Here is a 201,915-nt window from a genome sequence, read left to right as displayed (position 1 = left end):
CGGAAGTTCGCGGCCAGCAGCTAAGGATTCATAGATAAAAACAGAAAAACGTGAAATGGAATTGTCCATTTCACGTTTTTCGTCATTTGAAGCTAGTTATGTCCCAGCCTCATTGTCTAATACCTATCATGCTCGGCTTGCGCTTTTGTTCTTATTTTGTAAGTGTTTCAACGACTGTATCAATAACTTTGTCGCTGGCGATTTTTCCGTTAATTGTCCAAGACCCGTCATCGCCGATTTTGTATACATTTCCGTTTTGTGCGGCAGGAGTTCCTTGCCATATTGAGCTTGCTGTTAATGTTTCCAGTCCGGCTTCGCCCTCAGCAGCAATCAGGAAGACGTGCTCGGCGTCTAAATCCGCTAATGATTCAAGTGAAATCGGGCTCCAAGTAGCATCTGTTGCATCACCTAATTTCTTAATGAAGGAAGGCATTGTCAATCCTAAGTCTTCGTATAAAACATTGCTCGCATAGCGGTTGTTTTCCAATACATAATATTGACCGCCAATCATCCAAATTGCTGCAACAGATTCGTTGCCGATTGCCTCTTTAACTGTTTCGGTAGCGTCAGCTGCTTTTTCATCATAACCGGATAAAACGTCCTCTGCCTGTTTTTCTTTTCCAAGCATTTCTCCGATTACTTTAATTTGCTTGCGCCAATCCGCCGCATTTTCATCAGTAAAAACGTAAGTCGGAGCGACTTGTTGATATTCTTCTAATTGACCGGTAGGCACTGCAGAAGGGGAGCTGAAAATAATTAAATCAGGTTCTGCTTCAATCACTTGCTCTAAAGGCATATCCCATTCGATCGTCGGTACATCGGCTAATACATTTTGCAAATATTCATGCACGGTTGTGCCGATTGCCCATTGTCTAACAGGGGTAATACCTAAAGCCACTAATGAATCTTCCATATTTGATGCGACAATTCGTTGGGCATCGGCTGGAATTGTCACTTCACCGTTTGCGTCAGTTACGGTAATCGATTCTGCATTGTTTATATCTTGAGTGTTGTCGTTGTTGCAGGCACTTAGCAAAAACAAACATAAAACACTTATTAAAAATGTATGATATTTTCTCATGATGTTTAATCCTCCAGAAATTATGTAAGTAACGAATTAAATGATAATAATTATCAATTTCATCGTCAATAGGGTGGATAATATTACCTTTTGGGGGAGGTAAGGATTTCATCCCTCATTTCGTTTCGTATATGTTCCGATAGTGTCGGGCAATTGAAACACTTTTTGCCGTCTTTTTTACGGTAAAACATACAGCAGGCCGAACGAATCATCATCTTCTTGCCTAGCTCATATGGGCTATCGATATATTTCGGTTCGTATTGAAATGGATTCTTTTCGAAAAATTCATCGTTTTTCAGTTGATTGAGCAAGCTATTATAGGTAGCTTGTACGGTTTTCTCTTTTTCATACTGTAGGAAGCTTTCTGTGATTTGTGCTATCCTCGCGCCGAATTGATTATAGATGAGCGATGGTTTTACCGAAGCAGCCTTTGCGATCATCTTTATTGGCTGATCAAGCTGGTGGACGAGCTCTGTAATCGGCTGTGCTCTTTGAAGGGCACAGTCATCGATTTTGATATAAATGACCGGGAACGTACCGGAAAGTTTTACTTGCAAATGAATATTATCCAAACTCATATTTAGCTCTTTTCCATATTTAGCTTGTGCAATCAGCTGAGCAACAATCACGTTGAATAATGACATGCCGATTACAGAAGCAGGGAGCAAGTAGTCGTCTGCTTCATATAGCTCTTTCATTCGTAATAGCAAGGAGACGGTTCTGCTTTCATCCATTAAAGCACTGGCCGACGCTTCAAGGACTAGCGGATCAACGTCATCCGGGGACAATAGCAAGTGGGCAGTTATATAGGAAAAATCTATATTCATGAACTTCATACCTTTCGTGTTTGTATGTAAAGAAAAAATTATCTTGATATAACAACAGAGTTGCTATTATACTAGTAACGATGAAAATCATTATCAGTGAAAAATGAGGCATAGTCAATGCGTAAAAATACAATTATATTAATAATCGGAATCGTATTAATGACGATAGCATTTGCATTGTCTCTCCAATACGGCTCTAAAAATTATACATTATCAACAGTTTTCGATGCTGTTTTTCATTATAAAAAAGATGTGGTGGAGCATCAGATCATTTATGAAATCAGGATGCCGCGGGCAGTTGCAGCTGCTTTAATCGGCAGTTTTTTAGCGTTATCAGGATGCGTCATGCAGGTGCTGACACGAAATCCGCTAGCCGAGCCGCAATTGCTCGGCGTTTCTTATGGAGCGGCCTTTGCGCTCGTGATTACGCTCGCATTTTACCCGACGTTATCAATGACGGGTACGATGCTTGCTTCGATTGTTGGTGCCGGCATTGCGGTGGTTCTTGTATTTGGACTTGCGGCCATATCGAATGGGGCTACCGCGCCAGTTAAGCTCGCACTTGCCGGTGTCGCTTTAGGAATGTTTTTAAGTTCATTGACGTCCTGCATCAGTTTATATTTCGATGTCGCAAAGGATATGAGCTTCTGGTATGCGGGCGGATTGTCGGCAATTACGTGGACTTCAGTTAAGTTATTGTCAGTCGCTGGCTTATTCGGTTATATCATTGTCGCACTGATCGCAAGAGCGCTGACCATCCTTCATTTAGGAGAGGATATGACGAAAGGTCTCGGCATACATATCGGTTTAGTGCGTGTGTTAGGTGTTATGGCTGTATTGCTTTTAACGGGCAGCTCAGTAGCAGTATCAGGGACAATCGGCTTTATCGGGCTCGTTGTTCCGCATATTTGCCGCATGCTTGTCGGGACAGATTATCGATTGCTTCTCCCTGTATCGGCATTGTTTGGAGCGGCGCTGCTTCTGTTTGCCGATTTGGGTGCGAAGCTGATCAACCCGCCATATGAAACACCGGTTGGCGTCATTACAGCACTGATTGGTGTTCCATTCTTCATTTATTTAGTTCGTAGAGGAAGGGGGCCATCCTTTTGAATAAAAAGTTTGCCGTCACTTTTTCTGCTCTTGTTATCTTGATTGTATTGGCAAGTTTATTGAGTCTTCATTTTGGTGTTGTCAGCATATCACCTTCGGAAGTTTTTCAGACTTTTATCGGTAATGGAAGCGCGAAGCAGGAGCTTGTACTCTTTCAAATTCGCTTACCGTCCATTATTTTGGCGATTTTAATAGGTGCAGGGATGGCGATATCGGGCGCAATTTTACAGGCCATCACTAACAATGATTTAGCTGATCCGGGCATATTGGGCATTAACTCTGGCGCAGGATTGGCTGTTGTCTTATATATTGCCTTCTTTCAACAGCTAGGGAGCAATGTGTATTTGCTACCGATGTTTGCATTTGTCGGAGCGCTTCTAACAGCGGTATTGATTGTTGCACTTGCTTGGAAGGGAGGCTTCCAGTCGATTCGCTTAGTGCTAGTCGGTATTGGTGTTAATGCCGGATTGGGCGCTTTATTGATTGCCTTTCAGCTGAAAATGAATCCGATTGATTTTATGAAGGCAGTCGTTTGGCTGTCCGGCGATTTATGGGCGACTCAGTGGAAATATGTATGGGCTCTGCTGCCGTGGTATATCGTTTTGATTCCTTTTGCGTTATATAAAGCGAAATCTTTAAATGTGCTGACGCTTGGTGATTCGATATCAACAGGCCTCGGCATCAATGTTGCTCGTGAAAAATTAATTTTATTAGTTCTGGCAGTTGCGTTTGCCGGACTCGGTGTTTCATGCGGAGGAGGTATTGCCTTTCTCGGGCTGATTGCTCCGCATATTGCCCGCCGTTTAGTGGGAGCGAAGCATGGATTGATGCTTCCTGTAGCAGCGATGCTAGGAGCGGTGATTTTGCTGTTGGCAGACACAATCGGCAGAAATATCGTACTGCCGGCAGAAATCCCCGCCGGAATAGTCGTGTCTTTAATTAGCGCGCCATATTTTATTTATTTATTAATGAGATCGAAGTAGAGGTGGAAAAAATGACAACGTTAACGGGCGAGAATCTTATAATCGGTTATGAAGGAAAAACGGTCGTCTCCGATTTAAGCGTGGATTTTCCGAAAAATAAAGTAACAGCCATAATCGGTCCGAACGGCTGCGGTAAATCGACTTTGCTTAAAACGATGGCGCGTCTTCATAAGGCTGATTCTGGTATAATTTGTCTGAACGGACGAAGCATAGCGGAGCTGCCGACCAAGACGATAGCTAAAGAGATGGCGATTTTACCGCAATCACCGACTGTTCCGGGCGGTTTGTCAATATATGATCTCGTATCTTACGGAAGAACGCCTTATCAGACCGGTTTCTCGAGAATGTCCAAACATGACCGAGAGATGGTCGATTGGGCTTTATGTGTAACCGGCTTATCAGAGCTGAAAGACCAGGAAGTCGATACATTGTCAGGCGGTCAGCGTCAGCGCGCCTGGATTGCGATGGCGCTGGCTCAGGAAACGGATCTTTTGCTATTGGATGAGCCAACGACGTATTTGGATTTGGCTCATCAGCTTGAAATCTTGCAGTTGCTTGAGAAGCTGAATGAGGAAGAGGGGAGAACTATTGTCATGGTTATTCACGATTTAAACCATGCGGCCCGATTCGCTCATCATATTGTCGCGATGCGAGCAGGAAACATCATTCAGGAAGGTGATGCGGAAAAAGTAATTAGCGGCGATATTTTAGAGCAAGTTTTCCAGATTGATGCTTTAGTTGTCAAAGATCCGCGCACCAATAAGCCTGCGGTTATATCGTACGAATTAATCTCGAAGAATCAAGAGAAATGAGCAAACCAAAGTCTTAATTCCATGTATGGAGTTAAGACTTTTTTATTTTATAGAACTAGAAAGGTATATAAAGGCTTCACATAGAATACATAATATTGCTTGAATCAAATAAAACCTCCTGTCGAAATCTTCATACTTTTCATTTCACAATTTAGCTTTTATGAGTAGTCTTATCCTATCGGCATTTTCATTTCCAAAGTACAAGGTTTGCCTTTTTAAAAAACGTTTTGAAGAACATTTTTTGCTACATTTTAAATACCACAAGTTTGATAATCTGGGGGGAATCGTGATAGATGCACAGTTTTATTAAAGTTGAAGGTTTGTTTAAATCATTCGGCCGACAGATAGTCTTAGAAAATGTAAATTTCAAGGCGAATAAAGGAGAGATAGTCGGGTTGTTGGGACCCAATGGTTCTGGGAAAACGACTTTTATCCGAATATTGAACGGCGTGGTCAGACCGGATAAAGGGTTGATTTCTTTAAACGGAATGGATCCTGCCTCAGAAGGAGATGCCATTAGAAAAATATCTGGAATTGTGACGGAAAGCGCGGGACTGTATCATCAGATGAGCGGTAAAGAGAACTTGGATCTATTCGCTGAATTATATGGGGTAACAGACAGCAATAGAGTGGCAGAACTTCTTGACTTGTTTGACTTAAAAGAACATCAGGGTAAACCTGTAGGGAAGTATAGCACAGGAATGAAAAAGCGCTTGGCATTGGCTAAAGCGCTGTTGCATAAACCGGATATTCTTTTTTTGGATGAACCGACAAATGGGTTGGACCCGGACGGAATTCAGATGGTTTTATCATATTTGAAAAAATACAATCAGGAAACAGGTACTACTATTATTATTTGTTCGCATGTTCTGCATCAATTGGAGACGATCTGTGATTCTTTTGCTTTCATTGAAAATGGCGAGATTGCTGAACAAGGTACTTTAAAAGAGTTAGAGGATAAATATGTTCAAAATGTCTCCGTGAAAGTGAATACAACATTTAAGCCGCAAGTTAGGCAATACACAAAGTATCCTTGCAGAGTACTTGATGAATCCATGGTGGTTTTTGACTTGCCTTCAAAAAACGACATCCCTCAATTATTAAATGGCTTGCTGAAGACAGATCCCGTTTATTCGGTGACAATTATGAATAATGATTTACAATCTATTTATTTCAAGGTGCGGGGGGAATTTAATGGGCGCATATATTAGTAAAGCTTTAATTAAAAAGGACCTAAAAGATATTTTTAGAAGTAAAACATTGCTAATAACGATAATTGTGGTTCCCATTATGTTTTCCGTTATTGTCCCTTTAGTCGTGATGGCAGGCGCCTTGCTTACTGATTTTGAAAAAATTGTTGGAGATGATGCGCAGAAGCTAATGGATACCATTCTTGAGAGTACAACGGGTGGCGTATTCGCTTCTTATAGTCTCGAGCAGCAAATCGTTTATATGTTTATTAATTTTATACTTCCAGCCTTATTTTTGCTCGTTCCGATTATTACAGCCATGACAATAGCGGCCAACAGTTTTGTCGGCGAGAAGGAAAACCGGACGCTGGAAAGTTTATTATTCTCTCCAATTTCCATTAAGACGTTATTTCTGAGCAAAATAATCGCTTCTTTAATACCGCCATTATTTATTTCAATTATCAGCTTTATAGCGTGTGGAGTCATTATTAATTCTTTCGGGTATTCTTTATTTGGCGAGGTAATCTTCCCATCAGGTAATTGGGTGGCATTAATAACTTGCCTTTCCCCGATGGTAATTTTACTTTCGGTGCTGCTGAATATTTTAATATCAGCAAGGGTGAAGACAAATCAGGAAGCACAAAATCTTGGCGGTATTATTGCTCTGCCTGTAATTGCATTGATGATTGGCCAGGTTAGCGGACTATTTTTACTCGGAGTGCAGTTAATTATTTTGATCTCAATAGGAATATTGATTGTGAATATCGTATTATGGATTGTAATTTCAAAAAATAATGATAGATATATTTTATTTGAGAAGCAGATTCATTAATAGAAAGCAAAAGAAAAGCCCAGAGCAGCCTCTGAGCTTTTTTTGCTTTTTTATTTACATCAATAAGTGACTTTTCGTGTCTGAAGAAGCAATCCAATGAAAATCGAAATCGATGTGATGATGTGCAAAATCATTCCGACGATCGGGATCCAGGCCAGTAAGGAAGTGAATATACCGAGCGCATTTCCATATGCGGTCTGTCTTTGATACTTGGCGATAATGACTATTGCTATGTGGAAGCAGAGCATAATGAATAATGGCGTATAACCTGAGGAAATGATATAGATGCCGCCAATAAAAGGAATTCCGAGAAAGGCTTCAAAGGTGCCTGCAATAAATTTTAATATATTTAAGATGATAATCCCCATAATTGGTTACTCCTTTAATATAAAATATGCATAGCTGCATTTCATTTATCTAATGGAATTTTTTTCTTATTACTAATTAAGTATAGCAAATATTTGAATGGTTATGATAGCCAATTTACAGTAAAGTTTGATTTTTTATGGAAGACTATAGGATTTTATCTTTAATTGTATTAATATAATATCTAGTGCTTGTAATGAGATGCAGCAAGCAAGGAGGTCAAGAATGAAGAAGCAGGATGAAAAGGCATTTAAAATTGCTCATAGAGAAGCCATAATTGGTATCGTATTAGTCATTTTCAACTTTATATGGTGGTTTGGATTTGCATATGGCTTAGGAAACGGCGATCCAATGGAATATACATATATTTTGGGTTTACCTGCATGGTTTTTTTACAGCTGTGTAGTCGGATTGTTGGTGATGATCCTTTTAGTTTCATTAAGTGTAAGATATTTGTTTGAAGAAGTTCCTTTTGAAGAGGAGGATGCGGAAGCGGAATGAACTGGCTAGTCATTGTACCTTTATTATTATTTTTGATTATTATCTTTTTTATTGGCTATTATGCAAATACATATATTCGCCATTCCAATTCCTTTTTACAAGATTATTTTCTTGGAGGTCGTCAGTTAGGCGGCTTTGTGTTGGCGATGACGATGATGGCGACGTACGGAAGTGCCAGCAGTTTTATTGGCGGTCCCGGAATTGCGTATAATCGTGGCTTAGGATGGGTGTTGCTCTCTATGGCCCAGCTGGCAGCGGGTTATTTTGTCTTAATGGTGCTCGGCAAAAAGTTCGCTATTGTGGCGAGAAAATATAAAGCGATTACGCTTGTTGATTTTTTGAAAGCACGTTATAAAAGTGACGCGGTTGTCCTTGTGTCTGCTTTAAGCATTATCGTGTTTATCTTTTCATCGATGGCGGCGCAGTGGGTAGGCGGCGCCCGTCTCATTGAATCAATTACTGGCCTTCCGTATACGAGCGCATTGTTTATTTTCGGTGTTGCTGTATTAGTGTATGTCATTATCGGCGGCTTTCGAGCGGTCGCGTTGACAGATGCCGTGCAAGGAAGTGTTATGCTGATTGGAACAATATTATTGCTGGTGGCTACAATTGTAGCTGGCGGGGGGTTACCCAACATCATGGCGGATTTAGTTGCGGAAAATCCAAACTTAGTTTCGCCGTTTGGAGCGCAGCAAGATTTGACGCCATTGTATGTATCCTCATTTTGGATTCTTGTCGGTGTCGGTGTCGTCGGGCTGCCTCAAATTGCGGTCAGAACTATGAGCTACAAAGATTCGCGCGCGATGCACCGTGCCATCATTGTCGGGACGATTGTCATCGGCAGTGTAATGCTCGGCATGCATTTAATCGGTGTTCTGGCTCGACCAATTATTCCCGGCATTGAGGTGGGGGATTCGGTGATGCCGATATTGACGCTGAAAGTTCTGCCTCCTGTTCTTGCCGGTTTGGTGTTGGCAGCTCCAATGGCTGCGATTATGTCGACGGTCGATTCGCTGCTTATTTTGGTAAGCTCGACAGTCGTCAAGGATATTTATTTAAACTACATTAGACCGAATGCGACAGAAAACCAGGTAAAGACAGCGAGTTTTTGGGTTACGACGGTTCTTGGCGTATCGGTTGTGCTGTTCGCGTTAAGCCCACCTGATTTTATTATTTGGCTTAACTTATTTGCTTTCGGTGGCTTGGAGTCAGTGTTTATTTGGCCGGTCGTCCTTGGATTGTATTGGAAAAAAGGCAACAAATATGGAGCCGTTTGCTCGATGGTTGTCGGCATGAGCAGCTATATTCTGTTTGATCGCTTCTATCCTACTGCATTCGGGATGCATACAGTTGTGCTGCCAATCTTATTTTCATTGCTTACGTATGTGAGTGTGAGTTTGGTAACTGCGAAACAGTTTGTGTTAGTGGAGAATAATGAGTTGGTTTAATTCTTGATTGTTTGCGTTTTTTGGTCGGCTTAATTATTTTTAAAACTGGAAGAAAAATCACTAAATGTGGAAGAATTCCTTGAAAAGCGGACGAATTATTTCTGAATTGGGTAGAATTATACGGAAAAGCGGCTTAATTAAATTCAAAAGTAGAAGAATTAGCATCTGACGGGCAGAATGAAAGCCCTGGAAAAAGCGATGTGTTGCTTTTTCTAGGGCTTTTTTTGCTAGGCTTATTGTTTTCTCGGGATGATATATCCGTTTTCAATCTTTTGGAAGCCGATGTGTGGGTAAAATTCCATTGCAATTGGAGAGGAAAGTAAAATTAGAGCAATTTCCTCGCTGATGTGCAACTGTGTTTGGCGAACGAGTTCCTTGCCAATTCCTTGTGACTGATAGTTTTGGTCGACTGCCAAGTCTGACAAGTAGCAGCAGTAACTGAAATCGGTAATCGAACGGGCGACACCGACAAGCTGTTCTCCGTCCCAAGCTGTGATTAAAAGATCGCCATGATCAAGCATTTTTTGCAGACGTGGCAAATCATCGACCGGACGGCGAATGCCAGATGCGCGGAACACTTGAGAAAATTGTTTCGCTGTAATTGATTCATTTGTTTTGTAAGTAATTGCGTTCATCATAAAATCCCTCTTTTAAAAGTATTTAATGTAACTAATGAATTCACGGTTAATTTCCATGCCCATTTTTTCATATAAACGTTTGGCCATCTCATTGTCCGGCGCTGTTTGAAGAGTGATATATCTCGCTTGTTCCTGCTCACAAACGCTGTAGCATTTTTCTATTAAGGCCTTCCCGACACCATGCCCTCTAAAACATTCTTCAACATATAAATCATTCAAAATAAAGGCTTTCTGCATGTTGACGGAGGAGAAAGTCGGATAAAGCTGGATAAACCCTGCTGTTTGCTCATCTATTTTTGCGAAAAAGATGATTGATTCGTTTTTTTCGATTCTTGCGGATAAAAAGGCAGCCGCAGCTTCCAAATCACGAGGCTGATTGTAAAACTGACGGTATTGGTCAAAAAGTAGAGCTACTTCCTGTAAATGTTGAAGTGTCGCTTGTAGTATTTGCACTTTTCTGAATTCCCTTCTTTCTTGAGTAACTTTCTTATAAAATAGAATACATGGGGAATTGACATGTAAAAAGATACAATTTTGGTCTTTTTTATATGTCAGAAGAGGAGGAATCATGAAGCAATTTATTTTTCCGTTACATAAAGAGGCACCGAAATATAAACAAATCTATGAAAATATCCGTTTGCTGATTGAAAAGGGTCAGCTGAAATCAGATGAACAGCTACCTTCTATTCGTCAGCTAGCGGAGACACTTAAAGTGAGTCGGAATACGACTTTAATTGCTTATGAGCAGCTTATTGCTGAAGGATATATACGAAGTGAATTGAAAAAAGGTTATTTTGTAGAAAAATATGAACCGATTTTTATACAAGTTAAGCAATCATTAAATAGGGCTGAGAATACTGAAGGGGATCAATATATTATTGATTTTCGGGCGGGAGCGGTCGATCAAGCCTCTTTCCCGTTAAAGAAGTGGAGAAAATGCGCTAATGAGGTACTGCACGAACAGCAAAGTTATATATATGGAAACAGGCAAGGGGAGGAATGTTTGCGGAAACAAATTTCGAATTATTTGTTTCAGTCACGCGGGATAGATACAACAGCAGAGTCAATCGTCATTGGCAGCAGTACACAACAGATGCTCATGCATATTTCTTTACTGCTGAGAAAGCGATTTTCATCAATTATCCTTGAAAATCCCGGATATAGAGGAGCCCGCTCTGTATTTGAATGTATCGGTTATAATGTAGAAGCTATTGACATCGGTGCAAAAGGCATAAATATGGACCAGTTGGAGAAGATGCAATCGAAGTTGATTTATGTGACGCCTTCACATCAATACCCGACCGGTACAACGATTCCGATACAGGAGCGGCAACAACTTTTGCAATGGGCAATGAGTAATGGAGGCTATATTTTTGAGGATGACTATGACAGCGAGTTTCGCTACAAGCAACAACCGATTCCGGCACTCGCTTCTCTCAATCAAGATTGTGTCATTTACGTCAGTAATTTTTCCAAAGCTTTTCTGCCCTCACTTCGCTTAAGTTATATGGTGTTGCCAGAAAATTTGCTTGAGGAATATCAAAAAATGTTCGCAGCTTTCGAACAGGCTGCATCAAGCCTTCACCAGCGCGCGATGGCTCGTTTTATGGAGAAAGGTTATTGGGAATCGCATATTCGAAAAATGCGTGCTGTTTATAAGCAAAAAATGCAGGAACTTGTAAATGCATTAGAACGAAGGTTTGGCGATGCAATCGAAGTAATTGGGCAACATTCTGGACTATATATTCTTGTTCGTATTCAAACTCTTTATAGCGAAGAGGATTTGATTGGTAAAGCGAAGAGACATGGTGTAAAAGTATATCCGACGAGCATGTACTATATTACCGGACAGCCGGATACAGCAATGCTCAAGCTTGGATTCACCAATTGTTCAATTGAGGAAATCCGACAAGGAGTGGAGCTGCTGTATGAGGCATGGAAGTAGATCCATGCTTCAAACTTTTCATAACTTGCGCATCTTTCCTTCAGACTGGATTGTAACAGTTATTCCATATCCGCCGCCTGCCTCTATCTGATTGTTTAAATCAGCGACATCAACTTCTTTATTTATAGTTATAATTCCGTATTCATCGCCGGAAAGTGCGATTTTAAAAGATCCGGCAGCCTCTAGCAAATCATAGACCGGGTTGTCTTCGAGTCTGGAGCGGTCTTCAAATTCGGCCGTAAACTGTACATCGTCGCTGCTGTAATTTTCAAAAGCAAGATTGCATTGAATCAACATTGTTTCATCACTCGTTTTCTCAAATTGACAGTTGCTTGCTTGCGGGTCATAGTGTACTGCATAAATACCTGTCGCTAACGTCTGTTGATATTTTTCAACGATCCAAGGAGGAAGCAAGGCGGCAGCAAAAATTGCGATGATGACCGCCCTTCCTATAAATTTGTTTAATGATTTCATCAGCGAAACCAGGCATAATCCGAGCAAAAGCAATGAGATTATGGAGGCGAAATTGAAGTTGACAGGCGAGTTAAAGAGTGAAAGTAACAGTTCGCCATAAGGTTTTGCATGCGGAAAAGGAAAATTGAAAGTGATAAAAGCGAGAAAAAATAAACACGAAAAAATAAAAAGCCTACGGTTCTTAATCAAGAACTCACATCCTTATGTGTTATTTGATAGCTGCTCATGTAACCAAGCAACGATATCCTCATACACTTCTTGGCGGTTATAATCATTCAAGATTTCGTGGCGTCCGTTCGGATATAGTTTATATCGGAGATTATTTAATCCAATTGATTGATAGAGATGAAATAATTTATCGGTGCCTTTGCCGTACTGCCCGACCGGATCATTGCTTCCGGATAAAATTATTACCGGAAGTTTGGCAGGCACTTTTTTCACTTCATCAATTTCAAAAATACTTTGCATGAATTGCATAAATTGCCGGAAGAAACTTGGCGGGAAAATGTGTCCGCAAAAAGGATCGGTAATAAAATCATGAACGACGTCCGGATCATTGGCCAGCCATTCAAATCCTGTTTTTTTTATGAAACGGGAGTTGTATCCGTTAAATATAACTTTATCTAATGTTTTCATGCGTTTGTCTCCGTTTGCTTTTTCAACAAGTCCGGCAACAAATGCTCCTAGCTTCAGATCATGGCGCGGGCCCCCTGTGCCGACTAAAATCGCACCGGTCAGCTCACTGCCGTACAATTGAATGTATCGTTGCGTAATGAAAGAGCCCATGCTATGCCCGAGCAGGAAATGAGGCACACTCGGAATACTGGCTTGTATGTGTTGGTAAAGCATGTGTTCATCATCTACCATCATCGTGAATCCATCATCGCCAATATAACCGATGCTTTCTTCATTGCGGGCTGAGTGGCCATGGCCGCGGTGGTCGGTCGCAAAAACTGCAAAGCCTTGTGCGTTCAGGAATCGGGCAAAAGCATTATAGCGTTTCGAATGCTCATTCATGCCGTGGACAATTTGAACAATTGCCTTCGGATGTTCAATCATCCAGCTTCTTACAAAAGTTTGGTGTTTATCAGGTGTTGTTAAATAAAAAGTGTTCATGCCGGCACCAATCCTTTATTTAGAAATTTGCTTTTATTATATCATCGGTGCAAATTTTTTACAGTCGGAGTTTCATTCTATTGTTGAACAGTTTATGAGATTTTAAGTTAACCTGTCGGCGATAGGGGTAAAGAGTAGTATGTAAGTGCAAAGATGAGGTGGTGTTGATGAGGTTGTTAACATGGAATGTCGGTGTAGGAGGGGTGCAGTCCCAATTCTACTCAATCATCAATCATCTGCTCGATCATCATGCGGATATTATAGTGCTGACGGAATATGTCGATAATGACAAAGGTCGGGCGATTGCGAAAAGTTTGTTCGCATCGGGCTATACGTTTCAAACGAAACATAACTCTCCTTATCGAGCAGAATGTGTTTTTGTTGCCTCCAAAATCGATTTTGACGATGTGACAAATCGTGAAGAGATAGCATTGCCATATGAAAGATGGGTAGAGCTTTACTTTTCAGAAAAGGATCTTCATTTGTTGGGTGTCCACATTCCGAGTCATATGACGAGCTTGCCTGATCGGGATTTGTTTTTCAGACAGGCGATTGATTATGCGAAGCAGCATATAGGAGATCGTTGTCTCATCATCGGTGATTATAATACGAGCTGGATGATGGACAGTCATGGTCCGGTCGCAAACTCTGCTAGTTACCTGCAAGAATTGAATGAACTAGGCTGGATGGAGTCTTGGAGATTCATCACCGATCAGGAGAAGGTGTTAAGCGGGGAAATAGCGCTTGATTATGGGTTCAGGATTGACTATGCATACGTCTCTCCTAAATTGCGTTCAGAGCTGGTTAAATTTCATCTGTCCGCTGAGCCGACTTTGGATGGACAATCAGAAAATGAAGCGTTAATGGTCGATTTGCGCGGTTAATACTGACGCCGAAGGCGAAGGGTTTCTGGATGATTAGCCAGGAACCCTTTTTAACATTAAAAATGAAAAAGGAACGGTAACAGTTTTTCTATACAAGCTAATTTTTATATGTTATATTTTCAATAGACAAAAAATTACAATAAACGAGCTGGCAGATGCTATGAATCAAATTGAGGAATGCATTGTATTTTTGCTTGGGGGGAAACAGTAAATGAAACTAAAGCCTGAATCAGAAACAATTGCTGGTGCATTAGGAATTGAAACGGTAGAATTAACGAAAGACCGCGTAGTGGCGACAATGCCCGTGCACGCTGCGACGCATCAGCCGTTTGGATTGCTTCATGGTGGAGCTTCTGTCGTTTTGGCGGAGTCGATTGCCAGCATGGGCACGTGGATTCAAATTGACCATGAGACGGAGATTGCGGTTGGTCTTGAGATAAATGCTAACCACATTCGCGGAAAAAGAGAAGGAATCGTTACAGGAATTGGCACACCTTTACATAAAGGCCGTACTACAATGGTCTGGGATATTAAAATAGTTGATGAGGAAGAGAAACTCATTTGCGTATCGCGCTGCACAGTTGCCATTGTAAAAAATAATAAATAACAAGAAAGCGTTTCTTCGATTGGGGGGCACTTTTTGTTATATACGGATTAAAATCCGGAGCTCTTAGTATTTGGTTGTTGAATGGAATACTTGTATTTGTTCAGTTAAGGTATTTGATTAAGGGAAGAAAGAAAGCGAATACAGCAATGGATTAAATGAAAAGACCTCAAAAGCCAATAACTTTTTGAGGTCTTTTAATTAGACGAGCTGTCTTGCAGCTTTCGCAATATCTTCAGCGGTTAATTCGTATACTTGTTTCAAGTACTCCATTTTTCCGACTTGGCCGAATTGTTCCTTCACACCGATGCGGCGAAGAGGAGCCGGGTACTGTTCACTTAATACTTCGGCGACGGCGCTGCCCAGTCCGCCGATAACGTTGTGGTTTTCACAAGTGACAATACCTTTAGTTTCCTTTGCACAGCGGATTATCAGCTCGTCGTCAATCGGCTTGATGCAGAACATATCAATGACAGTTGCTTCAATGCCTTCAGCTTCTAAAAGATCGGCTGCTTTTAGTGCCTCGATAACCTCGATACCACTTGCAATCAGCGTAACATCTTTTCCTTTGCGGAGCACTTTTCCTTTACCTTTTTCAAACGTTTCGTTTTCATCATATATTTTTACGGCTGTTTTGCGAATTGTACGGATGTAGTGAATACCATATTCATCCGCCACTTGTTTCAGTAAGTAAGACAGCATTGTTGCATCACTCGCTTCATACACAGTAGCGTGAGGGATGAGACGCATTAACCCGATATCTTCAAAAGGCATATGCGTTCCGCCGTTATGTTCAGCAGATACACCTGCGTCAGAGCCGAGTATTTTCATGTTCAGTTGCGCATAAGCACCGGAAATGAACAGTTGGTCGTAAGCTCTTCGTGTCGCGAATTGAGCGAATGTATGAACGAAAGGGATTTTACCTGTTAAAGAAAAACCGGCGGCAGCACTGACCATATGCCCTTCCATAATACCGCAATCAATCAGTTGGTTCGGAATTTGATCTTTGATTTTATCTGTGCCGATTGAGGCCATTAAATCAGCATCAAGCCCGATAATGTTCGGATTACTTTTCGCAAGTTCAAGCAATGTGTTCGCATAAGCTTTGCGCATTTCAATGGAATCCATTTTATATTCTCTTAGTGTCATAGTTGTCATTAGGCGATTCCTCCTACTTTAGCTTCAAGCTCTGAAATAGCTGTTAAAATCTCTTCGTGTTGTTGTTCGGTAGGGCGGAGGTGGTGATTTGCCATAATATTCTCGATGCAAGGAACACCTTGGCCTTTTACCGTATCGAGAATGATAGCAACCGGTAAGTCGTTTTGCGATTTACCTCGTTTAATAGCAGCGTAAATTTCTTTGATGGAACTGCCGTCGACTTTTATTGTATAGAAGCCGAATGCCTCAAATTTATCTTGTAAATCAAGGGGATCGATAATATCGGCAGTGTAACCGTCCAATTGTTTTTTGTTGTCATCAATGAAAACAATTAGTCTGTTCAATTGATGATGTGCAGCGAATTGGAAAGCTTCCCAGCATTGACCTTCGTTTAATTCACCATCACCAACTATGCAATATGTATAGTTTTCTTTATTGGATAGTTTATTAGAAAGTGCAACACCTGTCGCAACCGATATGCCTTGACCGAGCGAACCTGTCGTCATATCAATGCCCGGCGTTAAATTGCGGTCCGGGTGAGAAGGGAGTTTTGTGCCGTTTTCATTCAGCGTGTAGAGCAAATCCTCTGAAAAGAAACCACGCAGCGAAAGGGCAGCATAAAGTGCCGGACCAGCATGGCCTTTTGATAAAATGAAATAATCGCCCTCTGGGTTTTTATGGTGCGTCGGGTCGACATTCAGTACTTCTCCGTAAAGGACGGCCAATGTTTCGACAATCGACAGACTTCCTCCATAATGGCCGAAGCCTCTATGTTCCAGCTCTTTTAATGTAAGTAAGCGAATTTCATCGCGGAAATGCTCAAGTTTAGCAATATCTAAAGTCATGCAAAATTCCTCCTGTCGAAAAATTGGTATACAAAAGCCGCATAGCTTCTGAAATATATGAATTTCAAAAAATGCGGCTTTTGTTAAAAAGTGAGCATATTTAATGAGTCAAAATAGTATTAATAGTATGTGTTAGTGTTCTAACGCGATATTAAAACTTAGACAACTGTCTAACCTTACACCTTCCATGCTCGGTACTAAGCTGTCTCCTTTTTCATTGATGTGAAATCTAGGAGTGAAATCAATAATGAAAAAGGATCGGTGCCGGTTTTTCTCATTATGCTTCAACTTTTTCAGTTTTTTTAGATTTAAAGAAGAATCCGCTTCCGATTGCGATTACTAATGCCATGATGACGAAAATAACGACTGCGCTGGCACCAAGTTTAGAAATGTTACCTAACACGATACCGGAAACACCGAAATCGGCATCAGAGAATGTTGTATTCGCAAAACCTAAGTCACCTAAAACCGGAAGTAAGAATACAGGTAAGAACGTGATTAATAAACCGTTACAGAATGAACCGATTGTACAACCACGAACACCGCCTGTCGCGTTACCGAACACACCTGCAGTTGCACCGCAGAAGAAGTGAGGTACGACACCAGGTAAGATAATGACGGCGCCGACCCATCCAAGTACTGCCATACCTACAATACCGCCAATGAAGCTGCAGAAGAAACCAAGCAATACAGCGTTTGGTGCGTATGGGAATACGATTGGACAGTCAAGAGCCGGTTTAGAATTAGGCACAAGACGATCAGAGATACCTTTGAACGCCGGAACAATTTCAGCTAAGATCAAACGTACACCGGCAAGGATAATGAATACACCGGCAGCGAAAGTGAACGCTTGAATAATAGAATAAACAATGAAGTTTGTTCCTCCGCTTAATTCAGTTTGAATATAAGTAGGTCCGCAGAATGCAGCTACAATTAAGTATAATACAGACATTGTAATAGCGATTGTAATTGAGCTGTCACGTAAGAAACCTAGATTTTTCGGTAAGTTTAAATCCTCTGTTGAACGAGAGTTTTTACCGACTGCTTTACCGACTAATGCTGATAATGCATAACCGGCAGAAGAGAAATGACCTAGAGCGACATTGTCGTGTCCGGTAATTTTCTTCATGAATGGTTGTACGATCGCAGGGAAGACAGCCATGATTAAACCGGTAGCAATCGCACCTGTCGCAACTAATGTGAATCCGCGTAAGCCTGATACATAAAGGATAACAGCAACCATACAAGACATGTATAAAGTATGATGACCAGTTAAGAAAATGTATTTAAGTGGTGTGAAACGCGCGATTAATATATTGGCAACCATCGCAAAAGCCATGATTAATGCAGTAGTTGTACCAAATTCAGTTAATGCCATAGAAACGATGGCTTCATTATTTGGCACTACACCAGTTACGTTAAATGCTTCTTGGAACATTTGTCCGAACGGAATTAATGCTCCTTGTAAAATTGTAGAACCGCCTGTTAATACTAAGAAACCTAGGCATGTTTTAAATGTCCCTTTAATAACATCTGATGCTGATTTTTTCAAAAGTAAAAGGCCGATTAAGGCAATCAATGCAACAAGTATTGACGGTTCACTTAAAACGTCAACGATAAAATCAAGAATTGCTTTACCCATTGGTAATTCCTCCTTTAATTCTTATGATGCATAAATGAGTTCCTTGGTTCGGATTAATGTAATAATCCTTTGTCCTTCAAGTAATCCTCCAACTTCACTTCAAGAGTGTCGTTGTCCAATAAATTATCTAATACAATCACCTCCCCTAAGTGATCCATGCCGCCAGCGATATCTTTAGCCGCAATAAATACGTCAGCCATATCTTTTGTAGCGGAGCCAAGATCTGTATGCTCTACTTCAACTCCGGTAACACCAAGTTTTTTTAGAACATTCTCGATATTCATTTCCAACATGAAGCTACTTCCTAAACCTGATCCACAAACAGCCATGATTTTCATAATGTTTTCCTCCTAATTTCCTTTTATTTATTGATATTGAACACTAGAGTACTCGCCAAGGAGCGCTCTGACTTCTTCAGCAGTTGTACATGTTTTCAGTTTTTCTAAATTGCCATTTTCACAAAGAAGTTTCGTTAATTGTGAAAGCGCCTGTAAATGAGAGTTGTTATCAGGAGCCGCTAAGCAAAAGAACAAAGTAACCGGTTTGCTTTTGTCTTCTGAGAAATAAACAGGATTATTCAATTTCATAAAGCTCATGCCAAGCTTGTTGACGCCTGTCTCAGGTCTTGCATGCGGCAATGCGATTTCAGGACCGATGACGATGTAAGGACCTAATGTTTTGACGTTTTCAATAATGGCATCTATGTATGTGGGTTCGATTGTCTTGCTTTCTACGAGCGGTTGAGCAGCAATTGCAATCGCAGCTTCCCAATCAGGGAGATGATCAAAAAATTGAATATTATTTTCTGTAATTAGATCAATTAGCACTGTTTTTTTCGCCTCCTTTAAAAAGAAATATCATTTCTGTGTGAATAAAAATATTAATATAGTAATTTTTTATTCAATACAGCAAGATTAATAGTTTTGAATTGCTTTACAATTGGATTATACCTTTTTTTAGGATAAAAAATAGGTGACAATTCTAAATATATAATATTATTCAAATATACTTCACATTGAAAACGCATTCATAAATTTAATTCAGATATACGCTTTTGGTTTTTCCACTTAAAACCAATTGTGTGAAAATGATTTCTCACAAGTCTGCTTTTTTCTATGTTACCTTTTGTCGAAAATGATTAGAAGGATTTGCAATTATTCTATCGAATCTAATTTTATCGAATTTAAGTTTCATAATATGCGAGTTTTTCACATAAGATGAAGGTGTTTATCTAAATAATTAGGTGAGGTGAAAGCTCTTGTTCTTTGGATATAGCGATGAAGAGAAAATGTTGCAAAGAAGTGTAAGAGACATGCTGAAGGAAAGGAATTCGACAGAATATGTAAGGGGTTTCATGAAGAATCCGACAATCTCAAAAGATCTGCAAAGGCTATTAGCGCAGCAAGGTTTGCTCGGAATAATTGATTTAGAGAATAAAGAAGAAAAAGGGATAGTTAACGCAATCATTGTTTCCCAGGAAGCGGGAAGAAGCTTGCTGACGTATCCATTGATAGAATCTATGGTTGGTCTCGCGATATTAAAAGAAAGCAAGCAGCAAAAACAGCTTGTTGATGAGATTGAGCTTGGTAAGAAGATTTTGACGGTTGCTTGGGTCAATACGGATGCGAAAGCAAGAAAAACAGAGGACGGTTTTGTCATAAACGGAACATTGCGTGAAGTTCCCTTTGCTGAGGATGCAGATGTGATCTTGGCGAACGTACGGATTAGCGGTTATGGTGCAACGGCGGAAGAAGAAGAAACACTTGTTGTTATTGACAGTAAGCACGAAGCAGTGACAAAACTGAACAGCCAATCCGTCGATGAAACGTACCCGTTATATGAAGTCAGTCTAGCCAATTATCCTTTGCAACAAAGTCAACTGGTTGGAAGAGCGGGGATGGGCTCAGGACAAGCGAAAATGAAAAAGATGCGCCAGCTTGGATCGCTTTTATTGGCTGCTGAAATCGTCGGAAGCTCAGAACGTGCGCTTTACGATACAGTTGAGTACACGAAACAGCGTGAGCAATTCGGGACGGTAATCGGAAGCTTCCAGGCACTGAAACATATGGCAGCCGAAATGTACATGAAGGTAGAGAGCGGCAAAGTAGCTGTCGATTACGCGGCGTGGACTTTGGATACGAACAATGAGGAAGCGGAAGAAGCGGTGGCGATCGCGAAATCGTATACTTCATCTGCCGGAATTGAAATTTGCGGCAATGCGATTCAAATGCATGGCGGCATCGGTTTTACATGGGAAAATGATATGCATTTATTCTTTAAGCGCGTGCGACGCAGCGCTGCGCTGTTGGGGGATTCCTATGAACATCGCGAGACTCTTGCGACAATTGCAATTGATCAGTTGCTGAAAAAAGATAATAAAATAACTTCGGAAAGTAAGGTGGATTACGTTGAGATTTGAAGATAAGGTTGCAGTCGTAACAGGCGCTGCAGGAGGTATTGGTGCTGCTATCGTACGCAAGTTTGCTAGTGAAGGAGCAAAAGTTGGCATTTTTGATCTGAATATCGATCGGGCCGGGGCGCTTGCAGCAGAAGTGATTGAAGGCGGAGGAGAGGCAATTGCCGTTAAAGTGGATGTCTCAGATGCGGCACAAGTGGAAAATGCTTTCTACCAAGTAGTGAAGACTTATGGGAAAGTCGATATTTTAATTAATAATGCCGGCATTACGAGAGATAATCTTCTTTTCAAAATGACGGAGAGCGATTGGGATACAGTTATGGATGTGCATTTAAAAGGAAGTTTTTTATGTACTCGTGAAGCTCAAAAGCATATGGTCGCTAATAAATATGGGAAAATTGTCAACTTATCTTCTACATCGGCATTGGGCAACAGAGGGCAAGTAAACTATTCTGCTGCGAAAGCTGGTTTGCAAGGCTTTACGAAAACACTTGCTTATGAATTAGGACCACTTGGCGTCAATGTCAACGCTATCGCCCCGGGGTTTATTGAAACAGAGATGACGAAAGCGACTGCTGATCGTCTCGGTGTACCGTTTGAAGTGTTTTCTCAAAAGGTCGTTGAGGGGTTAAGTATTAAGCGTGCTGGTCAGCCGGAAGATATTGCGAATGTGGCTGCATTTTTATGCAGTGATGAGTCAGCCTATGTTACAGGACAAGTAATCTACGTTTCTGGCAAGCCTGCAGTGTAAGAGCTACACCAAAAGGACCGATGACGGTTTTTCTGAAAAGGAGAGTGGATGGTTTGTCGCTGTCAAAATTTGAAGAACTGTATTTAGATCGGGAAATAGAAGCAATTGAAAATGATCCGATCAGCAAGGTTCAGTTGGTGAAGTATGCAGGAGCTTCCGGAGATTTTAATCCTTTACATACGGATGACCAATTTGCAAATAAGGCCGGAATTGATGGAGTGATTGCCCATGGTATGCTGAGCATGGGACTGCTTGGCAAGTATGTTCGTCAAACAAATTCAGGTACGATTTAGCTCAATGGCAAAGCCTCAAGATGTACTAACCTGCACAGGCAAGGTTGCTTCAATTGAAGAAGAGGAAAAAACAGTCACCTTTGATGTTGCAGCTATCAATCAGCACGGGAAAGTTGTCACAGCCGGAAAAACTGTCGTTCGTTATTTGGTGTAGTAACTGATTTCTCTAAAAGGAGTGAGATGAATGGATTTATCTTTAAGTCCGGAATTAGAAGCATATCGGGAGCAGGTGAAGAAGTGGTTCGCGGCTAATTTGCCAGAAGGGTGGAATACACCTGAATTTAAAGAGCTTTCAGATAGTGAATTGACAGCTTTTGGACGCAAATGGGAGAGAAAGCTGTATGAGGGCGGATATAACGGTATTAATTGGCCGAAGGAATATGGCGGTCAAGGTTTGACTAATGTGCATCAAACGATTTTTTATGAGGAAGCGGGAAAAGTGCAAAGCCCGGGTGAAATCAATACAATCGGAAAATCATTGCTGGGACCGACATTGCTTGCGCTAGGAACGGAGGAGCAAAAGCAGCGTTATTTGCCTGCAATCCTTAAAGGCGATGAAATTTGGTGTCAAGGATTTTCTGAACCGAACGCCGGTTCTGATATGGCTTCACTGAAAACAAGCGCCGTTCTTGACGGAGACGAATGGGTAATCAACGGGCAAAAGGTATGGACGAGCGGTGCAAAGAATGCCGATTGGTGCTTTGTTCTGGCGCGTACTGACCAGCAAGCTCCGAAGCATAAGGGTATTACTTTCTTTTTAGTGCCGATGACGTCAGAGGGGATTACAGTTCGTCCAATTATTCAGATAGATGGTAAGGGTCGTTTCTGTGAAGTATTTTTTGATAATGTGCGTATACCGAAAGACCAATATGTTGGTCAATTAAATACCGGCTGGCAAGTGGCAATGACATTGCTTAGCTTTGAGCGAGGCACAATGTCACTTGGAAGACAAGCGGAATTTCAGCGCGAGTTTAACCATTTAGTAAAACTGACGGGCGAGATTAAATTGTCGAACAATCAATTAGTGAAGGATAATCCGTATTTCCGTCAAAAACTCGCTGGAATTTACAGTGAAATTAGAATATTCCGTTATCACGCCCTACGAACAGTCAGTCAGTTGCTCAATGAAGGCAAACTTGGACCTGAGGCCTCTTTGCAAAAATTGTTCTGGAGCAGCATGCACGTTAAGCTTGGTGAGCTTGCAATGGAAGTGTTAGGAGATCTGGCGCCTTATTGGGGCAATGACAGCGTCGGTCGAGGCGTAATGCAAAAGATTGACTTAGGTGCCCGTGGTGAAACGATTTATGCCGGTACAAGCCAAATTCAGAAAAATATTTTGGCTGAAAGAGTTTTAGGAATGCCGAGATAAAATAAATAAGGCAGGTCGCCTGAAAGTGTGGTAAGGTCACTTTCAGGCGGCTTTTTAAATTTTTAAGAAAGTACAAAATTTTAACTTGGATAGATGTCTAATCTTACACCGGCCATGCTCGGAGGCCTACAGGATGTAGGGCATATTTGGGAAGACATGCGGACGTGGCGCCCTTAGTCGCTGTTCCTTATTTGCAGGCCGCTTCCTCTTTTCGGTTCCCGCATGTCTCCTTTTTCATACTATAGTATTTAGATTGCCAACGAGATGGAGGATTCGGCGTAGTCGCCAATTTTAAGTCCATAGTTTAAGGGCAACTAGACCTTTGCCTGCCCCCTATCAGGCTTGCCAAAGGCAAGTTTTCTTTATTGAAGTGAATTCAAGAGGCGGATTCAAAAGTGAAAAAGGACCGGTGCCGGTTTTTCTAATGCTAAAAAGGGAATAGAAACTCAAGCGATATTAATACAATGAATTTGAGAAAGGAGAGGTGAGTTAGCGTGTACATATATCATGGTGAGGACATAAAAAGAGTCGATGCTTCAGCTGAATGGAAAGGGATGACCACATTTACTTTAATGGAGAATTCAGGGAAAGCATTATTCCGTGCTCTAGAGAAGAGGGTGATGAAAAAACAGCGTATATTGGTCTTGGCGGGTAAAGGTAATAATGGCGGTGACGGCATTGTTTTAGCACGTTATTTAAAGCATAACGGCTATCAATGTGATTTGCATTTTCCTGTTGGAATGTGTGAGACACCGGCAGCAATAGAGCACTTCCGCTACTTTGTCTCGAGCGGATTCGGCGAGGTAGAGTTGCTTAGAAAATCCTATGATGTTATTGTTGACGCTTTGCTTGGTGTAGGAACGCGTCTGCCGCTCTCAAATGATATTTTGAAGGCAGTCAGTTGGGCAAATAGTAGAGAGGCCTATAAAGTTGCTATCGACCTGCCGACGGGTATCTTAGCTAATAGCGGGGAAACAGATTTAGTAGCTTTCCAAGCAGATTTAACATTAAGCTTGCACGGGTTTAAGCCTTCAGCATTTCTCGAAGGAAGCATTGAATATTACGGTGAGAAAGAAGCACTTGATATCGGTGTGGAACAAGACTCCCGTTTGCGCATATGGACAGGGGAAGATGTAACGTCTACTTTATTAAAGCGTTATGGAGGTGCTAATAAGGGTACTTTTGGAACCGGTCTGCTTGTTGCCGGTAATGATGAAATGCCGGGCAGCGCTGTGCTTGCAAGTTTAGGAGCGATGCGATCAGGAATTGGCAAGTTAATGGTTGCAACGAGTAAAAAAGCACGAAGCATTATATCCGGAAGAGTGCCCGAATGCACGTACATGCATAAAGGTTTAAAACAATTAGAGAAAGGCATTATTCCGGAAGGTATTGCCGCAGCCGCCATCGGTCCCGGACTGGATGATGAGCAAATGATTGAGCGAGCTTTACAGACTTTATTTAATAGTTCTCTTCCGCTTGTTTTAGATGCCGGGGCATTAAAAGAGCGAACATATCCAAAACGAGAAGCGGCAACAATAGTAACGCCGCATCCGAAAGAGTTCAGTAAGATGACGGGTCTTTCCGTTCAGGATATTCAGCATAATCGTCTGGATGCGGCATCATCTTTCGCAAAAGAAAACGGCGTTATTGTCGTATTGAAGGGAAGAAACACTGTTATTGCTTTTCCGGATGGCGATTTGTTAGTTAATCCGACTGGAAATACGGGACTGGCAAAAGGCGGTACAGGAGATACATTGACAGGCATGATTTTGGGCTTTTTATCTTCTTATGAGGATGTAAAACAGGCAGTGGCCAATGCGGTTTATTTGCATGGTGCTTGTGCGGATTATTTATGTGAAACAATGTCTGCTGCTAGCATTTTGGCAACAGACGTGAGTGATGCGCTCCCATATGTAATGAAACAGTATGAGTAAATGAAAACGGCTGCTAATGCAGCCGTTTTTTAACTGTTTAACCGGTCTTAAGCAACCTCCGGCATAATTATCTGAAGCTGCCTGCAAATTATTAAGTATGTGCACTATCAAATGTACAGGTACCGGTTTTTCTTAATGTTAAAATTAAACATATTGCAGGAGATTGTATACATAAGATAGAAATTAAGGGATTGAAACACTATTTTTGTGGATAAGGGAGGAAGAGAATATGCCGAGTGATGCTTATACAAAGCAAATAGAAGCTCCGATTGAGGAATTGTGGGAAACGGTTAGTGATCTTAACAAATGGGCAGCGTTAATGCCTGGTTATGTGGAGCACGAGGTAGTTAGTGAAAGTGAAGGAAAACTTGTGTTTTTAGGAGATTTCGGAATTGTAAAGAAGAACGTTACATTACAGATCCAGGATATCCAAAGAAATGCGCCGGAGAAGATTTCTTTTAAACTTATTGGCGTAGGTGAAGGTGTCAATGGCTCTGGTTCATACACGCTGGAGAAGGTGGCTGATAGCAGCACGAATGTGACGTGCCAGTTTGAAATGGCGGGAAGCGGTTTTATGGGTGCGATGATCAATAACATCCTCAAAAATTTTGTGCCTCAAGTGACGAAACAGCTTGTAGAAGGTATTAATGATAAAGTAATAAGCTAAATAAAATAAAAAACGGAGACTGAAGATATTCGTATCTTAGTCGCCGTTTCTTTATTCTAGTATGTATCTTTGACGTGATTCAAAAGGACCGGTGCCGGTTTTTCCTATTTCCCGCAAGCGCATTCATATTCGGGAAATTTAAACTTTGTATAGAGTTTGGCATTCTCATAAGTGCTATAGTCGGATTCAAATACTTTAACGATTGGTGCGACATCTGCGAGTGCAATTTTCTTAACCTGTTCATATAATTGTTCCAAACAAGAAATCTCGTATTCGTTCATATCAACGGATGTTCCTTGCTGTTCGCAAACATCATACGTAACGGCCATATAATATTTTTTCATAATTAGTCTCCTTTTTACTTTTCTTCATGTGTCCTTTCAATTAAGTAGTTGGAAATTCTGCATGAATGAGTAGAGAGTGAAGTAAATCATAGCTGTCTTATTATGTGGCGTATTATTTATGTATAATATAAATTATATTACAGATTTTGGAAGGTTAATATAGTTATTAAGTACTAAATTAAGTATTACCTTTTTGAGGAAATCAAGAATATTGAAATATACGGGGCATTAAGTATACGATAGTAGAGGAGTCTTTTATACATATTTGGGAGGAATGGTTATGGCTAAAGATTTACATAGTACAGTAACACTGTTGAATGGTGTGCAAATGCCGATTTTCGGTTTAGGTGTATGGCAAGTTGAAGAGGGAGAGTCAGTTATCCACTCCGTGAAAAGTGCCATTAAAGCAGGATACAGAGCGATTGATACAGCAGCTATCTATCAAAATGAGCGTGGTGTTGGCCAAGCGATTAAAGAGTCAGGAGTACCGCGTGAAGACTTGTTCATTACGACAAAGGTTTGGAACAGCGACCAAGGCTACGAGTCGACGCTAGCTGCATTTGAAGAGAGTTTAGAGAAGCTTGGACTGGAATATGTGGATCTATATTTAATCCATTGGCCTGTAGCTGGAAAATATAAAGAAACATGGAAAGCGCTTGAGAAGCTGTATAAAGACGGACGAGTGCGGGCAATCGGTGTAAGCAATTTTCATCAGCATCATTTGGAAGACTTGCTTGAGGACGCTGAAGTTGTACCGATGGTTGATCAAATTGAATTGCACCCATTATTATCACAAGAGTCATTGCGTAATTATTGCGCTTCTGAAGGCATTCAAGTGACAGCTTGGTCGCCGCTTGGTCGCGGAAGTCTGCTGAATAATGCAGATTTGGCAAAAATAGCGGAAAAATATAATAAAACAGTTGCTCAAGTCATCTTGCGCTGGGATGTCCAAAATGGCATCATCGTCATTCCACGTTCAACGAAGGAAGAACGCATTATTGAAAATGCTGATATTTTTGATTTTGAATTAAGCAAGGAAGATATGGCGTTCATTAACTCATTAAATAAAAATGAACGTACAGGCGCTGACCCGGATAATTTTGATTTTTAATAACATAGTCTATAAAGAAAAAGGAAACTGCAAAGCTTGTAGCTTCCTTTTTCGGTTTCGTGTTTATTGAACGTATTATATGGGAAACGGTACATTAAAGCGAGCCACTAGAATGTGGGGAATTATTTCCCTTTCAAAATTAGAAGTCAAGCTGCATCGGCCAGCCCCTCGAGGTCATAAGCCATCTCTATCCGGAAATCAAAACCGGATTTCCTACTGAGAGCTGCCTTATGCTGGTCGGAGGCTCTCAGGACGAGAGTTACAGCGACGAAGACTTGCGGGACGATTCCGCATTTCAATAGGAGGAGATTTCATGATCAAAAGCTTGCAGGATACATTTACATTACATAATGGCGTGAAGATGCCCGGCTTCGGATTGGGTGTTTATAAAACAGCAGACGGTGAAGAAGTCATAAATGCGATTAAATATGCGGTGAAAGCTGGTTATCGTGCAATTGACACTGCAGCTTTATATTTTAATGAAGATGGTGTAGGCGAGGGAATTAAGCAATGCGGACTGCCTCGTGAGGAAATATTCGTGACAACAAAAGTATGGAACAGCGACCAAGGATATGATGCTACTTTGGCAGCCTTCGAAAAAAGCAGAAAGAAACTCGATGTCGATTATGTGGACTTATACTTGATTCACTGGCCGGTGAAGGAAAAGTATAAAGAAACATGGCGGGCAATGGAGGAGCTATACCGAAGCGGCAAAGTACGTGCAATCGGTGTCAGCAACTTTCATCAGCATCATCTTGAAGATTTAATGACTACAGCTAAAATTAAGCCGATGGTCAATCAAATTGAATTGCACCCGATGCTATCCCAAGTAGGACTGCGTGACTATTGCCATTCGCAAAATATTGCCGTGACAGCGTGGAGTCCGCTTGCGAAGGGACGCTTAATGGAGGATCCCGTTCTGGTTGAGATTGCGAAGAGACACAATAAGACTGTCGCACAGGTAATATTGCGCTGGCATGTTCAAAATGGTGTCATCGTGATACCGAAATCTACGCATGAGCATCGCATTGTTGAAAATGCCGACATTTTTGACTTTACTCTGGATGAAGCTGATATGAAAGCAATTAATGCTTTAAATATAAATGAACGATTAGGTCAAAATCCGGATAATTTTCATTTTGACTTTTAATAAAAGAAGAAGCGCACCTTTACTGGCTGCGCTTCTTTTTAAAAAAGTATTATTTTTGAACGATGATGGCTGTCCAACCTTATACCTGCCATGTTGAGACCTACTGGATGTAGGTCATATCGGTGAAGACGCTGCGTCCTGTAGCAACGTCGTTGTGACTCTCGTCCTGAGAGCCTCAGTTCATACGGTGTGCTTGCGCTTTCGTTATTCAATCACATATTCCTGCTGCAGTTCAATCAATGGCAAATCCCGTTTTAAAAATATTTGTCCAGTTTCTTGATGGACTCTTTTAATCCGTTCGATGTCCCCTCCGCTAAGGCTGTATTTTTCGCTTGCTGAGTTGAGGTCTGAGAGTATATCATACACCGGCAAGACACGAATGTTGTACTGACCGGAGAGGTTGCGGTATTGGACCCACGTAGGTGTGTATGTAACATTTGTCAGTTCCGTCTCTTCGCCTTCCACCTTTTTAAAATCAAAATGAAGCATGACTCCAGCTTCGCGTGGTTCTGTTCGTTGGCTCGAGATAAAATTACCTAATGAATATGCGACAAAAACTTTTTTCTGCAAACCATTTTCATCAATAATATATTTATATTCTACCGGCTGCAAGACGTGAGGATGGCTGGCCAGTACGATATCAGCGCCTTCTGCGAACATAAGATTTGCCCATTTGACAAACTGTTCATCAGGAATAAGCTGATACTCATTTCCCATGTGAGGCAAAGCGATAATGACATCCGGATTTAAACTTTTCGCTTCTTTAAGTTCTCGTTTTACAACTTCTTCTGCTAATAGATTAATAGAATAGTCTTTGTCTTCCGGTACAGGGATGCCGTTTGTACCATACGTAAATGACACAATTGCGAAGGTGATATTATTTACTTCTGTTAAGTATACTTCGTTTTGTGCTTCTGCTGAGGAGAATGTGCCCGTATGGCCGATTCCGAGTCCATCAAGCACATTTAATGTTTGCACTAGTCCATCATAGCGGCGGTCGTATGAGTGATTATTGGCGGTTGTGAAAAAGTCGTATCCGGCATCTTTCAATGCTTGGGCAAAACTATCGGGAGTATTGAATTCAGGATATCCGGTGTAACCTCTTGTCCCAACGCCGGCAAGCGTTGTTTCCAAATTGCCAATTGTGAAATCTGCTCTTGATAAAAGCGGTGCGACTTGTTCAAAAGATGACTGAAAATCGTATGTATTCGTTTGGCTATTGTAGGCGGATTTGAGCTGGTCGTCATGCACCATCAAATCGCCTGTGACTGTTATTTTGGCTGTGTATGTTTCTGGTTCAGTGTCCGGCTCGGGCATTGAGTCCAGCTGTTCAAGTGACAGATTGTCATGTTGATTGGAAGTATCTTCTGCAGAGTCTTCTGAGGTCATTAATATGTTGGAGCAAGCAGTGATGACAATTAATAAAGCTAGAAGTAACACGATTTGTACACGTTTCATTAACATCTCTTCCTTCATTGAATAGTATAATTGTATTAAAGTATAAAATCGCATGTATAATTACCATTATATTGAATTTTGTGTAAATAGTAAGTGTTTTTTATGAAAGTATTAGTGAACTTTAAGCCTAGCGTCTTATATGTGAATTCTAGTACAATTGTTATAATATATAGGTGAAGGGTATTAAGAGCTATCGTTACGGTCTGCTTGCAGGGAATCATTGGATGCCCGCGTATGAAACCTTTAAGGAAATTGCTCGTAATACATAACAAGAAGTTGAATTTAGGAGTCGATTGCGATGAAACCTGTTGTTTTATTTTTTATGTTTTTATTGCGGCTTGGCATGGCATCGGCAGTATTTGTCATAGCAGGTCTGATTTTTTTCCTGGCACTAGACTTTTCGGTCCTGCTTTCTGTCATTATCGCGTTAGCTGCTTCGCTTGTTATTTTTTATGGATTGAAGAGCTATACGTATAATAGTCTTGTAAAATCAAGCGGCTTAACACGAAGCGAATATAAATATATTCAGAAACACTTAAGTGAAGCCAAGTTGAAAATAGGGCGTCTGCAAAAGGCGATGTTTTCAGTCCGTAATGTCATCACGATTAAACAAAATTATGAAGTGCTTCAAGTGGCTAAAAAAATACAGTCCATTGTTGAAAAAGAACCGGTCCGCTTCTATAAAGCCGAGGAATTCTACTATTCCCATTTAGAATCGATGGTTGAATTAACAGAGAAGTATGCGTTCTTAACAAAGCAACCTGCGAAAACGCATGAAATAAAAGATTCTTTAAACGAGACAAGGGTGACAATCTCATCAATGGCCGATACTATTAAGAACGACCTGTACAAAATTTTAAATGAAGATATGGAAGATCTTCGGGTAGAATTAGATGTAGCGAAGAATTCAATCGAAAAGAACAAAGATCCGAATAGGAAGTCATAAAAGGAGGAACTTTCATGAGTGAAAATAAGGAACTGAACAAATCAACAGATTTAGATGATTTATTATCCGACCCATTCGGATCAGAAGTATTGGTGAAGCCTGTTCCGCAGGAAGTGCAAACACCATCTGATAAACCGCGTCGTTTATTGGATGTTCTTCCTGAAGAAAACCGCGAAAAAGCGATTCAGCTCGCGAAACAAATTGACCCGACTGATCAGCAAGCGATGATTTTATATGGCACGCAGGCACAATCAAAGCTGATGAATTTTTCCCATGCGATGATTGACCAAGTGCAGAAGAAAGATATCGGCGAAGTCGGAGAAATTTTAAGCGACTTAATGAAGCGTCTGGAAACAATCAAGCCGGATGAGCTTCAAGAAAAACGCGGTTTCGTTTCCCGTCTGTTCGGGAAAGTTTCATCAACGATTCAGGAAACATTGACGAAGTATCAAAAAACAAGCACGCAAATTGACCGCATCAGTGTGCAGCTTACTCATGCGAAGAATACGCTTTTAAAAGATGTCGGTATGCTCGAACAGCTGTATGATAAAAATAAAGATTACTTCCAGGCGCTGAATATTTATATTGCGGCGGCAGAATTGAAGATTGAAGAGATGAATACAAAGATTATTCCTGAATTGAAGGCGAAAGCGGTGGAAACAGGCGATCAGATGGCTGTTCAGGAAGTGAATGATATGATGCAATTTGTCGACCGTTTGGAAAAACGTAAATATGACCTAGAGCTGAGCCGTCAAATTACGATCCAAAGCGCTCCACAAATTCGTTTAATTCAAAACACGAACCAAACGTTAGCAGAAAAAATCCAGTCATCCATTATGACTGCTATTCCGTTATGGAAAAACCAAGTGGCAATAGCTCTAGCATTACTTCGTCAGCAAAGTGCTGTAAATGCGCAAAACCAAGTGGCAAAGACAACAAATGAGCTGCTTCTAAAAAATTCGGAAATGCTGAAAGTCAATACAATTGAAACAGCGAAAGCGAATGAAAGAGGATTGGTTGACTTAGAAACATTGAAGAAAACGCAGGAAAACTTGATTACAGCGCTTGAAGAGACATTGCGCATTCAATCAGAAGGCCGCGTCCAACGTCAGCAAGCACAAACAGAACTTGTTGCGATGGAAGAAGATTTGAAAAATAAATTATTGAATATTGCACCTCCCCAGAACTGATCTTTTTTTAGATCAGTTTTTTTCATACTTTGGCTATTATAAATTTTCACATTGAATATAAGTTAAAACAATAGGCGCCTTATCAGCCGGTTTCAGCTTAATAGACGCCTAATGCTCTTCTTGAATGAAAGTTTGCCGCAGCGGCTAACTTTTTCATTTATTGTCTACTGTTATCCATTCTAAAGCCCATGCTTCAATTTTCTTTAAAACAGGCTCTAAAGCTTGCCCTTTTTCTGTTAAAGAATACTCAATCCGCACCGGCGTCTCCGGATAGACCTCTCGTTTAACGATCCCTTCTTGTTCCAAAGCTTTCAAACGTTCAGAAAGCACGCGACCGCTGATTGGCAGCGAAGATTCAATTTCACTGAAACGCTGAGGACCCGAATGCATCATTTCATAAATAATCAGTCCTGTCCAGCGCTGGCTGATAATCTTCATGGCTTCTTCAAAGCGGGGACATAATTGAAAATCACTCATTTAAATCACCTCTATTACAAGCTATTATACGTCATTCTTACAAAAAATAAAATTATTACTTACAGAAAACTATTTACTTGACGTATGTTATTTATTAAATTATACTAACTTACATAAAGTAACTAAATGTTTGTTCGCAGGAAAAGGGGAATGGGTTATGGGATTTCATCAAAAACCGAATTTATATATTCGCGACGTATCGATTAATGTAATGGATTTGCAAAAATCACTTGATTTTTATAGGGATTTTCTAGGGTTTAAAGTACTAGAAGAAAGCGACCGCTACGCTGCTTTAACAGCTGACGGGAAAACAGCATTAATTAAACTATACCAGCCAGAGGGGGTTTCACCGAAGGAACCACGCAGAACTGGTCTTTATCATTTAGCGATTTTGCTTCCGAGCCGTGAGGAATTGGGGAAAATTCTTTTCCACTTAATCAAGCATAATTACCGTCTTGGCGCTTCTGATCATTTGGTAAGCGAAGCGTTATATTTAAATGACCCGGACGGAAACGGCATCGAAATTTACCGTGACCGCGAAGATACAGAATGGACATGGAATAATCGCGACCAAGTCGAAATGACGACAGACCCGCTTGATGGTGAAGGTGTTTTAGCAGCGGCACAAGGTGCACCTTGGGAAGGCATGCCTGCCGAAACAGTCATGGGACACATCCACTTGCATGTTTCGCATTTGCAGGAAGCAGGTAGATTTTATAAGGATATTCTCGGATATGATGTTGTATGTGAATATGGAGGCCAAGCATTATTCATATCATCCGGCAAATACCATCATCATATCGGCATGAATACATGGAATGGTGCAGGCGCGCCGGCTCCGAGTGAGAATAGTGTCGGTTTGAGGGAATACAGCATCAGCATTCCATCAGAACAATACAAACAAGACATAATTCGCTCTCTTGATTTATCAGAGCTGGCATATAAAGAAGAGAATGGCGTGCTCTATACGAAAGATCCTTCTCAAAACAGAATCGCGCTGCATATAGAATAAAACGGATTAGAGGCGACTAAAATGATAACAAGGGATTTTTACACTGCGATTAAAGAAAGACGTTCGATTTACGGCATTACAAAACAGTCACCGATTTCTGATGAAAAAATTCAAGAGATAATCGAGTTTGCAGTTATGCATGCTCCATCAGCATACAACTCGCAAAATACACGTGCTGTTTTATTGCTTGGCGAACAGAGCGATAAGTTTTGGGATATAACAAAAGAAACTTTGCGTAAAATCGTTTCTGCAGATGCATTTCCTGATACAGAAGCTAAGATGAACATGTTCAAGGCTGGTTACGGTACAGTGCTATTTTTTGAAGATATGGATATTGTTAAAAGCTTGCAAGAGCAATTTCCGTCTTATGCAGATAATTTTCCGGTTTATTCATCGCAAACATTAGGTTCGGTACAATTTATCGTTTGGGCAGCACTTGAAGCAGAAGGTTTCGGAGCAACATTGCAGCACTATCAGCCACTTGTCGATGATGAAGTGAAGAAGGAATGGGATATTCCCGATTACTGGAAACTTGTTGCGCAAATGCCGTTTGGTGTTCCAAGCGCTCCTGCCGGTGAAAAACAATTTGCCCCAATCGAAGACCGGGTAAAAGTATATAGATGATGATGAAGGACTTGCTTTTTGGCAGGTCCTTTTTATAAATAATTGATTAGCTATTAGAGCGCACGTTCGCAAATTCGACATATGTCTTTAATTTTTTAAATATACAAAAAAGGATTTTTCTCCCTGCTTCAAGAATAAAATAGTTAAGAAAGGAGTGTTATCATGATTGGGAATGAATATTTGCGAGTAGTCGGAGAACGTTTTCGTTTAATGAAAAAAACTGCAGAAGAGGCGATGAAGCAAGTGAGCGATAGCGCTCTGTTTTGGACTGACAACAGTGAGTCGAACAGCATTGCGGCAATTGTAAATCATTTGTACGGTCACATGGTTACGAACTGGACAAATTTTCTGGCTGCAGATGGCGAAAAGCCTTTAATCAATCGAAGCAACGAATTCATTCATCATTTTTCCGGACGGCAAGATATGATGAAACATTGGGAACTCGGGTGGAGCAAAATTTTAAATCAGCTAAATCAGCTTACCGGCGACGATTTACTAAAGGGAGTCATAATCCGTAACGAACCTCATTCTGTTATAGAAGCAATCGAAAATCACCTGTATCATTATGCTTACCATGTCGGTCAAATTGTTTATATTTGCAAACACTTTGCTGTCGATAACTGGAAAAGTGTATATGCCTGATACAATGCCTGCTAACCCGATTACTTCTCAAAAAAGTGCTTCATTCAATAAGGTTTTCTTCATAAGTGAAAAAAGCCTTTCTGCATCTATCATTCAAAACAACTAAATAGTACAAAATAAGTAATTGTTATAAAGCAATTGCTTATTTTTTATGTTTCATATAGTAAAAATGGTATAATTTGTTATAATATAATTAGTGGGAATGGATGATGCAGGAGGAAGAGACTATGAAGAAATTCATTATATTTGGTTATGTACTAGGGATTGTATTTGGTCTCTACCTTGTTGATATTTTTTTGAATTTCTCCTTCTTTGTTGAGAATATACATAGTGAAGTGCTATTTTACTCTTCCATTAAGTCATCAAAACTCGATCTGCTGGTCTTTTCTCTGTTCTTTATGGGGATTCTGTTTATTATAAGTGTTTTTCAATCGAATTTTTACATAAAAAAGACAGATGAACGGCTGTCTTTATACTTCAGCATTTATTGCAGAATCGTTTTTATCATAATGGGTGCGACTATATTTCCGTATGGCGATTGGGCGGACGTTCTGAAATTTGTATACATTTTCTCGGCCGTCGGATTTATTGTTTTTCACCATTATTTCCACGCTTATTTAAATAAGAAACCGAATAAATCCTTTACATATGGTATTTGGGTGTTCAGTTTTTTGTCAGTCTTTCTATTTTTTTGGGCAGATATAGCTACTGCTATTCTATTATTCAAGTATATTACCCTTATACAATTATGTTATTTATTTTACGCACTGTATCATTCCTTTTTAAAACTGAAGGAGCGGACCTTGCAATCAAAAGGCAACTTGTTTTGCATTACCGTTTTATTCGTAACTAGCTGGCAGGGTTTTTTGACGGATTTTGATATGATTGAAGGGACAAGCTTCGAGGCAGTAGGAATGTTTTTGTTTTTCACGCTTCATAGCACCTTTAGCTCGGAACGTTTTTTATCCTCATACTCTCAAACTGTTGAAATGAAGAAACTATTACAGGATAAAGTGTTAGAACGGACGAAGGAGCTTGAACAGGCAAATGAAGAAATGCAGCAGATGGAACTTGAAAAGAGGCAAATCGTCTCCAATATATGTCACGATTTATCGAATCCGATTACATCCATTCGTCTCGTATCTAAAGGAATGATAGATGGGATTATCCCAAGCGATGAAAAACAATATTTTATGGAAATGTACAATCAAAGCTGCCTGATGGAGAATTTATTGACGGATCTGCGCCAACTCAACTTGCTTGAGGGGAATCAATTAGGCTTCCAAATGGAAGAAGTAGAATGGTTCGCTTTTATGGAAAAGATTTTTAACAATTATCGTTACAATCTGAATATAGAGCAGCTGTCTTACACCCTTATTAAGGAGAACGACAAAGCGCAACAATTAAAAGTATATATCGACCCGGTCAGAATCGAGCAAGTGTTTCTGAATTTAATTAGTAACTGCGTGAAGTTCACACCGGAAAATGGATCGATTACAGTGAAAGTCGGGGGAGATTTTGAGAAGAATGAAGCCTATTTTATCGTGTCTGATAACGGTATTGGTATTGAGTCTAATCACCTGCCGCAAATATTTAACCGCTTTTACCGGACAGAACCGATAAGAGAAGAAAAGGAAAGCACAGGGCTTGGTTTAAGTATAGTGCGCAACATAATAGAACGGCATGAAGGCAGTATTCAAATTGAAAGCGAACCGAAGCGAGGAACGGATGTTTTTGTACGAATTCCGCTCATGAATAAGACAATCAGTAAGCAATTGAGCTCCGGTTGAAAAAGCGAAGCGAGGAGAAGGGCTTATGTATAAACAAACAATCGCAATAGTCGAGGATGATGCATTAATTGCCAAAATTATCAGCAATTATTTGTTGAAGGAAGGTTATGATGTGATAATTTTTCATAGTGCGGAGGAAGCTTGGGATAAGCTGCGTTATAATCAGCCTTCTTTGTTGCTGTGTGATGTGAATCTTCCGGGAGAAACGGGATTCCAGCTCGTTGAGAGGTATCGAAAGCTCTATCCAGAATCGGCGATTATCTTTTTGACCGGGAACAGTACAATGGAAGAGAAACTGACCGGCTTTCAGGCTGGGGCAGATGATTATATAACAAAACCATTTGTTGTCGAAGAACTGCTTGCGAGAGTAAAGGTACAACTCAGAAAGAGCCGATTGCCGAATGAAAAACAGTTAATAGTCGGAGATTTAAAGATTGATATGCTAAACAAGATTGTGTATAGAAAAGGCGAGGCTGTTGAGCTTTTTGCGAAGGAAAAAAAATTGCTGTTTTTCTTGGCATCTAATTATGGGCGTGTATATAGTGCCGAAAGCTTGCTCGATCATGTGTGGGGCTATGATTCAGATTCGGATCTGAAAACGATTATAGTTCATGTAAGCAATTTGCGCAAAAAGTTGGAGGATAATCCGAAAGTGCCGAAATATATTAAAACAGTCCGAGGCTTCGGTTATAAGCTGTACTATGAAGAACCCGGCAATATGAGCACGTTTAAATCATTCTTTTAGTGGTATAAAGTAATTAAAATAATTGTACTTTACTGGAGGAGGAGCAATCATGGGTTTTAATGATGATATGAAAAAAGTGTTGCTGGCAGGCATTGGGGTAGTCGCAACAACAGTTGAAAAATCACAGGAGATTGTCGATACGTTAATAAAAAAGGGGCAAATAACTGTCGAGCAAGGTAAGGTTCTCAATGAAGAATTAAAAAGAGCTGTTAAAGAAAGACAGCAAAAAGATACTCCTGAACATACAACATCGATTGTTGATCAGCTAGATCAATTGAGTGAGGAGGAAATTGAAGCTGTTAAAAAGAAATTAGCTGAAATGGAGAAATAAACGATGAGAAAGAGGAAGCAGCAAAACAATCATAATCAAGATGAAAAGACAAGTGTCAGATTAAGAGAGATTGTTGAGGTTTTGCGCCGTCACTCCATCATTCATGGCGTAACCCCGGAAAAGCTGCGTCTTATTTTAGAAGATTTAGGCCCTACATATGTTAAAATTGGACAAATTATGAGTATGCGCTCTGATGTGCTGCCGCAAAAATATTGCGATGAGCTTATGAAGTTACGCGCTGATGTAAAACCAATCGAATTTTCAGAAGTGGTGAAGCTTATTGAAAATGAATATGGCACCCCGATTAAAGAGGTTTTTCCTGAGATTGAGGAAAAGCCTCTTGGTTCTGCTTCAATGGCGCAAGTACATGTCGTTAAGTTAAAAGACGGAAGAAAAGCAGTTGCCAAGGTGCAGCGCCCGAACATTGAAGAGACCATGGCACAGGATATTGCTTTAATGAGAAAGGCTGCTAAGCTATTTGAAATCATTGATTTATCCGGGGACGTAATTGACTTTAATTCTGTCATTGAAGAAATGTGGGTTGTTTCCAAACAGGAAATGGACTTCTTGCTAGAAGCGAAAAATTGCCACGAACTTGCCCAATTGAATGCGGATATCGCTTATGTCGCTTTTCCAGAAATTATTGATCCCTTAACGACGGCCAAAATATTGGTAATGGAATATGTTGATGGTATTCAGATAGATCATGTTCAGGAACTGACTGATTTAGGATATGACATGAATGAAATTGGAGAAAAGCTTGCAGAGAACTACATTAAACAAGTGCTGGACGATGGCTTTTTTCATGCCGACCCGCACCCGGGAAACGTATGGATTAGAGACGGGAAAATTGTTTGGCTCGATTTGGGCATGGTCGGCAGATTGAGCAACCATGATCGTCAGTTATTTAAAAATGCGGTTGTAGCGATTGTAAATAATGATATTTTTGAAGTGAAAAATGTGCTGCTCTCACTTGGAACGGTAAAAGGAAAAATTAATCACTCGCTGCTTTATGATGATGTTGAAGAACTGATTACAAAATATGCGAATCTGGAACTCGGGAATATCGACTTGGGTCAGCTGTTTGAAGAATTGCTTGACTTGTGTAATCGCCATAATATCCGGACACCTGCACGTATTACGATGCTTGCCCGCGGTGTTGTCACGATAGAAGGGGTTCTGTCGGCCTGCAGTCCTAATGTCAACTTTATGCAGTTAGCGAAAAGTCATTTGACAGAACATTATATGGAGAATCTTAATTTGGCTTCCGAGTTAAAAAAATCCGGTAAAAACCTCTATACGATGACGAAGAAGGCGATTGATGTTCCCGGTCAGCTTTCTGATTTGCTGAAAATGGCGACAAAGGGACAAATGAAGATGAATTTGGATGTGACTGGGGCCGAAGAGCCGATTAAACAAATCGACCACATGCTCGATAAGCTGATTATCTGTATTATTGCATCATCATTGCTGATTGGTTCGAGCTTAATCAGTACGACTAATATGCGTCCGCAAATATTGGATATACCTCTTTTCGGGATTTTAGGTTTTTTGGGTTCTGCAGTTTTAGGTTGCTGGCTGCTTTTTGGTATTTTGAGAAGATGGCGAAAGGGTAGTTAATTTGAATAAAACAAACCGTTAGGAAAGTGCTTTCTTAGCGGTATTTTTTTGTCATGCAGAGCCTGATTAGGGGCGAACAAAGAACTGGTGATCGGGTTTAGTGTCCTTGGAACGGTAAGCCTGCAAGTAAAATTGGCTTTTTGTTCGATGATGGTGTGGCGTCCGTGGTCGGCTTAATTATTTTCAAAAGTGGAAGAAAAAACTTGGAATGTGGAAGAATTATTTCGAAGGCGGATGAATTATTTCTGAATTGGGAAGAATCGCATGCAAAAGCGGCTTAATTAATTTCAAATTGGGAAGAATTCGCGGATGGTCAATGCCATGAATCATATTTTCAAGACCAAATATTCTTTCGTTCTATTGAAACTCGCTTGATTAGTCCAGGTAGGGGCTTGAAATGGTCCAAACCCCACCTAACAAAGATTCACTTTATTTGAACAACAACTGAGCCGTCTAAATAATTCGGATAAGAATTGATCATGATTTTTACCGGGTTGGCAAAGTTTTGCGTTTTATATATTTCTTCAAAAGATAAGAAATCATCACTATATACATACGAAGATGAGCTTAGATTCAAAGTTAAGTCCTTAGCATCTCTTGCTTCGCCAAACATTCCATGGTGAAAGGTTTGTGAGATATTAGGTATTTCCGCTTTAAAGGAATTATTGGTTATGTTAGAGATGGTGATCGGCAAATTTTTCGGCTGACTGACTACTTCCTTCTTGTCAAAATCTACTCGGATGAAATGCTCGCCTTTTGGCAGTGCTTGTATTCTGTCAATCTTTAAATAAAGCTCCTTTGGTGTCCTGAAATAATTGCTTTGAATGAACACTGTACGAATACCGGAATTACTGCCGAATCCGGTCAATCCGTTTGTAATGGAACCCCATTCTTCACCATTTTCATCTGTTAATTTAATCTCCTCAATGCTTAATAGCTCCATTGTATTCTCATTATGAGGTGATAAAGTAATGGCAGCACGCAAAGGAGAAATCGTCAGTTCGTGCACAATCAACTTTTGTCCGTCAATGTCTACAGTTTGATTAATTGGGTAAGTAATGCTTTTTTTAATTTTCTTTTTTAAAGTGAATGGTATATGGAATGTTGTTTGCTCATCATTATCAATGACCATCCGTAATTCAAAATCAGGTCTGTTAAAGTTTAATGGTTTCTCTGCTGTAATCATAACTCGATCCTCAAAGCTTTTAGTCGGTTCATTAGGGTACCAATTATAATAATACGCGGCTTCTAATTCTTTCCCGCTTTGATATACATTCAAATTTTTCGTGTCCAAATGCTGAATGTCAAAAGGCGCTTCCACTTTATACGAGAGAATCATGCCTGATTCATCTGCAGTGACCCCAAGTAAAGTAACTGAAATATCATCCTCGATAACCGTTATATTTAATTCTTCAAAGTACTCATTTTCAACTATATCTTTCATACCTTTATCCCACTTTATCATTTCAACAATAGTGCTAAGCCCTGGAATAGAGGAAACGGCGTTCGCAAAAGCAGGAGAGACGCGAACTGTTGTGACGAATCCGATTAGAAACAGTGCGGCGACAACAGATAACCAAATATTTCGTCTCCGCTTTTTTTGTTGTGTGTGCGCTCTATGAAAACCAGCTATGATCGCCTCGTCTATTCTTTGCTCAGGAATCGGGGGCTGCTCTAATTGTATCCGCATTTCTTCTAATTGCTGTTCTTCTTTTTTCATCACTTTTCATCTCCCTTCTCGCTTAAAAAGGTCCGCAATTTGGAAAGTGCGTTGTGCACCCGCGATTTAATGGTGCCTTCAGGAACGTTATGTATTGCTGCTAGCTCTTTATTTTTAATATCCATAAAATATTTCATATGAAGCAATTGTTGCTGCTCACTTGATAATGACCGCAATGCTTCTTCTATAATCAATAAATTAGAATCATAGATGGCGATATCATGTTTGCGGTCTCTCTTTATTATAAATTGCTGCTTCTTCTTCAACTCGTCATGGCAGTAGTTCATCATGACCCTAATCAGCCATGTTTTGACGTAAGCAGGTTCTTTTACTTTTTTTATATTTTTATAAGCTCTGAAAGTTACTTCCTGGATAGCTTCAATTGCATCATGTTCATTTTTCAAAAAGCTGAGTGCGGTCCGATACAAGTCTTCTTTATAAGTGTGCATAACAGCTAGGAATGCCTGTTCATCTCCCTCCGTTGCTTTTTTCAATGTATGCAGTTCCATTCCTGCACCTCCAAAACTTTTTCTCTTTATTAATTAGACTTCCAGAAGAACAAATCGTTCATTTAGAATACGAAATATTTCAAAAAAACAATAAGTCGCACAGTTATCATACATACAGATAACAAAATAAGTAAATAAGATACTGGCATAATTAAAAGAATTAGCCAGTATTTTTAAAGAAAGCCGTTTATTTACGAGCAAGTCGAGCTAGCATCATAAAAATAGGAGGATAAATTATGTTGACAAAACCTGAAAGACTGCAAAAAGGAGATTGTGTCGGAGTCATAGCGCCGGGCAGTCCGACGAACCGGGAGAATTTAGAAAAGGGCATTGCTTTTTTGGAGTCGCTTGGTTTGCGGGTGAAAATAGGGAGAAATATATATCACCGGTACGGTTACTTGGCTGGGGCAGACGAAGAACGCCTAACCGACCTAAATGAAATGTTTGCTGACCCAGTGGTTAAAGCGATTTTTTGCTCGAATGGTGGATATGGCACAGCGAGAATCGCAGCGGATCTTGACTATGATTTAATACGCAGGAACCCGAAAATATTTTGGGGCTACAGTGATATTACATTTTTGCACACCAGCATTCGTCAAAAGAGCGGGTTAGTGACGTTTCACGGTCCAATGCTGTCATCGGATGTAGGAAAAGACACATGGAGTGACGTCTCAGCGTCTTCTTTCAGACAGCTCTTCAATAATGAGAATGTTGTTTATGATGAACACATTGCACCGATTGAGGCGCCGGTGGTCGGAAGAGCATCTGGGGAATTCGTGGGCGGTAACTTGTGCTTGCTTGTAACGACTCTCGGCACACCTTATGAAATTGAAACGAAGGATAAAATTTTATTTATAGAAGATATTCATGAAGAGCCTCGTTCTGTTGATCGAATGCTGAACCAATTATGGTTGGCTGGCAAGCTTCAGCATATAGCAGGATTGGCTGTTGGCGACTTCAATGATTGTGAACCGGAGGAAGGGAAGCCGACTTTATCATTGGACGAAGTGCTTAGTTATTATATAAAGCGGATTAATCGGCCGACATTAACCGGTTTGAAAATCGGCCATTGCCAGCCGCATATTGCGGTGCCTCTAGGAACGAGGGCAGTCCTTAACGCAAATCAAAAACAGCTGCATATTGAAAGCGGTATAAGTTGATGAAGAAAGTAATAAACGTTCCTGTTGCAACAGTTTGGACAAAACCTGACGACGCTAGGAACTGCGATCAAGCTGCTTTGACTGCTAAGCCTGATGTTGAATCTTGGCTGAATAAAATGACGGATGAGAAGAGAATCGATTTATATAATCGCAATCTTGTGCAAACGCAAGTACTTTACGGTGAAGAGGTCATTGTGACAGAAGATCAGGGTGAGTGGTCTGCTGTTTTTATTCCTAGTCAGGCGTCCTGTAAAAATAGTTATGGGTATCCTGGCTTTATTCATTCTGCTCAGCTTATTGAGAAACAGAAAAAATCGTCTGACAATCGGAATTTGGCTATAGTGAACGTTCATAAAGCAGAACTTGTTACAGAAAAAGTCAGACTGTTTTTGTCTTTCGGGACAATTTTGGCAGTGGACAAAATTGCGGGCGAAATTGTTTATGTTGAAACCCCTGCGGGAAAAGGATATATCGATTTAGAAAATGTAAAACTGAATGATGGACTGAAAGGTGATGGTGCAAGTTTATTAGAGTTGGGAAAACGATTTCTCGGACTCCCATATTTATGGGGAGGCAACAGCAGTTTCGGCTATGACTGTTCAGGTTTTGTTTATAGCATGTGCCGAGCGAACGGCTATTTAATTCCGCGCGATGCGGGCGATCAGTCAAAGTTTGGCACCGGGATTAATCTGACGGAAATCAAGCCGGGCGACGCTTTATTTTTTGCGCATAATGAAGGGAGCGGTGCAATTCATCATGTTGGTTTGTATGTTGGAGAGGGAGAAATGTTGCATTCTCCATGTACTGGAAAAGCAATAGAAATATTGAAGCTGCAAGGCACAATTTACGAAAAAGAACTTTGCGTTGCAAGGAGATACGCAGTTAAATAGACTGAGGGCTATACGCTTTAAGGGGAAATTATAGTAACAAAGTGAATTGCATAAACGTTATGAACATTTTGAGAGAAGTGTTACAATAATAATGAATAATTGTAAGGAGTGGTTTTATGGAGAACTTCCAACAAAACTTAGAAAAATATGCAGAGCTTGCTGTCAAAGTGGGCGTTAATGTTCAAAAAGGACAAACACTTGTCATCAATACAATGCTTGAGGGTGCAGAGCTAGTTCGCCTTATTGTAAAGAAAGCTTATGAAGCCGGTGCACGGAATGTCATTGTCAATTGGAATGACGATACAGTTAACCGTCTGAAATACGAGCATGCCGATGATGAAGTATTTAAAGAGTATCCGAAGCATCGCGCAGCAGAAACAAATGAGCTAGCTGAACAAGGAGCTTCTTATTTATCAGTCATTTCTTCTTCGCCTGATTTATTGAAAGGCATTAATCCAGAACGTATTGCCAATAATCAAAAAGCATCCGGTCAAGCGTTAAGCAAATTCCGCCAGCTGATGCAGGCTGATAAGTTGCCTTGGTCAATTGTAGCTGTACCTTCAAAAGCATGGGCAAACATGGTATTCCCGGATGCGCCGGAATCAGAACGAATCAGCTTACTTTGGGATGCAATCTTCAAAGCGACTCGCATCGATCAAGATAATCCTGTCGAAGCTTGGAAGAAGCACAATGAAAACCTACATACAAAAGTAGATTACTTAAACAAGAAGCATTATAAAAAACTTCACTACCGTGCACCCGGAACAGATTTAACAATTGAGCTTCCGGAAAAAAATCTTTGGTGCGGAGCGGGAAGCATCAGCGAAGACGGTACAGAATTCATGGCAAATATGCCGACGGAAGAAGTATTCTCCATGCCGCTGAAAACGGGCGTTAATGGGTATGTATCAAGTACGAAGCCATTAAGCTACGGCGGAAATATTATTGACAAATTCAAACTGACTTTTGAAAATGGAAGAATTGTTGATGCACAAGCGGAAGTGGGCGAAGAGATTTTGAAACATCTGATTGAAACAGATGAAGGTTCTCATTATTTAGGTGAAGTAGCGCTTGTACCGCATCACTCGCCGATTTCAGAATCGAATATTTTATTTTACAACACATTATTCGATGAAAATGCATCGAACCATTTAGCTATTGGTAGTGCATATGCATTCAACCTTGATGGCGGCAAAACGATGACTCGCGAAGAGCTAAGAGAAAACGGTGCGAACCAAAGCATTACGCACGTGGACTTCATGATTGGCTCTGAGCAAATGGATATCGATGGCATTACAGAAGACGGAAAAGCAGAACCAATTTTCCGTAACGGCAATTGGGCTTTTTAAATAATTTGTATGTAAAGAATGACAATTAAGCTTTGCTGTGATACAATTCTTTGAAAAGTTAGAAAATTAACAGTTTCATATTTCATTAAAAAGTGCCTTTTATGAAGGATAATAGGGAAACCGGTGGAAATCCGGTGCAGCCCCCGCTACTGTAAGCATTTATAAGTTGCTTGATTAGACCACTGAACAATCGTTCGGGAAGGTGCAGGCAATAAGGATGCGAAGCCAGGAAACCTGCTTTTTAATGTGTCTACTTTTTTTTCGGCGGGAAAAGAAAGTCAAGAGCCTGTATGGAATTAAATATTCATAAGCCTTGACTGATTTTTCGGTCAAGGCTTTATTTATGTTATTGGGGGAATTCGAATGGGAGAACAAAATGTTGAGGGGAAAATTTTAGTCTACACAGGCAATGGGAAAGGGAAGACAACTGCTGCTTTCGGATTGGCTGCGCGAGCTTTAGGGCGCGATATGAAGGTGATTATTTTGCAATTTATTAAATCACCGGAGTTTACATACGGAGAGAAGATTGCCCTTGAGAAGCTTGGTGCGCATGTGGAACAATTAGGGGTCGGTTTTACTTGGACAAAAACGCCTGAAGAGCATCGTGTTGCATTGAAAACAGCTTGGAAAAAAGCGAAAGAGACGGTCGAGAGCGGACAGTATGATTTAATTGTTCTTGACGAGTTGAATAATGCGCTAAGTATCAATACGTTTCCAATTGATGACGTCTTGCCGCTTGCTGATGTAGTGGACACGTTGAAGAATAAACCAAGGGACACGCATATAGTCGTCACTGGGCGAGATGCAAAGGTCGAAATTAAAGAGATTGCTGACCTAGTCTCAATCATTGAAGAAGAAAAGCATTATTACAAAGATGGTGTCGATGCCATTTATGGAATCGAATATTAATTGGGGGATTGAAAGATGAATAAGCAGCTTTGGAGAAAAACAGGAATATTTGCTCTTATATTTGTATTATCAGTATTTTTATTAGCGGCCTGCGGTTCAGCTGACCAAAAGAATGAATCGAAAGATAATGACAAGACAGAAGTGTCACAAACAGATACCTTTCCATTAACGATTACTGATGATTTAGGAAATGAAGTGACAATCGAAGAGAAGCCGGAGACGGTTGTATCGATTTTACCAAGCGTTACAGAAACATTATTTGCTTTAGGTTTAGATGAAGAAATTATCGGGGTATCTGATTTTGATAATTACCCGGAAGCAGCTTTGGAAAAAGATAAAATTGGCGATATGGATATGAATGCTGAAAAAATCATTTCATTAAATCCAGATGTAGCATTCCTTTCTAAATATAACTTTGATAATCATGCAGATACGATTAAACAATTTGAAGAGTTAGGAATCGAAGTAGTCATCATTGATACAGAGGAATCGTTCGAAGGAACTTACGCAAGCATTGAGCTAATCGGGAAAATAACTGGTCAAACAAAAGAAGCTGAAGAAGTTGTTTCTTCAATGAAAGAAGAGCTTGCAGCAATTGAAGAGAAAGCAAGCAAAGTAACAGAGAAGAAAAAAGTATGGGTGGAAGTATCTCCACAGCCTGAAATTTATACACCTGGACAGAATACGTATATGAACGAGATGCTGAATACAATCGGTGCAGAAAACGCAGCGACAGGAGACGGCTGGTATAGCGTAAATGAAGAGGAAGCTGTTCAATTGAATCCGGATGTGATCGTTGTTACGTACGGAGATTTTGTTGAAAATGCGGTTGAGCAAGTCTTAGCCCGTGACGGCTGGCAAGAGGTAACAGCTGTGAAAAATAAAGCTGTCTACTCTGTTGACAGCGATATGACATCAAGAACGGGACCTCGTTTAGTTAATGGAGTTGAAGAGCTTGGAAAAGCGATTTATCCGGAAATTTTCGAATAAAAGATGGGCGTTGCTGGCGGCTGTGACTGTCGGCATCGTTATTATTTCCATATTGTTGGGTATATTAGTCGGATCTGTACCAATCTCTGTATTGGACACGATTAAAATAATAATCGGTAAAATGTTCGGGTTATCACTTTTTGAAGGTGAAAAAGGCACAGAACTGATTATTTGGGAAATTCGCTTTTCTCGTGTTGTTTTAGCCTTCCTTGTTGGCGCCTCGTTAGCGTTAGCGGGGGCTGCTTTTCAAGGGCTTCTCCGCAATACGCTGGCTGACCCATATACGCTCGGTGTATCATCTGGCGCTTCTCTCGGAGCGGTAGCGGTGCTGTTTTTTCAATTACCGAGCAGCTTACTTGGGGGTTACACGCAGCCGATTGTCGCGATTATATGTGGTATTCTAACTCTAGTGATTGTGTTGGTCATTACGAATATGACGACGGGCAAAACCGGCAATGAAACGATTATTTTGGCAGGGATTATCATCTCTTCTTTCTTTAGCGCAGTCATTTCGCTTTTAATAGCGCTGACTCCGCGAGAGGACATAGCTAATATTTTGAATTGGACGATGGGAAGCGTTGCGATGAGAGGCTGGGGACATGTTCAGCTCATATTACCGTTTTTTATCATTGGTGCGGTGATTGTTCTGTATCATTTTCGTGAGCTAAACGCAATGGCTCTTGGCGAACAGTCTGCGCAGTTTATCGGAATGGATGTCAAAAAGAAGAAGACGATGATTTTAATTGGCGCTTCGATTTTGACAGGTTCAGCTGTAGCGGTATCCGGTGCGATTGGTTTTGTTGGTCTTGTGATTCCGCATTTGATCCGGCTGATTGTCGGAGCAAATCATCGATATGTATTGCCTTTTTCATTAGTGTATGGCGGAGCATATTTAGTTCTTGCTGATCTGTTGGCGAGAACAGTAATTGCGCCGAAAGAATTGCCGATTGGTGTTGTGACAGCTTTAATTGGGTCGCCTATTTTTGCTTTACTTCTTATTAGGCAAAGAATGAAAAGTAAAGGTGCAAGGTAAGTTTGGAGGACTGAAAATGATTTCATTACAGAATGTTACTGGCGGATATACGAAACAGACAGCCATTGTGCGCGATTTATCTTTTACTGTTGATAAGGCTCAATTTTTTGCCTTGCTCGGACCGAATGGAAGCGGCAAAACAACGATTATTCGTCTCATTATGGGAGCGCTACCGCTGCATAGCGGAGAAATATGGATTAATGGGAAAAGCATCAATCAATATAAAACGAAAGAATTGGCAAAGACAGTCGCAGTCATGACACAGGAAAATGAGGTTGGACTTGATTTTACTGTACAAGAAATCGTCAATTTAGGACGTTATCCGCATCAATCCTCCATTCTTTTCAAGGAAAATAATGAGTATGATGAAGCCGTTGTCGAACGGGTCATGGAACAAACGAATGTATCGTATATGAGAGATCAGCCTTTTTCATCGTTAAGCGGCGGAGAAAAACAGCGTGTTTTGCTAGCCAAGGCTCTCGCGCAGGAGCCGAGCATTCTTTTGTTGGATGAACCGACAAATCATCTGGATGTTCGCCATACCATTGAATTGCTCGATTTACTGAAGCAACTGCAGCTGGAAAATGAGCTGACTATTTTGGCGATTTTGCATGATTTAAATGTTGCTTCGTTATATGCTGATCAAGTAGGGCTGCTTTGTTGCGGTGATTTGCAAGGAACGTATGATGGCTTTCAGAAACAGGATGAAAAGTCGTTTTCGGCCGCATACGGAGTTAATATGCATTTTCAGGCACATCCTTATTTGGCGAAAAACCAAGTTTTTGTACGTCCTCAATATACGGAAAAGCATGCAGCAAAATTAGTTTTGGCAATTGATAAACAAAATAACGGACTGAAGCTTAACTTTACAAAGCCTTTGCGGACACTGTCTGTCGGGGATTACGGTAAAGGAATTACGTGGGAAAGAGAATGGCATATACAAAAGTTCCGCTCAGAAGAATTCAAACATCAATTAGTGCTTGTCGGCGCTTTGAAAATTTTTGCGTATGATGTCGAAAAAGATGAATGCTTTTCTGTTCATCCTGACGAACTGGAGCAAACTAATTGGCATCTATTACTGTTGTTTTGTCCGAATAAAGAATCGCTTTCAATCAGCATAGTTGCAAAAGCAAAGTTGCCTGATGTGGAGTTAATGAATATGGCGCTTCAGATTGCTTCCATGATAACAAAGCTTGATATTGAGTTTCATCAAAGGAAGCAGTCGTTGGAATTGTTGACAATCAGTCTACTGGATGAGGGTCTTTCAGTTCCTAATACGAACCATATGAAAATATCGCAAATGGTCCTTCCATTATTCCAAATTGCTTGGGAAATGGAACAAGTTCAATCGAAAGTATAAAATAACCCTCCTGAAAGCCTGATTTCAGGAGGGTTTATTTGTTAAAAGGATAGGTGCCGGTTTTTCTAACAAGACAAGAAAGCATATATTGGACTTAGATAGCTGTCTAACCTTACAGCTGCCATGCTAGGTTCTAAGCCATCCACTCTGTGAAACCAAGATCGGGTTTCACGGCGCGGCTGTCTTAGTCTTGCCGCATGGCTCCTTTTTCATCGAGGCGAATCTAAGTAGCATATTCATTGATGAAAAGGGACCGGTGCCGGTTTATCTTTAATGGAGCAAATGCTTCAGTGTTTCCACATGCTTTGCATTTCTTTCGAAAATAGAGTCAATCAATTGTTTTTGCTGTTCGGATATATCTCCTTTAATATTTTCGCCGGCAACATGTACCGCATATTTTTGTTCATTTTCCATTGCCTCTTTTATGATTTCTTCTGTATTGGTCGGCGCTGTAATCTGCTGAAATTTTCCGATGATGGAAGCGAAAGCTCCTTCATCTTTTGCCGGCTTTCCTCCTAAGTTTTGAATACGCTCAGCTACTTGAATTGTACTTAATTTATGCTCCTTTTGAATATCCTGAAGTGTTTTTTTAACAGTGGGATCTTCACAATTCTCAATATAGTAATCATAGGCATGAACCCCCATGTAAAGCCCTTTAAGAAAATCGTTCATTTCTTGAATATCTTCTTTCATATAATCACCTCAACTATAATTTGTGTATTTCAAGCAGAAAAAATTTATCTGTTAAAAAAATTTATAAGCTTGTTCCTTTCTTATCGGAAATTTGTATAACAAATACGAAGGGGGTGATACGAATGGCTAATAAAACTGTTGACTCTAAGCAATTGCGTCTTGTGTTTCAAACGGGTGTAAATGACAAAGGTGAGCCGCTTGAAAAGCGTAAAGCATTTAACAATATCGAAATTAGCGCTACAGTTGACCAGCTATATGCAACAGCTCAAGCAATCGCTAGCCTGCAAACTTTTCCTTTATTGAAAGTTGAACAGCAAGAGATTTCCGACATCCAAGAATAATAGGAATAAAAATCTAAGTGGGAGGAGGTGTGACTATGTCGACAGTCAAAGCATTGGAACTCGCCTTTGAAACAGCAAATGGCAAAACTGCGACTATATCAATAGACTCTCCAAAGGAGCCGGTTGATATTGAAGCCGCAAAACAGGCAATGGATACGATTATTGCGCAAGAAGCGATTACATCAGCTAATGGAAAGTTAACATCGAAAAAACATGTGCGCTTAGTGGAACGAACTGTAGAACAATATGAGCTGTAATCTTTAAGGAAAAAGAAAGCTTCAGGAGGAATAAAAAAATCTTCTGAAGCTTTCTTTGGGAGGTGAACAGTTTGGAGAGTTTAATTCCGCTTATTAGTGAGGTAGGTTTTCCGATTGTCGTGACGCTCTATTTGCTGTATCGGATTGAAACAAGGCTGAATGTGCTCATTGAATCGCTGCAAACCCTTCCGCAGCGAATAAGGGAAGAGCAGTTAAGGTAGAGCAGAAACCATTAAAGCCTTCTTAAATGGTTAGAGGAGGTTTTTCTTATATTAAGGTTGGAAATAATGTGTTTCCTTGAGTTAACAGCAGATGAAATTAATAAAATTAGAAATGCAAAATCGCCTTTGCATCGGTTTTAATCAAGTGGTGTACAAACGCACTTTAGTCGGTTGGTCAAGCTTGGCTTGGCTCACACAGGGACCCAGGGACTGATCTGTTTATCTGTCTGTTGGTAAATACCGACTTGCCGGTTTTAATTGTGGAAGCGATGAAAATACCGTTAAACCGAAAAAATAACAGTTATGCAAGATAAAAGGCGCTACTAATGAATAGTAGCGCCTAAATAAACGTAAGTGAAAGTTAAAATTAAAGTTTTACTACGTTTTTAGCTTGAGGTCCGCGGCTGCCGTCTTCGATTTCGAATTCAACATCTTGGCCTTCGTCAAGAGTTTTGTAGCCATCACCTTGAATAGCTGAGAAGTGTACGAATACATCGTTTCCGCCTGGTACTTCGATGAAGCCGAAACCTTTTTCGCTATTAAACCATTTTACTTTACCTGTTACTGTCATACGATAAATCCTCCTAAAAGTTAAAAAAAAATTAATATGCAACTTTATTACTTCCCGATTGAGAGTATAAATTCACACATTATCAAAAAACAAAAAATGTTTGATTCTTGATAATATGCAAATTGTTAGTAATTTGATTAGTTTTATTATACATGATGTTTTTTTAAATAACAAGATAACTTAAAGAAAAAATCAGAAACTTCATATTTGCACGAAGTGTGTAAATGCAGCAAGAAAGCGTTTTAATTTATATTTATTATAACATAACTCGCTATTTAATGAACTATGGGAATTGTTGGTTTATTTCGGTTACTAGAAAAAATTAATTTTTACGAATGACAGATCTTACGGCAGCTATGTCGGCTTTCTTTAGTCGACATAGCTGCTGGGAAGCCAAACGGTTTTATATTATTAAAGAGTTTTTTCGTAGCAAGCAACTGTGCGGTTATTCGACACGCCTGTCTTATAAAAGCAATAGCCAAAGCTTTCCCAGAAATTTTTTGCGCCTTCATTTTCCGGTATAACAGCAAGACGCAGCTTCGTTAATCCGCGATCTTCTTTTAAATGCTGCTCAATATTATCATAAGCAATCGAACCGTAGCCGTAACCCTGATAGTCATGATGGATCATAAATAAACCAATCCACGGTGTATCGTCTTTCGGGTTATTGATCATTAAATCAACAATACCGATATACGTATCATCCGCTTTTAAAAAGTATGACTCACATTGGTCTTGAAGTAATTGCTTGGCAATTTCCTCTTCTGAACGAGTATCATGCCCATTTTCCATTGTATTATACGCTTTGTTAGAGTTTATTATTTCTTTTGCAATATAAAGTGTTTCAGCTGTCATTGGTTCAAGTGTAATCATCGTTCTTCTCCCTTTGTCGTTTTCATGCTATATTTTACCTCGGAACGTGTTGAATTCCTATGGTGAAAAATCCCTTGCCGGGAATTACGCACTTTTTACTGTTAAAATATAGCCAATCAGGCAAGGCATATGATATATTTTTTAGGTTAAGGAAAATTAATAAAGCATTTTTTAATATAGATAAGGATGTAGAACATGAACTCTTTTCAAAAAGAAGTCCAATCAAGAAAAACATTTGCTATCATCTCTCACCCAGATGCTGGTAAAACAACAATTACTGAAAAATTACTTTTATTCGGAGGCGCAATTCGCGATGCTGGTACTGTAAAGGCCCGCAAAACAGGCAAATTCGCAACTTCCGATTGGATGGAAATCGAGAAGCAACGTGGTATCTCTGTTACTTCTTCTGTTATGCAATTTGATTATAAAGATTGCAAAGTAAACATCGTTGACACACCTGGTCACCAAGACTTCAGTGAAGATACGTATCGTACGCTTATGGCTGTTGACAGTGCCGTGATGGTTGTCGATGCTGCTAAAGGTATCGAGGATCAAACGATGAAGCTATTTAAAGTTTGTCGTATGCGCGGTATTCCGATCTTTACGTTCATTAACAAAATGGACCGCCAAGGGAAGGAGCCTCTAGAGCTTTTAGCTGAACTTGAAGAAGTACTGGGCATTGAGTCTTACCCGATGAACTGGCCAATCGGTATGGGTAAAGATTTCGAAGGCATTTATGACCGATACAATAACCGTATCGAGCAATTCAAAGTCGATGGCGACGATCGCTACATTCCGCTAAATGAAGATGGAGAGCTTGAAGGAAGCCACCCATTAATGGATTCTCCTTTATATGAGCAAACATTAGATGAAATTATGCTGCTGAATGAAGCGGGTAATGAATACAGTGTGGAAAGAATCGCTGATGGCGAATTAACACCAGTATTTTTCGGAAGTGCATTAACAACTTTTGGTGTACAAACATTTTTAGATGCGTTCCTAGATTTTGCGCCGTCTCCACAGCCGCGCCAATCTTCAAAAGGTGACATCGATCCATTAAGTGAAGAATTCTCTGGATTTATTTTCAAAATTCAAGCGAACATGAATCCTAAGCACCGTGACCGTATCGCGTTTTTACGTATTTGCTCAGGTAAATTCGAGCGCGGCATGAGTGTGAACTTAAGTAGAACAGGCAAATCAATCAACTTGTCTTCATCTACACAATTTATGGCAGATGAGCGTGAAACGGTTAATACAGCGGTAAGCGGTGATATTATCGGTCTTTATGATACAGGTAACTATCAAATCGGTGATACGCTGACAGTAAGCCGTGATATGTTCCAATTCGAAAAGCTTCCACAATTTACGCCGGAAATTTTCATGAAAGTTTCTGCGAAAAATGTATTGAAGCAGAAGCACTTCCATAAAGGAATTAACCAGTTAGTTCAAGAAGGCGCGATTCAGCTGTTCAAAACAGTTACGATGGAAGAATACTTATTGGGCGCTGTCGGTCAGCTTCAATTCGAGGTATTTGAAAACCGCATGAAGAACGAATACAACACAGATGTCATTATGGAAAGAGTGGGCAATAAAATGGCTCGCTGGGTTGAGGGCAATGAGGTTGATGAAAAACTGAACAGCTCTCGAAGCATCCTTGTTAAAGACCGCTACGATCAATATGCTTTCCTATTCGAAAACGAATTCGCATTACGCTGGTTCCAAGATAAGAACCCTGATGTGAAGCTATACAATCCGATGGACGGAAAATAATCAAATTTAAAAAGAGGCCTTGAAAAGTCAATTTACGACTGTTCAAGGTCTCTTTTTGTTTAGAAATTTATAAATGAAAAAGAAACGGTAACTTTTTTGATTATTTGATTAGTTAAATGTATTTACAAATTTTTACACTCAATACGCTGGATATATATAATAAAATGGATTATTATGTAAATATTGGTAGTAAAAGGAGGATTGGTGTAACTTTCGGGATTCGACAAATCATTGCAAGTTCAATTTTAATAGGGGGGAATGTGAATGGGAATTAAAAATCGTAAAGAGGGTATGGAACAGCCATATTGGCCGTTAGGAGTATTTAAAGTTAGGCTTCCGTTTATTCATTATCGCTGGGAGAAAGCGGAATTTGTTCAAGCACTTATAATGTTTGTAGTAAGCTTAGGTATGATTCCTTTATTGCAGCAGTTTTTAGGACTTCCATATGAAGTAGCTTTAGCTTATGTGTTTATTGGGGGTATAGGCTTTATGCTACCATCATTACTTGGCGTTCCTATGGTTCCAGGTTGGATCACACCGGCTATACCGGTTGTTACTTTGTATTTAGGAGGTTTCGAACCCGGTCCTGATGCTATTAAAGCACTATTTGCTCTGCAACTTATAGTATTCTTCATTTTCCTGTTTCTTGGGATTACACGTTTAGGGGAAAAGCTAGTTGACCTTGTTCCTAATTCATTAAAAGCCGGAATATTAATTGGAGCTGGAGTTGCAGCTTTAATGGGAGAAATTTCACCAGATGGACGCTTAATGAATACGCCTGTTTCTCTTATTATAGGTACTTTGGTTGCTTTCTATCTTTTGTTTTCTTTATCGTTCAAGGAATTGATTGAAAGGAATAGAATTGCTAAAACGATTGCAAACTTTGGTCTTGTACCGTCTATGATTATCGCCATGATACTTGGATGGACAATGAGTGAATATACGTTTCCGAACATACAGTGGGGAATTACGATTCCTGCTTTTGGTGAATTGTTGAATTATATCCCGTTTTCAGTAGGGTTTCCGAACTTAGATATCTTTCTACTGGCTGTACCAACAGCAATCATTGCTTATATTATTGCTTTTGGTGATATTATAGTCGGGAAAACATTACTTCAAAAGGCCGAAGAAATCAGGAAAGATGAAAAAATCGATTCGGACGTGAGTCGAGTGCATATTGTAACAGCTATACGCAATCTGCTTCATGCATTTTTCGCACCATACCCAGGTCTTGCCGGTCCTCTCTGGACACCGGTTCAGGCAACGGTGGTTGAACGTTATAAATATGGTCGTAAAGCAATGGACTCAATACATAGTGGCATGGGGACGTTTTGGATTGCCGGGTTTTTAGCATTATTTATATTGCCGCTTGTTAGTTTATTTCAGCCTGTCTTACCAATTGCGCTATCATTGACACTAATTATCACAGGTTATGTTTGTATTAGTGTAGGTATTGAACAAACGACTTCAAATGTAGAACGAGGTGTCGCGGGGATTATGGCCATTGTGTTGGCGATACATGGTGCAACATATGGTTTAATTACTGGAATTGTACTTTATTTCTTAATCGAAAAAACATCCTTATTTAAACAGAAGGAAGAAGAAGAAGTAGAACCCGAAATAGAAAAAGCAGGGTGATACATTGAGAGGCATGTAAAAATGAAGAAGGACCTATAATGGTTCTTCTTTTAAAGAAAAAATTGGTTGATTGACAACGGAAGCGATTTTACGTAAAGTATATGTATATCTAAATATTTTAGTGCTGAAAAGCGTTTAAGTAAAAAAGTTATCTGTAGACAGCCGAAGTAGCGGTGTTACGAGCAGCAAGAAGAGATCAGACGGATGGTGAAAGTCTGAGCAGCAGCAACCGTGAATTACAGTGTCATGCAATAAAGCAGATGTTTTGAATGAGTGGGCAGAGGAGTATCCTTCTGTCAAATAGGGTGGTACCGCGAAGCTTCTTCGTCCCTATGTGGAGCAGAGGCTTTTTTTGTGCGCAAAAAAACAGGCTCCTAATCACAACTTGTACTACTAGGAGGAAGAAGGATGCTGCAAGACTCTAAACTGAAGCTTCCGGTTATGGAAGCCGCAATTATTTTAATTTCTATCGTGGCGCTTATTAGCGTCAGCATTATTGTTCTTGGCTTAAATCCGCATTTGCCGATTATTTTATCAATCATGTTACTGATGGTATTTGGTCGCCTGAAGGGGATTTCAATTTCAGAGATTGAAAAAGGGATGATAAAGGGTGCTGCCTCTGGACTTGGTGCCGTGTACATTTTCTTTTTTATCGGAATGCTGATTAGCAGCTGGATGGTAAGTGGAACAATTCCGACGTTAATGTTTTACGGATTTGAATTGTTCTCGGATTTGCCGTTATATTTCTCAGTATTTGTCGTATGCGCGATTATCGGAACGTGCATCGGTAGTGCATTTACTACAGCTGCTTCTATTGGTGTAGCTTTTATCGGGATGGCAACAGCGATGGACGCGTCGTTAGCGATGACAGCAGGAGCGATTGTTTCAGGTGCATTTCTTGGCGATAAAATGTCGCCGCTGTCGGATACAACGAACTTAGCATCTGGAACTGTAGGTGTTCCGTTATTCGAGCATATTAAAAATATGTTATGGACAACTGTTCCGGGCTTTGTTATAACAGCTCTGATTTTCTTTATTTTATCTCCTGACGCTGCAGAAAAGACATCGGAAGTAACAGCGTTTCTTGACGCATTACAGGAGCATAGCTACATCGGATTGATGGCGCTGATTCCTTTTGTGATAGTTGTCGGGCTTGCTGTTTTAAAAGTATCTGCAATTCCGACATTATCTGCCGGGATTGTAAGCAGCGTGGTGATCGCGTTCATTAATGACAGCAGCCTTACTTTTACAGACATGGCTAATATTCTATTCTCAGGCTTTGTTCTTGATAGTCCGGTAGAACAATTAAACTCGGTCTTATCAAGAGGAGGAATTGAGAGCATGATGAATTCAATCTCTCTTATTCTGCTCGCTTTAGGGATGGGCGGCTTGTTATTTCTGCTTGGAATTATCCCGTCATTGCTACGTACGATTGAAAGCTCATTGACTTCAGTGTTCCGCCTTATTATGGCGACTGCATGCACAGCGATTGGAATTAATGTGTTTGTCGGAGAACAATACTTATCGATTCTTTTAACAGGAAAAACATTCGAAGGTCAATATGTGAAGCACGGTTATGACCGGAAGACTTTGTCACGTGCTTTGGAAGATTGTGGCACAGTGATTAATCCGCTTATTCCTTGGGGAGTTGCCGGTGTGTTCATCGCAGGCATTCTAGGTGTTCCGACAATCGAATATATGCCTTTTGCTTTCTTTTGCTTGTTATGTCCTCTGCTTACCATCTTGAGCGGGATTACACAAATCGGCATAGCAAAAGAGACGAAGCAGCAGGCAGCATAAGAGCGATAAACCGTTATACATTATGTATGGCGGTTTTTTTGTGCTTTAGGAAGTTAAAAAACTAGAAAAACTGTATCGACGTCCAGCTCCAGCGCCCAGCACCTATTGCCCTTCGGCAACCTCCCTACGATAAGTCAACATCGAATCACTATCGTTCTTCGTGTTTCCTATATCTTGGTCGGCGGCCTTCAGTTCATACGGTGCTAACCGGGCACTTTCCGCTTTTGCGATTGAAAAGGACATTGCTGTCAAGTATAGTGATAGTATAAGAATATTTTGAATGGAAGAGGAGTAGTTAATGAAATTAAGTGCATTCTCGATCAAAAGACCGATATTTACGCTTGTGTCGATGATTTTCGTTCTTGTTTTAGGAGCGGTATCATTATTGAATATACCGTTAAAGCTCATTCCGGACATAGACCCTCCTGTAGCGGTAGTTGTCACTTCCTATGATGGAGCGAGCCCGATAGAGGTGTCAGAAAAAGTTTCGAAGCCGCTCGAACAAAGTCTTTCCACTTTGCCGGGCTTAAAAAATATTTCGTCTACCTCTCAAGAAGGAGCAAGCCTAGTATTATTGGAATTTTCATGGACGACAAAACTATCCGAAGTTGAAAATGACGTAATGCGTGCAATCGATTCAGTGACGCTTTCCGGTGATGTCGGTAAGCCGCGGTTTCTAAAATTCGACCCGTCACAATTCCCGATTTTGCAGTTATCTTTAAGCTCTGAAGAAGGAGCGGATAGCCTGCAAAGCATGGCTCAGAAGCTTGAACAGCAATTGTTAAAAATAGATGGTGTTGCAAGTGTTAATACATCCGGTACATACGTGGAGCAAATTAAAGTGGTGCTCGATGAAGAAAAGCTAGTTGCCAATCAGCTAAGTCAAAGTGAGATTGTCAACACAATAGCGGCTAATAATGTATCGCTCCCGGGAGAACAAGTTTTAACAGAAGGCAAGGAATTGACTACGCGTATCATTAGTACGCTGCAATCGAGAGAAGATATAGAACAACTGGCTGTCGCAGTCAACCCATTGACGAATGAAACAATTAAAATTGCAGACGTCGCGTCTGTCGAGACCGTTCAGCAAGATGAAGGAACGATTACGAGAACGAATACTTCTCCTTCTGTTTTATTAAGTGTTTTACAGCAATCCGATGCGAATACAGCTGAGCTTTCCGGAAACATACAGTCACAGCTTGATGACATACTGCAAGATCATACATATAAAGATGTACAAACTGATATTTTGTTTGATCAAGGCGACTTCATTCGCTTATCGATCAATAATATTTCCAATTCGCTAATTATCGGAGCGCTTTTGGCCATGGTCGTGCTGTTCTTCTTTTTGCGCAGCATAAAAAGTCCGATTATCGTCGGAATTGCCATTCCTTATTCGGTAATTGTCACCTTTGTCCTCATGTATTTCTCTAATTTTTCGTTGAATGTGATGACACTTGGGGGGCTTGCGCTCGGTGTCGGAATGCTGGTCGACAACTCGATAGTCGTTATTGAAAATATATATCGCCATTTGTCGATGGGAAAAGACCCGAAAACAGCGGCGCGTGAAGGGGCAGGCGAGGTCGGTTCAGCGATTATCGCCTCGACGTTAACGACAGTTGTGGTCTTTTTACCAGTAGCCTTTATAAGTGGAATTATCGGAGATTTATTTAAGGAGTTTGCGTTGACGATTTCGTTCAGTTTGTTTGCTTCACTTTTTGTCGCTCTCTCAGTGGTGCCGATGCTTGCCAGTCGCTGGCTGAAGAGACTTCCTGCTGATGTGGAGGAAAAACGCAAAAAATCTCGCTCGATGCGCTTTTTCCGAAACAGCGTGCAATGGTCGCTGATGCATAGATGGACTGTATTATTTATTACACTCATCCTAGTTCTTGTCAGCGGTTATGGAATGACGAAGGTCGGTACAGAATTTTTGCCTAGTGCAGATGAAGGGTATTTTACGATTGATGTAGAACTTGAAAACGGAACAGCACTTTCGGAAACAGAAAAAGTCGTAAGCGCAATTGAACAGCAACTGCAAAGTGTAGAAGAGGTTGATGTGTATGTCAGCTTTATCGGTTCTACTCAGCAAAACTCTTTCAGCGGAAGCGCACAAGGCAACAGCGCTGAAATTACCGTCAATTTAAAAAATCTTTCGGAACGCGAGCGATCTGTGTTTGAAGTTGCGGATGATATAAAAGAAGATATCGAAATAGCTGCCAGAGATCAAAATCAATCAGCAAAAGTAACATTTTCGCTGCAATCTTCACAAGGAAGCAGTCCGAATACACTGACCTTTAACTTGCGCGACAGTGATAAGCAGCGCTTATTAAACAGTGTAGATGCGCTAGAAAATGAATTGTCGGAACTCGATGATGTAACACAAGTGCAGACGGATGTAGGTGATACGGTCAAGGAAGTGAATATTGTCGTCAACCGGGATGAAGCATTGAATCACGGCTTTATGCCGGCGCAAATTGCGACGACAGTCAATGAAATTACGCGGGGATCGTTCGCGACACAAATTGTGACGGATAGCAGCGAAGTTCAATCAGTCATTGTTCAATATGATGAAAATGTCGTAAAAGATATTAATGAGCTGAAGAAACTGATGCTTAGGAAAAATGACGGCACATTTGTAGCTTTAGAACAGGTGACAAGTTTTGAGACGGGAAACAGTCAGACTAAAATTCAGCGAATCAACAACCAAGATGCTGTTCAATTTACGCTGCAATTCAAGTCAGATACGAATCTCGGTGCCGTTACAGAGAAGGTCGAGAAAATAGCGGATGATGTATTGTCGACGGAAACAGAGCTGCAATACAGCGGTGACAGAGAACTGCTGAATACAGCAATCAATCAAATGACGCTTGCTTTCTTGTTGGCTGTCTTGTTTGTCTACTTAGTTATGGCAGCTCAATTTGAATCGCTGAAGTATCCGTTTGTCATTATGTTTTCGGTTCCGTTGTTTGTCATCGGAACAGGAATTGCCTTGACTGTAACGGATACGCCAATCGGCATAACGGCCTTAATCGGATTTATTGTGCTTGCCGGTATTGTCGTCAATAATGCGATTGTTCTTGTTGATTATATCAATCAGCGAAAAAGACAGGGACAACCAGCTTATGAAGCGATTGTCAGCTCGGTAGTTGACCGTGCCCGTCCGATCTTAATGACGGCATTGACGACGATTTTAGGTCTTGTCCCATTAGCGTTAGGCATCGGTGAAGGAACGGAATTTAATCAGCCGATGGGTATCACAGTTATCGGCGGACTGATCAGCAGCACATTTTTAACATTGTATATCATTCCGGTTATTTACAGTTTTTTTGATAAGGATACCAGAAAGAAAAACAAAATTAAAAGGGCTATTCATCAAGAGGTTGCTTTAGAGAAAGCTGAAACTGATTCAAATAGCTCATTAAATGAGTTGCGATTGATTGTTCATGAAGAGAAAAGGTAAGGTAAGGGGGAACTAAGGTGGCCGATGAAAGGTGGGAGGTTTATTCTCCCTCTACAAAGCAATATTTAGGTGAAATGAAAGAGACAGCGCCGGAACAGATTTCAATCATGTTTAATGAAGCGAGGCAAGATTTTGATATGTGGCGAAAGCTAACTGTAAAAGAGCGTCTTGCTTATATTGAGAAGCTTCGGGATATATTGCTGAATGAACTGGAGAAAGCGACAGAAGTCATCTCGGGTAGTAATGGCAAGGTGAAAGTAGATGCATTGGTCGCAGATATTATGCCAGTGCTTGATTTTATATCGTTTTTGAAGAAAGATGCTGCGACTATTTTAGAACGTCAAAAAGCGAAGACGCCTATTGTGTTTCTCGGAAAGCAATCGTATGTTGATTATATGCCAAGAGGTGTTGTGGCGGTTATCTCACCATGGAATTATCCGTTTCAGCTGACGATGGTGCCGGTTTTAAGTGCGATTATCGGTGGCAATACAGTAATTGCGAAGCCTTCGGAAATTACGCCAATTGTCGGGACTTATATGGAGGAGCTGTTTGAAAAAGCAGGGTTCCCGAAAGGCGTCATTCAATTTGCACATGGCGGCAAAGAAGTGGGAGAAGCAATCATTGAACAGAAACCGGATTATATTTTCTTTACAGGTTCGGTAGCGACCGGGAAAATTATAGCTTCTGAAGCAGCTAAGCATCTCATTCCGGTGACGCTTGAGCTTGGCGGGAAGGATCCGATGATTGTTTGCCATGATGCTAATATCGAACGAGCTGCAAAAGGAGCGGTTTGGGGTGCTTTCACCAATAGCGGTCAAGTATGTATGAGTGTTGAGCGGCTATACGTAGATGAACGTATTTATGAACCGTTCGTAAAGGCTGTACAGAAGGAAGTCGCGCTCTTAAAGCAAGGTGTTGATGTGAAGCATGATATTGGCAGTATGACGTTTAAAAAGCAAGTGACCATTGTTAGGGAGCATGTCCAAGATGCCCTTGAAAAAGGTGCTGTACTTGCGACCGGAAAAAGGCCGGAAGAATGGGAAGAGGACACGATGTTTATTGAACCGATGGTGTTCACATCGGTAACAGAAGACATGAAATTAATTCAAGAGGAAACATTCGGACCGCTTCTGCCAATCATTCCTTTCGGTGATGAAAAAGAGGCGATCAAAAAGGCAAATGCGTCACCATATGGTCTCAATGCCAGCGTTTGGTCGAGTGATTTGCGCAAGGCAGAACAGATTGCTTCAGAGCTTGTCTCGGGTGCAGTCATCATAAATGATGTGCTAATATCGGTAGCAAACCACCATCTTCCATTCGGTGGAGCTAAACAAAGCGGTATCGGCAGCTATCATGGAGTACAGGGATTGCGGATGTTCTGCTATGAAAAAGCGGTTATGAAGGATGCGGGCAAGAAGCGAAGCGAGCTGCAATGGTATCCGTATGAAGGGAAATATGATGCGTTTAAAAGCTTAATTCAATCCTATTATGGCTCATCCAAAAATTATCCAGCATTTTTGAAAAGTTTTCTGGATTTGTTAAAGAAAAGTAAATGATGAAAAATTATATTGCATTCGAAGGATGAGTTTTATATAATATGTTTATAAATGAATAGTGTTCCTTTTCAAAGGGGAGTAGCGTTAGGGTTCGCCCTAAAACAAAGTCGTCAATTCGTGGAAGGATTCTTCCTCCGGCTTTGTTGGCATCAATTTGACTTAATTATGCTTAGCAAGACCTTTGCCATTTAACGGCAAAGGTCTTTTTATTTTGCTATTATGCTAGGTTAAAAGACTATGGTCGAATGGGTATAAAGGAAGAACACGAATAAAATGGAGGTAGTATAAATGGAAGCAACACTTTTTCTCGAGTACTTTTGGGTTCTCCTTGTACTGATAGGTCTAGAGGGCCTACTAGCTGCAGATAATGCAGTTGTTTTAGCGGTTATGGTAAAACATCTTCCGCCTGCTGAAAGAAAGAAAGCATTGTTTTACGGACTATTAGGAGCGTTCGTATTCCGAATCGGAAGCTTATTCATTATTTCGTATTTGGTTAACATTTGGCAAATCCAAGCGATTGGTGCAACATACTTGATTTTCATCGCACTTCATCACATCTACAAGCATTACAAATCGAAGGGCAATGAGCTGCCGGATATGCCGGCAGCTGACAAGAAAGGCTCAGGCTTCTGGATGACAGTTGTTAAAGTCGAATTGGCGGATATCGCTTTTGCAATCGATTCAATGTTGGCAGCGGTTGTTTTGGCAAAAACATTGCCTGCAACAGGCTGGTTCAATGTAGGTGACATTGACGGCGGACAATTCATCGTTATGTTCCTAGGTGGGTTTATCGGTGTTATTATCATGCGTTTTGCAGCTCACAAGTTTGTTGCTCTGCTACAAAAGAGACCGAGTTTGGAAACAGCCGCCTTTATTATCGTTGGCTGGGTAGGTGTTAAATTAGCTGTCCTTGCAGCGTCTCATGATAAAGTAGGATTGCTGCCTCACGGCTTTGCAGAATCAGCACCATGGAAAATCACATTCTGGATCGTGTTATTACTGATTGTTGTCATCGCATGGTTTACTTCAAACGCTGATAAGAAAAAAACTCATTCAAAAGAAAATGAAGCGATGTAATTCGTGTCAAAAAGAAACTGTCGGTTAAGGCAGTTTCTTTTTTATAGAAATTTGTTTTTATTGGATTAAAGGTGTGAAAGATCAATTTGGATTAAAAGGCTTTTATAAGCGAAGTATTATTGGGGTTTGGCTGTTTGGATTTTTTGCAGATATTATTGGAGCAGTCTTTTTATTTGCTGTTCTGATTGCAGGAAACAGTTTAGGAATGCCGCATGAAATAGATTATGCGATATCATATGATCCTTTCAGTCAGCCGATTGCAGTTCTCGTTATTTTGTTTGCGATGGTTATTTCAAGTGTGTTTATCTTCTTTTTTAATTATAGGTATACTTTCAAGCAAGTCATAGAAGATAAAAAAATTAGAGTGAGAGTGGCGTTGACTATTGCCACCGTTTCGATTCCATGGACATTCTTAATACCGACAAAATGGTTTTTTAAATTTTATTAGTAAAGTTTTTCACAAAGGATAGACAGTCATTGGTGATAAGAGGTAATATATTTAGTATTACGAAATTTATCCTCGGAGGCTGATTGTTCTATTGTTAAATAACAAAAATGTATGGATTCTCATGACGGGCGAATTTATTTCGAATATGGGATTATGGCTCGGGGTGATTGGCAATTTAGAATTTTTGTCCAATCTTGTTCCATCTGATTTTCATAAGTCGATTATTTTATTGCTCGGTATGTTTGCCGGTTTGCTGTTTGGACCAATGGCAGGGAGAATTGTTGATACGAAATCGAAAAAGAAAGTAATGATATACTCCAGCTTGCTGCGGATTATATCTGTATTGTTTATGTTTGTTGCTATTTATTTGAGTAGTGTGGCATGGATGAGTGTCTACATGATCTTAATCGGAATTGCTGCAGCTTTCTACCAACCTGCTGTGCAAGCGACACTTCCGCTGGTTGTGAAAGGTAATCAATTAATGAGTATTAACGGCTTGCACATGAACGTCGGAACAATTGCCCGTATTCTAGGAACAGCTATGGCCGGTATCTTGCTGCTTTATTTGAACTTATTCCAAATATATTTCTTGTCGATGATTGCCTATGCAGTGATTTTAGTCGCGACATTCTTTTTAAAGTATGAAGATCGGCCGCATAAACGAGTGGAGAAATCAAAGGAAGGCTTCAAGGAAATATGGCCGGTGTTGAAAAGTACCCCGCCTGTGCTGATGGGACTGGTATTAATGCTTGTTCCGACTTTATTTCTCGGAAGCTTTAATTTAATGGTGTTGAAAATTGGTGAGATGCAAGGGGATCCGGCAATAAAGAGTTGGCTTTATACAGTGGAGGGATTGGGCTTTATGCTCGGGGCATTTTTGGTCCGCCGTGTAACGGATGGACGGAACCCGATTAAGGTCATGCTTGCTTCGGCTGTTATTATGGCGCTGACGCATTTATCGCTTTATTTTGCAGACATGAAAGCACCTGCAATTGCCTCATTTGCGGTGTTCGGGTTCATGGCAGGGGTGTTCTTCCCATTATCGGCAACTTTGTTTCAAACAATGGTGGATAAGCATCTGCACGGTCGCTTCTTCTCATTCAGGGGAATGCTTGATCGCGTACTGTTCCAAATAATTCTTGTTTGTTCCGGCTTATTCTTGGATACAATCGGCTTTAAAAACATGGTACTTGTATTCGGGACCATTTCAATAGTCATTGTTCTGGCTTTTATCATTACGCAAAGAAAAGGAATGAGCGTAAGGAAAGAAAAAACAATGGAGATCTAATTGATCGGGCGGATTTTTCCGCTCTTTTTTTATAGGAAAACCGTCACCGGTCCTTTTTCATTTTTGATTTCGCTTCTTGCTACAACTTCAATGAAAAAGGAAACATGCGGCAGATGTAAGACGGGCTGGATGGGAAATCCGCTTTTTGATTTCCTAGCCGGCACGGCTTATACTCCTAGCATGGTAGGTGTAAGGTTAGACAATAAGAAAAACCGTCACTCCTTACAGTTCTTAAGAAGTAAAAAGAAGCAGGCCTCCCACTTTTGAGGCGGCCTGCGATGCCATTACTATATGAAGTTTTTCTTAACCCAGCGAAGCAATCCTATTGTCAATAATGCGGTCATCATGATTGTTTACCTGCTAGCTGAGATTGGGCTTGCTGAACCAGTCGCTTTGTAATTTCTCCGCCGACTGAACCGTTGGCCCGAGCAGCTGTATCAGACCCTAGAGTAACTCCGAATTCTTGGGCAATTTCGTATTTATATTGATCGAGCATTTGCTCTACTCCGGGCACTAAAAGTTTATTGGAATTTCTCGTCATACTATTCACCTCTATCACTTATTTACAGAGCATGAAGCTCTGTATTGATAGTATGTTGTATTTAAGTTGCTTTATGATGCTTCATTAATGGAAAATCCAATAATAAATGGAGAATGGAAAAATAGCATAGACAAAGGAAGTAATGCGCAATTACAATATTAAAGTGGAGTTTTACGGGATTAAAGTATCGTTTAATGGTATACGGAATTTGAAAGGAACAAAATATGAAGTATAAAAACAAACTTAACATGCTGACACCGGCTCAAATTATTGTTATTTACTATTTGCTGGCAGTCACGGTATCGACCGCATTGATCAGTATGCCGATTGCGCTGAAGCCCGGGGTGGAATTATCCTTTATGGATGCTTTATTCACAGCAGCGAGCGCGGTAAGTGTAACAGGGTTGACAGTAGTTGATATTTCTGAAACATTCAGCACAGCAGGAAGGTTTATTTTGATGCTTGTCCTGCAGGTTGGCGGAATTGGAATTATGACACTGGGAACATTCTTGTGGCTTATTTTTGGTAAAAAAATCGGCTTTAAAGAACGTCGCCTCATTATGACCGATCAAAATATGTTTACTTTATCGGGTCTGGTTAATTTGTTGAAACAAGTGCTTATAATAATTTTGACAATTGAAGCTGTGGGAGCTTTAATTTTAGGTATTTATTTATTAAATTATTTTGATAGTCCTGTCGATGCTTTTTTACAAGGGTTATTTATGTCAGTTAGCGCAACGACAAATGGCGGATTTGATATCTCAGGTGCTTCATTAATGCCGTATGCACATGATTATTTTATCCAATTCGTCAATATAATTTTAATTATTTTTGGAGCAATCGGGTTTCCTGTATTGGTTGAAGTGAAAAATTTTCTGATGAATAAGCAGCAGGACCGTAAATTTCATTTTACGTTGTTTACTAAGCTGACTTCAGTCACGTTTTTGGCTTTAGTTGCATTCGGTACAATCATTTTTATTATTTTTGAGTATAAATATTTTTTAGCAGGGAAGAGTTGGCATGAAGGCTTTTTCTACGCGCTGTTTCAGTCCGTTTCAACGAGGAGCGGGGGATTATCTACAATGGATGTCAGTCAGCTGACAACGCCTACATTGCTTGTTTTATGCGGTCTGATGTTTATTGGTGCTTCTCCCAGTTCGGTAGGAGGAGGTATTCGGACAACAACTTTTGCCCTTAATATTTTGTTTGTGTATCATTTTGCTCGCGGAAATCGCTACATAAAGCTTTTTAAACGTGAACTATGCGAGGAAGATATTATCAGGTCGATGGTAGTGACTTTGATTGCATTTTTTATTACAACTTCGGCAACAGTAATATTAACGATCACAGAGAAATTTTCTTTAATTGAGATTATATTTGAGGTATGCTCTGCGTTTGGAACAACAGGGCTTTCAATGGGCATTACGCCTGAACTGTCGGGAATAGGCCAATGTGTCATTATTTTATTGATGTTTATAGGACGAGTAGGCATTATCTCGTTTATTTTCATGCTTGGAGGCAAGGAGAAGCGAGAGAAATTCCATTATCCGAAAGAGAGAATTATTATAGGTTAATTTAGAAAGTCGCTGTGACTCTCATCCTGAGAGCCTCGCACGAGAAACCAGTTTTGGTTTCTTGGGTGGGAAGGAGGGGAACATTGGCTAAAGGCGCCATGGCCGTATGTCTTCGCCAATATGACCTACATCCTGTAGACCTTCGAGCATGGCAGGTATAAGGTTAGACAGTCATCTGATGTTCAAAAATCTAGACTATTATAAATAAAAAAAGCTCGAGCGCAGATTAACTGTGCCCGAGCTTTTCTATTATTAACGATGAAAGCGACTAGATAACTGTCTAGCTTCAGCGCCAAGCTCTTCGTTTCCTTCGCCAACCTCCTTATTTTAGTCGGCAGGCTCTGGTACACTCAGAGCTAAACGTGGCGCTTTCGCTTTTCGATATTACATATCCCAAACCATTACTAGTAATGATCCTACAATCGTAATGATACCAACGAATGCAGCGTATGCGATGTTGACATAAAGCTCTTTTTTATCCTCAGATTCACTGATGTGCATGAATAAGAATAATTGTAAGCTTGCTTGCAGAAGGGCAGTTACAAATAAAATAACCATCTTACTTGCGAAGCTAACATCTAGTACAAGAACTGTCATAGCTAACAGTGTCAGAACGATTGATGAAATAAAACCAATTACATGAGACTTCGGAAATAGTTTTGCCATATTACATCAGTCCTTTCAAGTACACAAAGCTGAAGATAAAGATCCAAACTACATCAAGGAAGTGCCAATATAGAGAGAAGATGAAAGTTTTGTTTGCTGTTTGAGCATTCAATCCGTTTTTCAACAATTGAACTAAGATGGCAATTCCCCAGAATAGACCGAACGTCACGTGCGCTCCGTGTGTACCTAGAGTTAATAAAAGGGATGATGCGAATGCACTCGCTGAGAAAGTAGCTCCCTCATGTGCATAATGGAAAAACTCATATACCTCGATACCAACGAAAGCAAGACCAAGAATTAACGTGATGATTAACATGTTAATGCCGGCTTTTTTCATGCCGATACGGAATGCATGAACTGTGATACCGATTGTGAAACTACTTGCTAAAAGAATAAATGTTTCAGCTAAAATCCCAGGGAGCGAAAAGATTTCTGCTCCTGTAGGACCATTGCCGACACGGCTTTCAAGAATTGAATACACTGTGAATAGTGTAGCGAAAATCATGATTTCCGCGCCAAGGAATACCCAAAAACCAAAGATTTTCAGGCGATTCTCTTCAGTACTGTATTCTAGTGGTAGTGAGTTATCTATTTTCATATTTTCTCACCTCGTAGATGGTTTAATTTGCTTTCAGTTTCTTCAATTTCGTTTACATGGATATGGTATCCTTTATCGTAATTGAATGAACGATGGAACAATGTCCAGAAAATCGGAATTGAGAAGATAATCGCAGGAATCCACCAGCTAAAGATAATGCAGAAGCCCCAGATTGTGAAGGCGATACCCATGAATAATGGTACACCACTGTTGCTTGGCATGTGAATTTCTTCGATTTTACCTTTGAAAATTTCTTCTTTACCTTGCTTGTAATCCCAGAAAGATTCTAATGATGAAACTTGTGGAACACGTGCAAAGTTATAATGCGGTACAGGCATTGCTGTACTCCACTCTAGACCACGAGCATCCCATGGATCGGCTTCGATGCCGCGTTTTTCGTAACGGATACTCCAGTAAATGCCGTAAATAAGAATGGCAAAACCAACTGCAAGACCTAATGCCCCGATGAACGAAAGCATTTGTAAAGGACCATAACCTGTTGCTTCTGAATATGTGCTCATACGACGTGTTGCACCATTCAAACCTAAGATGAATAGAGGGAAGAATGTTACGTTAAATGTCACTGCAATAATCCAGAAAGCGATTTTACCGATTTTTTCATTTAATTTGAAACCGAATAGCAATGGCCACCAGTAGTACATACCAGCAAGAACAGCGAATACTGTACCTGGAATTAATACGTAGTGGAAGTGAGCTACTAAGAACAATGTGTTGTGATATTGATAATCGGCACTTGCCATCGCAAGCATTACCCCTGTAACCCCACCAAGAGTGAAGATCGGGATAAATCCGATTGTGTAAAGCATTGCTGTAGTAAATTCAATCTTACCTTTATAAAGCGTTGCCAGCCAGTTGAAGATTTTTACCCCAGTCGGCACAGCGATTAACATTGTTGTAATAGAGAAGAAGCTGTTTGAAAGTGCTCCTTGACCCATTGTGTAGAAATGGTGAACCCAAACTGTAAATGATAGGATCGAAATTGCAACCATTGACGCTACCATTGATTTGTAACCAAATAGGTTTTTCTTAGAGAAAGCAGTGATAACTTCACTAAAAATACCGAAAGCAGGCAGGATAACGATATATACTTCAGGATGTCCCCAAATCCAGAACAGGTTGGCCCATAGCATATCCATACCGCCGTTTTGTGTTGTAAAGAAATTTGATCCGAATAATAGGTCAAATGCTCCCATCAAAATCGCAATTGTTAATGGTGGGAAAGCGAAAAGAACGATAATCATTGTAATTAAGATTGACCATGTGAACATTGGCATTCTCATTAATGTCATGCCAGGTGCTCTCATTTTCAGGATCGTTACAATGAAGTTAACCCCGGTAATTGTCGTACCCATACCCGAGATGAACAGAGCCATCATGTAGTAAACCGATCCGACCGTTTCAGCCTGTGCTGCCAGTGGGAAGTATGAAGTCCAACCAGCATCTGGAGAACCACCGATAATGAACGAAATGTTTAATAAAATTCCGCCGGCTACCATTAGCCAGAAACTAACTGCATTCAAATACGGGAACGCAACGTCGCGCGCACCGATTTGTAAAGGTACTACGATATTGATTAATCCGACTACGAATGGCATCGCCATGAATAGAATCATGATTAATCCGTGTGTTGTAAATACTTCGTTATAGTGCTGAGCGGACAAGAATCCGTTTTCCGGAAGCGCTGTTTGTCCTCTCATCATAAGTGCATCGATTCCGCCACGTACAAGCATTAATAAAGCGAAGGCGATGTACATAATACCGATTCTTTTGTGGTCAACAGTCGTTAACCAGTTTTCATATAGCCAGCGCCATTTTTTGAAATATGTGAGACCTAATACGACTGCCAGACCACCAAGCGCAATGCTGACAGTTGCTCCAATAATTAAAGGATCGCCTTTAAGAAATTGAAAAAACTCTTCTATTGGATAGTTCACAATGTGCAACTCCCTTCTGTAATTCGTAATGATACGTTATCAATGATTGTGATCGTGAGATTCTGTATCATCTTCATTGATTGTTTTTGAGTTATCTTCACCGTGATTATGTCCAGCGTTCTCGCCTTCTGGTGCCGGATCGTACTCTAGGTGAGTTCCTGTGTATGTTTCTCTGCCCAGGAATTCAGCATCTAGGATTTCATCCCATCTTTCTTCTGTTAACTCTTCTTCATTGGCTTTTACGTCATTTACCCACTCTTCATAGTCAGCAGGTGTCATTGACAATACTTCGAATTGCATTTGGTCAAAGCCGCGTCCTGAGAAGCTAGAGTTTTTACCTTCCATTGACATCGCATCGTCGGCAACGAAAGTTACGCTAGTGACCATGTCGCTCATCGCGTACTTTTGTCCACCAAGTTGCGGTACCCAGAAGCTTGTAATAGGACCGAAAGCATAGAGACGGAATTCTACCGGACGGTCTGTCGGGATGTTCACATAGTTAATTGTTTCAATATTCTCTTCTGGATATGAGAAATGCCATTTCCAGTTAGAAGTAGAAGCATAAATAACTAAAGGCTCTTGATCTTCATAGCCTTCTGGAATGCCTTCATGTGAATAAACAGATTTAACTGTAACAACGGCCAAGAAAGCTACGATGATAATAGGAATTGAAGTCCAAATGACTTCTAAAGTGTGGCTACCTTCCATGTGTGGTGGAACATAGTCCTTTGGTTGTTTAGATGCTCTGAATTTAACAAGCATGTAAACTAGTAGAGCGAACACGATAAATACGATGAAAGCCATTGTGATAATGGACAAGACAATCGTATCTGATAACATTTCAGAAACCGGTCCGTTCGGTTGGAAAACAAGTGGTTTTTCACACGCTGACATAACGACAGCGGTTACAAGAGTAAGTAAAATGACAGACCACTTTTTCTTCATAAGTGTACCCCTTCCTTCTGTGATTAAGATGTGCAAATTTTGTTTGCAGCTGCTTTCAAAACATAGTTTTTTTCTAATATTTTTAAAAGCAACTATGTAGATATAACAATATAAAATCGTTATCTCTGTTTTACTATATAAATAGAATTTAAAAAATACAAACAAAACATACTTGTGACAAATTTGTGAAGGAAAAAAATATTAAATATTTTCTGTATTTATTAATATTTTTATAATATTTTCTATAAAATATATATTCTTAATATTATTTTACCATAACTTATTGTGAAGATAAAATTAGGCGACTTTGAGGTTTTTGGGTATGTTTGAGCAATTTTCCATAATCTAATAAAATTTTCATTTTAATTGTGAATAAAAATTGTCAATTTTTAATTTCAGTAAGAAAAGTCACAATAAGGGAGAATTTGTGAAAAGCTGATAAAAAAAGAAGAGCCTCTAAATAGTCGGAGTTCGACTTTTAGAGGCTGCCGTGCCGGCTAGGAAATCAAAAAGCGGATTTCTCATCCGTCCCGTCTTACATCTGCCGCATGGCTCCTTTTCCATTGAAGTAAAGTCAAAGAAAGAAGCTGATCAAAAATGAAAAAGGACCGGTGCTGGTTTTTCTATAGGTCGGCAATAAATAGCTGACTGCCGCTTCCGTTCGGGTTGAAAAAGGCTAGAAGAAGTTTCTTGCCTTTTGGAGCGTTCGGCTCGCTGCTGTCATACTGAAGCTGCTCAAGAATGGTATGCTTGTGCAGCTCTTTTTGATGCAATTGCAGACTGACAAATGCTTCTCCAAGTATAGATGGGTTACTTTGAATAAGTTGGTAATACTTCGAACGATCTTCTTGTGACAGTGTATCTTTCCACCAAGGTTTTCTCGGCTTGAACTTATGTTGAGATAAATAATCAATTTTCATTAGATCAGTTATTCTTTCAAGGTTCGGCATGTCTATTTGCTTCAAGAAGGCATTCAGTCTTTTGAACAGATCCTCTAGTTGATGACCGATTTTTGACCAGCCTTGTGCTTCCCAATACAAACCGAAATCCTGGAAGAAATCGAATGGAGTAGGGAAAGCATGGTCGGTTAAATAACTTAGTGTAGTATCCATGCGATGGTCATTCCAATATTTTTCGAGTACATCCTCTACTTGCTTAATTTTAATGATATCATCGAAACTCAAGACGTTATTCGAGACAATTTCATATGGCGATGTATCACTGTACACATAGCCGTATTCATCGCTGCGGATGCGTAAGCCTGTTCCGCGCAGCATTTTCAGGAAGCCGAGCTGTAGCTCTTCCGGTCCTAAAGCGAACACATCGTTAAACGTTTGTTTGAATGAATCATAATTCTCCTCTGGAAGACCAGCAATCAAGTCAAGATGCTGATCAATTTTACCGCCGTTTTTGACGAGTGTGACTGTTCGCGTCAGCTTCTCGAAGTTTTGCTTTCTTTTTACTAGCTCGTTCGTATAGTCATTTGTTGATTGTACGCCAATTTCAAATCGGAACAGTCCGGCAGGGGCGTTTTTGTTTAAAAACTCAATTACTTCAGGGCGCATAATATCAGCTGTGATTTCAAATTGAAAGACGCAGCCCGGTACATGTTCATCGATAAGGAATTGAAACATCTCCATTGCGTAGCTGCGGCTGATATTAAAGGTACGATCAACAAATTTTATAGTTTTTGCGCCGTTTTCCATTAAATAACGAATATCATCTTTAATTTTTTCACGGTCAAAATAACGGACTCCAATTTCAATAGAAGATAAGCAAAACTGACAATTAAACGGGCAGCCACGGCTCGTTTCCATATAAACAACCCGTTTCGATAAGTCATCTCGATCTTCTATGAAACGGTATGGAGAAGGAATTTCCTTAAGGTTAAGCTTGTCGTTATGTGGTTTAATGATCGACTTGCCATGATTTCTGTAAGCAATACCACCTATTTGCTCAATGCTTTCATTGCCGGATAGGTGAGTGAGAAGCTGTTTAAATGTTTTTTCTCCTTCGCCGATGACGATGTAGTCTGCGTCTGGGATGCGCTCCATCCAGTAATCCACGTCATAGGAAACCTCCGGGCCGCCGAGTACGACAGTAACCTCGGGTTGCACTTTCTTCAGCAAACTGATAATTTTAATCGTTTCTTCAATATTCCAAATGTAGCAGCTGAAACCGATGACATCAGCTTTTCTTGTATATAAGTCCGTTACGATATTAATCGTTGGGTCTTTAATTGTATATTCAGGAATTTCAATGTCGAATTCAGGAGCAGCATATGCCTTTAAATAACGAATAGATAAACTTGTATGGATGTATTTCGCATTCAGTGTAGTAGCAATTACTTTCATTAGTAGTACGAAATCTCCTTTCAAAAAAGTATGAATGTATTCTAACACACGTAAGGTGCAGAAGCGAAATAGTCGAATTTCACCTTGAAAAGGAAAACAGTGGCATTAATTTGGTTTGAATTATATAAGGAAGTGCATCTTTGTTCTGTTATAATAGGAATGTATATTCTGTTTTTGTGATTTAGTTATTATTAAATATACATTCTTATGTATAATGTAATCTGTTTCATGTTTCAGTTCGAATCTGTTTAAAGATTTCGACCTTTAAGTGAATTGTTTCACATATAATAGAAAGAAAAATGTAAGAGGGGGAAGAGTATGTCCTTATTACCAGCAAAAAATGATTTAGGATTCTTTGAAATCCGTCTTGAATCAATTGGGGGATTAGGAGCGAACTTAGCCGGGAAAATGCTCGCAGAAGCTGGCGTGCTTGGTCTAGGGTTGAATGGAAGCAACTTCTCATCATACGGTTCTGAGAAGAAAGGTTCCCCAGTAAAAAGCTTTATTCGCTTTTGTGATCCGGATGTGGAGATTCGCGATCACAGTCCAATTGAAGAACCTCACATAATCGGTATCTTCCATGAAGCTTTATATAAAATGGTCGATGTTGTCAGCGGCTTGCGACCGAACGGAATTGTGCTAGTCAATTCAACGCGTGATTTTGAGAGTGTGAAAAATGATTTAGGCATGGGTAATGGCACGCTTGCGATTATTGATGCACTAGGTATTGCTGTAGAAGAAAAAACGAAAGTCAATACAGCGATGCTCGGCGCTTTATTTCGTATTTGTGATTTCCTTGATCCGGATGCGATGCGTGCGGTCATCCGCAAAACGTTCGAAAAAAAATACCCGCATTTAGTGGAACCTAATATTAAAACCTTTGATCGCGGATACAATGAAGTGACGTTTAAAACGTATGAAGCGGAAAGTAACCATATAATAAAACCATTCGAGAAAACACGTTCTAAACTAGGTTATAAAACACAAGCAATCGGCGGTGTGATGACAGCTCAGGCAAACAGTTTGCTGAAAGACATGAGCGGGTCCCGTCAAGGGTATTTGCCGGCATTCAACAGTGAAACATGCATTCATTGTGCGCAGTGCGATACTGTTTGCCCTGATCTTTGTTTCGTATGGAAAGAGGGAGAAGACAAACGCGGCCGTAAAATGATGTTCTTGCAAGGCATCGACTACCAATATTGCAAAGGGTGCTTGAAATGTGTCGAAGCTTGTCCGACAAGCTCGTTAACCGAAATTAGAGAAACGTTAAACTATGCGGATGAGCATACAGTAAAGCATGAGTTCTCATTGATTGCAGGAGGTGCTAAGTAATGGCGGTTATTGAAAAAGAAGTAAAAGCACTCACACAAGTGACAACCTTTGAATCCGGTAATGAAATGGCGGCTTTAGCTGCAGCGCAAATTAATTATCACCTAATGGGTTATTATCCAATCACACCGTCTACTGAAATTGCGCAATTGCTTGATGCGATGGGAGCGAGAGGCGAGCATGATATTAAGTTGATTGCTGCTGACGGCGAGCATGGCTCTGCCGGTATTTGCTACGGTGCCGCTGTTACAGGGGCGCGTGTATTCAACGCGACAAGCGCAAATGGTCTTATGTACATGCTTGAGCAATTGCCGGTTCAATCAGGAACGCGCTTCCCGATGGTTATGAACCTTGTGACACGTTCGATTTCCGGACCGCTTGATATTCGCGGCGATCATTCAGACCTTTACTTTGCACTGAATACAGGCTGGGTCATTTTAACGGCGAGCACTCCGCAAGCTGTTTATGATATGAACATTATGGCATTGAAAATAGCTGAGCATGCAGATGTTCGTTTGCCTGTCATTGTCGCTTATGACGGTTTCTTTACGTCTCATCAAAAACGTAAAGTTGACTATTTCAAAGACAGTGCGATTGTTCGTGACTTTGTAGGCGAATGCCCAACGCAATATAACTTTGCTCGCGATCCGAAAAAACCAGTTACAATTGGGGCACACATGAACGGTGATGATCTGTTGAATAACCATTATCAGCAATCGGAAGCGATGTATGCAGCGCATGATGTCTTTAAAGAAGTGGCGAAAGAATACAGCTTAATTTCCGGAAGAAAATACAATGTGCTAGATACGTATATGATGGAAGATGCAGAAGTGGCTTTATTCCTTGTTAATTCAGCGGCGGAAACAGCAAAAGACGCGGTCGATCAACTACGCAAACAAGGCATTAAAGCAGGTGTTGTCAGTCCGACAATCATACGTCCGTTCCCGGCTGAAGAACTGAGAGCGGCCTTGAAAAATGTGAAGACATTATTAGTAGGTGAAAGAGCCGATTCATATGGAGCTCACGGTGCGAACTTGACGCAGGAAGTGAAAGCGGCGCTTCAGGAAGATAAAGACAATGAAACAATCGTGTTAAGCCGCGTATTTGGCTTGGGTGGGAAAGATTTTTATACAGAAGATGCGATTGCATTCTTTGAAATGGCTATTGCTGCTAGTGAAGGTAACACGCCTGCTGCATTCGATTATTTTGGTCACTATCCAGGCGAAGAAGAAGATGCGCTTCAGCCTGTCATCGAGCCGGTGTATGGGGATGCTTTCAAATCAGGTCTGATCCATGTCGAACCTCAGGAAGACGGCAAGCTTAAAGTGAGAATACCTCCTTTAAGAGCGTTGACTGCGAAGCCGAAGCGTCTGGCTCCAGGGCATGGTGCATGCCCTGGCTGCGGAATTTTCTCTGGATTGGAGCTGTTCTTTAAAGGGATCGAAGGCGATATAGTAGTCTTATTCCAAACAGGGTGCGCGTATGTTACAACAACTGCTTATCCGCATTCATCTCATAAACAAACAATGATACACAATCTGTTCCAAAATGGAGCAGCGACACTTTCCGGTACAGTGGAAGCTTTCTTTGAGCTGAAACGTCGCGGCGAAATTGAAGTGAGTGACGATGTGACGTTTGTTATGGTAACTGGTGATGGCGGAATGGATATTGGAATGGGTTCGGCAATCGGTACAGCACTTCGTAACCATAAACTGATTATCCTGGAATATGACAATGAAGGATATATGAATACCGGTTCGCAAATGTCTTATTCAACTCCGTTCGGTCATATGACAAGCACTACAGGGGTAGGGAAAAAAGAACAAGGTAAAGCATTCCACCATAAAGATACGGCACAAATTATGGCCGCTACGAATATTCCGTACGTGTTTACAGGCAGCGAAGCATTTCCGCAAGATTTAGTGAAGAAAGCGGCGAAGGCACAATGGTATGCGCAAAATGTCGGTATGGTGTATGGCAAAATCTTAATTACATGTCCGCTGAACTGGAAGTCTGAAGACAGATACGGCAATGTCATTATGGAAAGTGCCGTAAACTCGTGCTTCTTCCCGTTATATGAAGTAGAGCGCGGAGAAACGACAATCACTTACAATCCGGAAGCGAGAAAGAAACGCATTCCGTTAGAAGATTGGCTTTCTTATATGGGCAAAACAAAGCATATGCTGAAACCTGAAAATCAGCCTCTGTTGGATGAATTCAAACAAGAAGTAGAGCGCAGATGGCAAGTGCTGCAAGCTAAACACGAACATCCAAGTTTATAGAAAAACCGTCACCGTTCCTTTCCATTTTTGATCAGCTTCTTTGACTTTACTTCAATGGAAAAGGAGCCATGCGGGAGGACTAAGACGAACCGCACAAGAAACCCGATTTTGGTTTCTTGGGTGGGGTGGCTTAGGACATAGCATGGCAGGTGTAAGGTTAGACAATGAGAAAAACCGTCACCGGTCCTTTTCCATTTTAGATAAACTTCTCTGACTTTACTTCAATGGAAAAGGAGCCATGCGTTAGATGTAAGACGGGACGGATAGGAAATCCGCTTTTTGACTTCCTAGCCGGCACGGCTTACACTCCGAGCATGGCAGGTGTAAGGTTAGACATGAAGAAAAACCGTCACCGGTCCTTTTCCATTTTTGATAAACTTCTTGGTCTAACTATATATAATAAAAATAGCGCTCCTGCAGCAGTAATGCTGCTATGGGCGCTATTTTTATGTTAATGGGAAATAAAATGGTATTTGAAGCAATAATTAAATAAATTATCCTATAGTTGTGTGAATTTGGTAAAATGATAATAGTTATGAACAGGTGGAGGATAAGGGGAGAAGCACATGGAGTTCAATGGAGCGTATATAGAAGATAAAGTCGATGAACAGATGGATGAAGCGCAGTTTAAGGCGTACCATTTCTTCTTTCATTCATCTAAATCGCCTCTAATGGTTGTGAATCGTCATCTGGAAATCATTCAGCTCAACCATCAGGCAAAGCAACTATTTATGGAAATTGCAAGAGATACATACGATCAATCTTGGTCTCTCAAAAATTTATTGGAACAGATTCCACTAGACATACTTGAAGACCAATTGAAATTAGTTCGGAGTCAGGGTAGCTACAAAGATGAATGGCTGTTTCTTAATCAGCAGAATACATATAAGCATATAGAGTTCCAAGCGCAATTCGACGGCAATCTTTATTATTTTACACTACGGGATATTACTGCAATAAAGAAGCAAGAGAAAGATTATATGATTTCCGCCGGGATCTTTAAAGATATCTTCACTTTAGTCACCGAGGGAATGATGATTCTCGATAAGGATGGTTCAATTATTGAGGCGAACAGGGCTTTTCTGTCTTTAGTGATGATTGATAAGCCGGAGTTTGTCGGAAGAAAGTTTTATGAGTTCTTACAGGCAGACTCAAAAAGAAAATGGCTGAATGAATGGGGAGTATTAAAGGATCTTGGGAAAATAAGCAGCACGTTCGAGTGGTCCTTTGCAGGTAAAAGTTATTATTTCAAATGCACAATTTATCGCAATGTCTATAAAGACCAATATATTTGCGTGCTGAAAGATGTGACGGAGAAGAAATTAATCGAGTTGCATTTGAAATCGAGTAAGGAAATTTTTTCATATGTTTTTGACCAAGCTAATGAAGCGATTGTTTTGCTGGACGAAAAAGGATATATATATGAAGCGAATGATGTAGCTTGCCGATTATTCGAGGCGAGCCGCAACGAGCTGATTGGGATGCGTTCAGAAGACTTATTGGTGAAAAAAGATAGAAAGTATTGGCATTCAAAAAAAACCTTCCTCGAAAAAGGGTCAATCAGACAGACAATGTTTCATAGAAGTCATAAAGGAAAAGATATGTTATTAGAGGTCTCCAGTAAAAGAATAAACGAAGGCGACAGGGCTGTCACCATATATAGAAACGTTAGTGAACGCTATGAAATGGAACGTAAATTAAGAAGAAGTGAAAAGCAATTCAGACGTATTTTCGAAGGGATGCTAGATGGGCTTTTGTTATGGAATAAAAACGGTATTATAGACATTAATGAAGCATGTTTGTCCATCTTAAATATGGAAAAGAAGCATCTCGTAAGGAAAACGGTACCAGAGATTATCAAGAAATATCCTGAGCATAAAGAATGGATTGAGAAAATAAGCAAAGACTTGGGAGATAACAAGAGTCCGAATATGCTAATGGAAAGAATTACACTCGCACGTAAAGACGGCAGTATCAAGCATGTTGAAGTGTTGACGAAGAGAAATCTGTTTTCCGGGATGAATTTGACTGTTTTACGTGACGAAACCGAGAAATTAATTATGCAGGAGCAAATCAGAAAATCGGATACATTGAATGTAGTTGGCGAACTTGCGGCAGGGATAGCACATGAAATTCGCAATCCGATGACTGCGTTAAAAGGTTTTATCCAATTGCTAGAAGCTAGTGTGAAAGAAGACTATTCAAAATATTTTTCTATTATTACATCAGAATTGAAAAGAATTGATACGATCATAACTGATTTTCTTGTGTTAGCAAAACCACAGGCTGTCCAATATGTAGAAAAGGATTTAAATGTCATTGTCAAAGAGACGATTGGTCTGCTAAATGGGGAGGCGTTGCTGTTTAATATTGATTTAATTCCGAAGCTTTCTGAAAATCCTATTGAACTATACTGCGAACCTAATCAACTCAAGCAAGTATTAATTAATTTAGTAAAGAATGCAATCGAATCGATGAAGAATGGCGGAAGAGTATTTATTCGAACAGAGTCATGTAATGACCGGAATGTGCGATTAATTGTATCGGATGAAGGATGCGGAATTCCTGAGAAAAAGCTGAAGCGGCTTGGCGAGCCCTTTTATACAACAAAAGAGCGCGGGACAGGGCTTGGGTTAATGATGAGTTATAAAATAATAAAAGAGCATGGAGGAGAAATCGATGTCATAAGCGAAGTAGGAGTCGGGACAACTTTTTCGATAAAATTGCCGCTTCGTTGTAACAACGATTAAAGGGGAACTAGATTTATTGTTAAAAAAGGTTGCTGTCGAATTTGTTTGCTGACAGCAACCTATTAAATTGATTGAGAGAAAGATACAGAAAAGTAAAGTAGAAAAATTGTCGAAAATTAAAATTTAAAATGTAGTATTTTCAAATATTTCGTCTGTTTTTGCGAATGTATTTACATTTAAATAAAAATTTGTAATAATCCGGTAATAGAGTAACAAGATAAAGGAGCCGGGGATATGAGAGACGATAAATCCTTAGATGATTTAACAGTTGACATTCAAACAAAAAGGAGTGAAATGTATTCAATTGCTAATCAATATGGTTACTCAGATGAAAGAACGTTAAAAAACAGTCAGGAACTGGACCAGTTAATTGTTGAATATCAGAACTACATGCTGACTTTAAGTGAAAAAAAATCTATATACATGAAATTCTATTACTGTAATAGCCGGATGAAATATACGAAAATTTAAGTCTTAAATAAAAAACCGGAAGCTATAGATCGAGTAGTAAGGTCATGACTATAATGCCGACAATGAAAGAGTATGTTGCAACCCGTTCATTGCCGTCGCCATGACTTTCGGGAATTAGTTCTTTGTAAATGATAAATAGCATAGCCCCCGCCGCAAAAGCTAAGCCGAATGGCAGTAGATTGACAACGTATGAAGCTAAAGAATAACCGATTATCGCTGTCACAATTTCAATCGAGCCTGTTAATGTTGCAATTATAAAAGCTTTTACTTTTGAAATGTTTTGGTTATATAGGAATAGTGCAACCAAAAAACCTTCCGGTGCATTTTGCAGTCCAATCGCAAGTGCAATTAAGTTACCTGTTTCTTCAATGGAGGAGGCATAGCTGACACCGACAGACAAGCCTTCCGGGATGTTGTGAAGCATAATGGCTGTAATAATCAGCCTCGCTTTTTCATCGAATTGAGTAGCTCCTGCATGGTGATGCAAATCCAAGTGCGGGATTCGCTTTTCCAAAGTTGTTAATGTGACCACTCCAAAATAAATGCCTATACATAGAGGTGCAAATCCCCCTAACTCCAATGCCTCAGGTATCAGACCTAACATACAGGCAGACATCATTACTCCTGCGGTGAATGCTAATAAAATATCACGCAAGCTATGAGTCAAAGACTGTGAGATAAATAGTACAAGTAACGCCCCCAAACCAGTGGACATTGCTGATAAAGTACTTCCCAATAGTACAGTGGCCATGCTTTTCTCCATTCTATCTTCAGATTTTAATAGTTGTCCTATTATATTGTATTATGATGTTGTCAGAATATGATTAACGAGAAAAGGAAGAAATAATAAAGCAGGACTGCTTAGTAGAGAAATGTGGTTACTGGCAGCCCTGCTTTATTTGGAATATAAGTATATACATTTGAACTTAGATAACGGTGACGGTTTTTCTTTTAATTTATTTGTTTGGAAGGCAGTGCGATTTTTATTGTTGTACCCACTTGTTCCTTGCTGGTAATGCAAAGGGTTCCTTGGAAAAAATGAATGATTCTTTGACAGACAAACAGACCTAAACCGGATCCGTAATCTTTTGTTGTGAAGAAAGGCTCGAAAATCTTAGATAATATCTCTTTTGACATACCGTGACCGTTATCTTGAATAATAATTTGTACTTGGTCATTTTCTTCAGATATGCTTACAATCACCTCATCTCCGGGTTTGCAAGCTTCAAAACTGTTTTTTGCTATATTGAGGATCACTTGTTTAATCTGGTCTTCATAGCAATTGACGATATAAGGTTCGTCATCTAACTGAAAGCGGATGGCTATATTACTATTGGCCGCATCACTCTCGAGTATAGGCATAATCTCTTTAAGTATATCTTGTAAATTGACGATTTCGAATGGCTCATGGATTGTCGGTTTCCCAAGGAAAAGAAAATTGTCCACAATTTTATTGATTCTTGTAATTTCTTTCTGAATGACTGAGAAGTACATTTTATCTTCCGGCTGTTTATACTTTTCGCTCATCAGTTGAACAAGGCCCTTAATGCCTGTCAGCGGATTTTTTATTTCGTGTGCAGTTGTGGCAGCCAACGTGCCAATCATCTGCATTTTTTCATTATTAAAAGATTTCTTCTGGCGAATTGCTTCTTGTTTAAATAAAATATATTGAATAATAAAGAATATGATATGGGCAATGCTTAAGAAAAAGATAATGAAATTGAGTAAAGAAGTCATTTTCAGACCTTGATTTTCATTTGCAATATATAAGTGCAGTATCCATGGTACTTCGGTAAATGGAATACTCATATTATAAGAATCTTGATTTTCTTCACCATTTAACAATAATATAGTCTCTTTCTCCCGGTTAGTGATTTTCCCTGCAACATTTGGTGTAAGCATTTTTAACACATTCGCAATGTAGTCAAGCCGTAATTGAACGTGCAAGTAGCCTTCTATATCAGATTTCTCATTTAAGATCGGCTTACAAACGAAGAAATAAGAATAAGAATTTTCATCGCCTTCTATTTTGTCTGACACATATGTTTCTTTTAAAGCAGAGCAGTCTTCTGTGTAAATATCTGGTGCTTTTTTGCCGTTATATTTATCGGTAGTGCCTGTCTCAACGACTCCATTTTTATCTAATAAAAAAAGGTCTCCGTAACGCTGATCAGTTTTTTTAGTAAGCATCAGTAATTCCATCGTTGCATGATTGTTATCGAGTTTATTTTTTACCACGAGCTCTAATATATCTAAAGATTTACTAGTTTCCTTGATGAGAGTATTTATATACTGCTGGTAAAGATTAACGATGTTATTTGCTTGTGTAATCCGGTTCAATTCCTCTTGGTATGATAAGTACTTCCAAAAAATGAACAGCGCCAATATAGTGGGCAATACAATAATTAAAAAGTATAGATATATATTTTTTCGAATCGTCTTCATGTATACACACTTTCTTATATTAATATATTTTGATTGAATATTATGTTAATTTAATAAATATCTGTGATGACATGATGAAAGAAAAACATTCTAAATCATTATAGCAGAGAAGTAAATATATTTCATAAATTTGCAATAAAATGCGCAATTTTATTTTGGGAGCTGAAGTAAAAAGAAGATGCAACCTTTGAATAGCTTGTCTATTTTGGACAATCTCTTCATATACTGTGGCAAGGAGGGCAACATATGAGGTCTAGAAAATCAGGGATTGTTCAAATTGCCGCTGTATATGTAGGAACCATTGTCGGTGCGGGCTTTGCAACCGGAAGGGAAATTGTTGAGTTTTTTTCGCAATATGGTTTATACGGATTTCTGGGTATTATTATGACGGGTTATTTATTTATCATTTTGGGCACAAAAATAATGTTATTGGCTCTTTCGATTAATGCTCAAACCTATCAGGAATTGAACAGCTTTTTGTTTGGACCAAAATGGGGGCTGGTAGTCAATTATCTTTTTTTTATGATGCTGTTTGGTGTTACGGCAGTGATGCTGTCCGGTGCGGGAGCAGTGTTTGAAGAACAATTGGGCATTCCGAAAATGATCGGTATTTTTTTTACAATCGGTTTAGCGTTAATTATTTTACATAAGGGTGTTCAAGGGTTAGTTGGGGTTAATTTAGTAGTAGTTCCGATGATGATCTTGTTTAGTGTCGTTTTATTCGTCGGGAGGCTGCAAAGTCCGGATTTCCAAGTTGACTTGCTGGCAATTCCGGAAAATGTGAAGTATTGGGATGCAATTGTTTCTCCTTTTCTTTATAGCGCTTTTAATCTTGGGTTAGCACAGGCTGTGTTAATACCGCTCGCTTATGAGGTTAAAGATCCAAAAATCATTAAGGGAGGGGGAATTGTCGGCGGCATATGTCTGACTGTCATCTTGCTTATAAGCCATGTGTCGCTCCTATCCTTACCGAATATGATGTTTTTTGATATTCCGAGTGCTGAGCTGATGAAAAGCTTAGCAAAACCATTTTATTGGATTTTTATCGCAGTTATTTATGGAGAGATTTTCACATCTCTTGTCGGTAATGTTTTCGGACTCGAACGACAACTTAAAAGAGTGCTAAATTGGAAGAGTTTAACGATATTTGCAGGCATCTTTTTAATAGTTTTATTAATCAGTGTCGTTCAGTATCGAACATTGCTATCCGTGCTGTATCCGATATTCGGCTATGTATGCTTACTGTTTTTGTTATTATTGGCATTAAAAAAACCAAAGAGTCTGTCCTGAAAATATGAAGGCAGACTCTTAACATGTACGGTTATAAAGGAAAAATGAGTAGTAATATGCAATCGAATACAAGGTGTGAGGCGATTACAAGTGACAGGCTTTTTTTCCATTGATAAAGGATGGCCCATACGAGACCAGCAACTGCCGCAGCAACAACAAGTGCCAAGTTTTGTGAGTAAATTATCGGCAGGGTGTATAAAATAGCAGAAACAATAACTATCAAAGAAGGCTGTAATTTAAAGTCATTTAGTTTTCTTTGAATGTAACCTCTCCAGAAAACCTCTTCGCCGGGAATAATGACAACAAATAAAACTAGGTAATGCCATGCTGAAATCGGACTGAATTCTTTATATAGATTCTTCACGTCTTTTGCCAGGTCAGTAAGATGAAGCCAATCAATCAATAAATTCCCTATAAAGAAAAGGGCATATAATAGTAAACCGGATATAAATCCGTATAAGATATTCTTTGTTAACGGCAGTTTGGTAATCGCATTCTTTTTATTATCCGCAATAGCATAGCTCATACAGAAAAGCATTGCAGCAGTGTATAAATACCAAAAAACATTATCATTATGATAAGCAATGTATATTAGAATATGTGCACCGACTAAACCAAGAAGCAATCGAACATCTGTGGCGCATCTTTTCATACTATTTCCTCCTAAAAGTATATCGAATTCAAACGTAACAGTAGTTATTGTATTTTATTCTCACAAACTTTACAACAATATACGTTTAAAGTAATAATTTTCTAGATTTTCGCATAGGAAAAAGACCGGTTGTGGGATATTCGGATTTAATCCCACAATCGGTCCCTAGCAAAATAACAATTATGCTTCAATAATTCTGTAGTTTTTATGGTTTACTACAGTTTTTTGCTCTAATTCGAGATCACGGTAGTTTTCCATGTATGTAAGATCAACAATTACGGAATTTTCGTTTACTTTCTCTACAATGCCTTGCAATCCATCTTTAAATTCAATTAAATTTCCAATTTTAGCAATCTTCATCATTATCACACCTTTAGCATTCTATTAATTTCCTTATGTTGAAACAGTTTGCTCGTATGAAATATTAAGAGAGTAATTTATGTATGTAACATCTTCTTACATTTTTGAATTATACTTTACAGTTTGCACTATTTTCATTTAAACGTAAAGAACTTTTTGGAACTTTTTAATTTTCGGAAAGTGGAAATGATGAAAAATTGTAACTTTTATGTAAGTACTAACCATTTTGTGCGGAGAGGAAATTGATATTAGGGAATGAAGTGGTTAAAATAGTGATGCTTATAGGTAATTGTGTGGATTGAGAAAAGTAAACACAGAAGGTGGAGGTGCGTAGGATGAGTATAGAGCTTGCAAATGAATTGCTGGAGAAATTATCTAAAGGAGAGTTATCGGAGATTCAGGTAACGAAAGAGGATTTTTTATCGTTTCGTGAGCAGCTAGTGAAGAGAGAAGACTTCAAGCATTATAGAGGAATTGCCAAACATGGCGGCTTGACAACTTATGTGTATTTGGAAGAGGCGCGGAGCTAAAAAAGTTTAGGACCTCTTAATATTAAGAGGTCCTTTGCCCGCTTCTTCTTTCAGAAGCATATTGTTTATCTTCGGCAGTTATGAGGCTAGAGTAATCAAAATCCTCATCGAATTTAAAACCATATATGTAAGACGAAGAACTGTATGTTTTCTTCCAAACGATACGGCCTGACAGAAGCAATGTATGGCTGTTAAGGACGGCTTCAATAGTGATACACCATTTACCGTCTGCCGGCAACTGCAGGTTACTAAGATTGATTCGCTGTCCATTACTCAATTATTTATTTAATATACAAAATGTTTAGACTATTAAAAAGGCAATTACATCATTTTTTTCCACTATCTTCATTAACTTTATTTACCTATACTTATTTATGCAAAAAGTTTTGAAAAAGCCATTGTTTCATTCCGTCAGTAGTGCTATGCTACTTTGGGTAAGAGGTGTAGCTGTTAGGTTTTAATGACTGACCGTTAATGTACGACGTAGTTTTGAAAGCCTTTTTTGAATAATAACTAGTTGAAACATACATCTTCCTTTTTTGGGGCATGATGAAGATATGGTTATTTACAACAAAGACAGCAATACTAAATCATGAATTATAAAGGAGTTCGAAAATACATGGAACAAAAAACATTCAAAGTAATAGAAGATTCAGGGATTCATGCTCGTCCAGCAACTTTATTAGTTCAAGCAGCTGGTAAATTCGAATCAGATATCAACCTGGAGTACAATGGAAAAAAAGTAAACCTTAAATCAATCATGGGCGTTATGAGCTTAGGAATCGCTCAAGGTGCTGAAATCACAATTTCTGCTGAAGGTAGCGACGCTGCTGAAGCAATCGCTTCTTTAACTGAAACTTTAAGCAAAGAAGGTCTTGCTGAATAATGACTACAATGTTAAATGGTATTGCTGCATCAAATGGTATTGCAATAGCAAAAGCATACCGTTTGATTGAGCCAGATCTGACTGTAAATAAAACAGCTGTTACAGACGTTGACGCAGAAGTAAGCCGCTTTAAAGCCGCTGTTGAAAAGTCTGTAACTGAACTTCAAGCAATCAGAGATCGTGCTAAAGTAGAATTAGGAGCAGATAAAGCTGCTATTTTCGATGCACATCTTCTAGTTGTGAATGATCCAGAATTACTTGGACCAATTGAAGATAAAATCAAAAGCGACAGCGTGAATGCAGAGTATGCTCTTAAAGAGACTGCTGACATGTTTGTTGCTATGTTCGAATCTATGGATAACGAATATATGAAAGAAAGAGCAGCTGACATTCGTGACGTAACGAAACGTGTTCTTGCTCACCTTTTAGGTGTTCAAATTCCAAACCCAAGCACAGTAACTGAAGAAGTAATCATCGTTGCAGAAGATTTAACTCCTTCTGATACTGCACAATTAAATCGTACTTACGTAAAAGCGTTCACTACTGACATCGGCGGAAGAACATCTCACTCAGCTATTATGGCTCGTTCTATGGAAATTCCGGCTGTTGTTGGGACAAAAGAAGCGACTTCTGCAATCCAAAACGGCGATATCATCATCGTTGATGGATTAGACGGACAAGTTCACATTAACCCGACTCCGGAACTGATTGCTGAATATGAGCAAAAAGCAAAAGCTTATGAAGAGCAAAAAGCGGAGTGGGCGAAACTAGTTAATGAAAAAACTGTTTCTAAAGATGGTCACCATGTAGAATTAGTTGCGAATATCGGAACTCCTAAAGACATTAAAGGTGTAATCGATAACGGCGGTGAAGGCGTTGGTCTATACCGTACTGAATTCTTATACATGGGACGCGACAACTTCCCGACAGAAGAAGAGCAATTCGAAGCATACAAAGCTGTACTTGAAGGTATGACTGACGGCAAACCTGTTGTTGTACGTACATTGGATATTGGCGGCGACAAAGAGCTTCCATACTTACAATTACCACACGAAATGAACCCGTTCTTAGGGTACCGTGCTGTACGTCTTTGCTTAGAAGAGCAAGATATGTTCCGTACGCAATTACGTGCTTTATTGCGCGCAAGTACATACGGAAACTTAAAAATCATGTTCCCGATGATTGCGACTCTTGGCGAATTCCGTCAAGCTAAAGCAATCCTTCTTGAAGAAAAAGAAAAGCTTGTAGCTGAAGGTGTAGCGGTAAGTGATTCTATCGAAGTTGGTATCATGGTTGAGATTCCATCAACTGCGGTAATGGCTGACCTATTTGCGACAGAGGTTGATTTCTTCTCTATCGGAACAAACGACCTGATCCAATACACTATGGCTGCTGACCGTATGAATGAACGTATTTCATACCTTTACCAACCATACAACCCTGCAATTCTTCGTTTAGTTAAAAACGTAGTAGATGCAGCGCATAAAGAAGGTAAATGGGCTGGAATGTGCGGAGAAATGGCTGGCGACGAAAACGCTATTCCATTACTTCTTGGTTTAGGACTGGATGAGTTTTCAATGAGTGCTACATCAATCCTGAAAGCTCGTTCTCTAATTAAAAACCTATCTAAAGCAGATATGGAACAATTAGCAGAAAAAGCAATGCAATTAAAAACAAATGATGAAGTATTAGAAGCTGTTAAAGCGGCTGTACAAGCTTAATCATTTTTGAGGAGTCCCTTTTTGAGGGGCTCCTTTTTTAATCTTTCAATGCATATTTCGACATTATCAGGTTTAAAAAATATATCAAAGGGAATTTGATAACAAAGCAAACTTTGTTGCACATTCAAAGTTAGCTACATTCTCCTTTTTTCCTATATGATTGCGGAGCCTGAATTAAGCAGGCTCTCTTTTTTTGCTATTGCATGAAGAGAAAGAGACAAGAGTAGGTGTGTTATAATGAAGAAAAATGAAATTGAGGTGGAATACATGTCGAAGCAAACAGTCGGATTTATCGGAATAGGCGTAATGGGTAAAAGCATGGCATCACATATAATGAAGGCAGGGTATCCATTAGTTGTTTATACAAGAACGAAGGAAAAGGCTATGGAGTTGTTGGATGAAGGGGCGAATTGGGCTGATTCGCCAAAACAATTGGCAGAACAAGCGGACATCGTCATTTCAATGGTCGGATATCCGCATGATGTCGAAGAAATTTATCTAGGGGAAAACGGAATCATAACGAATGGGCGAGCAGGGCTGTATATCATTGATATGACGACATCAAAGCCGTCTTTAGCAATTAAGCTACATAATGAAGGAAAAGAAAAAGGAATATATGTACTTGATGCGCCTGTTTCGGGAGGCGATATAGGTGCTAAAAATGCCAAACTCGCAATTATGGTTGGCGGCGATGAAGAGGTCTTTAATAATATGAAGCCTTTATTGGAAGTAATGGGAGAAAATATTATTTACCAAGGTAAAGCCGGGTCCGGGCAACATACAAAGATGTGCAACCAAATTGTAATCGCATCTAATATGATAGGTGTATGTGAAGCGATTGTTTATGCGGAAAAAGCCGGGTTAGAGCCGAATAAGGTTCTTGAAAGCATATCCACAGGTGCAGCCGCGAGTTGGAGCTTATCGAACTTAGCACCAAGAATTTTAAACGAGGATTATTCTCCGGGTTTCTTCATTAAGCATTTCGTTAAGGACATGCAAATTGCTTTAGAGGAAGCAGAAGCGATGGATATGGAAACGCCCGGTTTATCATTAAGCAAAAAAATGTATGAAACACTGAATGAACAAGGCGAAGGCAACAGCGGTACGCAGGCATTGTATAAGTATTGGAAATGAAAAAAGGCAGTTGAAGTTTAAAAAGCTTCAGCTGCCTTTTTGAATATTCAACGTTGCAAAAATGTTTCAAGTCGGTTGAGAGCCTGTTCTAAGTTTTCAATTGAATAGGCATAGGAAATCCTGAAATATCCTTCACCGTATGGAGTGAATGCACTTCCGGGAACAACGGCGACTTTGCCTTCTTCAGCGAGCTTCAGAGCGAAGTCGAAAGAAGAATCGTATCCTTGCGGGAGCTTGACGAAAAAGTAAAAGGCGCCTTCTGGTTTCACGACATCCAAATTCATTTTCTGAAGTCTTCCGTATACATAATCACGGCGTTGTTTATACTCCTCCCTCATCGGTGCTGCATCATCGAATCCGTCGGTTAAAGCAGCTAATGCTGCCATTTGCGAGATTGAAGACGCACAGGATACATTATATTGATGCACCTTTAAAATTTGTTGGCATAACTCTTTTTCGGCAAATAAAAATCCAATCCTCCAGCCGGTCATAGAATGGGATTTGGAAAGGCCATTAATGACAATAGTTTGGTCCCTTATATAAGAAGCAATACTTGTATGTGGCTGTTCAAAAACAAGTTCGCTATATATTTCATCAGCAATGACATATATATTATGTTTTTTGATCAGCTCTGCTAATTCTCGTAATTCGCCTTGAGACAGTGTTACGCCTGTAGGATTAGATGGATACGTCAAAATAATACAGCGCGTTCGCTTGGTAATATATTTTTCTAAAATGGTTGCTGTCAAACGAAAATCGTTGTTTGTCAAATCTGCATAAACCGGTTTTGCTCCGCATAAAGTAATGATTGGTTCATAGCCGGGATAAACGGGCGCAGGGATAATAACCTCGCTGTCCTCCGTTAAGATAGTCCGGAGAGCAATATCAATTGCTTCACTTGCTCCAGTAGTGACAATTACCTCATCAGCAGGATTGTAGTATAATTGATATTTTTTATTAACATATCGGCACGCGGCTTCTCTGACTGCGATAAAACCGGCATTGTGTGTGTAGACTGTATAATTGTCATCAATCGCTTTTTTTGCTGCTTCTTTAATATGTTCAGGCGTCGGAAAATCCGGTTGCCCGATTGTAAGTGAAATGACATCTTTATATGGTGCTACCAGATTGGAAAACTTCCTGATTCCGGAAATTTCGATGTTCTTGACCCGATCATTTATGTAGTTCAAAACTTTCCCTCCTATCATCAATATCTCTATATTATCACTTGCATTACATAATTGAAATAATCGTAACTGTGCTAGTTGCAATGTATAGTGTCAGCTATCAAAGGGCATCTTAGGGGCAACTTGCAAATAGTAGGAGGTATTGTATTTGAATTATCAATATGCATCATTTTTCAGTAGAGTGGGCGCTTATTTCATCGACTTATTAATTGTCAGCAGTATATTGACTTTGCTTACTTATTTAGGAGTGCTTTCGTTCTTTGGTATTGATTATGATATTTCTCAACTTAGCGATACTGCATATTCTATAAACAACAACAGAGGGTATATGCTCATTACTATCATCATTGGTATTGCTTACTATGCCGGTTTACAATCTTCAAAATGGCAGGCGACAATTGGGAAAAGAATGATGAAAATAAAAGTGACAACAATGGATGGGAGGAGGATTGGTTTTATCCGAGCTGTGGTTCGATATATAGTGATGTTTGGATTGTCAAATATTTTATTTATCGGTTACTTACTAGCTTTATTCACCAAGAAAAACCAAGCGCTTCATGACTTAATAGCAAGAACACTTGTAATCAAGGATTAGTTTTCTGACGGAGTTATTTTTCTGATATTAATACATAAAATTAATAAATTTGTCACTTTTTAAGTAAAAAATGGTAAAATGGAGAAAATGAGATATTTGGGGAATAGAAGTCTATGCTTTATTTAGAAGAGATATTGCTGCAATTTTTCATAATCATTAGTCCTATTATTTTTTATCAAATGTATTTCAATGATGAAAAGTTATTTCCATTTACATGGAAGCCGCATAGAACGCTGCTAATATTGATGATGTTCTCGAGTTTGATTGTGATTAATTTTCCAATTTTTGTTTACGACGACAAGTTTATATTGGATTTTCATTCTCTGATTATTATGTATGCTTTTTTGTATGGAAATCGCCGATTAGGAGTCTTTCTTGCGGTATTTACTTTATTGTTTCGTCTACTTGATAATTATTTATGGGGAATATATGAATTTGTTCTTTTTCCTCTTATTTATCTGATTCCGATTTTGTTGCACTCACGCTGGAATAAGTTGTTTAAGAAAATGAAATATGTATGGTCGTTCATAATGGCTTTAGTGTCCGTCAGTGCGCATATTCTGATTATTTACATAACGAGCCTGATTAATCCGGCAGAGTTGACAACGGTAAAATTGCCGTGGCTGCTATACTTTTCATTAGCGTACATACTTTTTTTCTTTGTAATAATTTATATAACAGAGTTTATCAGTGAGACAATCCGACTTCGGCGTGCTGTAGAAAACTCTGAGAAAATGATGGTGGTCAGTGAATTGGCGGCCAGCATTGCGCATGAAGTCCGCAATCCGTTAACCGTCGTAAAAGGGTTTGTTCAATTGGTGGAAAAAGACTCTAACGATTCGAATAAAGAATATATGAAGCTCGTATTATCAGAGCTGGACCGGGCAGAATCAATCATTACAGACTATTTGCAGTTTGCGAAGAAGAACCAGCAAAGCAAGGAAATCATTTGTATCTCGCAGTTATTGCAAGCTGTACATACAGTTATGACTTCTTACACAAACATGAAAGGGATTGTTTTCCAGATTTATGTGAAAGAGGAACTGTATATTAAAGGTGATTTAAGCAAGATTAAGCAAGTATGCTTTAATTTAGTGAAAAATTCGGCTGAAGCAATCCAACATGAGAACGGACTAATTAATTTGTCATGCAGCAGCTCTAACAACTATGTAGTGATTGAAATAGAAGATAATGGTGTCGGAATGGAACAGGCCGAAGTTGAAAGAATCGGCGAAGCTTTTTATACAAATAAAGAATCAGGCACCGGTCTGGGTGTCATGGTGACTAAATCAATTATCCAAGATCATGATGGATTCATAGAATATGCAAGCATCAAAAATAAAGGGACAAAGGTAAAGGTTATGTTGCCAAAATATGATGGATATTTAGTGAATAGTGCAAAAAAATGAATATTTTGTAATAAAATAAAGAAACTACGTGTTATAGTATTACTAATTAAAGATAAGTTTAGATGGGGAAGGCGAAAGATATGTTACAAACAAAGGGGATTTTATTAGAAAGCGGTACAAACGAACTGGAAATAGTTGAATTTGGTGTAGGGAATAATCACTTTGGAATAAATGTAATAAAAGTAAAAGAGATTATTAACCCCGTTCCGATCACCGTTGTTCCACAATCGCATAAAAATGTAGAAGGAATAATTGAACTAAGGGGAGAAGTGTTGCCGGTAGTGAATGTTGCTGCAGCATTAGATTTTCCTCCATCAGAGAATCCTGCGCAAGATAAGTTCATTGTAGCGGAGTTTAATAAACAAAAGATTGTATTTCATGTACATAGTGTTACACAAATTCACCGTATTTCTTGGGAGCGAATCGAGAAGCCTTCAGAAATGTATCAGGGTCGTGAAAGTCAAATCATAGGTGTAATTAAATTAAACGGAGATATGATTTTGCTGTTGGATTTCGAAAAAATGGTAGTTGAGATCAATCCGGAATCAGGCATTAGCGTTCAGCAAGTGCAAAAACTCGGCAAGCGGGAGCGCTCCGAGAAAAGAATTGTTGTGGCAGAGGATTCGCCTTTATTGCGCAAACTGCTGAATGATACTTTGACAGAAGCTGGGTATCAATATGTCGAGTTTTTCGAAAATGGGAAGGAAGCTCTAGATTATTTGGAGAGTATTGTCAGTTCCGGCAGAAAGCTCGATGAACAAGTACAATTGATTGTTACCGATATTGAGATGCCACAAATGGATGGACACCATTTAACGAAGCGAGTAAAGGAATCAAAGGATTTCGGGAAACTTCCTGTCATTATATTCTCTTCTTTAATTACGGAAGATCTGAAGCATAAGGGGCAAATGGTCGGGGCTAATGCCCAAGTGAGCAAACCTGAAATTGCTGAATTAATTATGTTGATTGATCAGCACATTTTATAAGCTAGTAGAAGGGATGTTGTAATCATGTCAAAACTAATATTACAAGCTAAGCAATTTGCTGAGCGTGCGCACGCAGGCCAAGTCAGAAAGTTAAATGATGAGCCGTTTATGAACCATCCGATAAATGTTGCTTCAACACTGCAGAGCGCCGGTTTTGACGAAACAGTAGTGGCTGCCGGCTACTTACATGATGTCGTAGAAGACTCGGCTGTTACGATTGCAGAAGTATCCGAACGATTTGGAGAACAAGTAAAAGCACTTGTAGAGGCTAATACTGAAAATGGCAAACTTCCATGGAGAGAACGAAAAGCACAAACGATTGTAAATGCGGAACACGGTTCGCTGCAAGTAAAAGCTTTAATCGCGGCTGATAAACTGGATAATTTATCTAACATCTTAAAATATGAAAAAGATATGGGGGAAGAAGTGTGGTCTGCTTTCACAAAAGGGAAGCAAGATCAATATTGGTACTACTCCAACATATGTGAGGCACTCTTTCGAAATGTGATGAAAGAAAAACTGCCGGAATTCTTTGTGGATTATAAGAAGCTGGTAGAGGAACTTCAAGAGCTCATTATGAAGTAAAAATAAAGCCGCATAAGCAAAAGGCCTTATACGATTTTTCGTATATGTGGACCGTTTGTATATGCGGCTTTTATCTGTCTATATAAGAAAAAATAATAGCTGCTTAAAAGTTACTTGTACATTTTTTTGCCGAGAAAGGAAGATGTGAATACATTGGCTTCGTTTTTACGTTGTGTTGAAAAATATGAACGTTCAAAAGATCTGTTTTGTGTCTTTGCTGTTCGTCTGCGAATGTCTTGCTTAGGTGCTTCTTCTTCTGTCGGACCGATATAAGCATTAAGGATTGCTTTCGCTCTTGTTAAAGACATATGTGTTTTTGGATTTCTTATGTTAAGAGAACGCTTTCCAAGATGCGGAAGGCATTTAATATCCTCTTTAGATGGAGGAAGATGAAATACATAATCTCCGCACTGGATAATGACATCTGATTGTTGTTGGGCGTTTTTGGGGTTATCAGAATAATGGAGACCCAGTTTTAGTGCTTTCCCTTCCTCTATCAATTTTTGAAGAGCTTGTCTTTTTAATTTATAGAGCAATTTTGGCATCGGTGCTGCTTTCGCATGTTTATTGACAATAAATATTGCTTGATAAAGTTCATGTTCTTTAAAGGTTTGAGAATGTGATTGCTTCTCTTCCATTTGGCAACTCCTTTCTTTAAGGTTATACATTATATTTATAAACGTATCCCGATTTGGCGATTTGTCTTTATTATAACATTTTGCTGCGTTAAAGTGATGGAAACATCTAAATATTCCTTATTTTTGACGGTTTTTTTCAAATAATCCGCAAAAACAACATAAATTTGCACGTTTTACTGATTTTCAATGCATTTTGTCAGGGAAAATAACAGAAAGGGGACGGAATTGTGTCCATTTTTCGAGAAGTAAAGGATAAAAATTTGTAGAAAGGAATAAGGAGCATGTAAATTGTTCCTCTTTGCAGCGGGCGGGGACAAACCCCGCACCGAAAAACTCACTAAAGCAACCGCTTGTATCATACTATTTTTAACCGTGTGTGTCTATAGCATATTATTTGTAAATCTTATATTACGTGTAAATATTGATCGTTTCTTGAGTATTTCCATACATCGGATTAAACGGCTGCGGTTGGAAGCTTTGGGGATATGGATACGGTTGCGGAAAATAGCCGTATGGCGGCTGGTAAGGCGGATAAGGCGGATAAGGAGGACAGCACGGCCGATTAAATAATAATGGAGCGACTGCCAGACCTGCGACGAAAGGCAGGATACCGAAACCGAAAAACCGCTCATCCTCTTGGCCTTGTTGAGGAATCGGCAAATTATATCCGTCTGTGTAATAGTAGTAAGGGGGAGATGTGTTTCTGAAATAGTACATTAAAAAACCTCCGTTTCTTCGTTGATTTGCGGGTGTACATTATAGTATGGACATCCGAATTTTATTGAGCCTGTACATATTGAAGCGTTATGTAGAATAGTCTTTTGCCTAATACAAGAAAAGGACCGTGATGATTTTTCTTATTGTATAAGAAATTATAAAAATTCACATTGTGTATAAGTTAAAACAAGTGTATCGACGTCCAGCTCCAGCGCCCAGTACCTATTGCCCTTCGGCAACCATCCTTTCGATAAGTCAACGTTGAAATGTGGAATCGGCCTGCAAGCAAGGTACAGCGACTAAAGGCGCTACGTCCGCATATCTTCGTCGATGTGACTCTCATCCTGAGAGCATCAGTTCATACGATGCTTTTTAGAGGGCGCTTCCGCTTTTGTTCTGTCCATTCGTCCTATATTCTATTATAATAATGTTGATGATACATAAAGCTTGGGGGTTATATATTGACTACTTCACCCATGATTATTACATTCGTTATTTTATTGTTTGTAATTCTATTCTTTATACAAGGAAAATACCGCCCGGATTTTATTTCGGTCGCTTCACTATTGGCGTTGACTGTTCTTGGGGTTTTAACGCCGGAAGAAGCGCTTTCCGGATTTTCGAACAGTATTGTATTAATGATTGCAGGCTTGTTTATAGTTGGCGCCGGTATTTTTGATACAGGACTGGCAAGCAAGATCAGCAAAATGCTGCTTCGTCTCGGAGGCAATAATGAAAGTCGGCTGTTGTTTATTATTATGATAACAGTGAGTCTATTCGGTACGGTCCTTAGTAATACGGGAACGGTCGCAATCCTGATTCCGGTTGTCATGAGTATTGCTGTTCAATTGAATATAAATCCTTCCAAGTTTTTAATTCCATTAACTTACTCAAGCAGTTTAGGAGGCTTACTGACGTTAATCGGTACAACCTCTACGTTAGTTGTAAGCGATGCGCTTGTTCATGAAGGTTATCCTGCGCTTGGTTTCTTTACGATTACCGGTATAGGGTTTATTGCGCTTTTGGCTGGTATGCTTTACCTGCTGACATTCGGCAGAAAGCTTTTGCCGAAGAAACAGACGAATTTAATAGCTGCAAATGATGGTTTTTCGCCCGGTGAGCTTGCGGGGATCTATAAAGTATATGACCATTTGCATTTCATTTATGTGCCGCAATCTTCCGATATTGTCGGAGAGAGAATTGTTGATTTGAGCTTAGCTGGGCAATATGGCATTACAGTTGTAGAGATTGAAAGAAAAGTAAAAGAAAAACTGCCGCTCTTAAACAATACGCAAACAATCGTTGCGAAAGCAGGCGATGTCATCTATCCAGAAGATCTTTTGCTGATTTTTGGAGAATATGAGCAAGTGCAGCTGTTTTCTGATAAGTATGAGCTTGAAGTAAAACAGTTCAGCTTGAATGAAATGAAAGAACATTTTTTAAACAAAACTTTCGGCATGACAGAGATTTTGCTCACGCCGCATTCTTCATTAGAAAATCGAACACTCGCAGATATTCATTTTCGCAAGCGTTATGACTGTAACGTACTGGCTATTAAGCGTAAGGGCCAATACATTCAATCCGGCTTATCGATGGAACGTTTGAAGCAAGGAGATGCTTTGCTTGTTCACGGACAATGGGAAAACATTGAGATGCTGGCATTGGATAAGAAAGATCTCGTTGTGCTGGGAACGGTGTCTAAAGATGCCGATTTAGCTTTTGCGAAAGGTAAAGCCCCGATTGCGGGAGCTATCATGCTTTTCATGCTGGCGTTAATGATTTTTGATATATTCACTCCTGTTATTAGCGTTCTTATAGCCGCTTTTCTAATGGTAGTAACCGGTTGTATTCGTACGTTCGAAGGCAGCTACCAGCGAATTAGCTGGGAAGTAATTGTTGTCATAGCTACAATGCTGCCTATGGCAATCGCTTTGGAAAAAACAGGTGGCATGCAATTTATCAGTAATATAATCCTTGAGTTGTTCGGCGGATTTGGGCCATATGGTGTACTTATCGCATTCTTCATTTTGACAACTGTTTTTTCCCAGTTTATCAGCAATACAGCTACAGCTGTTATTTTTGCACCTATTGCGATTACGACAGCTGTTAGTTTGGGATCGAGCCCGTATCCATTCGTAATGGCGGTTGCCATGGCTGCAGGCATGTCATTTTCAACGCCGATTGCCACACCGGCTAATGTATTGGTAATGAATGCTGGGGGACTGCAGTTTAAGGATTTTGCCAGAATAGGCGTGCCGATGCAAATATTTATCGGCATTATTGTCTTAATAGCATTGCCGATTCTATTCCCTTTTTGAGTAAACTGTTTAATTTTTCTCTTCTATAAAATAGAAAAAATAGTATGATAATGGTAAAATGGAAAGTATATAAAACTATCAAGAATAATGTTCGGGAGGTACAACATGGATAGTATGGAAATGTTGACAAATCTTGAACATCTACAGCCATATTTTCAACCCATTTTCAGTGCGGATGAGCACGTGGTAATCGGGTATGAAATACTCGGACGGTATGTAAATGATTCAGGTACGATAGACGTAGCATCTCTTATGCAAGATGAACAAGTTCCGGAAGAATATCGGATTGAGGTCGACCAATACTTAATTCAGCTTGCCTTGAAGAAGATTAGTGCTTCAGACGAGAATTTTTTAATTTTTATTCGCTGTGAAGCGGATTTGCTAATGCTTGATTATGGTGACAGCTTGCTGGAGCTTCTAAAGAATCATTTGGGGGAAGATGCCCTTTCCCGCGTTGTAATTGAGTTGTCAGAGAACAGATTTAAAGGTGATTTTGATAGTTTGCATCACTTATTGACATATTACAAAACATACGGAATTAAGATTGCGATTAACGATTTAGGATTGAATAGCCATCTTGAAAAGATTGCGACTTTGTCTCCGCAAATTCTGAAGATTAATAATGAATTGCTCATTTCAGAATCGTGGGATACACAAAAGGATTTCATTTCATCAACAGGAATTTTAGCAAGAAAAATAGGCGCAAGTCTGCTTGTTGAAGGAATTGAAGATGTGTATCAGCTGCAGTTTGCCTGGAAGAATGGAGTTCGCTATTATCAAGGGGTTTATTTAGCCGAGCCTGCGGATCATTTTATCGATCGCGAACAATTAAAAGATAAGTTCAAAGAAGAATGCCACCGTTTCATTATTTCTGAAAAAAGAACGCTTGAGAATCGTTATTATGCAAAGAAAAAAATGCAAGAGACAATTCAGACGATTGTAAGTAAAGTAAAACCTTCGAGTGTGGATTTAGTACAGTTGAAGAACTTGGCGACATTACTTGACGACATCTCTTTCCGCTTATATGTATGCGATGAAGACGGATTCCAAACGTCTCCTAATATCGTTCGCAGTAACGGGGAATGGGTTATTCAGGAAGAGTATAAGCAAAAGAACTGGAGCTGGCGGCCATATTTCTTGAAGACAATTATTACGATGCGAAATGACCAGAAGGGTGAGCTGTCGGATTCATACAGCGATATTGAGACAGGCGAGATCATCCGGACATTTTCGGTTCCATTAAACGCTCAAGAATATTTATTCATTGATATATCTTATAACTATTTATTCGAACATGATATTTTTTAAAGCCAGTCCCTTTAAGAGGTCATCCTTTGACTTTTTAAAGGGGCTTTTTGTTTCATACGTTTACGAGTGGGTATAAAAAACAAAGTGATCGCAAACGCTGTCATATATTGTATGTTTTTTACGAACAGCATATATATTTTTATGGCAGCTCATATTGATAAAATATAAATAAGTAGTATAGGAGGAGATGGGAGTGAAGAATAGGTATTGGCTGTTATTGACTGTCATTTTCTTGACTTTTGCGTTTGGGAGTTTTGCTTCAGCTGAAGAGGCAGTAGTGTTCGATTATCAGATGATCGAGTTGACGAAGGAAGCTGCGGAAGTGCCATATTCTTTAAGCGACAAAGGGTATTCATATGTTGAAGTGAAGAAAAAAATGTCGCCATATTTTACAGAATCTTTCATTGAACGATTTATTACCATTAATATGATGAAAGATAAAGACGGACTTTTTTATGTTCTGGGCACGGATTTTCCTATTTACTATATACCCTTTTTTATGTTCGAAGGAGATACTTGGGTGTTAACCGATGCTGAGCTTGACCGAGCGGCTGTTTATGAGTTTTTTCCTCAGTCAACGGAAGGCCCAATCGGATATGATGATCATTATGAAGCAGTTATCTTTGCATGGGTGAATGACCAATGGAAGATAAAAGCTATCGACCCTCAATTTGATCCAAATCAATTTGTAACAGAGGCAAATAAGGAAGTAAACACAGTGAAGGTATCTGAACAGTCAGGCAATATTGAGACTGAAGAATCTAAAGATAGGGAGTCTTCGATTGCTGAGACAGCGAAACATTGTTATCGAATCGTGAAATCTGCCTTATCAAACATATTGGAGTGGAGTTTTTGAGTTACTTTCTATGAAAGTCTGATTAGATAAAGAATCTTTTCAGGCTTTCTTTTTATTATTTCGTGAAAACGCTACCAAAAATTTTTGCAGTTTTTTTGTGAAAAAATTCATGAATAAAAAGGATATTGGCAAAAAATGTCGTATTATATTTCTTATAATAATATAGTTATTTTAATGACAGCGGAGGCGAGGGTTATATGTTTAGACCGTATGAGACCGGGCGGTTTTTTGATGAAATGCTGCAAGGAAAAGAGCCAAAAGAACATTATCAATCATTTTATTCTAAATTATTGAAATTTTCAGAAGAAGAGTTGAGAGAGAAGCACGAGACAGCACAATCCAGTTTCCTGAGGCAAGGAATTACATTCACTGTATATGGTGAAGAGGGTGGTACAGAAAGGACAATGCCGTTTGATTTTGTCCCAATTATTTTCCCGGCTGACACGTGGAAGATGATTGAAAAAGGAATGAAACAGCGAGTAGAAGCGCTCAATTTGTTCCTTGATGACATCTACAATAACCAGAATATTGTTAAGGCGGGAATTGTGCCATCTGAACTCGTAAATGAAAATGCTTATTATTACAAACAAGTAATGGGGACAAAGGTTCCACTTAATAACCACATCTTTCTCGCAGGTATCGACTTAATTCGCGATGAGCATGGAACGTATCGTGTTTTAGAAGATAATTTGCGCAATCCATCCGGAATGTCTTACGTCTATCAGAATAGGTATGTAATGAGACAGGTGTATCCGGAATTCTTTTCAAAACAATCAATTCAGTCATTGGATTATCAACTTTCCATAATGCGATCTGCACTTTTATCACATATTCCATCCAATATGGAGAAACATCGAGATCCTCAAGCTGTCTTGTTGACAGCAGGTGTATACAACTCCGCTTACTATGATCATGTATTTCTTGCACAACAATTGAATATTCCGCTTGTAGAAGGGCGCGATTTGATCGTCAAAGACAGCATTGTTTATAGGAAGACGATTCAAGGACTAAAAAGAGTTGACATTATTTATCGCCGTATCGATGATGATTTCCTCGATCCGAGTGTATTCCGCGAAGATTCCTTATTAGGAGTCAACGGAATAATAGAAGCTTTTAAAAATGGAAATGTAGCGATTTTGAACGCTGTAGGCAATGGCGTGGCTGATGATAAGGCAATGTACGCATATGTGCCGGAAATGATTCGCTATTATTTAAATGAAGAACCGATTATTCCTAATGTAGAAACATATTTATTGAGCTGTGAAAAACAATTGGCTTGGGTTTTGGATCATTTGAATGAATTGGTTGTCAAAAATGTCGGTGCATCAGGTGGTTACGATATGCTTATAGGACCTCACGCGACAAAGGAAGAAATTGAGGCATTCCGCGCAAAAATAATCGAAAATCCAAAACAATACATAGCACAGCCGACCATCAAATTATCAAGAGCGCCTGTCTATCAGCAAGGCAGATTTTATCCTTGCCATATTGACTTGCGAGTTTTTGTCATGAAAGGCGATGATATACATGTCTTGCCGGGAGGTTTATCGAGAGTGGCTTTAAAAGAAGGTTCGCTTGTTGTAAATTCCTCGCAAGGCGGAGGCGGAAAGGACACATGGATATTAAAGGAGGTGTTTCAGAATGCTTAGTCGTGTGGCCGATGCATTATATTGGATGGCAAGATATAGTGAAAGAACAGAAAGCAATGCCCACATTCTCGGTGTACAGCTAGTGAGAATGCTGGAGGAATCGGGCGGAGATGAGACAAATCTCCAAGATTGGAAATCGATATTGGAGATTTGCGGCAATCGCTCTGAATATGAGAGTTTATATGCTGATTTGCGTGTCCGGAAGATTGTTGACTATTTAGCTTTTACAAATAACAATTTAAATGCTCTGTCAGTGATGACGAGCAATGTTCGTGAAAATGCCCGCATGACGCGAGATATCATTCCGAATGAACTATGGGAGGTTTGGAATGAGCTGTATTTATTCTTACAGCATGAGAAATATCAAGCGCGGGCACAGTCGCAATTTTCGCTGCGTGACATAAATACGTTTTTGCAGCGGATTAAGAGAACAACTATGACAGCTACCGGGTTTATAGACTCTGCAATGACGCGCGATGAGGCATATCAATTTATTAAAATCGGAAAAGGCCTTGAGCGAGCAGGCAAAACAGCTTTAATTGTTCAAACGATGCTCCAGCGATCTATTAGAGACGGGGCGAGTTTCAAGGAGTATGATATGAACTTTGCTCTTCAGCTGGTTCATGGCTATGAAGATTACTCTAAAAAGCATCGGACGAAAAGACCGGAGCTGATTTTAAATTATCTAATTACTGATCGTACTTTCCCGGGCTCTGTCCGATATGGACTGGAGACGGTGAGACATGCCATTAATGCGATTGAAAGAAAGCAGGTTGCTCCTTATTCAGTTAAAATGTTCGGTGTACTTGAAGAACTGATGACAGCTGTCAAAACAACCGGTATTGAACAATTCAGTCTTGGAGAAGCGCTGGCATTTACAAGAAATCTTTCTAACTTATGTGCACTTTTTGGCGATGTTTTCTCTTCCACATATTATTTAGTTGAAGCAGACGGGAAAAGATGAATATGTACGCCAAGTAAACAGCCCTTAAGTGAACAACAGTAATTACTCATACTTTACGGGGTGAGAGGGAAATGAAATATAAAATAGTTCATACGAATACGTTCCAATATGAGACGCCTGTCGAACAAAGCTTGAATACGATTCGTCTGAAGCCGAGAAACAACGAATGTCAAAGGTTGCTTTCCTATCGTTCCAGAATTACGCCTGCTTCAATGACAAGTGACCATGTTGATATTTGGGGCAATAATATCGGCAGTTTCTTTATCCCTGAGAAGCATCAGCTCCTCGAAGTGGAAACGAAATCGATCGTAAGCATTCAAAAAGCGCCTTATTTGCAGCAAATTCAGTTTTCTTCAGAAATGAAAGCTATCTTTTATTCGAAATTATTCCATGAGCATTATTTGCCATATTTACGAACGACAAGTTATACGTACTTAGAAAAACAGCAGGTCGATGAAGTGATATCCATAATCGGTCCAAATAGTAACCCGATTGATTTTTCTATTCGGCTGATGGAGTTTTTGTATAATGAATTTACATACAATACGGAGGCGACCACAGTAGAGACAACGGCAAAAGAAGCATTTGGATTAAAGAGTGGTGTATGCCAGGATATAACTCATGTAATGCTCGGCATACTAAGGAAAAATGGCATTCCGGCACGTTATGTCAGCGGTTATTTATATATCGGCCAGAATTCGAATTTAGTTGGGGATAATGCGACACATGCCTGGGTGGAAATTATGGTGCCGGGTATCGGCTGGATTGGCCTTGACCCGACAAACAATGTAGAGGTGTTGGAGAATCATGTGATTTTGTGCAAAGGGCGGGACTATTCAGATGTCAGTCCGCTGCAAGGTGTTTATCACGGTGGTCCGCATACATTAGAGGTTAAAGTAGAAGTAAAAAAGTTGAAGCATGAGTAAGTCAACTAAAGACTTATTCATGTCGTGAAAGCCTGAAAAAGCCAAGTCATTGCGGATATAAACGCATTGTCTTGGCTTTTTTGTTAAGCCTCTGATATGAGTAGTTCTTCGATTCTTTCTTGATCAAAGCCGATAATTGCCTGTTCGTTTATGACGATTACTGGTGTGGAAAATGCGTCATATTTCACCATCATTTCGTTTTTTGCTTTTTTATCACGGGTAATGTTTTTTTCTTCGAATGCGATGTCATGGTTCTTAAAATACAATTTCGCAAACTCGCATGGTGGACAATTCGATTGTGAATAAATAATAACTTTGTTCATGTTGAAAACTCCTATTGTTTTTTAGTTAAGTAATCAATAAGACCCATAGAGGATACACTTAAATCTAATGATAAAATTTCGAATACAGGATGTTCTTTCGTCAACCCTTTAGATAATAAAAAGTCGGTGCAAATTGTCATCAGACTATCTGTTGTTTCTTGGACGCGCTCTTCAAAGGATAATGGTTTTGCCATGGCTTTTTCTGCTTCCGCGATGAAAATAGGCAACCAGTAGCGCACTTGTTTAAACACTTCTTCAGGATGATCATGCTGACCATAATGGCCAAAGAAGATAGACTGTGCCTGTAAGTCGGAGAATAACTGAAGTGATTTTAGCATCGCTTCAGGATCAAATTGGCTTGGCGAAGTCGAAGGCATGACTAAATTGAAATTTTCATCGTCAAGCTCGCGGTAATATATACCGGCTGTATCTCCCGTGAATAGGCCATTTGTTTCAGAATCATGAATAGCTATATGGTGATTAGCATGTCCTGGTGTGTGGTAAAAGGTGAATGTACGGTCTGAAAGTTTTAACTTTTCACCATCAGCGACTGTTAGAATTCTTTCTTCACTGATAGGAATAATTGGATCGAATAACTGGTCGAATTCTTCTCCATACACAGCTCTCGCACCTGCAATAAGGCGGCTTGGATCAACTAAATGTCTGGCGCCTTTAGGATGCACAATCAACTTGGCATTCGGACAATGCTGCAGCATTAAGCCGGCACCGCCAGCATGATCTAAATGGATGTGAGTGACGATAATATACTTTATATCTTCAAGTTTAATTTCGAGCTGTTTCAGGCCTTCTAGTATGTAAGGAATGGACGGGCTTGCGGAAGTTTCGATTAGACTTATTGAATTTTGATCCTTAAAAACATAGGAGCCTGTTCGATTTTTTCGCTGTATGTCGTGACAATCTATGCAATATAATGTACTATTTATTTGTTGTACTGTTGGCATACTTAATACCTCCATTTCAATCGGATACTGTCATTTTAAATGGATAAATGCTAAAAGTAAACAATGAGAGAAAATTCAGAATACACTAATGCGTAGCATACGGATAGAATTGTGTGTTATAGTGTAACCTACTGATATGAATTTTGTTACATACTGAAAGGAGATGCTTATTTTGAGTCAACTACAAGGCATCATTACTAGATTATTTAACTTACAAGAACAGGCCAAAGAAACAGAAACTGCTCAACGCTTTTTTGAGATAGATGGTGTGAAGAAGTGTCAAGTGACATATTTTAATAAGACAGCTATGTTTGAGCTTGAAGTTTATGATGAAAAAGAAAAATCATCTAAATACCAATTTGACAACATTGATATGATTGCGATTGAAATTTTTGAAATTCTTAACGCGTAATAACACCAAAGCATTCCTTACCATGTAAATGGTTTCGAATGCTTTTTTTTATGAGAAAAACCGTCACCGGTTCTTTTTCATCATGAACTATGCAACTCAGATTTACCTCGATGAAAAAGGAGCAATGCGGCAGATATAAGACAGTCCGGATGGGAAATCAGCTTTTAGATTTCATAGCCGGAATGGATTATACTCCTAGCATTGCAGGTGTAAGGTTAGACAATGAGAAAAACCGTCACCGGTCCTTTTTTATTTTTGAACTCGCCTCTTGAGTTCACTTCAATGAAAAAGGTTCGCTTTTTTATGCTATAATAAAACGGAAGCTGCTTTCAGCTTTTGTACGGCAAATACGTTAAAGTAAGGTAGGAGTTAAATTATGCTGACTTGTAATAATGATGGACTTCTTTCTTCAACAATTGAAAACTACATAATATCCGCTGAAAGAGTCGCACATGTTCAAGTAGATAATTCGCTTGAACATGGTTTGCTCGTTTTGACGAAAAGTGGCTACACAGCAATTCCGGTTCTAGATCCCCAATATAAGCTTCATGGCTTAATATCCTTGCCATTAATATTTGACCGAATTTTAGGGATTCAGCGTATTGAATTCGAAAAGCTCGAAATCTTAAAAGTCAGAGATGTCATGAATGCCGATATCGCTCGTCTAAAGCAAGGTGCGACACTTGAAGAAGCTTTAGATCTCCTGATTGATCACCCATTTATTTGTATTGAAAATGATGAAGGTGTATTTGAGGGGATTCTGACGAGAAGAGCCATTTTGAAGGAACTTCAGGACCAAGTGAAAACTAAGAAGGAAGAAGAGACAAACAAGGGAGTCTAGAAAGATTAGACTCTCTTCTTATGTCTCCTTTTTCATTGAAGTGGTATCTAGGAGCAAAATCAAAAATGAAAAAGGACCGGTGACGGTTTTAAAAAAGTAAGAAAGTATAACTTCGAAATAAGAAAGCTGTCTAACCTTACACCTGCCATGCTCGGTCCTAAGCCATCCACTCTGTGAAACCAAGAGCGGGTTTCACGGCGCGGCTGTCTTAGTCCTCCCGCATGTCTCCTTTTTCATTAAAGTGGTATCTAGGAGCAAAATCAAAAATGAAAAAGGACCGGTGACGGTTTTTAGATGATTAGAGGGGTAGTATGAATTTTTCAGAGTATCAGCTGTTGACCGTTTTAGCTCAGGAAATGAATATGAGAAAGGCTGCTGAACGATTATTTGTATCGCAGCCAGCTTTATCCCAACGTCTGCAGACGATTGAAAAGGCTTGGGAGACAAAGATCTTTATCCGTTCGCAAAAGGGGTTGACCTTAACACCAGCCGGCGAGGAAATTATTAAGCTTGCACAAGATGTGATGATGCGTGAGGAACAAGTTCGCGAATCGATTCAGGCAATGGACCGAAAAGTGTATGGCACACTGAAAATCGCTTGTGCAACAATTGTCGGGCAAAATTGGCTCCCGAAAGTACTGAAGCGCTACGTCAATAAATATCCGCAAGCGAAAATTTCATTAGTGACAGGCTGGAGTAGTGACATTTTAAAAGCTTTATATGATGATACCGTTCACATTGGTATCATTCGTGGAACTCCTGACTGGAAAGGTGTCCGTCATCATCTATTTAAAGACCATCTTTATTTGGTCGATACAGAGATGAATAAGCTTGAGGATGTATTGAAAACAAATCGACCGTTCATTCAATTTAAGAGCGATTCTAATTATTATCAGGAAATTCAAAATTGGTGGCATCATCATTTTCAAAGCACACCAAAGCAAACGATTGTTGTTGATCAAATTGAGACGTGCAAGCAAATGGCGCTTAATGGCATCGGTTATGCAATTTTGCCAGCAATCACGATTCAAAACCACGATGTCGATATTTTTAAAATTCCTTTATTAGATGAGCATAATGAGCATCTTGAGCGGGACACATGGTTGTTAGGATATGAAAAGTCATTCGAGCTTCAGCAAGTGCAGGCTTTTGTTGAAGTTGTCAAAGAATATATAGAAGAAACAAGTATGCAATAATTAAGAACGTTTAGCTTGTTTTAAATGAAGCGGTTTGATAAAGTAAAAAATAGCATATTTACTGAATATTAGGAGGAACTTCTTTTTATGAAAATGTTAGATGCAAAAGAAATTATCGCATTTATTGGAAATGCAAAAAAAACAACACCTGTAAAAGTTTACATTAAAGGTGACCTTGAAGGTATTAACTTTGGCGAAAGCTCAAAAACGTTTATTGACGGTAAATCAGGCGTTGTGTTCGGCGATTGGGCAGAAGTTAGCGCTGCTTTAGAAGCTAATGCTGCTAAAATTGAAGATTATGTAGTGGAAAACGACCGCAGAAATTCGGCGCTTCCATTATTGGATATGAAAGGCGTTAATGCTCGTATCGAGCCAGGCGCAATCATCCGTGACCAAGTGGAAATCGGCGACAACGCAGTTATCATGATGGGCGCTTCTATTAACATTGGCGCTGTAATCGGAGCTGGCACAATGATCGATATGAACGTTGTTATGGGAGGTCGTGCGACTGTAGGTAACAACTGTCACATCGGAGCTGGTGCAGTTCTTGCTGGCGTAATCGAGCCGCCTTCAGCACAGCCTGTAATCATTGAAGACAACGTATTAGTTGGTGCTAATGCTGTTGTATTAGAAGGCGTTCGTATCGGCGAAGGTTCAGTAATCGCTGCCGGCGCAATTGTTACAGAGGACATTCCTCCATACTCAGTAGCAGTAGGCGCTCCAGCCCGTGTCATCAAACAAATCGATGACAAAACAAAATCTAAAACTGAAATTATGCAAGAGCTTCGCAAACTATAAGAAGTAGCATAACGAATGACCTATCGGTGGAAATCGCCTTTAGGTCATTTTTAAAATGGTGAAAAACGAGCAGGAGGATGTATGGTGAGCGATTTTATTAGTATAAGAAGAGATTTGCACCAAATACCTGAGTTAGGCTTTCAGGAATTTAAGACGCAAGCCTATTTGCTAGATTACTTAAACGGGCTTCCGAAGGATCGGCTGACAATAGAGACGTGGAAAACCGGTATTTTTGTAAAAGTGAAGGGAAAAAAACCGACGAAGACAATAGCTTACCGTGCTGATATTGACGGTCTTCCTATTGAAGAACAAACTGGTTTAGCATTCCCTTCTAAGCATGAAGGGCGAATGCATGCATGCGGTCATGATTTCCATATGAGTATCGCTTTAGGGGTGCTGACACATTTCGTTTCTCATCCAATCGATGATGACTTGCTGTTTATTTTTCAGCCGGCAGAGGAAGGTCCAGGTGGAGCAGAGCCGATGATGACATCGAGTTATATGGTGGAAAATAAGCCTGATATGATTATCGCTCTCCACGTTGCGCCAGAATATCCAGTCGGAACAATCGCTGTCAAACCAGGGTTATTATTTGCCAATACATCAGAGTTATTTATTGATTTGAAGGGCAAGGGCGGACATGCTGCTTATCCTCACCAAACGAATGATATGGTCATTGCAGCATGCCAGTTCGTCAATCAATTGCAATCCATTGTTTCGAGAAATGTGAATCCATTAGATTCAGCAGTTGTTACGATTGGAAAGATTACTGGAGGCACAGTTCAAAACGTCATTGCTGATAATGCCAGACTGGAAGGGACAATTCGTACACTGTCTGCAGAAAGCATGAAGAAAGTGAAGTCACGTATTGAAGCATTGGCTGAAGGTTTGAAAGTCGGCTATGAATGCGAAGTTACGATTGATTATGGTGCGATGTATTACCAAGTGGACAATGATGAAACCTTGACAGAGGAGTTTGTGGCATTTGCTGAGGAGCAAACAAACATAAAAGTCATTCGTTGCCGTGAAGCGATGACGGGTGAAGATTTCGGCTACATGCTGAAGGAGATTCCTGGTTTCATGTTTTGGCTCGGCGTCGATTCGGAGTATGGTCTCCATCATGCGAAACTTAATCCGCATGAAGAAGCGATTCCGAAAGCGATCGACTTGTTAGTGAAGTATATACAGTATAAAGGTAATTAAATAGTAATAAAGGTTGACGCGTTCTTTGGCGTCAGCCTTTTTGCTGTCATCGTGCAAAACTATTATTATTCACAACTGACTAGCGACAAAAGGTCATCGCTCTTAATAACTACTACTGCTTTCTCTTCATCAAAGTCATTAAAACATTCCTCGGTAATAAGAGTATTCGCTTGATAGTTTTTATATATTTGATTAATTACTGTACCGCCTATTGTAAGGATAACGATAATTCTGAATATTAAGATGAACATTCTTAGTTTGTTTTTATTCAAAAATCTCTCCTCCTTCCATCCTTGTATATTTCGCTATATTTTACTGTATTTCCTACTCATCAAACAAATCTCTAGAAAACTTTAGTTTTATAAAGGGGGGGAGAGGGAATTTATTGTAATGAAAAGGGGGACTTGCAATGGATATGAATTTAATTGAACAAGAGCTTGCAAAAAATGCTTGCAGAAGAGGACCGTTTGTTTTAGAAGAACCGCATATAGCAGAAGCGTTAGCTTATTACGGAAAAGAGATTTTACCGGAAAGTACTTATGGAGCATGCGGGTTTAGCGCTTTTGGAACGTTTAAGCTAACGAACAGCATGAAGGCATATACGGACTTAGCTTTTTTTCAAGATGCAGGAGAAGAGACAGCTATTTCAGCTCATTTTGCAACGAATGCTCATGGAGTGAATACTACTGAAACAGTGCGAGAGCCTCATGAGTTTACGGTGAAATTTCTTGCGGACAAAGGGAATTATGAGTTTGTCGGTAGTAATTTGCCGGTCAGCTTTGTTCGTGACCCTATTGTTTCTCTAAAAATGAAAGGGGAATTAAATAATTTAGACCCTGTACACTATTGGTCATTTATGGCGCAAAACAGTGAGACAACAAATATGCTCTTGCACTTGTACACAGATGAAGGCATTCCGGCCTCTTATCGTACAATGCGCGGTACAACAGTACATGCGTATAGAATGACAAATGCTGAAGGTAAAGAATATTATGTGAAGCTTCGGTATATTCCGAAGCAAGGTATCGTCAGTTTAAAACCCAATGAGGCAGAGCGGGTAAAGGTGCTCGATCGCCATTATGCGACACATGATATGTATATTGCCATTGAGAGAGGCGATTATCCTGAATGGGACTTATTTATGCAAGTTTTAGATCCGGAGAAAAACGCTCACTATTCATATGATCCGCTTGATCCTACTAATGATTGGCTTGAATGTGATTTTCCTTACCATAAAGTCGGGATAATGACATTAAATGAAGTAGCAGTATTAGATAGAGAAGAAAGACTAAGCGAAAAAGATTATACAACGCAATGGCTTGAAGGAAGCCTGTCAAAACAAAATCAAGATGCCTATAAGCAAGCAGGGGAAATTTACAGAAGTTATCGTGAAGATATCCAAAAAACAGTAATTGCTAACCTGGTTCACGAATTGTCTCAGTTAAAGGATTGCAATGTTGATATAGTCAGGGAAGTAATTATGCACTTCTATCAAGCGGATAAACAGTTAGGAGAATCGCTTGCTGACGGCTGCGGCATTCATTTAAGAGATTTAATACATTAAAAGCAAATAGAGAGGCCCTCGATCAGTCATAGTTTTTCGAGGGCCTTTTTTTACATTACATGTTATGTCTTACAAACGCGGTTATTTACTTAAGTATAAGCAGGACGCTTATTGATTAAGCCTGCTTTTAATTACGCTGACAATATCATCAGCTGTTAGTCCGTTCGCTTCAATGATGGACGCTTTTGTGCTCGTGTCTTGAATACCCATAACGTTCGTATCCAAACCTGTTACTACACAAAAGTCATAGTTAACATTTGCCGCATCGGCAGCATGTCGCAGCTGGGATACGTCATAGCCTTGTGCGCTTAAAGCCTGCTGAATATCCGTTAATCCTTCCTCTACACCAATTCTGGTCATTTTAGCACCTCCTTATCTATAAGTAATTTTCCATATTTCGGTGTTTTTATGTATTCATGAAAAATTATCAGTAAATAAAATTAGACAAAAATTAACTATATCGATTAATATTATCGTAATAGATAGGGGGCAAGAGAAATGAAAAAATCAAGAAGAACCGGATTTATTCAGTTAGCTGTATCTTGCTTATTGCTGGAGAAGCCGATGCACGGCTATCAAATTATGAAGGAGCTGGCTGAACGAAGCGGAAATGTGTATAGTCCCAGCGCAGGCACGATTTATCCGATGCTGCAGATGCTTCAGCAAAACGGATATGTCGATGTCAAAGAAATAGACGGTAAAAATGTCTATGAATTGAATGCGATTGGAAGAGAGCATACAATGAAACGCATTCAAGATTTAAATGGCAAAGATTTTTGGACGGAGTGGAGAAGCGTCCTAGAATGGAAACAATCGAAGGAAGCACGGCATTTGAAGCACGAGTTGCTGCTGCTGAAAGAGCAAATACGTCATGCGGAAAAAGTTGTTCGCAATCAGCCGGAACAAACAGAAACGCTTGTCAGCTTATTGAAACAATTGCAACAGGAGCTTAAAGACTTCCAAAAGAAAAATGAGTAGTTACATAATGTGGATATGAAGTAAGAGGGTGTAAGAGGATGAAATCTTTTCGTAAATTAATGAAATATATAAGACCATATATGTGGATAGCTTTTCTTGGTCCTTTTTTCATGTTTGTTGAAATTGGAATGGACTTAATACAGCCTGCTATTATGCAAAATATAATCGACAACGGGATAGCGGAAGGAGACAAAGCTTATGTTGTGACGATGGGTATTTGGATGCTTGTATCAGCTGTCATCGGACTATTGGGAGGGATGGGGAGTACAATTTTCAGCACCCGTACTGCAGTGAATGTCGCTGCGGATCTTCGTAAAGATGTATTTCGGAAAATCGGCTATTTCTCAGGTCCGAATACTGATAAATTTGGTTCAGGTAAACTGATTACGATTTTGACAAATGATATAACGACATTGCAACAGGCGATTATGATGACATTAAGAATCTTTGTCCGAGGTCCGATTATGTTTATCGGTAGCATTATTATTGTGTTTTTCACTGCTCGAGAATTATTTCCGATTTTAATGGTTGTTGTGCCGATTCTCGTTGTGCTGATTGTCATTTTCACGATTAAAGCAGGAAGTTTGTTTGGCAAGGTTCAGGAAGCGGTCGATCGCGTCAATACGAAACTGCAGGAGAATTTGGCGGGCATGCGTGTTGTTAAAGCTTTTGGCCGCCAACAACATGAAGTGAAGCAATTCCATACGGTGAACGATAATTTGACAGCTGTCAATATACGTGCTGACCAAGTAATTATGGGATTGTCGCCGATTTTATTATTTATTGTCAACCTTGGAATTGTCGCTGCGATTTGGATGGGAGCGATTAAGGTTGATAATGGAACGGTCAACGTTGGTGTCATTATCGCTTTCATCAATTATTTGACGATTATTATGAACTCGCTAATGACGAGTAGCCATGTGCTTATGCAAATTACCCGTGCCTTTCCTTCCGGCGACAGGATTATGCAAGTGCTCGATACAGAAGAGGACATTAAGCAAATCGAACATGCCGAGAAGAGGGAAAACATACGTGGAGAATTGCAATTTGAAAATGTCAGCTACAGTTACAGCAAAAACGGCGAATATGTACTGTCTGATTTAAATTTTCATGTTAAAAGCGGTCAAACAATCGGTGTGATTGGTTCAACTGGAAGCGGGAAATCAAGCTTAGTTCAGTTGTTGCCTCGTTTATATGATGCAGATAAGGGTGAGATTTTACTTGATGGTATAAATATTAACCAATACGATTTGACAACATTGCGTGAAGCGATTGGATTTGTGCCGCAAAAAGCGCTGTTGTTTTCCGGCACTATAAAGGAAAACTTGGGATATGGCAAAAAGTACGCTACGGAAGAAGAGATGGAGACGGCTATTGTGTCTGCGCAGGCTGCTGAATTTGTCCGAAAGCTTGATGGAGAACTGGATTACCATTTGACTCAAGGAGCATCGAATTTATCAGGCGGGCAAAAACAGCGTATTTCCATCGCTCGTGCTTTTGTGCGTAAGCCGGCAATTATCGTCCTTGATGACTCAACTTCTGCAGTCGATGCTTTATCTGAAGCGGCAATCCAAAAGGTGCTGAAAAACGAATTTGCAGGAACGACGAAAATTATTATTTCTTCTAAAATTTCATCGGTTAAAAACGCTGACCAAATTATTGTGTTAGAGGATGGGAAAATAGCGGGAATCGGTACACATCAGCAACTAATTATCGAGAATAAATTGTATCAAGAAATTTATGCTACTCAGGTCGGCAAGGAGGCGGGAGTGAAATGAGTCAGACGATGAATAAACAAAATGAAGCTCCTCAGTTTCAGCGGCCAGGAGGAGGCCGTCATTACATCGGTCCGAAGAAAAAAGCGAAAAACCAAAGACAGACTGCAAGACGTATTTGGTTTTATATGCAAAAACAAAGAATAGCAATTATTGCTGCCATTGTATTTGTGCTATTTTCTTCTGTTTTGAGTTTGCTAGGCCCGTATTATATAGGGATTATTATCGATGATTATATTATTCCTCGAGACGTCAGCGGCTCGGTTCGGATGGCGATTATATTAGCAGGCATTTATGTATTTGCTTCGATTTTTACTTGGCTTCAGCAATATGTGATGATTCATGTATCACTCCGAACGATTCGCAACATACGGTCTGATTTATTTGCGAAGCTGCAAAGTTTGAGTTTGCGCTTTTTTGATCAACGTTCGCATGGAGAACTGATGAGCCGTGTGACCAATGATATTGATAATATGAATAATGCGCTCACTCAAAGTGTCGTACAAATCTTTTCATCAGCATTGACGATTATCGGCGTGGCCATTGCAATGATCGCTCTTAACTGGATTTTAGCGATAGTATCATTTTGGGTCATTCCGTTAATGATTTGGGCATCAAAAGTTATCATTCAATTCAGCTCCCGCAATTTTTCGAAGCGTCAAAAGGACTTAGGGGAACTGAATGGTTTTGTGGAAGAAAGCATTAGCGGCAAAGAAGTAATTACGCTCTTTGGTAAAGAGAAAGATTCAATCGCACAGTTTGGCAACATCAATGAAAACTTGCGAACTTCAGCGATGCTTGCGGATACGTATAGCGGTTTTTTAGGTCCGGTCAATAATTTTATTAACAACTTAGGTATTGCGCTAATTATCGGCACAGGAGCATTGCTGACATTGAACGGTATGACAACGGTCGGTGTTATCGCTTCATTTGTCACGTATTCACGGTTATTTTTCCGTCCAATCAATCAGCTTTCAAGCTTAATGAATACCCTCCAAGCGGCAATTGCCGGAGCGGAACGAGTATTTGAAATCATGGATGAGGTGCCGGATTTGACGGACAGCGAAACGGCTGTTGGGATTGAACGGATTAAGGGTGAGGTAGAGTTTAAGAAGGTGCATTTCGGCTATAATTCTGATAAAGAAATATTAAAAGGAATTTCTTTACGTGCAAAACCGGGCGAAACAATTGCTCTTGTCGGTCCGACTGGTTCAGGCAAAACGACCATCATAAATCTGTTATCGCGGTTTTATGATTTTCAAAGCGGATCGATCATAATTGATGGACAAGATATAAAGGATTACCGAATTGATGATTTGCGAAAACGGATCGGCATTGTTCTTCAGGAAACGTATTTATTTTCCGGGACATTAATGGAAAACATTCGCTACGGACGTCTCGATGCAACGGACGAAGAAGTAATTCAGGCAGCGAAAGTTGCTTCGGCGCATCAGTTCATCAAACATTTGCCGGGAAAATATGAGACGATTATCAATTCAGGCGGCAAAAATTTAAGTCAAGGGCAGCGTCAGTTATTGGCGATTGCCCGTGCTGTATTAGCAAATTCGGATATTTTAATTCTCGATGAAGCTACGTCGAGCATCGACACAAGAACAGAGATTGCTATTCAATCAGGAATGCATCATTTGACGGAAGGGCGAACGACTTTTGTGATTGCCCATCGTTTAAAAACAATTGAAAATGCTGATCGTATATATGTCATTCACGATGGGGAAATTATTGAAGAAGGTACTCATACAGAACTTCTTCGGTGCAAGGGATTTTATTTCCGTTTATATGAAAGCCAATTTAATGTGTAAACATTTAATCCGCCATTCCGGTTTCAAATCGGATTGGCGGATATTTTTGTTAGTATTTTTCGGATTTAGTAAATGATAAAATAAAGAAAATACTGGCTGGAGGTAATATTTCATTGAAGCTATACACACAAATACCGTCATTCCTTGAAGACGCTGTTTGGCTTAATGGCGAAGTAACTAATGAAGAATTAGAGGGAAAGCCGACTTTTATTCATTTCTGGTCGATTTCCTGCCATTTATGCAAAGTGGCAATGCCAAAAATTAACCAATTCAGAGATCAATATCTTGATCGATTAAATGTAATCTCAGTACATATGCCTCGCTCAGAAAGCGATTTAAATGTAGAGGAAATCACTAAGCAAGCGGTTGAGCATGATATAAGCCAGCCGACTTTTGTCGACCAGCATAAATTGCTGTCAGAAGCTTACGAGAATAAATATGTTCCCGCGTATTATTTATTTGACCCAAAAGGCAAGTTGCGACATTATCAGGCCGGTGGAAGCACGATGAAAATGCTCGAGAACAGATTGCTGCGCGTGCTGGATGAAGCGAAAAAATAGAATAGTAAACAAATGGTTCAGCCTTAAGGGGTGGGCTTTTGTTTAAAGAGAAAGTATAACTCTGAAATGTCTCCTTTTTATTGAAGATAATTCAAGTAGTGAAATCAAAATAAAAAAGGACCGGTAACGGTTTTTCTATGAGACACCTATTGCTTTGTTCTTCAATATGATATACAAGAACTTTTGCAAGGAAGCGGTGAGATATATGAAAATCCAATATAAAAGTTCAGCATATCCTCCTCCGTTTCTTCAAATTCAGAAGCGAATTATGGATGAGAATCATTTTTTTAGTCCTAAAAAGGTGGAGGTATGTGAATACTACACCTTATCTGACGGATGCCGAAAAATGTATACGGATGAAGACGCATTGAAAGAATACTCATCGGAAACGATTTTCCCGCCGTGTGAGGTATCTTATTACAATCTATTTATTAATGGTGTCTTGCAACCGCCATCGGCTTATTGTGTGGAGAAAGGAAAACTCATTTTAAAAACGGCAGATATTCCAATAAGGAATGCGCCGATTATATTGCAGATGATTAAGCTTTGAATCTTCAAAAAAGGGCTGTGAACCATATTTGGTTCACAGCCCTTTTTTGAAGAAGTTAATTATGTTTTTGAATCGGGATAGCTTTATAACCATACACTTGCCAGGCAGTTCAATAAAGTGAATTGAAGAGGAGGACTCAAAAGAAAAATTGGCCGATGACGGTTTTCCTTACGTGTAGATGGTTGTATTTGCATTAGGGTAAAAGTTCGATATTTCTAAGACAACCGGACTATCAGGCAAAATGTCCGATTCTTCCGGGATAATAATGGTCAGGTTGCCATTGCCAGGAGGACCGGGTGTGTATGACAAAAGATCATCCATCTGCAATACACCATTAACATAAACTTTGAAAAAACTGTTGGATGCTGTTAATGCCGGCAACGCTTCAACATCGGCTCCGGTGCTGTCAAAGAAGCATTTAGTATCGATTTTGAGCGTGTTAGGCCCTGTCAGCAGACGATTCGTATAATAAAAATAGCGTTCAACTACAGGGTTGGTATTCATCGAGCTTGTAGCTTCAACTGCCAGCTTCATAATTTGAAGAGCCATTCGGACTCCCCCTTTGTTTGATGTAGTAAATTTTTCTTTTTGGTTAATTATATTGTATACACTTTTAAATTAAGAGGTTCCTATCATTGTTCGGTAATTAAATTCTAAATATTTTTAATTTTTAGTAAAAATATATAGAAAATTATTTCGATTACCGATATATTAAGAAAATACGAATTTTTTTCATTTTTTGCATTGTGCAGAAGAGGGGATGTTAGTGAATACATTTAAAAAGTTAAAAAAATATTATTGGCCGCATCGTTCACATTTGTTTTTATCATTATTTTTTCTGCTTATTATGACAGTCATTACAGTTGTGTATCCGATTGTATTGCAGCTGACTATTGATGAAGTCATCCTGCTTGGTAAATATCATTGGATTCCATATTTAGCTTTAGGGTTTATTGCACTCATGGTTCTAAAAGGAATAGCTTTATTCATTAATCAGTATCATGGTGATATTTTTGGCATACAAACGGTATTTCATTTGAGGAATGCTTTGTATAAAAAACTGCAATACTTAAGTTTTCAATATTATGATCGAGCGAAGACAGGGGATTTAATGTCGCGACTGACAGCCGATGTGGAAGGGTTTCGTTTCTTTTTATCGTTTGGCATCGCGGAGCTGATCAGATTGGTAACTCTCATTACCATCAGTTTAGGCGTCATGCTGTATTACTCAGTGTCGTTAACTTTGGTGACGATGATTACATTGCCGTTTCTTGTTGTGGTGGTCATTCGCTTTGAGAAGACGGTTACACCTGCTTTTCGTGGCATTCGAAAATCTTTCGGCAAGTTGAATACGAATGTGCAGGAAAATATAAGTGGTATTCAAACTGTTAAATCATTGTCGCGCGAGGAATTCGAAATCGGCAAGTTCAATAATGCGAACGGCGATTATCGCAGTGAATATATACATACATCCGGAATTTGGGCGAAGTACTTTCCATTAATGGAGTTTTGCGGCCATTTGTCGGTCGTTTTTCTGTTTAGCTATGGCGGGTATTTGGTCATCGGCAATCAGCTAAAGCCGGGAGAGCTAGTCGCTTTTTACAGCTTAGTTTGGTACATCGTTTGGCCGATTGCCAATTTAGGTTATATGGTCAACTTATTTTCACAGTCCAAAGCTTCGGGGGAAAGATTGCTTGAAATTCTTGACGAAGATAAAGAAGTGCAGGAAGAAGAGACTGCTATTGACGCATCAAATGTAAGAGGCGAGCTGCAATTTTGCGATGTGTCTCTAAAGTATAATGACGAAGATGAAGAGGCGCTCTCGAAAATTACGTTTAAGCTCCCGCAAGGAAAAACGCTTGGAATTATTGGTGCCACCGGAAGTGGTAAAACATCAATTACACAGCTGATTGCTCGTTTCTATGAGCCGATTTCAGGTGAGATTTATTTGGATGGACGGCATATTAATGAGTTCACATTGACATCTTTACGGAATAATATTGGCTTTGTTCTGCAAGAGTCGTTTCTTTTTTCATCTACCATTAAAGACAACATATCGTACGGAAAGCCTGAAGCGACGATGGATGAAATTATTGAGGCAGCTAAACGGGCGCAGGCACATGACTTTATTATAAAGCTGCCGGATGGCTATGAAACGATGCTCGGCGAAAGAGGATTAGGTTTATCGGGAGGACAAAAGCAGCGGATCGCGATTGCCCGGGCTCTTTGTTTAAACCCGGCAATTATCGTGTTAGATGATGCGACAAGTGCGGTAGATATGAAAACAGAGCAAAATATCCAAATCGCCTTGAATGAAGTGATGAAAGACCGCACAACGATTATTATTGCTCATCGTATCTCATCGGTGAAGCATTGCGATGAGATTTTAGTTTTACAGCGCGGAGAAATTACTGAAAGAGGAACTCATGAGGAGCTTATTAAGGAACGGGGCTTGTATCGCTCTATTTACGATATACAATTCAGCGACAGAGAGCAGATGAATCACGCTTAACAAAGGGGGGATTGAGTTTGGAAAATCAAGTGAAAGAAAATGTGCTGAAACGCTTTAATTATTCAACTGACCAGGCAATCGATAAGCCGTTCAACTGGAGACAAATGTGGCGGCTGTTAGGCTATTTGAAGCCGTACAATAAAGGACTTTTACCGTTGGCTTTCTTGTCTGTCATTTTTGTGACAATTATTAGGCTGGCTATTCCGATTATTATAGGGGTTTATATAATTGAAGAAGCAATAATCGGTAAAGATACGGAAAAGCTTATATGTATGGTTTCGCTTGTAGCAGTGCTTTATTTGATGTCTTATATCGCGAGTATTTACCGTATCAAATGGATGAATATGCTGGGGCAAGGGGTCATTTATGATTTGAGGAAGCATTTATTTACGCATGTGCAAAGTTTATCGCATCGTTTCTTCGATCAACGGTCAGCAGGAAGCATTCTTGTTCGGATTATGAATGATATCAATTCCTTGCAGGAGCTTTTTACAAATGGGGTAATTAATTTGCTGATGGATATTGTTATGCTGATCGGGATTATCGCGATATTATTTACGCTCAGTCCGGAACTGACTTTAGCCGTTTTAGTAATTTTACCGTTAATGTTCATGATTTCAACAACTTTAAGAAAGAAAATCAGACGCAGCTGGCAAGATGTGCGCTTACGCCAATCTAAGCTGAATTCGCATTTGAATGAAAGCATTCAAGGAATACGAATTACACAAGCCTTTACGCAGGAAAAAGAAAATAGGGCATTTTTTAAAAATATTAATTTTGAGCTATTCGATAGCTGGCGCACAGCTTCGCGCTTAAATGCATTGTTCCGTCCGTTTGTGGAAATGACAAATGCGCTTGGGACAGCTGTGCTAATTTGGTACGGTACGACATTGCTGATTGACGGCAATATTGAAATCGGTGTTTTTGTTTCGTTTGCTTTTTATTTAGGGATGTTCTGGGAGCCTATATCGCGACTTGGGCAAGTATATAACCAACTGTTAATTGGGATGGCTTCTTCTGAGCGTATATTTGAATTTTTGGATGAAAAGCCGCTTGTTGATGAGAAACCTGATGCGATTCATCTGCAGGATGTAAAAGGTTTAATTACATTTAAAGATGTTGAATTTTCATATGATGGAAAAAGAAAGGCTCTGGATGGAATCAGCTTGGAAATGAAGGCAGGTAATCGGGTCGCGTTAGTTGGGCACACCGGTTCGGGAAAAACGACCATCGCCAATTTAATTAGCCGTTTTTATGATTGCACAAAAGGGGAAGTGCTGATAGACAGCATTAATATAAAAGATATTTCTATTGCCTCTTTACGCAATCAAATCAGTATCGTTCTTCAAGAGACATTTATCTTTTCCGGGACAATCATGGAAAATATCCGATTTGGAAATCCGAAGGCAACTGATGAGGAAGTGATTGCAGCAGCAAAGGCTGTTGGTGCTGATGATTTTATAAGCCGATTATCAAAAGGCTATGAAACTGAGGTAGAAGAGCGCGGCAATGTGCTGTCGGTAGGAGAGAGGCAGTTATTATCGTTTGCGCGTGCATTATTGGCAAATCCGAAGATAATTATTCTTGATGAAGCGACCGCAAGCATCGATACAGAGACAGAAATGAAAATCCAAAAAGCGCTGCAAACATTGTTGGTAGGGCGTACTTCAATTATTATCGCGCATCGTCTTTCGACTATAAGAGACTGCGATATGATTTATGTGCTTGAGAATGGAGTCATAAAAGAACAAGGAAACCATCAGCAGCTGATGAACCATAAAGGACATTATTATCATTTGATTGAAGCACAGTATCAAATGCAAGCAAACTCGTAAAAGAACGGCAATTAATCAAAAGAATCATTGGTTCCGTGCATGTGGTATGATAAAATATGAGCAATTGAGAAATAGCAACGCAAAGCATGGAGGAATGATTGTGAAGAAAGAATTTGCCGTTATCGGTTTAGGTCGTTTCGGGGGCAGTATATGCCGTGAATTAGTAGCACAAGGTATGGAAGTGCTGGCGATAGACCATAAAGAAGATCGTGTAAACGAGTTTGCATCAATAGCATCGCATGCCGTCATCGGTGATACAACGGATGAATCGGTTTTGAAGAGTTTGGGCATCCGAAATTTCGATCATGTTATTGTTGCAATCGGTGATGATATTCAAGCAAGTATTTTAACTACTTTAATGCTAAAGGAACTTGGCGTAAAGCATATAACTGTTAAAGCACAAAATGATTATCACGAGAAGGTGCTGATCAAAATAGGTGCCGATCAAGTAGTCCATCCTGAAAGAGACATGGGGAAAAGAATTGCCCATAAAATTGTCTCTAATAACATATTAGATTACATCGACTTGTCTGATGATCATTCGATTGTTGAGATTGTCGCAAGTCCTAGATTGAATGGAAGAACTTTGATTGACTTGGATATTCGAGCTAAATACGGCATTAATATAGTCGGTTTGAAAAGAGGGAACAAAGTAATCATTTCACCTGCAGCTGATGAAATGATTTATGTTGGCGATATTTTGATTGTATTGGGAGCAGATACAGACATTAATCGTTTCGAGAAGAAAGTGCTGGAATAGAAGGAAAGAGGCGAACCATATAAGTGGGGTTACGCCTCTTTTTTCATTGAATGACGCTCTCGCACAGCTTATTGTGCGTTGACAGTACGGAGAACGTCGTCTCTGTGGGAGATAACGCCTTCAGAAAAGAGGAAATTAGACACAATAAAAAGGAGCCCTATGAGGAACTCCTTTTTCGTCTATACATCCAGCTCCAACGCCCAGCACCTAATGAATTTCGGCAGTCTCCCTAAAGTCAACAGCGAATCACTAACGTTCTTTGTGTTTCCTTTACCTCAGTCGACGGCCTCCATTTCATACGGTGCTAAACGGGCGTTTGCGCTTTTGATTATTTATCCACTTCCATAATGATCGGCAGAATCATTGGGCGACGTTTTGTTTTTTCATAAAGGAAAGGAGCAAGTGTGTCTGTAATTTCGTTTTTAATTTCAGACCATTGGCTTGTCTTTCTTTCCATCACTTTATTAAGATGCTTTTTAAGCAAGCTTTGAGCGTCGCTGATCAGATCGCCTGACTCACGCATGTAAACGAAACCGCGTGAAATGATATCCGGACCGGCAGAAATTTTGAACTCTTTCATGTTGATGCTTACTACGACAACAACCAATCCTTCTTCAGAAAGAATGCGACGGTCACGAAGCACGATGTTGCCGATATCGCCGACACCGTTACCATCGATGTAAACAGAACCGGACTGAATTTTCCCGGCAACGTGAGCGGTATTAGAGCTTAATGCCAACACTTCTCCGTTGTCCATAATGAAGCAATTTTCTTCTTCAACGCCGCAGTCGATTGCGTGTTGAGCATGCATTTTTTGCATGCGGTATTCACCGTGAATTGGCATGAAGAATTTTGGCTTCATAAGACGAAGCATCAGTTTTTGTTCTTCTTGGCCACCGTGACCGGAAGTATGGATGTTGCTTAGTGATCCGTGGATTACATCAGCTCCAGCTTTAAACAGCATATTGATTGTACGAGATACGCTGATTGTGTTACCCGGAATTGGTGATGAAGAAAAGACCACTGTGTCTCCAGGAATGATTTGAATTTGACGGTGTGTGCCGTTTGCGATACGAGATAGCGCAGCCATCGGTTCGCCTTGGCTTCCTGTACACAAAATCGTTACTCTATTTGCAGGAAGGCGGTTAATTTGCTGAGAATCAATGAATGTATCTTTTGGACATTGGATGTAACCTAACTCTTGTCCAATTGTAATAGCTGCTTCCATGCTTCGTCCGAATACCGCTACTTTTCTGCCGTTTTCGACTGCAGCTTCGACCACTTGTTGAAGACGGTGAATATTCGATGCGAATGTTGCAAAAATAATGCGCCCTTCAACTTTTCGGAAAATATCGTGAATGCTATCTCCTACGCGTCTTTCACTCATCGTGAAATGAGGCACTTCACTGTTTGTGCTGTCTGATAGCAAGCAAAGTACGCCTTCCTTGCCGATCTCTGCCATTTTAGTTAAGTTAGCAGGTTCACCGACTGGAGTGAAATCAAATTTGAAGTCACCTGTGTGAACGATTTGTCCAGGAGGAGTCTTTACAACAATACCGTACGAATCCGGAATGCTGTGAGTAGTTCGGAAAAATGTTACCGATGTTTTTCTGAACTTGATCACATCATCTTCCCTAATTTCAATTAGTTTCGCCTGTCTTAATAAGCCGTGCTCTTCAAGCTTGTTTTTGATTAAACCTAAAGCAAGCTTGCCGCCATATATCGGTATATTAATTTGTTTCAGAAGATAAGGAATTCCGCCGATATGATCTTCGTGTCCGTGTGTGACGAATAATCCTTTAATCTTATCTTCGTTTTTAACCAGGTAGGCATAATCCGGAATAACATAGTCAATGCCCAGTAGCTCATCTTCAGGGAATTTAATTCCGGCATCAATTAGAATGATCTCGTCCTGAAATTGAACCGCGTATGTGTTTTTGCCGATTTCACCAAGACCGCCGAGTGCGAATACAGCGGTCTGGTCGTTTTTAACAAATTTCATAAATTATCATAGCTCCAATACTTTAAAGTCTTCATTTTCTTTTTCATATTCTAAGTATGCTTCATCGACAGGCGTAACTAACTCGATGTTGTAATTTCTGTCTTTTAATTTGCTTCGAACTTCACGAACTGACTCTGCTTCAACGAAAACCGTTTTCGTTTTTTCACGTACAGGTACTTCGCTCATTAGTTCTTGGTAGTATACTTTGTAAATCATAATCAAATCTCTCCTTAAGTCCTTAACATAATTAATTTCATTATATATAAAAGCAGCTTTTTTTTCATGTTTTTCAACATGTGCTCATATAATTGCGAATTGTTATAAGTGTATATTAGAAAACTTTACATGAAAGAACAAGCCCTCCGCAAGTACTGAAGGGCTATTAATTGAAAAAATCTATGCGATTGTTTTCTTTCTTAGCATATCTTTCCATTGTTTTAGCAACTTCTTCCGGAGCTTTTTCAGCATCGCAGATCACTTCCTTAATATTAATTGTAAACGAAAGTAATAGAAAGTAAATAAGACTTTCATGAGAATTTTAACTTTTTAGGGTTTATTTATAATATTAGTATATGAAGACTACTTTTTTTCTTGCTGAGAAATAATAGGGTTGTCTGGTAAAAAATTCATAAAAATAAATGTGTTGTTAATTGGTGAGTCAAAACGGTAACATTATTGTGATAACAATCGAGTGAAGAAAAGAGGCTTAATTGTGGAGAAAAAAATTGTTTTTTTTGATATTGATGGAACATTGTTAGATTTTAATAAGGAGTTGCCGGAATCAACGAGAGCGGCGGTAAAAACATTGAAGGAAAACGGTGTTTATGTGGCGATTGCAACCGGTAGAGCGCCATTTATGATAGAAGAGATCCGAAAAGAGCTTGATATTGATTCCTACGTTTGTTTTAACGGGCAATATGTTGTTTTTGAAGATGAAATTATTTATAGAAATCCGTTATCAAAAAACAAATTACATAATCTACTGGAACATACAAAGGAAAAGCAAGTTCCGGTCGTCTTAATGAATGAGTATGGAGCCAGAACGACAGTGCCTTATTCTAAGCATATTGAAGATTCATTGCGCAGCTTTAAGCTGAAACATCCGGAATTCGATGCGGAATATCATCATCATAACGATATTTTTCAATCATTATTGTATTGTTCCGAACAAGAAGAGAAAGAATACATTCAAGAACACACAGACTTGAAATTCATTCGTTGGCATCCGATTTGCATGGATGTTGTCCCGTTTGGGGGATCGAAAGCAATCGGTATCAATGAATTTATTAAAAGAGCACAATTTCAATTGGAAAATGTGTATGCGTTCGGCGATGGTCTGAATGATATCGAAATGCTGCAAACAGTCGGCACCGGCATCGCGATGGGCAATGCGGAAAAGGAATTGCTGAAACATGCTGATGTAGTTACAACTGCAGTAGATGAAGACGGTATATATAATGGCCTTTTAAAGGTCGGATTAATATAAGAAAAAGGGTGTCTCGAGTGCGAGATACCCTTTTTCTTATCTTTCCACAGGCGTTCCGTTTTCCACAGGCGCAAATGGATTTTCTTTATTAATGTGATCGTAAAACATAATGCCGTTAATGTGGTCGATTTCATGCTGGAATACGATGGCTACCATACCTTTTAAACGAAGTTTGATCTTTTCTCCGTCAACTGTCACGGCTTCGACTGTTATGCGGGCATAACGCGGCACGTAGCCAGGGACAGGTCGATCAACAGATAAACAGCCTTCTCCACTTGATAAATACGTTTTTTCAATAGAATGGCTGACGATTTTTGGGTTGAATAATGCATAGCTATATAATTTGCCTTTTTCATCTGTTACATGGACAGCGATAATTTTTTTCGAAACAGCAATTTGCGGAGCTGCCAATCCGATTCCCGGGCGCAGTCCATATTTTTCTGCTGTGACCGGATCTTGACTGTTGATAACATATTCCAGCAAATCTTTAGCTGTCTGTTGGTCTTCTGAAGAAGCAGGTAATTTAACATCCTTTGCCACTTGGCGCAAAACCGGATGCCCTTCAAGGACGATATCTTTCATTGTAATCATTTTATTTCACCTCGTACTAATTATATGTAAGGCTTCTTGCCATATGTATTTGGGTTGTAACTATCAAAGTTTAGTTTCTCAAATGAGATTGTAAATTTCAATAAAGAAAGTTTGTTTTATGTAAAAAAGTATAGCATGGCATAAAAATAACTGTAAGAAATTTTATTTAATATTATTTTGTTTAAATAATAAATAAGCGGATGATGAAGGTAGTAGTGAAGCGTTTATAAATAACGTTTCGAGAGGAATATATTGGAGAAAACCGCGGAATATCAATGTTTTAAAATGGTATCCCCTTTCGCAATTCTTTTTGTATAACAGGAGGATATAATATTATATAACAGATTTTAAAAAGGGTAGTAATCGATAATAATATAATTTATAAAGTTATAGCTTTTTAATGGTTCAAACAAAAGATTTGACAGTTATAATCCTGTGTTGTAAACTGCAAGTGTGAAAGTAATATTGTTATAATGTTAATGTCGTAAAGTACTGATACAGTTTTTTGGCAGCGTTTGCAGATAGTTGTAATCTGTGAATGACTGCTTTGCACAAAGTCAGAAGTCCTCATGGATATAAAGGAACAGTAAACATGTATATGCAAGATTATTTTTATCAATAAAATTTTAACTCTTAAAACTCTTAAGAATATTAAGGACGAGGTGAACGAAATGACTGCAATTAATAAGATGCTATTGGATGCAAATAAGCAATTTGAAGCGATTGAAGAACAATTTCAAACATTGCAGATTTTGAATGAAGACGGAGAAATCGTTAATAAGGAGGCAATGCCTGATTTAACGGATGAACAATTAAAAGAGCTTATGACGAGAATGGTATATACGCGTGTGCTTGACCAACGCTCTATTTCATTGAATCGTCAAGGTCGTTTAGGTTTTTATGCACCGACTGCCGGACAGGAAGCTTCACAATTAGGTTCGCAGTTCGCTTTGGAAAAAGAAGATTTCATTCTTCCAGGATATCGTGATGTGCCGCAAATGGTTTGGCACGGACTGCCTTTATACCAAGCCTTCCTATTTTCAAGGGGACATTTTGAAGGGAATAAAATTCCGGAAGGCGTGAACGTCATTTCTCCGCAAATCATTATCGGAGCACAGTATATACAGGCTACAGGTGTGGCTCTTGGCATGAAGAAGAATGGAGCGAAATCTGTCGCAATTACATATACAGGTGATGGCGGTGCTTCACAAGGAGATTTTTACGAAGGGATCAATTTTGCCGGAGCGTTTAAGGCGCCTGCAATCTTTATTGTTCAAAATAACCGCTTTGCAATTTCAACACCGGTTGAGAAACAGTCTGCTGCCAGAACTATAGCGCAAAAGGCGGTTGCAGCCGGAATACCTGGTATTCAAGTTGATGGTATGGACGTATTAGCTGTCTATGCAGCGACTTTAGACGCGCGTAAACGAGCAGTAAATGGTGAAGGGCCTACATTAATTGAAACTTTAACATATCGTTATGGTCCTCACACAATGGCAGGAGATGACCCGACTCGTTACCGTACATCAGATACGGATAATGAATGGGAGAAAAAAGATCCTTTAGTACGTTTCCGTAAGTTTTTAGTAGCGAAAGGCTTGTGGAGTGAAGAGGAAGAAACAGCTGTAATCGAGAGAGCTAAGGAAGAAATTAAAGAAGCGATTACAAAAGCGGATGCTGTACCTAAACAAAAAGTAACAGACTTAATGAATATTATGTATGAGAAAATGCCGGCTAACTTGCAGGAGCAATATGAAATATATAAAGAAAAGGAGTCGAAGTAAGCGATGGCACAAATGACAATGATTCAAGCAATTACAGACGCACTGCGCACAGAAATGCGCAACGATGAGAAAGTTCTTGTGTTCGGGGAAGATGTTGGCGTAAACGGCGGCGTATTCCGTGCGACAGAAGGATTACAGCAAGAGTTTGGAGAAGAACGTGTATTTGATACACCGCTTGCAGAATCAGGTATTGGCGGTTTGGCAATTGGTCTTGGGCTGCAAGGCTATCGTCCGGTTCCTGAAATTCAATTTTTCGGCTTCGTTTTTGAAGTAATTGATAGTATTGCAGGACAAATGGCTCGTATGCGTTTCCGATCAGGAGGCAGATATAATTCTCCTGTAACTATTCGCTCTCCATTTGGCGGAGGTGTTCATACACCTGAAATGCATGCAGATAGCTTAGAAGGTTTAATGGCACAAACTCCGGGAGTTAAGGTTGTCATTCCATCTACACCTTATGATGCGAAAGGATTGCTCATTTCGGCAATTCGTGATAATGACCCAGTTATTTTTCTGGAGCACATGAAACTGTATCGTTCTTTCCGTGAAGAAGTACCTGAAGGAGAATATACGATTCCTCTTGGTGTAGCGGATGTAAAACGAGAAGGAACAGACCTGACGATAATTGCTTATGGAGCAATGGTGCACGAATCTCTTAAGGCTGCTGCGGAACTTGAAAAAGAAGGGAAATCTGTAGAGGTAATCGATCTTCGCACGATTAGCCCGCTGGATATAGATACAATTATTACTTCTGTTGAAAAAACAGGAAGAGCCATCGTAGTGCAAGAGGCACAAAAACAAGCGGGAATAGCCGCGAATGTAGTTGCTGAGATTAATGAGCGCGCCATTCTTAGCCTAGAAGCACCTGTATTAAGAGTGACAGCTGCTGACACGGTATATCCATTCTCACAAGCTGAGCAAGTTTGGTTGCCAAATTATAAGGATATTATTGAAACAGCGAATAAAGTATTGAATTTTTAATTAATGGTTTGGTGGATTTCAAACTAAAGTAACAAAATGGAGGTTGATTCAGTTGTCTTTTAAATTTAGAATGCCGGATATCGGTGAAGGAATACATGAAGGTGAGATTGTTAAATGGTTCATTAAGCCTGGTGACGATGTACAGGAAGATGACGTACTGTGCGAAGTGCAAAATGACAAAGCGGTTGTAGAAATCCCTTCTCCGGTAAAAGGAAAAGTGGAAGAAATATTGGTGGAAGAAGGTACGGTTGCGGTAGTGGGTGACGTACTGGTTACATTTGATGCACCTGGCTATGAAAATCTGTCATTCAAAGGCGATCACGGTGATGATGCTAAGGAAGAAGAGTCAAAACAGGAAGAACAGCCAAAACAAGAAGAACACAAGCAACCTGAAAGTGCTGAGAAAGCCGTAAAACCGAAACGTGTCATCGCGATGCCTTCTGTCAGAAAATATGCGCGTGAAAAAGGCGTAAATATTGCAGAAGTGGCTGGAAGTGGAGATAATGGACGTGTACTTAAAACAGATATTGATGCTTTCTTAACAGCGGATACAGTTAGTGAAACAGTGGAAACAGTCGAAACTGCTGAAAACGAAAAAGTAGAGAAAACGGATAATATCAAGGTTATTGAAGGTGAATTCCCGGAAACTTCAGAAAAAATGAGCGGAATTCGTAAAGCAATTGCCAAAGCTATGGTACACTCTAAACAGACAGCTCCTCACGTGACCCTTATGGATGAAATCGATGTGTCGAAATTAGTCGCACATCGCAATAAATTCAAGGCGATTGCAGCTGAAAAAGGAATTAAACTTACATTTTTACCTTATGTAGTGAAAGCGTTAACGAGTGCTTTACGTGAATATCCGATCTTCAATACATCAGTAAACGATGAAACAAGCGAGATTATTCATAAGCATTACTATAATATTGGAATAGCCGCAGATACGGATAAAGGTTTACTTGTTCCGGTCATTAAGCATGCGGATCGTAAGTCAGTATTCTCTATTTCAAATGAAATTAATACGCTTGCAACGAAAGCACGTGAAGGGAAGCTAGCTCCGAGTGAAATGAAAGGTGCATCATGCACAATTACGAATATCGGCTCAGCTGGTGGACAATGGTTTACACCTGTTATTAATCACCCAGAAGTCGCAATACTCGGAATCGGTAGAATTTCTGAAAAAGCGATTGTGAAGGATGGCGAAATTATTGCGGCACCGATGCTGGCACTTTCGTTAAGCTTTGATCACCGAATCATTGACGGAGCAACTGCTCAACATGCAATGAATCACATTAAACGCTTGTTGAACGACCCAGAATTACTATTAATGGAGGCGTAAGAAAAATGGTAGTAGGAGATTTCCCAATCGAGACAGAAACTCTTGTCATCGGGGCAGGGCCTGGTGGCTACGTTGCAGCAATTCGCGCAGCGCAATTAGGACAAAAAGTAACAGTGGTAGAGAAAGGCACAGTTGGCGGTGTTTGCTTAAACGTTGGATGTATCCCGTCAAAAGCATTAATCTCAGCCGGTCATCGCTATGAGCAAGCGAAACATTCAGAAGATATGGGTGTAATCGCTGAAAACGTGAAGCTTGACTTCTCTAAAGTACAAGCATTCAAAGAAAGCGTTGTTAACAAGCTTACTGGTGGTGTGGGCGCTTTATTAAAAGGCAATAACATTGAAACAGTTTATGGCGAAGCATATTTTGTCGATGCAAACACAGTTCGTGTAATGGATGAAAATTCAGCTCAAACTTATACATTCAAAAATGCAATTATCGCTACTGGTTCAACACCAATCGAAATTCCTGGCTTCAAATATTCAAAACGCATTATCAACTCAACTGGCGCTCTTAACTTAACTGAGCTTCCGAAATCAATGGTTGTAATCGGCGGAGGATACATAGGTACGGAGCTAAGCGGTGCTTATGCGAACTTCGGAACAGAAGTAACAATTTTAGAAGGTGGCCCTGAAATTCTTGGCGGTTTTGAAAAGCAAATGGCTGCTTTAGTTAAACGCAACTTCAAGAAAAAAGGCGTTAACATCGTTACATCTGCATTAGCTAAAGGCGTTGAAGAGTTTGAAGATAAAGTAATCGTAACGTACGAAGCAAACGGCAAGGAAGAAAAAGTGGAAGCGGAATATGTTCTTGTTACTGTAGGACGTAAACCGAACACGAAAGAAATCGGTTTAGAGCAAGCTGGCGTTAAAGTCGGCGACCGCGGATTAATCGAAATCGACAACCAATGCCGCACAAACGTAAGCAACATTTACGCAATTGGTGATATCGTGGCAGGTCTTCCATTAGCACATAAAGCATCTTACGAAGGTAAAATTGCTGCTGAAGCAATTGCTGGTCATCCATCAGTAATTGATTATTTAGCAATTCCTGCGGTGTGCTTCGCAGAGCCTGAATTGGCATCTGTAGGTTATACAGAAGCAGAAGCAAAAGCAGAAGGTATCGAAATCGCAGTCGGCAAATTCCCATTTGCTGCTAATGGACGTGCTCTTGCATTAAACAGCACAGACGGATTCTTGAAATTGATCACAAGAAAATCTGACGGACTTGTAATCGGCGGTCAAATCGCTGGTCAAGGCGCTTCAGACATGATTGCGGAAATCGGTTTAGCGATTGAAGCAGGGATGACAGCGGAAGATATCGCAATGACAATTCATGCCCATCCAACTTTAGGTGAAATTACAATGGAAGCTGCAGAAGTAGCGCTAGGAAATCCAATTCATATTGTAAAATAAGCTGAAAATAAAAAGGTTATCAATCTAGCATTGCTATTTTGATAACCTTTTTTTGATGAAATTAATCAGGGAGAACCGGTGACGGTTTTACTGCAAAAATCTTACTAGTCTTTGTCTAGCCCCAGCGGCCAGCCAGTGTTCATCTTGGATAATCTCCCTTGAGTATCTTGTCAAATTCATGACTGATAAGTGATGAATTTGACAGCTCTATGGTCTAAGCCAAATCACTTCAGAAATCTTACAATTTCCTACGTGATTCGTCTTATGCAGGTCGGAGGCTCTCAGGACGAGAGTCACAGCGACGAAGATATGCGGACGTAGCGTTTTTAGTCGCTGTACCATACTTGCGGGCCGCTTTCGCTTTTCGGTTTCCGCATGTCTCCTTTTAATTTGCGACATATTTAAGATGGTAATCATCTGTAGACGCTGAGAATTTTTGAGTATGTGCCCTCCCAAAAGGACCGGTGACGGTTTTTCGATAGAATACTGTTTGAATTAAAACATATAATATAGAATCAGATTTTTCATTGTCGGGGATGATGTTATTGAAATTATATGTAGTTCTGATGCTGCAATGGATTGTGTGGAGCTGCTTTACGTTAGCGGAGTGGCTTTCACAGCATGATCGCTTATTATTTAAAGCAATTATGTTTTTGTTGTTTTTCCAATTATCGCTTGTAATTGGGAAAAAGATTTTAAAGTCTTCTTTTTCGGCAGCGTGTATGACGATTGTCAGTTTAGTAACCTACATGGCAGTTCATCTCGTTTTGCAGCAGTGGACAGGGCCAATCGGGACATAAGCGGTTATCTTCTTTTGTAATGATACATGACACGGTTGTTGAATAAGTGCAGTTCTCCATGAAGTTGTTTTGATAAAAATTTGCAAAACTCATTAGCTTTTGCTTTATCTCCGTGAGTGGACTTGGATGTAAGGGTAATTTGTATATAACTTTGAAGACGGTCTTCATTTTGGTGTTTTAATATTTCTTGGTTAACGGCAACGATTAATGCGCTGTAGCGATCCATGTCAGAATGTAATGTGAACCACCGTCCTTTTCCTTCTTCTGTTTCTTGAATTTCATACGGAAAAGCGTACCGATCGTAATCCCAGCCTAATTGCTTGCCGGTCTTTCCTGTTATCTCTTTGTAATAAAGGAATAATTTTTTTAGCTCATCTGTCGTAATCGTTTGCTTTAAAGAAGCCGGCACGAGTTTAATGTAAGCGTGACTGTTGCTTTCCATTCTTTTCTCCTCCTTATCTGTTTTCTTCTTTAACTATATTCTAGCATCTGAAAAAGATGAAAAACCATCCTGAATAGGTTTAAAATATAATTTACAAAAATTGTAAATTAATATAAGGTTAATGTAATATTATCTTATTAAAGGGGGAAGGTGCAATGGAGCTTTTTGATAAGTTGTATGATGAGTTTGAAAATGCTAAAGTTCGATTTATCGGTTTTACGACAAATCATACCCGTTATGATTTCGGCATTATTTACACGAATATGTTTTTTGGTAAGCCATTGGTGGTTTGTATGCAAACCGGACGCTCGTCTCTCCTTGAACAAAAAGATATTGAAGATCTGGATCACTTGCAATCAACTTTTAAAATATCAACGCGTGAGCAAGCGAAAGATTTAGCTGATTTTTTTCTCGAAGAATTGCCGGAAGTGCCTTTTCAGTCTGAATATGATTGAACTGCAACATAAGTTTGATAAAAAATATATGAGGACCTCAGGAAGCATTATTTGAGGTCCTTTTTTAGATTGTGTTTGTTTAGTGGTTATTAAAATATCAAAATATTTGATAAAAATGTTAAATGTTACATACAATTTAGGCTTGATATTTTAATTGTGTTATATTATTATAAATTCAAGCGAATAAAGCGTTTACAATAAATCGTAAAGGGGAATACAAATGGGAATTATGGGAACTATTGTTTGTCAAACATGCAACGATACGATTGAATCTTTTGAAAACGAAAAAGTGAGTGTTTTATACTCGAAATGCGATAACTGCCATTCTCACGAAGAGAAGTAATTATATGATAGGGCCTATCTGAATTATTCAGATAAGCTCTTTTTCTTTTTAAAGAGAAGATAAACTTTTTGAACATGGATAGCTCGGTTTTTCTTTTTGGGCGACATATTAAAGAACTTCCATTAAAATTAAAGGTAGTTCCAATATTTGTGAGGAGGAATGACGATGAATTGGGAAACGAGAGTAACGCAATTGCTGGGGATTCGCTATCCTGTTATTCAGGGAGGGTTGGCTTATCTCGCCTATTCAGATTTGGCGGCAGCAGTAAGCAATGCCGGAGGGTTGGGGCAAATTACGGCGATGAGCCTTAAAGACCCTGAAGATTTAAAAAAAGAAATGCGCCTCGTTAAAGAAATGACGGATCAGCCGTTTGGCGTTAACTTCGCAATCGGACAGCAAGGAAGACCGTTTGAAAGCTATGTCGAGGCAGCGCTCGAAGAAGGCATGAAAATCGCTACCATTACCGGCGGCAATCCGAAGCTTGTTTTCGATGTGTTGGAAGGGACAGATGTGAAGAAGCTTGTATTAGTTGCTTCTAAGAGGCAGGCCCAAAAAGCAGAGGAGCTCGGTGCTGATGCGGTTATGGTTGTCGGCCAAGAAGGAGGCGGCCACTTAGGCAGAGATGATGTCGGTACATTTGTGTTAGTGCCGCAAGTTGTCGATGCGGTTTCAATCCCGGTCATTGCTTCAGGAGGGATTGGTGACGGCAGAGGATTGATGGCAGCTTTAAGTTTAGGTGCTGAAGGTATCGAAATGGGCACACGTTTCATCGCCACAAAGGAATGCGTTCACGCAAGCGATGCTTATAAACAAGCGCTCATTAACGGCACAGAACGCGATACGGTCGTTATTAAACGTTCGATTGGAGCGCCTGCCCGCGCTTTATCCAATTCGTGGACGGATCAAATTTTACAATTAGAAAAAGAAGATGTAGGATATAAAGGATTAAAAGAGTACATTAGTGGAGAAACAAATAAAAGGTACATATATGAAGGTAAAGTCGATGAAGGCTTTGCTTGGGCAGGACAAGTGCTTGGCTTAATTAAAGATGTGCCTACCGTTGCCGAATTATTCAGTTCAATGATTTCGACAGCAGAGAGTATTCGCACTAAGTGGCAATAACTGATGAAAGAGTGAAGAAAAATGGAATATCAATATCCGATTGACATTGATTGGAGCACAGAAGAAATCGTTGATGCAATTGCCTTTTTTGAAGCGGTCGAGCAAGCGTATGAAAAAGGTATCGAAAGAGACTTGCTGATGACGAAGTACCGCCGTTTTAAAGAGATTGTTCCGAGCATTGCCGGAGAAAAAACAATTTGCAAAGAGTTTGAAGAAGTTAGCGGATATTCATCATACCGAGTTGTGCAAGCGGCTAAAGCCGGCGCAAACGGTGATCGAATAAAGCTATAAAACGAACGGGTATGTAAATTTTTGTATTTACATACCCGTTCGTTTTAAAGTACAATACAATTAAAGACTTCCAAGTTTTAACCTGTTTTTTACGATTTCACAAGTTAATTCGTTCTCTTATAAGTACAATTAATTATAATTTAGTTTAATTTGTACAGCGGCATTAATTGCTTGAATGTATCGGTTATCTTTTTAATCAATTCTTCTCCGGACATCTTGACCGCCTGTTCTTGAGGGATTTGAACGCCACATAGCAATTCCGCTTTTTTTACTGTTTGGAGTCGAGTAAACATTAATTCCAAATCTTCCTTGGATAAGTCTTGATGCTTTTGGCTTCCAGGCTGCATATGGTCGACTGACCAAACAAAGTCTGCTGGTACGTGGTTTTGGATGAAATCAATATTTTTTAAGAATTTTTTTCCAATCTCAACTTTAGCAGGTGCTTCATAAATGACAGCATACCAGATGAACAAATGAGTACCCCACAATCCGATTTGAAAATGCGGCATCATTTTGTATCCGCGCTTATTGGGAGCAAAGGCAACCCATGTATCTTTAGGAGGATTGATTGTGCGTCTTGCGTGCTTTGCCACATGAGGGAAGATTTCATCTCCGGACAGAATCGACAATTCTTGAGAGAAATGTAGACCTAATTCGTTCAATTTTGGTCTGATTGTTTCAATTAAAGCCTCCATTCTAGATTCAAGTCCTTCAATCTCAAATACGTTAAAATCTTGTTCTGTAAATCCTTGAAACTGTTCCATATTACAATCTCCTTGTATCGACAATATTTACAATTAGTTTATCATACTGAGGCAGATAATGAGAACGATTGTGCTGTTTTAGGTTTTGAAAATCTGTTTGTAAAAGGGGTAATGGTATGAAACAAACGTTAAATTATGCATTAATTGTTGAAGAAATAAAGGCGAACCGGAATTATCAGTTTCGTGAGGAGTTAGATTCCGAGCTTGGAAAACTATATGAGGCTATGCAAATGAATAATGATGAAGCAAAAAATAAATGTAAACAAAATTTGATGCGTATTCGCAGGGAACTGATGGATTTAAATGAGGATTTCGGTCGTAAATAATTTATATACTAAAAAAACCGCAATTTTTTCAAGATTGCGGTTTTTTTTAGTTTGAGAATCGTCATCGACGTTCAGCTTCAGCGCCCAGCGCCTAGTTTACTTCGGCAACCTCCTTACGATAAGTCAACATCGAACACTGTCGTTCTTCGTGTTTCCTTTATCTCTGAGAGAGAATCGCCACGGTCGCATGTCTTCGTCTACGGTGCTAAACGGGGCGCTTACGCGTTTGATTATAAACGTCCTGCTTCTCGGTATTTTTTTTTCAACACGAACCCATATCCCATGACAGCACATAAAGCAATTAAGGATATAATAATACCAGCAATGCTACCTAAGCCGCCGATAATCTCACGAAGCCCAATGCTGATACCGACTCCGGCCATACAAACTGCTGCGAGTATTGCTAAAAATAAGAAAATTACTTTGTCACCCATATTATCACCTCGTCAAAATTATTGTACAGAAAAAAATTGTTTTTTTCCACTATCAGTGTCAGTGTGTTATAATGTTTTAGTTAATCTTAAATAGTAGGAGTGGAATTGCTTGAATTATCGTAACGATATCCGCAATATTGCCATTATTGCCCACGTTGACCATGGTAAAACAACATTGGTTGACCAATTATTAAAACAGTCAGGAACTTTCCGTGAAAACGAGCAAGTTGCTGAACGTGCCATGGACTCAAATGACATCGAAAGAGAACGCGGAATTACAATCTTAGCTAAAAATACAGCTGTTCAATATAAAGATACAAGAATCAATATTCTTGATACTCCTGGACATGCCGACTTTGGCGGTGAAGTAGAACGTATCATGAAAATGGTTGATGGCGTAGTCCTTGTTGTTGACGCATATGAAGGATGCATGCCGCAAACACGTTTCGTATTGAAAAAAGCATTAGAACAAAAAATTACGCCAATCGTTGTTGTAAACAAAATTGACCGTGATTTTGCAAGACCGGAAGAAGTAGTAGACGAAGTAATCGACTTATTCATCGAGCTTGATGCGACAGAAGATCAGTTAGAATTCCCTGTAGTATACGCTTCAGGAATCAACGGTACATCTTCATTAAGCCCGAACCCGGCAGATCAGGAAGATAATATGCAATCATTATTCGAAACGATTGTAGAAAAAATTCCTGCTCCGATCGACAACAGCGAAGATCCGCTTCAATTCCAAATTGCATTATTGGATTATAACGACTACGTTGGACGTATTGGTATCGGTCGTGTATTCCGCGGAACAATGAAGGTTGGCCAGCAAGTTGCTCTTATGAAACTTGATGGATCAGTAAAACAATTCCGTGTAACGAAAATTTTCGGTTTCACAGGATTAAAACGTATTGAAATTGACGAAGCAAAAGCAGGCGATTTGGTTGCTGTATCAGGAATGGAAGACATTAACGTAGGTGAAACTGTATGTCCGGTTGAACATCAAGAAGCACTTCCTGTACTTCGTATTGATGAGCCTACACTTCAAATGACGTTCTTAGTAAACAACAGCCCGTTTGCCGGTCGTGAAGGTAAATGGGTAACAGCTCGTAAAATCGAAGAGCGTCTTCAATTGCAACTGCAAACAGACGTGAGTTTACGTGTTGATCCGACTGATTCTCCAGATGCTTGGATTATCTCAGGACGCGGTGAGCTTCACTTATCAATTCTAATCGAGAACATGAGACGTGAAGGCTTCGAGCTTCAAGTTTCTAAACCTGAAGTAATTGTTCGTGAAATCGACGGCGTTCGCTGCGAACCTGTTGAGCGCGTTCAAATCGACATTCCGGAAGAGCATACTGGTGCAATTATGGAATCTCTTGGCGCTCGTAAAGGTGAAATGCTTGATATGGTCAACAATGGAAGCGGTCAAGTTCGTCTGACATTCTTAGTGCCGGCACGTGGTCTAATTGGATACACAACTGAATTCTTAACGTTAACACGTGGATTCGGTATCTTGAACCATACATTTGACAGCTACAAGCCAATGGCTCAAGGACAAGTTGGCGGACGTCGTCAAGGTGTACTTGTATCAATGGATTCAGGTAAAGCGACTCAATACGGTATTATGGGTGTTGAAGACCGTGGTGTGATCTTCGTTGAGCCAGGTACTGAAATTTACGAAGGTATGATTGTCGGAGAGCATAACCGTGAAAATGACTTGACAGTTAACATCGTAAAAGCTAAACAAATGACTAATATGCGTTCGGCAAACAAAGACCAAACATCAACAATGAAAAAAGCGCGTATTATGTCTCTTGAGGAATCATTAGAATACTTGAACGAAGATGAGTATTGCGAAGTAACACCTGAAAGCATCCGTTTACGTAAAAAAATCCTTGATAAAGGTGAACGTGAACGTGTAGCGAAAAAGAAAAAATACGCTGAAACAAACTAATTTCCCGTATTTTTAATACGAAATTTCACAAGCCTAACACATCTTATGCTTTAAACGAAGCTATAAGATGTGTTAGGCTATTATTGTATATAAAGGCAATTTTTAGTAAGTTACAAAGCGGGAGGAACTAGGGATGGAAGCTAATATTACAGAACGGTTAACTTTTTTTGCATCGCTGTTTGAAATTGATAAAAATCCGGAACAAGGAATGTGGTATTTATACATTACTGTGCTTATTCTATCTATAATTGTCTATAAATTGGGATTTGCAAGAAAACTTTCGTTGTTGAAAAATATCATCATCTATATCTGTTTGGCGTTCGGCTGCACGATTTTGACTTTCTTCGCAGCGTTTTTGCCGATGGCTGAGGGATTGCTGATCATTGCATTATTCCTTGGAATTTACCGTTTTCGATTGTTTCTTCACCGCAGAGCACAAAGCGGCGATCATGCATAAGATTAAATGAGCGATGCAAAATGATTGAAGGGAGCGATTGATGTTGAGATCTTTACAGGATGCGATATATAATTGGCTGTCGATTAAAGTAGTATGTGAAGCACGTCCGGATGATACGGCTGCTAAAGAGACAGAACAAGATTTTTCGCGACTGTTACAAGAAGAGTATGCAGTATCACATATTCAGGTAGAAAAAGAGGAAGAGCTTTACTTTGTTTCATGCCATTCAAAAGGTGAAGAACATACATACCGTTTTCCAAAAGAATTGATCGACTGTATGCTTGATAGCATTAAGGAAAACCCGGACAGATATCGGAATTATGAATGAAAAATAAAAAAAGGTAAGTGTACGATTAATCGTGTACTTACCTTTTTTTAGGCATATAATAGTACTAAGCTTCGGGTTTCTCGTGTGATTCATCTTAGTCCTATCGTATGGCTCCTTTTTCATTGAAGTGAATCTAAGTTAGCATTTCATGATGAAAAAGGACCGGTGCCGGTTTTTCTCGATGTCTAGCTCTAGCGACCAGCCTCTCGAGGACATAAGCCAATCCGTCTGGAAGGTGAAAAGCAACCTTCCAACCGGCTTGTCTTATGCTGGTCGAGGCTGAACGGGCCGCTTCCGCTTTTGCCGATGTCTAACCTTACACCTGCCATACTCGGTCCTAAGCTGCCTCCCCCAAGAAACCAAAGGCGGGTTTCTCGTGTGATTCATCTTAGTCCTCCCGTATGGCTCCTTTTTCATCGAAGTGAATCTAAGTAGCATTTCATGATGAAAAAGGACCGGTGCCGGTTTTTCGATTTACCAGTCATTATCTTTTGGGGTTGGCTTGCGGAAAACGAAGTTACCTGTTTCGATTCTTGCTGTTGTATTTTTTTCTATGCGATTGTGGCAAGTATGGCACATAAACGTATGTATAGGTCGATTGCGCAGTTTTTTTGCAGTCGGCGAATCATCTTTTAGTACTTCGATATTATCGCATATCACACATTTTACTCTCATTTTACACCTCTAGCTTGTTTTGTAATGCTAGTATATCATGTATAGCATATAAGTGAAATTTGTAAAAATAATAAAAGGAGAGATTTGAATGGCTAATATTGTGGAAGACCAGTTATTTCAGCCCCTTTTAAGCGAGCTGCAAAAGAAACAATTTGTCATTTTGTCTACAGTTGACTTTGAATCCGGAGCTCCGGATGTGAATGCAATTTCATGGGTTTACGCAAAGGATGAACGGACGATTGTTTTCGCTGTTGCAGCGAAATCTAAAATTGTTCAAAATATTGAGCGTTCGAATCAGGCGGTTATTACGCTTATAGCGAATGAATCCACTTATTCCATAAGTGGTGAAACTTCTGTTAAGAAACAGTTAATAGAAGGCATTACGTTAAAGTTATCGCTAATAGAGCTACATATTAAAGAAGTTAGGGATGTTATGTTTTACGGATCAAAAATCGTTTCTAAACCGCAATATGAAACGACCTATGATCAAGAGGCGGCGGATAAGCTCGATTTGCAGGTAATAGAGGCATTAAGACAGGCTTAGTCATTTATGGCTAAGTCTTTTTCGTCAGAAAAACGTCTCCATAGATGTTTTTTTGTGTTATATTTAGAATATTCAGTAAACAAGAGCTTTGCTTTGCTCTTCTAACTTCGGAGATAAGAACATATATTTTAGCAATACTTATATAGGGTTCATATAATGATACTATAAGTGCCAAAGCTTCAATTTCATGGACAGTATCATTGAATTATATCCGGCAGGAGGCATTATATTGAACAAAATATACGTGTTAGATACGAACGTCTTATTGCAGGATCCGTATTCGATTTTCTCATTCGAGGATAACGAGGTTATTATCCCCGCTGTTGTTCTTGAAGAAGTCGATTCGAAAAAGAGAAATATGGATGAAGTGGGGAGGAACGCCAGACAAATATCGAAACTAATCGATCAACTCAGAAAAAATGGGAAGCTTCATGAACAAATAAGTTTGCATAATGGGGGCACCATTAGAATTGAATTAAACCATAAATTTTTTCATCAATTACAAGAAATATTTGTAGAAAAAACAAATGATAACCGCATATTGGCGGTTGCAAAAAATTTATCAATTCAAGAGCAGCTGAAGGAAAAAGGGAAACAGGTCATTCTCGTCAGCAAAGATACGCTAGTGCGTGTCAAGGCCGATGCAATCGGGTTGTTGGCAGAAGATTATTTGAATGACAGAGTAGTAAATTTAGATCAAATCTATAGCGGTTTAGTGGAGATTCAGATTGACCAGGAAATGATGAAAAACTTTTATGAACAGGGAGAACTGGCTCTGAACATGATTACGAAAAAACAGCTGTATCCGAATGAATTCATACTGATGAAAGATGTTCTTGGCAGCAGGGCATCCGCTATCGGCATAGTCAACTATAACGCGACAAAAGTAAAACGGTTAATTTTTGATCAAGAACGGGTTTGGGGCATCAAGGCGAGAAATGTGCAGCAAACAATGGCTTTAGAATTGCTGCTGCGTGAAGATATTCCGCTTGTCACGATGGTTGGGAAAGCGGGTACGGGCAAAACGTTGTTGGCGCTGGCGGCGGCATTGATGCAAACCGAGGATCTTAGAAAATATCAAAAGTTATTTGTCGCAAGACCCATAGTGCCTTTAGGCAAGGACATCGGTTATTTGCCGGGGGAAAAGAGCGAAAAACTGCGACCGTGGATGCAGCCGATATTCGATAATCTGGAGCATTTGTTTAACACAAAGAAACCTGGCGAGCTCGATGCGATACTCTCCGGTATAAATTCTATCGAAGTCGAAGCGTTGACATACATTAGGGGGCGCAGTATACCGGAGCAATTCATTATTATCGATGAGGCACAAAACTTAACGAAACATGAAGTGAAAACGATATTGACACGGGTAGGGGAGCGGAGCAAAATTGTTTTAATGGGTGACCCCGAACAAATCGATCATCCGTATTTAGATGAATACAACAATGGTTTAACGTACGTGGTTGAGAAATTTAAAAGTGAGAGTGTAAGCGGGCACATAAAGCTTGTGAAGGGGGAAAGGTCAATATTGGCTCAGCTGGCGGCCAATATATTGTAGGGAGATACTTGATAGGATCTCATAGCTTTAAAAGACTGTGCCGACTTGCAGGATGAATCCCTGGTCAACACAGTCCTTTTTTTATATGTTACATTGTCTAACCTTATATCCGCCATGGTCGGAAGCCTACAGGATGTAGGTGACATCGGCGAAGACATGCGGACGTAGCGTCCCTAGTCGCTGTTCCTTACTTGCGGGTCGCTTCCGCTTATCGGTTCCCGCATGTCTCCTTTTTGATTGGCAAAAAAATATCAAAAAGGACAGGTGACGCTTTCTCTTATTCAATAATAAATTCGCGCACTTTTGTGATTTTATCTGTATCGTTATTATTGTAGTAAACATGAATCGGGCCGTCTTCAGTCAGTGCTTTTCCTTGGTTGGAGAAGCAAAGAACAAACTGATATGCCTGTTCGATCGGAAATGCATGGTTTCCTTCTTCGCTGACAACGATTACTGTTTCGGCAGTTTCGGTTGGGGCGCTGTTTTTTAAAAAATCACGGAACAATATTCCGAAAGTTTCTGTTGTCAATTGTTCTTTGATTGTTTTTTTCTTCTCTTTTTTCTCACTCGGAGGTGTTGCGCCTTCTGTTACTTCTCGATCCCAATGTTCAGAAGCGGCTTTTGTATATGCTTCTAATTGATCTTCTTCTTGAATTGCAGCGCCGAAGAAGTCTTCTAATTTTTGCTTGCGGTCATCAAATAGCCATACGCTTGGATCTAGAGTAATTGAATAGCCGACGTTTCCTTTAATTTGAACAATGCTTTCCATGATTATCCCTCATTTACATATAGTTGTCTTATTTATTATATCGAAGTTGAATAAGACTGGAAATTACAAAGCCTCAAGATGGTGTCAAAAGACGGACTATTTACTTAATTCTTATTTTTGAGTATTGATTGTCATATACCATCATATATTTCCTTGCTTTTTTACTATATTGAGGTTAAAATTTATAGATAGATTAGTTAGTTAATCGCTCTGAAATGGGGGATTTGAGAAATGACGTCGGAAACGATTTTACAACATCAGGAGAGAGCGTATGCTTTATTGAAAGCAGATGCTGATAAAATCTTAAAGTTAATAAAAGTGCAGATGGATAATTTGACAATGCCCCAATGCCCGCTTTATGAGGAAGTTCTTGATACACAGATGTACGGTTTATCGCGTGAGATTGATTACGCAGTTAGATTAGGATTAGTGAAGGAAGAACAGGGGAAAGCGCTTCTGGATCAACTGGAGCGACAATTATCAGCTTTACATGAAGCTTCTGTGAAAAAATAACATGTGTTAAAAACTCAAACAATGTCAAAGGTTGTTTGAGTTTTTTTACTTATTGAAGGCATTCACTCAATTATATTCTCGTGTATAATAAAAGAGTGTGTTTATTCGATTACATAACATGCAACTAAAATAAAATCTATGAAAATAAGTAAGGATGTTTTCAATGTTAAAAAAAATTGTGAAATCCATTGCGAAATCCTATGATTATAGTTTAATTGCTGCTATTTTTATTATCAGTATTTTTGGACTGATCATGGTTTATAGCGCCAGTATGGTTTGGGGCCCTTCAGTATATGGGTATGAGAGTGATTTCTTCTTCCAGAAACAAAAATTGAATTTGCTCGTTGCACTTGCAGTTTTTTTGTTTTTTGCTATTTTCCCTTACAAAGCATATGAATCAAAGAATGTGCTGTATTTAATTTTCTTCGGTTCTCTCGGAGTTCTGTCTGCACTTTTGATTCTTGGCCATACAGCCGGAAATGCGCAAAGCTGGTTTAAGCTTGGAGCACGAAGTATCCAACCTTCAGAATTCATAAAGGTGGGCGTCATTATCTATTTGTCCGCTGTGTATGCAAAAAAACAAGATTATCTTGATAAATTTAACGTAGGGGTTCTTCCTCCTATTTTGTTTTTGGTTTTTGTGTGCGGTCTGGTTGCGTTACAGCCGGATTTCGGAACAGCAGCCATTATTGCGTTGATTGCTGCGACAGTCATAATGTCTTCAGGAATAGGGAAAAAGAATATTATGAAACTTTTTGCTATTGCCATGGCAGTAGTATTAATTGTTTCTCCGTTTATTTATTTACTTAAAGATGATATCTTTACCGAAAACAGAATGGGACGTATCTCCAGTTTTATGGATCCGTTTGAATACGAACAATCAACCGGCTATCAAGTCGTTAACGGCTATATTGCGATGGGCACGGGTGGCCTGACTGGAACAGGCTTAGGCAACAGTGTGCAAAAGTACGGTTATTTACCTGAACCTCACACCGATTTTATAATGGCCATCATTGTGGAAGAGCTTGGACTGATTGGTGTAATCATTGTTTTTGGGTGTCTTGGCTTTATCGTATTAAAAGGGTTTTGGATATCCACTAAATGCACCAATGCTTTCGGCAGTTTGCTCGCCATTGGGATTTCCAGCATGATCGGCATACAAACCTTTATAAACTTAGGCGGCCTTACAGGAATTATACCAATTACGGGCGTTCCTTTGCCATTCGTCAGTTATGGAGGTTCCTCGAGTGTGCTTTTGGCAATAGCGATGGGGATTTTAGTGAACATCTCAATGTTTAATAAATATGACAAAAAGTATAAAAGTAAACAAACATTGCAGTATCCTAAAGAAGAGCAACAAACAAACTATTATCAGCAAAACAAATATGTTTCCCGTTTTAACAGTCAGCAGATGTAAATTCTGCTGACTTTTTTTGATAAATTCCACAAATCGAACAAAAAGATATATTTGTTTGCCGCTTTATATTGTATATTTAGTATATTAAGGAATTACTTAAGTTCCTTTTATAATATTTTTATAGAAAAAGAAGGTGTGAAGATTGGAAAAACGTATTAAAAAAGTGTTGGCTGCCAATCGAGGAGAAATTGCAATCCGTGTATTCAGAGCATGTACTGAACTAGATATTCGGACAGTTGCTATATATTCAAAGGAAGACTCCGGTTCATATCACCGATTTAAAGCGGATGAAGCATATTTGGTTGGGGAAGGGAAAAAGCCGATTGATGCCTACTTGGACATTGAAGGAATTATCGAAATCGCAAAGAAATCCGGTGTCGATGCAATTCATCCGGGTTACGGCTTCCTTTCAGAAAATATCCACTTTGCTAGAAGATGTGAAGAGGAAGGCATTATCTTTATCGGACCAAATACAGAGCATCTTGACATGTTCGGAGATAAAGTGAAGGCTCGCATTCAAGCAGAGTTGGCTAATATTCCGGTTATCCCGGGCAGTGACGGACCTGTTTCTTCTCTTGAAGATGTTGAGCAGTTCGGAAGAGAATACGGCTATCCAATTATCATTAAAGCTTCATTAGGAGGCGGCGGACGCGGCATGCGTATCGTTAATAGTGCTGAAGAGGTTAAAGAAGCATATGACCGCGCTAAATCAGAAGCGAAGGCAGCTTTCGGAAACGATGAAGTCTATGTAGAGAAATTTATTCAAAATCCTAAACATATAGAAGTGCAAATTTTAGGCGATCATGAAGGTAATATTGTTCATTTGTATGAGCGTGATTGTTCTGTGCAAAGACGCCATCAAAAAGTAGTTGAGATTGCTCCTTCAGTTTCATTGTCGGATGAATTGAGAAATAATATTTGTGATGCAGCTATTCAATTGATGAAGAACGTTTCCTATGTAAATGCTGGAACGGTTGAGTTTCTTGTAGCGAATGAACAATTTTATTTCATTGAGGTAAATCCTCGCGTGCAGGTAGAACATACAGTTACTGAGATGATTACCGGAGTTGACATTGTACAATCGCAAATCTTGATCGCTGAAGGTCACGGTTTACATAGCGACAAAGTAAATATTCCGCAGCAAACTGATATTCCTTTATTCGGTTATGCGATTCAATCACGTATCACAACGGAAGATCCTTTAAATAATTTCATGCCGGATACAGGTAAATTGATGGCTTACCGTTCTGCGAGTGGATTTGGTGTCCGTTTGGATGCAGGAAATGCTTTCCAAGGCGCTGTCATAACTCCTTATTATGATTCATTGCTTGTTAAAGTATCTACTTGGGCATTGTCATTTGAGCAGGCAGCCAATAAAATGAGCCGTAACTTAAAAGAATTCCGTATTCGCGGCATTAAAACGAATATCCCATTCTTAGAGAATGTGATTAAACATGAGAAGTTCAGAAAAGGTCAAATTGATACGTCTTTCATCGATACAACGCCGGAGCTTTTCTCATTCCCTGTGCGAAAAGACAGAGGCACAAAAATGCTGTCTTACATCGGAAATGTTACAGTGAATGGATTCCCGGGCATCGAAAAGAAAAAGAAACCGGTTTTTGAACAGCCTAAGCAAATTATTTTGCCTGAAAATCTGGGATATGCAGAAGGCACGAAGCAAATTTTGGATAGCCGAGGAGCAGATGGATTAGTCAATTGGATTAAAGAGCAAAAAGAAGTGCTAATCACCGATACAACATTCCGTGATGCTCATCAATCGCTTTTGGCAACTCGTGTGCGTACGACGGATATGCTTCAAATCGCCGAACCTACTGCCAAATTAATGCCTAACTTATTCTCAACAGAAATGTGGGGAGGAGCGACATTCGATGTAGCCTACCGATTCCTGAAAGAAGATCCTTGGGAAAGACTATTAGGCCTTCGTGAAAAAATGCCGAATATTTTATTCCAAATGCTTCTTCGAGGCGCAAACGCAGTCGGTTATAAAAATTATCCGGACAATGTCATTCGTGAATTCGTCCAATTATCGGCACAGGCAGGCATCGATGTTTTCCGTATTTTCGACAGCTTAAACTGGGTGAAAGGCATGGAGACAGCTATTGATGCAGTCAGACAGACAGGCAAAATCGCTGAAGCAGCTATTTGTTACACAGGCGATATTGACGATCCGACAAGAACGAAATTTACAATGGATTACTATAAGCAGTTGGCAAAAGAGCTTGAAAACCAAGGGGCCCATATTTTAGCCATTAAAGATATGGCAGGATTGCTGAAGCCAAATGCAGCCTATCGTTTCATTTCTGAATTGAAGGATACTGTGAATATTCCGATTCACTTGCATACGCATGATACGAGCGGAAACGGTATTTTGACATACAGTAAAGCGATTGAAGCGGGCGTTGATATTGTTGATACAGCTTTAAGCACAATGGCAGGGATGACATCGCAGCCGAGCATGAACAGCTTATACTATGCGCTTGAAGGTACAGACCGCAAGCCGAAGCTTGATATTAAAGCAATGGAACAGTTGTCTTACTACTGGGAAGATATTCGCAAATACTATCAAGATTTCGAAAGCGGCATGATTGCTCCACATACAGAAGTTTATCAGCATGAAATGCCAGGCGGTCAATACAGCAACTTGCAACAGCAGGCAAAAGCAGTAGGTCTCGGCGACCGTTGGGACGAAGTAAAGGATATGTACCGACGTGTGAACATGATGTTTGGCGATATTGTAAAAGTAACACCTTCTTCAAAAGTTGTCGGCGATATGGCTTTATTTATGGTACAAAACAATTTAAATGAAGAGCTAGTGCTGCAAAAAGGCGAAACGCTGGATTTCCCTGATTCAGTAGTTGAGCTTTTTGAAGGAATGCTTGGGCAGCCTGTTGGAGGATTCCCGGAGCAACTGCAAAAAGTCATTTTAAAAGGCAAAAAGGCCATTACTGTACGTCCGGGCGAGCTGTTGGAAGATGTTGATTTCGACCAGCTGAAAGAGGAGCTTTATAAAGAAGTAAAACGTCCGGTAACGAGCTTTGAAGTTATTGCTTATGCGTTATATCCGAAAGTATTCCTTGAGTATACAAAAACACAGGAACGTTTTGACAATATTACGAATTTGGACACACCTACGTTCTTATACGGAATGCGTACCGGTGAGGAAATTGAAGTTGAGATTGAAACAGGTAAAACGTTGATTGTTAAGTTAATATCAGTTGGACATGCTCATGCTGACGGTACAAGAACAGTTTATTTTGAACTGAACGGCGTACAGCGTGAGGTTGTCGTAAAAGATGAGAGCGTAACATCTACTGTGGCTACTAAGCCGAAAGTGGACCCGTCGAACAGCAACCATATTGGTGCAACGATGCCGGGAACGGTTATTAAAGTGCTGGTTGAGAAGGGCGAGAAAGTCCAAAAAGGCGACCATTTAATCATTACAGAAGCAATGAAAATGGAAACGACGGTACAAGCGCCGTTTACCGGTGTCATCAAAGAAGTTTATGCGTATAATGGTGAAGCCATTACGACAGGAGATCTTTTACTCGAGATCGAAAAGTAAATGAAAACAGCCCTGCTAAGGTTCATTGAGCCTTAGCGGGGCTGTTTTGTTCTTTACTATATAAGAATGCATTTTTCTTGCTTCGGCTAGCCAGCAACAATAAGTAGCTTAAAACGCCGAACAGACAGGAAATAAATAAAGCGTGAGCAAGTGCTACATAAAGATTTAGTTGCGTAAATATAATGATGGCTCCCGATATAACTTGCAGGGAGATAAGTATGAGAGCGGCAGTCCAGCCTCCGTATATCACTTTTTGATGTTTATAATACTTGATGGCTATGTATGTAACATAGGCAATCCACAGAAAGGCAATGCCGGCCATTCCGCGATGCCCCATTTGTATCCATTCATGAAGATTAATCGGCCAAGCGAATTCATTGTTTCGGCATAGTGGCCAATCAGAACATATGAGGCTGGCCTTTGCGTGCCGGACGAGTGCACCGGTATATACGACGAGAAATACATAGAGAATGATGCCGACAATATGAAAATTCATCCTCCGGTCGATAATTACCTTTTCGGCTTCGAATTTTTTATCAATTTCAAAAATAAGCAATGTCAATAAAAAAACTGCTGCAAATGAAATAAGCGAAATGCCGAAGTGGACTGCTAATATAAAGTCTGATTGTTCCCACATGACAGCGGCAGCGCCGATCAGTCCTTGGAAAACGAGTACGAAAAACGAAACCGCAGCCAGAAACTTTGTTTCACGTATATGACCGATTACTCTCCAACTCCAAATAGAAAGAATTAAAACAAATATCCCTACTGCCCCTGATACAATACGGTGTGCCAGTTCAATCGCTTTCTCCGGCGTTATTTCTGTCGGAATAAGCTCTCCGTGACAAAGCGGCCATGAATCTCCGCATCCATCTCCGGAATCTGTTTTTGTTACTAAAGCACCTCCGAGCAGTACGAGCAGCATACCGATTGTCGTAATAACGGCAAACCATTTTAAGCCTCTTTGCACTGAATATTCACCTACTTAACCATGATAGAAAGAACGCATTATTAAAATTGTAAAATTTGAAAATAATTTCTAATTTTACCCTTAAATACCATCATAAAGAAAAATGGTCATGACATCAAATGAAAATTATCATTTTAAGTAGAATGATATATTAAATGACAAAAAATATATGAAAATCATTGAAAGTTTTTGTAAATTTTGGTAGAAATATATAGGAATGCATATCATTTGATAAAAATGCGAGCTCCTTTAAAGACATGAAATCGTAATAAATTATACAAAAAAAATTCACAAAAGCCGCAAAAAAGGTGCTTTAATATACATATAATGTTAAAATTATCAAATAAATACTAATTTATGTGCTGTTTCTGGAAAAAGTCATTTTGATGGTATACTTTGGTTGAGCGCCTTTCAATACAAATATAGAAATGTATGGAATAATATAAGGTGAGAAAGTATTAATACATTTTTTACTTGGAAGGTTTTAAGAGGGGGAAATATAATGTCAAATTCAAAGGTCCTGGATCAAAAAGCGCTATCAGAATCTGATTCTAGCAAACAAAGGGGTACTACAAAAACGGCAGCATGGAATGATTTCCTTGCGCTTGTTAAAAGCGGCATCATAAAATCCAATTTAATCACCGTGTTCACGGGACTTTGGCTGGCTCTCCATTTTTTAGGGATGAGTTTTCTAAAAAACCTGGATATTGTTGTATTGGCTATCATCGGTTCTGCTCTTATTATTGGCGGAGCAGGAGCGTTAAATAATTACATTGACCGTGACATCGATCATTTAATGGAGAGAACAAAGAAAAGACCGACCGTAACCGGGAAAGCAAGTGCCAAGTCTGTTTTATTGCTTGGATTAACATTAGTGTTAGTCGGGACAATCTTATTGGCATTCACAACTTGGACAGCGGCTTTAATTGGCTTGTTCGGAGTATTTGCTTATGTCATTTTGTATACCTTTTCAAAACGTAAATTAGTATCTAATACAATTATCGGAAGCCTTTCCGGCGCAGTGCCACCGCTAATCGGATGGGCAGCAGTTGACGCTAATTTAAGTGTAATTGCATGGATGCTGTTTTTAATTATGTTTATTTGGCAGCCGCCTCATTTCTATGCTTTGGCAATGCGAAGAGTAGAAGAATATCGTGCAGCAGGTATTCCGATGCTTCCGGTGGTTAAAGGATTTAAGCGGACAAAGATTTCGATGATTTTCTGGATATTGCTGTTAATGCCGATTCCATTTTTCCTTGATCCGCTTGGTTTGCCGTTAATGATTATTGCGATGGCTTTAAATATTGGCTGGCTTGTATTAGGTTTATACGGATTTAAGATGAAAAATGATGATAAATGGGCGAAGTTAATGTTTATTTATTCATTAAATTACTTAACAATTTTATCTGTTTCAATGGTCATTGTGACCTTGATATAAATTTGCGGGGGTTCTTTCTTTTAAAGAATTTCATATATGGGATGTAGCAGCTACGGGATGTTCGCACAAAGGGGATTGTGAGAAATTTCAAAACGAAAGAGGGGTTTATTCAGTATGGAGAAACAGCTACAAAAATGGCGTCTTACTGGAATGCTTTCGATTGTAGCGCTAATTCTTGCAGGCTGTGGGGAACCTTTCCTCTCAGCACTGCAGCCGGCAGGCGAAGTGGCTGAAATGCAGTATGATTTAATCGTGCTCAGTACAGCCATTATGGTAGGAGTTGTTGTTGTCGTAACGATCATTTTCTTATACGTTGTTTTCCGTTTTAAGCGTAAAGGTAATGATCGGAAAATTCCGAAACAGGTTGAAGGCAGTCATACTTTGGAATTGATTTGGACGATCATTCCGATTTTGCTATTGATTATATTGGCTGTCCCGACAGTTTCGTATACTTTTCAGTTAGCTGAGACGAAGGGGATTGATCAAAAGGTAGCTGAAGGGGAAGTGCGGGATGCAGTTGTAGTAAATGTAAGAGCAAATCAATTTTGGTGGGAATTTGAATATCCGGACTATGGGGTTGTAACAAGTCAGGATTTAGTCGTTCCTACAGATGAAAGAGTCTATTTCAATCTTACTGCATCCGATGTTAAACATTCTTTCTGGGTACCTGCTGCCGGAGGGAAAATTGATACAAATACGGATAACGTCAATCAATTTTTCTTAACGTTTGACAGTGAAAAAGCCGAGGAAGCCGGCAATATGTTTTATGGGAAATGTGCCGAGCTTTGCGGTGAAGGTCATGCATTGATGGATTTTAAAGTGAAAACGGTATCGAAAGATGAGTTTGATGCTTGGATTGGTGACATGAAAAAAGCAGTTGAGACTCCGCAAGTAGAGGGAGCAAGTGCTAAGCAAGGGGAAGCCATTTTTATGGAAAGCTGTATTTCTTGTCATGCTGTAACAACAAATTCAGACACTCCGACTGCGTTGCGTGTTGCTCCGAACTTGGCTAATTTCGGGGAACGTGAAATGGTAGCTGGAATTAAGGAAAACACTGAAGAAAATGTAAAAGCATGGATCCAAAACCCTCAAGAGATTAAACCAGGCAATAAAATGCCTTCGTACCCACAATTCAGCAATGAGGAATTGAATGCTTTAACAGATTACTTAATGCAATTGAAAGTCGAAGAGTAATGGTGGACAAAGGGAGGTAGAAATGTGAGTACTTATGCTCAAAAAAAGGGGATAGGCGCTTTTGTTTGGGACTATTTAACAACTGTCGATCATAAAAAAATAGCCCACTTATATTTAGTTGCAGGCGGACTCTTCTTCATTATCGGCGGACTCGAAGCAATGTTTATCCGAATACAGCTTGCTAGGCCAGATAATGATTTTATTAGTGCCGGTCTGTATTATGAGATGCTTACAATGCATGGTACAACGATGATTTTCTTGGCTGCGATGCCATTGGTGTTTGCGTTTATGAATGCGATTATGCCATTGCAAATTGGCGCTCGCGATGTAGCTTTTCCTTTCTTGAATTCGTTAGGTTTCTGGCTCTTTTTATTTGGAGGTCTATTTTTAAACCTTTCGTGGTTTTTCCAGGCTGTTCCTGATGCTGGATGGACATCTTATGCGTCATTATCGTTAGCATCTGAGGGACACGGAATTGATTTTTATGCTTTAGGCTTACAAATTTCAGGTGCAGGAACGCTAATCGGCGGAATTAACTTCCTTGTTACGATTATCAATATGCGCGCACCAGGAATGACTTTTATGAGAATGCCGCTATTTACATGGTCAACATTTGTCGTATCAGCTCTCATACTATTTGCTTTTCCTCCGTTGACTATCGGGCTATTCTTAATGATTTTTGACCGCATGTTTGGCTCCAACTTCTTTGATGTAACAATGGGCGGAAATACAATCATTTGGGAACACTTATTTTGGATTTTCGGACACCCAGAAGTATACATACTAATCCTTCCTGCATTCGGGATCTTCTCAGAGATTTTTGCAACCTTCTCCAGAAAACGACTTTTCGGTTATTCTTCCATGGTTTTTGCAACAGTATTAATCGGATTCTTAGGCTTCATGGTATGGGCTCACCATATGTTTACTGTCGGACTTGGCCCGGTAGCAAATGCTATCTTTGCTGTCGCTACAATGGCAATAGCTGTTCCGACTGGAATCAAAATATTCAACTGGCTATTTACAATGTGGGGCGGCAGTATAAAGTTTACTGTTCCGATGTTGTATGCTGTCTTTTTCATCCCGTCGTTCGTCATGGGTGGTGTAACAGGGATTATGAATGCTGCAGCTCCAGCCGATTATCAGTTCCATGACAGCTATTTCGTTGTCGCTCACTTCCATTATGTTATCGTCGGTGGTGTAGTATTTGCGTTATTGGCAGGTGCGCATTTTTATTGGCCGAAAATGTTCGGTACAATGCTTAGCGAAAAATTGGGCAAAGTGACATTTTGGTTTTTCTTTGTCGGTTTCCACTTAACATTCTTTGTGCAGCACTTCTTAGGATTAATGGGTATGCCTCGCCGTATTCATACATTTTTGCCAAACCAAGGTTTGAATTTAATGAATGCAATCAGTACAGCCGGTGCGCTGTTAATGGCAGTAGGTACTGTCGTCTTGTTGTACAATGTTGTCGTAACATCAATCAAAAATGAAAAAGTCGGGAACGATCCGTGGGAAGACGGGCGTACAATTGAGTGGGCAATCGCTTCTCCGCCGCCTGAATATAACTTCAAGCAATTGCCGTTAGTGCGGGGGCTTGATGCTTATTGGCTTGAAAAGATGGAAGGCAAAAAAGGAATGCTGCCTGCTGAACCGATAGGGGATATTCATATGCCGAATGGTTCGATTATTCCGTTTGTGATGTCTTTAGGCCTGTTCATAGCCGCCTTTGGTGCGATGTATATGCCGGATGGAACAAGCTGGGCGATTCCGGTACTTATCATCGGTTTATTGATTACACTTCTGTCAATGCTTGTTCGTTCAGTTAAAGATGATCTCGGTTATCATATTCATAAAGAAGATTTAATGGAAGATGATGATAAAGGGGGGATCGCATAATGCATATCGAAGAAAAATTCACAGAAGAAACGTGGCCTTCTTCGCCTGAACAAGCCACCTTAGAGGGGAAAAATAAGTTTCTAGGATTTTGGTTTTTCCTTGGAGGCGAAACAGTTCTATTTGCGACGTTGTTTGCGACCTACCTTGCATTAAAAGATAAAGTTCCGAACGCCGATCATTATTTGGCGAAAGATATGTTCAGTATGCCTCTTGTGTTCTTGGCAACTATGCTCTTGTTAACAAGTTCTTTAACAAGTGTGTATGCTATGTACCACATGAAGAATTTTGATTTTAAAAGAATGCAAGCATGGCTGTTAGTGACAGTGCTGCTAGGTGCCGCGTTCTTGGCTCTTGAAATCTATGAGTTTTATCATTATGTGCATGCATATGATTTTACTTTTACATCAAGTGCATTTGGATCGGCTTTCTATACATTAGTTGGTTTTCACGGAGCCCACGTTGCTTTCGGTTTGATGTGGATTACCGCGCTTATGCTTCGTAATGCTAAACGCGGGTTAAACTTATACAATGCGCCGAAGTTTTACGTTGCCAGTCTTTATTGGCACTTTATCGATGTAGTATGGGTATTCATTTTTACCGTTGTATATTTGATGGGAATGGTGGGATAAGTAATGGGAAATAATCATGAAAATTCAGCTCATCCTAAGGTAGATGTACAATTTAGACGCAGGAAAAACCTTGAAGATATGAAATATCAGATCATTTCTTTTTCTTTAATGATTTTCTTGACGCTCATCGCCTTTGTCGCAATTGGTTATGATGGCATTTCAGATGGATTTGCTGTCATTACGATCTTGCTTTTGGCAATTGTTCAAGTCATATTCCAATTGTATTATTTTATGCATATGAGCCATAAAGGGCATGAGTTGCCGGCGATGTTTTTATATTCCGGGCTTACAGTCGGAGCGGTTACAATTTTGGCGTTTGTGACAATTGTCTGGATTTAAAGTGAAACGGGATAAAGGCTGACTGATAGAAAGGCGTTTCTTCTCTCGATGGAAGTGGTGCTTTCATTTGGTCAGCTTTTTTCTTATACAATTTTAATGGAGGTGAATGAAATTGACTTTAGATATATTCGGTTTTCGTGCGTTGTGGAGTCCGTATTTTATGCTGTTTCTCATTGGTGTTGCACTGCTTTATTTTTTAGGGACGACAGTGTACCGGCAAAAAATCTGCTCAGTAAGTGAGCCTTTAGCAAAAAAACACGTAGTATTTTTTTGTGTGACAGTTGTACTTTTATATATTGTAAAAGGTTCGCCTGTCGATTTGCTTGGACATATTATGTTCAGTGTACATATGACTCAAATGGCTTTGCTATACTTATTAATTCCACCGATTTTCATACTTGCGATACCGAAGTGGCTATGGAGACCTTTTTTGCAAATTAGTATTATAAAGCCACTGTTCAGTTTTTTTACGAAACCGTTAATTGCTTTGTTTTTGTTTGTTGGAATGTTCTCCTTATATCATATTCCAATCATATTTGATGCTGTTAAAACAGATATGCTGCTACATGCGGTTTACACGACTGTATTGTTTGCTGCAGCTATATGCACGTGGTGGCCGCTCGTTAATGAACTTGAAGAATACCAAGGTTTCCTCGGTTTAAAACGGATTGGCTACATATTTGCAAACGGGATTTTACTTACCCCGGCATGCGCTTTAATTATTTTTGCTGATCTGCCGATGTATCAGACCTATTCAGATTCGGCATTTTGGTTGAAAGCAATGGAATTATGTGTACCTGCCGGTATGCTCGCGACACTAGATTTATCCGGTCCAGAAATGTTCAACAGCATGTCTTTGTTGGAAGATCAACGAACGGGAGGAGTGATTATGAAAATTATTCAAGAGCTTGTTTACGGATTTTTTATGGCAAAAATCTTTTATGCCTGGTTTAGAACAGAGAGTAAAGACAGCATTGATATGAATCCGAAAGTAGGAGAATTATAGTGGAAGTCCACTGTTTTGTATGCGATTTATAATTTAATCATGAATTAATTGTCAGTATTGTTACATTTATTGAAAAATAAAAAATAGTTTATTAGAATAAAAAGTGAATATACGAAGAGAGGACGTCTTAAGTTATGTCTCTACCAATTTTGCCTACTATAAGCACGGCGTTTATTTTATTGAGTGCGATTACTGTCGCAATCGGCTGGGCACAGATTAAACAAAAAAACCGTACTGCGCATCAAAAAACGATGATTTTAGCTGCAATATTTGCGGTTACTTTTTTCATCATTTATGCAAGCCGAACTCTATTTATCGGAAATACAGCTTTTGGCGGTCCAGATGATATAAAAATCTACTATACAGTATTTTTAATTTTTCATATTTTGTTAGCTACAACAGGTGCTGTATTAGGAATAACCATGCTGGTTTCTGGTTTTAAAGGGAATTTCAGATTACATAAAAAGCTTGGTCCGAAGACGAGTATTATCTGGTTTTGTACAGGTATTACCGGGCTTGCTGTCTATTTATTGCTTTATGTTATCTACAGTGGAGGAGAAACAACATCAGTGATTAAGGCGATACTTGGGACATAGACAATAAAATATTAGTAGAAAAAAGAGGCCAATTAAAGCATCCAGCTTAAATTGACCTCTTTTTCGGTTTTAGTTGTCTAACCTTATACCTACATGCTCATTTCTATTGGAGTAGTATCAAGGAGTGAAATTAAAAATGAAAAAGAAACGGTTTTTCTTACTTTGTAAAAGCAAATTGATCTACTGCTGTTTTTACTTCTGCAAGAATGGATTCACACTGTTTCAATAAGCTTGGTGGGAAGTATTCATCTTCTCCGTATTCAACACCATGAGGATAATAGTGCTTACCGATGATTGGTGTTAACAGCTGAATGGTCGCGCGATGAGCGCCTACATCCCCTTCTTTTGCGTAACCTAAAATGCGAAGGTAATATACGCCTTCTTTTTCTTCAAATTTTCGATCGTAGCAAACTCTTTCATAATCCCATTGCTCAGCGCGAATTAGACCAAATTCCGGTAAACAATCGTCCAAGCGATTAAGGTCTGCAGTTACTCTTTCAAAGCCTGTGTCTTCAAAACGCATTGTTATAACCTCCTTGTCGGTGCTGTTTAAGTGCAAATAGCCATTAATAGAAAATAATAGAAAAACATGCTAAATTTTCCCTCTTGTTAATAATATTATGAAAATAGGCAACTTGCAATGAGCAGTTGAACATGAGGGTGCGTTTTCACAAAAGCGTCATTTTTATCGTGTGCTTTTGGTAAATGTTGGGCATAAGTGATTTTGTTCGTTTCATCTATCTAGTGTGTGAACAAAATGTTATAATTATATTGCTATTATTAGAATATTTGTCATAAACGTGCCAAAGATTATTGGTTTAAAAAACTAGATTGAAATACACAATAGTGAAAGGAGGTAATAACATCTGAAAGGACTTCTGAAAACTCTGTTATTAGCAATTATATTTTGTATAATAGGTTTCTACCTTTTTGATAACAATCAATCCTCGAATGAAAGCAACAATGAGCCATCCTTTATAGCAGATTCGCAGAATAATATATATGAAATTCCGGATGGCGGTATTCTTTCACTTATTGAAAAAGATGTCCAAGAGGTATCTGCTCTTTTCGGAGAACCGGATCGAATTGATTTATCGGCTTTCGGCTATGAATGGTGGGTATATGATCGAGGCGAGGAAAACTATCTGCAGGTTGCCGTTCAGGATCAACAAGTTGTTTCAATCTATGCTTTAGGGAACGAGTTAGCTATTGATCCTTTTGAAATTGGTCAGCGTGTGAATGAACTGTATCAAACATTTCACCCGCAAGTTGTAATCGATGTTGAATATGATGGAACGACCTATCAATTCGAATTGAGTGAAGAAGATTTGGGAATGAGACCGTTAATTAAAATTGGAGATTTTTATGCTCAAATTTATATTGATAGATTTACCGGTTTGGTGACAAGTGTTCGACTTCTAACGCCGGAAGTGCTTGTACTGCAAAGACCTTATGAGATGATTTACCGAGGTGACTTGCCTGAATCGAATGAATTGTCGGATGAAGAATGGCAACTCGTTGATCAAGGGAATGAACAACAAATATTCTCTATTACGAACATTATTCGAAACAGGTTTGAAATGAATCAAGTCGAGTGGGATGAGGAGACGGCAGAAGTCGCTCGTCTGCATAGTTTGGATATGTTTGAAAATGGCTTTTTTGCTCATGAATCCCCTGGCAACGGAAGTTTGAGTGACCGTTTAGAGAGCGGAGAAATCTCTTTTAATGGAGCTGGTGAAAATATAGCGGCAAAATATGTAGATGGTGTCGCAGCTTTTGAAGGCTGGCTAAATAGTAAAGGGCATCGTGATACATTATTAAATGAAGATTTTACACGCTTAGGTGTAGGTGTTTATCAAAGCTATTTTACTCAAAATTTCATTATACAATAATCAATTTAGGATTGAATGCTGATTAAATTTCAGATTCAGTCCTTTTTTTAAAGATGAAAAAGCACCGGTAACGGTTTTCCTATAAAGATAATAAAGCTTCGAACTTAGACAGCTGTCTAACCTTATACCTGCCATGATCGGTCCTAAGCCACCCCATCCAAGAAACCAAAACCGGGTTTCTTGGGTGGTTCGTCTTAGTCCTCCCACATGGCTCCTTTTTCATTGAAGACAAATCAAGAAGTGAAATCAAAAATGAAAAAGGATCGGTGACGGTTTTTCTTCTCACAATTCCGCTCTTTGTTCATATAGTGTAGTAGGTGAATGTGCATGTTAGTCATGCATAGGAACAAGTAAGTCTATGAGGTGAAGGAAGATGTCGGAAAAGCGCTCCTTGGAAGAGTTTAAAGCATTTTTGAGAAAACATCCTTCATTAGTTTATGAAGTGAGAAGAGGTGTTTACACCTGGCAGGAAGTTTATGAGGATTGGTACTTGCTTGGCGAACAAGATAAGCTTTGGGAAAGTTATCGGAATGCTGGAGCCGATTCTGTTGAACAGGAAAAAAAGAATGCGGAACAAGAAGCTGCATCGGCCTCTTTGTTTGACGCTCTGAAAAGTATGGATGTGCAATCGATGCAAAAGCACGTTGCTAATTTAAGTCAAGCGCTTGGTACAATATCAGGCGTGATTTCGCAATTCCAAGGCTCTTCGGAAAAAGACAGTGCTGAAACTGCTCCCGCTAAAGCAAAAAGTAATCCCTTTGCTTTAAGAAGAGATTAAGAAAGCAGGGAAGTATAGTGAGACAAGATGTGTTTGATTTTATTAAAGGAAATCAAGATTACTTAAACTATATTCGCCTGCAGCCGATGTGGTACCGTAAACTATCGAGAAATCCTCAACTGATGGAAGAGATGGGGATAGAAGCAACGTATCATTTCGAGAAGTCAATTCCGCAGCGGGTGAATAAATTAACAAACGGTGTACAGGTAGCTTCGATTATGCTCAATATGCTGCAAGGAATGAACAACAAATCTTAGTAAAGTCACCTTCGTACCTGATACAGCTATATTTTCATTCTCCGTCATATCATGGTAATATAAACGGTAGGAGGTGGCTTGAATGATTGCGACTTTAGAAAGAGTAGAAATTCTTCAATGCGCAGATGAACTTGCGCAGATGATTATGAAATCGGAAATAGGGGAAAATTACTTTATTTCTTTATATAAATTACAAAACGATCCGGACGCTCAAGAAAAGATTAAAAATTTTACGAGCATGAAGGAGCGGTTTGAGGAAGTACAAAGGTTCGGCAAATATCATCCGGACTACAAATATGTCAATCTCGAGACGCGAACGAGAAAAAGAGAGATGGATTTGCACCCGACTGTTATTGAGTTTAAGAAAGCTGAAAATCAGCTGCAGGAAATACTGGACCAAATAAGTGTTATCGTTGCCGGTTCCGTCTCCGAACATATAAAAACACCCGCCGGAAATCCGTTCTTTGAAAGCGTCTGTTCAAGTGGAGGATGTGGATCGGGAGGCAGCTGCGGTTGTTCGTAAAAACTAGCTAATTTACGGGAAGATAAAATATAGCTTCCTTGAGTATTTTGTCAAATTCATGACTGATAAGCGATGAATTTGACAGCTCGAGGTTATAAGACGAATCACATAAGAAATTTTACAATTTCCTGTGTGATTCGTCTTATGCAGGTTGGAGGCTCTCAGGACAAGAATCACAGCGACGAAGATATGCCGACGGAGCATCCTTAGTCGCTGTTCCTTACTTGCGGGCCGCTTCCCCTTTTCGGTTGCCGCATGGTTCCTTTTGATTTGTAACATAAAAAAAGTAATTATTTTAAGATTTACTGCAAAATCTTAAGTATGCTTTTTACCCAAAAGGATCGGTGATGGTTTTTCTGTTGTTGATAGAATGAAGAGGTCTATGCTAAACTTAATGTAAATTCATTTTTAGGAGATCTCAGTATGTTGGTTGCCAGACAGGGAATTATTGTTTACTTACATACGTTAAAGCAAGTAAAAATGCTTAGACGGTTCGGTAATATACATTATGTTTCAAAAAAGCTGAAGTATGTTGTCTTGTATACCAATATGGATGACGTAGACGCGATTGCAGAGAAATTGAATTCCTATTCTTTCGTAAAGAAAGTCGAGAAGTCATATAAACCGTTCATTAAGACGGATTATGAGAACTCGAAGCCTGATAAAGCTAAAGAATATGATTATAAGATGGGTATTTAAAAGGGGCTATATTCTAGCCCCTTTTATTATTTCCTTAAAAAACTGATTCTGTTTAAACTAAGATAACGGAGGCAAGTAGCGGTTCATTCTTAATATCCCGATTAAGTGCTGATAATATAACTCTTTTTCTGCAAAAAAGTTGGATGGCTTCACTTGCAGCGGGATAATATTTTTGTCGATTTCTTTTGCTAGTTGCTCAAACATCTCAAAGCGCTTATTTGGCGTTTTTTCCGGATCTGGGACGCCTTCGCGGCAAACGTAAATCGGTTGGAACTTGCCGGGATCTGTCGGCTTCAAAATGACTGCCAATGAAACGACATTGCGGTCCTTAACAGTTGTTTGCAATGAAAGTAAAAATGCAACACGGTCTTGTTGGGCTTTTGCCAAATCAATTAGCTCGTATAAGTCTGAATAGCCTTCTCCAAGTTCAATAAATCGTTGAATCATATGTTCACGCCTTTCTTATCCTAAAAAATGACCCTATTACTTTAACATGTCCGCCCTCGTTTTGGAAGGATTCGAAAAATTTTAACTAATTTTCGTTCAATATAGTGTTTTTTATTACATGAATTTGGTACATTTTATAATATACGGAAATGAAGGGGTAGGAGCAGATGAGAAAAGCATTATATTTACTCACTTTCATATTAGTAATGACGGTAGGAGCAATTGTAATGTGGCAATGGAAGGTATACTCTGAGGCAAAGGGTCTGTCTGAAAAGACACAAACATCAGCAGAACAGTTCATCCGGGTCGAACAAACGAGTAAAAGATTATCTGTTATTCAAACGTTCAGCGGATTGGAAGCGGGTACATATAAAGTAGCAAATCCGATGGGGGTAGCTTATACAATAGAAGGAAGGGACGAAATGGCCCCTGTATCGGTAGTGGTAGGGGAAGATGAAAGTGAGATTATATTCGTATATGACATTCCGTTCGAACCGAACCGACCTGGCAAAATACTTGTGGATTGGGCAGTAGAACTTATAGATATTGAGACTCGGAAAACAAGGGTGGAGATTACTGTTACCGGAGATAAAAGGGCAGGAAGCTGGGCAGCCGGAGCTCCGTTAATCGGCAATGCAAAGAAAGATTATATTGATTATTATATGTTTGAGAATGAAGGTTCAGTTTATCCGATTTATTATCAGAACGGACAACTTATGTACTTAGAAGTTCGCGATATGGTCGGCCTTTATTATGAAGAAGGTACTAAAATAGAAGAAATGAAGCAGCTTTTACAGGAAAGTTCTTTTCTGGCAAACCATTTTATCGTATTAACCTCTAAACATGATCCATCAGATCGCCAAAACCTTTTCTTATTGGACAGTCGTCAATCAATGGACAAGCATAAAAGCAGGTTCGCTAACATGGAGATGAATGCGGCTTTTTCTTTTGCGGATGATAATGAAAGATGGCTGCAGAAAGTGTTGAACAGTTTGGTCAACGATGCGGAACCGGGCGGTGCGAAAGCAGGACAACTCGTTCAAGTCTTAAAACAGAATTTATTGGATTACGAAATGGATGCCTTTATAAAGTCGATAGAAGAAATGAAGCAGCCGTTAACGGCTAAGCTGTTAGACGGAGCGCTTTCTAGCGCTGTAAATAAAAATACTTCATTCTTCAGTCTCAATAATCTTGAGTCGGCGGCAATGGTACCGTTGTTTTATTATGATGAACGTAAGATTTTATTGAATGGGGCTCAATCGGAGCAGCCGATCGTCTATATTGATAAGAAAAAAGCAGTTCCGTTTCTTGCGATTATTTCAAATGCAGGTTTTCAGTATGAACAGATGGAAACAGGTGAGGTGTTTCTGACACGGGCAGAAGACACATTGCGGATGTATCCAGGAGAAAAGGTATTTATTTTAAACGGTACGGATTATTCCGTTAAGTCTCCTCCTATTTTCATGCTCGGTCAAGAACTGTATATATATGAAAACTGGCTTCGTGATATTTTCGGTATTAAGCTTGCGGAGCAGCAAGGGAACTTGACAGTTTTGGGGGATTGAATGGAGAATGTCTGCAGTGCTTAATAAAAAAGCCCTGCAGAGATTTCTGCAGGGTCCTTCTATTTCCAAAAGGATAGAAGGGAAAGGGAGAGGAGAAACCGGAGGAAGAACTTATGGGGAAACGTAAGTCTTCTCCGCGGTTGGCAACAACAACCTTGAGTAAGGTGCTGTTAAATATAATTATCACCAAAAAAAGTTTTGTTATTCATCCTTTCGATAATCTCCTTTAAGATTAATTATTATTGGCGATAGAAACACAATATGTTAGGATAAGATAGAAAATAAATAGTTATTTGGATAGTGGTGAAAGCAATGAGAGTAGTATCTGGAACATGTAAAGGAAGACCGTTAAAAGCAGTTCCCGGAGCTTCCACAAGACCGACTACCGATAAAGTGAAGGAATCAATCTTCAATATTATCGGACCGTATTTTGAAGGTGGGAAGGTTTTGGACTTGTTTGCTGGAAGTGGCGGATTAGGCATTGAGGCATTAAGCAGAGGAATGAATGAAGCCATTTTTGTAGATAGAGAATATAAAGCGGTTTCAACAGTTAAAGCAAACTTAGAGGCTTGTGATTTTTTAAAACAGGCCGAAGTATATAAAAATGAAGCGGAAAGAGCGTTAAAAGCTTTAATTAAGAGGGAGGTGGCATTCGATTTAATTCTTTTGGATCCTCCATACAAAAAACAGAAACTTGTCGACATTTTAACAACAATTACCGAACATGACTTATTAAACGCAGATGGAATTATTGTATGTGAACACGGTCATGATGTGGAATTGCCTGACGAGGTTGCGTCTTTGTCGCGATGGAAGCATGAATTATATGGAACAATACAAATTTCTATATATGAAATAAAAAAGAATGAAATGTAGCGGGAGGAACATAAATGAAGAGGATAGCAGTGTGTCCGGGGAGCTTTGACCCAATTACGAATGGGCATATCGATATAATCCAAAGGGGAGCGAAAGTTTTTGATGAGTTATATGTTGTATTGCTGAATAACTCATCCAAGCATCCATTATTTACGATTGAAGAAAGAGTTGATTTAATTAAAAAAGTGACGAGTCATATTCCGAATGTGAAAGTTGACACGTCTCAAGGCTTGCTTGTGGATTATGCGAAAAGCATCAATGCTGACGCAATTATCCGGGGCTTGCGAGCTGTTTCCGATTTCGAATATGAAATGCAAATTACCTCAATGAATAAGGTACTATACGATCATCTAGAAACTTTCTTCATTATGACGAAGAATCAATATTCTTTCTTAAGCTCAAGCATCGTTAAGGAAGTTGCAAAATACAATGGAGATGTATCTGAATTAGTTCCTCCGCTTGTCAATGAAGCATTAAAGAAAAAATACAGCAAATAAAAAATAACGCCCCTTCAGTCGTTAATAAGACAGGAGGGGCGATTTTATTATATCTTGAGAATGTGCTATACCAAAAGGACCGGTGATGGTTTTTCTTAAAAGATAAGAAGTATAATTTTGAACTTAGATGGCTGTCTAACCTTACACCTGCCATGCTCGGTCCTAAGCAACCTCCCACAAGAAACCAAAGGCGGGTTTCTTGTGTGGGGCTCTCAGGATGAGAGTCACAGCGACGAAGATATACGGACGTAGCGCTCTTAGTCGCTGTTCCTTCTTAGAATTTGTCTAGCTGCAGCGGCCAGCCCCTCGAGGTCATAAGCCAAATCACTCCAGAAATTTTACAATTTCCTACGTAATTTGTCTTATGCAGGTCGGGGCTGAACGGGCCGCTTCCGCTTTTCCGTTCCCGCATGTCTCCTTTTTCAACGAGGCCAATCCAAGTAGCATATTCATGTTGAAAAAGGACCGGTGACGGTTTTTCTTACTTTTGGAGTGTTCGGTTTGCATAAATCCATAAATATAATATTAAAGCAAATAAGGTGACAGTAGGTCCTATAGATGCAATCATTTCTAACAATTGCGAAAAGAAATAGTTTTGTTCACCGGCATTTATAGCTATCGCATCGGTAGAAGTGTCTTGTCCTTTCCTGTTTTCGTACAGTGGTTTCCAGACAATGATGGTAATAATACTTGCAAAAATACCGTGGAGAATGCGAGCAAAAAAGTAGGGAGCAAAACGAATGTCGGTCGGCGCGATAATGCTCGCTACCTGGGCGTGTACACTGAAACCGTTGAAAGCTAAAATGAAGCTCGTAAGGATGGCTTGCTGTAATAAAGGTACGTTACTTACGCTGCTGATCATTTGCGATCCAAGTGTAATTTCAAAAAGACCAGATATAAAAGGTAAGCTGAAGTCTGCGGATAACTGTAATAAGGACAAAATATATCGGAATATGTAAGAGATGTATTCGGTAATATTGATAATGTAGAGAAGTTTGTTAATGACGGAAAATAAAATGATAAAACCGCCGATTTGCAGCAAAGTTTCGATAGATGAAAGAATGGAGTCCCCTAGTATTTTTGCGAATGGCCGTTTTTCTTTCAATCTTGTATGGTGCATTTTCCTTAAGGCTTGTTTCAATATTAGACTTCGATTTTTTTCTGAAACACGCCGATTATCTTGGCCGTAAAAGCGCATTGATAATCCAACAAAGAAATTGGCGATGTAATGTGCGACAGCTAAAACAATGCCCAGTGCCGGATTATGAAAGAACCCGATTGATACAGCACCGAAAATAAACAGCGGGTTGGATGAGTTAGTGAAAGAGATCAGTCTTTCTGCTTCAATTTTTGATAACTGTTTTTCCTGTCTGAGTCGGGTTGTCAATTTAGCGCCTGACGGAAATCCGGAAGCCATACCCATTGCCCAAATGAAGCCGCCTACACCGGGCACTTTAAAGAGAGGGCGCATTAAAGGTTCGAGCATAACGCCGATAAAAGCGACAACGCCAAAACTTATAAGCAATTCAGAGATGATGAAAAATGGCAAAAGCGAGGGGAATACTATTTCCCACCACATGTTGACTCCGCGTACAGATGCTTCAAGAGCCTGTTGAGGAAATTTAATAAGTGCACCTGCAAGTAATGCAGCGCTTGCCGCTAAGAATAACGTTTTAAAAATCGATTTATTCACCTGACAAGCCTCCCGAAAGTTATTGTATCTTTGCACGAATATTTTGCAGTGTTAAAATATTATACATAGGGATGATTTTCGATGAGGATGTACAACGCTGCCGACGTGCTTGTCTTCCTTTACAAATATACGAAGGCATCTGTTTTTTTAGAACAAAACATAGGCGGTAGCCGCAGGTTTGGGGTGTACATGATGGAAGGAGGTAATCCTTTGAAGCATAAACCGAAAATCGGCCTTGCTTTAGGCTCTGGAGGTGCTAGAGGATTTGCGCATCTTGGTGTAATCAGAGTGCTGCAAGAAGAAAATATCGATATTTCCTATATTGCAGGCAGCAGTATGGGAGCATTGATTGGCAGCATGTTTGCAGCCGGCACTGATCTTGAGCAGCTTTATAAAGTTGTCATGAGTTTTAAGCGGAAATATTACTTGGATTTCACTGTGCCAAAAATGGGTTTCATTAAAGGTAATCGGCTGAAAGATTTTATCGGCATTTTTACGCAGTGGAGAAATATCGAAGACTTGCCGATTCCATTAGCGGTGGTTGCCACTAATATTAAAACTGGCGAAAAAGTGGTCATGAAGGAAGGTCCGGTCGCAGATGCCGTACGTGCAAGTGTTGCAGTCCCCGGAATTTTCGTTCCCGTTAAGATCGGTGATCAGTTATTGGTCGATGGCGGTGTTGTCGATCGTGTGCCGATTTCTGTCGTGAAGGAAATGGGGGCGGATCTTGTCATTTCAGTTGATGTGCTCCGTGTAAAAGAAAATGCCGAATTGAACTCGATTTATGACGTCATATTGCAAACACTAGACATTCTTCAGTTGGAAGTTATGAAGAGCCGTCAAATAAAGGCGGATGTCATGCTGAATCCGCGTGTCGAAAAGTACAGTTCGAGCGCGTTTACGAATATTGACGAAATTGTAGCTTTAGGGGAACAGGAGGCGAGAAAACACATTGGCCAAATAAAAGCGATGATAGCTGACTGGGAGGAGAGACGGAGAAGTGAACTGGAAGAGAATTAGAAAATGGAGCTTGGGGAGTGTTTGTCTTCTGCTGGTAGCGGGATATTTTTTCCCGATGCCTTATTATATATCGAAGCCTGGTATGGCTAAAGAGCTTGAACCGATCGTTCAAGTGGAAAACGGTTATCCGTCTGAAGGCAGTTTTGAGCTGACGACAATTCAGATGGGAAAAGCAAACATTTATACATATGTATTGGCTGATTGGCTTGATTATTGGTCAGTCTATAAAGAAGAAGAAGTCAAACGATCAGATGAAACAGATGAAGAATATAACGTGAGACAGATGTATTTAATGGAAGGCTCAAAATCTAATGCGATTATGAGCGCATTTCGCGAGGCAGAAATTTCGTATGAAACAAATTATGAGGGAGTATATGTTTTAAGTACGCTGGAAGACATGCCGGCGTATGAAGTGCTTCAAGCTGGAGACCGCATCGTAAAGGTGAATGGGGATAAATTGACATCTTCAGATCAATTAATGACATACATTCAGGAGCAAAAGGAAGGTTCATCTATTCTATTGGAAGTTGTAAGAGGCGAAGAAACGATTGAAACAAGTGTTAAAACAAAAATGAATCCGGAAAATAATAAAATCGGAATTGGCATTATTCTAGTGGACGATATATCAGTAGAGACCGATCCGAAAGTTAAAATTGATAGCAGCACAATCGGGGGTCCTTCCGCAGGTTTAATGTTCTCGCTAGAAATATATAATCAGCTCGTTAAAGAAGACATTACTAAAGGACATATGATTGCAGGAACGGGCACAATTGATGAGCAAGGCAATGTCGGTGCAATCGGTGGTATTGATCAAAAAGTAGTCGCTGCAAGCGAAAGTGGCGCTGACATATTCTTTGCGCCTAATGAAAACGGTGCAGACGACTCTAATTATTCTGTAGCGCTCGAAACTGCGGAAGATATCGGCACATCGATGAAAGTCGTGCCGGTCGATACGATGGAGGATGCGTTAAATTATTTGAAATCACTTCAATAAAAAGAATAAAAGCGCAAGCGCCCCGGTTAGCCCCGTATGAACTGAGGCTCTCAGTACGAGAGTCACAGCGACGAAGATATGCGGACGTAGCGCCTGGAGCTTGACGTCGATACACTTTTTTCAATGCACAATGTGGATTTTTATAATTTCTTAAAGCAAAAAAGATTCAGGCCTATAATCGGCTTGAATCTTTTTTTGTGAAAATAAAGGGTAGGCGCCACTTTTAAGTTTATAGTATAAGTGTAACTAGACCTTTGACTTTGCCTTATTAGGCTTGTCAAAGGCAAGCTTTCTTTAATATAATCGGCTGCTTATATTCTCTTTGCAATACTTGTCTTCGTTGTTCGTAGGGTAGTGGTAGGGAATGAATTGTTGCAGCGTGAATGTCTAACGCAAGCCCTTCATCTGTGAAACTTCCCGGCTTGGTTACAATCGGAAGTTCAATCTGCTTTTTCTTTTCGCTTAAATATTGTCTGCCTTTGTCTGTGAATCCTAAAATACGAATATAAGATGGTTTATGCATCAACTGCTTCATCTTCTGTTTGCTGACATTGTTTAAAATATGGATACAAATACGCTGGATGCGTGTATAAGTATAACGTTTTGTTTTTACATTTGCCATAAATTGCTCGAAGCTCTCAGATAGAAGAGCTGCTTCCTTCAAACGATGTTGAATGCCTTCTTCGACTTCGTATATTTGGCTGAGTTGCTCAGCGGAATGGGATACTAATGTGTATTGCAAAAACGGCCAATACTGCTCCCAACTGTGTAATAAGTTATTTTTGACTGCGTACTCATTTAATTCATTCCAAGAAAAAGCCGGCATGAATGATTGAACATCTTCGGCAACTTCGTCCATCAATGCTTTTCTTATGCTGGTTGCGCTCGCGATATGACCTGATGGCAAGGCGGAATCATGGTAATGGGCAGCGACCCGGTTAATGAGTGACGGGCGGATATGATAATTATTAGCTAATCCGGCACGCACATATTGAAAACCGAGTATATTATTGGGCATTGCTAAATCAATATCGTTTTCAAGCTTTATATTAAGGCTTTGCAAAGCGAGGGAGAAGGCACGCGGATAACTGTTGCCTTCCTTGCTGTATTGGCGAATTAGCTCATTTAAAGGTTCCTCATACTGTGCCATAATGTCATATAGCTGCTTGAAAGAGGAAATACTGCCGTTTTCGCTTCCGAAGCAAAACGAATCGCATTTCATCGCTTCGAGCAAAGACACAGCGCCGAATGCAAAATGTTCGGCGTGTTGTGTGCTATATATGTAAGGGAGTTCAATGACAAGATCGACACCATTATGAAGAGCCATAGCAGCTCGAGACCATTTATTGACGATGGCTGGCTCGCCTCTTTGTAAAAAAGAACCGCTCATGACAGCGATTACGCAATCAGCACCATGTTGCTTCCTGCTTTGCTGAACATGATATAAGTGACCGTTATGGAAAGGGTTGTATTCAACAATTAAGCCAACTGCTTTCATTTTGTACCTCCTGTGCAATTTTTCTAATCTGTTAATATTATAAAGCATTAAATCTGGTTAAGATAATCATTACCTCACATACTAAAATAAAATGCAGATTCCTTATTTTACGGTAAAAAATCGTGATGATAAACATTTAATATACAGAAAATATCTATTTTTCGTTGATTGGAGTGGAGATCGGCGACTCCTGCTCAGACGAAGCGTGCAGGCCAATTCACTGCAGAAGTGTTAGCGACGAGGAGGATTAGTGCATCGCCCCACAGAAAGCGTCCGCCTGGAACGGAGATTAACAACACCGCCTATAAAAATTAATGTTAAATGATAAAGTAATTGTTTATATTTTAAAAAAATGAAGTGAAAATGTTGGAAAAATATTTTTAATGTTATGCGAAGCTGCTATCTCTCGTATCGAGACTTTGCATAATAGCCACTATAAATGCTACAATACTAAGGGTTAGTATGTATTGATACATGAAAAAACAGACAAAAACGAAGGAAAAAAGGCTGTAAAGAAATTATATTGACAATCTATTCAATGAAAGCTATAATTACCTTTGTTGCCTTGAGGTGATTTGTATGAAATGGACAATAACTCAACTTCAGAAATACCGGGATAAAGGATTAATCTTGGATGAAACGGTTGATTGCTCAGACATTAGAGAAGTAGATCCGCAGATTCGCGAAGTCTCTCCTATACTTGTCAAAGGTAGAGCGGATATAAGCGCAACGAAAATTACGTTTCATATCCATCTGACGGGGGAATTAATCTTGCCTTGTTCAAGAACACTTGTTGACGTTCGATATCCAATCGATGTGAAAACAAGTGAAACCTTTTTATTAAAAGAAGATTATGACTACATTGATAGCGAGTATTTTACCGTTGTTCAAGGTGATGTAATTGATTTAATGCCGGTTATAAGAGAGAATTTGTTGTTAGAAGTACCGATGCAAGTATTTTGTGAAGATGCTAATCCCGAAGGGGCAGCGCCACAGTCAGGCAATGACTGGTCTGTCGTTAATCCGGAGGAACAGGAGAAGAAAATTGATCCTCGTCTAGCTGGTCTTGCAAAATTCTTTGACAACGACAACTAATAATGATACTTAAAAAGAAGAATCAGGATATATAGGTCCTTGCTTCTTAAACCATTTTTTAAGGAGGTGGGAATAATGGCTGTACCTTTTAGAAGAACGTCTAAAACTGTAAAAAGAAAACGTCGTACTCATTTTAAACTTAATGTACCTGGTATGGTAGAATGCCCAAACTGTGGAGAAATGAAACTTTCACACCGTGTTTGCAAAGAATGTGGAACGTACAAAGGAAAAGAAGTTGTTAACAAATAATTTCTTTCGAATAAAAAGACTGCAATGATTATTCATTGCAGTCTTTTTTTCATTGAAGTGAAAAAATAAAAAAGGACCGGTAACTGTTTTTCAGACACTATAATAAAGCATATAAATTTTGAACTAGGATAGCTGTCTAACCTTATACCTGCCATGCTCGGTCCTAAGCTGCCTCCCTCAAGAAACCAAAGGCGGTTTTCTTGTGTGATTCATCTTAGTCCTCCCGCATGGCTCCTTTTTCATTGAAGTGAATTTAGTAGGTGGATTCAAAAATAAAAAAGGACCGGTAACGGTTTTTCTGATAATTTGTCAGATTATTTTGTATAATGGTGTAGAAACCATATATAGGAGGGGTTACATGTCGAATTGTTTATTGAAAACATTTGTGGGAGATTCGATTTTACAGTTAACGATTAATAGACCTGAAAAAAGGAATGCAATCAGCTATGAAGTGATGAATGAACTAGATGAGGCTATTGATCTGGCAAAAGAGGACAAGGATGTCAAAATGTTGCTTATTCGTGGTTCGGGTGAACAGGCTTTTTGCTCCGGAGGAGATTTAAGCGAATTTCATGCGCTAGAAACAGAAAAGGCGGCTTTCGGCATGCTTTCAAAAATGGGGCAGGTACTTTATAAATTAGCGACATTTCCAAAGCCGACAATCGCTTATATAAACGGTACAGCCATCGGGGGAGGTTGCGAAATAGCCACGGCATGTGATATAAGAATTGCTAAAAAAGGCGTGAAGATGGGGTTTGTCCAAGGACATCAAGCGATTACGACCGGCTGGGGCTGCGGAACAATTTTAACGGAAAAGCTGACGCCTGCTAATGCGATGTCTTTACTTTGGTCGGGAAGTATTATTTTACCTGAAGAAGCTATTAAGCTTGGTTTTATTTCAGAAGTGATAGAGGAAGACGAGCAAGTGCTGTCGATTTTAGAGAAATATACCGACAAACAAAGTGAAGTGTTGCAGGCATACAAAAATATGCTTGTGAGGAAATGGGAGCAGACAAATTTAAGAGAGAGAATGATGGAAGAAATTAAAGTTTGCGCGAAGCTTTGGGAGAAGGAAGAACATTTGCTTGCAGTCAAGCAATTCCGTGAACGTAAAAAGTAAGATTAAAATAAATTTACCGAAGTATTTCTATCTTTTCTAGCAGTTGCATAGTATGTAATAAAGCTTTGCAAGGAGGGCTGGGAATATGCCGGGATCAAGACAAGATGCATGGACACAAGATGAAGATTTAATTCTTGCAGAAATTGTTTTGCGACATATTAGAGAGGGCAGTACACAACTGGTCGCTTTTGAGGAAGTAGGGAAAAAACTAGTTAGAACCCCTGCTGCTTGTGGTTTTCGCTGGAATTCTTATGTGCGCAAACAATATCATTCAGGAATAGAGCTCGCAAAGAAACAAAGAAAAGAAAGAAAGAAATTAAATTATAGAAATGAAGAAATACCTGAAGATATGAGCAATCATATTGCAGATGACACTCCCGAAACAAACACAACATTAACGCTATCGAAGGTAATTGCATTTTTAGAAAAGTTGCAGGCAGACGGGTTTGATGCTGTGTCTGAGAACGAAAAAATTCAAAAGTCTTTGAGGCAAGCGGAAGAAGAAAATGTAGCACTGAAGGAAGAATTATCTGAGCTTCAGGAAAGATTGTCGTCAATTGAAGATGACTATCGTTCTTTAATTGAGGTCATGGATAAGGCGCGCAAAATGGTGATTTTAGATGATGAGAATAAAAACAAAGTAAAATTCCAAATGGACAAAAACGGAAATTTGGAGCGTGTAAAAAAATAAAAACACTGCTCGAAAGCAAGAAGAGGTGCATTTTAGCGCTTCTTTTTTGTTTTTTTGAGAAAAAGGACCGGTGCCGTTTTTTCTTATTGTCTAACCTTACACCTGCCATGCTCGGGCCTAAGCCATCCCGCATGGCTCCTTTTTCATCGAGGTGAATCTGAGGAGCATACTCATGTTGAAAAAGGACCGGTGCCGTTTTTTCTTCATTCCACTTCATTAGTATTTTTGTTAAAATAATTTTATAACATAAAAAAGAGGGATTTTTCATGAAAATCGGAATAATCGGCGGAGGAGCAATCGGTCTTTTGATGGGTGCCTATCTAGCGGAGGAGCACGCTGTTACGATTGTTACCAGAAGTGAAGGTCAAGCGGAAGATATACGGCATAATGGAATACATCTTGTGAAGGATGGACAAGAATACATAAAAAAAGTGGAGGCTGCTCCGATTTCAGTTCAATCATTGAACGATTTTGATTTGATTGTTGTGGCGGTTAAACAATATGCGTTGGAGGAAATTGTATCGGTGTTAGAAGGGACGAACAGCTCTTTGTTCTTTGTTCAAAACGGTATGAGTCACGTGGAGCTTGTAAAACGCCTGTCTCACGATAAAACGGTCTTTGTTGGGGTCGTAGAGCATGGCGCGCTGAAAACAAATCATCATACAGTTGTTCATACCGGTGTGGGATTAGTGAAAGTCTCTGCTTATCAGCAAAATCAATGGAATTTTCCAATTACTAGCAACGCGGATTTCCCAATTGTTTATGAAGAAAATCCGCATGATATGCTAACGAAAAAATTGGTTGTCAATGCGATGATCAATCCTTTAACTGCTGTTCTTGGCGTGCCGAACGGCGATCTTTTGAATAATGGTTACTATAAACAGCTGTTTGATAGTTTGTTCGAGGAAATATCGGGGTTATTACAAATCGAGGATTATAATGGTATGAAGGTGCATATCGAAAGTATTTGCCGTAAAACAGCCCGGAATTACTCATCAATGCTCAGAGATATACAAGAACAACGTCCGACAGAAATAGATTCAATTTTAGGCTATGTTTTAAAAGTTGCTGCAGAAAAAAATTGGCGAGCTCCGATAACAAGTAGCCTGTATTTGATGGTGAAAGGTAAAGAGTAGGGAAGGGAAGATCTGAATGGAGTTGGTATTATCTGCATTGATCGCTACACTGGTTACTTTGCCTATATTTGGGTATTTGATTATTTTCATCGTAACAAAGCAATGGACGAAAAGTCACCGCAGAGCTGTTCAATACGGCATTAATGGCAGTGTTCTTCTCTTCGTTTTATCCGTCCATTATATGATTCAAGCAATCTTCGGTATTTCGCTTCTTTGGCTCGTCATCTCGGTAGCTATTCTTTTATCGATTGCTGTTGTTATAGTGCATTTGCGTTATAGCGGAGAAATTCATTATCCGAAACTATTGAGAGGAATGGTTCGCCTAAATGCTTTCGTATTTGTATTGTTTTACTTCCTGCTTGTTGTAGTCGGTATCACTAAAAATTTGTTTAAGCTTTTCCTAAGCTAGAGACGGATTTTTTTTGTAATTCACTATATAGATGGTATACTTTTATCGTACCAATTAAGAAGTATACGGAAAGGAAGTATCCTGATGGAAATAAAAGAAATTGTATTGCCATCTATCAATAAATTTGCTTCAGACTACGTAAAGGGTCTTCCGCAAGTAAATGATTTTTTTCATTATGATGTTAAAGAAGTAAAGGTATATGAAAAAAGATATCATGATTTGATGGAGCGATATTTTAATAGAAACGAATTAAAGCAAACGATTGAAGCATACATGAATAAATTCGGGATAAGAGAAGAAGTGCGAAACAATCTGGATTTGCTTGCACAGGATGATTCTGTTGTCGTTATCGGCGGTCAACAGGCAGGATTATTAACCGGTCCGTTGTATACGATACATAAAGTAATCTCGATTATTAAGTTGGCGGAGGAGCAAAGCCGATTGCTTAATAAGCCGGTAATTCCGGTATTTTGGATTGCCGGAGAGGATCACGATATTGATGAAGTCAACCATGTGTATGTCGAACAAGACAATAGTTTTAAAAAGAAAAGCTTTTATGCAGATCACCCGACAAAACTAATGATCTCTGATATAGCTTATGACCATGAGCTAATGGAAAAGTGGCTGAAAGAAGTGTTTGTGTCATTTGAGGAAACAGAATACACAAAAGAGCTTTTTGGGCAAGTGCTTCAATTCAGTAAGCAATCAGCTAATTATACCGAGTTTTTTGCTTTTATTATTAATGAGCTATATGGGCGTTACGGTCTTTTATTGATTGACTCTGCGGATGCTGGTTTCCGTTCAATGCAGTCCTCCTTCTTTGAGCAATTAATTTTGCAGAATAGGGAAGTGAATGCTGCAGTTTCTCAACAGCAATCGCGTATTCGTGAGTGTGGCTATAAAAATGCGATTGCGATGGATGAGAATAATGCCAATCTTTTTTATTACGATAAAAAGGACCGAGTATTATTGGAGTATAACTCAGATAGCAATATGTTTAACGGTAAGAACAGCGACATTGAACTGACGGCTGAAGAGTTGTTGGCTGTTGCTAAGCATTCTCCTGAGAAGTTGAGCAATAATGTTGTGACAAGACCATTAATGCAAGAAAAAATGTTCCCTGTGCTCGCGTTTATTTCCGGTCCGGGTGAGATTGCATACTGGGCAGAGCTGCAGAAGGCATTTGAACTGTTTGAAATGAAAATGCCGCTCATTGTGCCGCGCATGAATTTAACGATTTTAGAACAAAAAATCAAAAAAGATTTATGGGATACAGATATGGATTTATACGAAGCGCTTGTGCATGGAGCAGGTAAGGCAAAAGAGAGATATCTTGATTCTGTTGAAGATGATACGCTACGTATGCTGCATCAAAGGCTGAAAAGCCAATTTGAGCGCAATCACGAATTGCTCTCACAAGCGGCCTTGATGTCTGATAAAGGGCTTTCTCCAATATTGAAGAAAAATGCCGAAGTCATTTCAACGCAAATTGATTTTATAGCTAATAAAATTAAACAGAGTACGGAAAGCCGCAATCAGCTCGTATTGAACAAGTATACTAGAATTGATCATGCTCTGAGACCGAATGGGGGACCTCAGGAACGGACGACGAATGTGTATTATTTCTTAAATCAATACGGAGCCGGGTGGATCGATGATTTAATGAGCTTGCCACTGGAGGCAAATTCTTTCCATAAAGTAATTGAAATGTAGGGAAAAAGAACAGGAATGACAGCTATTGTTGTTCTGTTCTTTTTTTATGAGATTTGCATATGGATAGACGTATAGTATATTTAGAGATGATATTTTAATTATCTGACCCTATGCAAGGTACATTATGGTAAATTAAAAATGAAATTGTCTCGTATAATTATCTCTTGATACAATAATACGAGAAGTAAGAGAAATTTTTTGAAAAAAGAGGAAAGATACGTGAATAATCTAGACATATACAATCAATTGATTCATTATGTTTCAGCTGAAAATGTAAAGCAAAATGAGCCTTTGAGCAGCTATACTTGGACGAAGACAGGAGGCCCTGCAGATTTTCTTGTTTTTCCGACGACTTTTGAGGGAATCTCAGGTACTTTTCAAGTAGCGAAACAAAATAATATCCCTGTGACAGTGTTAGGGAATGGTTCCAATTTAATTATTAAAGATGGTGGCATTCGCGGTATCGTCATGATTTTAACAAAGTTGGATCAAGTGCGTTTAGAAGGAGAGAAAATCGTTGCGCAAAGTGGAGCGGCAATTATTGATGTGTCAAGAATTGCATTACAGCATGAGTTGACGGGCCTTGAATTTGCTTGCGGCATTCCAGGTACGGTAGGTGGAGCATTATTTATGAATGCCGGTGCTTATGGCGGCGAAGTGAAAGATGTTCTTGAAAGCGCGGTTGTTCTTACGAATGACGGCAAGCTTGTTGGATTATCAAAGGATGATTTTGATTTTGGCTATAGAAGCAGTGCGTTTGCTAAGAAGAAAATGTGCGTTTTGGAAGCGACATTCCGATGCCAAAAAGGAAATCCAGAGCAAATTAAAGAGAAGATGGATGAGTTGACATACTTAAGGGAATCGAAACAGCCGCTAGAGTATCCGTCATGCGGTAGTGTGTTCAAACGTCCGGAAGGTCACTTTGCCGGAAAACTGATTCAAGACAGCGGTTTGCAAGGAACGCAAATCGGCGGTGTACAAGTATCGACAAAGCATGCTGGGTTCATGGTGAATATCGATCAGGGTACAGCGAGCGATTATATAGCTTTAATACAGCACGTACAAAAGACGGTGAAGGAAAAATTCGGCGTCCAGCTTGAAACGGAAGTAAAAATTATCGGTGAAGATTTGTAATATCGTAGGAAAAGCGCCTTTAATGGGCGCTTTTCTTTTGTGCTAAAGTAAGAAAGTATATATTTTTAAACTTAGATAGCTGTCTAACCTTACACCTGCCATGCTCGGTCCTAAGCTGCCTCCCCCAAGAAACCAAAATCGGGTTTCTTGTGTGATTCATCTTAGTCCTCCCGCATGTCTCCTTTTTCATTGGAGTGAATTCAAGTGGCGAATTCAAAAATGAAAAAGGACCGGTGACGGTTTTTCTTATGCATTATTCGGGGCAAACAGCTAATTTCCGGGGAAAGTACGAGAAATATTGGAAGTTGTGCCGGTTGATGTTTAATTGTTATGAAATTGTGGCAAATATTGATAGCTTTATGAGAAATTCGCTATTTTGCTGCCCGTATAAGTGCTGCTATTGTAGTTATTTGTGTAAAAACCAAAAAAAATCGCACAATATTTTTAAAGGGGAACTTTTGTAAAAAAAGAATTCTTAAACTAGTGGTGAAAAGTGGGGGGATGTGGTAAATTAAAAAGAGAAAGTGGGGGTAGTGGATATGTTCATGGGCGAATATCATCATAACATTGATAATAAGGGACGCCTCATTATTCCGGCAAAATTCCGTGAGGAGCTCGGAGATGAGTTTGTTATTACGCGCGGTTTAGATCAATGTTTATTCGGATATTCCATGGACGAGTGGAAACAAATTGAGGACAAGCTCAAAACACTGCCGCTTACCAAAAAAGATGCTCGAGCTTTCACCCGTTTTTTCTTTTCAGGGGCAACGGAATGTGAGCTTGATAAACAAGGAAGAGTAAATATATCTTCCCCGCTTTTAAACTATGCAAAGCTTGAAAAGGAATGTGTGATACTAGGAGTTTCCAATCGGATAGAGATTTGGAGTAAGCAACAATGGGAAGACTATTTCTCAGAATCAGAAGATTCATTTGCTGAATTAGCTGAAAACATGGTTGGCTTTGATATATAGGAACCCATTGGATCCACATGATTATTTTCATCAACACATCGATTGGAGTGACATATTTTGTTTAAACACATTACAGTTCTGCTGAAAGAAACAGTAGACGGATTAAAAATTAACCCTGATGGCGTTTATGTAGATTGTACGCTGGGGGGAGCAGGGCATAGCGAATATTTGCTATCGCAGTTGTCCGGCAACGGCAAGTTGTATGCATTCGATCAAGACATAACCGCTATTAATAATGCAAAAGTAAAACTGAAAGACTACGAAGGTAAAGTGGAATTCATTCAGAGCAATTTTAAATACATAAAAGATGAGCTTCATGCCCGTGGAGTATTTGAAGTGGATGGAATTTTATATGATTTAGGCGTTTCCTCACCTCAATTAGATACCCCGGAGAGAGGCTTTAGTTATCAGCATGACGCACCGTTAGATATGCGAATGGACCAAAGTGCCTCCATTTCAGCTTATGATGTTGTTAATCACTGGTCTTATAATGATCTTGTCAAGATTTTCTTCCAATATGGTGAAGAGAAGTTTTCTAAGCAGATCGCAAGAAAAATCGAAGCGCAAAGAGCAATTAAGCCGATTGAAACAACGTATGAATTAGTTGAACTTATTAAGGAAGGCATTCCTGCACCTGCGAGAAGAACGGGCGGACATCCGGCCAAGCGTGTCTTCCAAGCAATCAGAATCGCTGTTAATGATGAGTTGAAAGTATTTGAAGAATCTTTGCAAGATGCAATTAGCCTTCTGAAAAAGAATGGCCGTATATCGGTTATAACGTTCCATTCACTTGAAGACCGCATTTGTAAAACAGTCTTTAAAAAGGAAAGTGAATTGCCGCCGTTACCGCCAGGATTACCGGTAATTCCTGAAGAATTCCAACCGGCATTAAAACTTATTACGAGAAAGCCTATATTGCCTAGTGAAGAGGAATTAGAGGCGAACAATCGTGCGAGATCAGCCAAACTGCGTATAGCTGAAAAATTATAAGTCGTCACTTAAACTGTGGAGGGGGAAAGAATTTGGGTATGTTAGCCAGAAAATATGCTTCAGAAGAACAACATAATCATCAACCGCAAACAACCAGCTCTACTGTTGTCATTCGTAAACGAAAGATTACAGTAGGCGAGAAAGTCTTGTATATATTGCTCGCAGCCTTCCTTTTTGCTGTATCAGTTAAGATTATTGCAAACCAATATTCTTTATATGTACTAAATAAAGAGATTGTAGCCACAGAAAATGCGATAGAAGAACAAACAAAAGTGAATAACGACCTGAATGTTGAAATTAGCGAATTGAGCCGTTATGAGCGCATATGGGAACGAGCTTCGCAGATGGGCCTGACTTTAGATGAAAACAATGTTAAGGTTGTGCAAGATTAATGAAGAAAAAGAATATAAACAGAGGGGCAGCGCTACTATTTGTTTTTTTTAGTCTGCTCTTTTTGCTTTTGATGGGCAGGATATTATATATCCAAATTACGGGACAGGTTGATGGACAAGTATTAGCTGTCAAAGCGCAAGCCAAAACATTAAAGCAAAAGGCGATCGATTCACAGCGCGGACTTATTACTGACCGCAATGGAGAGGTGATCGCAGAAGACACATCTTCATACACTTTAGTAGCTATACTAAATAAAGAGTACGGCTCGTTTGTAGAGAATCCGGAAGAAACGGCTGAAGTATTGGCTCAATATATTGATATGGGTGAGGACGAGATTTTAGAACGTCTGAAGAAGGAAGGCAGAAACCAAGTCGAATTCGGAGCTGCAGGTCGTGAAATCTCCCATACTGTCAAGAAAGAAATTGAAGCGCTTAAGCTACCGGGCATCACGTTTACGAGAGATACGAAGCGTTTTTATCCGAACGGTGTTTTCGCATCGCACGTCGTTGGATATGTTGAAAAACAGGAAAATGAAAAAACGGGTGATACTGAAACAGTCGGAATGCTTGGCATTGAGAAAATGCTGCAAGATAGGCTGCAAGGAACGGACGGAGAAATTACATATGAAAGCGATCGTTGGGGGTTTTTACTACCGAATAAAGAGCAGCAAATCGTGGCAGCAGAAGATGGTAATAATGTAGAGCTGACTTTAGATAAAAAAATCCAGTCATTTATGGAGGATGCGCTGAACAAAGTGCAGAGCCAATACGATCCGGAATACGTTATTGCAATTGTTGCCAATCCGAAAACAGGCGAGATTTTGGGAATGGGACAGCGTCCAAGTTTCGACCCGACAACAAAAGAAGGAATAGAAGCAACCTGGCGAAATTTAGCAATTGAAGAAAGCTTTGAACCCGGTTCTACTATGAAGGTTTATACGCTTGCTGCCGCTGTTGAAGAAGGTGTGTTTTATCCGAACGCAACGTTTACGACAGGAACGTATACAATTGGCAGTAGAGTAATGGGTGACCACAGCGGTATTACAAGAGGCGTCGCTATGACATATTTACAAGCATTACAGCGCTCGTCAAATGTCGGTTTTATTAAACTTGGTTATGAACTGCTTGGGAAAGAGAAACTGCAAAAATATTTGACGGATTTCGGCTTCACTGATAAAACCGGCATTGATTTGCCAAATGAAGTGGGTAGTAGCCTGTTGTTTGAGCGTGATGTGGAAGTGGCGACTACAGCATTCGGACAAGGTTCAGTCGTGACACCAATTCAGCAAATTCAAGCATTCACGGCAATTGCAAATGATGGAAAAATGATGAAACCTTACGTTGTTTCAAAAATCACCAATTCTTCCGGTGAAGTGGTAGAACAAACGGAGCCGACAATCGCGGGTAATCCAATTTCTACTGATACGGCTAAACAGGTTCGTGAATACTTAGAAACTGTTATTACTGATGAAAAAGCGACGGGTACAGCATATGCGATTGAAGGCTATTCAGTGGCCGGGAAAACAGGTACAGCACAAATTGCCGGCTCAAATGGCAAGTATTTGACCGGCTCTGAAAATTATATCTTTTCTTTCATCGGTATGGCTCCGGCTGATGATCCGGAACTGATTATGTACGTAGCAATCAGACAGCCTGATTTCAGCAATGGCGGTTCAGGGGCGGAAGCTTTATCAAGTATTTTCAATCCGGTTATGAAAAACAGTCTGCAATATTTAAATATTGCTTCTACAGAAACAACCACAAAGGCAAGTACTAAACTAGCAGACTATAAAGAACAGTCAATTGAATCAACAGTTGCAGAGCTGACTGAACTCGGTTACAATCCGGTTGTTTTAGGGGAAGGTGACACAGTGATAGCTCAATCACCGGCTGCTGAAGCAGTTCTAATGGAAGGTGAGAAAGTAGTATTGCTGACGGAAGGGACGGTCTCAATGCCTGATTTACTAGGCTGGTCATTGCGGGATGTCATGAAGCTTTCAAACCTTGTGAAACTGGAGTTGAATATAGCAGGAAGCGGTTATGTGACGCAGCAAAGTATCGCTGCAGGGACAGCTATAGTCGACCAAGAATACTTGATTGTCGATTTGAATTCGCCGGATGGCAGTTCCTCCGGTGATACAGAGCAGACAGAAGATGAAGATGAAATAGTAGATTAGCTCAGGGAAGCGCGCATGATAAAGCTGAAGAGGCTGCACCATGCACGCTTCTTTTTTGAAGGAAAAAGAAAGCATCTATATGAAAAATAGGGGGGCCGTTTTTTCTTGATGTCTAACCCTACACCTGCCATGCTCGGTCCTAAGCTGCCTCCCCCAAGAAACTAAAATCAGGTTTCTTGTGTGGGGCTCTCAGGATGAGAGTCACAGCGACGAAGATATGCGGACGTAGCGCTCTTAGTCGCTGTTCCTTCTTAGAGTTTGTCTAGCTGCAGCGGCCAGCCCCTCGAGGTCATAAGACAAATCACGTAGGAAATTTTAAAATTTCTGGAGTGATTTGTCTTATGCATGTCGGGGCTGAACGGGCCGCTTCCGCTTTTCGATTCCCGCATGTCTCCTTTTTCATTGAGGTGAACCTGAGTAGCATAATCATGATGAAAAAGGACCGGTGTCGGTTTTTCTTATTCTAAATCCTTTTGTACAAGCATATATTGATACAGCGATAAGCTTGTACGGGGGTGCATAAAGTTGCGTGTGTCGAATGTGACAGTGCGAAAAAGATTATTGTTATTCTTTTTAATAGGTTTGCTGATTTTCTTTGTCATTGAGTTTCGTTTAGGGTATGTGCAGCTTTATTTGGGGAATGTATTAACTGGAAAGGCGAAAGATTCGTGGAGCCGAAATATTGTTTTTGAGCCGAAAAGAGGGGAAATTGTGGACCGAAATGGTGTTGCGCTGGCTACTAACTTAAGCGCGCCAACCATTTATGTTGTGCCGAGACAGCTTGAAAATCCTCAAGAAACAGCGGCAAAGCTCGCAGCAGCTCTTGATATGGAAGTGGATGAGACGTTTAAGGAGATCACGCAGCAACGCTCTTCGGTTCGTTTAAGTAAGGGCAGGAAAATATCTCACGAGAAAGCGAAAGAAATTAAAGCAATGGAACTGAAGGGTGTATATATAGCGGAAGATTCGAGGCGTTATTATCCGTTCGGTGAATATTTGTCACATGTTCTTGGTTTTACCGGTATAGATAATCAAGGATTAATGGGGGTTGAATTGACATATGATAATCAACTGAAGGGTGATCAAGGTTATGTAAGATTTTATGCCGATGCAAAAGGAAAGCGGATGGAAAATATGGTTGATGAATATCGTGCGCCGGTTAACGGGAAGAACTTGCAGCTGACGATTGACAGTAAAATCCAAACAATTATGGAGCGGGAAATGGATATTGCTGAGGCGACCTATAATCCTGACGGCATCATCGGAATCGTCATGAATCCGAAAAACGGTGAAATATTGGCAATGGCCAGCCGACCGACTTTCCACCCGTCTAATTATCAGGAAGTATCTTCAGAAGTTTACAACCGTAATTTACCAGTGTGGAGTACGTACGAGCCGGGTTCAACTTTTAAAATCATAACTTTGGCTGCCGCTTTAGAAGAGAAAAAAGTCAATTTGCATCATGACAGTTTTTATGACGATGGCTCTGTAGAAGTCGGAGGAGCTACGCTGCATTGCTGGAAGCGCGGCGGGCACGGCTCACAAACATTTCTCGAAGTTGTGCAAAATTCTTGTAACCCGGGTTTTGTTGAATTGGGCAATCGTTTAGGAAAGGAACAACTATTCTCATATATTAAGAAGTTTGGCTTTGGTCAGAAAACCGGAATTGATTTAGCCGGTGAAGGTACGGGGATTTTGTTCAGCCTGGATCGGGTCGGACCGATTGAACAAGCGACAACAGCATTCGGACAAGGTGTTTCGGTAACACCGATTCAGCAGGTTGCCGCCGTCTCAGCGGCAGTGAATGGCGGTATATTGTATACCCCGTATGTCGCCAAGCAGCTTGTTGATCCATTGACTGGTGAAATTACGGAAGTAAACGGACCGGAGCAGAAGCGACGTGTCATATCGGAGGCAACATCGAAGCAAGTGCGGGAAGCGCTTGAATCGGTCGTGGCTCTTGGATCCGGTAAAGGAGCTTATATAGAAGGTTATCGGGTCGGCGGGAAAACAGGGACTGCACAAAAGGTAAAGGACGGGCGTTATATTGAAAATAACCATATTGTATCCTTTATTGGTTTTGCGCCTGCTGATGACCCCGAACTTGTTGTATACATTGCGGTCGATAATCCGAAGGGGGTTACACAATTCGGCGGGGTAGTCGCCGCGCCGATTGTCGGCAATATTATGGAAGACGCTTTGCTGGAATTGGGGATAAAGCCGCGCGAGGGTGGTTTAGAGAAGGAAAAGGCTTGGAATGATCCGATTATGGTTGAAATACCGGATTTGATAGGAATGAGCATTAATGAATTGAGAACGCAGCTGCTGACGTTGAAAATCGACGTGAGTGGGCAAGGTGATAAAGTGGTCAAACAATCACCGGAGGCCGGTGTGAAAGTGAAGGAAGGCGCTACCATCCGTCTTTATCTTGGCGAATAAAAATACAATTGTAAGGCGATATCCAAAGTCATCGAGTTTTGCCTTTGATATCGCCTTTATCTTTGATCTTTACTTTCATCTAAAAGGACCGGTTCCGGTTTTTCTTTATGTCTAACCTTACACCTGCCATGCTCGGTCCTAAGCCATCCACTCTGTGAAACCAAGAGCGGGTTTCACGGCGCGGATGTCTTAGTCCTCCCGCATGACTCCTTTTTCATCGAGGTGAATCCAAGTAGCCAATTCATGATGAAAAAGGACCGGTTCCGGTTTTTCTCATAAAAAATGTTAACTTTCGTAGAAAACTTTTCATATTTACGGTATGATAATGTATGCTTGTAAATTATCCTAGAGGAGATAGGGACAATGAAATTACATACATTACTTTCATCGCTTGCGTCCTATACAGGCGATGTCAGTCAAAATCCGACAATTACTTCAATAGAAAATGATAACCGACTTGTTCAACCGGGGAGCCTTTTTGTTTGTGTGAAAGGTTACACGGTGGACGGTCATGATTTTGCTGAAGCGGCTGTTGCCAGCGGTGCTGCAGCGATTGTAGCCGAGAAGCCTTTATCGCTTTCAGTACCTGTTATTGTGGTGAAAGATACATATCGTGCTATGGCTATGCTTGCGGACAAATTTTACGAACATCCGACACAAAAACTAAAGCTGATTGGCATAACAGGAACAAACGGTAAAACAACAATCAGCCATTTAATCGAAAAATTACTGAGCGATGACAATAAGAAGACAGGTTTAATCGGCACAATGTACACTAAAATTGCTGACAAAATTTTCGAAACGAAAAACACGACGCCTGACAGCGTCACGCTGCAAAAAACATTTCATGCGATGGCTGAAGAAGGTGTAGATGCAGCTGTTATGGAAGTTTCATCTCATGCATTGGAACTTGGAAGAGTTCACGGCTGTGATTATGATTTGGCGATTTTTACGAACCTGACACAAGACCATCTTGATTTTCACAAAACAATGGAACGCTATAAGTTTGCTAAATCGCTATTGTTCTCACAATTAGGCAATGCCTATTACGATGACAAACGAAAATATGCCATCATTAATGTCGATGATGAAGCAGCTGTAGATTTAATCAGCTACACTGCAGCGCATGTTGTCACTTACGGTATTGATCAAGATGCGGATGTGCGTGCGACTGACATTGAAATTACATCTTCGGGCACAACATTCATGCTACATGCCCGTGGGGAAAAGCTGCCGATGAAGCTGCAGCTTGTTGGAAAGTTCAGTGTTTATAATGTGCTTGCCGCAGTGGCAGCAGGCTTATGCTTAAACTTGAAGCTTCCGGACATTATCGCATCTCTTGAAGAGGTTAAAGGTGTATCAGGCCGATTTGAGCTTGTAAACGAAGGACAGGATTACACAGTCATCGTTGATTATGCGCATACGCCTGACAGTTTGGAGAATGTCATGAAAACAGTAAATGAATTTGCTAAAGGCAATACATTTGTTGTTGTAGGCTGTGGGGGTGACCGCGATAAAACGAAGCGTCCGATTATGGCGAACATCGCTTGTGAATATGCGACTTATCCGATTTTCACATCAGATAACCCGCGTACAGAAAAACCGGAAGATATCCTGAAAGACATGGAAGCCGGTGTAGCTGGCAAATCATATACAACGATTATCGATCGTAAGGAAGCAATCTATGCAAGCATAAAACAAGCAAAACCGGGCGATGTTATCGTGATTGCCGGAAAAGGCCACGAAACATATCAGGAAATCGGCAAACAACGGTTCGATTTTGATGACCGTGTAATAGCAAGACAAGCTATTCAAGAACAGTTATAAGGCAATACTAAAAATCAATACATTTTCAAATCCATTCAATAATATATATGAGTGTGAATAAGATGGTTTCAATCATAATTGATGTAAAATAGAGAGCTTTTATTTAAAATATAGAAGGTAATGAAGTACATTAAGTAAGCAAATCGTTTTATGCACTTGGAAAGGAAGATTAAAATTAAATGGCGGAACAAGTGATTCTTTTTACAATACTGACAGGATTTTTAATTACAGTTGTATTATCTCCTGTTTTTATTCCTTTTCTAAGACGCTTAAAGTTTGGTCAAAGCATTCGTGAAGAGGGACCAAAATCGCATCAGAAAAAATCAGGAACACCGACAATGGGCGGACTGGTCTTTCTATTATCGATTATCGTGACATCTATTGTGATGATTGCGAAATATTCAGAGATGTCGACAAATCTGTTTCTGTTGCTGTTAGTAACAATCGGATTCGGTTTGTTAGGGTTTTTGGATGACTTTATTAAGGTGGTCATGAAACGAAATTTAGGGTTAACATCGCTGCAAAAATTAATTGGACAAATTGTCATCGCTGTTATTTTTTATTTTGTTTATAAATCAACACCTGGATTCATTCCGGAAATTGCAGTGCCAGGGACAGACCTTTCCCTGCATGTAGGTTGGTTTTATGTAATCATTGTTATTTTTTGGCTTGTTGGTTTCTCGAACGCTGTTAACTTAACAGACGGTTTAGATGGACTTGTTTCAGGAACATCTGCAATTGCTTTTGGTGCATTTGCTGTTTTAGCTTGGAATGCGGAGCAATATGATGTGGCAATCTTTTCGGTTGCAGTAGTCGGTGCGGTACTTGGCTTTTTAGTATTCAACGCACACCCGGCGAAGGTGTTTATGGGGGATACAGGATCACTTGCATTAGGTGGCGCTTTGGCGACAGTAGCATTGCTTACAAATCACATTTTACTACTGGTTATTATCGGTGGTGTATTTGTTATTGAAACGTTATCGGTAATCTTGCAGGTTGCCAGCTTTAAAACAACTGGGAAAAGAATCTTCAAAATGAGCCCTCTTCATCATCACTATGAATTAAGCGGTTGGTCTGAGTGGAGAGTAGTCGTGACATTTTGGTCTGTGGGACTATTGTTCGCGGTGTTGGCAATCTATTTAGAGGTGTGGTTATAATTGAAAAAAATCGAAACGTATTTGCGGAAGAAAGTATTAGTAATTGGTTTGGCAAAAAGCGGAGTTACAGCAGCAACACTTTTGCATAAACTTGGAGCGTTTGTGACAGTCAATGACCGTAAGCCACTTAATGAAAATCCAGAAGCGCAAAGCTTGCTAGAGGAAGGCATTAAAGTCATTTGCGGCGATCATCCTTTAGAATTATTGGATGAAGGCTTTGAGCTAATTGTAAAAAATCCGGGTATTCCGTATAGTAATCCTTTAGTTAAAGGAGCAATTGAAAAAGGGATACCGGTTATCACTGAAGTAGAGCTTGCTTACGAAATAAGCGAGGCGCCGATTATCGGCATTACAGGTACAAACGGAAAAACAACGACTACAACGTTAATATATGAAGTGCTTGAAGCGGATGGCAAACAGCCGCTGATTGCCGGAAATATCGGTACAGTTGCTTCAGGCGTGGCAGAAGAAGCGAAAGCAGACCAAACAATCGTTATGGAATTATCATCATTCCAATTGATGGGTACAACTTCGTTCGCTCCACAAATTGCGCTTATTACAAACCTTTACGAAGCTCATCTTGATTACCACGGTGACTTTAAGTCGTATTGCGAAGCGAAAAGCAATATTACGATGCGTCAAACCAGAGATGATTATTTTGTGTACAATGCCGACCAGGAAGAAGTAGTGGCTATTGCAAAAAAATCTCCAGCGACAACGATTCCTTTTTCAGTGAATAAAATCGTCGATAATGGCGCTTATATCGAAGAAGGCTTTATCAAGTTTCAAGGAGAAAAAGTGATTGCTGTAGCCGACATAGTATTGCCAGGAAAGCATAACTTGGAGAATATTTTGGCAACTGTCGCAATTTGCAAACTGAAAGGTGTCAGAAATGAAGCAATCTATAGAGTAATGACATCGTTTACTGGCGTTGAACATCGACTGCAATATGTAACTACTATAAATGACCGGAAATTTTATAATGACTCAAAGGCGACAAATATTTTAGCAGCTTCAAAAGCATTGGCTTCGTTTGAAGTGCCGACAATTTTGCTGGCGGGTGGTTTAGACCGAGGCAATGAATTTGATGAATTGATTCCTTCGCTTAAGCATGTTAAAGCTGTAATCACGTTTGGCCAAACAGCTGAAAAAATTGCACGCGTGGCGAAACAGGCAGGTATAGAGTCAGTTCAAATCGTCGATAATGTTACAGAAGCTGTGCCGGTTGCATATAAAATGTCAGAGGAAGGCGACTGCATCTTGCTTTCACCTGCTTGTGCAAGCTGGGATCAATTTAAAACTTTTGAGGAAAGAGGAAGCATTTTTATTGATGCGGTGCATAAGCTTAATTAAGAGCTTGTACTAAAGGGTATATCATTAGTATATTCCTTTACATAAAAACTAATCACAACCAGAAGAACCATTTGTAAAAATAGCGATTTGTTGTTTTTAAAATGGTTCTTTTGTTTTTTTACAAGCTCAAATCTTACCGTTAGAGGTGTAGAATTGTGCACGCGAAAAAGAACCAGCCAGATATCATTTTAATTATTGTAATACTTTCTTTATTAACGATTGGGTTAATCATGGTCTATAGTGCGAGTGCGGTATGGGCTGCGTATAAATTTGACGATTCTTTCTTTTTTGTCAAAAGGCAGCTGTTATTTGCAGGGGTTGGCGTCGCAGCAATGTTTTTTGTGATGAATATTAATTATCTCAATTGGAAATCATGGTCGAAAATATTATTAATCGGCTGTTTTGTGTTATTAGTTGCTGTGCTGATCCCGGGGATAGGGATGGAAAGAAACGGTTCAAGAAGCTGGATTGGTGTAGGTGCTTTTTCGATTCAGCCATCCGAATTTACAAAACTTGCTATGATTGCGTTTCTGGCCAAATTCTTATCGGAAAATCAGAAGCATATTACAACAATAAAGAAGGGCTTGGGCCCATCGTTAGGACTGGTTTTTTTAGCGTTCGGCATGATTATGCTGCAGCCTGACTTAGGAACCGGAACCGTCATGGTAGGGACTTGTATCGTAATGATTTTTGTAGCTGGTGCAAGGGTGATGCACTTTGTTTGGTTAGGGCTAATGGGGCTGGGAGGATTTGTTTTACTCGTCGCGTCAGCTCCTTATCGTATTAAAAGGATTACTTCCTATTTGGATCCGTGGGAAGACCCGCTTGGTTCCGGTTTTCAAATTATACAATCGTTATTGGCGATTGGTCCGGGAGGCTTATTCGGACTGGGACTTGGTCAGAGCAGACAAAAGTTCTTTTATTTGCCGGAGCCGCAAACGGATTTTATTTTTGCTATCATCTCTGAAGAATTAGGTTTTATCGGGGGCAGCTTTGTCATTCTCTTATTCGCACTGTTATTGTGGAGAGGGATTAGGGTTGCTCTTGGGGCTCCGGATTTATATGGCAGTTTTTTGGCGGTTGGTATCATCAGTATGGTGGCAATACAAGTGATGATCAATATCGGCGTAGTAACCGGTTTGATTCCGGTAACAGGCATTACACTTCCGTTTTTAAGTTATGGAGGGTCATCACTGACACTGATGCTAATGGCTATGGGAGTGCTTTTGAATATTAGTCGTTTTTCCAAATATTAGAATACTCTTAAGAACTTCCGTAAAACTTGTTTTACGGAAGTTCTTGTATGTAACATCAAAAATAACTGTGCGCTCGGTGAAAGTTTGCACTTATGATTCGGTATCCGGATGGAGTAAGCGAATACTTGGATAAAACCTTACTGTTTAGTGCAAAGGAAACCTTCTATTAGCAGTTTTTTTGTAGTAAAATAAGTTGAAGGCTTCTAAATGTTAATTGCAGGAAGCATAAAGATAGTATGAGGTGAATACATGAGGATTGTTGTCAGCGGAGGCGGAACTGGAGGGCATATTTATCCGGCTTTGGCTTTGATAAGAGAAATACAGAAAAATGAGAAAGATTGTTCGTTTTTATACATAGGTACTGAAAAAGGATTGGAAAGTACGCTTGTAAGAAGAGAGAACATTCCGTTTAAAGCGATCGAAATTACAGGATTCAAAAGAAAACTATCTTTTGATAACGTCAAAACGGTTATACGCTTTCTGAAAGGTGTCAGCGAAAGCAAAAAGATGCTGAAGGAATTTAAAGCGGACGTTGTAATCGGTACAGGCGGCTATGTTTGCGGCCCTGTTGTTTATGCTGCGGCAAAGCTGGGCATCCCGACGATCATTCATGAACAAAATAGCGTTCCCGGCTTAACGAATAAATTTTTAAGCCGTTATGCATCAAAGGTAGCGGTATGCTTCCCGGAAGCAACTTCTTTCTTCCCAGAAAGCAAAACGGTATTTACCGGTAATCCTAGAGCTTCTGAAGTGCTCGCTTTTTCCGGGAAAGAGGGTATAAGAAAACTTGGTTTGGATGCGAACAAAGAAACAGTGCTGGTTGTCGGCGGGAGCCGCGGAGCACGTCCGATTAATGATGCGCTTTTGAAAGTGATGGCAGAACTAAAAGAGAAACCGTATCAGCTTATATATGTTACAGGGGACGTTCATTATGAAAAAGTCATGGAAGAGCTGAATTTAATCGGCAGTTCAGATAATGTAATCGTGAAACCGTTTATCCATAATATGCCTGAAGTTCTGGCAGGAGTAGATTTAGTTGTTGCCCGGGCAGGAGCGACAACATTAGCTGAATTAACAGCTTTAGGCGTTCCGAGCATCTTAGTTCCGAGTCCGTATGTAACAAATAATCATCAAGAGAAAAATGCGCTTTCGCTTGTAAATCATCATGCAGCCAATATGATTTTAGAGAAAGATTTAACAGGCGGGAAGCTGCTGGGAAATATCGATGAAATTTTGTTATCTAAAGAAAAACTCAACAGTATGAAGACGGCGGCAAAAGAATTAGGTGTTCCTGATGCCAGCAAAAAATTATATGCAGTAATGCGTGAACTCACGTCAAAATAAATGACGCATCCAGGACGGGATCTTAGTTATCCCGTCCTATTAGGGGAGAAGGGTGTATTATGCCGGAGAAATTCGGGTTGAGTAAATGACTTATGAATGCAAGAGGTGTAATCATTGGAGAAGGAAAATGTAGTTTCGCTAGAAGACCGTATTCCGAAACTGAAGCAACGCAGAAAGAAAAAGGCAAACAGAAGAGCCATTGCGCTTTTGTCCGTTTTCTTCCTTTTGCTTATATTTGTTTTATATTTTCTATCTCCATTGAGTAATGTTAATAAAATTAATATTCAAGGAAACGTGTATACGTCCGAAAATATAATAGTGGAATCGAGCGGTCTTAGTACTGATACAACAATTTGGAAAGTTGATAAAGAAGAGATTTTGGAGCGTTTAAAGCAATTGCCTGAAATAAAAGAGGCCGATATCTCCATAATTTTACCAAATTCAGTGCAGATTAAGGTTGAGGAATATAAGCGCCTTGCCTACTTAGTTGACGGATCTGTTTACAAGCCGATTTTGTCCAGCGGTAAAATAATGGAGAGTGCCGAAGTAAATGTCGTTCCGGTGCATGCCCCGCTCTTGTTTGGCTTTGGAGAAGGGAAAGAACTGGATTCGGTCATTGCTGCCTTAGAAGAATTACCTGAAGAAATAAACAATGCTATTTCAGAAATACATTTTAATCCTTCTGAAACAGACTCTTATCGGGTGAAATTATATATGAATGATGGATATGAAGTGAGTGCGAATTCCAGAACATTAGCGGACAAGCTGGTTCATTATCCTTCTATTGTCAGTCAACTGGAACCGAATGTTAAAGGAGTTATTGACTTGGAAGTAGGTTCATATTTCAGGGCATATGAATCTTCAGAGCCTCAATCGGAATAAAGGGAGGAAGGGAGCAACAATTAAAGGTATAAAAGTTAACGGTAAACAGGTTATTTTATCTCTTGTTTTTTTGATTCTGGGCTTTTTGATTGCTTTCTCCTACAATGTTACGAAAGAAAACAAGGAACAGGCGAATGTGGATGAGCTATGGAATGAGGAATATCAGCTTAGAAAAGAGCTCATCAGTCAAGAAGAGAAGAACAGAGAGCTTCACCAGCAAGTAATTGAAGCGCAAGAAGAAATTTCAATGTATGAAACAGACATTGCTAATGAAGAACAAGTGTTATTTAATTTGGCTGAAGACGCGGAGAAATTTCGTATGTATTTAGGGAAAATAAAAGTTTCCGGTTCAGGTGTATCGGTTAAATTAGAAGATGGCGATTATGATGCTTCGCAATATAATATTAACGATTATATTGTCCATGAGCATCATGTATTCAATGTCATCAATGAACTGTATATATCCGGTGCTTCAGCGGTTGCGGTGAATGGGCAAAGGCTGAAGCATAACTCTTACATTGTCTGCAATGGACCTGTTATAACAATTGACGGGAAACAGCATCCTGCACCATTTGTCATAACAGCAATAGGAGATGCGGATGTATTAGAAGCAGCCCTTTTATTAACCGGAGGAACAAGAGACCGGTTAGTTAATGAAAACATCATCTTTACTATAGAAAAACAAGCAAATATTATTATGAATCCGATAATAGGCGGCTAAGGAAGTTTGGTGATGTCATTGAAAAAAAGAATAAGTACAGGTTTTGTCCTGGTTTCTTCTGTTATTGGTTTTATGCTTGCTGTTCAATTTAAGACTGTTCAAGAACCTAAAGAGCGTGATACCCGGGATATGTGGGAATTGAAGGCTGCTCTATTAGAAGAACAGAAACAGCAGGAAACACTGCTTGAAGAAATTAATGTGCTTGAGGACCAGCTTGCCCGTTATCAATCCGAGCGTTCTTCCAGCAAGGAGAGCGCGCTAAAAAGCACTCTCGAAGAACTGAAGGCTGAAGCGGGACTGACGGATGTATCGGGAAATGGTTTAATATTAACAATCACTCCGTTGCCGGCTGAGCTTATTATGGGGCAATCAGTCAAGCAGATTTCACCGGAATTGCTGCAAAGACTTATTAACGAGCTGAATAAGTATGAGGCCAAGCATGTTTCAGTCAATGAAGAAAGAATCGTCAATACTACCGTTATACGGGATGTAAATGGAATTACTAAAATTGACGGTGTGTCACTTAATAGATACCCTATTGAAATAAAGGTGATAGCATCGAATGCAGACAAATTAAGAGACAGGCTTAAAGCGAGTCAAATATTAGATGAGCTTTTTATGGAAAATCTGTCTCTGGACATATCGGAACCGGACTCTTCTATTACCATACCGGCGTATCGCAATGCGATAAAAGTTGATCATATGTCGCCTGTAATCCAAAGCAAGGAGGAGGATAGCTAATGTGGCTGTCGATTTTTGGACTAGTCATTGGCGTTGCGCTGGGTCTTTTGACGGACTTCAATATACCGCCTGAGTACTCAAATTACTTATCTATAGCCATTTTAGCTGCTTTGGACACGTTATTTGGGGGCATCAGAGCACAACTGCAAAATGTCTACGATGAATTGGTATTTGTGTCCGGGTTCTTTTTTAATATAATATTGGCTGCAAGTTTATCTTTTCTAGGTGTTCATCTTGGTGTAGACTTATATTTAGCGGCAGTATTTGCATTCGGAGTTCGCTTGTTCCAGAATATAGCTGTTATAAGAAGAATTATTCTGGCAAACTTCACTGCAAGAAAAAAAGAAAAATCACAAAAATAAGTATAATTCCCCTTTTAAATCATTTATGATAAAAAAGGGGAAAAACCTTCATTTGTTGAATTTATACATATGGTTTTTTGTGCTATTTTATACTATTCTATTAATATATAATAATTTACAGTTGTTCTAGAATTAATTTCCTTAATGAGGGGGTGCCATGGAGTGAACAACAATGAAATCTATGTCAGTTTAGACATCGGTACATCGAGTGTTAAAGTGATTATTGGCGAAATGGTCCATGACACTTTTAATATACTTGGTGTTGGAAATGTGAAATCAACGGGGCTGCGTAAAGGGGCGATTGTTGATATTGATGAAACCGTTCGTTCAATTAAAAATGCTGTTGAACAGGCAGAAAGAATGGTTGGTGTCCAAATAAAGCAAGTAGTTGTAGGAATAAGTGGAAATCACGTGATGCTCCATCCATGTCATGGAATTGTTGCAGTCTCAAGTGAGAATAAAGAAATTACACAGCATGACGTTATGCGTGTAAAAGAAGCTGCTGAAGTCATGACGATACCGGCTGACCGTGAAGTGATTGATATAATTCCTGTTAGCTATAAAGTGGATGAATTGGATGAAATAAAGGATCCGCGAGGTATGATTGGTGTCCGTCTTGAAATGAAGGGACTGCTGATCACGAGCATGAAAACAATTTTACATAATACTTTGCGCTGTGTTGAAAGAGCGGGGCTGGAAATTGTTGATATTGCCTTGCAACCATTGGCTGCCGGCTCACTTGTTCTTTCACGGGATGAAAAAGAATTGGGCGTTGCCTTAGTGGATATCGGCGGAGGCTCAACGACTGTCACAATGTTTGAAGGCGGACAGTTAGTATCAACGTCTGTTCTCCCGGTCGGAGGAGACACAATTACAAAAGATTTATCGATTGTTCTCCGTACAACGATGGAAGATGCAGAAAAAATAAAGCTAAAATATGGACATGCATTTTATGATGATGCATCCGAGGATGAGATTTTTCATGTGCCGATTATCGGAAGCGATCAAAAGGTGCCTTGCAATCAGTTAATGCTGGCTGAAATCATTGAAGCCCGTTTAATAGAGATATTTGAGCTAATGTTAGAACAATTAAATAGACAAGGTTTTAGAGATATTCCTAGTGGTTTTGTCTTAACTGGCGGGGTTGTTAAAATGCCGGGTCTTCTGGAACTGGCGCAGCAAACGCTTCAAAACCGAGTCAGAACAGCCGAACCGAATTACATTGGTGTCAGAGAGCCTCAGTTTACGACAGCAGTCGGTTTATTGAAACATGCATTAGACAAAGAGAGAATGTCGGGCGTTTCATTAAGCAGCAGCCCGGCTCCAATTCCTGTAAAACAACCGGAAACAATTCCAAACAGACCGGTTGAAAAAGTGGCTGTTCCTGAAAAAAGCAAAAAAGATCCAAATGAAAAAGGGAAATTTAAAAAATTACTAGGTTATTTCTTTGAATAAGCTATTCAAAGAGCGTAGCGGAACTAGGAGGATAATATGTTAGAGTTTGAATCTAATACAGATGCATTGGCAAAAATTAAAGTAATTGGCGTTGGCGGCGGCGGCGGCAATGCTGTTAATAGAATGATTGAGCATGGGGTGCAAGGTGTTGATTTCATTGCAGTTAATACAGATGCTCAAGCTCTTAATCTTTCAAAAGCTGAAGTAAAAATGCAAATTGGCGGTAAATTGACGCGCGGACTTGGTGCTGGTGCAAACCCTGAAGTGGGCAAAAAAGCGGCTGAAGAAACAAGAGAGCAAATTGAAGAAGCACTTCGCGGAGCAGATATGGTATTCGTAACTGCAGGTATGGGCGGAGGTACAGGAACAGGTGCTGCTCCTGTTATCGCTAATATTGCCCGTGAACTTGGAGCTCTAACTGTAGGTGTAGTAACCAGACCGTTTACATTTGAAGGCCGCAAACGTGCTAACCAAGCTCAAGGCGGTATTTCTGCAATGAAGGAAGCGGTAGATACATTAATCGTAATTCCGAACGACCGTCTATTAGAGATTGTTGATAAAAACACACCTATGCTTGAAGCATTCCGTGAAGCGGATAATGTACTTCGTCAAGGTGTTCAAGGTATTTCCGACTTGATTGCGACTCCTGGTTTAATCAACTTGGACTTCGCTGATGTAAAAACAATTATGAGCAACAAAGGTTCTGCATTAATGGGTATCGGTGTCGCATCTGGCGAAAACCGTGCAGCGGAAGCAGCGAAGAAAGCTATTTCTTCACCATTGCTTGAGAAAACTATCGATGGTGCACAAGGTGTGCTGATGAATATTACCGGCGGAACTAACTTAAGCTTGTTTGAAGTTCAGGAAGCGGCTGATATTGTCGCGTCTGCTTCTGACCAAGAAGTTAATATGATTTTCGGTTCTGTTATTAACGAAAACTTAAAAGATGAAATTGTTGTAACTGTGATTGCTACAGGTTTTACTGAAACAGAATCACATGAAAAACCGGCTAAGCCAAACTATGCTCAACCGCAAAGAACGACTGCATCAGCTACAACATCTGCTGCTAAGCCGGTCAATACAAGAACGGAAACATCGGAGCCGCAAAGAACAGCTTCTTCTGCTCCAACTGAAGAAGCGCTTGATATTCCAACATTTTTGCGTAATCGCCGTAAATAATAAAATAGGACAAAGGCTATCGTGAACAGATTGTTTAACATTCTGTTCACGATAGCTTTTTTGTTTGGAAGAACAGAGCAAGGCGATTGGCGATTTTTCTTTTTTAAAAAAAGTATAGCGACAAAATTCTTAAAAAAACGAATAAATCTCTCTTTTTTATTGCCCATAAAGCGACATACTTTTATGGGCAGGGTAGGATATACTTTTTTTATCTCTTCAACAGTTTGGAATCTAGGTATTGGTGACAGCCTGATTGTTTATGATTAGCGGAAATGAAGCGATGGTTGATAGATTAATAGCTGTAATCGGTGTTCAAATCGGACCGTGCTAATAGGGGGAGGAGTGTTGGTAGCTTATCTTGATTTAATATTGCTTTTGAATTGGCTGTTTGATTGCTTACTTTTATATTGGACGTCGATTTTATTGAAGAGGAGACCAAAGCCAATACGCTTGGCGCTTGCGGGCTTAGTGGGAGCGCTTTTTATTCTTCTTTCCTTTACATCTTTCGGCCACTTAGCGAATTCTGTTTGGTTAAAACTGGCGGTTTCACTTATTATGGTTTTCATTGCTTTTGGTTTTTTACGTTTGAAGGTGTTTGTAAAAACGTGTTTGCTATTTTATTTTGTCACTTTTTTGACTGGCGGAATATTGATGGGTATTCATTTTTTATTTTCCTATCAACTCGTAGCCTCCCCGAGCAATGGTTTGTTTTACGTAACGAAAAGCTTTGGTGATCCTGTTAGCTGGCTGTTTGTTATGCTCGGTTTTCCATGTGCATGGCTTTATGCGAAAAGGGTATTTGATGACATGGAGTCATCAGTTATGCTTCATACAGGCATTGTCGATGTGATTATAAAAATAAAGGGAATTTCCTTTGCTTGCAAGGGATTGATTGACACTGGCAATCAATTATATGAACCGATTACAAACACCCCTGTGATGATCTTGTCTATCGCATCGCAAGCAGACAATTTTCCTGCTGACGTGCTGAAACTGCTGCATGAGCCGGTTAAAGCAGAAAAGCTGTCTGATTATATGGAGAGTTCATGGGGAGAACGCTTGCGGGTAATCCCATACAAAGTAGTGGGAAAGGAGCAGCAGCTTATGCTTGCGTTTCGACCGGATTCCATTCATATTACAGCTGACAATATGGCGGGATATGTGCAAAAGGGAATAGTCGCCATAACGGTACAAACGCTGTCTCACGATGGGATGTATGAGTGCATCATTCATCCGCGGATGATGGTGGCTCTAAACAATGCCTCATAATCATTCTTTACCATATAATATACTCGCCATTTCCTAATTTAGAAGGAGGAATAAGCTGTGAAAAAGTTGATTTTTAAAATGAAATTTTATTGGTATAAGCTGCTTATAAAACTTCGTTTGAAAAGCGATGAAATACATTATATTGGCGGAAGTGAAGCTTTGCCTCCCCCTTTATCGAAGGAAGAAGAGGAAGTACTTATCCATAAGCTTCCGAAAGGAGATGAGACGGCAAGAACGATATTAATTGAAAGAAATTTGCGTCTTGTCGTATACATTGCCCGCAAATTCGAAAACACAGGCATCAATATTGAGGATTTAATCAGTATCGGAACAATTGGACTCATTAAAGCTGTTAATACGTTCAATCCGGAAAAGAAAATCAAGCTCGCTACATATGCTTCCCGTTGTATCGAGAATGAAATATTGATGTATTTAAGGCGGAATAATAAGATTCGCTCGGAAGTTTCATTTGATGAGCCGTTAAATATCGATTGGGACGGCAATGAATTGCTGCTGTCCGATGTATTGGGAACTGATGATGACATTATTACAAAGGATTTAGAGGCAAATATCGACCGCAATTTACTGACGAAGGCGCTTTATCAATTGAACGACCGTGAAAAGCAAATTATGGAACTGCGGTTTGGTTTATTGGGGGGAGAAGAGAAAACACAAAAGGATGTAGCAGACATGCTAGGTATTTCGCAATCTTATATATCCAGACTTGAAAAAAGGATTATCAAACGGCTCCGAAAGGAATTTAATAAAATGGTTTAATATCAAGCATTCTCCTAGTCTCACTGAAGGAGAATGCTTACGCTATCCAAATGCGCAATAAATCAAATCAATCAATACTTTCAAGCTGTCAGTCATCTTGTTGACCATCGGGATGGATTTGAAAGCGTTTGGGATTTAATGATTGTTTTTGCTGCTTATATCGTTGAGAAGACAGGAGTGAAGCAATTATTTAATGTCGCATTACAACCATCAAGCAGTCATGCAGGAAAGCACGCAAAATCGCTGGTTTTCCTTTTATAAGAAATATTCTTGAGCATAAATCGGCTGTGGACGCACAGCTTTCTTAATTTGGAAGTGCATATTTTTTCCTTGCAGGGAGATACTGAATTTTGTACAGCATCCCTGTAAGGAGGGAAGGACTTTGTCACGAAATAAGGTTGAAATATGCGGCGTTGATACTTCAAAGTTGCCGCTCTTGAAGAACGAAGAAATGAGACAGCTGTTCAAGGAGTTGCAAGAAGGGAATTTATCCGCGAGAGAAAAGCTGGTCAATGGCAATCTTAGGCTAGTGTTAAGCGTGATTCAACGATTTAATAACAGAGGCGAATATGTCGATGATTTGTTTCAAGTAGGCTGCATTGGCCTTATGAAATCAATTGATAATTTTGATTTAAGTCAGAACGTAAAATTTTCAACATATGCTGTACCTATGATTATTGGTGAAATAAGAAGATATTTGCGTGATAACAATCCGATTCGCGTTTCGCGCTCGTTGCGTGATATTGCCTATAAAGCGCTGCAGGCAAAAGAAAAACTGATGAGTCAGACGTCAAGAGAGCCGACTGCAGAGGAAATCGCGAAAGTTCTTGAAGTGCCGCATGAAGAGATTGTCTTTGCTTTAGATGCTATTCAGGATCCTGTCAGTTTATTTGAGCCGATTTATAATGACGGAGGCGACCCGATATATGTCGTCGATCAGCTCAGTGATGAAAAGAATAAGGACAGCTCCTGGATTGATGAGATTGCATTAAAGGAAGGCATGAGAAGGCTGAATGAACGTGAAAAGCTCATCATCCGCAAAAGATTTTTTCAAGGAAAAACGCAAATGGAAGTGGCCGATGAAATCGGGATTTCCCAGGCACAAGTTTCCAGATTGGAAAAAGCGGCTATTAAGCAAATGAATAAAAATATTCAGCACTAATTTTTAGTCATTACCGTAACGAACGATCATTTTTCCGATTTTTGAAATCGGGGAAATGATCTTTTTTAATGTAATTTTAAAAAAGTGTACCGACATCTAGCTACAGCGCCTAGCACCTATTGCCCTTCGGCAACCTCCTGTCGATAAGTCAACGCTGAAATGTGGAATCGGTCCGCAAGCAAGGTTCAGCGACTAAGAGCGCTATGTCCTGTAGCAACGTCGCTGTGACTCTCATCCTGAGAGCCTCAGTTCATACGGTGCTTTTTAGAGGGCGCTTCCGCTTTTGTTTCTGGAACATGCGTCAAGCCTCCTCGTCTCAAATGCTCCTGCGGTGTATCGGCCTGCTCGCTTCGTCTGAGCAGGAGTCGCCGTCCTCTGCTCCAATCAACACATGATATATGTGCTAGGTACGACATTCGATTTTTCTAAAATAAGAGCTCGGTTTAAATAATTCTTATAAGGCTTTTAATTAGGTAATCATTATTTGCATAAAGTGACATATATTATTGGAAAGTGGTTCTCAGCAAATAATCTATAGGAAGATATGCTGATCGTTAATTATGTTTCTCGCACCTTCAACAGCTTAGTAGTGAAAAGAGTCTGCTATCAGCGAAAAAATGACACTTTCCTAAAGGAGACTGACAGATTGTGAGGATATCAGAATTTCAAATGAAGGATATTGTCAGCTTGTCAAATGGGCGAAAACTAGGGAATATTCACGATTTGGAAATTGATTTGCAGACAGGGCAAATATACGCTATTTTTGTCGTTAACGGCTCCAGATGGCGCTCCATGTTTCAAAAAGATGAGGAAGTCCGTATTCCATGGAGCAGAATAAAGCGGATTGGAACCGACATTATTTTTGTCGATGAAGCAGAATTGCGGACAATTTTTGATGAAAACAAGGAAAAATAGCGAGATAACTAGGTATCATATGGCAAGATATGATAAAATAAATAAAAATATAAAGGATTGTCATGTATGAACGAAATTTTTGTCAAAAAGGCGGAACGATATTACAGTATTGCTGATTGGGAAAAGTCGAATAATATGCTCGTTGTCGGATTCACAACTAAGAACGGCGGATGCAGCGAAGCTCCATTTCACAGCTTGAATATGGGCTACCATGTCGGAGATGACGAGAAATGTGTCACAAAAAACAGGCAACTGCTTGCGCAAGACATCGGCATGCCTTTAACTGAATGGGTTGGCGCAGAACAGACGCACCGAAGCAATATTATGAAGATAACAGCTGCCGATAAGGGTCGCGGTGCCGCTGACTATGTTTCAGCTTTCCGCGATACGGACGGCTTTTATACAAACGAGCCAGGTATACTACTTACTTTATGCTATGCTGACTGTGTTCCAATCTATTTTTATGCGCCTTCTGCTGGCTATATAGGTATGGTACATGCTGGATGGAAAGGGACAGTCGCTAAAATAGCCGCTGAAATGATTGAAAAATGGCAAGCCGAAGGGATATCCCCGAAAGACATTAAAGCGGTCATCGGTCCTTCCATTTGCGGAGGATGTTATATAGTGGATGACCGGATTATTGATCAAGTTAAGCTAGTTTGTGGAGAGAGCCAACCTTATCACGAAGTAAGTGAAGGACAATATGAACTCGATTTGAAACAGCTTAATCAATCAATTCTTCAAGGGGCGGGCGTTACTGATATTGCAGTAACAAATTTTTGCACGTCCTGCGTGGATAAAGACTTCTTTTCTCATAGACGAGACAAAGGAAAAACAGGAAGATTAATGAGTTTTATAGGCTGGAAGGAGGCCTTTACACAAAGTGAGAGTTGAAGACAACTTTTCTGTCGTAAAAGAAAGAATTAAACAGGCATGCGAAAGAAGCGGCAGAAGTGAAGATGAAATTAAAGTGATAGCCGTCACGAAATATGTTTCTGCAGAACGTACACAGGAAGCAATTGATGCAGGAATTATTCATATTGGAGAAAATCGAATTGAAGGTTTACTGGAAAAGCAGCATGCAATAAACGGACAAGCCGTCTGGCATTTTATCGGTTCTTTGCAAACAAGAAAGGTAAAAGATGTCGTTGCGCATGCCGATTATATCCATTCTTTGGACAGGACGTCGCTTGCAAAAGAAATCCACAAACGGGCTGTAGAGCCAGTTCGCTGTTTTGTACAGGTTAATGTTTCCGGTGAAGAGTCAAAACATGGACTGACGCCTGAAGAAGTTATCCCTTTTGTGAAGGAACTCGCTTCTTACGACCGGATAATTGTAGTCGGATTAATGACGATGGCCCCTTTTACAGAAGATGAACAAGTCTTAAGATCTTGCTTCAGAAAGTTAAAAGAGCTGCAGCTGCAAGTGAAAAACCTTGAATTGCCCTACGCTCCATGTCAAGAATTGTCTATGGGGATGTCCAATGATTTTGAAATTGCCATCGAAGAAGGTTCAACTTGTATCCGTGTAGGTACTGCACTAGTCGGTGAGAATTCTTAAAGGAGGCTATTAATATGTCAATTGGTTCAAAGTTTAAATCATTTTTTGCTCTGGATGAGGAAATTGAATATGTAGAAACGCAGCAGGAAGAGAAGGTGCACGATATCCCTGTGAAAAACACTGCTAAACATAGTCAGAACCAACAGCAGCATACCGGTCCGCAAAATGTCGTCAGTCTGCAAAGTGTCCAAAAATCTTCAAAAGTCGTTTTGTTTGAGCCTCGCGCATACTCAGAAGCGCAGGAAATTGCCGATCATTTAAAGAACAGAAAAGCGGTAGTTGTGAATCTGCAGCGAATTGCCCATGATC

Annotated in this window: 199 protein-coding genes and 1 riboswitch (1 of these 200 cut by a window edge); of the genes, 148 read left to right on the top strand and 51 right to left on the bottom strand. The window is 39.7% G+C overall.

Annotated elements, in window-relative coordinates; all coding sequences use genetic code 11:
- Nucleotides 1–151: 151 nt before the first annotated feature.
- Both IEO70_RS01240 and IEO70_RS01235 read right to left on the bottom strand, forming a co-directional pair.
- Nucleotides 152–1,081, bottom strand: a complete 930-nt coding sequence (locus IEO70_RS01240; protein WP_190996532.1) for an ABC transporter substrate-binding protein — start codon at nucleotides 1,079–1,081, stop codon at nucleotides 152–154.
- An 83-nt stretch (nucleotides 1,082–1,164) separates the two neighbouring features.
- Nucleotides 1,165–1,908 carry a hypothetical protein gene (locus IEO70_RS01235; RefSeq protein WP_190996531.1) on the bottom strand — a complete coding sequence of 248 codons (744 nt, stop codon included), beginning with the start codon at nucleotides 1,906–1,908 and terminating at the stop codon, nucleotides 1,165–1,167.
- Nucleotides 1,909–2,025: 117 nt separating this feature from the next.
- On the opposite strand from IEO70_RS01235, the gene IEO70_RS01230 reads away from it, so the two are divergent.
- From IEO70_RS01230 to IEO70_RS01210, 5 genes are all read left to right on the top strand, one after another.
- On the top strand, nucleotides 2,026–3,018 hold the full coding sequence (locus IEO70_RS01230) for a FecCD family ABC transporter permease (protein WP_235973441.1): 993 nt from the start codon (nucleotides 2,026–2,028) through the stop codon (nucleotides 3,016–3,018).
- Nucleotides 3,015–4,001, top strand: coding sequence for a FecCD family ABC transporter permease (locus IEO70_RS01225; protein ID WP_206711458.1), 987 nt, complete (start codon nucleotides 3,015–3,017; stop codon nucleotides 3,999–4,001). Before IEO70_RS01230 ends, IEO70_RS01225 begins: the two co-directional genes overlap by 4 nt.
- Nucleotides 4,002–4,012: 11 nt before the next feature.
- Complete coding sequence (locus IEO70_RS01220) at nucleotides 4,013–4,813, top strand: ABC transporter ATP-binding protein (RefSeq protein WP_190996530.1); 801 nt, start codon at nucleotides 4,013–4,015, stop codon at nucleotides 4,811–4,813.
- A gap of 293 nt (nucleotides 4,814–5,106) precedes the next feature.
- Nucleotides 5,107–6,024: an ABC transporter ATP-binding protein gene (locus IEO70_RS01215; protein WP_190996529.1), complete on the top strand. Its 918-nt coding sequence runs from the start codon at nucleotides 5,107–5,109 to the stop codon at nucleotides 6,022–6,024.
- Nucleotides 6,008–6,835: an ABC transporter permease subunit gene (locus tag IEO70_RS01210; RefSeq protein ID WP_190996528.1), complete on the top strand. Its 828-nt coding sequence runs from the start codon at nucleotides 6,008–6,010 to the stop codon at nucleotides 6,833–6,835. Before IEO70_RS01215 ends, IEO70_RS01210 begins: the two co-directional genes overlap by 17 nt.
- Before the next feature lie 59 nt (nucleotides 6,836–6,894).
- Here IEO70_RS01210 and IEO70_RS01205 read toward each other — a convergent pair whose 3' ends face one another.
- Nucleotides 6,895–7,203, bottom strand: coding sequence for a hypothetical protein (locus IEO70_RS01205; protein ID WP_190996527.1), 309 nt, complete (start codon nucleotides 7,201–7,203; stop codon nucleotides 6,895–6,897).
- 223 nt (nucleotides 7,204–7,426) lie between these two features.
- Here IEO70_RS01205 and IEO70_RS01200 point away from each other — a divergent pair, with 223 nt between their 5' ends.
- Both IEO70_RS01200 and panF read left to right on the top strand, forming a co-directional pair.
- Nucleotides 7,427–7,702, top strand: a complete 276-nt coding sequence (locus tag IEO70_RS01200; protein WP_190996526.1) for a YhdT family protein — start codon at nucleotides 7,427–7,429, stop codon at nucleotides 7,700–7,702.
- Nucleotides 7,699–9,150 carry a sodium/pantothenate symporter gene (gene panF / locus IEO70_RS01195; protein WP_190996525.1) on the top strand — a complete coding sequence of 484 codons (1,452 nt, stop codon included), beginning with the start codon at nucleotides 7,699–7,701 and terminating at the stop codon, nucleotides 9,148–9,150. Before IEO70_RS01200 ends, panF begins: the two co-directional genes overlap by 4 nt.
- Nucleotides 9,151–9,383: 233 nt before the next feature.
- Here panF and IEO70_RS01190 read toward each other — a convergent pair whose 3' ends face one another.
- Nucleotides 9,384–9,785, bottom strand: a complete 402-nt coding sequence (locus tag IEO70_RS01190) for a GNAT family N-acetyltransferase (RefSeq protein ID WP_190996550.1) — start codon at nucleotides 9,783–9,785, stop codon at nucleotides 9,384–9,386.
- Between the two features lie 15 nt (nucleotides 9,786–9,800).
- Entirely contained in the window at nucleotides 9,801–10,241 is a 441-nt protein-coding gene (locus tag IEO70_RS01185) for a GNAT family N-acetyltransferase (protein ID WP_190996524.1), read from the bottom strand.
- Nucleotides 10,242–10,356: 115 nt separating this feature from the next.
- Between IEO70_RS01185 and pdxR the strand changes: the two genes are divergently transcribed.
- A complete protein-coding gene (gene pdxR, locus IEO70_RS01180; protein WP_190996523.1) occupies nucleotides 10,357–11,733 on the top strand; it encodes a MocR-like pyridoxine biosynthesis transcription factor PdxR in 1,377 nt (458 codons plus the stop codon).
- Nucleotides 11,734–11,751: 18 nt separating this feature from the next.
- Here pdxR and IEO70_RS01175 read toward each other — a convergent pair whose 3' ends face one another.
- Nucleotides 11,752–12,207, bottom strand: a complete 456-nt coding sequence (locus tag IEO70_RS01175; RefSeq protein WP_190996522.1) for a hypothetical protein — start codon at nucleotides 12,205–12,207, stop codon at nucleotides 11,752–11,754.
- Nucleotides 12,208–12,408: 201 nt separating this feature from the next.
- The gene (locus IEO70_RS01170; RefSeq protein WP_190996521.1) at nucleotides 12,409–13,323 is read right to left on the bottom strand and encodes an alpha/beta hydrolase; all 915 of its coding nucleotides are present in this window, start codon (nucleotides 13,321–13,323) and stop codon (nucleotides 12,409–12,411) included.
- Between the two features lie 167 nt (nucleotides 13,324–13,490).
- On the opposite strand from IEO70_RS01170, the gene IEO70_RS01165 reads away from it, so the two are divergent.
- Together IEO70_RS01165 and IEO70_RS01160 are read left to right on the top strand one after the other, a co-directional pair.
- Nucleotides 13,491–14,207, top strand: a complete 717-nt coding sequence (locus IEO70_RS01165) for an endonuclease/exonuclease/phosphatase family protein (RefSeq protein ID WP_190996520.1) — start codon at nucleotides 13,491–13,493, stop codon at nucleotides 14,205–14,207.
- Between the two features lie 211 nt (nucleotides 14,208–14,418).
- Entirely contained in the window at nucleotides 14,419–14,814 is a 396-nt protein-coding gene (locus IEO70_RS01160; protein ID WP_190996519.1) for a hotdog fold thioesterase, read from the top strand.
- Between the two features lie 198 nt (nucleotides 14,815–15,012).
- Here the strand turns inward: IEO70_RS01160 and IEO70_RS01155 are convergent, their stop codons facing one another.
- The 5 genes from IEO70_RS01155 to IEO70_RS01135 form a co-directional block, all read right to left on the bottom strand.
- Nucleotides 15,013–15,969, bottom strand: coding sequence for a transketolase family protein (locus tag IEO70_RS01155; protein ID WP_206711456.1), 957 nt, complete (start codon nucleotides 15,967–15,969; stop codon nucleotides 15,013–15,015).
- Nucleotides 15,969–16,814: a transketolase gene (locus IEO70_RS01150; RefSeq protein ID WP_190996518.1), complete on the bottom strand. Its 846-nt coding sequence runs from the start codon at nucleotides 16,812–16,814 to the stop codon at nucleotides 15,969–15,971. The genes IEO70_RS01155 and IEO70_RS01150 overlap by 1 nt, the downstream gene beginning before the upstream one ends.
- A 277-nt stretch (nucleotides 16,815–17,091) precedes the next feature.
- Nucleotides 17,092–18,456, bottom strand: coding sequence for a PTS ascorbate transporter subunit IIC (locus IEO70_RS01145; RefSeq protein WP_190996517.1), 1,365 nt, complete (start codon nucleotides 18,454–18,456; stop codon nucleotides 17,092–17,094).
- Between the two features lie 53 nt (nucleotides 18,457–18,509).
- Nucleotides 18,510–18,794 (bottom strand): PTS sugar transporter subunit IIB, encoded by a 285-nt coding sequence (locus IEO70_RS01140; protein WP_190996516.1) that lies wholly within the window; start codon nucleotides 18,792–18,794, stop codon nucleotides 18,510–18,512.
- A 27-nt stretch (nucleotides 18,795–18,821) separates the two neighbouring features.
- Nucleotides 18,822–19,283, bottom strand: coding sequence for a PTS sugar transporter subunit IIA (locus IEO70_RS01135; RefSeq protein ID WP_190996515.1), 462 nt, complete (start codon nucleotides 19,281–19,283; stop codon nucleotides 18,822–18,824).
- A 431-nt stretch (nucleotides 19,284–19,714) separates the two neighbouring features.
- On the opposite strand from IEO70_RS01135, the gene IEO70_RS01130 reads away from it, so the two are divergent.
- The 7 genes from IEO70_RS01130 (at nucleotide 19,715) to IEO70_RS01105 (ending at nucleotide 25,886) form a co-directional block, all read left to right on the top strand.
- Nucleotides 19,715–20,875 (top strand): acyl-CoA dehydrogenase family protein, encoded by a 1,161-nt coding sequence (locus IEO70_RS01130; protein ID WP_190996514.1) that lies wholly within the window; start codon nucleotides 19,715–19,717, stop codon nucleotides 20,873–20,875.
- Nucleotides 20,859–21,623, top strand: a complete 765-nt coding sequence (gene fabG, locus IEO70_RS01125; protein WP_190996548.1) for a 3-oxoacyl-ACP reductase FabG — start codon at nucleotides 20,859–20,861, stop codon at nucleotides 21,621–21,623. Before IEO70_RS01130 ends, fabG begins: the two co-directional genes overlap by 17 nt.
- A gap of 53 nt (nucleotides 21,624–21,676) precedes the next feature.
- The gene (locus tag IEO70_RS20290; RefSeq protein WP_328820840.1) at nucleotides 21,677–21,916 is read left to right on the top strand and encodes a MaoC/PaaZ C-terminal domain-containing protein; all 240 of its coding nucleotides are present in this window, start codon (nucleotides 21,677–21,679) and stop codon (nucleotides 21,914–21,916) included.
- A gap of 4 nt (nucleotides 21,917–21,920) precedes the next feature.
- Nucleotides 21,921–22,070 carry a hypothetical protein gene (locus IEO70_RS20285; RefSeq protein WP_328820839.1) on the top strand — a complete coding sequence of 50 codons (150 nt, stop codon included), beginning with the start codon at nucleotides 21,921–21,923 and terminating at the stop codon, nucleotides 22,068–22,070.
- A 30-nt stretch (nucleotides 22,071–22,100) separates the two neighbouring features.
- Entirely contained in the window at nucleotides 22,101–23,285 is a 1,185-nt protein-coding gene (locus IEO70_RS01115) for an acyl-CoA dehydrogenase family protein (RefSeq protein WP_190996513.1), read from the top strand.
- Between the two features lie 494 nt (nucleotides 23,286–23,779).
- The gene (locus tag IEO70_RS20280; RefSeq protein WP_190996512.1) at nucleotides 23,780–25,219 is read left to right on the top strand and encodes an NAD(P)H-hydrate dehydratase; all 1,440 of its coding nucleotides are present in this window, start codon (nucleotides 23,780–23,782) and stop codon (nucleotides 25,217–25,219) included.
- A 229-nt stretch (nucleotides 25,220–25,448) separates the two neighbouring features.
- Nucleotides 25,449–25,886, top strand: coding sequence for a CoxG family protein (locus tag IEO70_RS01105; protein ID WP_190996511.1), 438 nt, complete (start codon nucleotides 25,449–25,451; stop codon nucleotides 25,884–25,886).
- A gap of 104 nt (nucleotides 25,887–25,990) precedes the next feature.
- Here IEO70_RS01105 and IEO70_RS01100 read toward each other — a convergent pair whose 3' ends face one another.
- Nucleotides 25,991–26,230 carry a hypothetical protein gene (locus tag IEO70_RS01100; RefSeq protein ID WP_190996510.1) on the bottom strand — a complete coding sequence of 80 codons (240 nt, stop codon included), beginning with the start codon at nucleotides 26,228–26,230 and terminating at the stop codon, nucleotides 25,991–25,993.
- 280 nt (nucleotides 26,231–26,510) lie between these two features.
- Between IEO70_RS01100 and IEO70_RS01095 the strand changes: the two genes are divergently transcribed.
- Together IEO70_RS01095 and IEO70_RS01090 are read left to right on the top strand one after the other, a co-directional pair.
- Nucleotides 26,511–27,341, top strand: a complete 831-nt coding sequence (locus tag IEO70_RS01095) for an aldo/keto reductase (protein ID WP_190996509.1) — start codon at nucleotides 26,511–26,513, stop codon at nucleotides 27,339–27,341.
- A gap of 313 nt (nucleotides 27,342–27,654) precedes the next feature.
- Nucleotides 27,655–28,491: an aldo/keto reductase gene (locus IEO70_RS01090; RefSeq protein WP_190996508.1), complete on the top strand. Its 837-nt coding sequence runs from the start codon at nucleotides 27,655–27,657 to the stop codon at nucleotides 28,489–28,491.
- Nucleotides 28,492–28,695: 204 nt separating this feature from the next.
- Here IEO70_RS01090 and IEO70_RS01085 read toward each other — a convergent pair whose 3' ends face one another.
- Nucleotides 28,696–29,949 (bottom strand): CapA family protein, encoded by a 1,254-nt coding sequence (locus IEO70_RS01085; RefSeq protein WP_190996507.1) that lies wholly within the window; start codon nucleotides 29,947–29,949, stop codon nucleotides 28,696–28,698.
- A 298-nt stretch (nucleotides 29,950–30,247) separates the two neighbouring features.
- Here IEO70_RS01085 and IEO70_RS01080 point away from each other — a divergent pair, with 298 nt between their 5' ends.
- Nucleotides 30,248–30,895 (top strand): 5-bromo-4-chloroindolyl phosphate hydrolysis family protein, encoded by a 648-nt coding sequence (locus tag IEO70_RS01080; RefSeq protein ID WP_190996506.1) that lies wholly within the window; start codon nucleotides 30,248–30,250, stop codon nucleotides 30,893–30,895.
- A 14-nt stretch (nucleotides 30,896–30,909) separates the two neighbouring features.
- The gene (locus IEO70_RS01075; RefSeq protein ID WP_190996505.1) at nucleotides 30,910–32,085 is read left to right on the top strand and encodes a toxic anion resistance protein; all 1,176 of its coding nucleotides are present in this window, start codon (nucleotides 30,910–30,912) and stop codon (nucleotides 32,083–32,085) included.
- A gap of 153 nt (nucleotides 32,086–32,238) precedes the next feature.
- Here IEO70_RS01075 and IEO70_RS01070 read toward each other — a convergent pair whose 3' ends face one another.
- On the bottom strand, nucleotides 32,239–32,562 hold the full coding sequence (locus tag IEO70_RS01070; RefSeq protein ID WP_190996504.1) for a winged helix-turn-helix transcriptional regulator: 324 nt from the start codon (nucleotides 32,560–32,562) through the stop codon (nucleotides 32,239–32,241).
- A gap of 157 nt (nucleotides 32,563–32,719) precedes the next feature.
- Between IEO70_RS01070 and IEO70_RS01065 the strand changes: the two genes are divergently transcribed.
- From IEO70_RS01065 to IEO70_RS01035, 7 genes are all read left to right on the top strand, one after another.
- Nucleotides 32,720–33,574 carry a VOC family protein gene (locus IEO70_RS01065; RefSeq protein ID WP_190996503.1) on the top strand — a complete coding sequence of 285 codons (855 nt, stop codon included), beginning with the start codon at nucleotides 32,720–32,722 and terminating at the stop codon, nucleotides 33,572–33,574.
- A 21-nt stretch (nucleotides 33,575–33,595) separates the two neighbouring features.
- Nucleotides 33,596–34,198, top strand: a complete 603-nt coding sequence (locus IEO70_RS01060) for a nitroreductase family protein (protein ID WP_190996502.1) — start codon at nucleotides 33,596–33,598, stop codon at nucleotides 34,196–34,198.
- A 162-nt stretch (nucleotides 34,199–34,360) separates the two neighbouring features.
- Nucleotides 34,361–34,840, top strand: a complete 480-nt coding sequence (locus IEO70_RS01055) for a DUF1572 family protein (RefSeq protein WP_206711454.1) — start codon at nucleotides 34,361–34,363, stop codon at nucleotides 34,838–34,840.
- Nucleotides 34,841–35,067: 227 nt separating this feature from the next.
- A complete protein-coding gene (locus tag IEO70_RS01050) occupies nucleotides 35,068–36,630 on the top strand; it encodes a sensor histidine kinase (protein ID WP_190996501.1) in 1,563 nt (520 codons plus the stop codon).
- A 25-nt stretch (nucleotides 36,631–36,655) separates the two neighbouring features.
- Nucleotides 36,656–37,375, top strand: coding sequence for a response regulator transcription factor (locus tag IEO70_RS01045; protein WP_190996500.1), 720 nt, complete (start codon nucleotides 36,656–36,658; stop codon nucleotides 37,373–37,375).
- Between the two features lie 49 nt (nucleotides 37,376–37,424).
- Nucleotides 37,425–37,706 (top strand): phasin family protein, encoded by a 282-nt coding sequence (locus tag IEO70_RS01040; protein WP_190996499.1) that lies wholly within the window; start codon nucleotides 37,425–37,427, stop codon nucleotides 37,704–37,706.
- Nucleotides 37,707–37,709: 3 nt separating this feature from the next.
- Entirely contained in the window at nucleotides 37,710–39,326 is a 1,617-nt protein-coding gene (locus tag IEO70_RS01035; protein WP_190996498.1) for an ABC1 kinase family protein, read from the top strand.
- A gap of 424 nt (nucleotides 39,327–39,750) precedes the next feature.
- Here the strand turns inward: IEO70_RS01035 and IEO70_RS01030 are convergent, their stop codons facing one another.
- Nucleotides 39,751–41,046, bottom strand: a complete 1,296-nt coding sequence (locus tag IEO70_RS01030; RefSeq protein ID WP_190996497.1) for a DUF4179 domain-containing protein — start codon at nucleotides 41,044–41,046, stop codon at nucleotides 39,751–39,753.
- Nucleotides 41,046–41,555 carry an RNA polymerase sigma factor gene (locus tag IEO70_RS01025; protein ID WP_190996496.1) on the bottom strand — a complete coding sequence of 170 codons (510 nt, stop codon included), beginning with the start codon at nucleotides 41,553–41,555 and terminating at the stop codon, nucleotides 41,046–41,048. Before IEO70_RS01025 ends, IEO70_RS01030 begins: the two co-directional genes overlap by 1 nt.
- 236 nt (nucleotides 41,556–41,791) lie before the next feature.
- Between IEO70_RS01025 and IEO70_RS01020 the strand changes: the two genes are divergently transcribed.
- The 7 genes from IEO70_RS01020 to IEO70_RS00990 all read left to right on the top strand — a co-directional run bounded on the left by IEO70_RS01020 (nucleotide 41,792) and on the right by IEO70_RS00990 (nucleotide 49,246).
- The gene (locus IEO70_RS01020) at nucleotides 41,792–42,715 is read left to right on the top strand and encodes a S66 peptidase family protein (protein ID WP_190996495.1); all 924 of its coding nucleotides are present in this window, start codon (nucleotides 41,792–41,794) and stop codon (nucleotides 42,713–42,715) included.
- Entirely contained in the window at nucleotides 42,715–43,605 is an 891-nt protein-coding gene (locus IEO70_RS01015; RefSeq protein ID WP_235973440.1) for a C40 family peptidase, read from the top strand. Before IEO70_RS01020 ends, IEO70_RS01015 begins: the two co-directional genes overlap by 1 nt.
- Nucleotides 43,606–43,721: 116 nt before the next feature.
- Complete coding sequence (locus IEO70_RS01010; protein ID WP_190996493.1) at nucleotides 43,722–44,954, top strand: aminopeptidase; 1,233 nt, start codon at nucleotides 43,722–43,724, stop codon at nucleotides 44,952–44,954.
- 73 nt (nucleotides 44,955–45,027) lie between these two features.
- Nucleotides 45,028–45,210, top strand: a riboswitch (cobalamin riboswitch).
- 107 nt (nucleotides 45,211–45,317) lie between these two features.
- Complete coding sequence (locus IEO70_RS01005) at nucleotides 45,318–45,863, top strand: cob(I)yrinic acid a,c-diamide adenosyltransferase (RefSeq protein ID WP_190996492.1); 546 nt, start codon at nucleotides 45,318–45,320, stop codon at nucleotides 45,861–45,863.
- 15 nt (nucleotides 45,864–45,878) lie between these two features.
- Nucleotides 45,879–46,853 (top strand): ABC transporter substrate-binding protein, encoded by a 975-nt coding sequence (locus IEO70_RS01000; protein ID WP_190996491.1) that lies wholly within the window; start codon nucleotides 45,879–45,881, stop codon nucleotides 46,851–46,853.
- Entirely contained in the window at nucleotides 46,819–47,886 is a 1,068-nt protein-coding gene (locus tag IEO70_RS00995) for a FecCD family ABC transporter permease (RefSeq protein WP_235973439.1), read from the top strand. The genes IEO70_RS01000 and IEO70_RS00995 overlap by 35 nt, the downstream gene beginning before the upstream one ends.
- A gap of 16 nt (nucleotides 47,887–47,902) precedes the next feature.
- Nucleotides 47,903–49,246 (top strand): ABC transporter ATP-binding protein, encoded by a 1,344-nt coding sequence (locus tag IEO70_RS00990; protein ID WP_190996489.1) that lies wholly within the window; start codon nucleotides 47,903–47,905, stop codon nucleotides 49,244–49,246.
- A gap of 270 nt (nucleotides 49,247–49,516) precedes the next feature.
- On the opposite strand, the gene IEO70_RS00985 is transcribed toward IEO70_RS00990, so the two are convergent.
- The gene (locus IEO70_RS00985; RefSeq protein WP_190996488.1) at nucleotides 49,517–49,939 is read right to left on the bottom strand and encodes a DUF2383 domain-containing protein; all 423 of its coding nucleotides are present in this window, start codon (nucleotides 49,937–49,939) and stop codon (nucleotides 49,517–49,519) included.
- Nucleotides 49,940–50,061: 122 nt separating this feature from the next.
- On the opposite strand from IEO70_RS00985, the gene IEO70_RS00980 reads away from it, so the two are divergent.
- The 3 genes from IEO70_RS00980 (at nucleotide 50,062) to IEO70_RS00970 (ending at nucleotide 50,758) form a co-directional block, all read left to right on the top strand.
- Nucleotides 50,062–50,280, top strand: a complete 219-nt coding sequence (locus IEO70_RS00980; RefSeq protein WP_190996487.1) for a DUF1659 domain-containing protein — start codon at nucleotides 50,062–50,064, stop codon at nucleotides 50,278–50,280.
- A gap of 35 nt (nucleotides 50,281–50,315) precedes the next feature.
- Nucleotides 50,316–50,537 carry a DUF2922 domain-containing protein gene (locus IEO70_RS00975; RefSeq protein WP_190996486.1) on the top strand — a complete coding sequence of 74 codons (222 nt, stop codon included), beginning with the start codon at nucleotides 50,316–50,318 and terminating at the stop codon, nucleotides 50,535–50,537.
- Between the two features lie 71 nt (nucleotides 50,538–50,608).
- Nucleotides 50,609–50,758, top strand: a complete 150-nt coding sequence (locus tag IEO70_RS00970; protein ID WP_190996485.1) for a YvrJ family protein — start codon at nucleotides 50,609–50,611, stop codon at nucleotides 50,756–50,758.
- Nucleotides 50,759–51,125: 367 nt separating this feature from the next.
- Here the strand turns inward: IEO70_RS00970 and IEO70_RS00965 are convergent, their stop codons facing one another.
- Nucleotides 51,126–51,329, bottom strand: a complete 204-nt coding sequence (locus tag IEO70_RS00965; protein ID WP_190996484.1) for a cold-shock protein — start codon at nucleotides 51,327–51,329, stop codon at nucleotides 51,126–51,128.
- A 411-nt stretch (nucleotides 51,330–51,740) separates the two neighbouring features.
- A complete protein-coding gene (locus IEO70_RS00960; protein WP_190996483.1) occupies nucleotides 51,741–52,202 on the bottom strand; it encodes a GNAT family N-acetyltransferase in 462 nt (153 codons plus the stop codon).
- A gap of 195 nt (nucleotides 52,203–52,397) precedes the next feature.
- Here IEO70_RS00960 and IEO70_RS00955 point away from each other — a divergent pair, with 195 nt between their 5' ends.
- From IEO70_RS00955 to IEO70_RS00920, 8 genes are all read left to right on the top strand, one after another.
- Nucleotides 52,398–53,972, top strand: coding sequence for a peptide chain release factor 3 (locus IEO70_RS00955; protein WP_190996482.1), 1,575 nt, complete (start codon nucleotides 52,398–52,400; stop codon nucleotides 53,970–53,972).
- 264 nt (nucleotides 53,973–54,236) lie between these two features.
- Nucleotides 54,237–55,610 (top strand): SulP family inorganic anion transporter, encoded by a 1,374-nt coding sequence (locus IEO70_RS00950; protein WP_190996481.1) that lies wholly within the window; start codon nucleotides 54,237–54,239, stop codon nucleotides 55,608–55,610.
- A gap of 408 nt (nucleotides 55,611–56,018) precedes the next feature.
- Nucleotides 56,019–57,410: a Na+/H+ antiporter NhaC gene (gene nhaC / locus IEO70_RS00945; RefSeq protein ID WP_190996480.1), complete on the top strand. Its 1,392-nt coding sequence runs from the start codon at nucleotides 56,019–56,021 to the stop codon at nucleotides 57,408–57,410.
- 298 nt (nucleotides 57,411–57,708) lie between these two features.
- On the top strand, nucleotides 57,709–60,870 hold the full coding sequence (locus IEO70_RS00940) for an efflux RND transporter permease subunit (RefSeq protein ID WP_190996479.1): 3,162 nt from the start codon (nucleotides 57,709–57,711) through the stop codon (nucleotides 60,868–60,870).
- Between the two features lie 17 nt (nucleotides 60,871–60,887).
- Nucleotides 60,888–62,426 carry an aldehyde dehydrogenase family protein gene (locus tag IEO70_RS00935; RefSeq protein ID WP_190996478.1) on the top strand — a complete coding sequence of 513 codons (1,539 nt, stop codon included), beginning with the start codon at nucleotides 60,888–60,890 and terminating at the stop codon, nucleotides 62,424–62,426.
- Nucleotides 62,427–62,714: 288 nt separating this feature from the next.
- Nucleotides 62,715–63,503, top strand: a complete 789-nt coding sequence (locus tag IEO70_RS00930; protein ID WP_190996477.1) for a TerC family protein — start codon at nucleotides 62,715–62,717, stop codon at nucleotides 63,501–63,503.
- 73 nt (nucleotides 63,504–63,576) lie between these two features.
- Nucleotides 63,577–63,951, top strand: a complete 375-nt coding sequence (locus tag IEO70_RS00925; RefSeq protein ID WP_190996476.1) for a hypothetical protein — start codon at nucleotides 63,577–63,579, stop codon at nucleotides 63,949–63,951.
- 91 nt (nucleotides 63,952–64,042) lie between these two features.
- Entirely contained in the window at nucleotides 64,043–65,239 is a 1,197-nt protein-coding gene (locus IEO70_RS00920; RefSeq protein ID WP_190996475.1) for an MFS transporter, read from the top strand.
- A gap of 343 nt (nucleotides 65,240–65,582) precedes the next feature.
- Here the strand turns inward: IEO70_RS00920 and IEO70_RS00915 are convergent, their stop codons facing one another.
- Nucleotides 65,583–65,780, bottom strand: a complete 198-nt coding sequence (locus IEO70_RS00915) for an alpha/beta-type small acid-soluble spore protein (protein ID WP_190996474.1) — start codon at nucleotides 65,778–65,780, stop codon at nucleotides 65,583–65,585.
- A 224-nt stretch (nucleotides 65,781–66,004) separates the two neighbouring features.
- Here IEO70_RS00915 and IEO70_RS00910 point away from each other — a divergent pair, with 224 nt between their 5' ends.
- Nucleotides 66,005–67,354 carry a TrkH family potassium uptake protein gene (locus IEO70_RS00910; protein WP_190996473.1) on the top strand — a complete coding sequence of 450 codons (1,350 nt, stop codon included), beginning with the start codon at nucleotides 66,005–66,007 and terminating at the stop codon, nucleotides 67,352–67,354.
- A 384-nt stretch (nucleotides 67,355–67,738) separates the two neighbouring features.
- Here the strand turns inward: IEO70_RS00910 and qoxD are convergent, their stop codons facing one another.
- The 5 genes from qoxD to IEO70_RS00885 all read right to left on the bottom strand — a co-directional run bounded on the left by qoxD (nucleotide 67,739) and on the right by IEO70_RS00885 (nucleotide 73,872).
- Nucleotides 67,739–68,020 (bottom strand): cytochrome aa3 quinol oxidase subunit IV, encoded by a 282-nt coding sequence (qoxD, locus tag IEO70_RS00905; protein ID WP_190996472.1) that lies wholly within the window; start codon nucleotides 68,018–68,020, stop codon nucleotides 67,739–67,741.
- Nucleotide 68,021: 1 nt separating this feature from the next.
- The gene (locus IEO70_RS00900; RefSeq protein WP_190996471.1) at nucleotides 68,022–68,618 is read right to left on the bottom strand and encodes a cytochrome (ubi)quinol oxidase subunit III; all 597 of its coding nucleotides are present in this window, start codon (nucleotides 68,616–68,618) and stop codon (nucleotides 68,022–68,024) included.
- A complete protein-coding gene (qoxB, locus tag IEO70_RS00895) occupies nucleotides 68,615–70,573 on the bottom strand; it encodes a cytochrome aa3 quinol oxidase subunit I (RefSeq protein ID WP_190996470.1) in 1,959 nt (652 codons plus the stop codon). The genes IEO70_RS00900 and qoxB overlap by 4 nt, the downstream gene beginning before the upstream one ends.
- Nucleotides 70,574–70,612: 39 nt before the next feature.
- A complete protein-coding gene (gene qoxA / locus IEO70_RS00890) occupies nucleotides 70,613–71,518 on the bottom strand; it encodes a cytochrome aa3 quinol oxidase subunit II (protein WP_190996469.1) in 906 nt (301 codons plus the stop codon).
- A 623-nt stretch (nucleotides 71,519–72,141) separates the two neighbouring features.
- The gene (locus tag IEO70_RS00885; RefSeq protein ID WP_190996468.1) at nucleotides 72,142–73,872 is read right to left on the bottom strand and encodes a B12-binding domain-containing radical SAM protein; all 1,731 of its coding nucleotides are present in this window, start codon (nucleotides 73,870–73,872) and stop codon (nucleotides 72,142–72,144) included.
- A gap of 318 nt (nucleotides 73,873–74,190) precedes the next feature.
- Here IEO70_RS00885 and IEO70_RS00880 point away from each other — a divergent pair, with 318 nt between their 5' ends.
- The 4 genes from IEO70_RS00880 to IEO70_RS00865 all read left to right on the top strand — a co-directional run bounded on the left by IEO70_RS00880 (nucleotide 74,191) and on the right by IEO70_RS00865 (nucleotide 80,704).
- Nucleotides 74,191–75,204: a 2-oxoacid:acceptor oxidoreductase family protein gene (locus IEO70_RS00880; RefSeq protein WP_190996467.1), complete on the top strand. Its 1,014-nt coding sequence runs from the start codon at nucleotides 74,191–74,193 to the stop codon at nucleotides 75,202–75,204.
- Nucleotides 75,204–77,483 carry a thiamine pyrophosphate-dependent enzyme gene (locus tag IEO70_RS00875; RefSeq protein ID WP_190996466.1) on the top strand — a complete coding sequence of 760 codons (2,280 nt, stop codon included), beginning with the start codon at nucleotides 75,204–75,206 and terminating at the stop codon, nucleotides 77,481–77,483. Before IEO70_RS00880 ends, IEO70_RS00875 begins: the two co-directional genes overlap by 1 nt.
- Nucleotides 77,484–78,049: 566 nt before the next feature.
- Entirely contained in the window at nucleotides 78,050–80,233 is a 2,184-nt protein-coding gene (locus IEO70_RS00870; protein WP_190996465.1) for a PAS domain S-box protein, read from the top strand.
- Between the two features lie 234 nt (nucleotides 80,234–80,467).
- Complete coding sequence (locus IEO70_RS00865; RefSeq protein ID WP_190996464.1) at nucleotides 80,468–80,704, top strand: aspartyl-phosphate phosphatase Spo0E family protein; 237 nt, start codon at nucleotides 80,468–80,470, stop codon at nucleotides 80,702–80,704.
- Between the two features lie 22 nt (nucleotides 80,705–80,726).
- Here the strand turns inward: IEO70_RS00865 and IEO70_RS00860 are convergent, their stop codons facing one another.
- Nucleotides 80,727–81,455 carry a ZIP family metal transporter gene (locus IEO70_RS00860; RefSeq protein WP_190996463.1) on the bottom strand — a complete coding sequence of 243 codons (729 nt, stop codon included), beginning with the start codon at nucleotides 81,453–81,455 and terminating at the stop codon, nucleotides 80,727–80,729.
- Nucleotides 81,456–81,655: 200 nt separating this feature from the next.
- Complete coding sequence (locus tag IEO70_RS00855; protein ID WP_190996462.1) at nucleotides 81,656–83,149, bottom strand: ATP-binding protein; 1,494 nt, start codon at nucleotides 83,147–83,149, stop codon at nucleotides 81,656–81,658.
- A gap of 246 nt (nucleotides 83,150–83,395) precedes the next feature.
- Here IEO70_RS00855 and IEO70_RS00850 point away from each other — a divergent pair, with 246 nt between their 5' ends.
- Entirely contained in the window at nucleotides 83,396–84,439 is a 1,044-nt protein-coding gene (locus IEO70_RS00850; protein ID WP_190996461.1) for a YkvI family membrane protein, read from the top strand.
- 31 nt (nucleotides 84,440–84,470) lie between these two features.
- On the opposite strand, the gene IEO70_RS00845 is transcribed toward IEO70_RS00850, so the two are convergent.
- Both IEO70_RS00845 and IEO70_RS00840 read right to left on the bottom strand, forming a co-directional pair.
- Nucleotides 84,471–85,091: a CPBP family glutamic-type intramembrane protease gene (locus IEO70_RS00845; protein ID WP_190996460.1), complete on the bottom strand. Its 621-nt coding sequence runs from the start codon at nucleotides 85,089–85,091 to the stop codon at nucleotides 84,471–84,473.
- 180 nt (nucleotides 85,092–85,271) lie between these two features.
- Nucleotides 85,272–85,451, bottom strand: coding sequence for a YkvS family protein (locus IEO70_RS00840; RefSeq protein ID WP_190996546.1), 180 nt, complete (start codon nucleotides 85,449–85,451; stop codon nucleotides 85,272–85,274).
- A gap of 335 nt (nucleotides 85,452–85,786) precedes the next feature.
- On the opposite strand from IEO70_RS00840, the gene IEO70_RS00835 reads away from it, so the two are divergent.
- The 4 genes from IEO70_RS00835 to IEO70_RS00820 all read left to right on the top strand — a co-directional run bounded on the left by IEO70_RS00835 (nucleotide 85,787) and on the right by IEO70_RS00820 (nucleotide 89,722).
- A complete protein-coding gene (locus IEO70_RS00835) occupies nucleotides 85,787–85,981 on the top strand; it encodes a hypothetical protein (RefSeq protein ID WP_190996459.1) in 195 nt (64 codons plus the stop codon).
- A gap of 619 nt (nucleotides 85,982–86,600) precedes the next feature.
- Nucleotides 86,601–86,867 carry a phosphocarrier protein HPr gene (locus IEO70_RS00830; RefSeq protein WP_190996458.1) on the top strand — a complete coding sequence of 89 codons (267 nt, stop codon included), beginning with the start codon at nucleotides 86,601–86,603 and terminating at the stop codon, nucleotides 86,865–86,867.
- Entirely contained in the window at nucleotides 86,867–88,588 is a 1,722-nt protein-coding gene (gene ptsP, locus IEO70_RS00825; protein WP_190996457.1) for a phosphoenolpyruvate--protein phosphotransferase, read from the top strand. Before IEO70_RS00830 ends, ptsP begins: the two co-directional genes overlap by 1 nt.
- Before the next feature lie 237 nt (nucleotides 88,589–88,825).
- Nucleotides 88,826–89,722, top strand: coding sequence for an NAD(P)-dependent oxidoreductase (locus tag IEO70_RS00820; RefSeq protein WP_190996456.1), 897 nt, complete (start codon nucleotides 88,826–88,828; stop codon nucleotides 89,720–89,722).
- Nucleotides 89,723–89,769: 47 nt separating this feature from the next.
- On the opposite strand, the gene IEO70_RS00815 is transcribed toward IEO70_RS00820, so the two are convergent.
- Complete coding sequence (locus tag IEO70_RS00815; RefSeq protein WP_407948176.1) at nucleotides 89,770–90,912, bottom strand: aminotransferase A; 1,143 nt, start codon at nucleotides 90,910–90,912, stop codon at nucleotides 89,770–89,772.
- A gap of 145 nt (nucleotides 90,913–91,057) precedes the next feature.
- Here IEO70_RS00815 and IEO70_RS00810 point away from each other — a divergent pair, with 145 nt between their 5' ends.
- From IEO70_RS00810 to IEO70_RS00795, 4 genes are all read left to right on the top strand, one after another.
- Nucleotides 91,058–91,504, top strand: a complete 447-nt coding sequence (locus IEO70_RS00810) for an RDD family protein (protein WP_190996454.1) — start codon at nucleotides 91,058–91,060, stop codon at nucleotides 91,502–91,504.
- Between the two features lie 113 nt (nucleotides 91,505–91,617).
- Nucleotides 91,618–92,913, top strand: coding sequence for an ATP-binding protein (locus IEO70_RS00805; RefSeq protein ID WP_190996453.1), 1,296 nt, complete (start codon nucleotides 91,618–91,620; stop codon nucleotides 92,911–92,913).
- Nucleotides 92,914–92,993: 80 nt separating this feature from the next.
- Nucleotides 92,994–93,899 (top strand): chemotaxis protein, encoded by a 906-nt coding sequence (locus IEO70_RS00800; RefSeq protein ID WP_190996452.1) that lies wholly within the window; start codon nucleotides 92,994–92,996, stop codon nucleotides 93,897–93,899.
- Between the two features lie 24 nt (nucleotides 93,900–93,923).
- Nucleotides 93,924–94,484, top strand: a complete 561-nt coding sequence (locus tag IEO70_RS00795) for an HD domain-containing protein (RefSeq protein ID WP_190996451.1) — start codon at nucleotides 93,924–93,926, stop codon at nucleotides 94,482–94,484.
- Nucleotides 94,485–94,594: 110 nt separating this feature from the next.
- On the opposite strand, the gene IEO70_RS00790 is transcribed toward IEO70_RS00795, so the two are convergent.
- Together IEO70_RS00790 and IEO70_RS00785 are read right to left on the bottom strand one after the other, a co-directional pair.
- Nucleotides 94,595–95,122, bottom strand: coding sequence for a YkyB family protein (locus tag IEO70_RS00790; protein WP_190996450.1), 528 nt, complete (start codon nucleotides 95,120–95,122; stop codon nucleotides 94,595–94,597).
- Nucleotides 95,123–95,530: 408 nt separating this feature from the next.
- Complete coding sequence (locus tag IEO70_RS00785; RefSeq protein WP_328820838.1) at nucleotides 95,531–95,839, bottom strand: penicillin-binding protein; 309 nt, start codon at nucleotides 95,837–95,839, stop codon at nucleotides 95,531–95,533.
- Nucleotides 95,840–96,300: 461 nt separating this feature from the next.
- Here IEO70_RS00785 and IEO70_RS00780 point away from each other — a divergent pair, with 461 nt between their 5' ends.
- From IEO70_RS00780 to IEO70_RS00755, 6 genes are all read left to right on the top strand, one after another.
- Nucleotides 96,301–98,157, top strand: a complete 1,857-nt coding sequence (locus tag IEO70_RS00780; protein WP_190996449.1) for an SLC13 family permease — start codon at nucleotides 96,301–96,303, stop codon at nucleotides 98,155–98,157.
- Between the two features lie 105 nt (nucleotides 98,158–98,262).
- Nucleotides 98,263–99,465, top strand: a complete 1,203-nt coding sequence (locus IEO70_RS00775) for an EAL domain-containing protein (protein WP_190996448.1) — start codon at nucleotides 98,263–98,265, stop codon at nucleotides 99,463–99,465.
- Between the two features lie 193 nt (nucleotides 99,466–99,658).
- The gene (locus IEO70_RS00770; protein ID WP_190996447.1) at nucleotides 99,659–100,321 is read left to right on the top strand and encodes a DUF3993 domain-containing protein; all 663 of its coding nucleotides are present in this window, start codon (nucleotides 99,659–99,661) and stop codon (nucleotides 100,319–100,321) included.
- Nucleotides 100,322–100,518: 197 nt separating this feature from the next.
- On the top strand, nucleotides 100,519–101,970 hold the full coding sequence (locus tag IEO70_RS00765) for a circularly permuted type 2 ATP-grasp protein (RefSeq protein WP_190996446.1): 1,452 nt from the start codon (nucleotides 100,519–100,521) through the stop codon (nucleotides 101,968–101,970).
- Nucleotides 101,963–102,934, top strand: coding sequence for an alpha-E domain-containing protein (locus IEO70_RS00760; protein WP_190996445.1), 972 nt, complete (start codon nucleotides 101,963–101,965; stop codon nucleotides 102,932–102,934). The genes IEO70_RS00765 and IEO70_RS00760 overlap by 8 nt, the downstream gene beginning before the upstream one ends.
- Nucleotides 102,935–103,005: 71 nt before the next feature.
- Complete coding sequence (locus IEO70_RS00755; RefSeq protein WP_190996444.1) at nucleotides 103,006–103,860, top strand: transglutaminase family protein; 855 nt, start codon at nucleotides 103,006–103,008, stop codon at nucleotides 103,858–103,860.
- An 83-nt stretch (nucleotides 103,861–103,943) separates the two neighbouring features.
- Here IEO70_RS00755 and IEO70_RS00750 read toward each other — a convergent pair whose 3' ends face one another.
- Together IEO70_RS00750 and IEO70_RS00745 are read right to left on the bottom strand one after the other, a co-directional pair.
- A complete protein-coding gene (locus IEO70_RS00750) occupies nucleotides 103,944–104,183 on the bottom strand; it encodes a glutaredoxin family protein (protein WP_190996443.1) in 240 nt (79 codons plus the stop codon).
- 11 nt (nucleotides 104,184–104,194) lie between these two features.
- Complete coding sequence (locus IEO70_RS00745; RefSeq protein ID WP_190996442.1) at nucleotides 104,195–105,145, bottom strand: MBL fold metallo-hydrolase; 951 nt, start codon at nucleotides 105,143–105,145, stop codon at nucleotides 104,195–104,197.
- A 172-nt stretch (nucleotides 105,146–105,317) separates the two neighbouring features.
- Here IEO70_RS00745 and IEO70_RS00740 point away from each other — a divergent pair, with 172 nt between their 5' ends.
- The 5 genes from IEO70_RS00740 (at nucleotide 105,318) to IEO70_RS00720 (ending at nucleotide 109,595) form a co-directional block, all read left to right on the top strand.
- Nucleotides 105,318–105,557: a DUF1797 family protein gene (locus IEO70_RS00740; protein ID WP_190996441.1), complete on the top strand. Its 240-nt coding sequence runs from the start codon at nucleotides 105,318–105,320 to the stop codon at nucleotides 105,555–105,557.
- Nucleotides 105,558–105,933: 376 nt separating this feature from the next.
- Complete coding sequence (cbpB, locus tag IEO70_RS00735) at nucleotides 105,934–106,398, top strand: cyclic-di-AMP-binding protein CbpB (protein ID WP_190996440.1); 465 nt, start codon at nucleotides 105,934–105,936, stop codon at nucleotides 106,396–106,398.
- 311 nt (nucleotides 106,399–106,709) lie between these two features.
- A complete protein-coding gene (locus IEO70_RS00730) occupies nucleotides 106,710–107,594 on the top strand; it encodes a LysR family transcriptional regulator (protein WP_190996439.1) in 885 nt (294 codons plus the stop codon).
- An 87-nt stretch (nucleotides 107,595–107,681) separates the two neighbouring features.
- Nucleotides 107,682–108,392 (top strand): 2,3,4,5-tetrahydropyridine-2,6-dicarboxylate N-acetyltransferase, encoded by a 711-nt coding sequence (dapD, locus tag IEO70_RS00725; RefSeq protein ID WP_190996438.1) that lies wholly within the window; start codon nucleotides 107,682–107,684, stop codon nucleotides 108,390–108,392.
- Nucleotides 108,393–108,473: 81 nt separating this feature from the next.
- The gene (locus IEO70_RS00720) at nucleotides 108,474–109,595 is read left to right on the top strand and encodes an N-acetyldiaminopimelate deacetylase (RefSeq protein WP_190996437.1); all 1,122 of its coding nucleotides are present in this window, start codon (nucleotides 108,474–108,476) and stop codon (nucleotides 109,593–109,595) included.
- Nucleotides 109,596–109,660: 65 nt separating this feature from the next.
- Here the strand turns inward: IEO70_RS00720 and IEO70_RS00715 are convergent, their stop codons facing one another.
- Nucleotides 109,661–109,867, bottom strand: coding sequence for a hypothetical protein (locus IEO70_RS00715; protein WP_190996436.1), 207 nt, complete (start codon nucleotides 109,865–109,867; stop codon nucleotides 109,661–109,663).
- A 137-nt stretch (nucleotides 109,868–110,004) separates the two neighbouring features.
- Here IEO70_RS00715 and IEO70_RS00710 point away from each other — a divergent pair, with 137 nt between their 5' ends.
- The gene (locus IEO70_RS00710; protein WP_190996435.1) at nucleotides 110,005–111,159 is read left to right on the top strand and encodes a catalase; all 1,155 of its coding nucleotides are present in this window, start codon (nucleotides 110,005–110,007) and stop codon (nucleotides 111,157–111,159) included.
- A 108-nt stretch (nucleotides 111,160–111,267) separates the two neighbouring features.
- On the opposite strand, the gene IEO70_RS00705 is transcribed toward IEO70_RS00710, so the two are convergent.
- Nucleotides 111,268–111,519 (bottom strand): YkuS family protein, encoded by a 252-nt coding sequence (locus IEO70_RS00705; RefSeq protein WP_190996434.1) that lies wholly within the window; start codon nucleotides 111,517–111,519, stop codon nucleotides 111,268–111,270.
- A 138-nt stretch (nucleotides 111,520–111,657) separates the two neighbouring features.
- Here IEO70_RS00705 and IEO70_RS00700 point away from each other — a divergent pair, with 138 nt between their 5' ends.
- From IEO70_RS00700 to IEO70_RS00680, 5 genes are all read left to right on the top strand, one after another.
- A complete protein-coding gene (locus tag IEO70_RS00700; protein WP_190996433.1) occupies nucleotides 111,658–112,137 on the top strand; it encodes a PadR family transcriptional regulator in 480 nt (159 codons plus the stop codon).
- Between the two features lie 38 nt (nucleotides 112,138–112,175).
- Nucleotides 112,176–113,915, top strand: a complete 1,740-nt coding sequence (locus tag IEO70_RS00695; protein WP_190996432.1) for an ABC transporter ATP-binding protein — start codon at nucleotides 112,176–112,178, stop codon at nucleotides 113,913–113,915.
- An 8-nt stretch (nucleotides 113,916–113,923) separates the two neighbouring features.
- On the top strand, nucleotides 113,924–115,732 hold the full coding sequence (locus IEO70_RS00690) for an ABC transporter ATP-binding protein (RefSeq protein ID WP_190996545.1): 1,809 nt from the start codon (nucleotides 113,924–113,926) through the stop codon (nucleotides 115,730–115,732).
- A gap of 113 nt (nucleotides 115,733–115,845) precedes the next feature.
- Nucleotides 115,846–116,292 carry a TlpA family protein disulfide reductase gene (locus IEO70_RS00685; protein WP_190996431.1) on the top strand — a complete coding sequence of 149 codons (447 nt, stop codon included), beginning with the start codon at nucleotides 115,846–115,848 and terminating at the stop codon, nucleotides 116,290–116,292.
- Nucleotides 116,293–116,497: 205 nt separating this feature from the next.
- Complete coding sequence (locus IEO70_RS00680; RefSeq protein ID WP_235973437.1) at nucleotides 116,498–116,842, top strand: DUF4183 domain-containing protein; 345 nt, start codon at nucleotides 116,498–116,500, stop codon at nucleotides 116,840–116,842.
- Nucleotides 116,843–117,010: 168 nt separating this feature from the next.
- Here the strand turns inward: IEO70_RS00680 and IEO70_RS00675 are convergent, their stop codons facing one another.
- Entirely contained in the window at nucleotides 117,011–117,391 is a 381-nt protein-coding gene (locus IEO70_RS00675; RefSeq protein ID WP_190996430.1) for a DUF4183 domain-containing protein, read from the bottom strand.
- Between the two features lie 217 nt (nucleotides 117,392–117,608).
- On the opposite strand from IEO70_RS00675, the gene IEO70_RS00670 reads away from it, so the two are divergent.
- The 3 genes from IEO70_RS00670 (at nucleotide 117,609) to IEO70_RS00660 (ending at nucleotide 121,949) form a co-directional block, all read left to right on the top strand.
- Nucleotides 117,609–119,354, top strand: a complete 1,746-nt coding sequence (locus IEO70_RS00670; RefSeq protein WP_190996429.1) for an ABC transporter ATP-binding protein — start codon at nucleotides 117,609–117,611, stop codon at nucleotides 119,352–119,354.
- Nucleotides 119,355–119,371: 17 nt separating this feature from the next.
- Nucleotides 119,372–121,189, top strand: coding sequence for an ABC transporter ATP-binding protein (locus IEO70_RS00665; protein WP_190996428.1), 1,818 nt, complete (start codon nucleotides 119,372–119,374; stop codon nucleotides 121,187–121,189).
- Nucleotides 121,190–121,283: 94 nt separating this feature from the next.
- Nucleotides 121,284–121,949: a potassium channel family protein gene (locus tag IEO70_RS00660; protein WP_206711451.1), complete on the top strand. Its 666-nt coding sequence runs from the start codon at nucleotides 121,284–121,286 to the stop codon at nucleotides 121,947–121,949.
- Nucleotides 121,950–122,277: 328 nt separating this feature from the next.
- On the opposite strand, the gene rnjA is transcribed toward IEO70_RS00660, so the two are convergent.
- A complete protein-coding gene (gene rnjA / locus IEO70_RS00655; RefSeq protein WP_190996426.1) occupies nucleotides 122,278–123,951 on the bottom strand; it encodes a ribonuclease J1 in 1,674 nt (557 codons plus the stop codon).
- Between the two features lie 6 nt (nucleotides 123,952–123,957).
- A complete protein-coding gene (locus IEO70_RS00650; RefSeq protein WP_190996425.1) occupies nucleotides 123,958–124,167 on the bottom strand; it encodes a DNA-dependent RNA polymerase subunit epsilon in 210 nt (69 codons plus the stop codon).
- Nucleotides 124,168–124,663: 496 nt separating this feature from the next.
- On the opposite strand from IEO70_RS00650, the gene IEO70_RS00645 reads away from it, so the two are divergent.
- Nucleotides 124,664–125,437, top strand: coding sequence for a Cof-type HAD-IIB family hydrolase (locus tag IEO70_RS00645; protein ID WP_190996424.1), 774 nt, complete (start codon nucleotides 124,664–124,666; stop codon nucleotides 125,435–125,437).
- A gap of 36 nt (nucleotides 125,438–125,473) precedes the next feature.
- Here IEO70_RS00645 and def read toward each other — a convergent pair whose 3' ends face one another.
- Nucleotides 125,474–126,028 (bottom strand): peptide deformylase, encoded by a 555-nt coding sequence (gene def, locus IEO70_RS00640; RefSeq protein ID WP_190996423.1) that lies wholly within the window; start codon nucleotides 126,026–126,028, stop codon nucleotides 125,474–125,476.
- Nucleotides 126,029–126,699: 671 nt separating this feature from the next.
- On the opposite strand from def, the gene pdhA reads away from it, so the two are divergent.
- From pdhA to IEO70_RS00615, 5 genes are all read left to right on the top strand, one after another.
- Entirely contained in the window at nucleotides 126,700–127,812 is a 1,113-nt protein-coding gene (pdhA, locus tag IEO70_RS00635) for a pyruvate dehydrogenase (acetyl-transferring) E1 component subunit alpha (RefSeq protein WP_190996422.1), read from the top strand.
- A gap of 3 nt (nucleotides 127,813–127,815) precedes the next feature.
- Complete coding sequence (locus tag IEO70_RS00630) at nucleotides 127,816–128,793, top strand: alpha-ketoacid dehydrogenase subunit beta (RefSeq protein ID WP_190996421.1); 978 nt, start codon at nucleotides 127,816–127,818, stop codon at nucleotides 128,791–128,793.
- A gap of 70 nt (nucleotides 128,794–128,863) precedes the next feature.
- Nucleotides 128,864–130,132, top strand: coding sequence for a dihydrolipoamide acetyltransferase family protein (locus tag IEO70_RS00625; protein ID WP_407948216.1), 1,269 nt, complete (start codon nucleotides 128,864–128,866; stop codon nucleotides 130,130–130,132).
- Nucleotides 130,133–130,137: 5 nt separating this feature from the next.
- Nucleotides 130,138–131,547 (top strand): dihydrolipoyl dehydrogenase, encoded by a 1,410-nt coding sequence (gene lpdA, locus IEO70_RS00620; RefSeq protein WP_190996419.1) that lies wholly within the window; start codon nucleotides 130,138–130,140, stop codon nucleotides 131,545–131,547.
- A 545-nt stretch (nucleotides 131,548–132,092) separates the two neighbouring features.
- Nucleotides 132,093–132,347 carry a hypothetical protein gene (locus IEO70_RS00615; protein ID WP_190996418.1) on the top strand — a complete coding sequence of 85 codons (255 nt, stop codon included), beginning with the start codon at nucleotides 132,093–132,095 and terminating at the stop codon, nucleotides 132,345–132,347.
- 4 nt (nucleotides 132,348–132,351) lie between these two features.
- Here IEO70_RS00615 and IEO70_RS00610 read toward each other — a convergent pair whose 3' ends face one another.
- A complete protein-coding gene (locus IEO70_RS00610; RefSeq protein ID WP_190996417.1) occupies nucleotides 132,352–132,789 on the bottom strand; it encodes a DUF1885 family protein in 438 nt (145 codons plus the stop codon).
- 155 nt (nucleotides 132,790–132,944) lie between these two features.
- Here IEO70_RS00610 and IEO70_RS00605 point away from each other — a divergent pair, with 155 nt between their 5' ends.
- The 4 genes from IEO70_RS00605 (at nucleotide 132,945) to IEO70_RS00590 (ending at nucleotide 135,000) form a co-directional block, all read left to right on the top strand.
- A complete protein-coding gene (locus IEO70_RS00605) occupies nucleotides 132,945–133,244 on the top strand; it encodes a DUF3055 domain-containing protein (RefSeq protein WP_190996416.1) in 300 nt (99 codons plus the stop codon).
- A 229-nt stretch (nucleotides 133,245–133,473) separates the two neighbouring features.
- The gene (locus IEO70_RS00600; protein WP_190996543.1) at nucleotides 133,474–133,587 is read left to right on the top strand and encodes a GapA-binding peptide SR1P; all 114 of its coding nucleotides are present in this window, start codon (nucleotides 133,474–133,476) and stop codon (nucleotides 133,585–133,587) included.
- 165 nt (nucleotides 133,588–133,752) lie between these two features.
- Nucleotides 133,753–134,709, top strand: a complete 957-nt coding sequence (locus IEO70_RS00595) for an NAD(P)H-dependent flavin oxidoreductase (RefSeq protein ID WP_190996415.1) — start codon at nucleotides 133,753–133,755, stop codon at nucleotides 134,707–134,709.
- Nucleotides 134,710–134,730: 21 nt separating this feature from the next.
- The gene (locus IEO70_RS00590; protein WP_190996414.1) at nucleotides 134,731–135,000 is read left to right on the top strand and encodes a UPF0223 family protein; all 270 of its coding nucleotides are present in this window, start codon (nucleotides 134,731–134,733) and stop codon (nucleotides 134,998–135,000) included.
- A 140-nt stretch (nucleotides 135,001–135,140) separates the two neighbouring features.
- Here the strand turns inward: IEO70_RS00590 and IEO70_RS00585 are convergent, their stop codons facing one another.
- Nucleotides 135,141–135,764 (bottom strand): YktB family protein, encoded by a 624-nt coding sequence (locus IEO70_RS00585; RefSeq protein WP_190996413.1) that lies wholly within the window; start codon nucleotides 135,762–135,764, stop codon nucleotides 135,141–135,143.
- A gap of 116 nt (nucleotides 135,765–135,880) precedes the next feature.
- Between IEO70_RS00585 and IEO70_RS00580 the strand changes: the two genes are divergently transcribed.
- Nucleotides 135,881–136,090: a hypothetical protein gene (locus IEO70_RS00580; protein ID WP_206711467.1), complete on the top strand. Its 210-nt coding sequence runs from the start codon at nucleotides 135,881–135,883 to the stop codon at nucleotides 136,088–136,090.
- A 230-nt stretch (nucleotides 136,091–136,320) separates the two neighbouring features.
- Here IEO70_RS00580 and IEO70_RS00575 read toward each other — a convergent pair whose 3' ends face one another.
- A complete protein-coding gene (locus tag IEO70_RS00575) occupies nucleotides 136,321–136,524 on the bottom strand; it encodes a DUF5325 family protein (RefSeq protein WP_190996412.1) in 204 nt (67 codons plus the stop codon).
- Nucleotides 136,525–136,633: 109 nt separating this feature from the next.
- Between IEO70_RS00575 and typA the strand changes: the two genes are divergently transcribed.
- The 3 genes from typA (at nucleotide 136,634) to IEO70_RS00560 (ending at nucleotide 139,263) form a co-directional block, all read left to right on the top strand.
- Nucleotides 136,634–138,478, top strand: a complete 1,845-nt coding sequence (gene typA / locus IEO70_RS00570; RefSeq protein WP_190996411.1) for a translational GTPase TypA — start codon at nucleotides 136,634–136,636, stop codon at nucleotides 138,476–138,478.
- Between the two features lie 133 nt (nucleotides 138,479–138,611).
- Nucleotides 138,612–138,935: a YlaH-like family protein gene (locus tag IEO70_RS00565; RefSeq protein WP_206711450.1), complete on the top strand. Its 324-nt coding sequence runs from the start codon at nucleotides 138,612–138,614 to the stop codon at nucleotides 138,933–138,935.
- Between the two features lie 40 nt (nucleotides 138,936–138,975).
- Entirely contained in the window at nucleotides 138,976–139,263 is a 288-nt protein-coding gene (locus tag IEO70_RS00560; RefSeq protein ID WP_190996410.1) for a hypothetical protein, read from the top strand.
- A gap of 474 nt (nucleotides 139,264–139,737) precedes the next feature.
- Here the strand turns inward: IEO70_RS00560 and IEO70_RS00555 are convergent, their stop codons facing one another.
- The gene (locus tag IEO70_RS00555) at nucleotides 139,738–139,938 is read right to left on the bottom strand and encodes a YlaI family protein (RefSeq protein ID WP_190996409.1); all 201 of its coding nucleotides are present in this window, start codon (nucleotides 139,936–139,938) and stop codon (nucleotides 139,738–139,740) included.
- Between the two features lie 88 nt (nucleotides 139,939–140,026).
- On the opposite strand from IEO70_RS00555, the gene IEO70_RS00550 reads away from it, so the two are divergent.
- Complete coding sequence (locus IEO70_RS00550; RefSeq protein ID WP_190996408.1) at nucleotides 140,027–140,482, top strand: pyridoxamine 5'-phosphate oxidase family protein; 456 nt, start codon at nucleotides 140,027–140,029, stop codon at nucleotides 140,480–140,482.
- Nucleotides 140,483–140,708: 226 nt separating this feature from the next.
- Nucleotides 140,709–142,040, top strand: a complete 1,332-nt coding sequence (locus tag IEO70_RS00545; protein WP_190996540.1) for a PhoH family protein — start codon at nucleotides 140,709–140,711, stop codon at nucleotides 142,038–142,040.
- Between the two features lie 277 nt (nucleotides 142,041–142,317).
- Here the strand turns inward: IEO70_RS00545 and IEO70_RS00540 are convergent, their stop codons facing one another.
- On the bottom strand, nucleotides 142,318–142,809 hold the full coding sequence (locus tag IEO70_RS00540; protein ID WP_190996407.1) for a peptidyl-prolyl cis-trans isomerase: 492 nt from the start codon (nucleotides 142,807–142,809) through the stop codon (nucleotides 142,318–142,320).
- Nucleotides 142,810–143,040: 231 nt separating this feature from the next.
- Between IEO70_RS00540 and IEO70_RS00535 the strand changes: the two genes are divergently transcribed.
- The 3 genes from IEO70_RS00535 to pyc all read left to right on the top strand — a co-directional run bounded on the left by IEO70_RS00535 (nucleotide 143,041) and on the right by pyc (nucleotide 148,322).
- On the top strand, nucleotides 143,041–143,322 hold the full coding sequence (locus tag IEO70_RS00535; protein WP_190996406.1) for a YlaN family protein: 282 nt from the start codon (nucleotides 143,041–143,043) through the stop codon (nucleotides 143,320–143,322).
- 175 nt (nucleotides 143,323–143,497) lie between these two features.
- A complete protein-coding gene (locus IEO70_RS00530) occupies nucleotides 143,498–144,739 on the top strand; it encodes an FtsW/RodA/SpoVE family cell cycle protein (RefSeq protein ID WP_190996539.1) in 1,242 nt (413 codons plus the stop codon).
- 142 nt (nucleotides 144,740–144,881) lie between these two features.
- Entirely contained in the window at nucleotides 144,882–148,322 is a 3,441-nt protein-coding gene (pyc, locus tag IEO70_RS00525) for a pyruvate carboxylase (RefSeq protein WP_190996405.1), read from the top strand.
- 22 nt (nucleotides 148,323–148,344) lie between these two features.
- Here pyc and IEO70_RS00520 read toward each other — a convergent pair whose 3' ends face one another.
- The gene (locus IEO70_RS00520) at nucleotides 148,345–149,292 is read right to left on the bottom strand and encodes a COX15/CtaA family protein (RefSeq protein ID WP_190996404.1); all 948 of its coding nucleotides are present in this window, start codon (nucleotides 149,290–149,292) and stop codon (nucleotides 148,345–148,347) included.
- A 502-nt stretch (nucleotides 149,293–149,794) separates the two neighbouring features.
- On the opposite strand from IEO70_RS00520, the gene cyoE reads away from it, so the two are divergent.
- The 7 genes from cyoE (at nucleotide 149,795) to IEO70_RS00485 (ending at nucleotide 156,390) form a co-directional block, all read left to right on the top strand.
- Complete coding sequence (gene cyoE / locus IEO70_RS00515; protein WP_190996403.1) at nucleotides 149,795–150,730, top strand: heme o synthase; 936 nt, start codon at nucleotides 149,795–149,797, stop codon at nucleotides 150,728–150,730.
- A 114-nt stretch (nucleotides 150,731–150,844) separates the two neighbouring features.
- Entirely contained in the window at nucleotides 150,845–151,924 is a 1,080-nt protein-coding gene (gene coxB / locus IEO70_RS00510; protein ID WP_190996402.1) for a cytochrome c oxidase subunit II, read from the top strand.
- Between the two features lie 24 nt (nucleotides 151,925–151,948).
- Complete coding sequence (locus IEO70_RS00505) at nucleotides 151,949–153,820, top strand: cytochrome c oxidase subunit I (RefSeq protein WP_190996401.1); 1,872 nt, start codon at nucleotides 151,949–151,951, stop codon at nucleotides 153,818–153,820.
- On the top strand, nucleotides 153,820–154,449 hold the full coding sequence (locus IEO70_RS00500; RefSeq protein WP_190996400.1) for a cytochrome (ubi)quinol oxidase subunit III: 630 nt from the start codon (nucleotides 153,820–153,822) through the stop codon (nucleotides 154,447–154,449). The genes IEO70_RS00505 and IEO70_RS00500 overlap by 1 nt, the downstream gene beginning before the upstream one ends.
- A gap of 3 nt (nucleotides 154,450–154,452) precedes the next feature.
- Nucleotides 154,453–154,788 carry a cytochrome c oxidase subunit IVB gene (gene ctaF, locus IEO70_RS00495; protein ID WP_190996399.1) on the top strand — a complete coding sequence of 112 codons (336 nt, stop codon included), beginning with the start codon at nucleotides 154,453–154,455 and terminating at the stop codon, nucleotides 154,786–154,788.
- A 106-nt stretch (nucleotides 154,789–154,894) separates the two neighbouring features.
- Nucleotides 154,895–155,794 carry a cytochrome c oxidase assembly factor CtaG gene (gene ctaG, locus IEO70_RS00490; RefSeq protein WP_328820837.1) on the top strand — a complete coding sequence of 300 codons (900 nt, stop codon included), beginning with the start codon at nucleotides 154,895–154,897 and terminating at the stop codon, nucleotides 155,792–155,794.
- 134 nt (nucleotides 155,795–155,928) lie between these two features.
- The gene (locus IEO70_RS00485) at nucleotides 155,929–156,390 is read left to right on the top strand and encodes a DUF420 domain-containing protein (protein ID WP_190996397.1); all 462 of its coding nucleotides are present in this window, start codon (nucleotides 155,929–155,931) and stop codon (nucleotides 156,388–156,390) included.
- Between the two features lie 157 nt (nucleotides 156,391–156,547).
- On the opposite strand, the gene IEO70_RS00480 is transcribed toward IEO70_RS00485, so the two are convergent.
- Nucleotides 156,548–156,913 carry a YugN family protein gene (locus tag IEO70_RS00480; protein WP_190996396.1) on the bottom strand — a complete coding sequence of 122 codons (366 nt, stop codon included), beginning with the start codon at nucleotides 156,911–156,913 and terminating at the stop codon, nucleotides 156,548–156,550.
- A gap of 343 nt (nucleotides 156,914–157,256) precedes the next feature.
- On the opposite strand from IEO70_RS00480, the gene IEO70_RS00475 reads away from it, so the two are divergent.
- The 5 genes from IEO70_RS00475 to IEO70_RS00455 all read left to right on the top strand — a co-directional run bounded on the left by IEO70_RS00475 (nucleotide 157,257) and on the right by IEO70_RS00455 (nucleotide 160,539).
- Nucleotides 157,257–158,282: a CAP domain-containing protein gene (locus IEO70_RS00475; RefSeq protein ID WP_328820843.1), complete on the top strand. Its 1,026-nt coding sequence runs from the start codon at nucleotides 157,257–157,259 to the stop codon at nucleotides 158,280–158,282.
- 391 nt (nucleotides 158,283–158,673) lie between these two features.
- Nucleotides 158,674–159,060, top strand: coding sequence for a YlbD family protein (locus IEO70_RS00470; protein ID WP_190996394.1), 387 nt, complete (start codon nucleotides 158,674–158,676; stop codon nucleotides 159,058–159,060).
- Between the two features lie 17 nt (nucleotides 159,061–159,077).
- The gene (locus IEO70_RS00465) at nucleotides 159,078–159,317 is read left to right on the top strand and encodes a YlbE-like family protein (protein WP_190996393.1); all 240 of its coding nucleotides are present in this window, start codon (nucleotides 159,078–159,080) and stop codon (nucleotides 159,315–159,317) included.
- A gap of 82 nt (nucleotides 159,318–159,399) precedes the next feature.
- Nucleotides 159,400–159,840 (top strand): YlbF family regulator, encoded by a 441-nt coding sequence (locus tag IEO70_RS00460; protein ID WP_190996392.1) that lies wholly within the window; start codon nucleotides 159,400–159,402, stop codon nucleotides 159,838–159,840.
- Between the two features lie 423 nt (nucleotides 159,841–160,263).
- Complete coding sequence (locus IEO70_RS00455; protein WP_190996391.1) at nucleotides 160,264–160,539, top strand: YlbG family protein; 276 nt, start codon at nucleotides 160,264–160,266, stop codon at nucleotides 160,537–160,539.
- A gap of 57 nt (nucleotides 160,540–160,596) precedes the next feature.
- Here the strand turns inward: IEO70_RS00455 and IEO70_RS00450 are convergent, their stop codons facing one another.
- Nucleotides 160,597–160,986, bottom strand: a complete 390-nt coding sequence (locus IEO70_RS00450; protein ID WP_190996390.1) for a DUF7147 family protein — start codon at nucleotides 160,984–160,986, stop codon at nucleotides 160,597–160,599.
- 167 nt (nucleotides 160,987–161,153) lie between these two features.
- Between IEO70_RS00450 and IEO70_RS00445 the strand changes: the two genes are divergently transcribed.
- The 3 genes from IEO70_RS00445 (at nucleotide 161,154) to coaD (ending at nucleotide 163,924) form a co-directional block, all read left to right on the top strand.
- Nucleotides 161,154–162,551, top strand: coding sequence for a stalk domain-containing protein (locus IEO70_RS00445; RefSeq protein ID WP_190996389.1), 1,398 nt, complete (start codon nucleotides 161,154–161,156; stop codon nucleotides 162,549–162,551).
- Between the two features lie 312 nt (nucleotides 162,552–162,863).
- A complete protein-coding gene (gene rsmD, locus IEO70_RS00440) occupies nucleotides 162,864–163,427 on the top strand; it encodes a 16S rRNA (guanine(966)-N(2))-methyltransferase RsmD (RefSeq protein ID WP_190996388.1) in 564 nt (187 codons plus the stop codon).
- Between the two features lie 14 nt (nucleotides 163,428–163,441).
- Nucleotides 163,442–163,924: a pantetheine-phosphate adenylyltransferase gene (gene coaD, locus IEO70_RS00435; RefSeq protein ID WP_190996387.1), complete on the top strand. Its 483-nt coding sequence runs from the start codon at nucleotides 163,442–163,444 to the stop codon at nucleotides 163,922–163,924.
- A gap of 481 nt (nucleotides 163,925–164,405) precedes the next feature.
- Here coaD and ylbJ read toward each other — a convergent pair whose 3' ends face one another.
- Nucleotides 164,406–165,617 (bottom strand): sporulation integral membrane protein YlbJ, encoded by a 1,212-nt coding sequence (gene ylbJ, locus IEO70_RS00430; RefSeq protein WP_190996386.1) that lies wholly within the window; start codon nucleotides 165,615–165,617, stop codon nucleotides 164,406–164,408.
- A 192-nt stretch (nucleotides 165,618–165,809) separates the two neighbouring features.
- On the opposite strand from ylbJ, the gene IEO70_RS00425 reads away from it, so the two are divergent.
- Nucleotides 165,810–166,637, top strand: a complete 828-nt coding sequence (locus tag IEO70_RS00425; RefSeq protein WP_190996538.1) for a patatin-like phospholipase family protein — start codon at nucleotides 165,810–165,812, stop codon at nucleotides 166,635–166,637.
- Nucleotides 166,618–167,631: a SepM family pheromone-processing serine protease gene (locus IEO70_RS00420; RefSeq protein ID WP_328820836.1), complete on the top strand. Its 1,014-nt coding sequence runs from the start codon at nucleotides 166,618–166,620 to the stop codon at nucleotides 167,629–167,631. The genes IEO70_RS00425 and IEO70_RS00420 overlap by 20 nt, the downstream gene beginning before the upstream one ends.
- Nucleotides 167,632–167,908: 277 nt before the next feature.
- On the opposite strand, the gene IEO70_RS00415 is transcribed toward IEO70_RS00420, so the two are convergent.
- Nucleotides 167,909–169,129 (bottom strand): nucleotidyltransferase, encoded by a 1,221-nt coding sequence (locus IEO70_RS00415; protein WP_190996385.1) that lies wholly within the window; start codon nucleotides 169,127–169,129, stop codon nucleotides 167,909–167,911.
- A gap of 579 nt (nucleotides 169,130–169,708) precedes the next feature.
- Between IEO70_RS00415 and IEO70_RS00410 the strand changes: the two genes are divergently transcribed.
- The 32 genes from IEO70_RS00410 to IEO70_RS00255 all read left to right on the top strand — a co-directional run.
- Entirely contained in the window at nucleotides 169,709–170,224 is a 516-nt protein-coding gene (locus IEO70_RS00410; RefSeq protein WP_190996384.1) for a YceD family protein, read from the top strand.
- A gap of 75 nt (nucleotides 170,225–170,299) precedes the next feature.
- The gene (gene rpmF / locus IEO70_RS00405) at nucleotides 170,300–170,473 is read left to right on the top strand and encodes a 50S ribosomal protein L32 (RefSeq protein WP_190996383.1); all 174 of its coding nucleotides are present in this window, start codon (nucleotides 170,300–170,302) and stop codon (nucleotides 170,471–170,473) included.
- 358 nt (nucleotides 170,474–170,831) lie between these two features.
- Nucleotides 170,832–171,593, top strand: a complete 762-nt coding sequence (locus tag IEO70_RS00400; protein WP_190996382.1) for an enoyl-CoA hydratase/isomerase family protein — start codon at nucleotides 170,832–170,834, stop codon at nucleotides 171,591–171,593.
- An 85-nt stretch (nucleotides 171,594–171,678) separates the two neighbouring features.
- The gene (locus IEO70_RS00395; RefSeq protein WP_190996381.1) at nucleotides 171,679–172,284 is read left to right on the top strand and encodes an RsfA family transcriptional regulator; all 606 of its coding nucleotides are present in this window, start codon (nucleotides 171,679–171,681) and stop codon (nucleotides 172,282–172,284) included.
- A 266-nt stretch (nucleotides 172,285–172,550) separates the two neighbouring features.
- The gene (locus IEO70_RS00390; protein ID WP_190996380.1) at nucleotides 172,551–173,420 is read left to right on the top strand and encodes a 2-dehydropantoate 2-reductase; all 870 of its coding nucleotides are present in this window, start codon (nucleotides 172,551–172,553) and stop codon (nucleotides 173,418–173,420) included.
- A gap of 16 nt (nucleotides 173,421–173,436) precedes the next feature.
- Nucleotides 173,437–173,829, top strand: a complete 393-nt coding sequence (locus tag IEO70_RS00385; protein WP_190996379.1) for a DUF3397 domain-containing protein — start codon at nucleotides 173,437–173,439, stop codon at nucleotides 173,827–173,829.
- An 84-nt stretch (nucleotides 173,830–173,913) separates the two neighbouring features.
- A complete protein-coding gene (gene bshC, locus IEO70_RS00380; RefSeq protein WP_190996378.1) occupies nucleotides 173,914–175,542 on the top strand; it encodes a bacillithiol biosynthesis cysteine-adding enzyme BshC in 1,629 nt (542 codons plus the stop codon).
- Nucleotides 175,543–175,761: 219 nt separating this feature from the next.
- Nucleotides 175,762–176,676 carry a UDP-N-acetylmuramate dehydrogenase gene (gene murB / locus IEO70_RS00375; protein WP_190996377.1) on the top strand — a complete coding sequence of 305 codons (915 nt, stop codon included), beginning with the start codon at nucleotides 175,762–175,764 and terminating at the stop codon, nucleotides 176,674–176,676.
- Nucleotides 176,677–177,215: 539 nt separating this feature from the next.
- Nucleotides 177,216–177,647, top strand: coding sequence for a division/cell wall cluster transcriptional repressor MraZ (mraZ, locus tag IEO70_RS00370; protein ID WP_190996376.1), 432 nt, complete (start codon nucleotides 177,216–177,218; stop codon nucleotides 177,645–177,647).
- Nucleotides 177,648–177,704: 57 nt separating this feature from the next.
- On the top strand, nucleotides 177,705–178,637 hold the full coding sequence (gene rsmH / locus IEO70_RS00365) for a 16S rRNA (cytosine(1402)-N(4))-methyltransferase RsmH (protein WP_190996375.1): 933 nt from the start codon (nucleotides 177,705–177,707) through the stop codon (nucleotides 178,635–178,637).
- 38 nt (nucleotides 178,638–178,675) lie between these two features.
- Nucleotides 178,676–179,029, top strand: coding sequence for a cell division protein FtsL (gene ftsL, locus IEO70_RS00360; protein WP_235973442.1), 354 nt, complete (start codon nucleotides 178,676–178,678; stop codon nucleotides 179,027–179,029).
- A complete protein-coding gene (locus tag IEO70_RS00355) occupies nucleotides 179,029–181,206 on the top strand; it encodes a penicillin-binding protein (RefSeq protein WP_190996373.1) in 2,178 nt (725 codons plus the stop codon). The genes ftsL and IEO70_RS00355 overlap by 1 nt, the downstream gene beginning before the upstream one ends.
- Nucleotides 181,207–181,731: 525 nt before the next feature.
- The gene (locus IEO70_RS00350; protein WP_190996372.1) at nucleotides 181,732–183,645 is read left to right on the top strand and encodes a stage V sporulation protein D; all 1,914 of its coding nucleotides are present in this window, start codon (nucleotides 181,732–181,734) and stop codon (nucleotides 183,643–183,645) included.
- A gap of 363 nt (nucleotides 183,646–184,008) precedes the next feature.
- The gene (locus IEO70_RS00345) at nucleotides 184,009–185,472 is read left to right on the top strand and encodes a UDP-N-acetylmuramoyl-L-alanyl-D-glutamate--2,6-diaminopimelate ligase (RefSeq protein WP_190996371.1); all 1,464 of its coding nucleotides are present in this window, start codon (nucleotides 184,009–184,011) and stop codon (nucleotides 185,470–185,472) included.
- Between the two features lie 179 nt (nucleotides 185,473–185,651).
- Nucleotides 185,652–186,629, top strand: coding sequence for a phospho-N-acetylmuramoyl-pentapeptide-transferase (gene mraY / locus IEO70_RS00340; protein WP_190996370.1), 978 nt, complete (start codon nucleotides 185,652–185,654; stop codon nucleotides 186,627–186,629).
- Nucleotides 186,630–187,982 carry a UDP-N-acetylmuramoyl-L-alanine--D-glutamate ligase gene (gene murD / locus IEO70_RS00335; RefSeq protein ID WP_190996369.1) on the top strand — a complete coding sequence of 451 codons (1,353 nt, stop codon included), beginning with the start codon at nucleotides 186,630–186,632 and terminating at the stop codon, nucleotides 187,980–187,982.
- Between the two features lie 155 nt (nucleotides 187,983–188,137).
- On the top strand, nucleotides 188,138–189,238 hold the full coding sequence (spoVE, locus tag IEO70_RS00330) for a stage V sporulation protein E (RefSeq protein WP_190996368.1): 1,101 nt from the start codon (nucleotides 188,138–188,140) through the stop codon (nucleotides 189,236–189,238).
- Nucleotides 189,239–189,487: 249 nt separating this feature from the next.
- A complete protein-coding gene (murG, locus tag IEO70_RS00325; protein ID WP_190996367.1) occupies nucleotides 189,488–190,582 on the top strand; it encodes an undecaprenyldiphospho-muramoylpentapeptide beta-N-acetylglucosaminyltransferase in 1,095 nt (364 codons plus the stop codon).
- 114 nt (nucleotides 190,583–190,696) lie between these two features.
- Nucleotides 190,697–191,464 carry a cell division protein FtsQ/DivIB gene (locus IEO70_RS00320; protein ID WP_190996366.1) on the top strand — a complete coding sequence of 256 codons (768 nt, stop codon included), beginning with the start codon at nucleotides 190,697–190,699 and terminating at the stop codon, nucleotides 191,462–191,464.
- The gene (locus tag IEO70_RS00315; protein WP_190996365.1) at nucleotides 191,436–192,185 is read left to right on the top strand and encodes a DUF881 domain-containing protein; all 750 of its coding nucleotides are present in this window, start codon (nucleotides 191,436–191,438) and stop codon (nucleotides 192,183–192,185) included. The genes IEO70_RS00320 and IEO70_RS00315 overlap by 29 nt, the downstream gene beginning before the upstream one ends.
- Before the next feature lie 12 nt (nucleotides 192,186–192,197).
- Nucleotides 192,198–192,926, top strand: a complete 729-nt coding sequence (locus IEO70_RS00310) for a DUF881 domain-containing protein (RefSeq protein WP_190996364.1) — start codon at nucleotides 192,198–192,200, stop codon at nucleotides 192,924–192,926.
- Nucleotides 192,926–193,288 (top strand): small basic family protein, encoded by a 363-nt coding sequence (locus IEO70_RS00305; RefSeq protein ID WP_190996363.1) that lies wholly within the window; start codon nucleotides 192,926–192,928, stop codon nucleotides 193,286–193,288. Before IEO70_RS00310 ends, IEO70_RS00305 begins: the two co-directional genes overlap by 1 nt.
- Nucleotides 193,289–193,450: 162 nt before the next feature.
- Nucleotides 193,451–194,743: a cell division protein FtsA gene (ftsA, locus tag IEO70_RS00300; RefSeq protein WP_190996362.1), complete on the top strand. Its 1,293-nt coding sequence runs from the start codon at nucleotides 193,451–193,453 to the stop codon at nucleotides 194,741–194,743.
- 36 nt (nucleotides 194,744–194,779) lie between these two features.
- On the top strand, nucleotides 194,780–195,922 hold the full coding sequence (ftsZ, locus tag IEO70_RS00295) for a cell division protein FtsZ (protein WP_190996361.1): 1,143 nt from the start codon (nucleotides 194,780–194,782) through the stop codon (nucleotides 195,920–195,922).
- Nucleotides 195,923–196,267: 345 nt separating this feature from the next.
- Nucleotides 196,268–197,191, top strand: coding sequence for a sigma-E processing peptidase SpoIIGA (gene spoIIGA / locus IEO70_RS00290; RefSeq protein ID WP_190996360.1), 924 nt, complete (start codon nucleotides 196,268–196,270; stop codon nucleotides 197,189–197,191).
- Nucleotides 197,192–197,248: 57 nt separating this feature from the next.
- Nucleotides 197,249–197,968, top strand: a complete 720-nt coding sequence (gene sigE / locus IEO70_RS00285) for an RNA polymerase sporulation sigma factor SigE (RefSeq protein WP_190996359.1) — start codon at nucleotides 197,249–197,251, stop codon at nucleotides 197,966–197,968.
- A 33-nt stretch (nucleotides 197,969–198,001) separates the two neighbouring features.
- Nucleotides 198,002–198,229 (top strand): hypothetical protein, encoded by a 228-nt coding sequence (locus IEO70_RS00280; RefSeq protein ID WP_190996358.1) that lies wholly within the window; start codon nucleotides 198,002–198,004, stop codon nucleotides 198,227–198,229.
- Between the two features lie 121 nt (nucleotides 198,230–198,350).
- A complete protein-coding gene (gene sigG / locus IEO70_RS00275) occupies nucleotides 198,351–199,130 on the top strand; it encodes an RNA polymerase sporulation sigma factor SigG (protein ID WP_190996357.1) in 780 nt (259 codons plus the stop codon).
- A gap of 648 nt (nucleotides 199,131–199,778) precedes the next feature.
- Nucleotides 199,779–200,045, top strand: coding sequence for a YlmC/YmxH family sporulation protein (locus tag IEO70_RS00270; RefSeq protein WP_328820835.1), 267 nt, complete (start codon nucleotides 199,779–199,781; stop codon nucleotides 200,043–200,045).
- Between the two features lie 66 nt (nucleotides 200,046–200,111).
- Nucleotides 200,112–200,939, top strand: coding sequence for a peptidoglycan editing factor PgeF (pgeF, locus tag IEO70_RS00265; protein ID WP_190996356.1), 828 nt, complete (start codon nucleotides 200,112–200,114; stop codon nucleotides 200,937–200,939).
- Nucleotides 200,929–201,606, top strand: coding sequence for a YggS family pyridoxal phosphate-dependent enzyme (locus IEO70_RS00260; RefSeq protein WP_190996355.1), 678 nt, complete (start codon nucleotides 200,929–200,931; stop codon nucleotides 201,604–201,606). Before pgeF ends, IEO70_RS00260 begins: the two co-directional genes overlap by 11 nt.
- Before the next feature lie 14 nt (nucleotides 201,607–201,620).
- Nucleotides 201,621–201,915 carry the 5' portion of a cell division protein SepF gene (locus tag IEO70_RS00255; protein ID WP_190996354.1) on the top strand. 167 nt of this gene lie beyond the right edge of the window, so 295 of the gene's 462 nt are visible here — the first part of the coding sequence; the start codon lies at nucleotides 201,621–201,623; its stop codon lies beyond the right edge, outside the window.

Source organism: Peribacillus faecalis, assembly GCF_014712675.1.
GTDB lineage: Bacteria > Bacillota > Bacilli > Bacillales > DSM-1321 > Bacillus_AD > Bacillus_AD faecalis.
Note: the sequence above shows the minus strand (reverse complement) of the source record. Positions and strands in the feature narration are given on the sequence as shown.

Coding starts and splice junctions, on each gene's coding strand:
- IEO70_RS01240 (WP_190996532.1), bottom strand. CDS start 1,081: ATGAGAAAATATCATACATTTTTAATAAGTGTTTTATGTTTGTTTTTG.
- IEO70_RS01235 (WP_190996531.1), bottom strand. CDS start 1,908: ATGAATATAGATTTTTCCTATATAACTGCCCACTTGCTATTGTCCCCG.
- IEO70_RS01230 (WP_235973441.1), top strand. CDS start 2,026: ATGCGTAAAAATACAATTATATTAATAATCGGAATCGTATTAATGACG.
- IEO70_RS01220 (WP_190996530.1), top strand. CDS start 4,013: ATGACAACGTTAACGGGCGAGAATCTTATAATCGGTTATGAAGGAAAA.
- IEO70_RS01215 (WP_190996529.1), top strand. CDS start 5,107: ATGCACAGTTTTATTAAAGTTGAAGGTTTGTTTAAATCATTCGGCCGA.
- IEO70_RS01210 (WP_190996528.1), top strand. CDS start 6,008: ATGGGCGCATATATTAGTAAAGCTTTAATTAAAAAGGACCTAAAAGAT.
- IEO70_RS01205 (WP_190996527.1), bottom strand. CDS start 7,203: ATGGGGATTATCATCTTAAATATATTAAAATTTATTGCAGGCACCTTT.
- IEO70_RS01200 (WP_190996526.1), top strand. CDS start 7,427: ATGAAGAAGCAGGATGAAAAGGCATTTAAAATTGCTCATAGAGAAGCC.
- panF (WP_190996525.1), top strand. CDS start 7,699: ATGAACTGGCTAGTCATTGTACCTTTATTATTATTTTTGATTATTATC.
- IEO70_RS01190 (WP_190996550.1), bottom strand. CDS start 9,785: ATGAACGCAATTACTTACAAAACAAATGAATCAATTACAGCGAAACAA.
- pdxR (WP_190996523.1), top strand. CDS start 10,357: ATGAAGCAATTTATTTTTCCGTTACATAAAGAGGCACCGAAATATAAA.
- IEO70_RS01175 (WP_190996522.1), bottom strand. CDS start 12,207: ATGAAATCATTAAACAAATTTATAGGAAGGGCGGTCATCATCGCAATT.
- IEO70_RS01170 (WP_190996521.1), bottom strand. CDS start 13,323: ATGAACACTTTTTATTTAACAACACCTGATAAACACCAAACTTTTGTA.
- IEO70_RS01165 (WP_190996520.1), top strand. CDS start 13,491: ATGAGGTTGTTAACATGGAATGTCGGTGTAGGAGGGGTGCAGTCCCAA.
- IEO70_RS01160 (WP_190996519.1), top strand. CDS start 14,419: ATGAAACTAAAGCCTGAATCAGAAACAATTGCTGGTGCATTAGGAATT.
- IEO70_RS01155 (WP_206711456.1), bottom strand. CDS start 15,969: ATGACAACTATGACACTAAGAGAATATAAAATGGATTCCATTGAAATG.
- IEO70_RS01150 (WP_190996518.1), bottom strand. CDS start 16,814: ATGACTTTAGATATTGCTAAACTTGAGCATTTCCGCGATGAAATTCGC.
- IEO70_RS01145 (WP_190996517.1), bottom strand. CDS start 18,456: ATGGGTAAAGCAATTCTTGATTTTATCGTTGACGTTTTAAGTGAACCG.
- IEO70_RS01140 (WP_190996516.1), bottom strand. CDS start 18,794: ATGAAAATCATGGCTGTTTGTGGATCAGGTTTAGGAAGTAGCTTCATG.
- IEO70_RS20285 (WP_328820839.1), top strand. CDS start 21,921: ATGGCAAAGCCTCAAGATGTACTAACCTGCACAGGCAAGGTTGCTTCA.
- IEO70_RS01115 (WP_190996513.1), top strand. CDS start 22,101: ATGGATTTATCTTTAAGTCCGGAATTAGAAGCATATCGGGAGCAGGTG.
- IEO70_RS01105 (WP_190996511.1), top strand. CDS start 25,449: ATGCCGAGTGATGCTTATACAAAGCAAATAGAAGCTCCGATTGAGGAA.
- IEO70_RS01100 (WP_190996510.1), bottom strand. CDS start 26,230: ATGAAAAAATATTATATGGCCGTTACGTATGATGTTTGCGAACAGCAA.
- IEO70_RS01095 (WP_190996509.1), top strand. CDS start 26,511: ATGGCTAAAGATTTACATAGTACAGTAACACTGTTGAATGGTGTGCAA.
- IEO70_RS01090 (WP_190996508.1), top strand. CDS start 27,655: ATGATCAAAAGCTTGCAGGATACATTTACATTACATAATGGCGTGAAG.
- IEO70_RS01085 (WP_190996507.1), bottom strand. CDS start 29,949: ATGAAACGTGTACAAATCGTGTTACTTCTAGCTTTATTAATTGTCATC.
- IEO70_RS01080 (WP_190996506.1), top strand. CDS start 30,248: ATGAAACCTGTTGTTTTATTTTTTATGTTTTTATTGCGGCTTGGCATG.
- IEO70_RS01075 (WP_190996505.1), top strand. CDS start 30,910: ATGAGTGAAAATAAGGAACTGAACAAATCAACAGATTTAGATGATTTA.
- IEO70_RS01070 (WP_190996504.1), bottom strand. CDS start 32,562: ATGAGTGATTTTCAATTATGTCCCCGCTTTGAAGAAGCCATGAAGATT.
- IEO70_RS01065 (WP_190996503.1), top strand. CDS start 32,720: ATGGGATTTCATCAAAAACCGAATTTATATATTCGCGACGTATCGATT.
- IEO70_RS01060 (WP_190996502.1), top strand. CDS start 33,596: ATGATAACAAGGGATTTTTACACTGCGATTAAAGAAAGACGTTCGATT.
- IEO70_RS01055 (WP_206711454.1), top strand. CDS start 34,361: ATGATTGGGAATGAATATTTGCGAGTAGTCGGAGAACGTTTTCGTTTA.
- IEO70_RS01050 (WP_190996501.1), top strand. CDS start 35,068: ATGAAGAAATTCATTATATTTGGTTATGTACTAGGGATTGTATTTGGT.
- IEO70_RS01045 (WP_190996500.1), top strand. CDS start 36,656: ATGTATAAACAAACAATCGCAATAGTCGAGGATGATGCATTAATTGCC.
- IEO70_RS01040 (WP_190996499.1), top strand. CDS start 37,425: ATGGGTTTTAATGATGATATGAAAAAAGTGTTGCTGGCAGGCATTGGG.
- IEO70_RS01035 (WP_190996498.1), top strand. CDS start 37,710: ATGAGAAAGAGGAAGCAGCAAAACAATCATAATCAAGATGAAAAGACA.
- IEO70_RS01030 (WP_190996497.1), bottom strand. CDS start 41,046: ATGAAAAAAGAAGAACAGCAATTAGAAGAAATGCGGATACAATTAGAG.
- IEO70_RS01025 (WP_190996496.1), bottom strand. CDS start 41,555: ATGGAACTGCATACATTGAAAAAAGCAACGGAGGGAGATGAACAGGCA.
- IEO70_RS01020 (WP_190996495.1), top strand. CDS start 41,792: ATGTTGACAAAACCTGAAAGACTGCAAAAAGGAGATTGTGTCGGAGTC.
- IEO70_RS01015 (WP_235973440.1), top strand. CDS start 42,715: ATGAAGAAAGTAATAAACGTTCCTGTTGCAACAGTTTGGACAAAACCT.
- IEO70_RS01010 (WP_190996493.1), top strand. CDS start 43,722: ATGGAGAACTTCCAACAAAACTTAGAAAAATATGCAGAGCTTGCTGTC.
- IEO70_RS01005 (WP_190996492.1), top strand. CDS start 45,318: ATGGGAGAACAAAATGTTGAGGGGAAAATTTTAGTCTACACAGGCAAT.
- IEO70_RS01000 (WP_190996491.1), top strand. CDS start 45,879: ATGAATAAGCAGCTTTGGAGAAAAACAGGAATATTTGCTCTTATATTT.
- IEO70_RS00990 (WP_190996489.1), top strand. CDS start 47,903: ATGATTTCATTACAGAATGTTACTGGCGGATATACGAAACAGACAGCC.
- IEO70_RS00985 (WP_190996488.1), bottom strand. CDS start 49,939: ATGAAAGAAGATATTCAAGAAATGAACGATTTTCTTAAAGGGCTTTAC.
- IEO70_RS00980 (WP_190996487.1), top strand. CDS start 50,062: ATGGCTAATAAAACTGTTGACTCTAAGCAATTGCGTCTTGTGTTTCAA.
- IEO70_RS00975 (WP_190996486.1), top strand. CDS start 50,316: ATGTCGACAGTCAAAGCATTGGAACTCGCCTTTGAAACAGCAAATGGC.
- IEO70_RS00965 (WP_190996484.1), bottom strand. CDS start 51,329: ATGACAGTAACAGGTAAAGTAAAATGGTTTAATAGCGAAAAAGGTTTC.
- IEO70_RS00960 (WP_190996483.1), bottom strand. CDS start 52,202: ATGATTACACTTGAACCAATGACAGCTGAAACACTTTATATTGCAAAA.
- IEO70_RS00955 (WP_190996482.1), top strand. CDS start 52,398: ATGAACTCTTTTCAAAAAGAAGTCCAATCAAGAAAAACATTTGCTATC.
- IEO70_RS00950 (WP_190996481.1), top strand. CDS start 54,237: ATGGGAATTAAAAATCGTAAAGAGGGTATGGAACAGCCATATTGGCCG.
- nhaC (WP_190996480.1), top strand. CDS start 56,019: ATGCTGCAAGACTCTAAACTGAAGCTTCCGGTTATGGAAGCCGCAATT.
- IEO70_RS00940 (WP_190996479.1), top strand. CDS start 57,709: ATGAAATTAAGTGCATTCTCGATCAAAAGACCGATATTTACGCTTGTG.
- IEO70_RS00930 (WP_190996477.1), top strand. CDS start 62,715: ATGGAAGCAACACTTTTTCTCGAGTACTTTTGGGTTCTCCTTGTACTG.
- IEO70_RS00915 (WP_190996474.1), bottom strand. CDS start 65,780: ATGACGAGAAATTCCAATAAACTTTTAGTGCCCGGAGTAGAGCAAATG.
- IEO70_RS00910 (WP_190996473.1), top strand. CDS start 66,005: ATGAAGTATAAAAACAAACTTAACATGCTGACACCGGCTCAAATTATT.
- qoxD (WP_190996472.1), bottom strand. CDS start 68,020: ATGGCAAAACTATTTCCGAAGTCTCATGTAATTGGTTTTATTTCATCA.
- IEO70_RS00900 (WP_190996471.1), bottom strand. CDS start 68,618: ATGAAAATAGATAACTCACTACCACTAGAATACAGTACTGAAGAGAAT.
- qoxA (WP_190996469.1), bottom strand. CDS start 71,518: ATGAAGAAAAAGTGGTCTGTCATTTTACTTACTCTTGTAACCGCTGTC.
- IEO70_RS00885 (WP_190996468.1), bottom strand. CDS start 73,872: ATGAAAGTAATTGCTACTACACTGAATGCGAAATACATCCATACAAGT.
- IEO70_RS00880 (WP_190996467.1), top strand. CDS start 74,191: ATGTCCTTATTACCAGCAAAAAATGATTTAGGATTCTTTGAAATCCGT.
- IEO70_RS00875 (WP_190996466.1), top strand. CDS start 75,204: ATGGCGGTTATTGAAAAAGAAGTAAAAGCACTCACACAAGTGACAACC.
- IEO70_RS00870 (WP_190996465.1), top strand. CDS start 78,050: ATGGAGTTCAATGGAGCGTATATAGAAGATAAAGTCGATGAACAGATG.
- IEO70_RS00865 (WP_190996464.1), top strand. CDS start 80,468: ATGAGAGACGATAAATCCTTAGATGATTTAACAGTTGACATTCAAACA.
- IEO70_RS00860 (WP_190996463.1), bottom strand. CDS start 81,455: ATGGCCACTGTACTATTGGGAAGTACTTTATCAGCAATGTCCACTGGT.
- IEO70_RS00855 (WP_190996462.1), bottom strand. CDS start 83,149: ATGAAGACGATTCGAAAAAATATATATCTATACTTTTTAATTATTGTA.
- IEO70_RS00850 (WP_190996461.1), top strand. CDS start 83,396: ATGAGGTCTAGAAAATCAGGGATTGTTCAAATTGCCGCTGTATATGTA.
- IEO70_RS00845 (WP_190996460.1), bottom strand. CDS start 85,091: ATGAAAAGATGCGCCACAGATGTTCGATTGCTTCTTGGTTTAGTCGGT.
- IEO70_RS00840 (WP_190996546.1), bottom strand. CDS start 85,451: ATGAAGATTGCTAAAATTGGAAATTTAATTGAATTTAAAGATGGATTG.
- IEO70_RS00835 (WP_190996459.1), top strand. CDS start 85,787: ATGAGTATAGAGCTTGCAAATGAATTGCTGGAGAAATTATCTAAAGGA.
- IEO70_RS00830 (WP_190996458.1), top strand. CDS start 86,601: ATGGAACAAAAAACATTCAAAGTAATAGAAGATTCAGGGATTCATGCT.
- ptsP (WP_190996457.1), top strand. CDS start 86,867: ATGACTACAATGTTAAATGGTATTGCTGCATCAAATGGTATTGCAATA.
- IEO70_RS00820 (WP_190996456.1), top strand. CDS start 88,826: ATGAAGAAAAATGAAATTGAGGTGGAATACATGTCGAAGCAAACAGTC.
- IEO70_RS00805 (WP_190996453.1), top strand. CDS start 91,618: ATGCTTTATTTAGAAGAGATATTGCTGCAATTTTTCATAATCATTAGT.
- IEO70_RS00800 (WP_190996452.1), top strand. CDS start 92,994: ATGTTACAAACAAAGGGGATTTTATTAGAAAGCGGTACAAACGAACTG.
- IEO70_RS00795 (WP_190996451.1), top strand. CDS start 93,924: ATGTCAAAACTAATATTACAAGCTAAGCAATTTGCTGAGCGTGCGCAC.
- IEO70_RS00790 (WP_190996450.1), bottom strand. CDS start 95,122: ATGGAAGAGAAGCAATCACATTCTCAAACCTTTAAAGAACATGAACTT.
- IEO70_RS00785 (WP_328820838.1), bottom strand. CDS start 95,839: ATGTACTATTTCAGAAACACATCTCCCCCTTACTACTATTACACAGAC.
- IEO70_RS00775 (WP_190996448.1), top strand. CDS start 98,263: ATGGATAGTATGGAAATGTTGACAAATCTTGAACATCTACAGCCATAT.
- IEO70_RS00765 (WP_190996446.1), top strand. CDS start 100,519: ATGTTTAGACCGTATGAGACCGGGCGGTTTTTTGATGAAATGCTGCAA.
- IEO70_RS00760 (WP_190996445.1), top strand. CDS start 101,963: ATGCTTAGTCGTGTGGCCGATGCATTATATTGGATGGCAAGATATAGT.
- IEO70_RS00755 (WP_190996444.1), top strand. CDS start 103,006: ATGAAATATAAAATAGTTCATACGAATACGTTCCAATATGAGACGCCT.
- IEO70_RS00750 (WP_190996443.1), bottom strand. CDS start 104,183: ATGAACAAAGTTATTATTTATTCACAATCGAATTGTCCACCATGCGAG.
- IEO70_RS00745 (WP_190996442.1), bottom strand. CDS start 105,145: ATGCCAACAGTACAACAAATAAATAGTACATTATATTGCATAGATTGT.
- cbpB (WP_190996440.1), top strand. CDS start 105,934: ATGCTGACTTGTAATAATGATGGACTTCTTTCTTCAACAATTGAAAAC.
- IEO70_RS00730 (WP_190996439.1), top strand. CDS start 106,710: ATGAATTTTTCAGAGTATCAGCTGTTGACCGTTTTAGCTCAGGAAATG.
- dapD (WP_190996438.1), top strand. CDS start 107,682: ATGAAAATGTTAGATGCAAAAGAAATTATCGCATTTATTGGAAATGCA.
- IEO70_RS00720 (WP_190996437.1), top strand. CDS start 108,474: ATGGTGAGCGATTTTATTAGTATAAGAAGAGATTTGCACCAAATACCT.
- IEO70_RS00710 (WP_190996435.1), top strand. CDS start 110,005: ATGGATATGAATTTAATTGAACAAGAGCTTGCAAAAAATGCTTGCAGA.
- IEO70_RS00705 (WP_190996434.1), bottom strand. CDS start 111,519: ATGACCAGAATTGGTGTAGAGGAAGGATTAACGGATATTCAGCAGGCT.
- IEO70_RS00700 (WP_190996433.1), top strand. CDS start 111,658: ATGAAAAAATCAAGAAGAACCGGATTTATTCAGTTAGCTGTATCTTGC.
- IEO70_RS00695 (WP_190996432.1), top strand. CDS start 112,176: ATGAAATCTTTTCGTAAATTAATGAAATATATAAGACCATATATGTGG.
- IEO70_RS00690 (WP_190996545.1), top strand. CDS start 113,924: ATGAATAAACAAAATGAAGCTCCTCAGTTTCAGCGGCCAGGAGGAGGC.
- IEO70_RS00680 (WP_235973437.1), top strand. CDS start 116,498: ATGAAAATCCAATATAAAAGTTCAGCATATCCTCCTCCGTTTCTTCAA.
- IEO70_RS00675 (WP_190996430.1), bottom strand. CDS start 117,391: ATGGCTCTTCAAATTATGAAGCTGGCAGTTGAAGCTACAAGCTCGATG.
- IEO70_RS00660 (WP_206711451.1), top strand. CDS start 121,284: ATGATTGTGAAGAAAGAATTTGCCGTTATCGGTTTAGGTCGTTTCGGG.
- rnjA (WP_190996426.1), bottom strand. CDS start 123,951: ATGAAATTTGTTAAAAACGACCAGACCGCTGTATTCGCACTCGGCGGT.
- IEO70_RS00650 (WP_190996425.1), bottom strand. CDS start 124,167: ATGATTTACAAAGTATACTACCAAGAACTAATGAGCGAAGTACCTGTA.
- def (WP_190996423.1), bottom strand. CDS start 126,028: ATGATTACAATGAAAGATATCGTCCTTGAAGGGCATCCGGTTTTGCGC.
- pdhA (WP_190996422.1), top strand. CDS start 126,700: ATGACTGCAATTAATAAGATGCTATTGGATGCAAATAAGCAATTTGAA.
- IEO70_RS00630 (WP_190996421.1), top strand. CDS start 127,816: ATGGCACAAATGACAATGATTCAAGCAATTACAGACGCACTGCGCACA.
- IEO70_RS00625 (WP_407948216.1), top strand. CDS start 128,864: ATGCCGGATATCGGTGAAGGAATACATGAAGGTGAGATTGTTAAATGG.
- lpdA (WP_190996419.1), top strand. CDS start 130,138: ATGGTAGTAGGAGATTTCCCAATCGAGACAGAAACTCTTGTCATCGGG.
- IEO70_RS00610 (WP_190996417.1), bottom strand. CDS start 132,789: ATGGAAAGCAACAGTCACGCTTACATTAAACTCGTGCCGGCTTCTTTA.
- IEO70_RS00605 (WP_190996416.1), top strand. CDS start 132,945: ATGGAGCTTTTTGATAAGTTGTATGATGAGTTTGAAAATGCTAAAGTT.
- IEO70_RS00600 (WP_190996543.1), top strand. CDS start 133,474: ATGGGAACTATTGTTTGTCAAACATGCAACGATACGATTGAATCTTTT.
- IEO70_RS00595 (WP_190996415.1), top strand. CDS start 133,753: ATGAATTGGGAAACGAGAGTAACGCAATTGCTGGGGATTCGCTATCCT.
- IEO70_RS00590 (WP_190996414.1), top strand. CDS start 134,731: ATGGAATATCAATATCCGATTGACATTGATTGGAGCACAGAAGAAATC.
- IEO70_RS00585 (WP_190996413.1), bottom strand. CDS start 135,764: ATGGAACAGTTTCAAGGATTTACAGAACAAGATTTTAACGTATTTGAG.
- IEO70_RS00580 (WP_206711467.1), top strand. CDS start 135,881: ATGAAACAAACGTTAAATTATGCATTAATTGTTGAAGAAATAAAGGCG.
- IEO70_RS00575 (WP_190996412.1), bottom strand. CDS start 136,524: ATGGGTGACAAAGTAATTTTCTTATTTTTAGCAATACTCGCAGCAGTT.
- IEO70_RS00565 (WP_206711450.1), top strand. CDS start 138,612: ATGGAAGCTAATATTACAGAACGGTTAACTTTTTTTGCATCGCTGTTT.
- IEO70_RS00560 (WP_190996410.1), top strand. CDS start 138,976: ATGTTGAGATCTTTACAGGATGCGATATATAATTGGCTGTCGATTAAA.
- IEO70_RS00555 (WP_190996409.1), bottom strand. CDS start 139,938: ATGAGAGTAAAATGTGTGATATGCGATAATATCGAAGTACTAAAAGAT.
- IEO70_RS00550 (WP_190996408.1), top strand. CDS start 140,027: ATGGCTAATATTGTGGAAGACCAGTTATTTCAGCCCCTTTTAAGCGAG.
- IEO70_RS00540 (WP_190996407.1), bottom strand. CDS start 142,809: ATGGAAAGCATTGTTCAAATTAAAGGAAACGTCGGCTATTCAATTACT.
- IEO70_RS00535 (WP_190996406.1), top strand. CDS start 143,041: ATGACGTCGGAAACGATTTTACAACATCAGGAGAGAGCGTATGCTTTA.
- cyoE (WP_190996403.1), top strand. CDS start 149,795: ATGTCAAATTCAAAGGTCCTGGATCAAAAAGCGCTATCAGAATCTGAT.
- coxB (WP_190996402.1), top strand. CDS start 150,845: ATGGAGAAACAGCTACAAAAATGGCGTCTTACTGGAATGCTTTCGATT.
- IEO70_RS00500 (WP_190996400.1), top strand. CDS start 153,820: ATGCATATCGAAGAAAAATTCACAGAAGAAACGTGGCCTTCTTCGCCT.
- ctaF (WP_190996399.1), top strand. CDS start 154,453: ATGGGAAATAATCATGAAAATTCAGCTCATCCTAAGGTAGATGTACAA.
- ctaG (WP_328820837.1), top strand. CDS start 154,895: ATGAAATTGACTTTAGATATATTCGGTTTTCGTGCGTTGTGGAGTCCG.
- IEO70_RS00485 (WP_190996397.1), top strand. CDS start 155,929: ATGTCTCTACCAATTTTGCCTACTATAAGCACGGCGTTTATTTTATTG.
- IEO70_RS00480 (WP_190996396.1), bottom strand. CDS start 156,913: ATGCGTTTTGAAGACACAGGCTTTGAAAGAGTAACTGCAGACCTTAAT.
- IEO70_RS00460 (WP_190996392.1), top strand. CDS start 159,400: ATGATTGCGACTTTAGAAAGAGTAGAAATTCTTCAATGCGCAGATGAA.
- IEO70_RS00455 (WP_190996391.1), top strand. CDS start 160,264: ATGTTGGTTGCCAGACAGGGAATTATTGTTTACTTACATACGTTAAAG.
- IEO70_RS00450 (WP_190996390.1), bottom strand. CDS start 160,986: ATGATTCAACGATTTATTGAACTTGGAGAAGGCTATTCAGACTTATAC.
- IEO70_RS00445 (WP_190996389.1), top strand. CDS start 161,154: ATGAGAAAAGCATTATATTTACTCACTTTCATATTAGTAATGACGGTA.
- rsmD (WP_190996388.1), top strand. CDS start 162,864: ATGAGAGTAGTATCTGGAACATGTAAAGGAAGACCGTTAAAAGCAGTT.
- coaD (WP_190996387.1), top strand. CDS start 163,442: ATGAAGAGGATAGCAGTGTGTCCGGGGAGCTTTGACCCAATTACGAAT.
- IEO70_RS00425 (WP_190996538.1), top strand. CDS start 165,810: ATGGAAGGAGGTAATCCTTTGAAGCATAAACCGAAAATCGGCCTTGCT.
- IEO70_RS00415 (WP_190996385.1), bottom strand. CDS start 169,129: ATGAAAGCAGTTGGCTTAATTGTTGAATACAACCCTTTCCATAACGGT.
- IEO70_RS00410 (WP_190996384.1), top strand. CDS start 169,709: ATGAAATGGACAATAACTCAACTTCAGAAATACCGGGATAAAGGATTA.
- rpmF (WP_190996383.1), top strand. CDS start 170,300: ATGGCTGTACCTTTTAGAAGAACGTCTAAAACTGTAAAAAGAAAACGT.
- IEO70_RS00400 (WP_190996382.1), top strand. CDS start 170,832: ATGTCGAATTGTTTATTGAAAACATTTGTGGGAGATTCGATTTTACAG.
- IEO70_RS00395 (WP_190996381.1), top strand. CDS start 171,679: ATGCCGGGATCAAGACAAGATGCATGGACACAAGATGAAGATTTAATT.
- IEO70_RS00390 (WP_190996380.1), top strand. CDS start 172,551: ATGAAAATCGGAATAATCGGCGGAGGAGCAATCGGTCTTTTGATGGGT.
- IEO70_RS00385 (WP_190996379.1), top strand. CDS start 173,437: ATGGAGTTGGTATTATCTGCATTGATCGCTACACTGGTTACTTTGCCT.
- bshC (WP_190996378.1), top strand. CDS start 173,914: ATGGAAATAAAAGAAATTGTATTGCCATCTATCAATAAATTTGCTTCA.
- mraZ (WP_190996376.1), top strand. CDS start 177,216: ATGTTCATGGGCGAATATCATCATAACATTGATAATAAGGGACGCCTC.
- ftsL (WP_235973442.1), top strand. CDS start 178,676: ATGTTAGCCAGAAAATATGCTTCAGAAGAACAACATAATCATCAACCG.
- IEO70_RS00355 (WP_190996373.1), top strand. CDS start 179,029: ATGAAGAAAAAGAATATAAACAGAGGGGCAGCGCTACTATTTGTTTTT.
- IEO70_RS00345 (WP_190996371.1), top strand. CDS start 184,009: ATGAAATTACATACATTACTTTCATCGCTTGCGTCCTATACAGGCGAT.
- mraY (WP_190996370.1), top strand. CDS start 185,652: ATGGCGGAACAAGTGATTCTTTTTACAATACTGACAGGATTTTTAATT.
- murG (WP_190996367.1), top strand. CDS start 189,488: ATGAGGATTGTTGTCAGCGGAGGCGGAACTGGAGGGCATATTTATCCG.
- IEO70_RS00315 (WP_190996365.1), top strand. CDS start 191,436: ATGAATCTTCAGAGCCTCAATCGGAATAAAGGGAGGAAGGGAGCAACA.
- IEO70_RS00310 (WP_190996364.1), top strand. CDS start 192,198: ATGTCATTGAAAAAAAGAATAAGTACAGGTTTTGTCCTGGTTTCTTCT.
- IEO70_RS00305 (WP_190996363.1), top strand. CDS start 192,926: ATGTGGCTGTCGATTTTTGGACTAGTCATTGGCGTTGCGCTGGGTCTT.
- ftsZ (WP_190996361.1), top strand. CDS start 194,780: ATGTTAGAGTTTGAATCTAATACAGATGCATTGGCAAAAATTAAAGTA.
- IEO70_RS00280 (WP_190996358.1), top strand. CDS start 198,002: ATGCTTACGCTATCCAAATGCGCAATAAATCAAATCAATCAATACTTT.
- pgeF (WP_190996356.1), top strand. CDS start 200,112: ATGAACGAAATTTTTGTCAAAAAGGCGGAACGATATTACAGTATTGCT.